At 52.1% G+C, this 230,686-nt stretch carries 173 protein-coding genes, 8 tRNA genes, 3 rRNA genes, 1 pseudogene, 1 riboswitch and 2 other annotated features (1 of these 188 only partly in view); of the genes and pseudogenes, 27 read left to right on the forward strand and 158 right to left on the reverse strand.

Features of this window, described 5'->3' with window-relative positions:
- Both KDC22_RS25950 and KDC22_RS25955 read right to left on the reverse strand, forming a co-directional pair.
- A protein-coding gene (locus KDC22_RS25950) for a helix-turn-helix domain-containing protein (protein ID WP_211720846.1) crosses the window boundary here: on the reverse strand, positions 1-1,968 show its 5' portion. It extends 342 nt beyond the left edge of the window; the window shows 1,968 of its 2,310 coding nt (coding positions 1-1,968); the start codon lies at positions 1,966-1,968; the stop codon falls past the left edge of the window.
- 94 nt (positions 1,969-2,062) lie between these two features.
- A complete protein-coding gene (locus KDC22_RS25955; protein WP_211720847.1) occupies positions 2,063-2,791 on the reverse strand; it encodes a GDSL-type esterase/lipase family protein in 729 nt (242 codons plus the stop codon).
- A 134-nt stretch (positions 2,792-2,925) separates the two neighbouring features.
- Between KDC22_RS25955 and KDC22_RS25960 the strand changes: the two genes are divergently transcribed.
- Positions 2,926-3,792 (forward strand): helix-turn-helix domain-containing protein, encoded by an 867-nt coding sequence (locus KDC22_RS25960; RefSeq protein ID WP_173128771.1) that lies wholly within the window; start codon positions 2,926-2,928, stop codon positions 3,790-3,792.
- A 20-nt stretch (positions 3,793-3,812) separates the two neighbouring features.
- Here the strand turns inward: KDC22_RS25960 and KDC22_RS25965 are convergent, their stop codons facing one another.
- A complete protein-coding gene (locus tag KDC22_RS25965; protein WP_211720848.1) occupies positions 3,813-4,715 on the reverse strand; it encodes an AraC family transcriptional regulator in 903 nt (300 codons plus the stop codon).
- A 133-nt stretch (positions 4,716-4,848) separates the two neighbouring features.
- On the opposite strand from KDC22_RS25965, the gene KDC22_RS25970 reads away from it, so the two are divergent.
- A complete protein-coding gene (locus KDC22_RS25970; RefSeq protein ID WP_211720849.1) occupies positions 4,849-6,834 on the forward strand; it encodes an alpha-amylase family protein in 1,986 nt (661 codons plus the stop codon).
- Between the two features lie 684 nt (positions 6,835-7,518).
- Positions 7,519-12,909, forward strand: coding sequence for a CBM35 domain-containing protein (locus tag KDC22_RS25975; protein WP_211720850.1), 5,391 nt, complete (start codon positions 7,519-7,521; stop codon positions 12,907-12,909).
- Between the two features lie 669 nt (positions 12,910-13,578).
- Here KDC22_RS25975 and KDC22_RS25980 read toward each other — a convergent pair.
- The 7 genes from KDC22_RS25980 to KDC22_RS26010 are packed head-to-tail and all read right to left on the reverse strand — an operon-like array spanning position 13,579 to position 20,983.
- Positions 13,579-14,703 carry a DUF4432 family protein gene (locus tag KDC22_RS25980; protein WP_211720851.1) on the reverse strand — a complete coding sequence of 375 codons (1,125 nt, stop codon included), beginning with the start codon at positions 14,701-14,703 and terminating at the stop codon, positions 13,579-13,581.
- A 21-nt stretch (positions 14,704-14,724) separates the two neighbouring features.
- On the reverse strand, positions 14,725-14,865 hold the full coding sequence (locus tag KDC22_RS25985) for a hypothetical protein (RefSeq protein WP_211720852.1): 141 nt from the start codon (positions 14,863-14,865) through the stop codon (positions 14,725-14,727).
- A complete protein-coding gene (pgmB, locus tag KDC22_RS25990; protein WP_211720853.1) occupies positions 14,858-15,577 on the reverse strand; it encodes a beta-phosphoglucomutase in 720 nt (239 codons plus the stop codon). The genes KDC22_RS25985 and pgmB overlap by 8 nt, the downstream gene beginning before the upstream one ends.
- Positions 15,543-17,801: a glycoside hydrolase family 65 protein gene (locus tag KDC22_RS25995; protein ID WP_211720854.1), complete on the reverse strand. Its 2,259-nt coding sequence runs from the start codon at positions 17,799-17,801 to the stop codon at positions 15,543-15,545. The genes pgmB and KDC22_RS25995 overlap by 35 nt, the downstream gene beginning before the upstream one ends.
- A gap of 58 nt (positions 17,802-17,859) precedes the next feature.
- Positions 17,860-18,684 carry a carbohydrate ABC transporter permease gene (locus KDC22_RS26000; RefSeq protein WP_173128913.1) on the reverse strand — a complete coding sequence of 275 codons (825 nt, stop codon included), beginning with the start codon at positions 18,682-18,684 and terminating at the stop codon, positions 17,860-17,862.
- 20 nt (positions 18,685-18,704) lie between these two features.
- Positions 18,705-19,580, reverse strand: coding sequence for a carbohydrate ABC transporter permease (locus tag KDC22_RS26005; RefSeq protein WP_173128800.1), 876 nt, complete (start codon positions 19,578-19,580; stop codon positions 18,705-18,707).
- Positions 19,581-19,636: 56 nt separating this feature from the next.
- Positions 19,637-20,983 carry an ABC transporter substrate-binding protein gene (locus KDC22_RS26010; protein ID WP_211720855.1) on the reverse strand — a complete coding sequence of 449 codons (1,347 nt, stop codon included), beginning with the start codon at positions 20,981-20,983 and terminating at the stop codon, positions 19,637-19,639.
- 321 nt (positions 20,984-21,304) lie between these two features.
- On the opposite strand from KDC22_RS26010, the gene KDC22_RS26015 reads away from it, so the two are divergent.
- Together KDC22_RS26015 and KDC22_RS26020 are read left to right on the forward strand one after the other, a co-directional pair.
- On the forward strand, positions 21,305-23,137 hold the full coding sequence (locus KDC22_RS26015; protein ID WP_211720856.1) for a sensor histidine kinase: 1,833 nt from the start codon (positions 21,305-21,307) through the stop codon (positions 23,135-23,137).
- On the forward strand, positions 23,130-24,746 hold the full coding sequence (locus KDC22_RS26020) for a response regulator (RefSeq protein WP_211720857.1): 1,617 nt from the start codon (positions 23,130-23,132) through the stop codon (positions 24,744-24,746). The genes KDC22_RS26015 and KDC22_RS26020 overlap by 8 nt, the downstream gene beginning before the upstream one ends.
- 8 nt (positions 24,747-24,754) lie before the next feature.
- On the opposite strand, the gene KDC22_RS26025 is transcribed toward KDC22_RS26020, so the two are convergent.
- The 7 genes from KDC22_RS26025 to KDC22_RS26055 all read right to left on the reverse strand — a co-directional run bounded on the left by KDC22_RS26025 (position 24,755) and on the right by KDC22_RS26055 (position 33,762).
- On the reverse strand, positions 24,755-26,320 hold the full coding sequence (locus KDC22_RS26025) for a response regulator transcription factor (RefSeq protein WP_173128809.1): 1,566 nt from the start codon (positions 26,318-26,320) through the stop codon (positions 24,755-24,757).
- Positions 26,321-26,335: 15 nt separating this feature from the next.
- Positions 26,336-28,087, reverse strand: coding sequence for a cache domain-containing sensor histidine kinase (locus KDC22_RS26030; protein WP_173128812.1), 1,752 nt, complete (start codon positions 28,085-28,087; stop codon positions 26,336-26,338).
- A 72-nt stretch (positions 28,088-28,159) separates the two neighbouring features.
- Complete coding sequence (locus tag KDC22_RS26035) at positions 28,160-28,996, reverse strand: carbohydrate ABC transporter permease (protein WP_246552996.1); 837 nt, start codon at positions 28,994-28,996, stop codon at positions 28,160-28,162.
- The gene (locus KDC22_RS26040; RefSeq protein ID WP_246552999.1) at positions 28,996-29,889 is read right to left on the reverse strand and encodes a carbohydrate ABC transporter permease; all 894 of its coding nucleotides are present in this window, start codon (positions 29,887-29,889) and stop codon (positions 28,996-28,998) included. The genes KDC22_RS26035 and KDC22_RS26040 overlap by 1 nt, the downstream gene beginning before the upstream one ends.
- 70 nt (positions 29,890-29,959) lie before the next feature.
- A complete protein-coding gene (locus tag KDC22_RS26045) occupies positions 29,960-31,309 on the reverse strand; it encodes an ABC transporter substrate-binding protein (protein ID WP_211720858.1) in 1,350 nt (449 codons plus the stop codon).
- A gap of 15 nt (positions 31,310-31,324) precedes the next feature.
- Entirely contained in the window at positions 31,325-32,749 is a 1,425-nt protein-coding gene (locus tag KDC22_RS26050; RefSeq protein WP_246553002.1) for a glycoside hydrolase domain-containing protein, read from the reverse strand.
- Positions 32,750-33,270: 521 nt separating this feature from the next.
- Positions 33,271-33,762, reverse strand: coding sequence for a MarR family transcriptional regulator (locus KDC22_RS26055; RefSeq protein ID WP_173128821.1), 492 nt, complete (start codon positions 33,760-33,762; stop codon positions 33,271-33,273).
- A gap of 205 nt (positions 33,763-33,967) precedes the next feature.
- Between KDC22_RS26055 and KDC22_RS26060 the strand changes: the two genes are divergently transcribed.
- Both KDC22_RS26060 and KDC22_RS26065 read left to right on the forward strand, forming a co-directional pair.
- Complete coding sequence (locus KDC22_RS26060; RefSeq protein WP_173128824.1) at positions 33,968-34,642, forward strand: FadR/GntR family transcriptional regulator; 675 nt, start codon at positions 33,968-33,970, stop codon at positions 34,640-34,642.
- A gap of 96 nt (positions 34,643-34,738) precedes the next feature.
- A complete protein-coding gene (locus KDC22_RS26065) occupies positions 34,739-35,980 on the forward strand; it encodes a CynX/NimT family MFS transporter (RefSeq protein WP_211720860.1) in 1,242 nt (413 codons plus the stop codon).
- Positions 35,981-36,162: 182 nt separating this feature from the next.
- Here the strand turns inward: KDC22_RS26065 and KDC22_RS26070 are convergent.
- The 45 genes from KDC22_RS26070 to KDC22_RS26290 form a co-directional block, all read right to left on the reverse strand.
- A tRNA-Leu gene (locus tag KDC22_RS26070) sits at positions 36,163-36,241 on the reverse strand.
- Between the two features lie 78 nt (positions 36,242-36,319).
- Positions 36,320-36,396: transfer RNA gene (locus KDC22_RS26075), tRNA-Arg, on the reverse strand.
- A gap of 6 nt (positions 36,397-36,402) precedes the next feature.
- A tRNA-Gly gene (locus tag KDC22_RS26080) sits at positions 36,403-36,477 on the reverse strand.
- A 37-nt stretch (positions 36,478-36,514) separates the two neighbouring features.
- Positions 36,515-36,592: transfer RNA gene (locus tag KDC22_RS26085), tRNA-Asp, on the reverse strand.
- 6 nt (positions 36,593-36,598) lie between these two features.
- Positions 36,599-36,672, reverse strand: a tRNA-Met gene (locus KDC22_RS26090).
- Between the two features lie 38 nt (positions 36,673-36,710).
- Positions 36,711-36,786 (reverse strand) — tRNA-Val (locus KDC22_RS26095).
- 86 nt (positions 36,787-36,872) lie between these two features.
- Positions 36,873-36,947 (reverse strand) — tRNA-Glu (locus tag KDC22_RS26100).
- Positions 36,948-37,478: 531 nt separating this feature from the next.
- Positions 37,479-37,595: ribosomal RNA gene (rrf, locus tag KDC22_RS26105) — 5S ribosomal RNA — on the reverse strand.
- 148 nt (positions 37,596-37,743) lie between these two features.
- Positions 37,744-40,672 (reverse strand): 23S ribosomal RNA (locus tag KDC22_RS26110).
- Between the two features lie 338 nt (positions 40,673-41,010).
- Positions 41,011-42,568 (reverse strand): 16S ribosomal RNA (locus KDC22_RS26115).
- Together the 16S, 23S and 5S rRNA genes form the textbook arrangement of a ribosomal RNA operon.
- Before the next feature lie 425 nt (positions 42,569-42,993).
- Positions 42,994-44,535, reverse strand: a complete 1,542-nt coding sequence (locus tag KDC22_RS26120) for a LysM peptidoglycan-binding domain-containing protein (RefSeq protein ID WP_211720861.1) — start codon at positions 44,533-44,535, stop codon at positions 42,994-42,996.
- A gap of 225 nt (positions 44,536-44,760) precedes the next feature.
- Entirely contained in the window at positions 44,761-45,642 is an 882-nt protein-coding gene (gene ilvE / locus KDC22_RS26125; protein ID WP_173132514.1) for a branched-chain-amino-acid transaminase, read from the reverse strand.
- 4 nt (positions 45,643-45,646) lie between these two features.
- Positions 45,647-46,534, reverse strand: a complete 888-nt coding sequence (gene pheA, locus KDC22_RS26130; protein ID WP_211720862.1) for a prephenate dehydratase — start codon at positions 46,532-46,534, stop codon at positions 45,647-45,649.
- Positions 46,531-47,511 (reverse strand): homoserine kinase, encoded by a 981-nt coding sequence (thrB, locus tag KDC22_RS26135; RefSeq protein WP_211720863.1) that lies wholly within the window; start codon positions 47,509-47,511, stop codon positions 46,531-46,533. Before thrB ends, pheA begins: the two co-directional genes overlap by 4 nt.
- A gap of 65 nt (positions 47,512-47,576) precedes the next feature.
- Complete coding sequence (locus tag KDC22_RS26140; RefSeq protein ID WP_173132504.1) at positions 47,577-48,863, reverse strand: homoserine dehydrogenase; 1,287 nt, start codon at positions 48,861-48,863, stop codon at positions 47,577-47,579.
- Between the two features lie 8 nt (positions 48,864-48,871).
- Positions 48,872-49,309, reverse strand: coding sequence for an ACT domain-containing protein (locus KDC22_RS26145; RefSeq protein ID WP_173132501.1), 438 nt, complete (start codon positions 49,307-49,309; stop codon positions 48,872-48,874).
- A gap of 165 nt (positions 49,310-49,474) precedes the next feature.
- The gene (locus KDC22_RS26150) at positions 49,475-50,230 is read right to left on the reverse strand and encodes a zinc ribbon domain-containing protein (protein ID WP_211720864.1); all 756 of its coding nucleotides are present in this window, start codon (positions 50,228-50,230) and stop codon (positions 49,475-49,477) included.
- A gap of 17 nt (positions 50,231-50,247) precedes the next feature.
- Entirely contained in the window at positions 50,248-50,994 is a 747-nt protein-coding gene (locus tag KDC22_RS26155; RefSeq protein ID WP_211720865.1) for a hypothetical protein, read from the reverse strand.
- Between the two features lie 5 nt (positions 50,995-50,999).
- Positions 51,000-52,190, reverse strand: a complete 1,191-nt coding sequence (locus KDC22_RS26160; protein WP_211720866.1) for an SPFH domain-containing protein — start codon at positions 52,188-52,190, stop codon at positions 51,000-51,002.
- A gap of 321 nt (positions 52,191-52,511) precedes the next feature.
- Positions 52,512-53,819, reverse strand: a complete 1,308-nt coding sequence (obgE, locus tag KDC22_RS26165) for a GTPase ObgE (protein WP_173132489.1) — start codon at positions 53,817-53,819, stop codon at positions 52,512-52,514.
- A 15-nt stretch (positions 53,820-53,834) separates the two neighbouring features.
- On the reverse strand, positions 53,835-54,575 hold the full coding sequence (locus KDC22_RS26170) for a Spo0B domain-containing protein (RefSeq protein ID WP_211720867.1): 741 nt from the start codon (positions 54,573-54,575) through the stop codon (positions 53,835-53,837).
- 242 nt (positions 54,576-54,817) lie between these two features.
- Positions 54,818-55,129, reverse strand: coding sequence for a 50S ribosomal protein L27 (gene rpmA / locus KDC22_RS26175; RefSeq protein ID WP_020429282.1), 312 nt, complete (start codon positions 55,127-55,129; stop codon positions 54,818-54,820).
- Positions 55,130-55,146: 17 nt separating this feature from the next.
- Entirely contained in the window at positions 55,147-55,482 is a 336-nt protein-coding gene (locus KDC22_RS26180) for a ribosomal-processing cysteine protease Prp (RefSeq protein ID WP_173132483.1), read from the reverse strand.
- A 12-nt stretch (positions 55,483-55,494) separates the two neighbouring features.
- A complete protein-coding gene (gene rplU / locus KDC22_RS26185; RefSeq protein WP_036698983.1) occupies positions 55,495-55,806 on the reverse strand; it encodes a 50S ribosomal protein L21 in 312 nt (103 codons plus the stop codon).
- Positions 55,807-55,820: 14 nt separating this feature from the next.
- Positions 55,821-55,906: a sequence feature (ribosomal protein L21 leader region), on the reverse strand.
- Positions 55,907-56,012: 106 nt separating this feature from the next.
- On the reverse strand, positions 56,013-57,254 hold the full coding sequence (locus KDC22_RS26190; RefSeq protein ID WP_173132480.1) for an Rne/Rng family ribonuclease: 1,242 nt from the start codon (positions 57,252-57,254) through the stop codon (positions 56,013-56,015).
- Between the two features lie 31 nt (positions 57,255-57,285).
- Positions 57,286-58,128 (reverse strand): site-2 protease family protein, encoded by an 843-nt coding sequence (locus KDC22_RS26195; protein WP_173132476.1) that lies wholly within the window; start codon positions 58,126-58,128, stop codon positions 57,286-57,288.
- Positions 58,121-58,981: a M23 family metallopeptidase gene (locus tag KDC22_RS26200; RefSeq protein ID WP_211720868.1), complete on the reverse strand. Its 861-nt coding sequence runs from the start codon at positions 58,979-58,981 to the stop codon at positions 58,121-58,123. Before KDC22_RS26200 ends, KDC22_RS26195 begins: the two co-directional genes overlap by 8 nt.
- A 164-nt stretch (positions 58,982-59,145) precedes the next feature.
- On the reverse strand, positions 59,146-59,940 hold the full coding sequence (gene minD / locus KDC22_RS26205; protein ID WP_211720869.1) for a septum site-determining protein MinD: 795 nt from the start codon (positions 59,938-59,940) through the stop codon (positions 59,146-59,148).
- 5 nt (positions 59,941-59,945) lie between these two features.
- Positions 59,946-60,605, reverse strand: coding sequence for a septum site-determining protein MinC (gene minC / locus KDC22_RS26210; protein WP_173132467.1), 660 nt, complete (start codon positions 60,603-60,605; stop codon positions 59,946-59,948).
- 81 nt (positions 60,606-60,686) lie between these two features.
- Complete coding sequence (gene mreD, locus KDC22_RS26215) at positions 60,687-61,217, reverse strand: rod shape-determining protein MreD (RefSeq protein WP_173132464.1); 531 nt, start codon at positions 61,215-61,217, stop codon at positions 60,687-60,689.
- A complete protein-coding gene (mreC, locus tag KDC22_RS26220; protein WP_173132461.1) occupies positions 61,217-62,086 on the reverse strand; it encodes a rod shape-determining protein MreC in 870 nt (289 codons plus the stop codon). The genes mreD and mreC overlap by 1 nt, the downstream gene beginning before the upstream one ends.
- Positions 62,087-62,153: 67 nt before the next feature.
- Positions 62,154-63,188, reverse strand: a complete 1,035-nt coding sequence (locus tag KDC22_RS26225; protein ID WP_173132458.1) for a rod shape-determining protein — start codon at positions 63,186-63,188, stop codon at positions 62,154-62,156.
- Between the two features lie 39 nt (positions 63,189-63,227).
- Complete coding sequence (gene radC, locus KDC22_RS26230) at positions 63,228-63,917, reverse strand: RadC family protein (RefSeq protein ID WP_173132454.1); 690 nt, start codon at positions 63,915-63,917, stop codon at positions 63,228-63,230.
- Positions 63,918-63,943: 26 nt separating this feature from the next.
- Positions 63,944-64,546, reverse strand: a complete 603-nt coding sequence (locus KDC22_RS26235; protein WP_211720870.1) for a Maf family protein — start codon at positions 64,544-64,546, stop codon at positions 63,944-63,946.
- A 37-nt stretch (positions 64,547-64,583) separates the two neighbouring features.
- The gene (locus tag KDC22_RS26240) at positions 64,584-64,829 is read right to left on the reverse strand and encodes a DUF4321 domain-containing protein (RefSeq protein ID WP_036698966.1); all 246 of its coding nucleotides are present in this window, start codon (positions 64,827-64,829) and stop codon (positions 64,584-64,586) included.
- Between the two features lie 177 nt (positions 64,830-65,006).
- Positions 65,007-66,239, reverse strand: coding sequence for an SPOR domain-containing protein (locus tag KDC22_RS26245; RefSeq protein WP_211720871.1), 1,233 nt, complete (start codon positions 66,237-66,239; stop codon positions 65,007-65,009).
- Positions 66,240-66,316: 77 nt separating this feature from the next.
- A complete protein-coding gene (locus KDC22_RS26250) occupies positions 66,317-67,507 on the reverse strand; it encodes a glycosyltransferase (RefSeq protein ID WP_211720872.1) in 1,191 nt (396 codons plus the stop codon).
- Positions 67,508-67,681: 174 nt separating this feature from the next.
- A complete protein-coding gene (locus tag KDC22_RS26255) occupies positions 67,682-68,863 on the reverse strand; it encodes a glycosyltransferase family 4 protein (RefSeq protein WP_211720873.1) in 1,182 nt (393 codons plus the stop codon).
- A 195-nt stretch (positions 68,864-69,058) separates the two neighbouring features.
- Complete coding sequence (ltrA, locus tag KDC22_RS26260; protein WP_211720874.1) at positions 69,059-70,351, reverse strand: group II intron reverse transcriptase/maturase; 1,293 nt, start codon at positions 70,349-70,351, stop codon at positions 69,059-69,061.
- A gap of 597 nt (positions 70,352-70,948) precedes the next feature.
- Positions 70,949-72,325: a UDP-N-acetylmuramate--L-alanine ligase gene (gene murC, locus KDC22_RS26265; protein WP_173132438.1), complete on the reverse strand. Its 1,377-nt coding sequence runs from the start codon at positions 72,323-72,325 to the stop codon at positions 70,949-70,951.
- Positions 72,326-72,332: 7 nt separating this feature from the next.
- On the reverse strand, positions 72,333-73,709 hold the full coding sequence (locus KDC22_RS26270) for a bifunctional folylpolyglutamate synthase/dihydrofolate synthase (protein WP_211720875.1): 1,377 nt from the start codon (positions 73,707-73,709) through the stop codon (positions 72,333-72,335).
- A 5-nt stretch (positions 73,710-73,714) separates the two neighbouring features.
- On the reverse strand, positions 73,715-76,351 hold the full coding sequence (locus KDC22_RS26275; RefSeq protein ID WP_246553787.1) for a valine--tRNA ligase: 2,637 nt from the start codon (positions 76,349-76,351) through the stop codon (positions 73,715-73,717).
- Positions 76,352-76,508: 157 nt separating this feature from the next.
- Positions 76,509-76,792: a binding site (T-box leader), on the reverse strand.
- 166 nt (positions 76,793-76,958) lie between these two features.
- Positions 76,959-77,621, reverse strand: coding sequence for a stalk domain-containing protein (locus KDC22_RS26280; RefSeq protein ID WP_173132414.1), 663 nt, complete (start codon positions 77,619-77,621; stop codon positions 76,959-76,961).
- 202 nt (positions 77,622-77,823) lie between these two features.
- Positions 77,824-79,200, reverse strand: a complete 1,377-nt coding sequence (locus tag KDC22_RS26285; RefSeq protein ID WP_211720877.1) for a LysM peptidoglycan-binding domain-containing protein — start codon at positions 79,198-79,200, stop codon at positions 77,824-77,826.
- Positions 79,201-79,336: 136 nt separating this feature from the next.
- Entirely contained in the window at positions 79,337-80,758 is a 1,422-nt protein-coding gene (locus KDC22_RS26290; RefSeq protein ID WP_211720878.1) for a glycosyltransferase family 4 protein, read from the reverse strand.
- 195 nt (positions 80,759-80,953) lie between these two features.
- Here KDC22_RS26290 and KDC22_RS26295 point away from each other — a divergent pair, with 195 nt between their 5' ends.
- Entirely contained in the window at positions 80,954-82,195 is a 1,242-nt protein-coding gene (locus tag KDC22_RS26295) for a GGDEF domain-containing protein (protein ID WP_211720879.1), read from the forward strand.
- Positions 82,196-82,294: 99 nt separating this feature from the next.
- Here the strand turns inward: KDC22_RS26295 and ypfJ are convergent, their stop codons facing one another.
- The 3 genes from ypfJ to KDC22_RS26310 all read right to left on the reverse strand — a co-directional run bounded on the left by ypfJ (position 82,295) and on the right by KDC22_RS26310 (position 84,479).
- Positions 82,295-83,158 carry a KPN_02809 family neutral zinc metallopeptidase gene (ypfJ, locus tag KDC22_RS26300; protein ID WP_211720880.1) on the reverse strand — a complete coding sequence of 288 codons (864 nt, stop codon included), beginning with the start codon at positions 83,156-83,158 and terminating at the stop codon, positions 82,295-82,297.
- 199 nt (positions 83,159-83,357) lie between these two features.
- Complete coding sequence (locus tag KDC22_RS26305) at positions 83,358-83,909, reverse strand: hypothetical protein (protein ID WP_211720881.1); 552 nt, start codon at positions 83,907-83,909, stop codon at positions 83,358-83,360.
- A 129-nt stretch (positions 83,910-84,038) separates the two neighbouring features.
- Positions 84,039-84,479 carry a hypothetical protein gene (locus tag KDC22_RS26310; protein ID WP_211720882.1) on the reverse strand — a complete coding sequence of 147 codons (441 nt, stop codon included), beginning with the start codon at positions 84,477-84,479 and terminating at the stop codon, positions 84,039-84,041.
- A gap of 203 nt (positions 84,480-84,682) precedes the next feature.
- On the opposite strand from KDC22_RS26310, the gene KDC22_RS26315 reads away from it, so the two are divergent.
- The gene (locus KDC22_RS26315) at positions 84,683-84,841 is read left to right on the forward strand and encodes a hypothetical protein (RefSeq protein WP_211720883.1); all 159 of its coding nucleotides are present in this window, start codon (positions 84,683-84,685) and stop codon (positions 84,839-84,841) included.
- A gap of 695 nt (positions 84,842-85,536) precedes the next feature.
- On the opposite strand, the pseudogene KDC22_RS26320 reads toward KDC22_RS26315, so the two are convergent.
- From KDC22_RS26320 to KDC22_RS26385, 14 genes and pseudogenes are all read right to left on the reverse strand, one after another.
- Positions 85,537-86,256: pseudogene (locus KDC22_RS26320) on the reverse strand (RluA family pseudouridine synthase); the annotation flags it as partial.
- 182 nt (positions 86,257-86,438) lie between these two features.
- Entirely contained in the window at positions 86,439-87,740 is a 1,302-nt protein-coding gene (hemL, locus tag KDC22_RS26325) for a glutamate-1-semialdehyde 2,1-aminomutase (protein ID WP_425516970.1), read from the reverse strand.
- Positions 87,741-87,784: 44 nt separating this feature from the next.
- Positions 87,785-88,783, reverse strand: coding sequence for a porphobilinogen synthase (gene hemB, locus KDC22_RS26330; RefSeq protein WP_173132398.1), 999 nt, complete (start codon positions 88,781-88,783; stop codon positions 87,785-87,787).
- 136 nt (positions 88,784-88,919) lie between these two features.
- Entirely contained in the window at positions 88,920-90,467 is a 1,548-nt protein-coding gene (gene cobA, locus KDC22_RS26335; RefSeq protein ID WP_211720884.1) for a uroporphyrinogen-III C-methyltransferase, read from the reverse strand.
- 30 nt (positions 90,468-90,497) lie between these two features.
- On the reverse strand, positions 90,498-91,442 hold the full coding sequence (gene hemC, locus KDC22_RS26340) for a hydroxymethylbilane synthase (RefSeq protein ID WP_211720885.1): 945 nt from the start codon (positions 91,440-91,442) through the stop codon (positions 90,498-90,500).
- A gap of 457 nt (positions 91,443-91,899) precedes the next feature.
- A complete protein-coding gene (locus KDC22_RS26345; RefSeq protein ID WP_211720886.1) occupies positions 91,900-92,547 on the reverse strand; it encodes a precorrin-2 dehydrogenase/sirohydrochlorin ferrochelatase family protein in 648 nt (215 codons plus the stop codon).
- A 240-nt stretch (positions 92,548-92,787) separates the two neighbouring features.
- A complete protein-coding gene (gene ccsA / locus KDC22_RS26350; protein ID WP_211724201.1) occupies positions 92,788-93,615 on the reverse strand; it encodes a cytochrome c biogenesis protein CcsA in 828 nt (275 codons plus the stop codon).
- A gap of 5 nt (positions 93,616-93,620) precedes the next feature.
- Positions 93,621-95,012: a glutamyl-tRNA reductase gene (hemA, locus tag KDC22_RS26355; RefSeq protein ID WP_246553005.1), complete on the reverse strand. Its 1,392-nt coding sequence runs from the start codon at positions 95,010-95,012 to the stop codon at positions 93,621-93,623.
- Between the two features lie 330 nt (positions 95,013-95,342).
- Entirely contained in the window at positions 95,343-96,629 is a 1,287-nt protein-coding gene (locus tag KDC22_RS26360; protein WP_211720887.1) for a Gfo/Idh/MocA family oxidoreductase, read from the reverse strand.
- 63 nt (positions 96,630-96,692) lie between these two features.
- A complete protein-coding gene (locus KDC22_RS26365) occupies positions 96,693-100,427 on the reverse strand; it encodes a sugar-binding protein (RefSeq protein WP_211720888.1) in 3,735 nt (1,244 codons plus the stop codon).
- A 14-nt stretch (positions 100,428-100,441) separates the two neighbouring features.
- Positions 100,442-102,508, reverse strand: a complete 2,067-nt coding sequence (locus KDC22_RS26370; RefSeq protein ID WP_211720889.1) for an MGH1-like glycoside hydrolase domain-containing protein — start codon at positions 102,506-102,508, stop codon at positions 100,442-100,444.
- 46 nt (positions 102,509-102,554) lie between these two features.
- Positions 102,555-103,409, reverse strand: coding sequence for a carbohydrate ABC transporter permease (locus KDC22_RS26375; protein ID WP_211720890.1), 855 nt, complete (start codon positions 103,407-103,409; stop codon positions 102,555-102,557).
- Entirely contained in the window at positions 103,403-104,359 is a 957-nt protein-coding gene (locus KDC22_RS26380) for an ABC transporter permease (protein WP_211720891.1), read from the reverse strand. Before KDC22_RS26380 ends, KDC22_RS26375 begins: the two co-directional genes overlap by 7 nt.
- A 22-nt stretch (positions 104,360-104,381) precedes the next feature.
- Positions 104,382-105,992, reverse strand: a complete 1,611-nt coding sequence (locus KDC22_RS26385) for an extracellular solute-binding protein (protein WP_211720892.1) — start codon at positions 105,990-105,992, stop codon at positions 104,382-104,384.
- Between the two features lie 262 nt (positions 105,993-106,254).
- On the opposite strand from KDC22_RS26385, the gene KDC22_RS26390 reads away from it, so the two are divergent.
- The 4 genes from KDC22_RS26390 (at position 106,255) to hpt (ending at position 111,640) form a co-directional block, all read left to right on the forward strand.
- On the forward strand, positions 106,255-108,561 hold the full coding sequence (locus KDC22_RS26390) for a PDC sensor domain-containing protein (protein ID WP_211720893.1): 2,307 nt from the start codon (positions 106,255-106,257) through the stop codon (positions 108,559-108,561).
- A 160-nt stretch (positions 108,562-108,721) separates the two neighbouring features.
- Positions 108,722-108,824: riboswitch (purine riboswitch) on the forward strand.
- A 124-nt stretch (positions 108,825-108,948) separates the two neighbouring features.
- On the forward strand, positions 108,949-109,509 hold the full coding sequence (locus tag KDC22_RS26395; protein WP_211720894.1) for a phosphoribosyltransferase: 561 nt from the start codon (positions 108,949-108,951) through the stop codon (positions 109,507-109,509).
- Positions 109,510-109,567: 58 nt separating this feature from the next.
- Positions 109,568-111,082: an IMP dehydrogenase gene (locus tag KDC22_RS26400; protein ID WP_211720895.1), complete on the forward strand. Its 1,515-nt coding sequence runs from the start codon at positions 109,568-109,570 to the stop codon at positions 111,080-111,082.
- A 30-nt stretch (positions 111,083-111,112) separates the two neighbouring features.
- On the forward strand, positions 111,113-111,640 hold the full coding sequence (hpt, locus tag KDC22_RS26405; RefSeq protein ID WP_211720896.1) for a hypoxanthine phosphoribosyltransferase: 528 nt from the start codon (positions 111,113-111,115) through the stop codon (positions 111,638-111,640).
- Positions 111,641-111,697: 57 nt separating this feature from the next.
- On the opposite strand, the gene KDC22_RS26410 is transcribed toward hpt, so the two are convergent.
- Positions 111,698-112,732 (reverse strand): LacI family DNA-binding transcriptional regulator, encoded by a 1,035-nt coding sequence (locus KDC22_RS26410; protein ID WP_211720897.1) that lies wholly within the window; start codon positions 112,730-112,732, stop codon positions 111,698-111,700.
- Positions 112,733-112,882: 150 nt separating this feature from the next.
- Here KDC22_RS26410 and KDC22_RS26415 point away from each other — a divergent pair, with 150 nt between their 5' ends.
- Both KDC22_RS26415 and KDC22_RS26420 read left to right on the forward strand, forming a co-directional pair.
- On the forward strand, positions 112,883-114,193 hold the full coding sequence (locus tag KDC22_RS26415) for an FAD-dependent oxidoreductase (RefSeq protein ID WP_211720898.1): 1,311 nt from the start codon (positions 112,883-112,885) through the stop codon (positions 114,191-114,193).
- A 54-nt stretch (positions 114,194-114,247) separates the two neighbouring features.
- Complete coding sequence (locus tag KDC22_RS26420) at positions 114,248-115,294, forward strand: glycoside hydrolase family 88/105 protein (RefSeq protein WP_211720899.1); 1,047 nt, start codon at positions 114,248-114,250, stop codon at positions 115,292-115,294.
- 164 nt (positions 115,295-115,458) lie between these two features.
- Here KDC22_RS26420 and KDC22_RS26425 read toward each other — a convergent pair whose 3' ends face one another.
- The 38 genes from KDC22_RS26425 to KDC22_RS26610 form a co-directional block, all read right to left on the reverse strand.
- Positions 115,459-117,144, reverse strand: coding sequence for a hypothetical protein (locus KDC22_RS26425; RefSeq protein WP_211720900.1), 1,686 nt, complete (start codon positions 117,142-117,144; stop codon positions 115,459-115,461).
- A 114-nt stretch (positions 117,145-117,258) separates the two neighbouring features.
- Positions 117,259-119,565 (reverse strand): helix-turn-helix domain-containing protein, encoded by a 2,307-nt coding sequence (locus tag KDC22_RS26430; protein WP_211720901.1) that lies wholly within the window; start codon positions 119,563-119,565, stop codon positions 117,259-117,261.
- A gap of 37 nt (positions 119,566-119,602) precedes the next feature.
- Positions 119,603-121,204, reverse strand: coding sequence for an extracellular solute-binding protein (locus KDC22_RS26435; protein ID WP_211720902.1), 1,602 nt, complete (start codon positions 121,202-121,204; stop codon positions 119,603-119,605).
- Positions 121,205-121,264: 60 nt separating this feature from the next.
- Entirely contained in the window at positions 121,265-122,143 is an 879-nt protein-coding gene (locus KDC22_RS26440; RefSeq protein ID WP_211720903.1) for a carbohydrate ABC transporter permease, read from the reverse strand.
- A gap of 37 nt (positions 122,144-122,180) precedes the next feature.
- Positions 122,181-123,152: an ABC transporter permease gene (locus KDC22_RS26445; RefSeq protein WP_246553008.1), complete on the reverse strand. Its 972-nt coding sequence runs from the start codon at positions 123,150-123,152 to the stop codon at positions 122,181-122,183.
- Positions 123,153-123,446: 294 nt separating this feature from the next.
- On the reverse strand, positions 123,447-128,903 hold the full coding sequence (locus KDC22_RS26450) for an S-layer homology domain-containing protein (protein ID WP_211720904.1): 5,457 nt from the start codon (positions 128,901-128,903) through the stop codon (positions 123,447-123,449).
- 411 nt (positions 128,904-129,314) lie between these two features.
- A complete protein-coding gene (locus KDC22_RS26455; protein ID WP_211720905.1) occupies positions 129,315-130,877 on the reverse strand; it encodes a glycoside hydrolase family 76 protein in 1,563 nt (520 codons plus the stop codon).
- 63 nt (positions 130,878-130,940) lie between these two features.
- Positions 130,941-131,993 (reverse strand): glycoside hydrolase family 76 protein, encoded by a 1,053-nt coding sequence (locus KDC22_RS26460; protein WP_211720906.1) that lies wholly within the window; start codon positions 131,991-131,993, stop codon positions 130,941-130,943.
- Between the two features lie 17 nt (positions 131,994-132,010).
- Positions 132,011-133,087: a glycoside hydrolase family 76 protein gene (locus KDC22_RS26465; RefSeq protein ID WP_343221803.1), complete on the reverse strand. Its 1,077-nt coding sequence runs from the start codon at positions 133,085-133,087 to the stop codon at positions 132,011-132,013.
- 42 nt (positions 133,088-133,129) lie between these two features.
- Complete coding sequence (locus KDC22_RS26470; RefSeq protein ID WP_173132356.1) at positions 133,130-134,017, reverse strand: carbohydrate ABC transporter permease; 888 nt, start codon at positions 134,015-134,017, stop codon at positions 133,130-133,132.
- Between the two features lie 33 nt (positions 134,018-134,050).
- Positions 134,051-134,938, reverse strand: a complete 888-nt coding sequence (locus KDC22_RS26475; protein WP_211720907.1) for a carbohydrate ABC transporter permease — start codon at positions 134,936-134,938, stop codon at positions 134,051-134,053.
- A gap of 41 nt (positions 134,939-134,979) precedes the next feature.
- Positions 134,980-136,281 carry an ABC transporter substrate-binding protein gene (locus tag KDC22_RS26480; protein WP_211720908.1) on the reverse strand — a complete coding sequence of 434 codons (1,302 nt, stop codon included), beginning with the start codon at positions 136,279-136,281 and terminating at the stop codon, positions 134,980-134,982.
- Between the two features lie 310 nt (positions 136,282-136,591).
- Positions 136,592-137,764 (reverse strand): GntR family transcriptional regulator, encoded by a 1,173-nt coding sequence (locus KDC22_RS26485; RefSeq protein ID WP_211720909.1) that lies wholly within the window; start codon positions 137,762-137,764, stop codon positions 136,592-136,594.
- A gap of 95 nt (positions 137,765-137,859) precedes the next feature.
- Positions 137,860-139,020, reverse strand: a complete 1,161-nt coding sequence (locus KDC22_RS26490; RefSeq protein ID WP_211720910.1) for a glycoside hydrolase family 88 protein — start codon at positions 139,018-139,020, stop codon at positions 137,860-137,862.
- On the reverse strand, positions 139,013-140,380 hold the full coding sequence (locus KDC22_RS26495; RefSeq protein WP_211720911.1) for a hypothetical protein: 1,368 nt from the start codon (positions 140,378-140,380) through the stop codon (positions 139,013-139,015). The genes KDC22_RS26490 and KDC22_RS26495 overlap by 8 nt, the downstream gene beginning before the upstream one ends.
- A gap of 70 nt (positions 140,381-140,450) precedes the next feature.
- Positions 140,451-142,226: a cache domain-containing sensor histidine kinase gene (locus tag KDC22_RS26500; protein ID WP_211720912.1), complete on the reverse strand. Its 1,776-nt coding sequence runs from the start codon at positions 142,224-142,226 to the stop codon at positions 140,451-140,453.
- The gene (locus KDC22_RS26505) at positions 142,223-143,839 is read right to left on the reverse strand and encodes a response regulator (protein ID WP_211720913.1); all 1,617 of its coding nucleotides are present in this window, start codon (positions 143,837-143,839) and stop codon (positions 142,223-142,225) included. Before KDC22_RS26505 ends, KDC22_RS26500 begins: the two co-directional genes overlap by 4 nt.
- Positions 143,840-143,889: 50 nt before the next feature.
- Positions 143,890-145,479 carry an extracellular solute-binding protein gene (locus KDC22_RS26510; RefSeq protein WP_211720914.1) on the reverse strand — a complete coding sequence of 530 codons (1,590 nt, stop codon included), beginning with the start codon at positions 145,477-145,479 and terminating at the stop codon, positions 143,890-143,892.
- 99 nt (positions 145,480-145,578) lie between these two features.
- Entirely contained in the window at positions 145,579-146,445 is an 867-nt protein-coding gene (locus KDC22_RS26515; RefSeq protein WP_076079419.1) for a carbohydrate ABC transporter permease, read from the reverse strand.
- An 11-nt stretch (positions 146,446-146,456) separates the two neighbouring features.
- Entirely contained in the window at positions 146,457-147,416 is a 960-nt protein-coding gene (locus KDC22_RS26520; RefSeq protein WP_211720915.1) for an ABC transporter permease, read from the reverse strand.
- Positions 147,417-147,679: 263 nt separating this feature from the next.
- Complete coding sequence (locus KDC22_RS26525) at positions 147,680-147,946, reverse strand: hypothetical protein (RefSeq protein WP_209994007.1); 267 nt, start codon at positions 147,944-147,946, stop codon at positions 147,680-147,682.
- A gap of 129 nt (positions 147,947-148,075) precedes the next feature.
- Positions 148,076-148,408: a DUF3139 domain-containing protein gene (locus KDC22_RS26530; protein WP_211720916.1), complete on the reverse strand. Its 333-nt coding sequence runs from the start codon at positions 148,406-148,408 to the stop codon at positions 148,076-148,078.
- Between the two features lie 629 nt (positions 148,409-149,037).
- Entirely contained in the window at positions 149,038-149,334 is a 297-nt protein-coding gene (locus tag KDC22_RS26535; RefSeq protein WP_211720917.1) for a hypothetical protein, read from the reverse strand.
- Between the two features lie 200 nt (positions 149,335-149,534).
- Positions 149,535-150,521 (reverse strand): SIS domain-containing protein, encoded by a 987-nt coding sequence (locus KDC22_RS26540; protein WP_425517078.1) that lies wholly within the window; start codon positions 150,519-150,521, stop codon positions 149,535-149,537.
- 155 nt (positions 150,522-150,676) lie between these two features.
- Entirely contained in the window at positions 150,677-152,134 is a 1,458-nt protein-coding gene (locus KDC22_RS26545) for an NAD-dependent malic enzyme (RefSeq protein WP_211720919.1), read from the reverse strand.
- 42 nt (positions 152,135-152,176) lie between these two features.
- Positions 152,177-153,376: an MFS transporter gene (locus KDC22_RS26550; protein WP_211720920.1), complete on the reverse strand. Its 1,200-nt coding sequence runs from the start codon at positions 153,374-153,376 to the stop codon at positions 152,177-152,179.
- 24 nt (positions 153,377-153,400) lie between these two features.
- Complete coding sequence (locus KDC22_RS26555) at positions 153,401-154,054, reverse strand: amino acid ABC transporter permease (protein ID WP_173132302.1); 654 nt, start codon at positions 154,052-154,054, stop codon at positions 153,401-153,403.
- On the reverse strand, positions 154,005-154,733 hold the full coding sequence (locus KDC22_RS26560) for an amino acid ABC transporter permease (protein ID WP_211720921.1): 729 nt from the start codon (positions 154,731-154,733) through the stop codon (positions 154,005-154,007). The genes KDC22_RS26555 and KDC22_RS26560 overlap by 50 nt, the downstream gene beginning before the upstream one ends.
- Positions 154,734-154,759: 26 nt before the next feature.
- A complete protein-coding gene (locus KDC22_RS26565) occupies positions 154,760-155,500 on the reverse strand; it encodes an amino acid ABC transporter ATP-binding protein (RefSeq protein WP_173132296.1) in 741 nt (246 codons plus the stop codon).
- Positions 155,501-155,531: 31 nt separating this feature from the next.
- Positions 155,532-156,434, reverse strand: a complete 903-nt coding sequence (locus KDC22_RS26570; protein ID WP_173132293.1) for a transporter substrate-binding domain-containing protein — start codon at positions 156,432-156,434, stop codon at positions 155,532-155,534.
- A 40-nt stretch (positions 156,435-156,474) separates the two neighbouring features.
- Positions 156,475-156,903: a secondary thiamine-phosphate synthase enzyme YjbQ gene (locus KDC22_RS26575; RefSeq protein ID WP_173132290.1), complete on the reverse strand. Its 429-nt coding sequence runs from the start codon at positions 156,901-156,903 to the stop codon at positions 156,475-156,477.
- Positions 156,891-157,763 carry an amidohydrolase family protein gene (locus KDC22_RS26580; protein ID WP_211720922.1) on the reverse strand — a complete coding sequence of 291 codons (873 nt, stop codon included), beginning with the start codon at positions 157,761-157,763 and terminating at the stop codon, positions 156,891-156,893. The genes KDC22_RS26575 and KDC22_RS26580 overlap by 13 nt, the downstream gene beginning before the upstream one ends.
- A gap of 38 nt (positions 157,764-157,801) precedes the next feature.
- Positions 157,802-158,587: a fructoselysine 6-kinase gene (gene frlD / locus KDC22_RS26585; protein ID WP_211720923.1), complete on the reverse strand. Its 786-nt coding sequence runs from the start codon at positions 158,585-158,587 to the stop codon at positions 157,802-157,804.
- A gap of 322 nt (positions 158,588-158,909) precedes the next feature.
- Entirely contained in the window at positions 158,910-159,650 is a 741-nt protein-coding gene (locus tag KDC22_RS26590; protein ID WP_173132280.1) for a UTRA domain-containing protein, read from the reverse strand.
- A gap of 206 nt (positions 159,651-159,856) precedes the next feature.
- Complete coding sequence (locus KDC22_RS26595; protein WP_173132277.1) at positions 159,857-160,270, reverse strand: cupin; 414 nt, start codon at positions 160,268-160,270, stop codon at positions 159,857-159,859.
- Entirely contained in the window at positions 160,267-161,103 is an 837-nt protein-coding gene (locus KDC22_RS26600; RefSeq protein WP_211720924.1) for a sugar phosphate isomerase/epimerase family protein, read from the reverse strand. The genes KDC22_RS26595 and KDC22_RS26600 overlap by 4 nt, the downstream gene beginning before the upstream one ends.
- Before the next feature lie 51 nt (positions 161,104-161,154).
- Positions 161,155-162,492: an anaerobic C4-dicarboxylate transporter family protein gene (locus KDC22_RS26605; protein WP_211720925.1), complete on the reverse strand. Its 1,338-nt coding sequence runs from the start codon at positions 162,490-162,492 to the stop codon at positions 161,155-161,157.
- A gap of 129 nt (positions 162,493-162,621) precedes the next feature.
- Positions 162,622-163,503, reverse strand: coding sequence for a PfkB family carbohydrate kinase (locus tag KDC22_RS26610; protein WP_246553011.1), 882 nt, complete (start codon positions 163,501-163,503; stop codon positions 162,622-162,624).
- 311 nt (positions 163,504-163,814) lie between these two features.
- On the opposite strand from KDC22_RS26610, the gene KDC22_RS26615 reads away from it, so the two are divergent.
- Positions 163,815-164,525: a GntR family transcriptional regulator gene (locus tag KDC22_RS26615; protein ID WP_173132271.1), complete on the forward strand. Its 711-nt coding sequence runs from the start codon at positions 163,815-163,817 to the stop codon at positions 164,523-164,525.
- Positions 164,526-164,593: 68 nt separating this feature from the next.
- Here the strand turns inward: KDC22_RS26615 and KDC22_RS26620 are convergent, their stop codons facing one another.
- A complete protein-coding gene (locus KDC22_RS26620) occupies positions 164,594-165,787 on the reverse strand; it encodes a WD40/YVTN/BNR-like repeat-containing protein (protein ID WP_211720926.1) in 1,194 nt (397 codons plus the stop codon).
- Positions 165,788-165,994: 207 nt separating this feature from the next.
- Here KDC22_RS26620 and KDC22_RS26625 point away from each other — a divergent pair, with 207 nt between their 5' ends.
- Positions 165,995-166,174, forward strand: coding sequence for a hypothetical protein (locus KDC22_RS26625; RefSeq protein ID WP_173132265.1), 180 nt, complete (start codon positions 165,995-165,997; stop codon positions 166,172-166,174).
- Positions 166,175-166,232: 58 nt separating this feature from the next.
- Here KDC22_RS26625 and KDC22_RS26630 read toward each other — a convergent pair whose 3' ends face one another.
- The 5 genes from KDC22_RS26630 to KDC22_RS26650 form a co-directional block, all read right to left on the reverse strand.
- Positions 166,233-167,111, reverse strand: a complete 879-nt coding sequence (locus tag KDC22_RS26630) for a sugar phosphate isomerase/epimerase family protein (protein ID WP_343221806.1) — start codon at positions 167,109-167,111, stop codon at positions 166,233-166,235.
- A gap of 55 nt (positions 167,112-167,166) precedes the next feature.
- Positions 167,167-168,189, reverse strand: coding sequence for a LacI family DNA-binding transcriptional regulator (locus KDC22_RS26635; RefSeq protein ID WP_246553014.1), 1,023 nt, complete (start codon positions 168,187-168,189; stop codon positions 167,167-167,169).
- A gap of 66 nt (positions 168,190-168,255) precedes the next feature.
- Positions 168,256-169,824: a DUF3502 domain-containing protein gene (locus tag KDC22_RS26640; RefSeq protein WP_173132256.1), complete on the reverse strand. Its 1,569-nt coding sequence runs from the start codon at positions 169,822-169,824 to the stop codon at positions 168,256-168,258.
- Positions 169,825-169,903: 79 nt separating this feature from the next.
- The gene (locus tag KDC22_RS26645; RefSeq protein WP_173132242.1) at positions 169,904-170,800 is read right to left on the reverse strand and encodes a carbohydrate ABC transporter permease; all 897 of its coding nucleotides are present in this window, start codon (positions 170,798-170,800) and stop codon (positions 169,904-169,906) included.
- A gap of 27 nt (positions 170,801-170,827) precedes the next feature.
- Positions 170,828-171,763 carry an ABC transporter permease gene (locus KDC22_RS26650; RefSeq protein ID WP_246553017.1) on the reverse strand — a complete coding sequence of 312 codons (936 nt, stop codon included), beginning with the start codon at positions 171,761-171,763 and terminating at the stop codon, positions 170,828-170,830.
- 402 nt (positions 171,764-172,165) lie between these two features.
- On the opposite strand from KDC22_RS26650, the gene KDC22_RS26655 reads away from it, so the two are divergent.
- Complete coding sequence (locus tag KDC22_RS26655; RefSeq protein ID WP_211720928.1) at positions 172,166-175,498, forward strand: GH36-type glycosyl hydrolase domain-containing protein; 3,333 nt, start codon at positions 172,166-172,168, stop codon at positions 175,496-175,498.
- A 29-nt stretch (positions 175,499-175,527) separates the two neighbouring features.
- The gene (gene bglX, locus KDC22_RS26660; protein ID WP_211720929.1) at positions 175,528-177,693 is read left to right on the forward strand and encodes a beta-glucosidase BglX; all 2,166 of its coding nucleotides are present in this window, start codon (positions 175,528-175,530) and stop codon (positions 177,691-177,693) included.
- Between the two features lie 96 nt (positions 177,694-177,789).
- Here bglX and KDC22_RS26665 read toward each other — a convergent pair whose 3' ends face one another.
- Positions 177,790-178,560 (reverse strand): DeoR/GlpR family DNA-binding transcription regulator, encoded by a 771-nt coding sequence (locus KDC22_RS26665; protein ID WP_211720930.1) that lies wholly within the window; start codon positions 178,558-178,560, stop codon positions 177,790-177,792.
- A gap of 1,738 nt (positions 178,561-180,298) precedes the next feature.
- Here KDC22_RS26665 and KDC22_RS26670 point away from each other — a divergent pair.
- Genes KDC22_RS26670 through KDC22_RS26680 form a run of 3 tightly spaced genes read left to right on the forward strand, consistent with a single transcriptional unit; the run spans position 180,299 to position 185,430 of the window.
- Positions 180,299-181,273: a metallophosphoesterase family protein gene (locus KDC22_RS26670; RefSeq protein ID WP_211720931.1), complete on the forward strand. Its 975-nt coding sequence runs from the start codon at positions 180,299-180,301 to the stop codon at positions 181,271-181,273.
- A 26-nt stretch (positions 181,274-181,299) separates the two neighbouring features.
- Complete coding sequence (locus KDC22_RS26675; protein ID WP_211720932.1) at positions 181,300-182,178, forward strand: DMT family transporter; 879 nt, start codon at positions 181,300-181,302, stop codon at positions 182,176-182,178.
- 60 nt (positions 182,179-182,238) lie between these two features.
- On the forward strand, positions 182,239-185,430 hold the full coding sequence (locus KDC22_RS26680) for a hybrid sensor histidine kinase/response regulator (RefSeq protein ID WP_246553019.1): 3,192 nt from the start codon (positions 182,239-182,241) through the stop codon (positions 185,428-185,430).
- A gap of 85 nt (positions 185,431-185,515) precedes the next feature.
- On the opposite strand, the gene KDC22_RS26685 is transcribed toward KDC22_RS26680, so the two are convergent.
- The 25 genes from KDC22_RS26685 to lonB form a co-directional block, all read right to left on the reverse strand.
- On the reverse strand, positions 185,516-187,708 hold the full coding sequence (locus KDC22_RS26685; protein WP_211720933.1) for an S-layer homology domain-containing protein: 2,193 nt from the start codon (positions 187,706-187,708) through the stop codon (positions 185,516-185,518).
- A gap of 168 nt (positions 187,709-187,876) precedes the next feature.
- Entirely contained in the window at positions 187,877-188,029 is a 153-nt protein-coding gene (locus KDC22_RS26690) for a hypothetical protein (protein WP_211720934.1), read from the reverse strand.
- 328 nt (positions 188,030-188,357) lie between these two features.
- Positions 188,358-189,719 (reverse strand): helix-turn-helix domain-containing protein, encoded by a 1,362-nt coding sequence (locus KDC22_RS26695; RefSeq protein WP_211720935.1) that lies wholly within the window; start codon positions 189,717-189,719, stop codon positions 188,358-188,360.
- Between the two features lie 204 nt (positions 189,720-189,923).
- On the reverse strand, positions 189,924-190,571 hold the full coding sequence (locus tag KDC22_RS26700) for a YdcF family protein (protein ID WP_211720936.1): 648 nt from the start codon (positions 190,569-190,571) through the stop codon (positions 189,924-189,926).
- Positions 190,572-190,574: 3 nt separating this feature from the next.
- Complete coding sequence (gene rfbB / locus KDC22_RS26705; protein ID WP_211720937.1) at positions 190,575-191,570, reverse strand: dTDP-glucose 4,6-dehydratase; 996 nt, start codon at positions 191,568-191,570, stop codon at positions 190,575-190,577.
- A gap of 347 nt (positions 191,571-191,917) precedes the next feature.
- Complete coding sequence (locus KDC22_RS26710; RefSeq protein ID WP_211720938.1) at positions 191,918-193,150, reverse strand: nucleotide sugar dehydrogenase; 1,233 nt, start codon at positions 193,148-193,150, stop codon at positions 191,918-191,920.
- Positions 193,151-193,187: 37 nt separating this feature from the next.
- Positions 193,188-195,236: a heparinase II/III family protein gene (locus KDC22_RS26715; RefSeq protein ID WP_211720939.1), complete on the reverse strand. Its 2,049-nt coding sequence runs from the start codon at positions 195,234-195,236 to the stop codon at positions 193,188-193,190.
- The gene (locus KDC22_RS26720; protein ID WP_211720940.1) at positions 195,233-196,504 is read right to left on the reverse strand and encodes an oligosaccharide flippase family protein; all 1,272 of its coding nucleotides are present in this window, start codon (positions 196,502-196,504) and stop codon (positions 195,233-195,235) included. The genes KDC22_RS26715 and KDC22_RS26720 overlap by 4 nt, the downstream gene beginning before the upstream one ends.
- Before the next feature lie 36 nt (positions 196,505-196,540).
- Positions 196,541-197,878: an O-antigen polymerase gene (locus KDC22_RS26725; protein WP_211720941.1), complete on the reverse strand. Its 1,338-nt coding sequence runs from the start codon at positions 197,876-197,878 to the stop codon at positions 196,541-196,543.
- 3 nt (positions 197,879-197,881) lie between these two features.
- Positions 197,882-198,988, reverse strand: a complete 1,107-nt coding sequence (locus KDC22_RS26730; RefSeq protein ID WP_211720942.1) for a glycosyltransferase family protein — start codon at positions 198,986-198,988, stop codon at positions 197,882-197,884.
- A 25-nt stretch (positions 198,989-199,013) separates the two neighbouring features.
- A complete protein-coding gene (locus KDC22_RS26735; RefSeq protein ID WP_211720943.1) occupies positions 199,014-200,117 on the reverse strand; it encodes a glycosyltransferase family 1 protein in 1,104 nt (367 codons plus the stop codon).
- A 20-nt stretch (positions 200,118-200,137) separates the two neighbouring features.
- Positions 200,138-200,893 (reverse strand): glycosyltransferase family 2 protein, encoded by a 756-nt coding sequence (locus tag KDC22_RS26740; protein WP_211720944.1) that lies wholly within the window; start codon positions 200,891-200,893, stop codon positions 200,138-200,140.
- Positions 200,894-200,895: 2 nt separating this feature from the next.
- On the reverse strand, positions 200,896-201,747 hold the full coding sequence (locus KDC22_RS26745; RefSeq protein WP_211720945.1) for an NAD-dependent epimerase/dehydratase family protein: 852 nt from the start codon (positions 201,745-201,747) through the stop codon (positions 200,896-200,898).
- On the reverse strand, positions 201,748-202,377 hold the full coding sequence (locus KDC22_RS26750) for a sugar transferase (RefSeq protein ID WP_211720946.1): 630 nt from the start codon (positions 202,375-202,377) through the stop codon (positions 201,748-201,750). It lies immediately after the preceding gene.
- 105 nt (positions 202,378-202,482) lie between these two features.
- Complete coding sequence (locus KDC22_RS26755; RefSeq protein ID WP_211720947.1) at positions 202,483-203,553, reverse strand: copper amine oxidase N-terminal domain-containing protein; 1,071 nt, start codon at positions 203,551-203,553, stop codon at positions 202,483-202,485.
- A gap of 3 nt (positions 203,554-203,556) precedes the next feature.
- Positions 203,557-204,246, reverse strand: coding sequence for a RodZ family helix-turn-helix domain-containing protein (locus tag KDC22_RS26760; RefSeq protein ID WP_211720948.1), 690 nt, complete (start codon positions 204,244-204,246; stop codon positions 203,557-203,559).
- Positions 204,247-204,269: 23 nt separating this feature from the next.
- Positions 204,270-206,102 (reverse strand): polysaccharide biosynthesis protein, encoded by a 1,833-nt coding sequence (locus KDC22_RS26765; RefSeq protein WP_173132162.1) that lies wholly within the window; start codon positions 206,100-206,102, stop codon positions 204,270-204,272.
- 39 nt (positions 206,103-206,141) lie between these two features.
- Positions 206,142-206,828, reverse strand: a complete 687-nt coding sequence (locus tag KDC22_RS26770; RefSeq protein WP_211720949.1) for a CpsD/CapB family tyrosine-protein kinase — start codon at positions 206,826-206,828, stop codon at positions 206,142-206,144.
- Positions 206,809-207,588: a YveK family protein gene (locus tag KDC22_RS26775; RefSeq protein WP_173132156.1), complete on the reverse strand. Its 780-nt coding sequence runs from the start codon at positions 207,586-207,588 to the stop codon at positions 206,809-206,811. Before KDC22_RS26775 ends, KDC22_RS26770 begins: the two co-directional genes overlap by 20 nt.
- Before the next feature lie 129 nt (positions 207,589-207,717).
- A complete protein-coding gene (locus KDC22_RS26780) occupies positions 207,718-209,742 on the reverse strand; it encodes an S-layer homology domain-containing protein (protein WP_211720951.1) in 2,025 nt (674 codons plus the stop codon).
- Between the two features lie 86 nt (positions 209,743-209,828).
- Positions 209,829-210,611: a tyrosine-protein phosphatase gene (locus KDC22_RS26785; RefSeq protein WP_211720952.1), complete on the reverse strand. Its 783-nt coding sequence runs from the start codon at positions 210,609-210,611 to the stop codon at positions 209,829-209,831.
- Positions 210,612-210,712: 101 nt separating this feature from the next.
- The gene (locus tag KDC22_RS26790; RefSeq protein WP_211720953.1) at positions 210,713-211,300 is read right to left on the reverse strand and encodes a non-ribosomal peptide synthetase module; all 588 of its coding nucleotides are present in this window, start codon (positions 211,298-211,300) and stop codon (positions 210,713-210,715) included.
- A 30-nt stretch (positions 211,301-211,330) separates the two neighbouring features.
- A complete protein-coding gene (yihA, locus tag KDC22_RS26795) occupies positions 211,331-211,996 on the reverse strand; it encodes a ribosome biogenesis GTP-binding protein YihA/YsxC (protein WP_211720954.1) in 666 nt (221 codons plus the stop codon).
- Positions 211,997-212,008: 12 nt separating this feature from the next.
- Positions 212,009-214,396, reverse strand: a complete 2,388-nt coding sequence (gene lon, locus KDC22_RS26800) for an endopeptidase La (RefSeq protein WP_211720955.1) — start codon at positions 214,394-214,396, stop codon at positions 212,009-212,011.
- A gap of 697 nt (positions 214,397-215,093) precedes the next feature.
- Positions 215,094-216,803 (reverse strand): ATP-dependent protease LonB, encoded by a 1,710-nt coding sequence (lonB, locus tag KDC22_RS26805; RefSeq protein ID WP_211720956.1) that lies wholly within the window; start codon positions 216,801-216,803, stop codon positions 215,094-215,096.
- Between the two features lie 188 nt (positions 216,804-216,991).
- Between lonB and KDC22_RS26810 the strand changes: the two genes are divergently transcribed.
- The 4 genes from KDC22_RS26810 to KDC22_RS26825 are packed head-to-tail and all read left to right on the forward strand — an operon-like array spanning position 216,992 to position 221,029.
- Positions 216,992-218,455 (forward strand): spore germination protein, encoded by a 1,464-nt coding sequence (locus KDC22_RS26810; protein ID WP_173132135.1) that lies wholly within the window; start codon positions 216,992-216,994, stop codon positions 218,453-218,455.
- A gap of 39 nt (positions 218,456-218,494) precedes the next feature.
- Entirely contained in the window at positions 218,495-219,703 is a 1,209-nt protein-coding gene (locus KDC22_RS26815; RefSeq protein WP_173132132.1) for a Ger(x)C family spore germination protein, read from the forward strand.
- Entirely contained in the window at positions 219,700-219,909 is a 210-nt protein-coding gene (locus KDC22_RS26820; RefSeq protein ID WP_211720957.1) for a hypothetical protein, read from the forward strand. The genes KDC22_RS26815 and KDC22_RS26820 overlap by 4 nt, the downstream gene beginning before the upstream one ends.
- 34 nt (positions 219,910-219,943) lie before the next feature.
- Positions 219,944-221,029, forward strand: coding sequence for a GerAB/ArcD/ProY family transporter (locus KDC22_RS26825; protein WP_211720958.1), 1,086 nt, complete (start codon positions 219,944-219,946; stop codon positions 221,027-221,029).
- Between the two features lie 113 nt (positions 221,030-221,142).
- Here the strand turns inward: KDC22_RS26825 and ispG are convergent, their stop codons facing one another.
- From ispG to KDC22_RS26850, 5 genes are all read right to left on the reverse strand, one after another.
- Positions 221,143-222,288: a flavodoxin-dependent (E)-4-hydroxy-3-methylbut-2-enyl-diphosphate synthase gene (ispG, locus tag KDC22_RS26830; protein WP_173132123.1), complete on the reverse strand. Its 1,146-nt coding sequence runs from the start codon at positions 222,286-222,288 to the stop codon at positions 221,143-221,145.
- A 130-nt stretch (positions 222,289-222,418) separates the two neighbouring features.
- On the reverse strand, positions 222,419-223,675 hold the full coding sequence (clpX, locus tag KDC22_RS26835) for an ATP-dependent protease ATP-binding subunit ClpX (protein ID WP_173132120.1): 1,257 nt from the start codon (positions 223,673-223,675) through the stop codon (positions 222,419-222,421).
- 12 nt (positions 223,676-223,687) lie between these two features.
- On the reverse strand, positions 223,688-224,278 hold the full coding sequence (gene clpP, locus KDC22_RS26840) for an ATP-dependent Clp endopeptidase proteolytic subunit ClpP (RefSeq protein WP_036697575.1): 591 nt from the start codon (positions 224,276-224,278) through the stop codon (positions 223,688-223,690).
- Positions 224,279-224,557: 279 nt separating this feature from the next.
- Positions 224,558-225,895 (reverse strand): trigger factor, encoded by a 1,338-nt coding sequence (gene tig / locus KDC22_RS26845; RefSeq protein WP_211720959.1) that lies wholly within the window; start codon positions 225,893-225,895, stop codon positions 224,558-224,560.
- Between the two features lie 95 nt (positions 225,896-225,990).
- Entirely contained in the window at positions 225,991-226,920 is a 930-nt protein-coding gene (locus KDC22_RS26850) for a hypothetical protein (RefSeq protein WP_173132114.1), read from the reverse strand.
- Positions 226,921-227,071: 151 nt separating this feature from the next.
- On the opposite strand from KDC22_RS26850, the gene KDC22_RS26855 reads away from it, so the two are divergent.
- Positions 227,072-227,145, forward strand: a tRNA-Arg gene (locus KDC22_RS26855).
- 1,138 nt (positions 227,146-228,283) lie between these two features.
- Here the strand turns inward: KDC22_RS26855 and KDC22_RS33640 are convergent.
- From KDC22_RS33640 to KDC22_RS26865, 3 genes are read right to left on the reverse strand one after another with little or no spacing between them, the layout of a single operon-like run.
- Positions 228,284-229,510, reverse strand: coding sequence for an SEC-C metal-binding domain-containing protein (locus KDC22_RS33640; protein WP_246553023.1), 1,227 nt, complete (start codon positions 229,508-229,510; stop codon positions 228,284-228,286).
- 31 nt (positions 229,511-229,541) lie between these two features.
- Positions 229,542-229,673, reverse strand: a complete 132-nt coding sequence (locus KDC22_RS33830) for a hypothetical protein (RefSeq protein WP_281424939.1) — start codon at positions 229,671-229,673, stop codon at positions 229,542-229,544.
- Positions 229,666-230,472, reverse strand: a complete 807-nt coding sequence (locus KDC22_RS26865; RefSeq protein WP_211720960.1) for an RQC domain-containing protein — start codon at positions 230,470-230,472, stop codon at positions 229,666-229,668. Before KDC22_RS26865 ends, KDC22_RS33830 begins: the two co-directional genes overlap by 8 nt.
- Positions 230,473-230,686: the final 214 nt, after the last annotated feature.

Here is a 230,686-nt window from a genome sequence, read left to right on the forward strand (position 1 = left end):
GTCTTCCCGCCCGCTCCGGCGCTGCTCCGCGACTTCACGCACCACCTCCAGAAGGACAGTCTCGATCTCATCCAGTGTTTCCTTTTCCAGAATCCGCCGGTTAATCGCCTGAAGGTTGACCGAGACCGGGTTGACGTTACGGCTGTTCATCTCGCCAAGCGTCTGGTTTAAGGTCACAGCAAGATGCAGTACCGCAGAGTACATATTCTCGTAGCTGAAGCCGCCGAGCAGCTCTCTCCATTTACGGATCGTCTGCTCCGTCTCTGCCAGATCTCCGCCCTTCAGCCCGTCTGTCAGCTGCCGTTCCAGCTCCTGCGGGATACGCAGCGCTTCATTCTGCTCATTCTCCCGGAGCAGCCCAGGCTCCATAACCGCTCCCTTGCCGAAGATCATCCGGTAGTTGGAGTGGCGTATAGCCAGATTGTAATGCCGGGTAATGAGGCGGTAATCGCTGAACACTTCGCTTAGTGTAACGGTAAAAGTAATATGATAATAACGGGCAATCTTCTGCTGAAGCTCCCTGAAGCGCTCCTCCAGCTTCGCCAGCTCCTCCTCAGTGTTCCCGGCAACGAAGACCAGATGGCCGCTCTTCATATCTGCGGCTTCACAGGACCCTTCCAGGCGCAGTACCTCCTGGCCGATGTTGGCTATGGCGAAATACAGCAGGGATTCCATCGGCAGTCCCGGCTCTGCCGCAAGCCCCTGCAGATTGTCGATCTGAACGAGCGCCAGACGGAGCGGGGACGGATAGGCGATGTCAATGCTGTGCTGCTCCTTGAGCTGCATGAAGGCCTGCTCATCCAGGCTGTGGCTTGCGCCGATCAGGCTGCGGAGCTGATAGAGCTTGGCAACATTGGACTGCGAGGCCCGCTCCAGCTCAAGGCCCTTGAGCTTACTGATCATCTCGGTGAGGTTGGCCGCAATCAGCGACAGCTCATCCTTGGCCTGCGGCGCCCCGCGGACATCCTGCGGAACCAGTGTCAGCAGTTGGCCTACCGGCTTATACAGACGTACCGCAAAGAACACGGACAGCAGGACGGCGAGCAGAACTACGGACAGTGTGACCGCGATCTCCGTCCATTTCATCTGCCGGACGCTGCCCAGCACCACATCATAATCCCGCATGCTGACAATCTGCCAGTTGTTCAGGGCTTTGCTCAGATAAGTAACCTTATACTTCGTGTCGTCATGCTTATAGTTGAAGGAATCCAGCGGCCTGCCCGATTCACTGATCCGCGGCAGCAGCTCCCCCTTGAGGTCGAGATCCTCAGGCAGCTGCCCGCCGGTGGAGATGAGCACCTCACCGTCGGTATCGGTCACGAATAGAACATCACTTTGCCGCTCGGCTACCTGGTTAAGCGCTTTCATGTTGTCCAGCATCCAGCCCGGCTTCACCGTCAGAATTAGCACATTGTCATTGATTGAACCCAGGGTCTCCCCGTCATACAGGAAGAACGCAAAGACATCAATGCCCTCGCCCTTTCCGTCCAGGTCCAGCGGAATAAGCTGTAGCTTCGGCAAGTCTGCCCTGGAGTCCATATAGCCCTGAAGGGAGCTGTACAGAAGATTATTATCAATCTCATGATTCAGCGACGAGAAGAACCGGTGCTGGGCCCCGTTATAGAATACAGCCGCATGAAGATACGGGGACGCTGCGACCGTATGGTTAAGCCGTTCAATTTTGAGAATGCTCTGCCTGTAATCCGCACCGGACTTCAGCGCCAGCAATTCCTCGTCATTGTACAGGGACACCGCCAGATCTTTTACGATCCCGTTCATGTTCTCGATATTGTAATTGATCTGGGTCAGCAGCTTGCGGTCGGCTTCATTCTGCAGGCTAAGCACCTTGCTGCGGGCACCCGAGTTCACAAACAGCGAGGCCACAGCCAGTATAGCGACAACAAGCATGAAGCTGAGTAAGATCCGCTGCAGATATTTCCGCGAACGGATCGTCTGAAGTACATTCATAGGTGATCTCTCCCGGCTCTTAGGGTGACCTTACTATAATCCCGCGCCAAATTGCTTGTCAATCGGTGGTTCTGTGAGCCGCCTTCGGGAATTCTTACGTACCGGGCAGCTGATCCGGCTCGCACCGAAGCAGCTCCCGGAGAAGGGTCCGGGCAATCACCTCATGTCCCGGGGCATCCGGGTGGATGCCGTCGCCGTATCTATAGGAGGCATTCAGCGACCGCTCATGCCGGATATGCTCCAGCAGCGGTGTGCGCAGATCAATGACTCCGTCCGCCGGACACCCCCCGGACAGCAGCCAGCCTGCATAACGCTCCAGCACCTGATCATAGTCTTCATACGGCGCCAGATAGCTGAAGTCAGCCGCATCCGCCGGCTGCAGTGGACCGTTCATGGACAAGGCATCGAACGGCGGCGGTGTCATGAGCACTACCCCTGCTCCGGCATCACGGATCTGTGTGCTGAGCGCCAGCATCCCCGCCTGATAGGCGGCGAACCGCTTATCCGAGAACGGATGATAGATTCCGTCATTCATCCCATAACAGGCTACGGCCACATCGGGAGCGGCTGCCGCCAGTTCCCCGGCCAGCCGCTCATGGACGCTCGGCCGCGGGCCGGGATGCGCCGCTTCGCTGAGTCCCGAGACCGTCTCGCTGGGAACTCCGGATGGAGCCAGCTCCACAGTCCACTCCGGGCGGTGTCTGCTCAGCCATTCCCGGATCAGCCGGATATATCGTCCGTCAGCCGTGATGCTGTCCCCGAGAAACAGAATCTTGGGACCTACCGTATTGGTTATTCCTTTATTCCTCAGTACATGCAGCATTCTTGTCCCTCCTCACCTTACGCAGGCCTGTGCCTGGCCCCGCAGCAGCCGGGCGGTATACCCGCCATCTAATGGTAGCGCCGCCTGCCCCTTTCCGCCTTGACGATCCCGACCTTCTTTAGCATAATATGGCCATGACAACTAAAATACTAGCGCGGGATATTGGCCTTGAGCCCGGTTTCACCTTCAGAATCCAGAAATGCCCGCTGACCCATGATTACTATGTCCACAGCCATGACTTCTCGGAGCTGGTCGTTATTCTGTCGGGAAATGCCGTTCATATCATTGAGGGGAGGGAATATCCGGTTACCGCCGGCCAGGTTTTTCTAATCCACAGCAACGTTTCCCACGGCTACAAGAATGTCGACGGCATCGAATACGTCAATGTAATGTTCCAGCCCGAGCAGCTGCTTCAGCAGTCCGAGTTAAGACTTCTGCCAGGCTTCCAGGCACTGTTCTATATTGAGCCGTTCTACCGGAAGGAGATGTACTTCAAGGGCATGCTCTCTCTTGAAGCCGGGCAGCTAAGGGAAGCTACGCGGCTGCTCGATGATATTCTTGAGGAGCATGACCGGCAGCCGGAAGGCTACCGGCTGATGATCCGCACCTACTTCACCGCTCTGGTAGGCATGCTCTCCCGCTATTATCAGAACAGCAGCGGCCATGAGGATAACAAGGCGCTGCGGATCGGGGAGACCGTCACCTATATCGAGGAGCACTTCCTGCAGCCGGTCACGCTGCAATCCATGGCGGACCGGGCCTATATGTCTACCCGCCAGTTCCTGAGAGTATTCACCCGCAACTACCACACCACCCCTATGGATTATGTCATCCGCAAGCGGCTGGATTATTCCTGCACACTGCTGCGCAGCCCCGGCCTGAGCATCTCCCAGGTGGCGATGGACAGCGGCTTCCATGACCAGAATTATTACTCCCGCCAGTTCCGCAAGGTATTCAACTGCACCCCCAGCCAATACCGTGAGAGGATGCAGGGTACCTGACCGTAAGCCGGGACAGGTGCTTAGAGCTCCTCCCGTCCCGCTGCGCCGGCCGCCTCCTCCCGCTGGTGCAGCCGCCGGTAGGCTCCGGGCGTGATTCCGAACCGGCTGCCGAACAGGCGGGACAGATAGCTCGGGTCCGGAATCCCTACCCGTTCGGCAATCTCCGAGACCCCCAGCACTGTGCCGCCCAGTAATTTCTTGGCTTCCTCCAGACGCAGATGCAGCACATACTGCAGCGGTGTGGTGCCGATATGCTGCTTCATGCACCTCGTAATATAATCCGCCTGGAAATGCAGCTCCTCCTCAAGCCGGGCCAGATGAAACGGCTCCCTCCAATGAACATCCAGATAGGCCGCGGCAGCCCGGGCCAGCCGGACTGCCGGCTCCGGCTGGATCGTCCGTTCACATTCCGCCTGCAGTCCCGCCAGCAGCCCGGCCAGCAGCAGATGCAGCCGCAGCGCGTTCCCTGCGCTGAGCCGGCTATGAATCTCGTTCATCTCCCGCAAGATCGGCTCCAGTCTCTCTACATCGACCGCAGCGAACTTCGGCAGGTACAGCCGCTGCCGGACAGGCTCCTCGTCCTCCACCGTTCCCTTGGACAGCAGGGAAGACCAGGGAATATCCCCGCGCCGGATATAGGCCGGCTTAGATTCATGGATGAAGTGGACCCAGAAGATCTCCGTATCCTCCTCGCAGGCACGGTAGCCGTCATGCGGCCGTCCCGCCTCCAGCACCAGCAGCATTCCCGGACCCACTGCATACTCCTTGCCCTCTTCTGTCATATAGAGCGTTCCCCGCTTGACCAGCAGCAGATCATATACCCCGAACGTGCGGGCGAAATGCCGGTCCCCCGCCGACCAGACGGCATGTCCCACCGTGACGAACTGCGGCAGCGGCGGAATGGCAAATTCCAGGCACAGCATGAGTCCCCTCCTCCTGTCTTAAGTCGGTTTTGTGCTAGTTAAGGTCTATATTATCACTGGCTGCTGCGGCAATAAAGAGGTACATTGACTGGGAATCCGCTTTTCATTCCATTCCATAAGGGGCTGTGTATCCATGCGTTTTCGTCAGGTTCACCTTGATTTCCATACTTCAGAAGCCATTCCCGGCATTGGCCGTGAATTCTCCAAAGCCCAGTTTCAGTCCATGCTGCGCACAGGACATGTAGACTCTGTCACGGTTTTCTCCAAATGTCATCACGGCTGGGCCTATCATCCCAGTGAAGCCAATGAGATGCACCCTCAGCTGACCTTTGACCTGCTCGGCGAGATGATAGCGGCAGCCCATGAGATCGGCGTCCGCACACCGGTGTATCTGTCGGCGGGCCTTGATGAGAAGCTGGCCCGCCGTCACCCCGAGTGGCTGATCCGCGATGCCGAAGACCGCACGCGCTGGGTGAAGGACTTTATGACACCGGGGTACCATGAGTTCTGCATGAACACGCCGTACCTGGACCTGTTGCTGGCGCAGATTCATGAAGCCGTCTCCCGGTACGAGGCCGACGGCATCTTCCTCGATATCGTCGGCGTCCGTAAATGCCGCTGCCAGTACTGCGTTACCGCCCTGCGGGCAGCGGGCCGGGACCCCCGGGATGAAGCAGCGGTTGTGGCTCTGGGCGAACAGACCTATCTGCACTATGCCCGCCGTGTGCGCGAGGCCATTGATGCCGTGAAGCCCGGTCTTCCGGTCTACCATAACAACGGTCATCAACAGCGCGGGCGCCGCGACCTTGTCCAGGTCAACAGCCATCTGGAGCTGGAATCCCTGCCCACCGGAGGCTGGGGTTATGATCATTTCCCGCTGTCGGCACGGTATGCCCAGACGCTGGGAATGGAGTTCCTAGGCATGACCGGCAAATTCCATACCTCCTGGGGGGAATTCGGCGGGTATAAGCATCCGAACGCCCTGCGGTTCGAGACTGCGCTCAGCCTCGCCCATGGAGCCAAATGTTCGATCGGTGACCAGCTTCACCCCTCCGGCCTGATGGATGAGTCGACCTACGCCCTGATCGGCGCGGCCTACAGCGAGGTGGAGGCGAAGGAGGAATGGTGCGGCGGGGTAACCTCCGTTGCTGATATTGCCGTCTTGTCGCTGGAGGCTGCGCGCGAGGCCTGTCCCGGCGGGCAGGCGCGCCGGGGGGAGCCTAACTTGGCCGACGCCGGGGCAGTGCGCATATTGACAGAAGGACATTACCTGTATGATATCGTAGATACCTTCAGCGACTTCACCGCGTACAAGGTGTTAATTCTGCCGGATGAGGTAGCCGTATGGCCGGAGCTGGCCGAGGCTATAGAGCGCTTCACCACCGGCGGCGGCAAGGTACTGGCTACCGGACGCTCCGGATTGAATCCGGCAGGCGATGCTTTTGCGCTGGACCTGGGGGTGACCTGGCTGGGTACCAATCCGTACCGTCCAGCTTACTTCAAGCCCTATTTCACTCCCGGCGGCCTCTTGCCCGCCTCCTATGTCATGTACAGCGAAGGCCAGCTTGTAGAACTCTTGGAAGGACAATCGCTGGGCCATCTGGAGAATCCTTATTTCAACCGCGACGTCTTCACCTTCTGCTCGCACCAGCATACGCCTAGTGCCCGGGAGGACAACGGGCCGGGGATGGTGGAGAGCAGCAGCGGGATCTATATCGCCTGGGATGTATTCAGCGAGTATGCGGAGGCAGGTCATCTCATCCTGAAGGAGCTGGTCCTTCATGCCCTGGAGCGGCTGCTTCCGCTCCCTTCGCTGCGCACCAACCTGCCGGCCCGGGGCATAACGACCCTGCAGTACCAGCAGGCGGAGCAGCGTTATGTGCACCATCTGCTCTATGCCGCTCCTGCACTCAAAGGACGGATCGAAGTCATCGAGGACATCGTGCCGCTGCGGGATATATCCGTCAGCCTGCGGCTTCCGTCTCCTGCTCCCGTCCACCGGGTCTACCTGGCTCCGTCGATGACAGAGCTGCCGTTCACAGCCGGCCAGCAGGGTGAACTTACCTACACCATTCCTTACCTGGAGAATCACCAGATGGCAGTGATTGAGCTGGCTTAAGGGCAAGTCCGCCTTAATTACGGAGTGTTTGCGCTATACAGGCAGGTCACCCCCTTGGGGGCGGCCTGTCTGTTTAGGGTTGTTTTTTGCATACATTCGGCCCAATCGTCCTCACAGTGGGCTATTGCATTCGCTTTCTGTGAAAATACTTCTGGCACAACCTGCGCTAAACGCACGGCCTACGTGACACCTCCAGTCCAATTGTGTTCGGTTTTCCGATTACATTCGGCCTGCGTGGCGCTCACAATCCAATTGTGTTCGGTTTTCCGATTACATTCGGCCTATGCGGTGCTCCCAGTCCAATTGTGTTCGGTTTTCCGATTACATTCGGCCTACGCTACCCACCCGGTCCAATTGTGTTCGGTTTTCCGTTAAAATTTGTTAAATAGATGAACAGACGACGTTCTGTTTTTAGGCGCGCTGCTCATTTTCATGCTGGAGTTGTGGCTTGAGAGACAAAATAACATAAGAAACCTAAAAAAAATGAAAGACCCTCCAATTTCCGTTCCAGACTCCTCTTCCGCAGGGATAATCGCTCAAAATATCGTAAAACATGATGCGGAAAAACGGTTCCGCTTTTATTTTATAATGAATGCGTAGCGCTACAACAAAAAGTAAGCGGTTTCAATAAAGGCGGTCCAGAGCTGTAGAACAACAAAAATTGAGTATCCGAAGGAGAGAACTATGAGGAAAAAAAGGTTCTTGATGCTGCCCTTGGCCTTTCTGCTGTCATTCATGCTGGCAGGCGTCTCCAGTGCAGAGGTAACCTCCAATTATGTGAACCCGCTAATGGGAGGTGCGGACCCTACCATTGCCAGGGCTGCGGACGGTTATTATTATTCAGCCTTTTCAGGCGATAACAACATCACGCTTAAGAGGCATGAGACCATTCTCGGAGTATCCACAGCCAAGAGCAAGATCGTCTGGAAAAAGCCGGATAACTTCGGATTCGTATGGGGTCCCTACATCTATCGGCTGGAAGGCAAGTGGTATCTGTATTTCTCCTCCGGCCCGGAGGAGAGCTTCGGCTATGGCCATCCCAGCTCTTATGTCCTGGAGAATGCTTCTCCCGATCCTTTTGAAGGCACATGGGAGCTTAAGGGTGAATCTGCCAACGAAGACAAGGACGGACAGGTGACGGTCAAGAAGGGGCTGCTGAACACGCAGGGCTTTGGTTTGGCTTGCGGGGTGGTCTCCATCCAGGGGCAAACCTACTTCACCTACACCAAATACTACTATTACCCCGACCCGAAGGATCCTTCCAAGACGAAATTCGACGAGAGTCCGACCATCGTCAAAATGAAAAACCCGTGGACCCTGGAAGGCCCGGAGGGCGTGGTCGCAAGGCCCCAATATGATTGGGAGAAGCAGCACGACAATATCAATGAGGGTGCGGCAGTCGTGGAACGGAACGGTAAAACCTATTTCGCCTATTCCGCCAGCAGCTTCATGAACGATAACTATTCTGTAGGGGTATCCGTGGCCAACGCCGGCGCTGATGTGATGCAGGCTGAGTCCTGGATGAAGCATCCTGAGCCGGTGATGAAAAGGTCGGATGAGAACAGCTCCTATGGACCGGGATCTCCCCTGTTCCTGAAGTCCGAGGACGACACCGAGGACTGGATTATGTATCACGGCATTCCAACCCATGGACAAGGCGGCGGGAACCGGGGAATAAGGGCCCAGCGTATTCACTGGGATGATCAGGATTTCATCAACCTTGGCATCCCTTCCAATCCCGGTACCGTTCTGAACAGACCCTCCGGCGAGGAGAAAAGTGAAATCTATGAAGCCGAGGAGGCCAGCCAGTCGGGAGTCTCCAGAGTCGTCGGCAAAAGCGGTTACGCTTCCGGCGGCCTGTATGAGAAATTCAGCAACAGCAGCGACAATAACTATGTAGAGTTTACTGTGAACACCAACGCCCAAGGGACCTACTCCCTGGATTTCCGGTACAATAACAACACGCCAAGCGCTGTTAATATGAAATTAAAAGTTAACGGGGAGGCAGCCCGGGATCTCTCTTTTGCCTCCAATGCAGGCTTTGACGCCAACTTCGATATTCAGTCCGTTCATAATATGAAGCTGAATGCCGGAAGCAACAAGATCCGCCTGTCCGGCAAAAGCAATCTGGCTCTGGATGCCCTGATTATCAAAAGAAGCAGCCTCTATGAGGCCGAGGATGCCGTACTGTCGGGGAACGCCAAGGTAGACAGAGACCATGCCGGATATAGCGGAACCGGATTTGCCGGCGGCTTATGGGTTACAGGTTCTGCGGTCACCTTCAAGGTCAATGCCGCCGCTGCAGGCAGCTACTCGGTGAATCTGGGCTACGGCTTAGGATTTAACGATGACCGGACCCTGAGTATGTATGTGAACGGACAAAAGATGAAGCGGGCCGATTTCTTCAACCTGGGCAACTGGGACCGCTGGGCTGACCGTTATGACAATGTTTTCCTCAAAGAAGGGGAAAATACGATCATGTATAAATATGACAAGGGTGACACTGGGAATGTCAATCTGGACTATATCACAGTTACCGAAGCAACCACCTGGCATTATGGAGCGGAAGATGCGAAGCTGACCGGTGCAGCTGACACCTCAGTTGTGTACGCCAAAGACGGCAACATGGGAACCGGTTATGTAACCGGACTATCCAGCGCTAACTCCTCCGTAGAGTTTGCCGTAACGGTTGAGAATGCGGCCTCTTATGATGTGAAGCTGAGATACGCCAGAGAAACGGCAGGCAAAACCCTGGCCCTCTACTTAAACGGCACCCGGATCAAGAACATCACCCTCCCGGCCACCGGCGGAGCTGCGGTCTGGAAAGAGCAGCTGGAGACACTAAGCCTGAAAGAGGGAACCAACCATATCACTTACAAGAACGAGACCGACCATTCCGGCATCCTCCTTATCGACAGTATTCATCTGAACAAACGCACCCCCTGGAGATATCAGGCCGAAGATGCAGCCCGAACAGGCAGTTTGCAGATTGCCAGAGATCATCTCTGGTATGAAGGCAACGGATTCGTCGGCGGATTTGAGCAAAAAGGGGACGCGCTGCGCTTCCAGGTCAACGTGCCCAATACAGCAGCTTATACCTCCACCCTGCGGTATTCCGGCGCACAGAGCTCCAATATCACAATGTCTATGTACGTTAACGGACAGCGGATCAAGCAAGTCTCCCTCCCGCCTACAGCCAATTGGGAGCTGTGGGCAAACAGCACAGAGTCCGTGAACCTTAACGCCGGAAACAATATTATTGAATTCATCCGCGAACAAGGCGACACGGGAAGATTCAATATCGACAGTCTCACCATTGATAAGACCAGCGGCGGATTCATGAGCTCCATTGCCAAGAAGATCATCCCCGAAAAGATGGTCAAAATCCAGCCGAAGCATAGCGGAAAATCACTCGATGTGGACCGTGTTTCCAGTGATCCGCTGGCAGTCATCAACCAGTGGGCTAATGGCGACGGCAATAATCAGCTGTGGAGGTTCCTGGACCTCGGCACAGGTTATTACCAGATTCAGTCGGTGCACAGCGGGCATGTCCTCGACCTGCTTCCCGGTTCAGCCATGCAGCAGCTCTGTCAGAATACACGAGCCACTGGAACGATACCGGATACCCAGCAGTGGAAACTGGTCAAAGACAGCGACTACTACAAAGTAGTCAACAAAAGCAATAATAAAGTCATCACTGTAGACGGGGCATCGAACAACAACGGCGCGGCCGTAAGAGTAGCCGATGACCAGGGCAAGGATAACCAGCGCATGAGGATTGAAATACGCAACCTCAGCAACAGCGAGATCAGCGCATTGAGTGAGGCAGGAGGACGCTATGAGGTAACGTTCAACGCCAGTGGCGGAAGCCCGGCACAGACGGTGATTCAGGCCGTATACGGCGAACCGTTAACCCCTCCTGCGGTGACCAAAGAAGGCTATGAGCTGGAGGGCTGGTTCACCGATAGCTCGAAATGGGATTTTGCGGCCCAGACAGTACCAGGTGCATTAACGCTGACGGCGAAGTGGGAGCTCAAGGCTCCCGAGGTGAGGATTATCAGTGAAGGCTCACTGCGGGCAGGCTCGGAGGGTATCCTCCGCGCTGCCGGAACAGGGACAGGAACCCTGTCCTACTCCTGGTATGTTGACAAGGGAGCAGGCTACGGAGAGCCGGTCGGAGCAGGCGAGGTCCTGAATCTTCCCGTGTTGTCCGAAGCGATGACCGGTTACCGTTACAAGGTGGTCGTGACCGGTGAAGGCGGATTAACCGGAGAGCAGGACTATCTCCTGAAGGTGCTCCCGGCTGATGCAGAATGGACCCCGCCGGCCTTCGGGACCGACCTGCCGTCTCTGCTGGAGACCGTGGAAGGGGAGCCGGTGATGCTGCTGGTTGAACCGGCAGGAGACGTTCAGTCTATCGAATGGGAAGTGAAACGGCCCGGCACTGAGGAATGGCTGCCCGTTACCAGTGTTACCGGTGCGGTCTACCGCTTCGTTCCCGGTATGGAGGATCACGGAACACAGTACCGTGTGGGATTGACCGGCACAGCGGAGGGGAATCCCGTTCGGATTACCGGAACGGAGCTAACGCTCAAAATCTATCCGGCCCATGAGCTTCCGTCCGTCCAACCCTTCGCGGCAACCGTTAACCCGGCCACTGAGGATCATCCGGTAACCTTCAGCGTAGTGGCCACTTCAACGTATGGAGAGCTGAGCTACCGCTGGCTGAAGAATGACCTTGTCCTGAACGGCGCCACCGGCAGCAGTCTGACGATTGAGAATGCCGCTATATCAGATACGGGAGCTTATAAAGTAGAGGTAACCAACACCCGTATCATTGGCAGCCGCACCTATGTGGACACGGTCTATACGGAGCCTGTTGAACTGACGGTCAACCCTGCGCCGGTCACGCCGACCAACCCTCCGTCATCCACAGATGTTCCTTCGGCCACACCTGTGCTGTCAGCCAAGCCACAGCCAGCGGCAACCCCGCTGCCTTCGGCTGTAGTCATTTCGGCCGCTCAGCTCAGCAGTCCAGCGGTGAACGGACTGGTTACCGTTCAAGTGGGACCGGCAACCGCGGCTCTGCTTCCGGTGAATGCCGGGGAGCTGCTGGGAAGTCATTCCCTGCGTCTGCAGGGAGACACAATAGAGCTGGTACTGGCGCCGGAGCTGCTGAAGCAGCTGGCCGAAGCCGCGTCTGCGGTTAAGGGCAGCGGCACCCGGATTCTGCTGAAGGCAGAACCTAAGCCGCTCGAAGACATGAAGCTGAAGACAGAAGCAGGCGTGTCCCTGAAGGGCAGACTGCTGGAATATGATCTGAGCCTGGCCGGGGCGGACGGAACGCTCCACCGTCTGGACCATTATGCGGTTCCGGTGAGCCTGCGCTTAACCGCGGGCGGGCTTGATCCGAAGCGGCTTGGCCTATACCGCGTAGGAACAGACGGTACGCTCACCTATCTGGGCGGAGCGGCTGAAGCTGGCGGGCTGAAGGCCGCGCTTGACGGCAGTGGCACCTACGCGCTGCTGGAGTATTCCAAGCAGTTCAGCGATGTTCCCGCCTCGCACTGGGCATTTGAAGCGCTGCGCGAGCTGTCTGCGAAGCATCTGATCAGGGGCATCTCCGAGCTGGAATTCCAGCCCGGCCGGAATATCACCCGGGCTGAATTCGTCCAGCTGATGGCGAACGCCCTGCAATTGACCGGCAGCGGCAGTGTCTCCTTCACAGATGTCCCGCAAGATGCCTGGTATCAGAGCGCTCTGTCCGGCATGGTGCAGGCCGGCCTGGTTACCGGACGGACTCCAGCGTCCTTCCAGCCGAATGCGGAGATCAGCCGCGAAGAGATGACCGTCATTCTCATGCGGGCCTACCGGCTCCGGCAGGGGATCATGCCCGCAGCACCGCTTAGCCCATCCCTTAAAGATGCGGCAAGCATCTCCGGCTGGGCAGCGGAACAGGTAACTGCAGCGGCGGCCCTCGGCTTCGTGCAAGGACGGGCAGACGGTACCTTCGCTCCGAAGGCACCCGCCACCCGTGCCGAAGCTGCACAGATTCTGCTGAATGTTCTGAAATAAGCAGCGGCGGGAACAGCCATCCATATTCGCTGTTCTGCAAGGCATAGATAAGGCGCTCCCCCTGGAACCATACGGGGGAGCGCCTCTTCCTATACTCTCCTTCTTAAATGCGGCTACCCGCTAGACCCACCCTCTTGTTTATCTTAGTAACGTTCTGCTTGTCATACAATGACGCCCTTTCTCTACCACAGTAACGTTCTGCCTCCACCACCACAGTGACATCCTGCTCTATCACAGTAACGTTCTGCTTCCACCACAGCAAATGTGTGAGCTTCCGGGCTTACTGTCACAATAGTCTCCCGATTCCTGCCCAAAATACAACATCTCCCTCCCAAACTCGGCCCCACTCCGGGATTGTTGTAAGAATGTCAACATTTCTCCCTCTCCCAGTCTCCGTACAGAACAAATCTTGCATTTCGTGCAGGAATCCCGCCTAGCTGCTGGTAATGTGAGAGTCAAGGCTGCAGAATGTGCAACATTTTCGCCTATACCCCACCCTTTAAGCCACACCTTCATAAGCCTGCCGGGTAATTCCCTTCCCTTCAATACAAAAAAACACCTTCAAGGTACTCTCCCTGTCATACGACAAGACGAACCTGTTAAAGGTGTTCTACGCTGGCAAGTCTGCTCTGGTATACTCTGCTCTAGCGTACTCTACCCCGGCATAGATTACTTTGCTGCTCTTCGGATCAGCTCCGCAAGTCCCGTTATTTCCTGCGGATCACGCGAAGCGCCCAGAATGATCCAGCCGCTGCATTGGCTATACGGTCCGAGATAGACGACTTCACCGTCTATCATTTTTTGCTTCATCGAATTGGGCCTCGTTTTACATGGCTCCAGGGCATACATGTTGTCCCCAGTCGCCCGTTTGGCGATCAGGGAACGGGGATAACACTGCAGAGAACGGATCACATAAGCTGCCGCGTCCTGCCCTGTGTTCACCAGCATCTCAGCCGTCAGCGCCTGACTTCCGTCTGCCGCCGCCTGATAGTTGCGGACCTGCGGCAGATCGGACAACCCTGCCACCGGCTGCGGAACGTATTGATAACAGCGGATCGGGTCCAGCCGGGTCCGGGAATCGTAGACGGCAAGCGCATCTTCCTCCGGCGGGGCAGAGTCACGGAGCAGCATACTCCCCGGATGGACCGGCAGTACATAACTCCCCCCGCCCGCCATGAAGCCTCCCGCCAGCTGGATATGGTATCCGTCATCCACCGGCTGGACGGAATCAGTTAGATTCCGTACCGTATCTTCCCGGAACAGATCGGCTGCCCCGTAACGGGTAACGATACGGATGATCTTGTCATACACAGGCGCCTGTCCGTACCCTCTCACCGGAACCTTGCCTTCAAGACAGATCTGCTGCTCATCCCAAGTAATCCGTACCGATTCCAGGAGTGCCGGGGAGTACGACCCTGTCCCATGGACAGTTCTTACCTCATCCGGGGTGCCGAAGATTTCAGGCCCAATGGCAGCTACGGCGGCATAGAAGCCTGAATCCCAGCCCGAGTGCTCATTGTCCGACAGATCTACGTGATCGGGGTGCAGCAAATACTGCTCATCACGCTCCCAACTGATCTTCTCGGCATCCAGCCAGATTTCCCCAATGTCCATGCCCCGCTCCAGAATCACCGTAAAGAGAAGCCGCCCGTTGCTTATCCTCAACACACGCATTTGTGAGCCGAAGAGGTCAGTAACCAGCTCCAAGGTGACCTGCCCGTCTTCCGGCAGCACTTGTGGAATGTCCGGCAGCAGCTGAGCCAGTGCCAAATGTCCGATCCCCTTATTATCCATCCAGCCATTCACCTCCGTCCGCTAATTAGCCATCCAGCTGTCCACTCCTGCCCGCTCATTAGCCATCCAGCCGTTCACCTTCGTCCACTCATTAGCCATCCACCCGTTCACCCCCGTCCCCTTATTATCCATCCAGCCATTTCCCCTGCCCGCATTAGCCATCCAGCCGTTCTCCTCCTCCGGCATGTCCCGCTACACCGAGATGGCTCAGCAGGAACACAGGCTCCAGCTGTTCGAAGCTGGTGAGGGTAAGATGTGCTCGGGCAAGCAGCGCCCTGTCGCCGATGCCGACCACGCGCATCCCTGCCCGGACCGCACCTTCTACACCGGCGGCCGCATCCTCGAAGACGTAGCAGCGGGCCGGGTCTGCGCCAAGCAGCCGGGCCGCCTGCAGGAACACCTCCGGGTCCGGCTTCGCCCGGGCGATGCTGTTTCCGTCCACCACCACATCAAACAGCGGCCTGATGTTCACCTTCTCCAGAATCAGGGGAGCGTTCTGGCTGGCCGATGCGATTGCCGTCCTGACTCCCTGTGAGCGCAGCAGTCCAATGAAATCCGCCACCCCCGGCAATACATCAGCAGGCGTAAGCGTGGCAAGATACTCCTTGTACCACTCGTTTTTCCGGGAAGCCAGCGACTCTTTCTGCTCTGGAGTTACTTCCGTGATCCCGCCCTCCCGGAGCAGAAGCTCAAGCGACTCCATACGGCTAACCCCCTTAAGCTGTTCATTCGCCTGTTCACTGAAGACGAAGCCTAACTCCCCGGCGAGGCGTTTCCAGGCCAGATAATGAAACTTCGCCGTATCGACAATGACCCCGTCCAGATCGAAGATGGCTGCCTCAAAGGATAGTGCCCGCACCGGAATCCCCTCCATTCAGCTTGTGTATTTCATGCGCACCCGGACTCACGGTGACCTGATAGTGCTCCCCCCTCCAGGCCAGCCGGAAGCTTAGTTCCGTCCAGCCTTCAGGCAGCCGGGGCTCCAGCTCTATAACCTCACTCCACATCGCACTCTTCAGCCCGGCGAATCCGTAGACAATAAGCTGCCACAGGCCGCCGCAATTGGCGATGTGAATTCCTTCGGCGGCACCTTTTTTCTCCAGCGAGAGATCAATATCCATGACCCGCTGAAGGAACCCTGCCGCTGCCTCCTTCTGGTTCAGCCACGAAGCCACAATGCCGTGAACCGCCGCCGACAAGGAAGAATCGTGGGTCGTAATCGGCTCATAGTAGGCATAGGAGGCCTGCATCTGCCGGCCGGTGAACTCCTGCCTGAACAGCAGCATCAATTCCAGCACATCCGCCTGCTTCAGCGCCTTGGAACGGTAATTACGCTCCTGGGAAATGAAATGGCCGAAGGGCCGGGACCTGTTCGTCCAGAGACTCCCGAAGTCCACCTCCGCATAAGAAGCGAAATCGTCCGATTGCGGAATCAGTTCACTCTGGCTGTCATATGGCAGCCTTAACTTCTCCGCCGTATGCCGGAACAGCTCCCGCTCACCTGGACGAAGATCCAGCCGCTCAGCCACAGCCGCATAGCTGCCTTGATCACCGTCTTCCAGGCTGTCCAGATAAGCAGCGGTCTGCTCCAGACTGAACTTGACCATCCGGTTAGTGAAGGCATTGTTGCGGGTAAAAGGCAAATATTCATCCGGTCCCATCACGCCCAGCAGCTCGCAAGCCCCTTCCCCGTTCCAGTCCACGCGGTCACACCAATAACGGGCCGTCTCCACCAGAATATCAATCCCGTAGTGCTCCAGGAATTCATCATCTCCTGTAGCCCTGACGTAATGGCAGACCGCATAGACTACATCCGCTGTTATATGAATTTCATGATCGGCGTATTGCCAGTTGGCACATTGCTCTTCCCCGCCTAATGAGGACTCCCAGGCGTACCGTGCTCCCCGGTATCCATAGCTCTGAGCATTGCGCCTCGCACCTTCAAGCGTATGATAGCGGAACAGAAGCAGATTGCGGGCAGCCTGCGGATTAGTATGCAGATAGAACGGGAGCAGATTAATCTCCGTATCCCAAAAATACCTGCCGAAATAAGCTTCCCCGGCATAGCCCTTGGCACAGATCGCTACCCGGTCATCCTGCTCCGCATTGGAGCGGATAAGATGGTAGAGCGAAGCGCGGACATTCAGTTGCGCTGTGCCGTCTCCCTTGATGCGGATATCGGCCTCCTGCCATTTGCTTGTCCAGCAGTCCGCATGACGGTTATATAGCTGCTCCCAGCCTAATTCCCGTGCACGGCGGAGCTGTTCATGCGCCCTGCCGTACACTGTTCCTTCTTCCCTGTCACGGTCCGTGGTTACCGCAGTCAGCTTGCGGAGCGTGAACCGTTCCCCGGCCCGCAGCTGAAGCTCCCCTCGCAGCGCCGCCCTTACTCCCGTAAGCTCCTCCTGCCAGTCCACCGCTTCAGAGACCTCCAGCGCAGACAGCATATAGATCTGGTTCCCCTTCTCTGTCAGGGTCTCCAGGGACAGGCTGCCTTCTGATTCTGCCAGGGGAATGATCCGGGCAAAATGATTCATCCCGTTGGTCCGCACATCTCCGCGCAGCGCCGCAGTCATCTCCAGCCGGCCTTCACCAGCCAGCACCTCCAGCTGAACCTGCTGAATGCACAGATGGGTATCGGCCATACTGAGGTAGCGGCTATAAGTACACTCCAGCTGCATCCCCTCCCCCGTCTCCCATAAGAATGAACGATGCAGACTTCCATCCCGCAGATCCAGCCAGCGTCTGTAGCCGCTGATCCGGCTGCGGTCCATATCCAGCGGCTCGCCCGCCGACCGGAACTCAAGCCCCAATACATACGGAAGGTTGACAATCTCTTCCTTCAGCAGCGGATGCGGTGCGACAATGCCCGGGATATAGGTTCCCTGCTTGGATTTGGGGTGCCGCGGCTTCTCCAGCGTGACGTTATCCGGGAAACGCAGATATTCCTCATCCTGGGGGGTATCGCTGCATCCCTCCTCGAAGCTTCCGCGCATATGCATATAGCCGTTCCCCTGCGTAAAAAGCCCTTCATAATGCTTATGCAGTGTAGCCTGATATCCGTTCTCCTTCAGGCACCACAGGTGATCCTCCTTCATCTGCAACCTCCTGGTTTCTCCGGCATCTTTCATTTGGTTAACCTCCGCCTCCGGTTCCTCATCCCTTCACCGCTCCCGCAGCAAGGCCCGATACCACCTGCTCCTGCAGCAGGATATAGACCAGAATACTCGGGATGATCACGACCATCGTGGCTGCGAACATGACGCCGTAATCACTGGCGAACTGGCTTTTGAAGTAATAGAGGGCCAGGGGCAGTGTTCGGCTCTGATTGCCTGTCGTCAGAATAATGGCGAATTGAAATTCATTCCAGCAGAGCAGGAACTGCATCACCCCCGCTGTGCCGAAGCCCGGCTTCGAGATGGGCAGAATAATCTTGAAGAACGTCTGGATGAAGCTGGCACCATCCAGATAAGCCGATTCCTCCATTTCCTTCGGAATGGTCAGGAAATAGCTGGATAGAATGTAGAGCGAGACCGGCAAGCCGAAGCCGGTATACACGATAATAAGGCCGATCAGCTTGTCGTACAGCCCGAGCGTGTTCACCGTCAAATACAGCGGCTGCAGCATCGCAGCGCCCGGAATAAGGAGCGACAGGGAGAAGGCTCCCATCAATAGCTTCTTGCCGCGGAATTTGAAGCGCGCCAGAACATAAGCGGCCATTCCGAGCAGCAGCAGATTAAGCAGGGTTCCGAAGATCCCCACGATCACACTGTTGATGTAGAACCGGGAGATCGGCGCTATTTTGAAGGCCATCGTGTAATTCGAGAAGCGGAAGCTGCTGGGCCAGCCCAGCGAATTGGTCAATATCTCGGCATTCGTCTTGAACGAAGCGAGCAGCACCCACAGGAACGGACCCAGGGACAATAGAACAATCAAGAACACAAACCCATATTTAAGTACAGCCAAACCTTTTTTCATCATATTCACCCCATCCGCTCCATTCAGTTTTGGGAGCTGCCTATTCTGAACAGATTTCGGCACAGCAGGACAAAGATCAAGCCAAAGCCGATTAGGAAGACGCCCACGGAATTGGAATAACCGAAGTTGTTGTCCATGAGTGCGGTCTTGTAAATATAAATAGGCAGGTTCATCGTCTCATTACCGGGTCCGCCGCCTGTTGTCATCAGGATAATATCCATCTTCTGCAGCATACTGGTTCCTGATAGAATCACGCAGGTGCCGATAATGTTGCGCAGCATGGGAATAACGATGTACAAATTGATCTTCAAGGTACTGGCCCCGTCGATCCGCGCCGATTCATACAGGCTCTCCGGAATGGCTGCGATCTCGGCCAGAATCAGGATCGTGACCACCGCCGCATAGGGCAGCCAGGTCATCGTGACGGAGAAGAAGGCAGTCGCGTAATCCATGAACCAGTTCTGGGAGTAATCCGCATTCCCGAATAAGCGGGCAATACTGTTCACCGCACCGAAGTCAGGATTGAGCATACAGAGGAACAGCATCCCTACGGCTGCACCCGAGATAATATTCGGAAACATGTAGACTGTGCGTGCGAACTTCCAGTAGAACTCCTTCATGCTGAGAATAATCGCGAATAGGGTCCCGATGGCAACGTGGATCGTAGATTGCAGCACCACCCAGATGCCCGTATTCAGTGCGCTTTGGCGAAAATCGGCATCATCCGTAAACAGCTTGATATAGTTAGTGAGGCCGATAAACACCGGGCTGCGTCCGGCTGACCATTCTGTGAACGATGTGCCGAACAGCATGACAAGTGAAACGGCATAGACAAGAATAAATAATAGTACAGTCGGCAACAGGAAAAGCGTGATATACCCTCTATTTTTCCTAACCATCCATATGGTCCTCCCCAATCTATATAGAGATTCTTAAATCCAGCCTATCCTGCTCTTTATTTATTCTTAGCAGCAATCTCCGTCAGTTCCTTGGCAATGTCTTCGGCTGTTGCCTTGCCGGCGACCAGCTTCGGATACAGGTTCTTCCAGGCATCCGTTACGTTCGGATACACGATCGAGTCCAGGGTCCGGTAATGAAGCTGTGTCTTTTGAGCGACGGTGATGGATTCGACCATGATCGGATATTTCTGCTTCAGCGCATCCGAAGGCTGAACTTCACTCGATACCGGCATTACATTGCCGTATTCCAGCGCAAGGGTCTGTCCTTCAAGCCCTGTTTTGAACTTGATGAATTTCTCAGCAGCATCGCGGGTTTCCGGCGTTTTGGCTCCGATCATATAACCAACCTCATACGTGGAGATCAGACTGTTGTTCGGATAAGCTGCGACTCCCACTTTTTTATCGAAGCCTTCACTGGATTTGGTAGGATCGCTGAAATCTCCAATCATCCACGGACCATTGGCAATCATCGCGGCCTTGCCCTGGCTGAACGCGTTGGCGGCATTGGCATATCCCGCTCCAAGCGCATCCTTCGTCGTATACTTCTCCAGCAGCTCCTTCATCATGTTCAGCGCCTGAATCATCTCCGGTGTATTGAAGTCGGTGGGGTGCAGGGTGTTCATGAACGTTTTGCCGTTCTCCCCGTTCGTGCCGATCCTCGCAGCAAGAATCAGATTACTCGTCCAGGCATTCTCCCCGGTCATCAGTGCGAGCGGCACGAAGCCTGCGGCCTTCAGCTTCTCGTTGTTGCTCATGAATTCATCCCAGGTCTCTGCGGGCTTAATCCCCGTCTGATCGAACATGTCTTTATTGTAAAAGTAGCCGATGTTCTGCTTCTGATCACTGATCGCCCAGACCTTGCCGTCCCGCGTATTGGAAGCGAGCGCATCTTCTCCGATAGCAGCCTTCCATTCCGCATCTTTATCCAGGTATTCATTGAAAGGGGTTGCAAGATTGCCTTTGATCAGAACATCATTAATCCCGTCCTTGCCCATAACGACATCGGGAACATCCCCGGAGGCAGCCAGAATCTTGATCTTGTCAACATAGGCGGCATCACTTGGAATTTCTTCAACGACAACCTCCACTTCATTGCCGTACTTGGCATTGAACTGCTTGATCTGTTCCTCCTCCATCTTGGCTGACGCATGTGTGCCTACCCGGAAGGTGAGATAGGATATTTTCACCGGCGCTTTGGCCGCAGGCGCAGCAGCATTGCCTGAGCCTTCCGTTGCCGCCCCGCCCTTATTAGCTGAATTCTCAGCTCCGCAAGCTGAGATGGACATGGCCAGAAGCAGCGCGCTTGCCAGAGTAATTCCTGTTTTATAACGTGGTCTGTTCAAATGAAATCCCCCTTAATGAATGATGGCCCTCCTACACAAGTGTAAGTTCTGCGGCCCGGTGCGGTTTGTTACAGCTCTCATTGTAGACCAAACCCAAATACGAATGAATTCGTTTTTCGGTATACTCTTTTATAATATCTTGAGTAAATCGGGCTGGGCAGCGGTATAGCTGAAAGGGTTTTCAGATTTCTTTAACTCTTCTTCGTTATCTTTACCATCTTCGCCGAAACGGCTGGTTTTCCCCCTGTTCCGCTATTCGCCCTCCCCGAAAAATTATATAATACCTCTAACCATATGAATCATCACCAAGGAGCAGTCTGCATGTCCAACAAGCCTATCCTGCGCTGGCTCAGCCTTCGCCCGGTTTCCGCATTGTTTACCCGTATTCCTGTGCGGAACAAAATTGTAATTATCATCGTTCTGCTGATTCTTCTGCCGATGACGGTCGCCGGCTGCTATTTCTACTGGAACATCTCCCAGATTCTAACCAGGAATGCCAATGCCAATCTGTCCCTGCTGATCCGCCAGACCAACGACAATATTGAGAAATCCTTTCAGATTATTGATAACACCTCCCTGCACTTCCTCTCTAACAAAATGTTAAGAAGCTGGTTAATCGACGATAGGTCGCTGAGCGATGACTTCTACAAGAAATTCGTCAACAAAGCGGAAATGGAAGAGGACCTGAAGTACAGCCTCATGTTCAACAATGCCTGGAATATCAGCCTGCTCTCGACGGCATTTGTATTTTTTGACAGCGACAACTATGTATCCGTTCTCAAATCACCGCCCAATATAGAACTGACTAACAAGAACAACCTCACGGTCTATCAATCGGTCAACGGAAGAATGGTCCGGGGCAAGGAGATTCTCACGCCAAGCCTGGAGGACCCCACCATCTACTTCACCCGGGTGATGTCCAATATCAATCTTCCCCGGCAGCGTCTGGTACTGATCTTCGGCACGAAGGAGGCTGATCTGGCCGAGGAGTATTCCGGACTGCTCGATTTCACCGGTGCGCTGGCCTACATTATTGATAACCAGGGGATTATTTATTCCAGTGCCGGTAAGCAGGAGCTGGGCTCCGTTGCTCCTCCCGGTATCCTGGCGCTGAAAGACAACACTGAAGTCAGGGAGGTCAAGCTGGGCCAGGAGACTTACCTGGCTGCCTCCCGCAGCATTGGTACCACCGGGCTTACCTTTATTGCCGGCATCCCGAGGAAGCAGGTGCTCTCCAGACTATCCGGGAGCATGCACAACTACATATGGATCATCACCCTGATTGCCTGTGTCTCCCTGGCGGCAGGAATTGTGATTTCCCTGCGGTTTACCCGCGTCGTCCGTGATCTGCTGCGGAGTATCCGTAAAGTGAAGAAGGGGGATTACAACGCCAGGATGCCCGCCTACAAGGATGCGGAGCTGAATCAGCTAAGCAACACCTTCAACCACATGACCGACGAGATCAGCTATCTGATTAAGGAAGTGTATGAGAAGCATCTGCTCATCAAGGAATCGGAGATCAAATTTCTGCAAGCCCAGATCAATCCGCACTTCCTGTTCAATACGTTAATTACCATTGGCTACAAAGCGAAGCTGTCCAAAGATGAGACCGTTTACAGAATGGTGACCTCCCTTACAGAGCTGCTGCAGGCCAGTATATATTCGGGCAATATGGCTACCATTCCGATTCGTCAGGAGCTGGATGTCATCCGGTTTTATCTCTATCTCCAGAAAGAACGGTTTGAAGATAAGATGGAGTACACCATCGAGATCGAAGATGAAGCCCTGCTGGATCTGTACCTGCCCAAGCTGAGCGTCGAACCCTTGGTCGAGAATGCTGTGGTGCATGGGGTGGAGAAAAAGCTGGGTAAGGGCATCATCCATATCCGTATTTACCGCAGAGAGGATTCGGTTTATTTTGAGATCACAGACAATGGCAACGGATTCGAGCATGTTCCGCAGGATTGGAATAATTTCGAGAACATCACTATACGCAAACAAGGCCACAACAACATTGGCCTGATTAACACCCATAAGCGGGTCAAGCTGATCTACGGCGAGCCGTATGGAATTGAAGTGGAGAGCGAGCTGGGGACAGGTTCCAAGGTTACCCTGCACATACCGACAGATTGGGGGGGAGTACCGCATGTATAACGTGATGATTGTGGATGATGAGCCTGTGATCAAAAAAGGGCTGCAGTGCTTCATTGACTGGAGCGTTCTGCATTGTGAGGTGCTGTGCGAGGCCTCTAACGGCATGGAAGCCGTAGAAATGCTGGGCTATTATGATATAGATATTATCGTCACCGATATCCGTATGCCGGGAATGGACGGCCTTGCTCTGTCGGATTATGTACATCAGAACTTTCCGCAGATTAAGGTGATTATTCTTACCGCGTTTGCTGACTTCTCTTATGCTCAAACAGCGATTCAATATGAAGTCATCGACTTTGTAGTCAAGACCAATCCCACAGAGCAGATTCCCCGGGCCATCGCCAAGGCAACACGACTCCTGGAAAAGGAACGGGAGCAGAAACAGAAAGTGAAACAGCTGGAGAACCAGATCAATGACAACCTCTCCGAAATCAGCGAGAAATTCCTGAAGGAGGCCGTCGACGGCTTGATCAGCAATGAGGCCAGTTTAATCAGCCGTACCGGCGAGCTGGGTCTGCAACTCGAGAATTATTTCGCGGTCTATCTGGAGGTTAAAGAGATGTTCAGCCCCCAAGCCCATGCCTCTGCGCCGGGCAATGACCATCACCGGTTTCTGGCTTCCATCCGCCAATTCCTGACACTGGCGTTCGCGGACCGCCCCTTAACGATTTTGAATATGGATAAAAGCACCCTGCTGGTGATCGTCTCCATGGATGGCGGCAATGCCCCCGTCTCTACCCAGTCCCTGCTCACCATCAGCAATGAAATTCTGGCCATGGCGGAGCACTTCCGGCAATACCATGTCAATATCGGGATCAGCCTGCTGCACCGGGATGTCCTGACCTTGCCCAGAGCCTATCAGGAGGCCCGGGAGGCGCTGCAAGGCAGCTTTTATAACGATAATTATGTCGCCGTATACATGCCTCATCCGAACCAGACCCTGACTCCGGGGGCGCCGCCCCATCATGCTGCCGAGCAAATTGCCGGGTATCTGCAGCAAGGGCAGAGTGATCAGGCGATCCAGCAGCTCAATCAATTGCTGGAGGGCTACCGGAGCAGCCAAGAGCCGATCGAGAATGTCAAAGTGGCTTGTCTGCTCATCGGGTCCTACTGCTTCCGTCTGCTGAGCGCCAGCCAGCCCTTCGCCCCGGAGATGGAGGAGAGCCAGTCGGCAGTATATAAGCAGATCCAGGAGAGCAAGAGCATCCAGCTGCTCACCGATATCCTCATCCGCCTCATTCAGAGCTGCGCAAGAGTCATGGCACAGACGGACACACAGCCGAATTACATCGTGATCGAATGCCAGAAATATATAAGAGAACATTACAACCAGAACCTGAATTTGCAGATTATTGCCGACCATATTCATATCAACAGCAGCTACCTCAGCCGCCTTTACAAAAAGGTAACCGGTGAGTCCATCATCGACGTCATCAACAAATACCGGATCGAAATGGCCAAGAAGCTGCTCAGGAACCCATCCAGCAAAGTATTTGAAGTCGCTGAGGCCGTTGGTATCGAGACCCCGGCCTATTTCACCCATGTCTTCTCCAAATACACCGGGATGAGCCCCAAGGAATACAAGCTGAATTATTCGCAGATGAATTAAGCCAGAGCCTACTCTTCACTTTTCATCATATGTTCTTCTCTATACTGGCCGGGACTTACACCCACAACCTTCTTGAACACCTGGCAGAAATACCGCTGGTTATCATAGCCGACCCTTTCGGATATTTTGAAGATTTTGAAGCTGCTTTCTCTCAGCATCTTTTTCGCTGTCTGAATGCGCAGCAACGTGATATATTCCAGAATGGTCTGTCCGGTCGACTTGGAATACAAGTTGCTTACATAGGAAGAATTGAGCCCGAACCGTTCGGCCAGTTGATCCAGCCCAATATTTTCATGGTAATGGGCTTCAAGATACGCTTTGATTTCCTGAACCACCTTTTCCTTCATCGTAGTCTTGGTTACACTCAGATAAAATTGCACACTCTTCGCTAAATCCTGCAACTGTTGCTGCAAAGACGCCCAGTCCGGCGTGTCCAGTATCCTGTCCATCAGCTGGGGGCGGGCGCCGATCACTTTCTCAATCTTGATTCCATAGTCCTGTTCGATCAGATCGAGCATCCGGTTCCCCCACTCTATGCCTGCCTTCTTCAGCAGAACAGGAGCCATCAGCCGGCCCGTCCCCCATTCCGTCCAGCGTTCAAGCATCTCCTCGAACTCCTTCTGTTCGTAACGGACGAAGGACTGGAGGTAGTCAGACCACTCGCTCAGCCACTGCCCGGATACGCGGGTAATTTCCTCTAAGCGGCTCCCCTCCATAACCGGAACCCCAAAGAATACTCCCATTTCACATGCCTTATCGGCTGCCGCAAAAGAGAGATTTGCCTGTGTAATTCCAGCTACAACCGGCCCCAGTCCAAACGACAATGAAATATCGTCCGCTGAGCTGTCCTTCGAGAAGGCTTCGGCTGCAGCCAGCACAATTTCTGTTAATGGCTCATTGACCTCCATGGCCCCCATACACAATAAGATGACTTTCTGCTGCTCGTAGAGCAGGTCCACAACGATTCCGCGATTCGTCAAAAAGCTGAGGAGAGCATCCGTAGCGCCATTATTCTTCAATCGTTCAAGCCACAGCGTCTGTGTACTTCCAATCACGAGAACCGCAAACTGGTTATACCGTTCGTAGGGCGTCTGATCGAACGATGGGCGTTTGGCATGGACGATTAGATCTGTAAACGCCGCCCGGTCCAAGGCTGCCACATTCCGAAGCTCAGGGCGATTCTCCGTGGCATCCGCTTTACGCTCCAGACGCTTGAGCGCTCTTGAGACCGTCTTGGCTACTTCCTCCAGCTCTGCCGGCTTGATCAGATAATCCACAGCCTCCAGCTTGATGGCTTCTTTGGCATATTCGAACTCGGAATACCCGCTAATGATGATACATTCCGCTTTATGGCCCTTCTCCTTCAAGACACGGATCAGCTCCAGCCCATTCAGGCCGGGCATCCGGATATCTGTCAGCACAATGTCCGGATCGGACTGAAGAATCCGTTCCAGGGCTTGCTTGCCGTTAGTTGCCGTCCCCACGATCCCTATCCCATACGCGTTCCAGTCGATCACAGCCGATAATGTCTCCACCACCAGCTGTTCATCATCCGCTATAAACAGTTTATACATGATGTAATCCCACCTTCATAGCCGGTCTTCATCCATGATTCCGATCCTTAGGGTAACTTTGGTTCCGGTGCCTGGAATGCTGTCTATGCGCAGCCCGTGGTTCTGGCCATAATGCAATTGAATCCTCTCCTGGATGTTCCTTAATGCATATCCCTTAGGCTGCGTAACCGCAGGATCAAAGCCTACGCCGTCATCCTCGACCTCGAATACAAGCGTCTCTCCTTCGATACGTCCCCGAATATAAATATTCCCTTGGCTCTCCTTCAGCTCGATTCCATGAAAAATCGCATTCTCCACCAGCGGCTGTATCAGGAGCTTAAGCATACGGATATGCTCAATTTCCGGCTCAAGCTCAATGGTCACCTCGAACTTTCCGTTATAGCGGATATTTTGAATCTCCAAATAATTTTTCACCTGGTCGATCTCATTGCGGACTGTGGTAATGTAGTCCCCGTTATTCAAGCTTAACTTAAACATGTTAGACAGCGACATGACCATTTTCGAGATGTTTTTGGCACTGATTCGTTCAGCCATCAGATAGATGGAATTCAGCGTATTGTACAGGAAGTGAGGGTTGATTTGACTTTGCAGCGCGTGCAGCTCTGCTTCCCGCTCCTTCAGCCTGGCTTCTATTAATTTGTCCGATAATTCAGAGTTGGTGCGGAAGGTCCTCAAGAACTGATTGCCTATTTTCCCGATTTCATCTTCCTCCTGAAAGAGGATTCCTTCGATCCTCTCCCGTTTGGCCGCTTTTCTGGCAACAGAGGAGAGTAAAGTCAATTGCTTCGTGATACGCTTCGAGATTAAATACGAACCATAGGCAGCCAGCAGGAAAGCCACCATTGTCAGTGTTAGCGTAATATTACGTATCCAGACAATTTCCGAATTGATATTAGAATAAGGGATCATGCTGACCACTTTCCACCGGGTTACCGGATTGGTATCGAAGGTGATGACATACCGTTCTCCGCCCATCGTCTCAATCCGGGTCCCCCGTTCAGGCAAGCCGTAGAGCAGATCCATTTCTTTTGGAGGAAGCTGCTTCAGGTCGGCCGTGCGGGAGTTATAATAAATGACTTTATTCTGCTCCAGGATCATCAAATTCCCGTTTTCCGCATTGGAAATATTCCGGAACATCTCATCGAAGACCCGCCTGTCGATTGAAATGATTAACATGCCGATCGGTTCGAGCGTCTCCAGGTTGTTTAACTGTTTACCGTACAGCAGCAGGTTCGGAGTGTCCTTGACAAGCCGGACTTCATCGCTGTTCAGCCACAAGCCCCGCCCGCCCATATCTCCCACCTGTTGATACCATTTCGTCCGTGAGACCGCCTGATAGATATTGTCGTACGCTAACCTGTCCCATTGGTTTGTAGTAATCAGTTCCCTTTGCCCGCTGCCCACGTAAACGTAACGTATATAGGATTTGTTGTTGGTAATATTGACGATCAGGCTGCGGGTCGCATTTTGAAGGTCATAGATCTCCTTGAAATCATTTTTGCTATAGGCAAGGAAATTCTGAACGTCACGGGAGGACAACATCAGCTTCGAGATCGCCTCCACATCGTTCACGAACGTCTGGATATTCCAATTGATGGAGCCCAGCAGATTGGAGGTGGTGTCGGACATCTTGTTTTCGATCACTTTGCTTAAATAGACGAAGGTTAAGGAAGCAATCAGCACAAGTGGCAGCAAGGAACAGGCGATGGACAGTATAATGATTTTGCTGCGGATGCTGATTGACAGGAACAGCCTGTGTATTTTCATGAGATCCCCCTGACCCTGCAAAGTTGCAGCCTGGTACTTTCAGTATACCCTCTGGCCAAGGGATACGGGAGATCAACCTTTCGTTGCTCCTGCGGTCATGCCGGAAATAACGCTCTTGTTGAACATGAAATAGACCACCATCGTCGGAATGGTCGTGATGCTGATGGCAGCAAAGGTCGCTCCCCAATCCGTCAAACCGTACTGTCCGATATAATCCATTAAGCCAACTGGAATGGTCCGTGATTTCAGATCATGAATAAACGTATTGGCGAATATAAATTCATTCCAGACGAATATCAGATTCATAACAACAACTGTGACGATCGTATTCCGGGATAGAGGGAAGATCATCCGCCAGAACACCTGATACACACCGCAGCCATCCATGACAGCGGCCTCCATGATCTCATTCGAAATGTACTTATAGAAGCTCACGAACAGATAAATCGAGATCGGCAGGGCAAAACCTACTTGGGGCAAAATAAGAGAAGCGAGCGTATTGATAATCCCTATTTTGTTATAAAGAATGAACAGCGGGATAAGCACGACCTGAATCGGGATCATAATGCCGCACAGAAATAAGAACAGCACACTTTGACTCCATTTAAACGACATCTTCTCGATCACAAAAGCGGCCATGGCACTGAATAAGATCACAAGCACGATGGTCGTCACAGCGACTATGATACTATTGGAGAAATAAGTCCCCAGGTTCCCTTTGCTCCACACATTGAAATAATTATCGAAGGTGTATTGGCTTGGCAGGCTGAGCGGATTATCCCCTGAGAAATCATTAGGCCCCTTAAAACTGGAGATGAACACCCAGACCAGCGGATACACTTGAATGACAAGCAGTGCAAAGGAAACAATTAGAAGGACCGCCTTGGAATAGCCAGAAATTTTCATCATCAGGTCTCCTTACTGTCCATCATCCGTCTGATAAAGGCAACTGCAATGAGGCTTTCAATGACGATAAATACAGCCATCGCGCTGCCATAGCCGAAGTCCAGACTGGAGAATGCGGTTTTATACATATAGGTTGGCAATAATTCGGTTACGCGGCCAGGTCCCCCGTTCGTCATGATATACGGGATGTCGAACCCTTTCAGCGCCCCTGTAGTCGCCATAATAATTGAGACCATCAGAACCGGCTTGATCAGCGGCATTTTGATCGAACGAAACAGCTTCCACGAAGAAGCTCCGTCCATTCTGGCCGCCTCCTCGATATCGGCAGGAATGGAGATCAACGCACTATACAGGATAATCATATAAAGACCGATATAACGCCAGCCTTCAGGTACCGATACCGCACTCAGAGCCCAATGGAGGTCGGACAGCCAAGGTTTGCTCCAGTCGCCAAGACCGATCTGCTGCAGGCAATAGTTCAGGATTCCGACCGGCTCGAACGAATACACATTTTGGAACAACTGGGCTATCGCTACTGAGGTGATGATGGCAGGGGCAAAATATAAGGTTTTGAACAATTCTCTCCCTTTGGTGATGCTGGTCAGCAGGATGGCAACCAGCAAACCGAGCAGCACCTGCATGGCTACAATAATGGAGACATAGATCAGATTGTTGCTGAATGCCTTCCAGAATGTCTTATCTCCGCCGAACATCTTGGTGTAATTGTCAAAGCCGATATAGAGCATATCGGATACTCCGTCCCAGGAGAAGAAACTGAAATACATCGACCAAAGAATAGGCGCCAGCACGGTGAGCAAATACACCAGTAATGCAGGCAGCAGAAAGACGAGAGCGGCTTTGCGGTTGCGCAGGACTTTATCCATAGGCTTGCTCATTCCCTAATTTTAGTTTTATTGTACTTACAGCAGCCAACCGGCTTGCGGCCGGCCGCTATGTTCAGCAATGCTATTTGAAGTATTTCGGTGCGTTTTCTTTAATCGCCTGATCCATTAGTTCGGCAAATTCTTCCGGAGTATGGGCTCCCAGAGCCAGGGCATTCAATTCGTTGCCGAGCAGCTCATTCGTGGCCGGATCAAGGCGCGTATCCCACGGGACCGCAAAGACGTTACCGGATTTCGCGATTTCATCTTGAATCTTGTAGAAGAGCTCCGGCATCCCCTGCTCTTGATCAAGTGAATAATTGAAAGGCGAGAATTGGCCTTTCTCCGTATAGGCCTTAGGGTATTGCTCCAGAAGGAATTTGACGAATTCCTTCATCGTATCATCGAAGGTCTCCTGGTTGAAGGCAACGCCGATGCCTGAGTTGATAAAATAATCATTGTCAGCCGTTGTGGCGCCTTCCATCATGGGAAGCCGGAAAAACCCGATATTGTCCTTCATTTCCGCGCTTACTTTATCATTTACGAAGTTCATGGTCTCCCATGAACCCATGTAATACATGCCGGCTTTGCCGCTCAGGTACAAATCTCGCGCTGCGGTGTAATCCGTTGCAGTGAATCCTTGCTGAAAGTACCCTTTGGTGCCCAGGTCATGAACAAACTTAATCCCTTCCATGCCGGCCGGGTCCTTGAAGGATGCTTTGCCCTGCTTTACATTCTCGATGAAATCATTGCCTGTCATGCGGAACGGTTTGTACGCCAGGTATCTTAGAACCGGCCATTTATCCTTGCCGTCGACAGCAATCGGCGTAACCCCGCTTTGCTTCAGCTTCTCGGCAACCTCCATGAACTCATCGAACGTCTTCGGCGGCTCCAGGCCAAGATCCTTGAACATCTTGATGTTGTACCAGAATACCTCGATTCCATATTCCAGCGGGAAAGTATACATGCTGCCGTCTGCGAACTGCTGGTATTGCAGGGCCACCGGACGGAAATCCTTATATTTCCCCAGCTCCTCCAGCAGTTTTTTCATATCGACCAGTTTGCCCTGCTCCACCAGCTTGGAAGCATAGGCATCCGGATCTGTATCAAACATGGCGGGCATCTCATTGCTGGCAATCAAGGTCCGCAGCTTCTGCAGATAGGATGGGCGGTCACCCGTGCCCTCCAGAACCAGCTCGAATTCCGGATGCGTCCGGGAGAACTCCTCTGCAATTTCTTTTACAGTTACAGCCGGAGGGCTGTCTACGCCGCGGGCCACGAACCACTTGTATGTTTTCTTGTCCACCTTCTGCGGATTTGCCGATCCGGTTTCTGAAGCGCCCTTATTCGTATTTGTGCCTCCGCATGCGCTCACCGTCGCCGCCAGGACAACCAGTGATAACGAGAGAGCCAGCCATTTGACATAACGTTTCATTTATAAGACCTCCTGTTAGTTGGGAACCGCAAGGGATGCCTGTTCAAAGTTTGCCCGGCCTTCCTGAACAAAACAGCCCCAGTTGCCGGTTTTTAAATTATACAAACGTGTAGTCATGGCGACCTGATCGGCCAAGTATACGACGCAAACCGAATTCTCCACAACGATCTCGATATTATAATTCGTATCGGCATGTAATTCTACCGGCACCTCCAGCTCCACCGCATGCGGGTGGTCTCCTTTGATATGCCACTGCATCTCCCCCTCGATCCGGCGGGGCCACATATCGAACACCAGTCGGTTATGAATAGGTTCAAGGCGAATATAATAGGCGTCGTTGTTGTCCTCGCTTGCCCGAAGCATAATCCCGCAGCTTCTGGTTCCTTCGGAGAAGGATAACCGGGCTGAAATTTTGCAGGTTTCCGGCATGGAACCGGCTGAAATGCAAGAGAAGGTCTCGTCCGCCTCCGCCGCTATCCCTCCCTCTGACTCCTTCCAATCCCCAAGCCGGGAACCCCACACGGCAGCCTGTTCCTTGGCAAAATGACGGGAGACCGTCTCCGGGATACGAACTGTTAATGTTCCATCCTGTTCCTGAACGAGTTCGTGCACGACCAGATTCCCGGCCCATTGCCAATCACCGTAATCATCCCCGTTTTCCTTGCTTGGGTCCCAGCCAAAGGCGTAACGCTTATTTCCGTCACTCCATGTTTTCGCAGCATAGAACGCTCTGGCGTCAAACGCATCATTTCTCGGCGCCGTCCAAGGTCCGCTTAAAGATTTACTCATGCGGTAATGGGTGACAAACCGTTCCGAGAACGTGGAGTAAACCAGATACCACCATTCCCCGATTTGAAATAAGTCAGGGCATTCGTGCGTCACGTACATGTTCGGATTCCAGAACGGTTCGCGGATTTCCCATTTCTTGAGATCCTTCGAAGCACAGAGTCCGATGCTTCCCCGGCGCCGGGAAGGACCTTCTTTGTTCCTGGCAGCGAGAAGCATCCAGTACTCCCCCGCCTCTTCGTTCCAGAATACAAAGGGATCGCGCCAGTCATGCCTTTCATATTGAATTCCGTCGGAATAGAAGGTATCCTCGGGGATTTTCCGCCACTGCTCCATATCCGTGCTCACGGCGTGCATGACGCACTGGAGCGGCACTCCGTTCTCTACGAATTCCGGATTCGGATTAAGTCCGGTGTAGAACAGATGATATTCTCCCTGGGCTTCGATGATCGAGCCCGTATAACAGTTAAGATCCTGCTCGCTCACACTTCCATGCTTCAGCATTTCGCCCATTTCTTCGTAGTGTACGAAATCACTTGTGCGGAGCTCGAACCAGGAAGTTCCCTCCCCGTGAATACGCTTATTCTCCCTCCAGTCATGAAGATAGAACAAACGGAATGTACCGTCTTTATAGTAGGGAATGAGGTCTCCCACCCAGGCTCCTGCTGGCCTGTAAAACAAATCCGACAATGTTTGCAACCCCTTTCTTTTAACGTGCCTTGAGTATATAACATTAAGAAAGCGCTTTATATTCCAAGTTCTTTATCCTTTGTTCAATATTTTTGGCTTTTTATATATAAAAACCTCCGCCTGCCATCACAAAGTGGCAACCAGAGGTTCTATGATCGAATTCCTCAAGAATTGTGCGCTCGACAGTCAATTCAAGCCTGTTTTCACCCCGGATGGTCTGAGTGATCCTTAGCCTTTTGCCTAAGAATGGCCTCTTGATCCGAATGTTCCCTTATAAGCGTATATACAGAGTCCAAGGGTATCAGCGCACCACAGCTTGCGCTCAATCCTGCCAGCATATTGTAGTAGAACTGAAGTTTCCGTATCTCCCGGATAAGTTGAGCCAGTTCTGAATGGTCCGAATTCTTTTTCTTCATTACCAACACCTCGTACTTCCTTTATGAATCAAACGGTGCTTCCTTCCATCTCGAACTTAATCAGCCGATTCATTTCTCGGAGTATTCTTCGGCACGCGCCACCAAGTCACTCATGAATTTACCAATAGTCTGCAGTTCAGCCTCTGTATAGGATTCAATGAACTGGTAAAACCTTTCTTCTTTTTGTTTATGCATCTCTTTATGCAAATAATAAACGTGTCTTCCTGTATCCGTTAGACTAAAGTAAATCTCCTTACGATTGTTGTTCAGTTGACTTTTCATAATGAAGCCCATTTCCAGCAGCTTTGAACAAATTTTATTAATGCCAGCTTTGGATAACCCCATCTTCTCCACAATCCCGGTATGATTGATCGGTTCATGATCTCCAATACAATCAATAACGTGAACACTAGTAATATTGTTGGAGAGCATATCAATCCCGTACTTTCCGGCCTGTTGCCGGAACGAGTTGAATTCCTGTTCTGTATACAGCTCATTCAGATGCAGCATTCTAATATATTGCTCGTAAAGATGACCTTTAAAATGATTTGGAAACTCCAATTTCGCTATCTCCCCTCTCTTGTAGCAGTTGTAGACCAAGTTCAGCGTCAGCAATAGACTATTATATTTTTTGTTCGCTAGTGAACAAAAATCATGTTAGCACAATTGATATTGATTATCAATATCATCTTCACAAGTTACAATCATTCTGCTATAATAACACCAAAATACCAAACATCCTACGTTTGGCAAAGGAGTGATACTGTTGTTAACTCAAACTCAACGTTTAACCTTGGTGGAACAGGTGGCTTACCAGATCCAGGGGAAGATCGAAAACAGCGAATGGCCAATAGGGATGCGTATTCCTCCAGAGCCCGAGCTGATGCAACAGCTTCAAGTTAGCCGTAATACCTTAAGGGAAGCCATTCGGGCTTTGACTTATGCGGGTCTGCTGAAGACCAGACAAGGGGATGGGACCTATGTCTGCTCCTCCAGTGTTCTGGAGTCTGTAATTAAAAAGGTGATTCAGCATACCGATCAGCTTGAGAGCCTGGAGGTCCGGTATGCATTGGAAAGAGAGGCTGCTGCCTTGGCTGCGCTCAGGAGAAGCGAAGAAGATTTGGAGGCACTTCGGACATGCTTGGACCAGTGCAGACAAGCAGCCAGCCAGCAGGATCTCAAAGCTTATGCTCACTGGGATGTCGAGTTTCACAAAATGGTGATTGCTGCTTCACATAATCAATTGATGGCGAATTTGTACAATCATATTTCCGAGGCGCTGCAAAACATGGTTTTGGAAACGAAGAATTTCAAAGATGTGGCTGCTTATCTGGACTCTCATGACCTGCTGTATCAGGCCATTGCCAATCAGGATGGCCACCAAGCCGAGGAGGCTGTTCGTGTATACATTGAACAGGCCCTGGCAGAATATCGCTTATAAACAGCATTTTCGTGTACAATACATTCCCGCTTAAGGGTACTTCCCTACATGGATGAAATTGATGATTAATTAACATAAAACTTAGGAGGCACCCTTATGAGTTCACCAGAACAATTGTTACAACAACAGGATGAAATATCCAGTACCGGTATACGCAAGCAAGCGACCCTCTGGTTCATGATCGTAGGAATTATTTTTATCGCAGCGAATTTGCGTGCTCCCCTCACATCGGTGGGACCCTTAGTCAGTCTTATCCGGGAGAACGTGCATATTTCCAATACCTTAGCAGGCCTCATTACCACAGTTCCACTTATCGCATTTGCATTGTTATCCCCTTTTGTACCCAAGTTAGGACGTAAATATGGTGTGGAACGGCTTATCCTGATTTCCCTTATTTTTTTGGTCATCGGTATTGCTGTTCGCTCGTTATCCGGAGCACTGACCTTGTACGTTGGAACCGCAGTTCTGGGATTCGCGATTACCATATGTAATGTATTACTACCTAGCCTGATCAAACGGGAATTTCCGCAGCAAATGGGTACTATGACAGGGGTTTATTCAGTTTCCATGAATCTATGCGGGGCGATTGCTTCCGGTATTAGTATTCCCTTAGCGGTAGGGGCAGGCATGAACTGGCAAGGTGCCTTGGGAGTATGGGGGATACTGAGCGTCATCTCTATTCTCTTTTGGGTACCGCAACTCAAGGCTCCAGCGAGACTAGCCGCTGTTGCCAACAGTTCAGGGCACAACCATCAGGTCAATATATGGCGCTCTCCGTTGGCTTGGCAGGTGACTCTTTTTATGGGAATACAATCGGCCATTTTTTATGTACTGGTGGCATGGCTGCCTGAAATCCTAAAAGATCAAGGTATCAGTTCAAGTCAATCCGGCTGGTTCCTCTCGGTGCTGATTATGGCGTCGCTCCCCTTTGCATTTATCGTTCCAGTGATGGCTGGCCGCATGTCTAGCCAACGGTTATTAGTGGTGATTACAACCATACTGCTATTGACCGGGACACTTGGACTTCTCTATAGCAGTATCCAGCTGCTTCTGTTTTGGGTTATTATTCTTGGTATTGGAGCGGGCTTTGCCTTTGGCTTGTCCATGATGTTTTTTGGCTTGCGTACCCAAAATGCCCATCAGGCGGCTGAATTATCAGGCATGGCCCAATCCATCGGATATCTGCTAGCCGCAGTGGGTCCAGCGCTGATTGGATACCTGCATGATGCCAGTCATAGTTGGAGCGTTCCACTCCTGATCTTGGTTGGTGCTTCTCTTCTGCTCGGTATCGTTGGTCTGGGTGCTGGTCGAAATCAATTTATTGGTTCTGCGAAGTAAGAAGGCTTCCTGGCTCTGTGTATGTTAGTACACAGGGCCAGTTCTATATTGCTCAGGGGTCGAAGATGTCATCTCTGGAACGGTAACACCAGCCTCTTCCTTTGTAGCGTTCGTGGCAGCCATTAAAATAAAAAAGAGTTCATGTAATTGTATAAAATACAATTCATGAACTCTTTTTGGGATACCGGCGAGAGGACTCGAACCTCCACGGTTTCCCACTCGATTTTGAGTCGAGCGCGTCTGCCATTCCGCCACGCCGGCTTAATATAAGATTATATCCGCTAAGGACAATTATACTTTGAACAGGTAAGTAACTTGGTTATGTTATGAAGTAAAGAATGGCGCGCCCTGAGAGATTCGAACTCCCGGCCTTTTGATTCGTAGTCAAACGCTCTATCCAGCTGAGCTAAGGGCGCAAAATATGGAGCGGACGACGGGAATCGAACCCGCGACCCTCGCCTTGGCAAGGCGATGCTCTACCGCTGAGCCACGTCCGCACACGGTATGTATTCAATGGATTACTTAAGTAAAAAATGGCGGAACCGACGGGATTCGAACCCGCGATCTCCTGCGTGACAGGCAGGCATGTTAGGCCAACTACACCACGGTTCCAAATAATTGCGGGGGCAGGATTTGAACCTGCGGCCTTCGGGTTATGAGCCCGACGAGCTACCGGGCTGCTCCACCCCGCGTCAGTAATAATATTCTCTTCTATTCTGCAAAGTCTGCATGGTGGAGGCTGAGGGGTTCGAACCCCCGACCCTCTGCTTGTAAGGCAGATGCTCTCCCAGCTGAGCTAAGCCTCCATCGAAGAAGCAACTTAATGATCATAACACATAATCGTGAGATATACAATCATTATTTATTTCAACTTAGAGATTGAAGAAGATTATGGTGACTCGTATGGGATTCGAACCCATGTTACCTCCGTGAAAGGGAGGTGTCTTAACCCCTTGACCAACGAGCCAGATGAATATAATATCTTTCGACAACAAAAGATATTATATCAAATATATGAGAATAATGCAATAGGAAGCAATATTATTATTAATAATCTGCTGTTTTTGTATTCCAATAGTACCTCGGGACGAGATACACGAAGGTCATTTCCCCTTCCCTCCCCGGCTTCTTACATGGCCTTAATAATCACCACGTAGAGCACCTCTCCGTCTGTATGAGAGCCTATGAGTCCTCTTCCTTCCTTCCCTCTCTCGTTTGCTATGAAGCTCTTAGAAGAGCAGAGAACGTGAATAGCGAACTGGCTCATCAGGTTGATCCACTAGTATTAGAGAACGGTAGCCGTATATCGCCCAAGTATTGTACTTATTGCAACTTCGGATTACAACCACAGAGCACAAGAATAATGTTGTATTATGATCACGATTTAATAAGGGAACTATCTCTTCACCGCAGGCAGCGGGTTGACACGGAAATTATGAGCTTTTTGCGTCACAGTACAACAAAAAACCACCGTTGATTATCAACGGTGGTCTTAAGTGCTTGGCGGCGTCCTACTCTCCCAGGACCCTTCGGTCCAAGTACCATCGGCGCTGGAGGGCTTAACGGTCGTGTTCGGGATGGGTACGTGTGGAACCCCTCCGCTATCGCCACCAAACGGGCATTTGAATATCAAATGCTATAATTCAGGTCTCAGCATCGCCAAATGCTGAAAACAAATCTTCTTTACAGAACTGCTTGAGTTCTATAAATTACAATTTGGTTCCTGAAAACTGAATCCGAAACGAATTTGTGTATTAGTGTATTTGGATAAGCCCTCGACCGATTAGTATTGGTCAGCTCCATGCATTGCTGCACTTCCACCTCCAACCTATCTACCTCGTCGTCTTCAAGGGGTCTTACATACTGGGAAATCTCATCTTGAGGGGGGCTTCACGCTTAGATGCTTTCAGCGCTTATCCCGTCCGTACGTAGCTACTCAGCCATGCTCCTGGCGGAACAACTGATGCACCAGCGGTACGTCCATCCCGGTCCTCTCGTACTAAGGACAGCTCCTCTCAAATTTCCTGCGCCCACGACAGATAGGGACCGAACTGTCTCACGACGTTCTGAACCCAGCTCGCGTACCGCTTTAATGGGCGAACAGCCCAACCCTTGGGACCTACTTCAGCCCCAGGATGCGATGAGCCGACATCGAGGTGCCAAACCTCCCCGTCGATGTGGACTCTTGGGGGAGATAAGCCTGTTATCCCCAGGGTAGCTTTTATCCGTTGAGCGATGGCCCTTCCATGCGGTACCACCGGATCACTAAGTCCGACTTTCGTCCCTGCTCGACTTGTAGGTCTCGCAGTCAAGCTCCCTTATGCCTTTGCACTCTGCGAATGATTTCCAACCATTCTGAGGGAACCTTTGAACGCCTCCGTTACTCTTTAGGAGGCGACCGCCCCAGTCAAACTGCCCGCCTGACACGGTCCCCGTACCCGCTAAGGGCACCAGGTTAGAACCTAGATACGATCAGGGTGGTATCCCAACGGCGCCTCCGCAGAAGCTTGCGCTCCTGCCTCACCGGCTCCCACCTATCCTGTACAGATCGTACCCAAATTCAATATCAAGCTGCAGTAAAGCTCCATGGGGTCTTTCCGTCTTGTCGCGGGTAACCTGCATCTTCACAGGTATTAAAATTTCACCGGATCTCTCGTTGAGACAGCGCCCAAGTCGTTACGCCATTCGTGCGGGTCAGAATTTACCTGACAAGGAATTTCGCTACCTTAGGACCGTTATAGTTACGGCCGCCGTTTACTGGGGCTTCGGTTCACAGCTTCGGATTGCTCCTAACCACTCCCCTTAACCTTCCAGCACCGGGCAGGCGTCAGCCCGTATACTTCGCCTTACGGCTTCGCACAGACCTGTGTTTTTGCTAAACAGTCGCTTGGGCCTTTTCACTGCGGCCCCCTCGGGCTATTCACCCTACCGAGGCACCTCTTCTCCCGAAGTTACGAGGTCATTTTGCCGAGTTCCTTAACGAGAGTTCTTCCGCGCGCCTTAGAATTCTCTTCTCGCCTACCTGTGTCGGTTTGCGGTACGGGCACCTTCTCCTGGCTAGAGGCTTTTCTTGGCAGTGTGAGATCATGACCTTCGCTACTACAATTTTCGCTCCCCATCACAGCCCAGCCTTCACGATGTGCGGATTTGCCTACACATCAGCCTCACTGCTTAGACGGACATATCCATCAGTCCGCGTCACTACCCTCCTGCGTCACCCCATCGCTCATAGCGGATTACGGTGGTACAGTAATTTCAAACTGTTGTCCTTCGACTACGCCTGTCGGCCTCGCCTTAGGTCCCGACTTACCCTGAGCGGACGAGCCTTCCTCAGGAAACCTTGGGCTTTCGGCGGATCAGATTCTCACTGATCTTTTCGTTACTCATACCGGCATTCTCACTTGTATGCTGTCCAGCGCTCCTTACGGTACACCTTCAACCCACATACAACGCTCCCCTACCCCAGATGCAAAGCATCTAGCCATAGCTTCGGTGGTGTGTTTAGCCCCGTTACATTTTCGGCGCAGAGTCACTCGACCAGTGAGCTATTACGCACTCTTTCAATGGTGGCTGCTTCTAAGCCAACATCCTGGTTGTCTGTGCAACTCCACATCCTTTCCCACTTAACACACACTTGGGGACCTTAGCTGATGGTCTGGGCTGTTTCCCTTTTGACAATGGATCTTAGCACTCACTGTCTGACTCCCGGCAAGAAGTTAATGGCATTCGGAGTTTGACTGAGCTTGGTAACCCTTGCGGGCCCCGCACCCAATCAGTGCTCTACCTCCACCACTCCATTCACCGAGGCTAGCCCTAAAGCTATTTCGGGGAGAACCAGCTATCTCCGAGTTCGATTGGAATTTCTCCGCTACCCCCACCTCATCCCCGCATTTTTCAACATGCGTGGGTTCGGGCCTCCAGTGCGTGTTACCGCACCTTCACCCTGGACAGGGGTAGATCACACGGTTTCGGGTCTACGTCCACATACTCAGTCGCCCTATTCAGACTCGCTTTCGCTGCGGCTCCGGCTTCTCACCTTAACCTTGCATGTTAAACGTAACTCGCCGGTTCATTCTACAAAAGGCACGCCATCACCCATAAAAAGGGCTCTGACTTTTTGTAAGCACACGGTTTCAGGTTCTATTTCACTCCCCTTCCGGGGTGCTTTTCACCTTTCCCTCACGGTACTGTTTCACTATCGGTCGCCAGGTAGTATTTAGCCTTAGCAGATGGTCCTGCTGGATTCATACGGGGTTTCACGTGCCCCGCACTACTCGGGATCCGTCTCGGAGAGAACACAGTTTAGGTTACAGGGCTTTTACCTCTATCGCGGGCCTTTCCAGACCTCTTCGCCTACCATATTCCTTTGTAACTCCATGTGAGACGTCCCACAACCCCAAGGGGCAAGCCCCTTGGTTTAGGCTGTTCCGCGTTCGCTCGCCGCTACTGACGGAATCACTATTGTTTTCTCTTCCTCAGGGTACTTAGATGTTTCAGTTCCCCTGGTCTGCCTCTGCGTATCCTATGTATTCAGATACGAGTAACTGCGAATTACCACAGCTGGGTTTCCCCATTCGGACACCCCCGGATCAAAGCTTGCTTACAGCTCCCCGAGGCAGTTTCGTTGTTCGCCACGTCCTTCGTCGGCTCCTGGCGCCTAGGCATCCTCCGTGTGCTCTTATTAGCTTAACCAACGCTCCGGTCTTTCGCTTGTTTGCTCATCTTGTTTTGAATGCTGTTCATGGATTGCTCCATTCACCAACACATTCAAAGCCAAAGGTCGCTGCACAATCGAAAACCTTCGCTTTCAGCTTCACTAAAAACTTCAAAACTTGTTTACACAAGTTCAGCTTAAAGGAATGTTCTAAAACGCAAATTCGTTTCGGTATCCAGTTTTCAAGGATCAAGTTCAAAGATGAGAGCTTCAACTCTCAAAACTGACCAACGAGTGAGTAACAGGCCTAAACCTGAGTTGTGGAAGCTTAGCTTCCGATTTGAATGTTTCCGTTGCAGGAAACGATTCTCCATAGAAAGGAGGTGATCCAGCCGCACCTTCCGATACGGCTACCTTGTTACGACTTCACCCCAATCATCTACCCCACCTTCGGCGGCTGGCTCCCTTGCGGGTTACCCCACCGACTTCGGGTGTTGTAAACTCTCGTGGTGTGACGGGCGGTGTGTACAAGACCCGGGAACGTATTCACCGCGGCATGCTGATCCGCGATTACTAGCAATTCCGACTTCATGCAGGCGAGTTGCAGCCTGCAATCCGAACTGAGACCGGCTTTGCTGGGATTGGCTCCACCTCGCGGTTTCGCTTCCCGTTGTACCGGCCATTGTAGTACGTGTGTAGCCCAGGTCATAAGGGGCATGATGATTTGACGTCATCCCCACCTTCCTCCGGTTTGTCACCGGCAGTCACTCTAGAGTGCCCAGCTTCACCTGCTGGCAACTAAAGTCAAGGGTTGCGCTCGTTGCGGGACTTAACCCAACATCTCACGACACGAGCTGACGACAACCATGCACCACCTGTCTCCGATGCTCCGAAGAGGGGCACTATCTCTAATGCTTTCATCGGGATGTCAAGACCTGGTAAGGTTCTTCGCGTTGCTTCGAATTAAACCACATACTCCACTGCTTGTGCGGGTCCCCGTCAATTCCTTTGAGTTTCAGTCTTGCGACCGTACTCCCCAGGCGGAGTGCTTACTGTGTTAACTTCGGCACCAAGGGTATCGAAACCCCTAACACCTAGCACTCATCGTTTACGGCGTGGACTACCAGGGTATCTAATCCTGTTTGCTCCCCACGCTTTCGCGCCTCAGCGTCAGTTACAGCCCAGAAAGTCGCCTTCGCCACTGGTGTTCCTCCACATATCTACGCATTTCACCGCTACACGTGGAATTCCACTTTCCTCTTCTGTACTCAAGTTACCCAGTTTCCAGTGCGACCTCAGGTTGAGCCCAAGGTTTAAACACCAGACTTAAATAACCGCCTGCGCGCGCTTTACGCCCAATAATTCCGGACAACGCTTGCCCCCTACGTATTACCGCGGCTGCTGGCACGTAGTTAGCCGGGGCTTTCTTCTCAGGTACCGTCACTCCGATAGCAGTTACTCTACCGGACGTTCTTCCCTGGCAACAGAGCTTTACGATCCGAAAACCTTCATCACTCACGCGGCATTGCTCCGTCAGGCTTGCGCCCATTGCGGAAGATTCCCTACTGCTGCCTCCCGTAGGAGTCTGGGCCGTGTCTCAGTCCCAGTGTGGCCGTTCACCCTCTCAGGTCGGCTACGCATCGTCGCCTTGGTGAGCCATTACCCCACCAACTAGCTAATGCGCCGCAGGCCCATCCCCAAGTGGCAGATTGCTCCGCCTTTCATTCTCTCTTCAGGAGAGGAAAGAAATTATCCGGTATTAGCTACCGTTTCCGGTAGTTATCCCAGTCTTGAGGGCAGGTTGCCTACGTGTTACTCACCCGTCCGCCGCTAAGCAAGAATGGAAGCAAGCTTCCACTCAAACTCCGCTCGACTTGCATGTATTAGGCATGCCGCCAGCGTTCGTCCTGAGCCAGGATCAAACTCTCCAAATTGGTATTTAGAAAGAGCGATTGCTCATTTTGAAACATCTGACGAGAATTTACATTCTCATTTTGGAAGTCACTTTCGTGATTTCCGATACTCACTCGTTGTTCAGTTTTCAAAGATCAAGCTCGTTGTTGGTGTCGATTAGCTCGTCATCAGCAACTTTTATAATATATCATGTTTCTCATCCGAATGCAACACTTATTTCAATGAGACAAGGTAGTTATTCTTCAGAGCAGCATGTCCAATCTGATTCAAGGCGTCTGCCTCGCGACTGGATTTATAATATACCATGTTTTATACGTGATAAACAATCCTTAATATTTACCATTTTTGTATTTAGTTCTATAGACCTCCTTTCCACATCAAAAACGCAGCAGATCCCCTTACCATGCAGGACCTGCATACGCTCTTTACTCCTTCCCCGGTTCTATTAATTAGGAACCCAAGGACCACTATTCTTTTTGACTGTGCTTGTGCTTGAACGCCCACTAGAATTCGGACGCGGCTTGGCGGGGGCTTTTTCCTTGGTGGCAGTGGTCTGGCCTGAAGCCTTTATTTTCGTTGCCGCTTTGGACGTTCCTGTCTTCGTATCCTTTACGGGAGCGGCATCGGCATGTGCCTTATCCGGAACTTCTTCCGGCTCCTCCACCGCAGGCTCGGGAATCTGAATCTCAGGTACGCGGTTATGGGCAAAATTCTCCATTCCCGGGTAAGCCGGATAAGGTGGAATATTCGATACCATGGGCTGCTCATACATTGGCGATACCGCATTAGGCATGGAATTCATTCCCGCCGAATAAGGAGAAGCCATCCCCATCTGCGGCATGCCGTACACCGGATATCCGTTATACATCGGCTGCTCGTACGGATATGGCTGGATCGACATTCCGCCGCACCCGCAGGAAGGCCACGGAAGATTAACCTGCTGATTGTGATATTGCGGAGCGAAGGAGGCATTATCACTTACAGGGCTGACGGCAGACATATTCACATTATTGTAGTCCTGATTATAGTCCGGTGCTGCATTGGGATACCATGCGCCGGGATACTGGGAAGCTGGATAAGCATTGGCCGGATCAGCATAATTCGGAGGGCATTCCGGCATGAACGCAGCAGGCTGAGCATAGCTGGGAGCGTTATTCATATTCATCATTCCCATTGGCTCATACATGGGATAGACCGGTGCATGATTCATGAAATACGGGTTCTCATTCAAGCCGGGATATCCGCCTGTCTTTTCCATTGAGTCTGCTTTGCCTTCCCCCCATGAGGCAGGCTGAACCTCTGTTTTATGAGCTTCTTTGGACTTCTTCTCGTAAGCCGGAGCTTCCTGGGCCGGAACTGAGATTTGCACATACAAGCTTTGTTTCTCAGGCACGGCTTCCTGGACCGGCATAACCTCTGGCGCTTTATTAGGTGCAGGGTTAGGCGCAGGAACAGCGAGCGGGATGGGAACCGCTTCCGCCACAGGAGCCGGGGCTGGAGCAGGAGCTGGTTTTTCAATAACACCTGTGTAGGTTTTTCCGCCAATCGCCGTTTTGTCTACTACTGCCGGAGCAGCGGACTGGGCCTGAATGGGGGCCGTATTCGCTTTTGCAGGAGCGGTGGACTGAGCCTGGATGGGTGAAACACTGACTTTCTTAGGGATATTCACAACTTCACCAGTCATCAGAGCATTAGGGTTCTTAAGCTGCGGATTGGCGTCAATCATGTCCTTGAGCGTAACCCCCCAAGCCTTGGAGAGCTTCCATAAGGTATCGCCTTGCTTCACCGTATGCTTATAGTAAATATCATTGTTGTCCGGCACAGGGATAGGTACCGGCGCCGCCGGTATTTTGACCTTATCTCCTACGGCAAGCACATCTGGATTGGTGATTTGCGGATTGGCCTCAATTATCTTTTGCAGCGGCACTCCATACTTCTGCGATAACGCAAACAACGAATCGCCTTGCTTGACAATGTGTATTTTCACGTAGCATTTACCTCCTAAAAGTATCTATTGATCGACGTTGCACCCCGGTTCAGGGATGAGAGCATTCCAGTATCGGTATATGCGGTACAGCCGCCTCCTTCGTTACTACATCTTATGCAGCCCATGGGCGAATGACATCCCTATAAGCAAAAAAAATCCTTCCATGCTTGGCATGAAAGGATAATTGGCTCTATTACACGGTGTCAGGGCACCGTTCTACTATTACTATTCCCAAACCTTATAACCGTCTTTGTCGACCACATTGCGGAATTCTTCAAGCAGCTGCAGGGTGATCGGCCCGGCATGGCCAGAACCAATGATCCGGCCGTCGATCTCACGGGCTGCAATCACTTCCGCCGCTGTGCCGGTGAAGAAGACTTCATCGGCAATATATACGTCATGCATAGTGAACGGCTCTTCCTTAAGCGGTAAGCCCAGTTTCTCACATAGCTCAATAATCGCCAGACGGGTAATTCCTTCAAGCGCCCCCAGGTAGCAAGGCGGAGTGTAGACTACCCCTCTTTTGATAATGAAGATATTATCGCCCGAACCTTCGGTTACATAGCCTTGAGCGTTCATCATGATCGCTTCATCCGCTTCAGCCAGATTAGACTGGATCTTCACCAGAATGTTGTTGAGATAATTCAGCGATTTGATCTTCGGATTCAGCGCATCCGGGATATTGCGGCGCTGCGACACCGAAACGGCACGAAGTCCGTTCAGATAAGCCTGTTCCGGGTAGATGGCCAGCTGCTCAACAATGATGATCACACTGGCTTTGGGGCAGCGGCGCGGATCGAGCCCCAGATTACCGGGACCGCGCGAAACGATCAGCCTGATGTATCCGTTACGCATGTCGTTAAGACGGATAGTCTCAGCCATAGCTTCCAGCATCTCATCATAGGTCAGAGGAATGTCCAGCATAATCGACTTCGCCGAATCATACAGCCTGTCCAGATGCTCCTTACATTTGAAGATGTTGCCGTTATAAATACGGATACCTTCAAATATTCCGTCTCCATATAAAAAGCCGTGATCGAATACGGATACCTTTGCATTCTCTTTCGTTACATGTTGTCCATCCAGATAGATCCATTGCTCAGCCATGAACTTACTGCACCTCCGCTTTCTCTTCCTCATAGGTGTATGTGGGATAGGACCCCAGAATCCGTACCTGACAGCCCAAGGCTTTGATCTCTTCAATCGCCCCTGGAAGCAGTACCGATTCTATCGGCTCCAGCACATCAATGTAGAAATAATAAGTACCCAGTTTCTTCTTCGTGGGTCGTGATTCAATACGGGACAAGTTCAACTTGCGCCAGGAAAAAGCAGCCAGTACCTGATGCAGCGCACCAGGAAAATCCTCGGGCAGTGTGACAAGAATGCTCGTCTTATCTCCGCTGCTCTTCTGCGGAAGCTCCAGCTTCTGCGGGCCAACCAGCACAAACCGCGTGTAATTGTTGTTATGGTCTGTAATCTGGCGTTCCACAACCTCCAGCCCGTGCGTTGCGGCCCCAAGCGAGGTCCCTATGGCGGCCCAGCCCTTGCCGGGATTACTCTTCACAATCTCCACTGCTTCGGAGGTGCTGCCTACAGATTCCAATTCAGCCCACGGTACAGCCTTACGAATAAACTGAGTGCACTGTGCCATCGCCACCGGATGGGACAGAATCTTGACAATCTTCGTATAATCCTTGTCCCCATTCTCGTTCGTGAATTCCTGCGGACAGCTGATCAGATTCTGTATCGACGGGAAAATCCACTCCGCCTGCATCGGCAGGTTCACTTCATTAATGAGCCAGTCGATATGCAGGCTGACCGAGCCTTCTATCGTATTCTCAATCGGAATGACACTGTAATCGGTGACTCCGCCAGCCGTGGACAGAAAGACATCGGATATGAGCTTATGATGCTCCAGTTGAACAGGGTTACCTCCAAATAAATGCAGCAGCGCTTCATGCGAGACCGAGCCCTGAGGCAATACCGCTATTGATTTCATGACTGTAATTCTCCTTTTATCATATCCAAAAATGATCCGTTTTGCATCCCGTTTCTTTCAAGCAGCTCTGCAGTGACCCCTGTGGTGCAGGGAGACAGCCACAGGGTGCGGGCTGAGATCCCGTTCTCCCGCATTGTCTCTGTCAGAAACAGCTCCAGCTCCTGCTTCCGCAGCTCTCTGCGGTCCACCATACATAACACGGTCGGACCTGCACCGCTAAGCGCGATGCCCAGCGCCCCATGGCCCGGCGCTTCTGCCAGCAGCTTCTCCATACCAGGCACCAGCGGAGCGCGGTATGGCTGATGCAGCCGGTCCTGCATCGCTGCCCCAATGAGGTCGAGCCGCCCGGCGGCTAACGCAGCGGTTAGCAGCGAGGTGCGGCTGATATTATGAACAGCATCGCTGACACTGACCTCGGCAGGCAGAACGCCTCTTGCTTTGACAGTCTCCAGCTCAAATTCCGGGATAACCACAAGCACTTCAAGCTCCTGCGGAGGCTCAATCCGGATATAATCCGCGTGCTCTCCATCCCACACGGCCGTAATAATCCCCCCGAACAGGGAAGCTCCGACGTTATCGGGGTGCTTCTCGATCGCTGTAGCCATATCAAACAGCTTCGCAGATCCAAGCGGTGAACCAATCATAGCATTTGCCGCAGCCAATGCGCCAATAATGGCCGACGCACTGCTCCCCAGCCCCCGGGCTAGTGGGATTTCAGAATACATAGAGATGGACAGCTCAGGAACCGTGACCCCGGCTTCAGCAAATACCATTTGGGCAACCTTGTAGAGCAGATTGCTTTTGTCCCGGGGAACCCCTGTCATCTCATCTCCATACAGATGAAACACCGTTTCAGCTGCTTCCTCCATTTCAATCCAGGCATACAGCGATAGAGCCATGCCCAGTGTATCAAAGCCCGGACCGAGATTGGCGGTACTGGCAGGGACTTTCACTCTAGACCTTCCGTAAATACTCATGGCGGGTAAATCTCCTTCATTATATTTGCGCGCAGCCGCCATATTTCAAGGGAGGTCTGCGATACTCAGCCTTCTACACGATAATGGCTTTTGATACGGTGAATGACATTCAGTTGCTCCAAATGCCGCATGACCTTGTTCATACTGGCTTTGCTGGCATTATGCGTAACAATTATAATCTCAGCATCCGGGTTATTCGCGTTGGCTTGCTGCACAACAGAGTCCAGGCTGACGTCATATTCGGCAAACACCTGGGTGATCTTCGCCAGCACACCGGCCTTGTCATCCACATGGAGCAGCAGGAAGTTCTTGTAATAAATATCTTCATCACTCTTCAGCTTCTTCTGCTTGTACGGAATGATCTGCTTAAGCCCATTGACGCCCAGCTTCAGATTCTTGATCACAGCCACAAGGTCAGCCACAATCGAGGTTGCCGTAGGCATTGCCCCTGCTCCCGCACCGTAGAACATAGTCTCCCCCACCGCTTCGCCATATACATATACCGCATTAAACACCCCGTTCACCGAGGCAATCGGGTGGCTCGTACGGATCATCGTAGGCTGCACACTGATGCTGAATTCCTCATCCTGACGTTCGGCAATACCCAGCAGCTTCATCTCATACCCCAGGCGTTTGGCAAAAGCAATATCCTCCTTGCTGACGCCGGAGATGCCGCTCACACTGACATCGCTCAGCTCCACGTTGGTCCGGAAACCGAGGGTGCCCAGTATAGCCATCTTGCGGGCAGCATCCAGCCCCTCCACATCGGAGGTAGGGTCAGACTCGGCGTACCCCAGCTCCTGTGCTTCCCGCAGTACATCGGAATAAGACGCGCCTTCCTGACTCATTTTGCTGAGTATGTAGTTGGTGGTCCCGTTGACGATTCCCATAATCTTCATGATCTTATCCGAGGAAAAGCCTTCGATCAGTGTGCGGATAATGGGAATGCCCCCAGCCACACTCGCCTCATAAAATACATCACACTGCTTCTCCTGCGCTTTGGCCAGAATCTCTGAGCCGTGCAGGGCCATGAGATCCTTATTGGCGGTTACGATATGCTTGCCGCGCTCCAGCGCTTCAAGAATGTACTCCTTCGTTCCCGCAATACCGCCCATCACTTCGACAATGACATCAATCTCCGGGTCACGGATAACTGCCCATGGATCATCGGTAATCTTCGACGGGTCCACCTCGATATCACGCGGCTTCTCCGTATTCTTCACGGCAATACGTTCAATAAGTATCGGCGATCCCACCTGGCTGCTCAAATCCTCCTGATTCCCTTCAACAATACGGACAACGCCCGTACCCACTGTACCCAGACCCAGCAAACCTACTTTGACCGGCTTCATTCGTATTCTCACCCCTGACCAATAATTAACGCACGCTTCACACCGGGGATTGCCTTAAGACTGTCCAGCAAATCGCCCAATTCTTCATTCAGACGGGAAATCTCGACGGAGATCACCACATTGGCCCGCCCCTGAAGCGGAATGCTCTGATGGATCGTCAGCACGTTAGCCCCATGAACAGCTACGGAACCCAGCACCTTGGAGAGCATGCCTGACTCGTGCTCCAGATCAATCGAGATCGTAACGATACGTTCGCGCTCCAGCTGATGAATCAAGTGTATCCCATCTTTGTATTTATAAAAAGCACTGCGGCTAAGACCGACCTGTTCCACGCCCTCGTGTACTGTTTTGGCATCTCCTGCTTCTAAGAGCTGCTTAACCTGCATGGTCTTCAGCACCGCATCGGGCAATATGTCCTCCCGGACCAAATAATAGCGTTCTTTCACGAACGTCCTCACCCCAAAGACTTTTGTATGTACATAGTGGACATTATACGGGATCAAGGGCTTTTATTGCAACAACTTTTCTTGTGGCTCATAAGAGAAAAGACTGCCCTTCTATAGTTAGGAGGAACAGCCTTCATCTGTAAAATCAAACTGCCAATGCCCGAATCAGCCGTACGCAAGGGTGGTACCGCAGTAGTCACAGCTCTTGGACTGATCTGGAGCGACTGTATTCTGTGCGCCGCAGCCCGGACAACGGACAGATTTGGGAAGCTGCTGCGGCCTCGGCTGCTGATATAGCGGCTGGCCCCCAGGCGGTGAAAAGGGCGACGAAGCAGCTTGTCCCGCCGGGGCTTGAGGCTCCGGATCTGCTCCCTCAGGGAAGAGGAGCCCGGAGTCCAGCACTCCATACTTTTGGAGGTACAGCAGGTCTCTGTTCACATCTCCTTCGCTCTGCCCGGTACGGTCAGCCAAATTGCCGATATAACGGACTCTGCCCGCAGTGATCAAGGCTACATATTGATTGGCGAGCTGCGAGCAACGGAATCTGGCCTTGGCTGCACTTCTGGCAAATGCTGATGCAGGCAGAAGCAGAACTACGCTAAAGAGAATTAACAAGGTAATCAAAACTGTGACGTCAATTCCTTCCTCGCTGAAGATGGAAATGACGATGAAACCCATCATTTGCAGGAAGCCTCCCACAAAAACATGAAACAACAGACTGTAATTAACGGGCTTGCGGTAATTTTTGTAATGGGTTCCGAGCATCCGCACCAGGGCAAGCACAAGTCCTAAGGGCATAAAAAGATATCCGATACCGATAATCACATAATCAAAGGTGGTCCGTTCATACTTAGGGAGACCATCAGACGGCTGTCCTTCCCTGCCCGGCAACAGTCCCCCCAGCTCATTCACTATCCCCATTGCTGTATATTCTCCTCCTATTTAAGCGCTGACAGCTCCAGATTACGCCGCTGGAGCGTGCCTGCGATACTCTCCGTCAATTCTTGTGTCTCAGTATCCCAGCGGACCGGCAGCTCCTTCAGCACAAGCAGCAGAGCCACATGGTCATGAAGCAGGGATATCTGCTGCTTGATGATATCTTCGGTTGCAAACAGTCCCGGTCTTGACACCGGATCGCTATAGCGGAACTTCTCCTCCAGTCCCTCTACCAGTTCAACCAGCCTGCCTGCCTCCGGATGCTTCCAGGTCCCGGCGAGTACTCTGATCTCATGCAGTTCCTGCCGGTGAGTGCGCAGGCTCCGCGAGGCTTCGGCCGCCTTCCGCTCCCCGGATGCGGCATTCCAGCCATATCCCCCTGTTGCTGCAAGTAAGAGCGCAGCGGCAATCAGGACAAGCAGCTGCTCTCCCGCATACCAGAGCGGGTGCAGTTCCAGCAGCCAGTCAAGCACGATAGCTGAGGCAAGCACCGCAGCCACATACAGAGCCATGATCAAGGCTCCGCTTAAGAACAGCGGTGAAGTCCGGCTGGCCTCTGGAGCGCGGCGCAGCCATACCAGGCTGTACCCGTAAACTGCCGTCTCAGCAATACATACAGCAAGCAGGGTCACGACGAAGCGCATCAGCGATTCCGAGAACCCGAACATGAAGAACGAACCCAGGGTAACGGTCAGGGCAGCAATATAGATAACGGTAATAAGACCTGTATAAGACCTCTGCTTCTGCATCCCGCTCACCCGTTAGCCGCTCTGGTGCCGCACTCCGCACAGAATTTCTGTCCGGGCTTCAGCTCATGCCCGCAGCCGGCGCATTTGAGAATCAGGCTCTCCCCGCAATGCGGGCAGAATCTGGCACCCGGGATGACCGATTTGCCACAGCTATGGCATTCCTTATCCTCCGCCGCGGGGGCCGGTTGAAGGTTGTGTCCGCAATCGGTACAGAAGCGTGCGTCTGCCGGATTAATCGTCCCGCAGCCCGGGCAGGACTTAGCGGGTGTACCGGACGCCGTACTGTTGCCAGCGCTGCTTCCAGTGCTGCCGTCCAGCGACACACTCCGGGTCATCCGGGACACTACTTCAGAGGCAGGTCCGGCCAGACCGAGGCCCATGCCTAGACCCAGACCCGTGTTCATCATTGCTGCACCTATATTCCCCGGATTGCCTGCAGCCTCCTCCAGCGTATCGAAGCTGCGTTCCTGCTGGTAGGTGAAGCCGATAATGTCCATTTCCGCCTTTTTGGCCAGTGCTTCCTTCAAGCGCTGGGTCGCCGGATCCTCATCCGGAATATTGATGGAGTCAATATAGAAGTTATTCAGTTCAATTCCGCTGTCCAGGAACGAGGAGGCCAGGCGTCCCTGAATATGCTTTGAGATTTCAACTACGTAGGCATTGATCTCCAGAATGCTGATTTTTTTGTGCACCAGATAAGAAGAAATCAGTTCATTGATATTGGACATCAGCAGGCCGCGGAAATAACTCACCATAGTATCCTGATCAAAGACCGGCAGCGTCCCTACCAGCTTCAGCAGGAATTTGCGGGGTTCTACAATTCTAACTCCGAACTGCCCGAAGGCCCGGACTGCAACCATAAGCTTGTATTTGGGGTCCTGCAGCTGCAACGGGGCGCTTGTTCCCCACTTGACGTTCATAGAGTTCAGCTTGTTCACAAACCATATTTCTGCAGTGAAAGGAGACTTCCCGCCGAACGGCAGATTCACCACATTCGACAAAATCGGTATATTGGCTGTGCTTAAGGTATGGCGTCCGGCGGTAAAGGAGTCCAGCGCCTCTCCGCCCTTGAACAGAATCGCTTCCTGGGATTCATTGACGATCAGTTGCGTCCAGGTCCCCAGCTCCTGATTGGGGTACTTCCAGGCGAAGACGCCTGCAGGCCCATCATATTTGACTACTTCAATAATTGCCATCTGTCCATTCCCTCTTTCTTGGCAGGTATGTATGATATACGCAGATTACACCCTTTTAGATTCGCCCGGGGAGAATTTCGTCTGCGGCAGACGCTCCCTTAACCAGACCCTCTTATGATTGTAGTAAATTAATCCACATAGATAAAGAAGTCTTTACATTATACCTCAAGTGGAAACGGCTTTGCCGTCCTTTTAAAGGACGGTACCGTTTCAGCGAGAAATAGAAGGATAAGTTATCGTGTGCAACATATAAATTCTTATATTTCACAAAAAAACGGCCGCATCCTCCTCACGGAAGATACAGCCGGCATCATGGATCTGTTAATAGTAACTGCTGTTTTCAACAAATTCGAATTCAAAATCAGCAATCCGCACGATCGTTCCTTCTACTGCCCCGCGCTTGCGAAGCTCGGCATCCACACCCATATGACGCAGGGTACGGGCCAGCCTAAGAATGGCATCATGTGTGCTTAGCTGCATCCTCTTAATCATCCGCTCAATCCGGGGACTGTTGACTACAAAGGCCTCGTTGTCACGGGTAATCGTGAATGAGTTATCCTCTTCCTCTTCTAGCTTATACACCTTGCGCTCTTTGCCAGCCACTTCTTCAACCACCGGAGCCACAGGAATACTGTCAAGAATATCCGTAGCACGGTAGAGCAGCTCCTGAACTCCCTGACGGGTCAGTGAAGAGATCGGCATAATCTCAAGGTCCGGACGGAGTTCTGCCACACGCTCACGGAAGGCAGCCAGGTTCTCCTCGGAATCAGGCATATCCATCTTGTTCGCCGCCACGATCTGCGGACGGTCAATGAGCGCTGCATTGTACTGCTTCAGCTCATCGTTAATCAGTACCCAGTCTTCAAAAGGATCGCGGCCTTCCGAGCCGGACATATCCACGACATGAATGATGATACGCGTGCGTTCAACATGGCGCAGGAACTCATGTCCCAGGCCCACACCTTCACTCGCGCCTTCAATCAGTCCGGGTAAATCCGCCATCACAAAGCTGCGGCCGTCTCCGACATCAACTACACCCAGATTCGGGGTAATGGTTGTGAAGTGGTACGCTCCGATCTTCGGCTGGGCAGCAGATACTACCGACAGCAAGGTAGATTTACCCACACTCGGGAATCCTACCAGACCTACATCTGCCATGACCTTCAGTTCCATTACGATATAACGCTCCTGGCCTTCTTCGCCGTTCTCGGCAAGCTCCGGCGCCGTATTATTCGCCGTCGCAAACCGCGTATTCCCCCGGCCGCCACGGCCGCCACGGGCCACCACCACTTGTTGTCCATGACGGGTCATGTCGGCAAGAATTTCCTGGGTATCATCATCAATCAACACGGTTCCAGGCGGAATCCGCACGATCATATGCTCGGCGTTTGCCCCGTGCTGGCTCTTGTTGCGTCCCTTGATTCCCTTATCGGCCTTGAAGTGGCGCTGATACCGGAAATCCATCAGGGTGCGCAGGCCTTCATCGACGCGGAAGATCACATCTCCCCCGCGGCCGCCATCCCCGCCGGCAGGACCGCCATCCGGTACATACTTCTCACGGCGAAACGCTACGAGACCATCTCCGCCGTCTCCGCCTTTTACATAAATCTTAGCTTTATCTACGAACATTAAGATTCACCTTCCTTACATCTCCAGCGGTAACCGCAGTTCTATATAGCCCTTAGCCGGCTGAATCTGCTCCGCTTTCATGATTTTTCCTTGTACTATATTATAAATTTGCCCCTGAAGCAGCTCGGGATTGCCTTGCTCTCCCTCACCTTTGAAAGAGATAAGAATGCCCCTACCCTCCTGTGAAAAGCTGAGCTCAAGCTTCCGTGTGTCTCCTTGCGGTGTTACTCCGCTGTACTGGTACGCCCTTACCGTCTGCATAATTACTGAAGTCAGCTCAGCACCGGACTCGGCACTCAGCTTGTCCTCCAGCTGCAGCCCTTCTTCCACCTGTATGTCCAGCTCCAGATTACTTCTGAACGTCCGGAAGGATTGCAGGTAGAATACCAGTGAAGGCACTCCCAATTTGGCAATACGGCTGTCCAGCGCGATACGCTCCTTTATTCTTTCCACACATTGTACGGATTTATCAGGCTTGCCCAGCTGGATATATCCGTAAAGCACCTGCAGATCATTCATCCAATCATGACGATGATGATTCAGTGTCCGGTTTGCCGCCTGCTGCAGAGTCTTCTCCTGTATGCGCAGTTCCTCTTCATATTGACGCCGGTTGTAAAAAAAGCTGAATGCAAGCACTGCCGCTACCCAGATTCCGAGCAGCAAACATGTGAAAAGGGAGGGTTGCCAATACACGAGACCTAAAGGAAACACTGCGGATAACATGACTGCCCAGACCATACTTTTCCAGGATTTCATTCTTTCTCCCCGTCCCTTGGTTCGCAAAATTGATTCCAATGTAACCGTTGCTTAAACTAGCTTGATATTTACCATTTCCCAGTATAACACAGGCTTTCCCTGCAATCACCAGAATCCCCCCACAAAGTGAGGGCTTAAGCTTCGACGCTTACTCAGGTACTTTGCGGGGACCCCGAAACAATTCCAAAAAAAGCCCCCGGCACTCATGCCGGAGGCTTCTCATCTAAATAGGTTCCGAAAGCTTACGCTTCCAGTGCCGCTGCTACCGGAGCGACATCAACCGGATACACGCTCACTTTTTTGCGGTCGCGTCCCCAACGTTCGAACTTCACTACGCCGTCCACGAGTGCGAACAATGTATCATCTTTACCGATGCCCACGTTAGTGCCCGGATGGATTTTTGTTCCGCGTTGACGAACCAAGATGTTGCCGCCGGTTACTGCCTGACCGTCAGCACGTTTCACGCCAAGACGTTTAGAGTGGGAATCACGTCCGTTCTTTGTGGAACCTACACCTTTTTTCGATGCGAATAATTGAAGATCCAATTTCAACATGTTGTCAACCTCCTTCTTCAAATGATGACTTCCTGTATCTGAATATATTTCCTGTAGGATTTAGCAATATCCTTGAGCATTAGCACCATGGATTCCAGCAGAAGCTGTACCTTGGCGGAGACTTCAGGATCATTCACGGGAACCAAGGTTCCGCTTAAGAATCCATCCTTCATCGAAGTATCCAGAATCACACCGGTCAGAGTTTCAATCGCATTCACGGTTCCAACCGTAACAGTCGAAACACCCGCACAGACGATATCCCTGCCATTCCTGGCGTATTCCGCATGCCCCTTGACGGCAAAACCGACAATGACACCTTGAGCAGAAGCCCGTGTAATCCGCACGTTAATCATTAACGCACCTTCTTACGCCTGAATCTTCTCGATAGTTACTTTGGTGTACGGTTGACGATGGCCTTGTTTCTTGTGGTAGTTCTTCTTAGGTTTGTATTTGTAAACTACAACCTTATGACCCTTACCATGCTTCTCGACTTTGGCTGTTACAGACGCGCCGCTTACCAGCGGAGTTCCTGCAGTCAAACCACCTTCGTTAGAAACAGCCAAGACACGGTCAAACGTTACGCTTGCGCCGTCTTCAGCTTCCAGCTTCTCAATGAACAAAACATCGCCCTCTTGGACTTTGTATTGTTTACCGCCAGTTTCGATAATTGCATACATTGTACTTGCACCTCCTCATGTCTCAGACTCGCCTAGTCAAGGTGGCAACCCCCGGAGGAATTACACTTCATCTACCCGATCGGAGCGGTTACAGCATGTGCAGGCAGAACAACCAAACACATACTTGAAGATATTATCATACTTATACGGCTAAGTCAATCCCTCCCCACAAAGTGGAGGTTTATCTTCGATGTATCGTCTCTAACCTATTCCAGCCATGCCCCCACCTTACCTGTACCGCCGCAGCACTGGCAGATCACCGGGGCAAACCCGGCAGAATCATGCCTTGCCTTCTTGCGGGTCATCTCCAGCAGACCGAGATGGGTCCAGCCGAGAATATGTGTCTTGGTCCGGTCACGGCTGATGATGCCCTCCAGCTTGTCCGTCACCAGCTTGCGGTGTTCGCCCCGTTCCATGTCAATGAAATCCACGATAATGATCCCGCCCGTATCCCGAAGCCGGATCAGCCGCCCGATCTCCTCCGCAGCCAGCAGGTTGGTTCGCGTTACTGTGTCCTCAAGATTTGTTCCACCTGTGTACTGCGCTGTGTTGACGTCGATGACCGTAAGCGCTTCGGTCTCATCCCAGATCAGCGTAGCCCCGCCTTCCAGAATGACCTTGCGGCCAAAGCTCTTGTGAAGCTGCTCCGTCACTCCGTAAGCGGAGAAGATAGACTCCTGCCCCCTGTAGAATCCTACCGGCTTGTACCCTTCAGGCGCCATGTCCGTCAGGAACGCTTCCGCTTCCTTCACCGCCTTGGCCGAATCAATCATCAGCTCATCGCGCTGCGGATTGAAGGCATCCCGGATGAAACGCTGGACGATGCTCAGGTCACAGTGCAGCAGCGCCGGTGCGGACACTTCCTTGGAGCGCCGGGTGATTACTTCCCATTGGGCACGCAGGAAAGCCAGATCTCCCTCCACCGCATCCACCGGCTCGTCCTCGGAGACCGTGCGCATAATCAGTCCCTCTTCGCCCTGGCGCAGCCGTTCGCCGATGCCTTTGAGCCGGCTGCGTTCGGATTCACGGCTGATTTTTTTGGATACGCCGACATATTCGGCAAACGGCATGTACACCATCCAGCGTCCTGGGAGTGTATAATGCGTGGTTACCCGGGCGCCCTTGCCGCCGCGCGGCTCTTTTCTCACCTGGACCACAATCTCCTGACCGGGCTGCAGCAGCGTCTCAATGGAGGGCTTCACCTCCGGCTGCTTCTCCAGATGGGGATGCAGTACATCATCTACATAGAGGAACGCATTCTTTTTCTGTCCGATATCTACAAAAGCCGCCTGCATTCCCGGCAGCACATTCATTACCCGACCTTTATAATAACTCCCGACCAGGCCTTGCTGCTGATCGCGTTCAGCCGCATATTCCACCAGCCTCCCGTTCTCCAGAAGTGCCATCCGGGTCATATGCTGTGTACAGTGAACGATCATTTGTTTCATGGCTTCACCTCTGGTTTGAATCAATCTAGCTTCACATTCCGAAGTAAGAAGCAATCAGACGCTGCTCCGGTACAACGGCTACAATATTCCTGTCCTTGTTCATTACATAGATATAATGATAATGGTTACGTTTAAATAGACGCACTATATCGTCCAAAGGTTTCGCAGAGAAGGCAACTATTGGACGGGCAATGCTCTCTGCCAGCAGATACCGCTCATAGATCACTTCACGGTTCATCAAAAAAGCAACAAACCGGTAGGGCAGGTTGCGCTGGTCCGTGGAATTGGAATAGAGCAGAAATGCCCCGATCATCAGCAGGTTGAGCCGGAGTCCCCCGCCAGCCCCAAGCGGAAGCAGTGCGAAGACAATCACCAGCAGGCTGGCGGCAATACTGACCCGTCCGGTCCACAGCAGGGTGTAATAATACGGGAGCAGCAGACTAAGGGCTGCCTGAAGGATTTTGCCTCCGTCCAGCGGAAGTACCGGCAGCAGATTGAACAGCGCAATCATGGCATTGGCTCCAATGAAATAATCCAGATAAGCTATGCTTCCATACTCTGCCTGCTTGAGGGCCAGCGCCATCAGAATCATAATCCCGTTCTGCAGCGGCCCTGCCAGGGCAATTCCGATTTCACGCCCGGCAGTAAGCCGGCCATGGTCTTCGATCACCGCAACACCGCCGAACGGCAGCAATTGAACGGATTTGACGGTAACTCCGGTAAGCAGCGCCGCACAGACATGTCCAAGTTCATGGATGAATACGATCAGGAATAAGGTAAGCAGTTCAAGGAACTGTCCGGTGAGTACAGAGAACATGAGTATCAGCACGAAGAGCGGATGCAGCGACAGCTCAATACCCAGGATCCTAATCAAACGATACCACTTCAGCGGGATCAATATAAGTCTTGTCTTTCATAATCGCCAAAAAAAGCAAAGGGATCTGCGCATCCTCCGTCCCCTGAATCCAGCCTACCTCATCTCCGCTCTGCACCCAATCATCCACTGCCAGCCGGGTCCCGCTCAAATGACCGTATTCTGCCGTTATATCGCCCGTGTGGCGTACCGTGATGCGGATGCCGCCCCGGACTTCTTTGGAGACAGACAGTACCCGGCCCGTATCTACACTTTTCACCGTGACACTGGGGCTTGAATCGTCTGCCGTGATAATCTCAATTCCCTTGAGGGTTGTAGTGAAGGGACGCACAACGCTTCCTGCAAGCGGCGCACTAAGCTCATGAGGGGCTGATACCTTCTCGGCCGGTACCTCCTCGTCTCCGAAGATAGGAATGAAGGAAGGTGCTCCGTTGAAATGCTCCTCGTACCATACCTGCACAGCTGCGAAATCCATATCATGGCTGAGAACGTCCGTAATGAAATACTGCGACTTCACGGCCCATGGCTCCTGAACTGCAAAGATGCCCCATACCGCTCCAAAGACAAGGACACTTGCTACCGTCCGCCGCAGAAGGCCTCCGCCAAACCCCGGCCGCGGCCCTTCCCCGTCGTCATCCTCCCACCTGGCACGTTGCCGCTTCCACATGGCTTCGGGATCAGGCTCAGGGGAAGAAGCAAATTCATTCCTGTCATCTGTCCCCCATTCCCTGAATGAAGGAGGGCTGTCCGGCAGCCGGAACAGCTGTGGTCCTGCTCCGGTCTCCGCCTGATCGTCCAATAGCGTCTGTATGCGTTTCTTACGGCGGTTCTTGATCTCTCTCGGGTATTCCATATCGATCCCTCCGGCGGGCTTGTTTTACTTCCATTTTATGAACGGCGGAAGCTGCTTTAGAACAAGCCCTGACGAAGTTCCCGGGAACACAAAAAACCCGCTGGAGATTTCTCAGCAGCGGGCTTCGGACGGAAGATTGCCATATATAAGTGCCTGGCCGGGATTCAGCCCATTCCAAAAAATTTCTTAAGCTTCTTAAAAGCTCCCGGCTTCTGGTCAAGCTGCATCAGCGGCACTGCATCGCCAAGAATACGCCGGGCGATATTACGGTAAGCAATCGCTGCAGAAGAATCGGGGTTCATAACGGTAGGCTCCCCGTTGTTCGCTGCCTTGATAACCAGTTCATCATCCGGCACAATTCCGATCAGATCGATATTGAGCACCTGCAGAATATCTTCGATATCCAGCATATCCCCGGACTTCACCAGTCCCGGGCGGATCCGGTTAACCACCAGCTTGGGGGATTCCACATGTGACTGCTCCAGCAGGCCGATAATCCGGTCCGCGTCGCGCACCGCAGCATGCTCCGGGGTCGTGACCACAATCGCCTTGTCGGCACCGGCAATCGCATTGCGGAAGCCGTGCTCAATTCCGGCCGGACAATCAATCAGAATGTATTCGTACTCCTTCTTAAGCTCAAGGATAATATCCTTGACCTGCTCCGGTGTAACCGAGGTCTTGTCTTTGGTCTGTGCTGCGGGCAGCATGTACAGCTCATCAAAGCGCTTGTCCTTGACCAGCGCCTGATTCAGACGGCAGCGGCCTTCCGCCACATCGACCAGGTCATAAATAATCCGGTTCTCCAGCCCCATGACCACATCCAGATTCCGCAGTCCAATGTCCGTATCAACGAGACATACTTTTTTGCCCTGCAATGCAAGTGCGGTCCCAATGTTGGCTGTTGTGGTTGTTTTGCCAACTCCGCCTTTGCCCGAGGTTACGACAATCGCTTCTCCCATGGAGGCTACACCCCTTTAAACACATTTAAATCCTGACGTAATTTGACTATATTATGAATTTTGTCAATTTGCATAGCACCGCCAGACAGATAAGCAAACTCCATACTGCTCTCCCGGGTCCCCCACTCATCCGGAGGCCTGCTGATAATGTCAGCAATCCGCAGTTGGGTAGGTGACAGCAGGGAAGCGGCAATAATCGCCTCTTGATTGCCGTTGATTCCGGCGTGTGCCATCCCTTTGAGCGCTCCAAGAATATAGATATCCCCTGAACAGGTGATGGTTCCTCCCGGATTCACATCGCCGAGGAACAGCAGATTGCCCTCATGATGCAGCACCTGGCCGGAGCGGAGCATTCCGCTCATCATGAACAAGGCTTCCGTATCCTTCTCTTCAGGATCTTCGATAGCTTCAACCGAACGAATCAGCAGATTGCCCTGGCTCTTGAGAATCTCCAGTACCGCTTCTTTATCTTCTTCAGTAACAGCACGGTTGCCCAGCTTAATATCCACATGCACAATCGGTCCGGTCAGAATATTTTGATGGCTGTGCTCCAGCTTATAGCGAAGCTCGCTTAAGAGATCTTCAAAGGGACACTTATCGTCTAACAGGAATACCAGGCCATCCTTGATGCCCTTGATCCTTACATGCTTGGATTTAACTGTCATATGCCTGTCCCCCTATCCTCATTCATTCGTGCCGGGCCGGGCAAAATCCTTCTTTGGAAGCGAGGAAAATGCAGCGGCGGCTTACGCAGCTTCCTCATCGCGGGTCTCTTTCCCAAGCAACTCCAGCTGGCGCCGGAGCGGAATGTAGAGGAGCAAGCCGGCAGCAAAATGAAACAGCATAGTAGGCAGCATATGATGCAAAAGCGCCCAGTTGTACGGCTCCTGGCTCAGATTAAAAACTTTGAATATGCCAAAAAGCATACTATCCTCCAGCAGGCTGCCCAGCAGCACCACTGTCATCATCAGCGGCAGCGGAGCACGGGGAATCTGGAAGATCAGACCAATCAGGTAGGCGGACAAACCCATCGCGAAGGAATGCGCCCCCAGAATGCGGCCATAGAATACCACATCATGCAGCATCCCGAAGCATAAACCCATAATAAGTGCAGTATGCCGGTGATGATATACCGTTACGAAAAGAATAACGATGAATACGAGATTAGGAATCATCCGCATCTCCCAGACGTCAGGAATCAGCCAGGGAAGAATGGTGCCTTCAAGAATAAATAAAAGGAATAACAGCAGTATCAGGACGGGCCTGCGCATCTTCACTATTCTACACGCTCCTCCGTAAAGACAACGAAGAGTTCCTTCCAGTCCTGGAATCCAGCCGCCGGCTTGATAATTGCAGTGGAAGTCAGCCCGTACTCCCCTTTTTTCACCTCTTCAACCGTACCGATGGTCATCCCGCGCGGATACACACCACCGGTACCCTTAGAGATGATGATATCATCCTTGGCAATCGGATCTCCTACAGGAATTTTGTTCATGATCAGCCTTCCGGTCTGCTGGTCATAACGCTCGATCATCCCAAAGGTCTTGTCTTCCTTGTTAAACACCGTTCCCGCTATCGGCGGCTGGGAGTTGGGATCATAAATATCGAGCATCGTCATCAGCTTCACGGTAGAGGTGAAATTACTCACATTGCTTATGACTCCAACAAGTCCATCAATGGAAGTTACCGACATATTCAGCCTGATGCCATCCTTGGCACCAAGGTCAATGACGAGCGTATTGTTGCTTGGCTCTGTCGTCACACTGACCACGTTGGCAATATGATACTCATAGTTATAGAGATTTGCCTGTGCCTTGGTGAACTTAAGATCTTTTTTATAACCTTCATTCTCAGCCTTGATAAAATTTAACTGCGCCGCATCCCGAGCATATTGTGCAGCCAGAATCTTAAGCCGCTTGTTCTCTTCAGCCAGATCATGCAGATTCCCGATATCTTCGAACAAGCCCGCTATATATCCAGCGGGCTTGTAGAACAATTTCTGCACGAAGCCGGTCGTATCCCTGACGAAGTTCTCCGGCCAGGACAAGGTTTTCCTTTGCCCCAGACTGAAGCCCATCAGAACGATAAACGCAACCAGTGTGATCAGCAATATAAACAGACGTTTATTGTTAAACAGCTTAAACAATCTCGAGCACCCTCTAATAACCGTATTTCTCCCACATCAGGGGTAGACGTTCAAAGTCAGAATAATCCTAGCGCTTGGAGCGGAGGCCCGAACCACTGCGGCTCTTGAACAGGTGAATATTCTCCAGCGCCTTGCCTGTGCCGATTGCTACACAGTCCAGCGGATTCTCGGCCACGATCACCGGCATTCCGGTCTCGCGCGCCAGCAGCTTGTCCAGGTTACGCAAAAGCGCGCCGCCGCCCGTAAGCACAATACCGCGGTCCATTATATCCGCTGCAAGCTCCGGCGGACATTTCTCCAGCGTTACCTTCACGGCTTCAACAATCGCATTCACGGTATCTGCCAGCGCTTCACAAATCTCATCAGAGGTGATGGTCAGCGTCTTAGGCAGACCGGTTACCAGGTCGCGTCCGCGGATTTCCATCGTCTCTGCTTTCTCGAGCGGCAGGGCAGAACCCACATCCATCTTCAGCTGCTCGGAAGTGCGTTCCCCGATCATGAGGTTATACTGGCGCTTGATGTACTGGATGATCGATTCATCCGCATCATCGCCTGCCACACGTACGGAACGGCTGGTAACAATACCGCCGAGCGAGATTACAGCTACCTCGGTCGTTCCACCGCCGATATCTACAACCATACTTCCCGTTGGCTCCCATACCGGAAGATCTGCCCCAATGGCAGCAGCAAAAGGCTCTTCAATAATGTAGGCTTCCCGTGCTCCGGCCTGCTTCGTTGCATCCTCAACGGCACGCTGTTCCACGGCCGTAATTCCGGATGGCACACAGACCATGACATTCGGATGGCGCTGGAACATCGAGCGCTGCTTCTGTGCCTGGCGGATGAAATATTTAATCATGGTTGCCGTAGTATCGAAATCGGCAATGACCCCGTCCTTCATCGGACGGATGGCACGAATGTTGCCCGGTGTGCGTCCGATCATCTTTTTGGCGGATTCCCCTACTGCTTCGATCGTCTTAGTATCAGTATTAATGGCTACCACGGAAGGCTCTCTCACAACTATTCCTTTACCGCGCACGTAGACGAGCGTATTCGCTGTCCCCAAGTCAATTCCCAAATCTTTCGTAAAACCACCTAACATCTTGTATGCTCCTTTTCCTTGTGGATCTAGACAATTGTATTACATGTATCCTTTTTGTTTCAAACTTACATAGCTGCCGTCTCCGATGACCAGATGATCCAGTACATCGATACCGACAATTTCGCCTGCCTGCATCAGTCTGGAGGTCAGGGAGATATCTTCAGGGCTGGGCGTCGGATCACCGCTCGGATGATTATGTGCGCATATAATAGCTGCGCTGCTGCATTTCATGGCTGCCCGGAACACCTCGCGGGGATGCACAATGGAGGCGTTAAGGCTGCCCATGGACAATGTTTCCTGCGCAATAACATGATTCTTCGTATTCAGGAACAGGCAAATGAAATGTTCCTTCTGCAAGTAACGTAACTGCTCGGTCAGGATCTCCGCTGCGTCCTGGGGACTGCGGATAATCACCGGTTCTGTAAGCCGGGAATTCGCCATGCGTCTTCCCAGCTCAATGCCTGCTTTCAGTTGCACGGCCTTGGCAGGGCCGATGCCTTTGATTGTTGTCAATTCTTCAATGCTCAGGTCCGCCAGTCCGCGGAGCCCGCCTGTCATTCCCAGCAGCCGCTGGGCGATATGAATAGCTGATTCACTCTGCGCACCTGTGCGCAGCAGAATAGCCAGCAGCTCCGCCTGACTTAGTGATTCCGCCCCATAGTGCATCATGCGCTCTCGTGGTCGTTCTTCATGGGGGAGGTCACGCAGCATAAATGTTTGCGACTCCATCCCTAACCCTCTTTCCTCTGCTATCCCTAACGGTTCAGCACCGAAATGCCCAACCCGGACAACATGCTGCCAAGCAGTGACAACGGCAGACCGACCACGTTAAAATAACAGCCTGCAATCTCTTCCACCAGGGTGGCACCCAGTCCTTGTATCGCATAAGAGCCGGCTTTGTCGGCAGGCTCCCCGGTCGCTATGTAGGCGGAGATTTCATCTTCGCTCATTGCTCTCATAGTTACAGAGGTCATCCTGTGATCTACCAGGGTACGTCCCTCTGCGAGACCGATGCAAGCCACCCCGGTATATACCTGATGTGTCCGGCCCTGCAGCAGGTTCAGCATCCTTGCGCTGTCCTGCTCATCGACCGGCTTGCCGAGCACCATGCCGTCAATTACAACAATCGTGTCGCTGCCGACAATAACGGCAATCCGGTCTCCGGCTGATGGGATTACTGCCTCTGCCTTGCGTAAGGCCAGATTCCGCACAATAGCTTCAGGTGTCCATTCCGGCGGCGTACTCTCATCAGCATCGCTGACCAGCACCTCAAAAGGTAAGCCAAGCGACGCAAGCAGCTCACGCCGCCGCGGTGAACCCGAGGCCAGAATAATGTGCCGCGTGTTGTGATGCTCCACTGTAATAAACGTCCCTTCCTGATGCCGGCGGCTAAGGCTACAGCCTGCGGTACAGCCATACGGCTGTAATGATCCCGGCGAGACTGAGCAGGCACAATTTCAAATGGATTGTGATGTCATAAGTTATGATGTCCAGATCGGCTTGCGGCGACCACTTAAGAACAGTCGAGGCTGTAAGAAAAGACAGAGCTTGTACAGGTTCCAGCAGCTTGGCAATCCAGGCTCCGGCCAGCCAGCCCAGAATAAGAAATAACAGCAGTGTTCCTACATTTTTCTTCTTCATTCAAGTCTTCCCTCGCCATTTTTTGACACCCTAATTATTATACGGTGAAACGGGGTTCAATACAAACGCTAAATCCATTCAGGAAATGTTTACCACGCTAACAAACAATCCCCCGCCAGCAGAATGCCGGGTGCGGGGGATATTTCTTACGATTCTATGGGGACTCTGCTCAAGCTGTCAGCTCATGGTGGACAGCAGGTTTCTTTGGCCGGTCAGGAAGCTCATCATCGCCTCCTGTACTTCCCAGAGCAGTCCCTCTGCCTTACTCTTACTGTACTCGTTCAGCGCCGCTATTCCCCGGCTCATGGATTGCTCCAACCCGGTCGCGGCACTCCGCCCTTCCGGGGTCAGTCCCGGCTCAAGCGCCTTCACCGCCTGGGTCCACTGCATATGGAGATCGCTTACCGCTGCATTGCCGGTTCCGCCCGCAGCTCCGCTTAACAGCGAAGCAGACAAGCTGCTAAGCTCGCTTAACAACTGGCTGCTGACTGTGAAGTAGCCGTCCACGGCTTCCGCCGTTCCGGTATAGCTGACCCGGTTGACAGCAGGCAGGGCCAGCTCTCTCACGTACAGCTCGATTCCCTGAGCCTTCAGGCTGTTGCTGAGCAGCTTGGCCTGTTCACGGTCAGGCGACACCCCGGCATACACCCGGTTCCCGTCTGCAGGGTCAAGACCAGCAGCAAGACCTGCGGCCAGCAGCTCCTGCCGGGCCTGCTCCGCACCTGCCGGTGTGCTGAAGACGCCGTACTGCAGCAGATAATAGCTGGCTGCCGCCACCTGAACCGGAAGCTGCGCCGTCACCGCTGCCCCGGTCTCCGGGGCAGGCACGCCGGTGATGTCTGTTCCCGTATCTTCGTTCACGGCATTCTGGCCCTGCACGATTCCTGTCTTCACCGCCGCATTGCCGGTGTCCTTCCCGGTACCCGCAGTCCCACCGCCTATGAAGGACAGGGCGGCGTATCCGAGCAGGAGCCCTGTTCCAAGCGCGCCTGCAATGGACAGGGCGAACTTCCACCAATACGAGGGACGGCGGGTATGATAAGAGCCGCCATAGCGGTTCCCGTGCGTACCGTACTGGCCGTAACCGTCCACGGCTGCCTCAGGGTGATCTTCTAACAGCGGGTAGTGTTCTTCTTCCGGGTCCCATAGATTCCTTACAGGGACAGGTTGGATAATGGAATACTGCCCCGTATCATAATCTTCTTCAGGAAGCTCCACCTGCTTCAGATCCACAATATATTCATCTGTCCGCGAATACGGGGAATTCCTGGACTCCCCGCGCTGCATCTTGACTGTATCCTTGTCCTCCCGGACACTGCCCGTTTCCCGGACGGCCCGGAGTTCTGCCGTTTCTGCCCGTCTTCCGCCCTTGTCCCCGTCAAACCGGAACGTCATTCTTCCGTTATTCAATACCCACACCTCGCTATCTTCAGTTTCTATACTGAAATATATGAAAGAGGTGAGAGGGATATGCTATTTTAATATAGTTACACCAGATTCAGCACCTTCGCCTTGACCCCGTCTGCGGCATAATGCTCGCTTAGCGTCCGGTAGGCCTGATCCGCAATAATGGAGCCAAGCTCAGGCATTGTCAACAGCCTTACCAGATGATCGGCGAAGGCAGCCGGTGTCCCTGCCAGCAGTATATTCCGCCCCGGCTCACAGATTAATTCTTCCGAGCCATTCAAGCTGCTGACTACCGGAGTCCGGAGAGCCCAGGCTTCCAGAATCTTAACCTGGCTGCCGCAGCCCTCGGATAATGACACAACCACAGCCCGGGCGCGGCGGATATAGCCGGCTGACTGCTCAGCTTCACCGGTGCCGGTAATTACAATAGAAGAATCCTTCTGAGCCGCAGCCGCAACCTCAGGATGCACCTTCCCGCTGATAATATAGCAACGGAAGTCCGGCACCTCCGCTTGGATAAGCGGGTATACCTTCCTGAAGAACAGCAGGGCTGCATTCTTGCCGTGAGTGGAATCCATATCCCAGTGAAGAACGATGGAGTTATCCTTGAATGTATGCCCGTTGGCACAGTAAGGCAGCTCATCCAGATCAATGTAGGGAGGCACCACATGCACCTTGCCCGCATCAGCAAAGGATACGGCCTTGAAGGACAACGCCTCTCCTTCTGTAGCGGTCAGCAGCAGACTGGTCTTAGTCATTAATCTCCGCACTTCCCGGCGGACTAGTGCGGCATTCAGCTTATAGTAGCCTCGGCTAATCCCATGTCCGGCAGCCGTGCGGCTCTGCGGCTGCCGGCCCCCGAAGCGGCGGACATCGGTGACGATGACCGCTTCGGGGAGCAGTGAGGATACCAGGTCCATATTTCCGAGCATACCGTGCGCGACAAACACATGGCTGTAGGAATGCAGGCGGCACATCTCGGTGATAGCCGCCCGCAGCGACTTGCCGTTGCCGGTTACCGCTACTTCGGAACGGGGTCTCTTGAGCCGGAACAGCAGGCTTCTCCGGGCAGCCGCAGGCTGCTTCACCTGATGTACCGTGAGGGCAGGATTGCGCAGAACCGGTGTCTCACGGCGGAGGTGGCTATACTCCAGCAGATCAATATCAAACCGCTCCAGCAAAATATCAAGAAAATTCTTTGTTCTTATGTATCCTTCCGTATCTTCCGGGGAATGACTCCGGGCGGAAAGGAACAGCATTCTCTCTCTCATGGCTATAGCTCCTTGGTTCTATGTAAATGTGTATTAATGTGTACGAAGTAAAGAGGCTGGATGTCATCCAGCCCCAGAATATGAAACTTTCGATGTAGATCAATAGTAACGCATTCCCGCACAGAAGGCTGTCGATTTATGGGGAAAAATAATTTTCTCGTCTTCAGCATCCCTTCAGACCAGACTCAGCAGCTTGTCTTTGACTTTTTCCGTCTCATAATTTGCCAGCAAAGTCTCATAAGCACGGGCTGCAAGCCCTACGCCCCTTGCATGATCCTGAAGCAGCAAAGTTACACTATCGGCAAAAGTAACGTGATCATCGGCAATCATAATATTCCCGGAATGCTCGTAGAGCAGACCTTCCGCCCCCTTGGAGCTGGACACCACTGGTGTCTTCAGCGCCCAGGCCTCCAGGATTTTCAGGCGTGTTCCGCTGCCTTCCTGCAGTGGAGCAATCACCACCTGCGCCTTGCGTATATAATCCGCTACACTGTCTACATACCCGGTGATGACGATAGAGGAATCCTGCAATGCCAGAGCGGCTACATCCGGATGCACATCCCGCCCGACTATATACCACTTGATATCCGGAACTTTGGCCTTAACCAGTGGATATACATGGCGGTAGAAGTAGAGTGCTGCGTTAATGTTAGGGAAGTAGTTCATATTACCCGGAAGAATAATCCACCGTTCTTTGGAGAGAACAGTCTTAGCCCGGTAATCATTCAGGCGTATGAAGTTAGGAATGACATGGACCTTGTGTGACTGGCTTGCCGACAGTGCCTTGAATGCCGTGGCATCTTCTTCCGAGGTAGCCAGCAGCAGAGTGGTCTTGTCCATCAGCTTACCCTCGTCTCTGCGCGTCCACCTTGCATTCAGGGAATACAAGACCTTGGCGATCCCCCTCTTCCTGCTTGCAAGCTGCGCTGACAAGCCGCTCTCAAAATTATGCGCATCTGTAATGATTACAGAATCAGGCAGGGTGCGCCGTACAATGTCAATACAGCAGCCGAGCAGACTATGCGATATAAAAACATGGCTGTAGGCATGCCGGCTGCACAGCTCGGTAATCTTCTCCTTCATATCCACATCCACATGGCTCATATAAGAGCAATTCCGCCATTTGTACAAGGAGCGGAGGATCGCTCTGCGGTAATTGATGGTACGCTCCACTTCATGCACAGTAAGGGACGGCAGTGCTTCCCGCGTCTGTTCCTTCCGGGAACTGGGATAGGTGAGCAGATCCACATCATATTTGGTAAGTACAATGTTCAGAATGTTGCCGGTTCTCAGCTTGCCGCCGCTATCCTGCGGATAGGGATTCTCTGCAGATATAAATAGCAATTTGTCCCTCATGGCTTCTTCTCCTACTCTCCATCTTTGATCTATAGGCCCCGAACAGTCCAAGGCTTCTAGCCTCTATTACCCTAAATGCAGGTTGAGACCTGTCTAGAGTAAAGGGCTGGTACAACCCAGCCCCTCCTCATCAAACCGTACGTGAGGTTTTCCCTCATACGGCTTTCCGATGTTTGTCATTCATGGGCATGCAGATTACAATAGCGTTTTTAGTCCACACTTATTGACCATATACTTGACCTCCGGGAATGAACTCATCCATCTCCTCCGTTGTCTCTTCTTCGCATACCACCGCGTAAATCGCTGCAGGATATACCAATCCAGCTTGGCTAATCTCTTTTGGCTGTAGTTCGTGTAGTAATAATTTCTCCATCCCTGTATCTTTGGATTGAGCCATTCCACGTGTTCCACGAACGATTTCCAGCGCATGCCGGGCGGTGCTAATCGGTCTTTGACCACGCCTCGGATACGTTCCTCTGCCTTCTTCGTTAGCCACTGCTGGGTGGTATAGTACACCTTCCCTTGAGAAGTTTCTGCTTTCGTTTTTCGGTGGTGCATTCCTAAGAAGTCGAAGCCTTCGTCTCCTGTCCACAGACCTACAATGCGGGTTTTGGTCGGATGCAGCGTGAGTTCTAGACGTTCCATAATGGTGCGGATGAGTTCATACGCATGTTCTGCATCCTTTTTGGTTTTACAGACCACGACGAAGTCGTCTGCATACCTCGTCAGTTCTCCCAGTCCACTTCCGTGTTTTTCCCATAACCGGTCAAAGTAGTTCAAATAGATATTCGCCAGCAGTGGCGAGATGACACCACCTTGGGGTGTCCCTAGATCGGAGCGCCGTACCTTTCCTTCTTCCATTATTCCCGCATGAAGCCACTTCCGTATGAGCTTCAGAATCCGTCTGTCATTGATACGCATCTGTACCAATTTCATGAGTTTCTCTTGATTGATATGGTCGAAGTAACCTTGGATATCGACGTCGACTACCCAATTTCCTTTGCGGTTGCAGGCTTTCCGGATTCGCTCCAGCGCTCCTTTGGCACTTCGTTTTGGACGAAATCCGAAGGAGACTTCTTTAAAATCGGCTTCAAAGATGGGTTCAATCACCAGTTTGGTTGCCATTTGTAAGACACGGTCCCGTACGGTAGGGATGCCTAGCGGTCTTGGCTTCCCATCTTTCTTCGGGATATAGTGCCGCCGAACCGGCTGCGGATGGTAGCTGCCTTCTTTCAATTCTTGCTCACAGCTTTTGAGAAATCTCGTCACTCCTTGTTTCTCGATTTCAGCGAGCGTTACGGCATCCACTCCCGCAGCTCCCTTATTCGCTTTCACCCGTTTCCAGGCTTCGCATAGCACATCCCACCGGTAGACTTTGTCGTACAAGGCGTGGAATTTACGCTTGTTGTTCTCCTTGGCCGCATGACCTAGCTTTTCTTGGAGTTCTTGAACTTTTTCCTTGGGTGTCGTTAGCCGTTTGGCATTCACTCACTCGTACCTCCTCCAAAAGCGTAAACAAAGCAGGGCTCCTTCCCTCCCTAAGGTTATGTTGTCCTTAGGTTCTTCGGTACTACGAGCCCCTCGGACTCCCTTCCCACAGACGGTTCACTTCGTCTTCTGGACTTATAGAGCGCCTCTTTACGGGTTCCTAAAAAAAAAATTCCGTGTGGGGGAGGGTCTCCCCAGTTCACTGCATTATCTTTCAATCCATGCCGTTCCCTATACGCCGGAGGGTTCTTCACTGTTGTTCCAAGTTCTGCACAGCTTCCTTGGCCTTCGTCCATAATAGCGGGACTCGGCTCCCTCTGTTCCCCTTTGCAGGGCCTTTTTGACGACGCGGCAGGATTCACTTGATGTTGCGGCCTGAATTGTTGCTCGCCCGGTCTCTGACCAGTACTTTTGTCGATGCGCTTTTACACACAGATTTCGCCATGTGCAAGCATCCTAGCTACAAAGGTAGCTTGGTCCCTCCTTTGGTTGGACTTTCACCAACTAGATAATGCGTGCCTCTGGGCACGCCTATAGCAAAAAAACGGCTTTCATCCCTCTTCATCAAGGGATAAAAGCCGTTCTTGTCAAGCCATCTTACCGGTTCTTCAGGTTGTCTGCCAGAGCATAACCAACCTTCCAGATATCACCCGCACCCATGGTGATTACCAGATCACCGGGAGCAATGCGGTTCTGCAGGTCAGCCAGCACATCTTCCTTCGTCGGCAGATGTCTTGCTCCGGCATTGCTGTTCTGTACAATCAGCTCCACCAGCTTGGCGGAGGTAACTCCCTCTATCTGCTTCTCACCCGCAGGAGAGTAGATATCGGTAATAATCACTTCGTCCGCTTCGCTGAACGCGCGGCTGAACGCATCCAGCAGGAAGAAGGTACGCGTGTAGCGCTGCGGCTGGAACACGGCAATAATCCGTTTGCCGGTTGCCTTGGCGGCACTGATGGTAGCCTGAATCTCTGTTGGATGATGCGCATAATCATCAATGACGAGGATCTCGTCAACCTCTCCCAGCACCTGGAAACGCCGTTTGGCACCGTGGAATTTCACGATCGCAGCAGCAATGGCCTCAAAGGCAATGCCTGATTTCAGACAGGAAATCACCGCAGCCATCGAATTGTACAGATTGTATTGACCCGGAATAGACAGCTCAATACGGCCCAGCACTTCAGTACCGTGGTTCATCGTGTAGGACACCTGGCGGTCTCCCAGCACAATATCGGTCGCCGTGTAATCTGCCGTCTCTGAATGAATCCCATAGGTAATGACCGTGCCTGTCACCTTGGGCAGCAGAGACTTCACATTCTCATCGTCTGCGCACACAATAGCGGTCCCGTCCTCACGGAGCTGGTTCATGAACTGAACATAAGCATCCTTCAGCTTGCCGAAGTCGCCGCTGTAATTCTCCAGATGGTCAGCCTCAATGTTCGTTACAATCCCAAGCCAAGGATGATATTGCAGGAAGGAGCCGTCACTCTCATCGGCCTCCGCAACGACGAACTCCCCTTGTCCTGCCTTGGCGTTCGTACCGACATTCATGATCTCTCCGCCGATAATATACGTAGGGTCCACTCCGCAGTCTTCCATGACCAAAGCGATCATAGAGGAGGTGGTAGTCTTGCCGTGCGCTCCGGCAACAGCTACCCCCTTCCGCTGATTCAGCAGCCGCGCGAGCATCTGCGAACGGTGCAGAATCGGAATCTTCAGCCGCTCCGCTTCCACCCACTCCACGTTATCCGCCGCAAGCGCCGTAGAATAGACGACCAGATCTGCGCCTTTTACCTGTTCCGCCGTATGCCCGATGAAGACCTTGGCACCCTTGGCAATTAATTTCTCCGTTAACTCTTGTGCAGCTACGTCAGAGCCTGTAACTGTATATCCCATCTCCAGCATCACCCGGGCAATCGCGCTCATGCCATAGCCGCCGATCCCTATAAAATGCACACGTTCAGTAGTATCCAACAGTTCGTCACCAGCCTTTTTCAGAATCGGGTTGCCGTAAAAGCGTACTGCGCACATCAGAAATCAAATACAGCGTACCGGACACAACCGCAAGGTCATCGTCCGCTGTGATCGTCTGCAGCTTCTGCAGCGCCTGGCCCCAATTACGTTCTACTATAATTTCCAAGTTGTCCTTGGCATACTTATTCCGCAGACTCTCTGCAATAGCCTGCAGATCTTCCGCGTCCATTTTCTTACGGAAATCCGGTTCGGTCAGGATGAGCGTATCCACTATAGGCAGTATATGCTTAAGATACGACTCGTGATGCTTATTTGCCAGCATCCCCATGAGCAAATTTAATTGGCCGTAAGGCTGGAACTGCGGAAGACTCTTCGCCAGGCTCTCCGCCCCTTCGGGATTATGCGCTCCGTCCAGAATAATCCGGGGCGAAGTACTCACTTCCTCCAGCCTTCCGGCCCAGAAGGTGCCGCGGAATCCCTCCAGCACATCCTCGTCCTCCAGCATGAAGGCCATATACTGCCGCAGCACCTCAAGCGCCATCATCGCCCCCGCCGCATTCTCCAGCTGGTGTTCGCCTTTCATGGCAATATCCAGCTCAAGCCCGCGGAAAGGTCCTTTGAAGGTGAAATGCTGGAAGCCGTCCTTGAGCTCACCCTTACTATAGCTGAAATCTTCTCCCGCCAGATAGAGAGTGGAACGGGTAGCTGCGGCTCTGGCTTTCAGTACAGCCACAGCTTCCGGCTGGCTCACACAGCTGACTGCAGGAACACCCGGCTTAATAATTCCGGCCTTCTCCCCGGCGATCAGCTCCAGCGTATCTCCCAGCACATCGGTATGATCATGTCCGACATTAGTAATGATAGACACAATCGGAGTAACGATGTTCGTTACATCCAGCCTTCCCCCAAGCCCTGTCTCCCATACGACTACATCAGGATAACAGACTTCGCCGAAATAGAGAATCGCCAGCGCCGTAGCCACCTCGAACATGGTCGGTGAACCCAGCTCGCTGCCCGCGATCTCTTGAACCAGCGGACGCAGCTGATTGGCAAGCGCAAGCAGCGTCTCTTCGGGAATATCGGTCCCGTTGTACTGGAAGCGGTTGGTGAACTTTGTGATATAGGGAGAAGTAAAGGTACCCACCGAATAGCCGCTCTGAATCAGTACAGAGGTCAAAAAAGCGCAGGTTGATCCCTTGCCGTTCGTCCCTGCCACGTGAATGAACTTAAGCTTGCGGTGCGGATGGCCCAGCTTCTCCATCAGGAGCTGAATCCGCTCCAGACCCGGCCGGATTCCAAAAGGAATCAGACTGTTGATCCAGTCTACCGCTTCTGTATAAGAACTTAAGGGGGCGGCACTGCCGCCCCGGATGATCTCTTCCATGTCCTTTATCCCCTCAGCTCTGCGATACGGGCCAGCACTTTATCGCGTCTGTCGGAATAATCCGCCTGCTTCGCCCGTTCCTCTTCGATGACTTTAGCCGGCGCTTTGGCAACAAAGCCCTGATTGCCGAGCTTTTTCTCCACACGTTCAACTTCGCTGTTCAGTGTCTGAACTTCTTTTTCCAGACGGGCAATCTCCTGATCAATATCAATCAGTCCAGACAGCGGCAGGAGCAGTTCAGCTCCGGTAACCACGGCGGACATCACTTTATCCGGCGTCTGCGGCGCAAGTCCCGCTTCGAAGGAAGAGGTATTGCAGAAGCGCCCGATGTAATGCTCGTTGCGGGAAATAATGTCCAGGGTATCCTGGCTGCCGGCCTTGATGATCAGTTCTACCTTCTTGCTCATCGGCACGTTCACTTCCGCACGGATGTTGCGAACCGCCCGGATAATGTCCATCAGCAGGTTCATCTCTGACACCGACTGCGGATTCTCCAGCGCTGCATCATACTTCGGCCACTCGGCCAGTGTGATCGAGTCACCCTGATGCGGCAGATGCTGCCAGATCTCCTCCGTAATGAACGGCATGAACGGATGAATCAGGCGCAGTGTGCGGTCCAGCACGTAAGCCAGAACAGACTGCGTCTTGGCCTTGGCTGCCGCGTCCGTTCCATACAGCGAGAGCTTAGCGAATTCAATATACCAGTCGCACAGATCATCCCAGATGAAGTTGTAGAGCAGGCGGCCGGTCTCACCGAACTCGTACGAGTCAATTAGACGCGTAATATCGCGGGAAGTTTCGTTCAGGCGGTGCAAAATCCAGTGGTCGGCCGTACTAAGCTCCCCTGTAATGTCAATATCCTCGAAAGCTACGCCTTCCAGGTTCATCAGGGCAAACCGTGAGGCATTCCAGATCTTGTTGGCAAAATTGCGCGCCTGCTCTACCTTTTCCATACGGAACCGCAGATCCTGGCCCGCTGTGCTGCCGGTAGTAATCATATAGCGCATGGCGTCTGCGCCATACTGCTCGATAACCTCCAGCGGATCAATGCCGTTGCCGAGGGATTTGGACATCTTGCGTCCTTCGGCATCGCGTACGAGTCCGTGCATCAGCACATCAGAGAATGGCTTCTGCCCCGTGAACTCCATGGCCGAGAAGATCATGCGGGCCACCCAGAAGTAGATAATATCGTAACCGGTAACCAGTACGTTGTTCGGATAATAACGCTGATAGTCACTGCTGTCCTCGTCAGGCCAGCCCAATGTAGCGAACGGCCAGAGGTTGGAGCTGAACCAGGTATCCAGCACATCCTCATCCTGCTTCAGATCAGACAGCCCGCTGATTCTGCGTGCTTCCTCTCTATCATGGGCAACTACGATCTCCCCGGTAGATTCGGAGTACCAGGCCGGGATACGGTGGCCCCACCACAACTGGCGGGAAATACACCAGTCGCGGACATTCTCAACCCAGTTCAGATACGTCTTCTCGAAGCGGTCCGGCACGAAGGTAACACCGTCTCCATCCTTCTGTGCGGCGATCGCTGCTTCGGCGAGCGGCTGCATTTTGACGAACCACTGGGTAGACAGATAAGGCTCTACTACAGCGCCGGAACGCTCACTGTGTCCTACCTGATGTACGTGATCCTCAATGGAGATCAGCACGCCCTGCTCTTTGAGGTCGGCTACGATGGCCTTACGGCAGTCGCTGCGGTCCATGCCCTGGTAAGAACCAGCCTCCTCATTCATTATTCCGCCTTCATCCATCACATTGATCTGCGGAAGGTTATGGCGGACTCCCATCTCAAAGTCGTTCGGATCATGGGCCGGGGTAATCTTAACCGCACCGCTGCCGAAGTCCTTATCTACATATTCATCTGCAATCACCGGAATCTCCCGGCCGATTATGGGCAGGATCAGGGTCTTGCCGATCAGATCCTTATAACGCTCATCCGAAGGGTGAACCGCTACCGCTGTATCGCCCAGCATCGTCTCGGGGCGGGTGGTAGCTACCGTGATGTGGCCGCTGCCGTCCTTAAGCGGATAACGCAAATGGTACAGATGTCCGTTCACTTCTTTATATTCAACCTCGATGTCCGACAGAGCCGTACGGGCGGCCGGGTCCCAGTTAATAATCCGCTTGCCGCGATAGATCAGGCCCTTCTGATACAGCTCTACGAATACCTTGCTGACCGCCTTCTTCATGCCTTCGTCAAAGGTAAACCGTTCGCGGGAATAATCCAGGGACAGGCCCATCTTGGCCCATTGCTCATGGATCGTCTCGGCATACTGATCCTTCCAGGCCCATACCTGCTCCAGGAACTTCTCGCGTCCGAGATCATGGCGGGAGATTCCCTGCTGGCGCAGCTTCTGCTCAACCTTGGTCTGCGTGGCGATCCCTGCATGGTCCGTTCCGGGCAGCCACAGGGTATCATATCCCTGCATCCGTTTGGTACGGATCAGTACATCCTGAAGGGTGAAATCCAGCGCGTGTCCGATATGAAGCATTCCTGTTACATTCGGCGGCGGAATCACTATGCTGTAAGGCTCTGCATCCGGCCGCTTGCCGGCTTCGAAGAAGCCCTTCTCCATCCAATAGGCATACCATTTCTTCTCTGCCGCTCCCGGATCATATGTAGTCGGCATATCGCTCTGCTTGTGATTCGCGGCGGCGTTCTGCTGGTTCGGCAGTTCTGCTGCTGCATTGTTGTTATCAGCCATGGTGAACCCTCCATTTAGAGTTGATGAACTAACGGGTGAGACCTGTACATGCTTAAATTTGAATACAAAAAGGCCCTTCGTCTCAAAGGACGAAAGGCCATTCTTTCGCGGTACCACCTTTGTTTCGCGCCAATAAAAAATAAAACCCTGCCTGAAGTCCCCTTACAGGTCCTTAAAGCTTAGCGCGACACTTATGCAGATAACGGCTGCGTCCGGCCACATCCTAACCGGTCTTCATCATGAAGACAAGCTCAGAAGGGCAACTCCGGGGCGACTTCGGGGGCTGCATCCTGCGGAAATTCACACCAATTATAATTCCGCTCTCTGAAGGGCTGACCGCCTACTCTTCCCGTTCCCAGTCTTTATGCTAGTTATTACTTAGTTCAATAATACATTCAGTATTATTCCTAGTCAACCAGCATATACACAAACGGCTGGACTTATACCGCCCATTTCAAAAAACCGCCCTAAAGGAAGGCCATTAACAGCATTCCTTGCGCTAATGAACGATTTGGAGCCGCCGGACTATCGCCTACTCCCCGCTCCAGATCACGTGAACCACATTGTAGCCTTGGCTGCTGCCCGTTCCCGGCGCACCATCCAGCGTAACGGCAAATGTGCTTCCGGCGTCGATAATCGAGAAGGCGGACGCGGAGACTTCTTCCGATTTGGACGTAGCTCCTTTTTGCACGAAATACTCCTTGTAAGTGTTGCCAAGCGGCTCCAGACCCTGCTTCGTCAAATAGCTGAATGTCGCAGACGGCTTGCCGGTCGCCGATCCTTCGATCAGATCAAATATCTTCGCGTCGGCCGGAAGCGGGAAGTCCGCCGGCAGGCTCTTCGGACGCTTCACGGTCTCCGCTGACGTCCCGGTGGAGGGGGTGCCGGAGGAACCGCCGGAGGAAGCAGAATCGCCGATAATCACCCGGCTGGTCTTGGCATCGTAAGTAACCGAGGTGTTCAGCGCTTCACCGATGGAACGGACAGGCAGATACGTTGTGCCGTTGTAGGTAATCGGGGCAAGCGTTTTGCCGTTGCCGTCTTTGGGCGTATAGACCTGACCGTTCACGACGATTCCGAGCTTATGATTGAGTAGCGCCTTGATCTCCTGCAGATTGCTCGCGGCATAGACACCGGCCGAGGCCGTCAGTGTCAAGCCCAGTAGGGCCGCTGTGGCCGCCACTTTTTTCTTCATCTGATATCTCATCCTTCCAGAAGGGGGTATACCGGGCGCATAGCTGCCTGAAAGTGTCACGTATGTAGAGCCGGTAGTGACTATTAACCCGGCAGGAGGGGTTTTCAAACGAAAAGGGGACGGTAACTGGCGGCAGGCTTGAGGATAACGCCTATTCACACAGAAACGGCCCCCGTCTATGAGGCGGGGACCGTTCTCTATCTTAGGGAATGTATAACACCTGTCCCTCTTCTACAATCTGGCCGGACAGCCGGTTGTACATGGACAGCTCACGTGTACTTAGCTGGTACTTCTCGGCAATGGTATCCAGCGTCTCCTCCCGCTGGACAATGCAGAGCCGCACCTTGCGGAACAGCTCGGTACCGCCAAGTCCGCCGATGAACCGGCTTTTCCACGCTGTATCATTGCCCGCCTCTGGAACCGCCGCTGCCTGGGAAGCTATTTCCTCCGAGTTCAAATCCTCCTGCTCTTTGTTAGCCCGGCTGGAGCTTAGCAGCGAAGAGAAGGTTAATGGCTCCTGCTCGGCAGCTCCAGGTTCTTTTTTGCTGCCCAGTGCAACCTTGAGGTCCTGCTTCTCCTCCGGGGACGACACGGACTCTGCGGATAGGAAGACCTCATTGTCCGTAGCCTGGATCTCTTCAGCCGCTTCCCCCTCTTCCTTGCCCGCCAGCAGCGCCGCAGCGTCGCTGGCAGCGGAGGTGAGCACGGGCTCCGGCTGCTGCACGGCATGAAGCTTCGCATTGCCCCAATGGTCCACTGTATTCAAGGCGGCAGTACCCGCCTGCAATGCAGTGTCTTCCTGGAGCGATTTATTCACAGGTGCTGCCTCTGCGGTCTTCTCTCTGGAGGTGAGGAAGTGATTGGATACAGGCTCAGCCGCCTGCTTGCTGCCGGCCAGGGCAGCCGTATCCAGATTATGTGTCCTGACTCTTGGTTCCTTGTCCTTCAGTTGCGCGGAGGCCTGGGCAGCGGGCTGGGAATATACAGCACCTTCCGGAAATAGCGGATTGCCGGAGACTTCGGCCTTGTCAGCCAGGTTCTGCTCTTCCGCAGAATTCTCTGCAGCACCTTCGCCTTCGCCATAAGTCCAGAGCGAATCCTCATACAGGGCGTCATTTTCCGGACTTCGGTACTTGTCTTCGGCCTTAACCTTGTTGTCTGCAGCCTCCGGCGAATACGCTACCGTGTATTCCTCCTGCTGCCAGGCCGGCTGTGTATCTGTACTTCCGATTCCACGCAGCGAGAGCACACCGGTAATGTTAACTGTTCGCATCGTCAGCAGATCAATATCGAAATTCTCGATCTCCACCCCTATGTCATCAAGTGAGCTGACCCGGGTCAGCGGAACTGTGATTTCAACAGGAATCGCATGCTCCAGGCGCTGTGTGCGATCATCTTCCCCCCGGTAGAGCCCGGTGAGCAACAGCTGGCCGTGCAGCTCGGCCCGGTCCTCCCGCTGGATTACCTGGATGTCGGGAACCAGCTCGACTTCCTCCAGCTCAGCTATTCCCGGAAGCTCTTCCGAAAGGTGAATGCGTTCATAAATATCAAACCGCAAGCCATGGGACTGGTCAAACACGGGAAATGTCCTCCTTCTTGGCATAATCTATCCCTGAGACAAGCCCAGAGTATAAGCCCAAAATGTTACTCCACTCATGTATATGCTTCAATCAGGAAGGCATGACAACTTTGCCGCTGCAATCGCGGACAGGAGCTTATTTCCCGGGACCAAGGGCGGTACGCGCATCCGGAATGGAGTAATTCTGCGGAAGCCTTGTGCGCATAAGCTCAGCAAGCGGAGTACCGGGATCGCTTCCGTTCAGCACATCTGCCGGATGAAAAGCTGCCGGAAGCCTCGCGTCTCCCGGCCCTTCTCCAAAACGGACAAAGTCCGGGATTCCCGGCCGACTCTTCTGCAAAATGATGGCCCTGTGATAGACATTCAGCGTACCCGCAGCCATCACATCCAGCGAACGGTTACGCTGCGCCCACTGCCTGGCCTGGAAGCCGGTGCGCTCTCTCAGCTCCTTATTCCCCAGGAGCAGCTCTAACTGCCGGGCGAGCTGGACGGCATCTCCGGGAGGAACAATCCAGCCCGTCTCTCCTTGCCGGACCATCTCCGGCATCCCTGAGGTTCCGGCGACAATCGGCGCTATTCCGGCAAGCTGCGCCTCGGTAACCGAGAAAGGCTGTGTGTCCTGCAGGGAGGGCTGCACATAAATATCGGCCGCTCTCAGGGCAGCCGGGATATTATCCAGCTTCCCGGTGAAATGAATCTGCTGCTGAATGCCAAGCTTACGGGTTCGCTCCATAAGCTCTTCCTCGAGGCTGCCGATCCCGGCCAGTGCACAGATCCATTTCTGGGTGCGCTCATTCAGAATTCCCAGTGCCTCGATCAGTACATGTACACCCTTGATATATTCAAGACGTCCGGCATACATGATTACAGGAATTCCCTCTGCAAATTGAAGCGGCGCAGGCTCCGCTGCCCTGGCTGCATAGTGTTTCAGATCCAGCCCGTACGGCAGGGTATGAATACGATCAGGCCTGACCCCCAGGCTCCGCGTGAGTTGCCCGATCCACTCCGAAGAGACCAGGATCTGATCCGCCGAGCGGGCGCCCAGCGTCTCGATCCGGCGGAAATATCTCCAGATGGGCCGCTGCTCATATTCCTCCCGGGTAAGCCCGGGCTCCAGTCCTTTGTATTCATAGAAGGTTTCTCTGGTCAGTGCCCCATGCACACTGGAGACCAGCGGCACCGGAGTGCGCATAATCCGCCGCAGCGCATACGAGGCTATAGGGTCCTGGGCATGGATGACATCATAGTCCTCAAGACCCAGCACAGCGGCACCGCCCTCGAACACGTAACGTCCCAGCTCAAAGCTGAAGATGCCATGCTCCAGATGCAAAGACGGAAACCGGACTTTATCGAGTTGGGGCAGGAGAAGGGAATAGAACGATTTTTTATCAAAGGACTCTGTCCGGTTCAGCAAATACAGCGTATTGTTCTCCACATGGCTTCCCATCAGTGTAACGGAATGGCCCTGCTCGCCCAGCTTATCTGCCAGCTGTTTCATATACGTCCAAATCCCGCCCATATTGGTGAGGCCCCAGTAGGTGACCAGCAGTATCTTCATGTATTCCTCTCCCCGGCTTATAGATTCACTTCTGTGCAGGAGCAGTCTGCTCCGTCTTAGTCAGAACAGTATATGAATGTTGCAGCTAGCAGGTATGGATATTTGGTCATGCTATAAAAATTTCAAAATAATCTTTTAATCAATAAACATCTTTTCGGGTATAATCGGTATAAATCCCGAAAGGAAATTTCCGACATGTCAAAAGCAAGGGTATTTGACCTTTTTCTGTTTGTCGCTTCCCTGGCTATAGCTTTCATTCCCAACCATGCTGTAGTCCTGGACGTTACCTATATAAAAGCACTGCTGCTCTACACGGTCTTCTCCAGTATCTACTTCCAGTTGCGGATTGTGACCCGGAGCGGGAACTCCACGATCGACTATGCGATCAGCTATACTTCGTCATTCGGGATTTTTGCCGGTCCGCTGGGTACCTTTCTGTTCGAGAGTGTGTACCGGGTCATTGTCTATATCTATAAAAAGAAAACGAAAACCGCCGATCCAGGAGAATTCCTGGATACCTTCTATAACATCGGCTCCTTCACGCTGGGCGGATCGGCCGCTTATTATCTTTACAAGATGCTCTATCCCCTGGCGGACAAGCTTCCGCTCGGATACTGGCTGCTGTTTCTCCTTGTTGTCTGCGTAACCACCCTGCTGCCCTCCACGTTCCTGGTCATAACCTTTGCCCTGTCGGGAGACATCAAGACACGCCAGGAAGCGAAGCACCTGCTGTTCAGAAGCCGGAACCTGCTTGACTTCAGCAAGGTGGCCCTGACCAATGCTCTGCTGCTGCGGCTGCTGCAAATGGAGAAATGGGAGATGCTGATCGCCCTCTTCCTGCTCAATTATGTGGTCAGCATCTCTTTTTATTCCAAATCGCAAAGCGCCCAGCACAAATACGAACGCGACAAATTCGAGCAGATGGCATACCGTGACTTCCTCACCGGAACCTATAACCGGGCGCATATGGACAAGATGATGAAGGAGCTTAACCAGAGCGGGGAGTACATCGGGATTGTGGTTGCGGATATCGACCGTTTCAAAAAAATCAATGATTCCTATAATCACGCCGTCGGCGACCGGGTCATCGTTCATTTCGCGGATACGCTGCAAAGGCATCTGCAGGAAAAGGACATCCTGTTCCGCAGCGGCGGGGAGGAGTTCACCCTGTTCCTTAGGGATAAGACCTTTGAGGAATGCAGGACGCAGATTCAGGAGATTCTGGACAGCCTTCACGGGCACAGTGTGAGTGCAGAATTCGAGGAGCAGATGATCCGCGTGCCCTATTCCGCCTCCTTCGGACTGTATTACTACAAGGCAGACCCGGGCCAGAAGACCTCGATGGAAAAAGGCTATGTCTTCGCCGATCAGCTGCTGCTGGAGTCTAAGAAGCTTGGCCGCAACCGCCTCTCGTACTGGAATGATCTCCAGCCTTGAGCGCAAGGTCCTGCCGTGCACAGAACCCTTGATATTTGAACAAAGAGCCGCTCCTCCGGTTGCCGGAGAGAACGGCTCTTTCTCGTTGTTGGCACCCGGCTACAATTCAGCAGCCTTGAAGGTATCTCCGCCAGCAATCGTACCGGAGCCAAAGCCCTTATAGAACCAGCGCTTACGTTGTTCGGAGGTACCGTGAGTGAAGCTGTCCGGCACCACATAACCCTGGGAGCGCTTCTGGATGGTATCATCCCCCACCGCGCTTGCCGCAGTGAGCGCCTCCTCCAGGTCCCCTTCCTCCAGCAGATTCTTCCCTTGGACATGTTTCGCCCATACCCCGGCATAATAATCGGCCTGGAGCTCAAAGCGGACCTGATAGGCATTGAATTCGGTCTGGCTAAGGCGCTGGCGCTGCGTGTTGAGCTGCTCGGAAGCGCCCAGCAGGGTCTGCACATGATGACCGACCTCATGGGCAATCACATAGGCCATGGCGAAGTCGCCCGGCGCGTTGAACTGCTGCTGCAGCTCATCGTAGAAGCTGAGATCAATATACAGATTGGCATCCCCCGGACAATAGAAGGGGCCGACCGCCGAGCTGGCTGTTCCGCAGGCAGAGTTCACACTGCCGCTATACAGTACAAGCGTCGGGTCCTGATAAGTCATCCCTTGCTCCTGGAAGAGCTGAGACCAGACATCTTCGGTATCGGCCAGCACCACGGATACAAATTCCGATAATTCCTTCTCCTTAGCCGTCTGCTCATAAGGAGCGCCTGTGTTCGTGCTTGAACCCGTTGAGAGCAGATTCCCCATAATATCGCCGATATTCCCGCCGCTCAGCAGCGTCACAATCACTATAATCACTATGCCGCTGATTCCGCCGCCGATCAGCTTGCCGCCTCCGCCCACGCCTCCGCGGCCTCTGCGGTCTTCCACATTGGAACTGCCTCTTCTGCCCTGCCATTTCATGGCCTAACCCCCAGTTATCAATTGCAATTACAGGATGTATTTTTGCTTATTACTGTTATACCCATAATTACAGGGAGACCACTCTTCCGGAGCAGATTACTGGGTCAGGCGGCTCCACGCTTCCGCAGACTACAGACAAAAAAACTCCCCCACAGCCGCAGCCATGAAGGAGTCTATCCCCGGAGGATAGAAAAACTGATTATTTGGCAGCTTTAGCCGCGCTAAGAATGGCTTTCAGGTAGCCTTGGGTATCTACCAGAGTAGCTCCGCTAACCGCATCCACCACTTGCTCTTTGCTCTTGTGAGTCAGTGTGGCTTCAAGGGATTTTATCGTTTTGCCTGTTGCGAATTTCTCGATGGCAGCCAGGTTTTTGTCGTAGGCAACGGTAGATTTGGCTTCTTCCGTCATGTGCTCGCTGTAGTATTTGGCATTGGCTTTCTTGGACGCGAGTACCATGTTAGGATCTTTGTAGTTCTGGCCAAAGTCCTTATCCGAGTTCGGAACGCCAGTAGCTACGTCTGTGCCCAGGAACTGATAATCATCCAGCGATGCGGCAACGATTACGCCATTCTGCACTACTGCCACAGCTACTGTGAAGCATTTGGTGCCATGGGCAGCCGCTTCCACCCGGCCAACCTTAAGCGGTGCGCTCGCTGCAGAAGTGACGCTGTTCAGGGCTCCGCTGTTTCCTACCCCGATCAATGCCAATGAAATCCCGGCTACGAGCATAAACTTTGTTACTTTTTTCACAAATATTCCCCCAGTTAACGTTATGAGATACGCTTACATACTATATTTATCAGTATATTGGGAGGCCGTCAGTTACAAATATTACTGGAAAAATGCAAATATCTGGATTGCACAGGCAGCCTCCGTATATTAGCTGCAATTCTCTTTAACACTCACTTTGTCATTCGTGATTACTACCTTGGAATATCCGGATAATGTTTCGGTGTAGGAGCAGACTCCGATAGTTGCGGGAACGTCCGGTTCTCTCGGGTCTGAATACTTCAGATAGATCCCGCCTTCACCGCTTATGGTAAGCCGGGGCTTGATTTTTACGGTTTTTCCGCTTTTGAGTATCTTGGCAACTTTGTCTGTCGACGCACTCGCCGCTGCGCTGGTCACCACTCCTGTCTCAAGAATAGTCAGCTCAAAGTCGGATGGATTGTGCACCGTCACCTTGAAGCTCTGAAACTGGGAAACCAGACTCAGAACGCCGTACTTGCTGTCCAGTTGCACAACCAGCATTATTCCGGCGGCCATCACCAAGGCTACGGCTGACATTAGTAACATTCTGCGATTCCATCTCATTCTCATAGTCTGATCATCTCCTCATAGTAGAAAGACGTGCTTAAGTGCGGAAATGTATCAGGCGGGGCGCGGAGCTGCGGATCATTTACCGCGCTGATGGGTGGATGGGGATAACGTAAGGCGGCGAGGGCGTTACATGCGCAGCGAGGACGAAACGGGACGACGGCGAGGGAGCTACAGGCCCCTTCCTCACCTCACCGCTAGATTAAGTGGAAAAAGGGCAACTACTGGTCGGTAAATCTACGAATATCGAGAAACAGTTGGAAAAACAACACTTGCTCAGGCTGAAATCTGAAATATTGAACACATTAGAAGAATTAGATGTCTTAAATCCACTTAATGTTGCTGGAGATGGAATCGCACGATGATTAGATAGCATAAATCCACTTATTGTTCCGCCGGGGAAGCATTGCCCTGAACACAAATAGAGCCAAGCTGCAATTCTCCCGGTATCAGAGAAACGCGGCTCAGCTCCACATGGCTTGCTAAACTCTTGGGACTGCCGCTGCTCACATGGAGTGGCATGGCTCCCATTTTACTTGACTTAGCTCGAATTAACCTGATTTAACCTGACTAGCTTAACTCAACTTACCTCAGCTTTACTTAACTTTATTATACTCAACTTTACTCAACTTTACTCAACTTAACTTGACCTCACTTGACCTAACTCGACCTAACTCGACCTAACTTGGCTCAGCTTACCTCACAGAGCCTGCGGGTTAACAATTTACTCCTGGTCTCCGCCGCCTATCTGCTTGCGCAGACGGCGCAAATCCTCCGGCCATGGATCAGCTACTTCGATGCGGCTCCGGGTCCAGGGATGGGCGAATACCAGCTTCTCGCCATGCAGCGCCTGGCGGTCAGAACTTCCCGGCTTCGCCTTGACTCCCGGCTTGGAGTAACCCACCGGCTTGCCGGGCACTTGCAGCCCCGGTCCGTTGCCCGTCTTCTCCTGTTCCTCGAACCAGGCTGTAATCGCCGACTTGATCTGGCCCGGTGCCGTGCGCAGCGGCTGCTTCGGGTTGCTGCCGGCGGTGGGAACAACAGCCGTGTGCCAGCCGGACCCGCCATAGAGTTCATCCCCGAACAGCGGATGTCCCGCATGACTGAGGTGGACACGAATCTGGTGTGTACGGCCCGTCTCCAGCTGCAGCTTCACTACGGTTCCGCCGGGCAGGGCTTCGCGCCCCACAATCCGTGTTACCGCCGCCTGCCCTCCCGGCGACACCCGTCTGCGTACCGCATGATGGCGGTCACGGCCAATCGGAGCCTCTATCACCGTTAGCTCAGGCGGCACAGTGCCTTCAACGATTGCAGCATACAGGCGGGACACGTTCTTCTCACGCATCTCCTCATCCAAGATGAGCTGGGCGTATTCGTTCTTCGCATACAGCACAGGTCCGGTCGTATCCTTGTCCAGCCGGTGGATATGACGGACAGCAACCCCTCCGCCGGAAGCGGCATAATGGGCGGCGACGATATGATCCAGCGTTACCCCGCTTCCGCTGCCATCCGGGTGAACCGCCATACCGGCGGGCTTGTGAACCACCAGGCAGAAGTCGTCCTCGAACAGCACCTCAGCCGCAGCTTCCTGCCACACCGGCTCTATTCCCGCTTCCCTGTGAGGGAATAGGGCGAGCCGCAGCCGGTCACCCCTCCACTGGATGCCGCCCTCGCTGCGCAGCCGGGCGTGCAGCTTCTCCGGCATGCCGGCTACGCCCAGCAGCCAGGCGTCAATGGCTGCCGGTCTGTCGGCAGCCGCCGTAATGACCCGGCCAGGCATGGCTTCCAGCCATTCCCCGCGCCGGGTCCACTTGCCGCCGCCAGCGAAGCTCCCGGAGCTGGCGCCAGTACCCGCACCCGCCCCCTCTCCAGGGAGCGGTGCAGTACGGTCAGTGCCCGGGCCGCCCACGCGGCCCTCCGTTGCACTGCCATGCTGGCCGGACTGATCCTCCGGTCCGGCCGTCATAGCGATTTCAGGGCCTGGTAATGGCCCTCAATCGTATCATCAATATCCTGCTCGCTGTGCGCAGCGGATACGAACATTCCTTCGAACTGGGAAGGCGGAACGCTGATGCCCTGATCCAGCATTTTGCCGAAATAACGCTTGAACCGCTCCAGATCACTGGTCTTGGCCGTCTCGAAGTTAATGACCGGCTCCTCGGTGAAGAACGGGCACACCATAGACCCAACGCGGTTAATCGTAAGCGGAATTCCAGTCTCCTGGGCGTTGCGCTTAAGACCGGCTTCCAGCCTCGCGCCAAGCGACTCCAGACGGGTATACACCTCAGGGGTCAGCAGCTTCAGCGTGCTGTAGCCCGCCGCCATGGCCAGCGGATTCCCGCTGAGCGTACCCGCCTGATAGATCGGACCGGACGGGGCGATCTGTTCCATAATCTCTCTTTTGCCGCCATAAGCGCCTACAGGGAGACCGCCGCCGATGACTTTGCCGAAGCAGGTCAGGTCCGGGTCCATCCCGAACAGCCCCTGCGCGCAGCCCCGGTCCACACGGAATCCGGTCATCACCTCGTCAAAAATAAGCAGCGCCCCGTACCCCGTCGTCACCTTACGCAGCCCCTCCAGAAAGCCCGGAAGCGGTGGAACCACACCCATATTTCCGGCGATAGGCTCAACAATAACAGCAGCAATCTCGTTGCCGTAACGCTCGAAGGCGATTTTGACCCCGTCCAGATCATTGTAAGGCACGGTAATCGTGTTGACCGCTACACCCTCCGGCACGCCCGGACTGTCCGGCAGCCCCAAGGTGGCGACCCCGGAACCCGCTTTGATCAGCAGGCTGTCAGCGTGGCCGTGGTAGGAGCCTTCAAATTTGAGGATTTTGCTTCGTCCGGTGAAGCCGCGGGCCAGCCGGATCGCGCTCATGGTAGCTTCCGTTCCCGAATTCACCATACGCACAATATCCACCGAGGCTACACGTTCCACCACGGTTTTGGCCATTACCGTCTCCATAAGGGTCGGAGCGCCGAAGCTTGTCCCTTTAACCGCCGTCTCCTGCAGCGCCTTCACCACTTCAGGATGGGCATGTCCCATAATCAGCGGTCCCCACGAGCAGACGTAGTCAATGAAGCTGTTGCCGTCAATATCGTAGATCCGCGAGCCTTCGCCCCGCTCGACATACACCGGGGTCAATCCTACGGATTTGAATGCCCGGACCGGGCTGTTGACCCCGCCGGGAATATATTGTTTTGCTTCTTCAAAAGCGGTGCGGGAAGCCTCTTCCCGCCGGTTCTGTGGCATATTGCCCATGCTTGTTCACTCCTGCTCTACTGAATTGGACGGACCCATCTTGCTTAGCCGCGCAGCCAGCGGGCTGCATCCTTGGCGAAATAAGTAATAATGACATCTGCTCCGGCACGCTTCATGCCGGTCAGCATCTCCAGCACAACTGCCTGCTCGTCGATCCAGCCCTGCTGTGCGGCTGCCTTGACCATCGAATATTCACCGCTGACATTGTACGCTACCAGCGGCAGATCGAACTGGTCGCGGATCGTGCGGATGACATCAAGGTAAGCGAGTGCAGGCTTAACCATCAGCATATCGGCGCCCTCCAGCACATCCGAATCCGCTTCACGGATGGCTTCCCGCAGATTGGCCGGGTCCATCTGATACGTCTTGCGGTTGCCGAACTGCGGGGCAGAGTCCGCCGCTTCACGGAACGGGCCGTAGAAGGCAGAGGCGTATTTCACGGAATAGGACATGATCGGCACATGCTCGAAGCCATTCTCGTCGAGCCCCGCACGGATCGCCTGCACGAACCCGTCCATCATATTGGAAGGCGCGATAATATCCGCACCAGCCCGGGCTTGGGACACCGCCGTGCGGGTCAGCAGCTCAAGCGAAGCGTCGTTGAGGACATCGCCGTGCACTACACCGTCTACCGTATGGGTATGCACCATGCCGCAGTGGCCGTGGTCGGTGAATTCACAGAGGCAGGTATCAGCAACGACGAGCAGCTCGGGGTACCACTTTTTGATCAGCCGTGTAGCCTCCTGGACAATACCGTCCTCTGCGAATCCGGACGAGCCGACAGCATCCTTCGTCTCTGGAATTCCAAACAGCAGGACCGCCGGAATGCCCAGGGAAGCAATCTCATCCACTTCCGCCTTCAGGGTATCCAGCGAGAAATGATATACGCCGGGCATAGAGCCAATCTCATTCTTCACACCGGTTCCATAGGTTACAAAGATCGGCTGGATGAAATCCAGCACATTCAGGACGGTCTCGCGCACCATTCCGCGGATTCCGGCCGACCCGCGCAAGCGGCGGTGTCTAGTGATCGGGAAACTCATTGCTGCATCCTCCTAAAGTAAGTATTTACACATATCTATCAGCCTTAAGCAGTATGCGAAGTTAACTATCGAAGCTAATAGGCTGGACCCGATTGCAACGCTCAAAGGCAGCGCTGACAGATCTGGAAGGAACAGGCTATCTCAGTCTTGTCGATTCATTCCAGCGGCACAGCTCCTGTACCAGCCCTTCGATGGTGGCTTCTTGCGGAAGCAGTCCCGGAGTGAGTCCCGCTTCGATTGCGGTCTGCTCGGTTACCGGACCAATGCAGGCGATGGTGACCCCCTTCAGCAGTCCCAGCGGATCTTCTAGGCCCATTCGGGTCAGGATGCCGATGAAGTTGCGCACCGTGGAAGAGCTGGTGAAGGTCACCGCATGAATGCGTTTCTCTTCTAGCAGCTTAACCAGTTCAATATCATCTTCGCCGGTAATTACCGTCTCATACGTGTCTACTTCCGTCACTTCCAGCCCCAGCTCCTTCAGCTTGCCGGGCAGCCACTCGCGCGCCAGATCGCCGCGCGGAAGCAGCACCTTCTGTCCCGGCAGCAGCTGTGTGCCGAAGGCTTCAATCAGCCCCTCCGCCTGGAAACGCCCAGGCAGTTCTTCAGAGATCAGCCCGCGCTCTGCGAGCGCTGCCGCTGTACCCGGCCCTACGGCGCAAAGACGCGCCCCGTGCAGGCCGCGGATATCCGTCTTCAGCTGCGCCAGATGACGCATGAAGAAGTCCACACCGTTCGGACTGGTGAAGAACACCCAGTCATACGCTGCCAGCCCGCGGAAGGCCGCAGCGATCTCCGCCTGCTTGTCCGCGTCCCGCTGCATTACCGTCTCGATGACCGGGAACTCATACGGCTCGCCGCCAAGCTCCTCGATCCGGTCTACCAGCTCACTGGCCTGTGCACGGGCCCGTGTAACCACAATCCGCTTGCCGAACAGCGGTTGTGCCTCCACCCACATCAGATGCTCGCGCTGGAGAACGACATCGCCGACAACAATAACAGCCGGCGGCTGAAAGTCCGCCGCCTTCACCTTTGCCTCAATATCGGCAAGCGTGCCGGTCAGCGTCTCCTGATCCGCCCGGGTGCCCCAGCGCACAAGCGCCACTGGTGTTTCCGGCGGGCGCCCGTGCTTCATCAGCTGGGCGCTGATGTATCCGATTTTGGCGACGCCCATCAGGAACACCAGCGTGCCCGTGGCATTCGTTACTTTATCCCAATGGATGGAATGATCCAGCTTATCCGGGCTCTCATGACCGGTAATAATCGACAGGGAAGACGCTGCATCCCGGTGGGTCACCGGAATACCGGCATACGCCGGGACGCTGATGGCCGAGGTAATACCCGGCACAATCTCATAGTAGATGCCGTTCCGGCGCAGCAGCTCCGCTTCTTCACCCACCCGGCCAAAAATCACGGGGTCCCCGCCCTTCAGACGCACCACCGTTTTGCCCTCCAAAGCGAGATCTACCAGCAGCTGGTTAATGTCCTCCTGCTTCATCGTATGGCGGTCAGGAAGCTTGCCTACGTATATTTTTTGCCCGCCGGGCTTCATCCATTTCAGCAGCCTTGGACTGGCCAGCCTGTCATAGACCAGCACATCCGCCTTCTGGATACACTCCAGCCCTTTGACTGTAATCAGCTTCGCATCCCCCGGACCTGCACCTACCAGATAAACCTTCCCCGCCATCTCCGTCATCCCCTTATCCCTTTGCATCCGCTACCCCATGATATCCTTCAAAATCTTCTCTGCGCCCCTGGCAGCCAGCTTACGGGCGACCTCCGCACCAAGCTCCACCGAATCTGTCCCGGTGCAGGTCTCCTTCAGAATGACTGTACCGTCCGGGGTTCCCACCATTCCGGTTAAAGTGATTGCCGGATGGGCTGCCCCGCCTACTGGCTCCAGCACCGCGTACGCGCCGATCGGTACCTGGCAGCCCCCGTTCAGTGCACCGAGGAATGTCCGTTCGGCCGTCACCGTAAGCGCCGTGTGCTCATCATTATATAGCGCCAGCAGCTTGCGCAGCTCCTCATCCTCCTCACGGCACTCTATGCCGAGTGCTCCCTGGCCCACTGCGGGCAGGCAGACTTCGGGCGGCAGGTATGCCGTTACCCGGTCCTGCCATCCCATCCGTGACAACCCCGCCGCTGCCAGCAGAATCGCGTCATATTCGCCGCTCTCCAGCTTCTTCAGCCGCGAGTCAATATTGCCGCGTACCGGCTCAATCCGCAGATCGGGCCGGAGCGCAGCTAGCTGGCTGGAGCGCCGCAGGCTGCTTGTGCCTACGCGCGCGCCTTGCGGCAGCTCCTCAAGGCCGGCTCCGCTGCCGGAGATCAGAACGTCCCGCGGATCTTCGCGCCTCGGCACAGCACCATTAATCAAGCCTTCCGGCAATTCGGAAGGCATATCCTTCATACTATGTACCGCCATATCAATTTCCTTAGCCAGCATCGCCTGCTCAATTTCCTTCACGAATAGGCCTTTGCCGCCTACTTTGGACAGGGTAACGTCGAGAATCCGGTCACCTTTGGTAACAATTTTATGCACCTCAAAAGTAAAATCAAAACCATACTCCCCGCACAGCCGCTCCAGATCGGCAATCACATGCCCTGTCTGCGTCAGCGCCAGAGCGCTTTGTCTGCTGCCCACAATTATCTTCCGCATGAACCATTCCCCCTGTTCAAACTTGATTCGCCCACCCGGGCCGCTTTCGCCGAATTCAAGTGTATTTTTACACTTGATTTACCCGCCCGGGCCGCTTTCGCCGAATTCAAGTGTATTTTTACACTTGATTCCGCCCACCCGGGCCGCTTTCGCCCGATTCAAGTGTATTTTTACACTTGATTCACCCACCCGGGCTGCTTTCACCCGATTCAAGTGTATTTTTACACTTGATTCACCCGCCCGGGCTGCTTTCACCCGAATCAAGTGCACTTTTACACTTGTTTCGCCCACCCGGGCCGCTTTCACCCGAATCAAGTGCACTTTTACACTTGTTTCGCCCACCCTGGCCACTTTCGCCGGATTCAAGTGTATTTTTACACTTAGTTCACCCGCTCACACGGCCGCACTTAAACCGCTCATCCACACCACGCCGCTTAACCCGCCCCGCTCATGCCGCCTAAGCTTCCCGGTTACGCGCAACCCAGGACTCGATCTTCTCAGGTGTCCAGGGTATGAAGGTACCCTGTCTCATCTCATCCAGCACCTCCAGCTGTCCCAGCCGCCGCAACAGCCGCGCCCGGACCTCCGCTGCCGGCTCCAGCCGCTTGATTACCGTCCGCAGCTCATGCAGGAAATCCAGGTAGGGCTCGTATTCCTCGCCCAGCAGCCCCGCAATCCGCTGCGTAATCTCCGCAGCTGCAGACGGTCCCGCTCCCGAGGTCGAGACCGCAACCGTCAAGCGCCCGCGGCGAAGCACGCCGGGCGTGATGAAGGTGCCCGCCTCCGCATGGCTGGCCACATTCACGGGCAGCCCCAGCAGCCGGGCTTCCCCGGCAACGGCCTCATTCACCGCTCGATCGTCGCTCGCGGCATAGACCAGGACCGCTCCCTGGAGATCTCCGGGAGCATACGGACGGCTGATCCATTCCAGCCGTCCGTCCCCGGCCATCACAGACAGCGTGCCGCTAAGCGACGGGCTGATGATCACAAGCTCCGCACCCGCTTCCAGCAGCGGGAGCGCCTTACGTTCAGCCACCGTCCCGCCTCCAATCACCATCACCCGCCTGCCGCCCACATCCAGCATGATCGGCAAATATTTGTTCACTCGGCTCACTCCAGCATCCCAAGATCATCTATCCGCAATAGCGTAATAATCCGCCCGCTCCATGTAGTACTCTCTTCCGGTAACACTAACGCGCATTACAAGCCAACTGCTTCTCATCAGCCATCCATTACAAATCCAACTGCTTCTCAACAGCCATCCCGTACTTCATTATACGATCTGTCTTTTTGCAATTCAGCAGCACAGCATACCAACACCACTTGCAAGCCTTCCCTTCAACTCTTACTCTCCGCCCCAGCCATGGAACTCAGACCAGGAATTCAGCAGAAAGTTCAGGATGATGAAGCCATAACCGGCAATGGCCCAGCGCGCCATGACCGTGCCGCTTCTGCGGCCGGAGACCTTCAGCACGATATAAACAATGTAGACCCCGAGGCCCGAGAGTGTAGTCAGTACCTTCGTATCCTGAAAAAGCGGCGCCCGCCCCTCCGCCACAATCGACAGCCCGGCAAGGATCAGCGAGGCCAGCAGCAGCGGAACTCCGGCCAGGATCGCCGTGTATGAATATTTGTCCATGGTCTCCAGGCTCGGCAGCCTGCGGACACGGTCATCCCACTTCTTATTCTTAAGCTTGGTATGCAGGAATAAGTACATTATCGCAAATACCGTCCCCAGTGTCAGTGCGGCAAAGCTCAAATTGGCCAAAATAACATGCATCGCCAGCCACCCGTGCACCGCACTCCAGCTCTGCAGCGTATGATCCTCTGCGGTCAGCCATACCCGGTTCAGCAGGAATACACTGAATCCCGCCATACTGAGCAGCAGCACCGTGAACTCGCCGCCGCGCATATACGCCACAGCAAACGAAGTTACAACCATACTGAAGGAGAACCAGAAGAGGAAATCATAAGGCGTGAAAATCGGCAGTCCGCCCTCCTGGGAGAAGCGGATTGCAAGCCCCGTAAGCTGGAGTAGGCCCACGACAGCAAGAAGCCCTGTGCCCAGCCGCTTTCCGCCCGGATTACGCCGAAGGCAATCCGAGAAAACAAACAGCAGGCTCAGGGCATATAGCAGCAGAGCGGCATCATATATTCCGTTCAGCAGTAGCATGTTGCTCACCCGCCAAGCAGAGCGGCTGGGGTAAGCACGGTCCCCGGCACCAGGATCTCTCCGCCGGAGACCCGTTCAGCAGAGCTGCGCTGAGCAGGCTCTGCACCACTGCCGGCCGGACCGGAATCGAGCTGCTCCTGCAGGGCAAAGATTTGGGTGAAGTACTCCAGTGCTTCATTCCCCTGCTTGCCGCCGGACATTTCCTTGATTACATTGATCGGATCATGCATCATCTGGTTGACAATGCTTTTGGTCAAGCGGCGGATCACCTTGCGCTGATGCTCATCCAGCTCCGGCAGCTTGTTGAACAGACTGTCCATCGTATCTTCATAAATTCCGTTTGACTTGTCCTGCAGCGCACGGATGACCGGTCTGACCCCGAGGGTCTTCAGCCATTGCTGGAATTCCGCCATCTCCTCCTCAATCATGACTTCGATCTTGGCGGCTTCACTGCGACGCATCTCCAGATTGCTCTCCACAATCCCCTCCAGATCATCAATATCATAGAGGAACACATCAGGCACACTTGCCGCTGCCGGATCAATATCCCGGGGTACAGCGATGTCGATCATGAACAGCGGCCGTGATGGACGGCGCTTCATTCCCTCGGCGACCTGGGCTGCCGTAAGCACATAGCCGTCCGCACCCGTGGAGCTGATCACAATATCCACCTCATCCAGAGACTTCAGCGCCTCATCAATCGTGCTGGGCTTACCCGAGAACTTCTCGGCCAGCTCCATGGCACGGGACAAGGTACGGTTGGCGACGATCACCTCTGCGGCACCGCTGCTGTACAGATGCTTCACCGTCAGCTCGCTCATTTTGCCGGCGCCGAGAATGAGCACCCGCTTGCCGGTGAACATGCCGAAGATCCGCTTGCCGAGCTCCACAGCCGCGTAGCTGACCGACACCGCGCTTTCGCCGATGGAAGTCTCGCTATGCGCCCGCTTACCAAGCGTCACCGCCTGCTTGAACAGCCGGTTGAACCAGGTCCCGGTCACACCCTCCGCTTGGGCAGTCAAAAATGCACTGCGCACCTGTCCCAGAATCTGCGTCTCGCCGATGACCATGGAATCCAGACCACAGGTTACGCGCAGCAGGTGGGCAATCGCCTGCTCGTCTTCATATATATACATATGCTGTGCAAAACTATCGCTTTTTACACCGAACCACTGCTCCATGTAGCTGCGGATGAAATACCCGCACATATGAAGGCGGTCCACGACCACATAAATTTCCGTCCGGTTACAGGTGGCGACCAGAACCCCTTCCAGAACGCTCTTCGTCTGCAGCAATTGATGAAGTGCAGCAGGCAGATCCTTCTCGGCAAAAGCGAACTGTTCTCTCACCTCTACGGGAGCCGTACGGTAATTCAGGCCAACGACGACAATATGCATCGCTTGTTCACCATCCTAATCTCTATTCATTGGTGTAGGCTCTGTTACTGCTTAGCAGCAGATATTAGTATTAATTTCACAAGATCTCAAAACGCTGTGTTAAGTATATCACATCAAAATACGGCATTTTACATAACCTTTGAACTATTTATGAATTACAGATAATAATTATTATAAATAAAAAGTTGGAAAAGTACCATGCTTTAGCATGAGTTATTTAGAGTTTATTTATGAATACTGATCTCTCCCTCAATTCTGCTATGCTATGCGGCTGTGAAACAAAAAAACGGATACCGTCCATTTAGACGGTACCCGGCAATAATGCTCCAATTAAATAGAGATCAAATCCTTAATCCGGACCGGAAGCCCGGTGCGGATGGACTGGTTGGCAGCGATGCCTGTCATGATGGAACGGGCTCCGTCCCGGTGATCGGCTGCCCGGTGGTAGATGTCCTCGTCCGGCGCTCCAAACAAATCATTCAGCAGCACCGGATCTCCCCCGCCGTGGCCTCCTTCCCCCTCGTCCACATGGACCTCGTAAGGTGCTTCGAACATGGGATGCACCAAAATATGTTTGCCCTCCACGGCCCCCTCCAGTGACCGGTCGCCTCCGGCGTTGACATAAGATGTCTCGACGATGCTCATTTCGATTCTTCCCTTGGAGCCATTAAACGCAATCCGGTAGCCTTCCCAAGGCATATAGGCATTCAGCGAATAGGTGAGGATGGCCTTATTGCTGTATTGGACCATGACCCCCATGGTGTCCTCGATGCTGATGCCGTCACCGAATACGCTTTGATCGCGCTGGTAGCCGTCTTCAGCCTCCGCATCCAGATACATCTCCTTCAGCACGGGATTCTGATCCAGAGGCAAGGCGAAGGGATCTCCATCTGCTGCTGGACTGCTGGTGGCACGCTGGTAGAACGAAGTTACGCCGCGCCGTTCGGCATTCTCCCGGCCGTAGAACCTCAGATCGCCAAAGGCAAATACCGTCTCCGGCTCCGCGCCGATCCAGAAGTTGACCAGATCGAAATGATGGGTCGATTTGTGAACCAACAGTCCCCCGCTGTTACGCTTATCCCGGTGCCAGCGGCGGAAATAATCCGCACCATGCTGTGTATTCAACAGCCATTCAAAATGAATCGAATGCACATCCCCAATCACCCCGGAAGAGATCAGCTCGCGGGCCTTGGTGTGATGTGGAGCATAGCGGTAATTGAAGGTGACACGCACCTTGCGTCCTGTGCGCTCTACAGCATCGTAAATCTCCTTGCATTTCTCCACATCGACGGTCATAGGCTTCTCCGTAATGACATCACAGCCCAGCTCCAGCGCGCGGATAATATACCGGTGATGCGTCCGGTCCACACTGGTAACAATGACGATGTCCGGCTTCTCGGCTGCAATCATCTCATCGAATTGCTCAGTCAGGTACGTGCTCACCTGCGGATATTCATAGGTTCCCACGAGAACTCTATTGGCATAATCCATACGGGTCTGGTTCACATCACAAAAGGCGGTAAGCTCTGCGGAATCCCTGTATTCCTTCGCAATAGCTTCATAGAAGAATTCGGCCCTGCCTCCAATACCTACCTGCACATAACGTTTCTTATCCAATTCTTTTACGCCTCCTATAGTTCATCCTATTTGGTTAAGCCTGTCAGTCCGCTCAGTCCTATCTCAATCTCCGCCAGCAGCAGACAAGTCGAGACTGAACAGATATGGGGTCAGCGGCTGAAGCGTAACCGTCTGGCCAGCCGTACTTTTTCCGGTAATCAGATCCGGGAAGTGTTGCGCGATGGTCCCATTCCTGTCGATAGATACCGTGACCGCTTCCGGACCATAATTGACCACGTTCACCAATGTCTGTCCTTCATATTCCACGCTTCTCCACTCCACGCCGTATACAGGCTCACTATCTGCCGGGTCCAGAAGCATAAGCTGCTGCGGGTTGATGTTCTCCAGGATCGGTAAGAGGAACTCTCTGATCTGACCTGCAGTCCAGTCTGCCGCTGCTATTTTGTCGGCATGTGCGAATACATAACTTCTGTCCGTGGCCGAGAGCGCTGTGCCATGCGGCGTAAGCTCCAGAGCATGGGAGCCGATCAGCAGCACCCGTCCGCCCTGCTCCATGAACAGCCTGATCCCGCTCAGCGTTTCCGGATTCACCCGTGACGCATTAGGTACGATCAGCAGCTTGTAGCTGTCCAGTCCCCCCGCCTCGACCTGCTGCTCCGAGACATACCCGGCCTTATATCCGCTGTAGGACAGCGCCTCGTAAGAACGAAGCGACACCGCTGAGTAATCTCCAGAGAATACGCCTGAGGCGGTTGAATAGAGGATGGCCGCCTGCGGCTGATCATTCTGAAAAGCGGTCACCTGTCCGGCCAGCCGGTTCAGGTCCAGATTGGTCCGCCCGGCCTGCATCACCGCATCGGGGCGATGCAGAATACTGCCTTCAGCGCTCGCAGCTTCATTGTAGGTCCGTTCCCAGATCCAGATGGCAGAGCCGCCTCTGCCGTGGATGGCGCTCTGCCACAATACAGAGCGGACATGCTTCGCCTGCTCCGGCGTATACATTTTGTCGCCGTCAGCAATCAGGTGATGCTCGGAATTGAAGACCGGCGCCTTCTTGAAGGAGGCTTGAAGATCATAGAAGCTGAGTTCTTCCATGAATCCCTTCGGACCTTCATTAATATAATTCCAGTTGTCATTCCCATTGATTTGACTGAATTGTGAGAACCGCTCGATATCTACGCCCCAGGACAGACTGCCTCTCGGATCGCCCATGATCTTGGCCTGCACGGGCAGCTCTGGAGCCAGCTCATGAATAATGCCTGCCATCCATTCGTGCCAGCTGGCGAAATAGTCCTGGTTAAACAGTACATAATCATAAGAGAGCGGAGTAGCGGTTACATTCTCAGGCATGGGCACCTCCGGGAAGGTGGTATAGGCTGTGCCGTAAACGCTATTGAGCTGTGCAATGCTGCCGCTGTAGACCTCCTCCAGATATTCACTCCAGGCCGGTAAGGCATACGGGTCTTTATTGGCCTGATAGACGGATTCGTTGCTGAGCGTGAGACTCTGCAGGGAATCATAATCTTTGATAGCGGGAATCAAGGCCCGCAAATAATCCTCGATCATCTCTTTGGCCATCGGCCGGAATAGGGAGAACTTGATAAAACCGTTATTTGCCACCTTCAGCTCAGGCCATTTCGCAAGCGCCCAATCCGGGAAATAATGCGGGGAGATCAGAAGATTAACCGCCACATCGTAATCCTCCGCCCGCTGGAGCACCGGCTTCAGGTCCGATTCAATTTTGCGTGTTGAGACTACATAGTCCTTCGCTGTGGAATATCCCCCTAGATCCTCGAAGCCGGGATTCTGTACCAGATTGACCGCACTTCCCGTCTTGATGACACTGAGGTCGTCCAGCCATACGGTGCCCGTGTTCTCGGACAGAATAACCAGGGGGTAAGATACCTCGCCTGCCGCCGTAGTATACTCGAAGCTCACTTCACGCCAATCATAGGTTCCGGAAGGGAGGGCATGCCGCTGCTTCCAGCCCGTTCCGCCGGGAAACCAGACATTCTTGGCATTGTCGCCTTTCACCCAGACTTTAAATTCATAGGTCGTCTCCGGCTCCACCTGTAGCGTCTGGCCCACATTAATGAAGACATTGGACTGGCGCGGCGAAGCATTGGAAATCTTCAAGGAGCTGTTCCCCGAATGACTAGCCGCTCCCACAATAGCAGTTGTGGCGGAGACCCCGCCGGAACGGTTGACTGTATATCCGTTCACGAAGTCCTTCTTATCCAGAATGACATCCCTCGGTCCGAGCTCGATCTGAACCACATTGGCTCCAAGATCCTGAAGCTTCGGAATATCCTTCTTCACCTGGTTGAAGTGGCCATAGCCGGTGAAGAAGATCGGCCGTTCTTCAGTGAAGCCGGTGCTCCGCACCTTCGTGCCCCCAAGGAAGGAATACCCTGATATGTCCGGGCGTCCGGTTACATAACGCGGAGCCGCTTGTGGTGTGAGACTTCCGTCCAGATATCCCTCCAACCTGGCCTGCGCGTCACTGGACAGCTTCTCCAGTTCAGCAGCCACATACTGCGCCCTGCCCAGCCTGCCCTGCAGGATATCCTCCTTGCCGTAACCTATGAAATCCTTGATAACGGTATAGTTGATGCGCTCATAATCCGTTGACAGCCCCTGCGCCTCACATTGCAGCAGGAGCTGCTCCAGACCTGGCAGCTCGGCATTCACTGCGTCCAGCATGGCTTCGATCTGAACTGGATCAATAACAGCTGTAACCTTCAGCTCCTGCTGCCTGACGGAAGGGTCCCCCTCCTCTGCAAGCGTGAATTCGAGCTGATGCTCCCCCGGCTCTGCCGTGCTGAACGGGAGTCTCCATTCGGCGACGGAATGAGCTGGAAGCGTGAAATCTTCATCCACGCCGGTCGGGCCGGAGGACAGATGCAGGCTGCGGACCTCCGAGGTCCAGTTCACCGCATATACGGAATAGGATACGGTAGCATTCACATTGATCTCCGCTGGCCCTTCTACCCAGAAACTCCAGGGGTCGTCGGAGAGCACCAGTTGCAGTACCGCGTGATCCGCCGGACTTTTGGCCTTGCCGATTCCCGGTGTCCATTCCATCCACCCTCTCCGGCCCGCCCCGTCATTGTCATTGATCAGCAACGTGAACGGAAGCTCCCCATTGCCGGGCATGGCGTCCGAGATGGTTGTCCACGGCATTCGCACCTCATAGAAGATATCCTGCCCGGACTGAGTCGCGGCAGCTGTAATGCCGTCCGCTCCCTGAAGCGCCCCACCTTCGCTGAATTGCCAGACATGGGCTTGACCGTCCATATAATTGATCCCATATTCCGGCCCGTAACTGCCTCCGGGGCTGAAGGCAAACTGGATACTGTCCCCTCTCCACATTGTGCTGTCGGATACAGGCGTATGCACATTGTCCGTCACCTTCGCCGCCCAGTAGAAATAGTCCGTATCATATGCCAGATAGACACTGGCGGATACATCCGCTGGTCCCCCCCAGCCGCTGACCAGAATCTGCGCGTCAGCTTCCGGCAAGCGAATCTCAGTATACCCGGCCCATTCGTCCAGATTGCCGTCTATTGTAATGTTATTCTCCGCATCCAGCACCGGAGCACGGTTGTGGCGGCCCAAGCTGCTGCGGAATTCTTCCCAGTCAGTAATCACTGAAGCTGGTTCCCCATAAACCGAGGACACCGCAGTGGCTGTCAATGTCTCCGCAGAAGGTACAGATTCCTCCAGTGATACCGCTCTTAAGGGTTCTCCGTAAGCAGCGGGGGATATCCCCCCTGCTGCTATGAAGACGATAAGCAAGAAACATAAGGCCAGAAGCACCGGTTTATCATTTCTCATCTTATATCTCCTTTCTAGGATTCATGCCTTACGCCTACAGGAACAACCTCCATGCGGCCCGGAACGCCGCTGTAGATCACTTCTTCATCACGGACAATTTCACACCAGCCCGGACGGAGCTGCACATCAATGACATGCCCCCGGAAATAGAAACCGGAGAGCCTTACACTGCCTTCTGCGGGCGGCTGTGGCCGAATCCACAGGCTGCCGTCCAGCTGCGGGTCCAGACCGGCCATGCCGAAGAGCAGCGCTTCCGCACCCGCCAGGCCGGCCACCACATTAGCCCGTTTGTGCACCGGAACAGCAGGCCGGTCGCAGTAATGCTCCTGCGGATAATAGGGCAAATGCTGCCCCATCCAGAAGTGACGCTGCAGTACATCCCAGGCCAGCTCACCTTGGCCGGATTCCCATAACGTCAGGGCCAGCATCGGCCCATCCCCTGTGTAAGCCCCGCTGCCCGACCAATCCGGATCATTCTGTTCATAGTGCCGTTCATCCTCAGAAGAGATACTGCTGACGCCGTAATTGCCCAGGAACGCACCCTCTCTGACCTGTGTGAACATGCCGCGCTTCATCTCTTCGCTGCAAGCGCCGAACCGCAGGGCATCGAAATACTGAATGGAATAGATCAGCTCTTCGTGGCCTCCAGGATACAGCGCCTTGAACCAGGCCTTCTCCTCATCCCACAGATGGCTGCGGATGGACTGCCGGATCCGCTCCGCCTTCTCTCGCCACTCGTCCGCAGGCTCCTCCCAGAGCTGCAGATACCGGGCAAGATCCGCCAAGCGGTCATAGCTCCAGGCCCGCTCGGCGTTCGGACTGGCGACGATATGCTCATAGCCCACTCCGCGCATCTCCAGCAGATTAGGCTGGAGGCCATAATCCAGCAGCTCATTCCACTGCGGCAGACGGTTGTCGTCATATAAGGCCAGCTCGCGCATTGCAGGATACAGCTCTTCTCCGCCGCCATGCAGGACAATGATCGACCAGGCAAAGTTCAGAAACGACCACAGGCTGTAGGAGTAAGGAACGTTGGCCCCCTTGCCGCTTGGAGCAAACCGCGAGTGCCGGTCGATGCCGCTCTTCACCATCAACCCCGCCAGCTCCGCCGCCTTGTCCTTGCCCAGCATCATGGCCATCGTGCGTGCCCCGTAGCCCCCGATATCCCATGGATAGCAGCAGATGCCTGCGCCTTCCAGCCCGGAGACCACCGGGAAGGGACGGATTGCAAAATCCGGGTTATCCCACAGGCAGACCAGACCGCTGATCAGGGAGCGGCGGTAATACTCCTCCAGACCCGGAATGTCCGATTGCAGAACCGGCAGCTCCCGGCAGGCCTCTGCAAGCCGCCGCTCCCAGGCGGCCGTGGTCCGCTGCGCCAGCTCACCCAGGCTCCGCCCCTCATTCCCACTGAATGTCTGTCCGGCAGGAGTAAGCACTACGGCCAGACAGAATACGGCTTCTTCCCCTTCCTCCAGTACTTGTTCCCGGTCTCCCTCAGCGATCAAGGTGACACGGACCTGTTCATTCTCCCAGATGCCCTGACCGATGTTCACAGCAGGCCCAGCTTCGGTCAGCGGAGCTCCGTAATCCCATTCATCGAAGGGAACATACGCCGGACTCCCCGGCTGAAGCACCGGCTGAAAGGCCACGGGAACAGGTCTTTGGCTGCGGTTCCTTACCCGCTGAGTCAGGATGAACCCATGTGCATCCGCAAGCGGAATCAATTCACTGCTTACAGCAAGGGAAATCAGCCGTTCGCTGATCAGATGATGATACGTGCCTTGCCGCCGGATCTGATCAGGCCGCCATACCCCCTGGGCATACAGTACGCCGCAGTCCCCTTTGCCCAGATTCCCGTCATCTGCAACAGCATGTTTATCCGCTGTTATGAGAATTTTCACCTCTAATTCCTTGGCTGCAAAAGGCGGTGAAAAACAGCCGCGCACCCCGCTGACGGTACGCTCCAGCGGAGCAGCCGTACTGTACCCGCTGCATACCCAGGTATGTCCGGCGGGAGCCAGACTTTTACGTAAATCAAAAGCAAATTGCTCCAATGTATAGTTTGTTGACGATTTCATACTTCACCTCTGTCACTTGAAATTCTGTGCCACATTAACTGTGCCTTCAACCCTTCACCGAGCCAAGCAGAACACCTTTAATGAAATGCTTTTGCAGAAACGGATACACACAGAGAATCGGCAGGACCGTAATCATAATCGCCGCGGCCTTTAGACCCTCCGGCTGAATATAGTTGGCTGAATCCCCTCCGGCGAGCAGGGCATCCATCGGTGTCTGAAGCATCTGATACAGCTTGACCGTCACCGGCAGGAGCTGGGATTTGCTGATGAAATACAAAGCATTGGAGTACGTATTCCACAGCGCAACCGCATAAAAGAGTGAGATGGCGGCCAGAATCGGCTTGGATAAGGGCAGCGTCAGTCTGGCAAAAATCGTCAGGTCCGTCGCGCCGTCAATCGTTGCCGATTCCTCCAGCTCCACCGGCAGGCCTTCAAAAAAGGACTTCATCACAAACAGATTATAGGCACTCACCAGACCCGGCAGCCAGATCGCCCAGAACGTATTGATCAGATGCATCTGCTTCACCAGCAGGAATAGCGGAATCAGGCCGGTGCCGAACAGCATACTGAACATTACCATGAACGTAAAGATCTGCCGTCCCTTGAGCCGCCGCTTCGACAGCGTGTATGCCGCCAAGGTGGTAGCGATCATCTGGAGTACGGTGCCGACTCCTGTAATGATTACGGTATTTTTGATGGCGACCAGCAGCTGCCCGTCAATGAACAGTTGTTTATAAGCCTGAAAATTGATTTCCACCGGCCAGAGCACCACTTCTCCCGAGATAATCGCCCGGCTGCTGCTCAGGGACATGGACAGAATGTTCAGCAGCGGAAACACGGTTGCAAAGGCACACAGGGCCAGGAACACATACAGCGGCGTACTCTTCAGTCGGTTTACCATAATCCGCCTTCACCCAGCTTTTTCACAATTTTGTTGACCGTCAGCACCAGAATCAGTCCGATCAGAGCCTGAAACAATCCAACCGCCGTCGCCAGACTATACTGCGCATTCTGCAGCCCTGTTCGGTATACGAAGGTACTGATGACATCCGACACACTGAACACGGCGGCATTCTGCAGATTGAAAATATGCTCGAAGCCCACATCCATCATCTTGCCCATCTGCAGCACCAGGAGCACGCCGATCGTGCCGCGAATGCCCGGCAGAGTGATATGCCAGATCTGGCGGAGCTTGGTGGCTCCGTCGATTTTGGCCGCTTCATATAATCCGGGATCAATGGAGGAGATGGCGGCCATATAGATAATCGTGCCCCAGCCTGCGCTCTGCCAGATCGTCGATACAATGAACACAACAGGCCACCACAAGGTGCTTGTCATGAAATACACAGGGTCCACGCCCATGGCCTGTAATACTGCATTCACTACACCGGTAGAGGGCGACAGCAGGGAGACTATGATCCCGGCAAGTACCACCCATGAGATGAAAAAGGGCAGGTACAGCAGGTTCTGCACCGTCCGCTTGAACCAGTTCACCCGCAGCTCATTCAGCAGCAAGGCGAGCAGAACAGGTGCAGGAAAAGCAAACACAAGATTGTACAGATTCAGCAGCAGCGTATTACGCAGAACCTGCCAGAAATCAGCGCTCTGGAACAACGCACGGAAATGCTTCAGTCCTACCCAGGGACTGCCCCACACCCCGTCCAGCAGGCGAAAATCCTTGAAGGCAATCAGCTCGCCGTACAGCGTGACGAATTTGAACAGGAAGAAATACGACATCGCGGGAATCAGGAACAAATACAGGTACCGGTCCCGGTGCAGATAGAATAACAGGCCCCGTCCCGGCTTCTGGAGGGCTGCCGGACCGGGAGAATGCTGCAATGTTTTTTGCATAAGGCTCTCTCACTCCTTGCTTTTATTTCAGCTTATCTTTGTTGGTGTCGTACCAGGCCTGAACCTTAGCGGTTACACTGTCTCCGTCAAGACTGTTCCAGGCCTTGCGCAGCTCCTCGACCGCTTCATCCGGTGTCTGGCTTCCCATCGCCATGCGGGTGTTGATCTCCTTCCATTTGGTCTCAAACTGGCCGGCAATGGAAGAGTACTCCGCAACAGGCGGGATATAAGGGATATCCTTGCGGAAGGTATAGGTCTCCGAGAATTTGATGATGGCATTCTTCAGCTTAGCTATATCCAGATCATCCTGATTGTCCCCGGCCCGGGTAAGCAGATAATCCGGTGTATACTGCTCCTGCTGGACCACTCTGTACTCCGCGGCGTAGCCGACTTCTGTTTTCCACTTGTCATAATCGGTGGTAACCGGAATGTTATTCTTCATCTGATAATGAACCCCTTCATCCCCATAGGTCAGCGGCTCCCAGCCCGTATCCAGCATCCAGTCGATCAGTTCCATCGCCGCCTTTGGATTCTTCATATCCTTGTTGAAGGCGGTCAACAGATGGTTAGGAACCTCAATCTCATAGCCGTTCGTTCCATACTTCGTCGCCAGAGGCGGAACCGCAGTCAGCTTAGCCCCCGGATTGTTTTTCCGCAGATCACTAATGGTATTGTCCATATTCAGATTGCTGAAATATATGCCGGAGCGTCCCGTGGTCCAGAGCTGCTTCTGCCGCGAAAATTCCTTGTCCGTAGCAAACTCCTTATCGACCAGGTTTTCTTTGTAGGCAAGCTGGCGGAACGCAAGCGCGTCTTTATATCTGTCTGTGAAAAAGCTCTGGACGAGCTTCCCGTCCTCCACGAACCACGCTGCGCTGCGCGCCATATACCAGTCGTCTGTAATCGCCGTATATGCCGTGGACATCGCCATAGGAATGGTATCTTTCTGTCCATTACCGTCAGGATCATTGTCCCGGAAAGCTTTGGCTACCTCAACCAGCTCATCCACCGTCTTCGGCATCTTCAGCCCCAGCTTATCCAGCCAGTCCTGCCGGATGAACAGAGCGGTATTGGCACGGGTCGGCCGCAGGCTGGCGATCGCATACGTTTTGCCGTCCTCCAGCGTCAGATACGGCTTCAGCTCAGGATGCTCCTCCAGGTATTTCTTATAGCTGGTGCTATATTTGTCGATGTACTCGTCCAGCGGCTGAATCACCCCTTCATTGGCCCAGCGGACGATGAAGTCCCGGTTATAGGTCGTCATCATATCCGGCGCCTGCTCCGATGCAATCAGCACATTGAATTTATCCGCTTCCTGATTGCGCGGGATGGGCATCCAATTGACCTTGACTCCGGAATTCTCATTGATATACTTCGTCCACCGGTTATCCTCATAAGAGCCTTCACTGGCCGCAACCTGCCCCCGGTCATAAATTGAGGCCGAGATTTCTTTGGGCAGCGAGCTATATTTGTCCCCGTCTGCCGTCTGTGAAGCTGCTGCTGCAGCGGCGGCGGTTGGCTCCGCCGTATTGCCTGTGCTTCCATTATTACTGTTGCTGCATGCGGATAAGGATACCGTTCCGAGCAGCAGCAGGGATACAAATGCAGGCGTGATTTTGTTGTGTCTGTACATTCCTTTGACCTCCAATGGATGTGTGATAGGAAGCTTGTGATGTCTTGCTACAGCGGTACAACCGGGCGCCGGTCTACCATTCAACTATAAATCCCCGCCACGGAAGCTGAACAGTTGCAGAACCTACAATGAGCTCTCATTTACCGCTATGCAGGAACTATTTGTAGATAACGCTATGCCGGAATAGAAAGTGAAACCCGACTGACCCGGCAATCTGTCTTATAATGTAGATACCATCAGCCGGATAAGGGAGCGATAGCCGTTGAAGAGAACCATTGCAGCCAAGGTACAGCTCATTTACATCACTCTATTCGTCCTGATTATCCTCACAACCGCTGTTATCAGCTATGTAAGCTCGATCCGCCAGCTTGAGCGTCAGGTGATTGGCTCCAATCAGAATGTGCTGCGCCAAATCAGCAAACGGGTGGACAGCGCCCTGCAGGAGATTGATTTGACCACCCTCAATTTTCTGCGCAACAATGAGAGCCGCTCCTTTTTTGAGAGCACCGCTTCGGATGCCCCTCAACACCTGTTGGGACTGTCCATGCTCCAGGATCAGCTCGGCAATATTCTCGGAGCCAATTTCAATATGAAGGCTATGTTTCTGTATTCCACCATCAGCAGCAAGCTGATCTCTGCTTCGGATTATTATGATCTGGATTCAGCGGCCGGGATGGGGTGGATCAAGTCTTTTGCCGGCAGCACCAAGGTCAATAAATGGACAGCCTCTCCGCCTGAAGCCGGCACCAGCGACTTCCTGCTTATCCGCAATTACCCGTTCACGGCAGGGCCGAAGGACAGAAGCGGGGTCATGGTCACACAAATCAATGAGAAAAGTATCTCCAAGATGTTCAGCGACCTGCAATTCAGCGACAGCTACAACGTCTTTCTGGTCGATCAGAACGGCAATATCCTGTCCCATAAGGATTCCAAGCTGATTCATCAGAGTATTCTTGATCAGAGCTACAGCGCCCAGGTCCTCTCCAGGGAGGGCCACGGCTATGTGACCGAAACAACGGCTCACGGCAAAAATCTTATCTTCTACGACAATTCCGCCTATACCGGCTGGAAGCTGATCTATGTCGTGTCCCAACACCAGCTTAGCACCCTCTCGCTTACGGTCCGTTATATTCTGATTGGCATGGCCGTTCTGATGCTGGCTGTCGCTACGCTGACGACCCGCTTTGTCAACCACCGCTGGTTTGCCCCCATGGAGTATTTTATCGCCAGACTGGAGGACATCACGAAACGCACTCCCCATGGCCTGGAGAACAGAAGCACCTCGCCCTCCCTGTCCTATAATGAGCTTCATAGTAGAATAGAGCAGGTATTCACCGGTTACTCCAATGCCGAGAAGAAGCTGCACGAGAGTATCCCCGCCCTGAAGCTGCAGCTCATGTTCGATATTCTGACAGGCAACAAGACCAAATTTGAATTCGCGGAACCGATGCTGAACCATGCAGGTATTGACCTGTATCCGGGCCATTATATCGTTCTGACCATGGAATATGACAATAAGGCTATGCTGGAAAAAGTAGGGGATATGAATCTTTACCTCTACGCCCTATGCAATGTGGCCGAAGAAATCATTCGCTCCGGTCAGGGGGAGATTAAAGGGGCGGCCGTTCAGATGAATGACTTTCAGGCGGCACTGATTCTTAGCTTCAGAAGTGGTGGAAGTGCGGAGAACACCGCTGCGGCCAAAGCCCTGGGAGAGCATTTCATGGCCTATATTGAGGGACAGTTCAGACGTACACTCTCTATTGGCATAGGAGGTTATTACGAGCATTTCTCCGATATCCGCAAGTCTTATCTGGAGTCGGCGGCACTGGTCTCCTGCAAAATCCTGATGGGACCTAGCGCACTGATTACCGCAGGCGATATAGAATCCTGGAACACTGGCAGACTGCTTGAGGTATTTGAATCCATAGATGATCTTGTAGAAACCGTCAAGCAGGTCAACGCGGAGAAAACCGGAGCTGTACTGGAAGAGCTGTTCGAGCGTGCGGCCCGCTGCAACCTGTCTAAGGAAATGATGGTCCAGCTCTGCTTGCAGGTTATCCTGAAAGCACTGCGGACTGCAGCCGACCCCGCCCTGAATGAACAGTTCCAGGCAGAACACGAGACCGTTCTTATCCGCCTCCAGCGGTGCGAGACGCTGTACGAGCTGCGGGCTGTCCTCGGCTCGCTGATGGATGAACTGATTCAGTCCATGAACGACAAACGAAACCATAAGAAAAAGAGCAGCGAGCTGATTGAGAGCATCCTCTCTTATACCACAGAGCATTATAATCAAAGCGATATCTCTGTGAATTATCTGGCCGACCGGTTCAACCTCAGCCCCAACTACCTAAGCAAGCTGTTCAAGGAATATACCTTCAGCAATTTCGTTGACTATCTGATTGAAGTCCGCATGAAGGCTGCCAGCAGGCTGCTGCTGGAGACCCCCATGAAGCTGAACGATGTGGCACAGCAGATTGGCTACACCAACTTTTCCAGCTTCCTGCGCAATTTCAAGAAATATTATGGCATGACCCCAACAGAGTACCGGCAACTGCATATGAAGTAGTGACTGATCCCACAACACAAGTTATATTTAGTGACACTTAAATGAATTATTGACACACTTTATTGTGGATGATAGCATATAACAAATGATCTGAGTAATGTTTTGTAACGCGGTTAATATTTTAATTCTGAATTAATCATTTTCAAGTCATAATCGTGTCAGTTATTCTAATTAATTCTCTTGTATAAGCCCGTTAATGTGGAATGGGCGTATCTACAGGCAACCGTAAATTGCCCCAGGCTACAAGAGGCCAGACAAGACGCTGGAATCATCAGCAGAGAGCTTACGGCCAAGCCGGGCTTTTTCCTTCTGAGGTATTCTGTCTTGACTTAGGCCTCTTTCGTTCCTGGGTTTTTTGCCATCTATATAATAGAAGGAGTGAGGGCAATGAGTGCATCCTACGCACGGTTAAATGAATCGATCCGCCAAGCCGGGAATGTGAGAATCTACAAGAACAGGGACACCGCCTATGACTTCAAGCTCTACCCTTTTGGCGAACGAGGAACGTACATTGCCCCCGAGCTGATCAGTGAGATTACCGATAGTCTGGCAGCGGCCATCACAGAGCAGTTCCCCGATTTCGATTACATCGTATCTCCTGAACCGGGAGGGCATACCTGGGGGATGCTGGCGGCCTACAAGCTGATGAAGCCGATGAATATCCTGCGCCTCAGCACAGAGCTGTACGAGAATTATGAGGTCAGCATCAGGCGCGAAACGGCGTATAATGAGAATTATATTTATTTTGACGGCTTCTCTGCCGGTGACCGCGTGCTGCTGCTTGATGATGTCATTAGTTCAGGGGCTACGATCCGCTGCATTGCCGGGCAGATGTCCGTTATGGGGATTGAGCTTGTGGGGGTACAGGCGATTCTGGCCAAAGGAGAGCACTATAAGCAGCTTGAAGCGGACATTGGAGTTCCTATACGGTTTCTATCCAAGGTATGAAGTGTATACATTTACAATCGCAGCATATCTGCAAAATATAGCAGGGGAGTGACAAGCCATGGCTTATTATTACGAACAGCCTTCAAGAACCTTCAGTGAGTTCCTGCTGGTGCCCAGTCTGACTACCAAAGAATGCATTCCCGGAAATGTGGATCTTAGAACACCGGTCACCAAATTCCGCCGAGGAGAGACCCCGGCACTGACCATGAACCTTCCGGTGACTTCGGCAGTCATGCAGGCCGTATCTGACCACAACATGGCGATTGCCCTGGCTAAAAGCGGCGGTATCTCCTTCATCTACGGCTCCCAGTCGATCGAACAGCAGGTCGAAATGGTCCGCCGGGTCAAAAAGTTCAAGGCCGGGTTCGTCCTCAGCGATTCCAATCTGCGGCCGGAGGATACGCTTCAGGATGTGTTAGTGCTGAAGGCGCGAAGCGGCCACTCCACTATTGCCATCACGGACAATGGAGAACCGACAGGCAAGCTGATGGGGATTGTCACCAGCCGCGATTACCGCGAGAACCGGCTGCCGCCGGACTGCCCGATAACGGAGTTCATGACCCCGCTCGCTTCGCTGATCTATGCTGAAGAAGGAATTACGCTGACCGAAGCCAACGACATGATCTGGGATCATAAGCTGAACTGCCTGCCGATTGTGAATGCCACCGGCCATCTCGTCCATCTGGTGTTCCGCAAGGATTATGACAGCCATCAGGAGTATCCGCTGGAGCTGCATGATGACAACAAACAGCTCATCGTTGGCGCAGGGATCAATTCGCGGGATTACAAGGAACGTGTACCTGCGCTCGTGGAGGCTGGGGCAGATATCCTCTGCATCGACTCCTCCGACGGGTATTCGGAGTGGCAGGCGGAGACCATTCATTATATTAAGGATACTTTCGGGGAGCAGGTGAAGGTTGGCGCAGGCAATGTTGTCGATAAGGAGGGCTTCCTGTACCTCGTCGAAGCGGGGGCGGACTTCATCAAGGTCGGCATCGGCGGCGGCTCCATCTGTATTACCCGGGAGCAAAAAGGAATCGGCCGCGGTCAGGCCTCCTCCGTCATCGAAGTCGCGGCGGCCCGCCAGGAATATTACGAGCAGACCGGCATCTACGTCCCGATCTGCTCTGACGGCGGGATTGTCCATGATTATCATATTGTGCTGGCCCTGGCGATGGGCGCTGACTTCGTGATGCTTGGCCGCTATTTCGCCAGATTCGATGAAAGTCCCGGACGCAAGCTGCTGGTCGGCGGGAACTTCGTAAAGGAATATTGGGGTGAAGGCGCAAGCCGTGCCCGCAACTGGCAGCGTTATGACTTCGGCAATGCCGATAAGGAGAGCAAGCTGGAGTTCGAGGAAGGCGTGGATTCCTTCATTCCTTATGCGGGCCGGCTGAAGGATAATCTGGATCTCAGCATCAGCAAAATCAAATCCACCATGTGCAACTGCGGCTCACTGACTATCCCCGAATTGCAGCTGAAGGCGAAGATTACACTCGTCTCCTCCACAACAATCTTTGAAGGAGGCGCACATGATGTTATGCTTAAGGAAAAGGACAGATCATCCTCCTGATCACATCCTAATCCATAAGGAGCGTCAACCATGACCCAAATTACCAAAGTTCTGGTCAGCAAGGACCAGCTGCAGCAACGAGTAAGAGAACTGGGAGCTGAAATCTCGCGTGACTATGCGGGCAAGGAGCTTGTCCTTATCTGCATCCTTAAGGGCGGCGCTGTATTCATGTCCGACCTGATGCGCGAAATCACCTTCCCGGTCGGCATCGACTATATGTCGGTGTCCAGCTACGGAGCAAGCTCCACCTCCTCCGGTGTCATCACGATCAAGAAGGATATCGACATGGATATCCGCGGCAAGCATGTCCTGCTCGTCGAGGATCTGATCGACACCGGCCTGACGCTTCAGCATCTGAGGCAGCTGTTCGCCCTGCGCGAAGCGGCAAGCGTCCGTATCTGCACCATCCTCAGCAAGCCTTCACGCCGCCTGGTCGAAGTTCCGGTCGAATACTGCGGCATTGACATTCCTGACGAATTCGTCGTCGGCTATGGCCTGGATTACGCCGAGCAGTTCCGCAATCTGCCGGAGGTCTGGATTGTGAAGACCGGGGACTAGACTAGGATTAAGACGCCGTCAATTCTCCTATAGCTGGAGAATTGACGGCGTCTTTGTTCAGCAGAGGGATGGCTCCGCAACCGTCTCCCCTGTCAGAAACGGTCCCAGCAGCCGGATTTGCTCATAAGGCGCCAGCGGATTGGCAATCCGCCGCAGCATCAGTTCAGCCGCCCGCTCCCCTGCCTCCTGAACCAGCAGCGCCGGGCGCGACAAGCCGGGACAAGTCTCCAGTTCCCCATGCTCCATCGCAACAATTGATATCTGCTCCGGAATATTAAGTCCCAATTCCTGCACCTTCTGCAGAATGGGCCCGGCTTGTCCATGATTCGCCGAGAGAATAGCCGTAGGGCTTCCGGTCTGAAGAATGGCCGATAAGTCAGCAAGCCATTTAGGATCAGCGGGGTTCACATGATACATCTGTTCAGCAGCGGAAATTCCCCGGCTTGCGCAGGCGGCCCTGAAGCTCTGATAGCGCAAGCGGAATCCCCGCTGTCCGTCCGGCTCACCCACGTACAGAATTCGGCGATGACCGCTGCGGCAGAGCGCATTTACCGCAAGAATGATCGCATGCTGGACATCCCAGATTACACTGTCCACCTCGGTCCCTTCGGGCGGGAAATTGATCATTACCTTCGGAAGACCAAGCTGCAGCAGAATAGTCTCTGCCCAGACGGGCAGCAGCGGCGATAGAAACAATCCGTCGCAGTATAGAATGCCGCTCTTCTCCAGCCAGTCCTCCAGCTTGTCCGGCTGGTGTCCCTCAAACGGCAGCAATACGGATTGTACCTGATGGCCCAGCTCATCCATGCGCTGATGCAGACCATAGAACTGCAGATGCAGAAGAGAGTGGTCTGCAGGCATCAGCATGACGAACCGGCGGGGCTTACCCGCCGCATAGGCAATGGATTCAGCGGCAAGCCCCGCTTCCTGCGCTTTGGTCGCATAATTCATTGCCCGGGCAGTAGCGAATACCAGCCTGCGGGTCGGTTCCGACATGCCCGGCAGCCCGCGCAGCGCTTTGGATACTGTGTACACGCTCAGCCCCAGGCGGTCCGCCAGATCCCGCAGCGTAACCGTTTTTCTCTTTGACACACGGCTTCCCCCTTTTACTTGGCCATTCCATTCTTCCATAGCTCTCCTGCAATGCAACCCCACAATCCCCTAAGTACAACTAAAATCAAGCTATAATCCCTTGTTCCTTATATCTATTATAAAGCTAAGCTCTATATAGAAAGGATGAAAATGGTGAAAAAAGAACAGATAAATCTGCAGGTGGCCGCAGAGGTATATGCGGAGGCCGATGTCGTCGTGATCGGGGGCGGTCCTGCCGGGACAGCGGCGGCCATCGCCGCCGCCCGCTGCGGACAGAAGGTGATTCTGCTGGAGCAGTCGGGGCAGCTTGGCGGAATGGGAACACTGGCTAATGTCAGCATTTATATGAGTGTCGGCAACGTGACCGGCATCTACCGTGAAATGCTTGAGGAGACGACTCCCGAAGCCGTTCCCGGCTCCCACCTGATGTCGCTGCACTCCCGGAAGGACCAGTATTCCCCCTTCGCAGTGCGCCATTATCTGAACGGCAAACTGCACCGGGAGAAGGTTAGGGTCTTCTACCACACCGTCTATGTCCAGCCCGTCATGGAGGGGCAGCGGGTACGCGGAGTACTGGCCCGGACCCGGGAAGGGCTGAAGGCTTTCATGGGCGGAATTGTGCTGGATTGCTCCGGGGACGCCGCTGTGGCCAGAGATGCCGGAGTGCCCATGCGCTACGGCCGGGAACAGGACGGATTAACGCAGCCTATGACCCTTATGTTCACCATGCAGAATACCGGCAAGCCGGTTGTCCCTTATCTTCCTGAGGACTGTGAGGTATATGAGACCGTAGGCGATCTGCCGCAGGGACGCCACCTGTACTGGGAAAAGAATGGCGACGGCACGCTTCTGGTCAATATGACCCGCGTTAAGGGCAACGGTGCCCGTATTGAAGACATCAACTTCGCGGAGCGCGAGGCGCTGCGCCAGGTTTTCTCAACGGCCCATTATTTGCAGCGCAACGGCTTTGAAAATTATATTATTGCCCATATTCCCGGCCAGACCGGTGTAAGGGAAACCGGGCAAATCGTAGGCCTGTACACCTTGACCGAACAGGATTTGCTCGAAGCCCGCAGGTTCGGGGATGTCGTGGCGCAGACCAATTATGAAATCGATATTCACAGCCCCGACGGGCAAAAAACGACGGATGAGCGCCAGCTCGGGAGCTACGACATTCCGTACCGCTGTATGGTGCCTGCCGGTGTGCAGGGGCTATTGGTAGCGGGACGCAGCATTTCGGCGACTCATGTAGCCATGTCCTCCATGCGCGTGCAGGCCACCTGCTATGCGCTGGGTCAGGCAGCGGGAATTGCGGCAGCTGTCGCCAAGGAGGAAGGCACCGTCCATATGGCGGATATTTCAATGCCGCGGCTGCATCAGCTGCTGGCTGAGCAAGGCGTACAGTTTCATGGAAGTGTGCTGTCTGCTGAAGGGGACAGCAGACAGCAGGTTTCACACTGAATCTTTCGGCATAAGCATAAGCTGAACTATATCACACAGGAGGACTAGTAGATTATGACAACATTGACTTCATCCCGAGCGCTTCAGCATGCAGCAAGCAAGGTATATTCATATATGCTCCTGGATCATTCCGGCAATTGGGGAATGGACATGGCGCATTGGGATTGGGTTCCCGGCGTAGGTGCCGCCTCTATCCTGGAATACTATCAGCAGGACGGCGGAGAGGAGATTATAGACCGGCTGTCAGAATGGGCCCTTGCGCATTTGCACCAATCCGGGCATGCGAAGGTTATTAACTCCATGGCTCCGTTTGCCATCTTTCCCGCGCTGTATAATGCCTCAGGGAATCCTGTCTTTAAGGAGACCGCAGTCCGTACCGGTCAATGGATGCTGCATGAAGCGCCTAGAACCCGGGAGGGCGCTTTCGAGCATACAGTAACAGAGCAGGCAAGCTTCCCGGAGCAGGTCTGGGCGGATACCGTGTTTATGGCTGTACTGTTTCTGGCCCGTCTGGCCCGGCTGACCGGAGAAACCGGATATGCCCGCGAAGCCCTTAGCCAGCTGGAGCTTCACCTGAGACTGCTTGAGGATAAGCAGAGCGGCGTGCTGTTTCACGGCTGGAACGGTATCACCGGTGACCATATGTCCGCAGCCAGATGGACAAGAGCCAACGCCTGGATCGCCCTTGCAGCGCCCATGATTCTGCAGGAGGTGGAAGGCCTGCTGCCTGTGCCTGCCTCCATTCCGCAGCGATACCGCCGCTTGATGGCGGCGTTAATCGGTTATCAGAGTCCGGCCGGACTCTGGCATACGGTTATGGACCGGAGAGACTTCTATCTTGAAACCTCCGGGAGCGCCGGCATCGCAGCCGGGATATTCAAGGCTGTACGGATGGGCCTGCTCGGCGAAGCCGCTCTCGAACCTGCCGGTGCTGCACTTGAAGCGGTGCTGGGCACGATTAAGGACGATGGGGAGGTCGGCGGCGTCTCCGGCGGCACTCCGGTGATGCCCACCGTGGACGCCTATAATGAAATCTCCTGCATACCGACCCTCTACGGTCAAGGCCTGGTGCTCATTCTTCTGGCCGAAGCCATGAAGTGAAGCCGGACTCCGTTCACAAGACCCCGCCTATGCGGGGTGAAGCCAGACCAAAGGCACCGCAATCCTTGCGGTGCCTTTGGTCTGTGCCGGGCTTGTATACCGCAGCACTTATTGTTCAGATTGCCGAAGGAAGATCAGATTCCGGGTCTCCTTGAGTCTACCCCTTAATCCTGTCCTCTGAGCGCCTCCACCATGTCCGGCTTCAGACGCAGGTTAAGCGCCAGTTCCCCATCCTCCGTATTCCAGCTTGCGGCAACTTCTTCCCCGTTGCCTGCGGCTGACACGGTTACGGAGAGGGGGTCCGGGCTGCCGTCCCGTCCCTCATCCTCGCGGACCGACAGGGCAAAGACCGCCGCCGCCTCGTCCAGAGCCGTAAAATCAATTCTCCGGCGTTCCCCGCTGTACAGCACAAGATCAAGGCAGAGATTATCGCCGCTGTGGACAATTTGCCATTCCGGATTCTGGACCAGCGCAGTTGCCCCTCCGGCAAACCGGGCATACAGGCCGTTAAGCTCCAGCTTCACCCCGCCTATGGATACCACCGCCCCGCCGTCCACGGCATCGGCGGTTACACCGTCAAGGCTGCCGCCGATTTCCAGCCGCAGGCGCAGATCCTCCGCCTGGATGCCGCCGTCAATCCGGTCCAGTCCGATATGGGTATCCCCGCCGTTCAGCGAGAGCTGAAGACCGCACAGCACGTTCCCCTTGCGCTGCTCGGCCGAAAAGACGGGCGCGGAAAAATCATAGCCGTCATGCAGCATCCGCAGCGCCGCATAGACTGTTCCGCCGGGACCGTCCACATAGGCCAGCAGATTGCGCCGCTGATTCCACATCACTTCTTTGCTGGCCGAGCCAACTGCATACCGCGGGGTAATATAGCTGACCGCGGTTTTTTCATAGCCATCCTCACTGCGGTAATACACCTCGCGTACTTCTCTTTCGGCGGCTTCCGTGAACAGGGCGCGGTAGGGCTTGGGGCAGACAATCCCGAGTTTGTACCATTCCAGATCGTACAGCATCTCCCCGCCAGCCAAAAAGTCCAGCTCACCTTCCATAGCCAGCTGCAGAAATGCACGGGTTGCATCCGGCAGCAGGGTGGAATAACAGCGGCTATGCGGTCCCGCCCATTGCCCTGTGGACGCATGAAAATGCCGTGCCACCCCCTCCCAGGCCAAATTCAGCATATCTTCGCATATTTCCAGCGCCCGGCTAACCTTGGTCGCGGAGCGGATGCGCGACAATTCAATAATCGCCACCTTGGTGTACGTCGGACTGTTGTATTCCTGAAACGTCCGGGTACGGCTGGCATATTGATGGAAGGCCTCGAATTTCTGCAAGCCATAATCCAGATAGCGCGGATTCTGAAACACTTCTCCCGCGAGCAGCGTTACAAACGATCCCATAATGGCAATATTCGTATAGTGCGGACCCATGTTGCGCCGGATGATGGATTCGCAGGCGTGAAATACCGATTCCCGCACCTTCTCCAGCAGCTCCGCAGGCATCCGGTGTTTATGCCGGATTACTGTTGTTAGAAGTACTTTACCAATAAAATCCGCCCAGTTCCAATCAGGGGGCCTCATGCTTGACAGGGGCTCTTCCAGGTAATACGACCAGATGCCGTAAGTTACGCTGGCCGGATCACGGTCCTGAAGTGAAACGATTTGCCGGATCACGGCAAAAGCCCTATCCTCAGCATCCGTAAGCCCGGTATCCAAAAGCCCTTGGGCATATTCAATGGAAGAACGTATGGAATGCACCTGTTCCACATTCTGAAGTGCGGTGTGATAGCCGTTGGTTGTATATTTCTCTCTGATCATCGAATGCACCGGGCTGAATTGATTCTCCAATTGTTCAAGCCTCCACCGCAGGAGAGCCTGTTCATCGAGCATATTATTCATTGTGATCCTACCCTTCATATAGGAAGGAGAAGCCGCCAATGCCCCGGCTTCTCCCGCTCCCTGTTACTTGCGCCGCTGCTCCCGGAATTCGGAAGGCGTCAGCGCAGTGAACTTTTTAAAAATGCGGACAAAGCTGTTGACGTTGCCGTAGCCGACCGCTTCGGCAATATCCATAATTTTGCCGTCCGTCTCCTCCAGCAGCCGTTTGGCCTCAGCCATGCGCAGCGCCATCAGATAGTCGATGAAGTTGCCCTCGGTCTGCTCCTTGAACAGCTTACTCAGATGGGACACGCTGACCCGGTATTCCTCAGCCAGCAAATTCAGCGACAGATCGGTTCGGCTGTAATTGTCATGAATATATTCCAGCACCTTAAGAATCAGACCGTTCTTCTCCCTGCTGCTCCGTTTCTCTTTGATGGCTTCCATATGCCCCTGCAGGGTCTTTATCAGAAATTCCTTGATTTCTTCCAGGCTTTTGTGCAGATTCAGCGATTCCTGCAGCTCCTGGGGCATTTGGATGTTCTTGTGGCCGATGCCGACCTCCTCGGCAATCTCCGCCGCCTTCATCAGGCATTGAAGGCTGAGCTGCCGGATGATCTGGGGCGGCACGCCATATTCGGCGAAGGCTTCGAACCATCGCTCCACCTGCTCGCGCAGCTTCGTGCCGTCCAGCAGCTTCAGCGAATCCATCATATCCTCCGTCATCGCCACCAGACGGTAGAAGCGGGGAGAAAGATCGCTGTGAATATCCTCGCGGGTAATGATCGAGTTCGCGCCGAAGACAAGGCGGTAGGACAAGGCTTCTTTGGATTGCTTAAAGGACTTGTGAAGCTCTGTCATGGACTCCACCAGCCCTCCCACCCCAATGGAGATGGTGCGCCGGAAATTCTCTTCCACATACGATTTGATCAGTTCCGCCACAGCCACCGCCCGCAGTTCGGCATCGGCATCATCGTCGGCAAAGCTGATGATGATCGCACAGGTACCACTTTCCAGCTCAATGGCAGCGCCCTTTCCCTCGGCCAGAATCAACTCTTCGGCCAAATTGCAGAGCGCATAATTGTACAGGTGCACATCCCGGATCGGGGCAATCTCCTCCCGCCGGTCCAGCTCCGCATTTAGCACGACAAAACGGTTCGGATGAAACTGGATTCCGAGCATTTCCATATACTGCACAACGTTGGAGATATTGATCTTATAGTTAGAGAGCAGCTCCATCAGCAGCTGCCACTTCAGCATGGGGCGGGTCTCCTGCATCTGCTTGTGCAGCTGGTCGCTCTGGACCAGAATCCCTTCAAAAGCGGACTCCAGAAATTGCAGATCATCTGCCCGGTCTGTCTCCTTCACCTGCGGAGAATATTCGTTCAATTTGACGGAGAGTGTGTGCAAAAACCGGTTCAGCGGTCTGAAGGTCCACTTGCTGAGCGCCAGGCCCATGGCGGCAGCGGCAATGAGGATCATCGCCGAAATCACGGCCAACGTATTGCGGAGTGCAATAAGCGGCTGGTTGAGCTTAAGATCGGAAACGGTGCGGATCAGCGTCCATCCGGTGTAGGGAGAGTCCGTATAGAAGACCATCGACGGCTTCTGATCCACCTGTGAGTGAAAATTCCCCGTTCTGCTCTTGCGGCTCAGCGCCTCATGAATGTATGAGGATTGGCCGATGTTCTGCCCCAGCTTGTTCTCGGCGGGATGAAGCACGATCTGCCCCGTCTCATCCACAATGTAGGTCTCCCCAAGATCCTCATCTTCATTGTGAATCAGCGAAAGCAGCATTTCCGTCTTCAGATTTAGCGCCACCGCCCCTTTTCGTGTACCCACGGAATGCAGTAACGGGTAGGTACGGACCAGCGTGACCACATTTCTGTAGATCGGCGAGGTGGACCGGTTAATGACCAGCTGCCGGCTCGGCAGCCACTCAAAATAGCCGTCGAACGTCTCGAACGAGTTGATCCATCCATAATCGTCCAGCTTGCGCTCCTCGGTCAGCACATCTCCAGAAACCAGCCTGTTCTGGCTGTAAGAATACATATCGATGGAGAAGATGTAATCGTCGCTGCGAATGAGCCTGTCGATCTGTCCGCCCAGCCGGAAATCATTGCCCGCCGCTTCCTCACTGGGTAGCTTTTCATCAAAAAACTTCCGGACCTCATCATACTGAACGAGCTGCACGGACTCATTGTCCACACTTTTCAGCACCAGCTCCAGCTTCTGGTTCATATGCTCCAGCAGCTCCATATTCGTCCGCGTCAGGCGGTCCTTAAGATCGCCGGTGAAGATGAAATAAAACAACAGCCCCGATATGCACACGATCAGGAACAAAAGAATCAGCAAGCCCGCCATCAGTTTTTTTGCCCATTTATTCTGCAAAGCTCCCCATCCTTTAGTTCCCGACTGATCTCAGCCGTTACTTAAAACTGGCCTTGTTCTGCTCGTACCATTCCTGCGCCTGGACCTCTACCTGCTCTCCGCCCAGCCGTTTCCATTCCTTGCGGATTTCCTCAAGCGCCCAGGCCCCGGTATACTTGCTTCCCTGTGTGGTAACCTTGGCGCGGATTTCATTGATAAAAGGCGTCATGGATGTCTGGATTTCGTTGAATTCCACAAAGCTTGGCTGATATGGAATATCCCGTCTAAATTCATTCTTCATCGCCAGCTCAAGCCCCTGCTGGCTGAGCGCGGCAAGGCGCTGGGAAACTTCGTCCGAAGCGGCCTTCACCAGCAAATCTTCCGGTTTGAACGTATTGTTGCGCAGGATGGCGTATTCTGCGGCGTATCCTACTTCTTTCTTGAATTTGTCAGCGTCGATCACCTTGGCGACTCCGTTCACATCGGTGTAGTGCTCGCCCTCAATGCCGTTGTTAAGTGCCTTCCAGCCTTCATCCACCATCCAGTCCAGATAATTCACAGCCGCTTCGGGATCGGCCATATCCTTGTTGAAGGCAACATAAATGAACGGGGAAGTCTCCTGATACAGGCCGAATTTGCCGTATTTCGTGGATACCGGCTCCAGCGGCACAGGCTGCGCATCCGGCACATTGGCCAGCATATCCTTCAGTTGAGATTCCATCGTTCCGCCGCCCCAGTTGGCGATATAGATGCCTGCCTTGCCGGTGGTCCAGAGCTGGATGGCCCGCTGATTGTTCTTGTCGGTCAAATATTCCTTATCGACCAGCCCCTGCTCGTATACCTGCTTTTCGAGGGACATGACATCGCCGAACCGGTCAAGCAGGGCACCGTACGCCATCTTGCCGTCTTCCAGATACCACTGGTTGTTCATATCCGCATAAATGGCCGAATAGAAGTCAAAGGTTGTTGAGCCTACGATCGGCGTCGTATCCGCGGCGCCGTTGCCGTCTGGGTCTCCATCCTTGAAGGCCTGGGCGACCTGAAGCAATTCGTCAATGGTGGTCGGCATGTTCAGTCCAAGCTTATCCAGCCAGTCCTGGCGAATCCAGGCGCCGTGATTGGCAACGGAATTCATGGTCCGCTCCGTGGCGACTGCATACATTTTTCCGTCGAACGTCAGGTACGGCTTAAGTTCTGGATGCGCTTCCAGATAAGCTTTGTAAGAAGTGCTGTACTTCTCGATATATTCATCAATCGGCTGGATCGCCCCTTGAGTAACCAGCTTTCCGATATAACTGCGGTCATATTCCCAGATCAGGTCCGGCGCCTGGTTGGAAGCGATCAGCACATTTAATTTATCCTGGGCCTGTGCCCGGGGAACCGGAATAATCTTCACGTCTATCTCGCTCTGCTCCTTGATCCATTTTACCCAGCGGTTGTCCTCATACGTGCCCTCATCACTGGAAACGCCGCCGCGGTCGAACATTGAAACACTTACAGCCTTGGGCTTGCTGTTTGTCGCCTCGGGGCTGGAGGTTGCCGACGAATCTGTCTTGTGGCTGGCCGTGTTCGTGTTGTTTGCGCACCCGCTCAGCAGCGTGGCCGCCGCTATCCCCAGTGTCAACGCTGAGGACAACCATTTGGTTTTGTGCATTTTCATTTTTTAATAACCTCCCTTATTAATTTAGCATATCTTCAAGCTTGTGGTAAGCTCGTGATATCAGCCTTTGACCGAACCCAGCATTACGCCTTTGACAAAATGCTTTTGCAGGAACGGGTAAACACAGAGAATCGGCGTGATCGAGAAAACAATGGATGCCGCGCGTATTCCCTCCGGTGTAATGGAAATCTGCCCTACGCCTTCCCCGCTCTTCAGCAGTTCGGGACTGACCATTTCGATCATCTGATACAATCTGACCATCAGGGACATTTTGTCGGTGCTCTGGATATAAATCAGCACATTCATATAAGAGTTCCACCAGCCCACTGCATAGAACAGGGTCAGAGCCGCAATGACCGGCATGGACAAGGGAAGGATAATTCTCCAGAGTATGGTCAATTCATTGGCTCCATCGATAGCGGCGGATTCTTCCACCTCTTCCGGGAGTCCCTCGAAAAAGGATTTCATGACAAACATGTTATAGACGCTGATTAATGCGGGCAGCCAGAGCGCCCAATACGTGTTGACCAGCCCTAGAGCGTTAATTAACAGAAAATGGGGAATCATCCCGCCGCCAAACAGCATGGTGAACAATACAGCCATCAGAATAGCGTTTCTTCCCCGCAGCCTGCTTTTGGACAAGGGATAGGCGCACAGCACGGTGAACAGCATATTAAAAGCAGTCCCCGCAACGGTGATGATCACCGTATTTTTCATGGCTACTACCAGTTGCCCGTCGTCAAACAGATTGCGGTAGGCGTCCAGATTAAAATCAACCGGCCAGAGGAAAACCTCCCCGCCGCTGATCGCCCGGCTGCCGCTGAAGGATGTGGCGATAATATTGATAAAGGGAAACACTGTCGCCGCGGCAAACAAGGCAAGCGCGATATAATTCAGCCACCGGAAAAATACGGATGAGAACTCGGCTTTGGCTTTCATAAATGTAATCGACCTCTTTCTGTAAGCATGATTCCTCCTACCACAGGCCCCGCTCTCCCATAGTCTTGATCAGCCGGTTGACCGAAATGACCAAGATAAAGGCGATAAGTGACTGGAACAGCCCCAGGGCCGTTGTATAGCTGTATTGAAGATTTTCGATCCCGCGGGTATAGACATAAGTACTGATAACCTCTGCAACCTGGCTGACGGCGCTGTTCTTCATGGCGTAGACCTGCTCAAAGCCGACATCCATCATTTGGCCTACCCGCAGAATCAGCAGAATTGCGGCGGTACCGCGGATACCCGGCAAGGTGACATGCCAGATTTGTCTGAATTTACTGGCTCCGTCGATTTTGGACGCCTCGTACAGGGTAGGGTCAATGCCGCTTATAGCCGCCAGATACAGAATCGTTCCGAATCCCGCCTCCTTCCATATGCTTGAAGTAATGAAGGATACCGGCCACCAGAAGGTGTCTGCCATGAAATAAATCGGCCCCAGACCAACCCATTGCATCAGCTGATTCACGATTCCGGTGGATGGGGACAGGATGGCGATGACGATGCTCCCCAGAACCACCCAGGAGATGAAATGCGGGATATACAGCAGATTTTGCAACACACGCTTGTAGCTGCTCCGGGTCACCTCGTTGAGCAGTATAGCCAGAATAATCGGCACCGGGAAAGCAAATACGAGACTGTACAAATTAAGCAGCAGCGTATTACGCAGTACTGTATAAAATTCCGGGCTGGCAAACAGTTTCCTGAACTGCTCCAGACCCACCCATTCGCTCCCCCATATTCCATCCGCCAGCCTGTAATTTTTAAATGCAATAATTTCTCCGAATAATGGGGCGTATTTGAACAGCACAAAGAATACAGCAACCGGAATAAGCATGAAATACAAATATTTATCCCGCTTCAGCTGTTTCCGGAATCGGCTTTTGGATACTGCGGCTCCGGAGCCTTTCTGCATCGCCGGTGGAATATAGGGCTCTGCGGATTGTGACAAGTTAATCTCTCCTTTCTTGTTTCTTGCTAAAGGCTCGTTCAGTAAGCGCATCCCCTATCTGAACGGCTGCCCTCAAATTAGCATGAAAGAAGGCGCTTCCGAAACCTTCTCTTTCCCGTTTTCTACACCATTTCCCGATCCGGCACCCTTCATCATTTGTTCCAACCTTCATTTTTTAAGCCGGGCAGTACATTCGGTTCCTTTTTTGGAAGTTTATATAGCATAAATAGCGGCATTCCCGAAGGAATGCCGCCCATGCAATCATTATAAAGATTCGCCGCCCTCTATCTTAACTTAAGACTCAGACACAGCCGTTTCCTGCTCCATTATTCTCAGCAGGACCACTACCGCTTCGGCGCGGGTCGCAGTTTTCAGTGGAAGAAATTTCCCCAGAGCGTCTCCTTGGAGGAGGCCTGCTTCGGCTGCACCGGATACCGCTGCTTTGGCCCAGACCGGAATGGCTGCTTCATCCTTGAAGGATATCTTCTCCGCAGCCGGCTTCACTTCCGTTCCGTAATGCGCCCGCATGAGCAGAACCGCCAGCTCCGCCCGGGAGAGCGGTGCTCCGGGCCGGAGGGTGCCATCCCCGTAGCCTTCTATCCATCCGGCCTGCACGGCTGCGGCCGCAGAGCTTCGCGCCCAGCTGCTTACCGACTGCGCATCCGTAAAGGACAGGCCGCTCAGACTCTCTGCCGGCTGCAGCGCCCGGGCCAGCAGCGCCAGGAACTCCTCGCGGACAACCTGCTGATCCGGCCGGAAGGTTCCGTCCCCGTAACCGTTCGCGAGCCCTGCAGATATTGCCTGCAGGATGCTGTCCTTGGCCCAGTGACTGCCAATATCGCTTGGGGCGGTTCCGGTGCTTGTTCCAGTCTTCTCCGGCTCAGCCGGAGAAGAGCTGAGCGCGAATACGGCAAACTTCGTGAACCTGTTCACCCCGGCAGTAAGCCTGTCACCGTCCACCGTTCCTGCAAGCTCCACCCAGATACGCTCCTGCTCGCTCCAGGCAAACATTGCGGGCTGCTGCTGCGCCTTCAACTGCGCCTTATCAAAGCGGATGCTAAGTGTTGCAGATTTGGCGGGGGTCAGGGAGGGCACCATAGTGATCTCATAGACCGGACTGATCAGTTCTCCCGGCAGAGTCCACCCGGAATCCTGCCCATTCTGCAGCTTATTGATGGAGAAGCTCACTGCAGTATCCATAAATCCGCTGGGGAGAATGAGTCTGACCTCATCTCCGAGCCGCACCTCCCCGGCCTGCCCTGCCGCCAGACTCAGCTTGCCCGGCAATGTGACTCTATCCGTGGTGCCGGGATTGCTGCCCGGATCAGGATTGCTGCCCTCTACGGTTCCCAAGTCAAGCAGCAGCGGTGAGAAGGGATCAAGCGTTACGGCCGATGCTCCAAGACTCTTGCCCTGGATCAATTCCTGTATGCTTTCCGGCGCCTGTCCATTGAGAAGTATATCTACCTGTTTGGCCCGCCAGCTGTAATTAGCGATATTCAGCAGCAGTCTGCCTTCGTATACACTGGTTCTCCACTCCACATTGGAGACTGTTTCTCCGGTTTGAGCATCCATCAATTCCACCTGAAGCAAATTCTGCTGTCTGAGTATCGGAATAAGCTGCGCTTGCAATGCCGGGAGAGTCGGCGAAGTTAACGCGGTTGCAGTTCCTGTTACAGGAATAACTGCAGCATGCGCCATAATATAGCTTCTGGCCGCTTCCGGATGCGTCTGGTTATGGGCATCCCGGATAAAGGAATCCTGGCCCAGCACAACCGCCTGCCCCCCTTGTTCAATATAGGCTTTGACGGCTTCTATAGTCTCTTCATCCACATTCCGGGCATCCGGAATAATCAGCAGCTTGACGGAAGACAGCTTACCTTCCCCGATCTGCTTCTCACTGACAAAGCCGACCTTCTGCCCGGAGAGGGACAAAGCGGAATAGGCCCGGTCCACCGCCTCCAGATAAGCCGGACGGTACAGGTTGGACGCCTTAGAATACAGAACGGCCGTTTCTACGGGAGCGTTCTGGAAGGAGGTCACCTCACGTGCCAGACGGTTCAGGTCCAACCCTGTTGTGCCTATAGCCGAAACAACATCCGGACGGTACAATACACTGCCCTCGAAATCGCTGGCGGGATCAGTAGTTCTTTCCCACACCCAAATGGTAGAAGCACTTCGTCCATGGATAGCTCCCTGCCATATATCGTTGCGCACATGGGGCGCCTGTTCAGGCACATAGCGGTTGTCGCGGTCGGGAATGATGTGGTCTTCGGAATTGAACACAGGAGCCCTTTTAAAGGAGGACAGCAGATCATAATATTTAAGCTTCTCTATAATCGTTGATCCCTCGTCATGCAGATAATTCCAGGCATCCAGACCATTCAGATCACTGAGGCCGGATATCTGCTCCGGATCTATCCCCCAAGATAACGGGGACTTGGCCAACTGGGACTTGGCCAGCACTCCACCCATGATTTTTACACTTACAGGAATATCCGGCGCCATTTCATGGATAATATCTGCCATCCATTCATGCCACTCCGCAAACAGCTGGTCATTAAAGCTGATCCAGTCATAATAAAGTGCTGTCCGTTCCTCTGCCTGCGGCATCGCAACCTGCTCAAAGGATTCATAGGCGGTATTGTACACGGCATTCAGCTGTCCAATATCCGAATACATCTGCTTCAGATAAGACTGCCATGCGGGCTTTTGCGCAGGATCTTTATAAGAGATGAACACCGGTTCATTGGATAATACGATATTCTGGATAGCAGGATAATCCTTGACCATGGGAATCAGAGTGCGCAGATAATCCTCAATCACTTCCCTTGCTTTCGGATGATTAAAGTTAAATTTGATGAAACCGCTGTTATTGGAACGGATTTCAGGGTACTTTTGCAGCAGGAATTCCGGGAAATAGTGCGGTGACAGCAGCAGGCTCACCGCCTGATTATGTTCACCGGCACTTTGCAGCGCCTGCTGGATATCATTGCGGATGGTGGCCGTAGAGATGAGATAATCCTCTTTCACTACCGTACCGTCATCCTCAAATCCGGGATACGCCGCCAGATTGGCGGTGGTCCCGCTTTCCACAATGCCAATACTGTCGATCAGCAGAGAATCGGTTACATTCTCGGACACGATGCGGAAATCGAGCGAGGTCTCGGCACTGCCCGTGCGATAGGTTTTGGTAATTTTCTGCCAATCATAGGTTCCCGACGGGATACCCAGCCGGGTTGCGAAGGTCCCGAACCAGACGTTGTTTACATTGGCGCCTTTGACCCACATGCTGAATTCATAATTGGTGTTTGGCTTGACGGCTATTTTCTGCCATACCGTTCCGTACACATTTGCAGCCTTGGGCGTAAGGTTGACTATCTTCAAGGCACGGCTTCCTTCGTGAACCACTTCTGTCCCGTAAGAAAAGCTCGCCTTGGCTCCCCCCCTGAGCTCCGTGCTCCACCCAAGTATCGTATTGGGCGATTGGAGGATACGGTTAGGCCCGGTCTCCATCTGGATCATGTTCGACCCAAGCTGGGACAGAACAGGAATATCCTTTTTCACCTGGGCAAAATGCCCGTAACCGGTAAAGAAGACCGGTCTTGACTCCTCTGTCCCTGTCTGCGAATTGATCGTGTTGCCAATGAAAGATTGCCGGTCGATAGTCACATCACCGGTAACATAATGCGGAACCGGGAGACTGGTCTGTGTGCCGGCCAAATAAGCCTCAAGGCGGTCCTCGGTCTGCTGGTACAACAGCAACAGCTGGTCCCTGACATATTGGGCCCGCTCCAGTTTATTTTGGACGACATCTTCCTTGCCATAAGGAATAAATTTATCGATGACCGCGATATCCAGCTTTTCATAATCCACTGCGATGCCCTGCGCCTCCACCTGCTCCAGCAGCGCTTTCAATTCACCCATATTATCTTCAAGCTGCTCTATGTCCTGTTCAATCTGAGTGCCGGAAGGAAGAATGTCGAGCTCCCACTCCAGTGTCCTCTCTTCGCCCGTTCCCGTTTCCCTGACCTCTGCCGTGAGCGATTGCTCTCCGGTTCCGGCAAAGGAGGCCGTAATCGGATACTGCAATACGGAATGCGCAGGTACTGTAATATTCCTCCATGCCGGGTCCACTTGAGCTATCTTTGTCTGGAATTGCTTCGCCTGATCTGTGGAATTCACCAGCTTCAGCTGAAAGTCCAGCGGTTCATTCTGCTCCGCTGTGTAGCGGTTCTCTTCCGGCTGCATATAATCACGGTCCAGCCATGCTGCCCACGTACTGTTTTGCGGGATGAAGAACAAATTCCCGAAGCTGTACTGGTCCTTCAGTTTCGCTATGCCCGGCGTCCATTCCACCCAATTCTTCCGTCCGGCTCCGTCATTGTCATTCAGCACAAAATTGAAAGGCATGGATGCCCCCGGTTCATCCGCATGGAGAGCACTCCAGGGAATTTCAGCCTCATAGATGGTTTCAGAGCCAACCCGCTTGGTCTGCAACTGGATAGGCTGCTTATCGACGGGCGTATCTCCCTGATTCCATGTCCATACCTCAGGCGCTCCGTTCACCTGGGCGAATCCATATTCCGGACCGTACAACACACTTGTTCCCGAAGCGAACTGGATACTGTCCCCTGACCACATCGCTGCTCCGGCCACACCGGATTGCACATCATCGCGCACCTTCGCGGCAAAATAGAAGTGATCTTGATTATAAGCAAAATATACTCTGCCTAATAAATCGTCAGGTCCCTGCCAGTTGGCCAAATTGGCCTGGCTGCTTCCGGATAGCGGCAATTCGATGTAGGAGGCTTCGTCCCATTCACTTAAATCGCCGTCCAGGATGATCCCGTCCGCATAATAGACAGGCACCGCCTTTCCTTCCGCCAGACTTCCAAGGAAAGTCTGTTCATCCGTCACCGTGCCTGCCCCGGCTCCGTTTACGCTATAGCTGAAGGTTGAGACAGGACTGTCTGCATATCCCAGGCTTTTTGCATGCGCTTTCAAAACTAATGAACGATCGATGACGACCGGCCCGGTGTACCATTGCTTTGTCGGAGACAAGGCAGGGTCCGTGCTATCTGTTGTGTAGTAAACGGCAGCAGAGACGGTTGCTGTAGCCAAGCTGACAGCTGTGCCTGATTCCACGGGTCCAGAAGGAGGATCGGCGCTGACAGCCGCAGCTTGCGGCACAGTCTCAAAGTCCCCGTTCTGCAGCAGATTGGTATCCGTTCCTGCCTCCGCCATCGTCAAATCATCAAGCCAAAGCGCCCCTGTTACGCCCTCGGAGAGAACGGTGAACGGGTAAGAGGTGGCCGAGGCATCTGTTGTAATATTAAACACCATGGACTGCCAATCGAAGGTTCCCGCCGGCAGAGCCTTTTTTAGCGACCAGCCGGCATTTAGTGCGATACCTGAGTACGAGGCTTGAGTCCCCTTGACCTTCAGGCTCACCTGATAGGTGGTATTGGGCTTCACCGGAACATGCTGCCGGATCGCCAGAAACACATTGCTGGCCTTGGGCGTCCGGTTGACTATTTTTAACGCGGCCTGACCTGCGCTGAATACGGTTTGGTCGATGTAGACTTCCCCGTCCACCCCATTGTTATTGTAGCTTGTTGGCCAGCCTGGAATATTGGCGATCGGCGCAGATGCGGCATATGCAGGAGGGATGTTAATCCCGCTGCCCAGGATCAGCAGCACACTAAGCAGTACGGCAGCAACTCTTGCGGAATACCTTTGGGTTCTCAAAATCGAATGCCTCCTTTGCGGCTATAATTGCTTCGCTTATTCTCGCACTCCGGCCGGAGCTCCGGACGTTCCTCCTTTCCTTCAAAGTCTAAAGCACCTATAACCTACCATCTGGCATCGTTTTGTGTTATCTGCACCTTTTGTGACAGTCTACTTTATTTGTGATTTTGAGGTTTCTATTTTTGTGCTTCTCTCTATCTAATGCTTAATTCCATAGAAAATAACACCCGAAGCAGGAGATATATCGCATCTCCATTCTGTACTCCTTCAGGCATTATAGAGCTCCATCCACTAGTTTAAATCTGACGCTCTACTAGAACCAATAAGCAAGCACAAGGGAGCGCCGTATGGCGCTCCCTTGTGCTGCAATATTACCTCAGGACCCAGAAACTCCAGCGTCGCCCGCAAAAATCAAAGCCCGCTAAGCAAATCAACATTAAGATAGTTCGTATTTCCCAGTGCACTGTTATACCCCAATTGGATGGTATTAGAGCCTGCGTTCAGCGGTACCGTGACCGACACCGTTCCGTATGCGCTCCAGCTGGATGTCGAATTGAACACCAGATTGGAGGCTACAACCGTGCCGTTCACTTTTACGAAGCGGGAAGCATTGCCTGCCCCTGCCGCGTAGCGGAAGGTAACGGTTCTGGTTCCGGCCGTATTCTGGTTGACATAGAAATCAATGGAGGTGCCGCTTGTGTTCCAACCCCCGACATACCCTCTTCCTGTGAATCCGGCATTGGTGCTCTCATTAATCATGCCGCCTCCGCCCGCCAGCGTCCGCGCAGCGTTCTCCGCTTCATAAGCCCCGTTACCGGCAATGTATCCGGTGTAGCCGTCAGCGGGAACGAGCTGCAGAACGGAAGCGCCCGCAGCGGCAGCCAGGCTCTGCACATAGGAAGTACCCGTATTACGCAGCCAGTCGCTGCCGATGATTCCGTCGCTCATGCGGCGGTGATTCCAGGCCTGCGTTGCATTCTGCTGAAGAAAGCTTAAGTATTGCGGCTGTCCGCCCAGCGTACGGAGACGGTTCAGATTGCGGGCAAAGACCATTTTGAAACCCGCAGCATCATTCTCCCCTTCATACAACAGAGTCTGGGCGGAGACCATTTTATTAACGGCATACCCGGCTGCATTGTTGGCATCCGTTAGGTAGGCGGAAGCTCCGGTAGCCTGATATAGGGATACAGCCGCCCCCAGGAACGTTCCGTAATTGTAAGTGAAATCCCAATCCTTAATGAGACCGCTGCCCGTACCTTCAATATGATCATTGATTTTGCTGCCATTGACCAGGGTAGATTTGGTCCAGTTATAGATTTGAGTAGCTTTGGTCAGATAAGCATTATCATTGTAGGCGCTATACAGCTTGACTGCGGTCATGACCATCGGGGCATTCGTGGCCATATTCTTCTGGGCATTGGCTTGGCCCGGTACATGCGCATCCCTTCTCCACCAGATGCCGCCGCCGTACGCGCCGTCCCATTCGTTGTAGATTTGGCCAAACAGGAAGCTGGAACGGTTCAGATACTCCGTGGTTCCAGTCAGTTCATAGGCCCTTGCGCAGGCCAGCGCCCACCAGCCCAGGTCATCGTTGAACGGATTCGTCATCATATCCGGGTATTTGGCGTTGAATCCGGTGTAAATGTCATCAATCATCGTGCGGTAGACATTGCTGCCCGTACGTTCGTAGGCATCCATTACGGTCTCCCAGAGCTGTGCCTCCCACCAGAAATCGGTGTAGAGCCCCCCATCCGGTCCGTGGGCATGTTCGGAATGAATCAGATGATCGCTGTTCGTATAGAAGTATTTGGCGGAAGAATCATAGAATACCTGCACGAATGAGTTCATTGCAGCATCAGCATTGGATACGGTAAAAGCCTCTGCCGTACCTCCAGCACCTGGAGCAGGCACAGTCAGAGACAGGGACAATAGACAGAGAACAGCGGCCGTTCTTACTTTCTTCCAGATGAACATTTCCGGGTACCCCCTTCATTTGTACATTTCGTCCATAACCGTCAGTCGGCAATGGGCTAATGCTTAAAGCTTGGCTGCTCCCTCAAGCAGCATCAGACCGCTGAGCTGAACACTGAGCTGTACCGGCAACACGGGAACCTGCTCCCAGGAGGGTCCGCACAGCCCCAGCGTCCGGTCCAGCCCTTTCGCCCAGAGCATACGGGCATTGGCCCATATGACTTCACGGACCCGGTCATTTCCGGGGAAATGCTGCTCCAGCTGTACCAGATAACGGATCAGAATCCCCTTGAATAATCCGGTATCGTCAATGCCTTCATCAGGCAGCAGCATAGATTCAGCGTGGCATAAGCGGTCGATGCAGGCCTCAGCGGTCCGTCGGGCATCTGCGGCATAGCCGGAATCGCCGGTGACACGGCAGAGCTCGATCCCCGCTCCCATGAACACTCCCTGACAATAAGTGAATTCCCAGTCGTAATCTATCTGCCCATCCCCCTGGCGGTTGATTCCATCCCATACGAACCCGCTGTCAGGGTCAACCAGATTCGCCTGGTTCCAGCGGTAAATCCGGATCGCCCAGTTCAGATCCTCCTCCTGTCCAAGCAGCGAGTATAGGCGGGCGGCCAGAATAGCGGCCGGGGCATTCGCCGGCGTGTTCTTGTAATCGAGCTGATCCTTTTTCCAGGCCATCCCTCCCCCGCAGTGCTCATTCCAGGCCGTCTGAATATCAGCCCACAATTCAAGCACAGCACTCAGATATTCCGCTTCGCCGGTAGCCTGATAGGCCCGCAGCAGCGCAAGGGCAGTCCATTCCATATCATCATAATAATTATGCGTGAACGTCCCGCCGTTATAGGCGTGTAAGCTGCGGCTCAGACTACGGATGCGTTCGGCATATTTGGAATCCCCCGTCCGTTCATAAGCATCGGTCAGCGCATCAATGACATGAGCCTGCCACCAGTAGTAGAAATTGTCACCTGGCCGGCTGTATTCCTGCGGGTACCATTGGTCCATAATTCCGCTGTCCGCATTATAGTAGCGCCGCCAGAGGGAGTCTTGAAGCCAGTCCGCACGTGCTGCCCAGTTCTCTGCTAATGCTGTCCCGTTATAATGATCCATAAGCCAGCTCCTCCTATTTAAAATGAGGGTTGAGCATTCGGCTGCCTGGTCCCTGTAAGCACAGCCATCCGTTCCAGCAGCTTAATGCCGCTCAGCTGGGTGCTCAATTGAACAACGCCCGAAGGTGCCGTATTCCAATCGGGTCCGAAGAGAACCTGGTCTGCCGCCTTCCCTTGGCTCCACAGCATCTCTGCGTTGCTGCGCAGGAAGGCCGCAGCGACTCCGTCTTCCGGCTCGGCTAATGCCAGTTCTGCCGCATAGCGGACCAGAATGCCCTTGAAGAGACCGGCATCGCCGCCGCCTTCATCCGGAAGTATGCCGTCATGCGGGCCAGCCAGCTCCTTGACCGCTGCGGCGAAGGTGCGCCGCGCTTCCTCAAGATAGTCACGGTTCCCGGTAATCCGGTATAGCTCGATAGCCGCACCGATATACACACCTTGATTGTAGGTATATTTCCAATCCTTATCGATCCCGCCGTCACCGGTACGGTTCATCCCATCCCAGACGAAGCCCGTGTCCGGGTCCACCAGATGGGATTGCAGCCAGTCATACAGCGCATGCGCCCACTCCAGGTCCTGCGGATCTCCAAAAGCCTGATACAGACGGGTGGCTAGGATCGCAGCCGGGGCATTCGCCGGGGTGTTCTTGTAATCCAGCTGCGTTTTCTGCCAGGCAATGCCGCCCCCTGAATGGCTGTTCCAGCCGGTTCTGATATCCGTCCAGAGGATAAGGGCCGTCTCTTTGTATAACGCCTCTCCCGTTGCCTGATAAGCGCGGAGCCAGGCCAGGGCCATCCACTCCATGTCGTCGTACAGCTCATTGGGCCATACCCCGTCATTGCGGCGGAGCAGCCCCGCATGCAGAGCGGATAGCCGTTCACGGTACCCGGCGGCCCCGGTCCGCAGCAGACCGTCCACCAGTACATCCACGGCATGAGCCATCCACCAGTAATGAAAGACCGTATTACATGCTCCATCTGGACAAGGAGTCTCAATATCATACATTCCAATAGCTTCGTTCCAGAAGAATACCTCCAGCGCTTCCTGCGCCGAGTCCGCCCGTTCCGCCCATTGTTCAAGCTCCATTTGCTTCATATGGTCTCTCTCCCCGTATATGATTTGCCTCCGGCAGATCGCTCAGCCTTTGATGCCGCTGAAGGCAATCCCCTGTACAAAATAACGCTGCAGCGCTAGAAACAGCACCAGTATCGGCAGAATTGCCACCAGCGCCCCGGCCATCATCGGCCCATAGTCTGTCTGGAAATTATATGAAAAAGCCTGCAGGCCCATCTGAATCGTTGCCTTATCCGGATCATTCAGCACGATCATCGGCCACAGGAAGCTGTTCCAGCCGGCCTGGAAGGTGAAGATGCTCAAGGTAGCCAGCGCCGGACGGGTAAGCGGCAGATAAATCCGCCAAAAAATTTTAAATTCTCCGCAGCCCTCAATCCGTGCCATCTCCAGCATGTCACTGGGGAGCGTAAGAAAAAATTGCCGCATGAAGAACACCGCGAAGCTCCCGGAGGCCCCGGGAAGAATAATGCCCCAGAACGAGTTCATCAGCCCATTGCCGCCCCCGCCAAAAATATCATTGCCCCCGGCAAACGGAATATGGCGCATCACGTACACTGTCGGGATCATGGTCACAATGCCGGGAATCATCATTGCCGCCAGCAGCACGCGGAACACCGGCTTGTTCAGCCTGAATCTCAGCTTCGCAAAGGCATAGCCGCTAAGTGATCCAAAAAACAGGTTGGCCAGCACGCCCGACACGGCAAGCACGAGCGAATTCCAGAAGAATAACGCAAAAGGCACCGTTGAAAAGGCTTTGCGGTAATGCTCAAAGGTCAGATGCTTCGGAAACCACTGGATCGGCATCGCAAAAATCTCATCATCCGGCTTCAGCGAGGTTAGCAGACTCCAGTAGAACGGCAGAAACATAACAACTGCTATAAGGATACATACAATATAAAAAATGAGCTTGTAGAGGCCCTGCTTCAAGGCCGAACCGCCAGTAACACCCATCCTGTGAACCTCCTTTTCCTGGACAAGCTGCCCCTAAATGATCGACTCTTCCGCTTTGGAGACCCGCATATTAATCAGCGAGAAAATAAGAATGGCTACAGCAAGCACAAAGGCCTGCGCCGAGGCATAGCCCATTTGCAGCTGATTGAAGCCCTGCTGATAGATTAGATAAACCGGGGTCTTGGTCACATTGGCCGGACCGCCCTGTGTTAGCACAAAGGCCTGGTCAAACAGCTGCAGCGCACCAATAATCGCCATCGTGCTGACCAGGAAGGTCGTCGGCCGCAGCTGCGGCCAAGTGATGTAGCGGAAGCTGGCCCATTTGTTCGCCCCGTCCAGCCGTGCCGATTCATAGAGATAATCCGGGACACCCTGCAGACCGGCCAGATAAATAATCATGTTGGAGCCCACGGATTGCCAGAGGGTGAGCATCACAATGGACAGCATGGCCGTACTTGTCTCAGACAGCCAGGCAGGGCCGGTAATGCCCACATAGGACAGCAAGCCGTTCACCAGACCGAATTCCGGATGCAGCAGCCAGATCCATACGGTCGCCGCCGCTACCGCCGAGGTCAGCGTGGGCAAATAATAGAAGGTGCGGAACAGCTTAACCCCCCGCCATGCCCTGCTCAGCAGCATCGACAGCAGCAGGGAAATGATAATATTCAGCGGAACAAAAATAATGGAGTACAAGAACACATTCTTGAACGTCTTCCATAGCAGACTGTCGTCTATCAGACGGCGGTAGTTCTCCAGGCCTACCCAGTCATTCTGGCTAAGCACATCATAGTTGGTGAAGCTTAAATATAGAGCCATCACAACAGGTATGACTGTAAATACAGCGAACAGCAGCACTGTAGGCGTAATGAATACATAGGCCGTCCGGGCTTCGTGCTGTTCCACTTTTCTCATGGAAGCCATACAACTCCCCCTCTCATCATCCGGCAAGGTTCCCTGGCAGACTACTTAACAACCGCGTTATCCTCCAGCATTTTGTCTCCTTGCTCCTGAGCCTTCTTCAGGGTATCTTCAATGCTCAGCTTGTTCTGCTGGTTGAGCTGAAGATTAGGTGCAAGCGCATCGGTCTCCATCACAGAATATCCGGGATGCGCCGGACGGATTTTGGCGAATTCCAGCGTATCCAGAAACGGCTTCCACTGCGGGTCGTCCTGGAAAAACGGATCTTCCATCGAAGGCTTGAAGCCCGGAAGATTCAGGCTGGTCTTGGCCCACAGCAAGGCATTATCCTTGTTCGCTGTCCACCATTTAATGAATTCCCATGCTTCATCATGATGCTTGGAGCCTTCCGGAATAACGAGTCCGAAGCCGCCCATCACACTGCCCTTGTCGCCGTTCGGTCCGGCAGGAGGCGGTACAATGCCATAATCGAGATCTTTACCGTATTTGTTATAGGTACTGAGCATCCAGGGCCCGGAATAGAGCATGGCAACCTTGCCTGTAACGAAGGCATCCTGCCCTTCGCCAAGTCCCAGCTCAAAGCCAACCTTATACACCTTGTCTTTGTTCATCAGGCGGTCCCAGAATTCAAGCACCTGCTTGCCCTGCTCATTATTGAAATTGGTTTGTCCATCCTCTGTAAGCATCTGGCCGCCAGCCTGCTGGAGATACATATTGAACAAGCCAAGGTCACCCATGGAGAAGCCTGCCACCTCCAGCTTGTCGCCGTTCCACTTGGTCAGCTTGGCAGCAGCCTGCTCCAGTTCATCCCAGGTAGCCGGAGGCTGCAGCCCCGCTTCGTCCAGCAGCTTCTTATTGTAGAATAACGCCCGTGCATCAACGGTCAGCGGAAGCCCGTATAGCTTATTGTCATAGGAGAGCTCGGTCAATGACTCGCTATAGAAATCATCCTTGGAGATACCGTCACGCGTTAAGTACTCATCCACGGGATGCAGCACGTTCTTGGGAGCATACAGCGAGGTCCGCCAGCGGTCCCAGAACAGCACATCGGGAGCGCCGCCATTCGTAGCCGCAGTCAGGAATTTGGTGATCATATCCTGCTGCAGCACATATTTGACATGAATCTTGTCTTGTGATTTGTTGAAGGCATCCACCATGGTCTCGAACTGCTTCTGGCCTTCACCGCCCCAGTCGCCCCAGAACGTAAGCTCCGTCTTCTTTCCGCTGCTGCCGCTTCCGGCTTTGCCCTCATTCGCAGCGTTCTCTTGTCCCGAATTGCCGCTGCAGCCCGCCGCCAAGGCGGCGACCATCATCACCGAGAGTACCGTAACCAAACCTTTTTTCATTGCTTCATCCCCTTAATTTGTATTTGTCTGTTACAGGTTCCAGGGCTGCCAGCCTCTTTGCTCCACCAGTTAATCTTCCGCTAGCCCCCTGCTCGCTTTCAGTCGGAATGACCTCCTTTTTATTCAATGAAGCGCTTTCACAAATGAGTATATTGGTATTTAAATGATATGTCAATATGTATTTATAGATAATAATATACTAACATATGAAATGCACTGTAATTGCTAGACTGCAAGCTTCACCTCCGAACCGGAGACGGATCCATTTGAACGCACCAAAAAAACCCATTCGGCGGAATGGGTTTGCGGATTACAGCAGCTTGTTGTGACGGACAGGGCCGGTCGAATTCCCGGGAACCAGCTCAGCTTCAAGCATCACCTTATTGGGGACGGATTGGCCGTTCATAATACTGAGCACATTCTCCAGGGCAATCCGGCCCATCTCCTCTTCATTCTGCCGCATATGGGTGAAGGCATAGCCGCTGCCCAGATGTGTCGGCGGACTGTCAAAGCATATAATGGAGATATCCTCAGGTACACGCAGCCCCAGCCGTTCCACCGCAGTCTTCGCGAGCAGCGCGATATTGTATTCAATGGCAAATAACGCCGTGATTGAAGGATGGCTCTGCAGATGGGTTACAAGCCGCGAGAGGTCCCGTTCAATATTATCTGTATTAAAAGACTTTGGCAGCGTCGAGGTTAAATCACTGACCCACAGCTCCTTGTCCACCACGACTCCCCGCTGGGCATGGGCTTGAATGAAGCCCTCAATCCGGTCCTCCACGGCAGTGGTATCCACGGGAGGCGGAGACAGAAATGAAATATGACTATGCCCGAGGTCAAACAAATATTCCGTCGCATCAAGGGCTGCCTCCAGATTATTGGAGCTGATGGATGCCGCAGCCACTCCTTTGAGATGTCTGTCTACCAGCACGAGCGGAAACCGCCTGATGACCAGCTTCAGAATTTCCGCATTGAAATACTCGCCTTGGGCCGGAAAAATAATCAAACCGTCCACACCCAGTTTCAGCAGCTTCTGGATCGCCTGCTCCTCATTCTCCGGAATACCAAAGGTTCTCCGCAGCACCAGGAAGCAGTCACTGTCACGTGAAGCCTGCTCCATCCCGTAGATCAGCCCCGTCCCGTAGCTGTTGCCAAAGTCGGTGATGATCAGGCCGACTGTTTTGTCACCGGAGTGAATCTTCATGGCAGCAGGGGTTGTGATGTTCATCCCCGGGTCAGGCAGCCCAGTGGAAGCATCTGCTACGAACGAGCCGCGGCCGGGCTTGCGGACAATCAGCCGTTCGGCGGCAAGCATCTCAAGTGCTTTCTTGCTGGTTATACGGCTGACCTTATAGGTTTCTGCCAGCTCTTTCTCGGAAGGAACCCGTTCTCCGGGTTTATAAGCCTCTGTAAGGATGCTCTCCTTCACTTCATCAAAAATCTTCTCATACATCGGCTTGGAAGAGGTGGATTCAGTCATAACATTCTTGGTCCCCTGACATTCATTTTTCAGTATCATACATAATAATATATCATGATATATAAAAATTGTCGATCCAGGTCGCCAGAACTTATCTACCAATAACGCTGCCACTCTCCAAGCACCCGCATCAAGGCCTCACAGTAGAAGTAATCCCCCCAGAGGGTGCATTCGTCAATCCCCCAACCCCGTGGTTTGTTATAGACACCATGCAGCAGAATTCCGTTTGAATGAGGATGCTCCTTCGTTGTGTACCGCTCAGCAAGTACAGCCAGCATCTCCAGGGCAGCTTCTCTGTATTCGGCTGCACCCGGATCGTCAGCCGGTAATTGCCGGAACAGCTCCAGCAGCCCGCAGACAGTAATAGCAGCAGCCGAGCTGTCCTTCTCCTGGCCGTCGCCGTCCGTAAATATCAGATCCCAATACACAATGCCGTCTGCCGGAAGTTTTGCCAGGAAATAGTCGGCCAGCTGCCTGGAGGCATCAAGCAGCGATGAATCGCCCGTATGCGCGTAGGCAAGCGCGAAGCCGTATATGCCCCAGGCCTGCCCTCTCGCCCAGCAGGAATCATCGGCATATCCCTGATGAGTGTTGCCGTACAGCGGCTTACCCGTTTCCGCGTCCATATAATAGGTGTGATAGGAGGTATGGTCGGGGCGGACCAGATACCGGGCCGATTGCCGGGCGTGTCGGTGGGCTATGGATGCCAGGGCGCTGTCCCCAGTCTCTTCAGCAGCCCAGTGGAGCAGCGGAAGATTCAGCAGGCAGTCAATAATCATCCGGCCGCGCTGCGCCGGGTCATTCAGATCTCCCCAGGCCTGAATGATTCCAGCCTCGGGAAAGTAACGGTCCGCCAGCAGTCCGGCCGCTTCCAGCGCCATCTCCCGCGCCGCCGGATTGCCGGTAATCCGGTAGGCAGCAACCGCCGAGAGGCTGTACAGAAAACCCAGATCATGCGTATCCACCGCGATCCGCTCCTCCACCCGCCTCCGGAAGCTGTCCAACTGCTCTTCTGCCGCTTCCCGGTACCTGCTGTCTCCGGTCCATTCATACGCCAGCCAGACCATGCCGGTCCAGAAGCTGGCCGTCCAGTCCATATTCTCTATCGCAGGATAGACCAGACCTTGGCTGGCCGACGCCGGGAACAGCTCCGTATATACGGGCAGATTCTGCTCAATTTTACCTACCGCAAACTTCAGGGCCTGTTCGAAGAACAGCCGCTCATCCTCCTTGAGTTCACACAGTACTTTATGCATGGCCTTCCAGCCTCCTTTTTAAGCGGAGTGTAAGTCCGATTGTCTGCCGGCCGCCGGTCAGATTGAATCTGAGGAAGGCTAGCTTATCCTTAATCAGCTTAACTTCAGCACCGCCTGAACATGCGCTGACTTCATAGCCCGCCAGATCATCCCAGTACACTAACCCGAACGGAACAGCGCTGCTGCTCCCAATCTCATATTCAAGCTCAATCACCGTATCCGTCTTCAGGTACTTCGTCACGAATACCGGCGGAACAGCTTCTGTGAAATCATCGTTCATGTTCAGCTTGCCGATGTAATTGCGCAGCAGACGGGGCCTGCATTCTCCCTCCACGAAGGACAGCTGGCACTCTTTATCATAGTATAGAAAGGTTTCCGGCCAAGGGCCGAAGCCCACTCCGCCCAGAGTCATGGTGTATTCGTTAACCTCTGGCCGTACCGGATAATCATGGGTAAGCATATAAGATGGTGCCGTGTATTCATTCTGCTCTTTATACAGGCGTACAGCATGGGGTAAAGTCGTTAAGGTAATAGGATAGCTGGTAATATAGTTGAAAAAGAGATCCAGCATCCCTGCACATTCCTCGACATGGGAAGCCGGGAATACAGTGAACCGGTCTGTGAACTCCATCTCATGGCCTTCCTGCTGCTGGAGGAAAAACACCTGCCCGTTATGATCCGTATTGAACAAATATTCATCGAACAGATGCTTCCAGTAGTCGATATTCTCTCCCGTACACAGACCGGCGCGCAGCACATCGTTGGGATCCGTGGAATAGATGACTGGGCTGCCGGTATGGTAGGTGGCATGCAGGTCACGGGCGGTCCATTCACAGGCCACCACCTGGCCCCGGCCGGAATGCGGCACCTTGAAGCTCCCGCTGTTCACATACCAGGACCCCCAGGGAATGCCCTTATGGGTGATGCCATCCCACCAGAACTGCTCATAGCAATATCCCCACATGCCTTCAAAATCCAGTTCTTCCAGCACTTCAATCACTTCATTGTAAATCTTCCCCCTTGCGGCCACCTTGGTGGTGGCCCATGGGAAGGCCTCTTGCAGCAGCGACCAATCCTCTTCCAGCCGCCGCTTCAGCACCTCCTTAGAGGAGCCAGCCTCCTCTTCGAAAAAGGGGCATTGCAGGATGACATCATCGCCGTAGGTCGCATGCCATTCCCCGATCCGTTCCCGCAGGACCGGAATCGAGCCCCGGTTGACGATCCAGGTTACGGGAATCGCATATTTATGCGCAAGCTCCGCAGTCCGCTCAATCCCGTCAAGGGCGACACCCTTGCCCCAGTCTGCATCATAATGGGCAGCGTAGCTGACGAAGGTATAAATAAGTCGTTCCGGTTTCAACACAATCCCTCCAGATATTCATAGTTTGTTCCTGCCGGACCCTGCCCGGCGCGGCTTCTCCGCCGTTGCCCTAGTTATCTTCATACTCTCCCGGAAACCGGAGGGTTACGGCGGTAAGCTTGTAGGGCTCACTCTCCAGCTCCATCGCGGCCTTGTCCCCATAGTGCAGGCGCAGCCGGGTGTAGACATTCCGCAGAGCGTAGCCGCCATGCTCCTGCCTGCCTGCTTCGACAAGTCCGGCTTCCACCCTCTCCTTGTCGAAGCCTTCCCCGTTGTCCTCCACCTTACAGACGATGAAGGTCCCTTCCCGGTACACGCGGATGATGATCCGTCCGGTATGGCCTTCACTCCTGAATCCGTGGAGAATCGAGTTCTCCACCAGGGGCTGGAGCAGGATTTTTAGCAGCGGCTGCTCTTCCAGCCCTTCCTCCACTGTAATCTCATAGGTGAACAGCTCCTCGTAGCACTGCTGCTGCAGGCTTAAGTAACGGCTGACATGATCTACCTCCTTGGCTACGGTTGTCAGATCATGGCCGTTATTAAGCCCAAGCCGGAACAGTTGGGACAGGGAGACAATCATCTCCTTCACATCCTCCTGCTTGCGGGATTCTGATTTCCAGAGAATCGTATTCAAGGTGTTGTACAGAAAATGAGGATCAATCTGCGCCTGTAGCGCCTTGACCTCAGATACGCGCTTCTGCTTCTCCGCCTCAGTGACGTTCTGGATGAGCTGCTCAATTTTGACCAGCATGATGTTGAAGCGTTCGCCCACCTGTGCCACCTCATCCCTGTAATCGCTGGAGAAGCGCACGGAGAGATCATTGTCACCGGCTCGGGACATCAGACGCTGCAGCCGATAGAGAGGGCGGATCAGCAGGCCGGTCATCCACTTCGACAGAATCAGTGCCAGCGGAATGAGCGCGAGAACGATAACAAGGGTGGCCCACCACATGTAACGGATATCCTTCAGCAGCACAGCCTTGGGCTGGAAGTAGAAGATCATCCAATTATCGGGAAAGGTCACCTTGGCCCAATTGACCAGATATTCCTTCCCTTCGAACCTGTATTCAAAATGATTGCGCCCCGCGTTAACCTCGCTCTGGAAGGCCGCTTCCCGCATCGGGGCTACGAAGCGGGAATGCTCATCCATCACCGGATTACCCGCTGCGTCAATGACTGCAATGCTTCCGCTGTCGCCGACCACATTCGTCTCGGCATATTCCTTGATGGCAGACTCCCGCACATTGACGACCACCTGCACATCGGTTCCCCGGTAGGCCGAGATCGGCTCAATCAGCAGGCTGAGGACACGGCCGCTGTTCTCGAACAGCCCGTCACGGTGGGCCGGAACCCACAGCGGCAGCGTCTTCTCCTGCATAATCCGGCTTAGCGGAGTGTCCGCGAAATCCAGATTCGTCCGCTTCGCCCCGGTGACAGAATAGAATTCACCAATGGGCGTGGACACAAGCACCGAATCAATGGATGGCTCGATTAGCTGCATCTGGACCAGGGGCACCTGCAGCGCGTTGTTCAGCGCGAAATAAGAATAGTAGCTGGCCTCTGTTCCCGGCGAGGCGCGGAGAATATCCTCGAAGGGCGGACTCATCATAAAGGTCAGGACCGACAGCCGGACTTTGCGCAGCTTCTCCTCCAGCGCCTGGGCCGATTTGCCGATCATCATCTGGCTGAGCTCTGCCGTCTTGCGCTCCAGAAGCCGCGAAGCCAGGTATTGTGAGGAGACGCCTGTAACCCAGATCGCCAGAATCACGATGGACACTATGCCGATCCAGAGCCTGGTCTTGAAGGTGGAATTGTGCAGGAATGTCCGCAAAATCGGCTTTCTCATCCGTTGCCCTGTCTGGGCCCATAGGCCGCCCGGAATTCCGTGGGCGTCATGCCGGTCGTTTTCTTAAAGACATCGCTGAAATAGGAGCGCTCCTCATAGCCGAGGCTTTCGGCAATTTCGGCGATGGGCCGGTCACCGGCCAACAGCAGCTTGGCCTGCTCCATCTTCTCCTGGATGACGAAAGCGCCGACAGAGAGCCCGGTCACCTTCTTGAACAGGTTGGAGAAATAGCTGGTGCTCAGGTGAACATGGGCAGCATAGTCGCCGACCAGCAGATTGAGATGCAGATGCTCACGAATGTAGCGGATAGCCGCCTGAATCGCCTCTTGGGCGCTGAATTGCAGCCGGGACTGGACCTGCGCACAGCTCAGCTTGCACAGCTGCTTCAGCGATTCGCGCAGATCGCTCAGCACTGCGCGGGGCGAGGTCAATGCCTTCATTAACTCAGGCAACTCCGGACTCCCGGGCAGTTCAGGCACCGCATTGCGGATCAGAGCGGCAAGCTCTACACAGAGCGCCTTCGCACTGTCCGGCGAAGGCAGGGCTTCTGTCTTCCCGGCGGTTTCCAGCAGCATCAGCAGTAACTTCTCGGCCTGCCCGGCATTGCCGGAGCGCAGTGCATAGACCAGTTCCTTCTCCAGATCGGCATCAGGACGCGGAAGCACCTCGGGGCGCTGCGTGATATGCTCCCAGAAGAATACACTGTTGCCTCCGGTATAGAATGTGTAGGTTAGTGCCTCTACCGCCTGCTGATAGGCAACGGGAAGCTCATCCAGCTCCTGAACCGTCCGACTTACGCCTGCCGAGACCGTGCATTTGGAGTAACGCTCGGCGTTCTCCCGGCATTCCTCGGCGATTCCCAGTGCGCTGGCCCCGTCCCCTGTGTTGACAATGAGCACGAAGCGGTGAACCGATTCGCGGAACAGCGTTCCCTTGGCCATCCGGAGCACAGTCTCCTCTACGATGTTCTGCACGGCAAACCGCAGCAGCTCCGCATCATTGACCGGAATCTCCTCGCTCTTCTGTACGAAATGGTCTATCTCCAGCACCACGACGGCGAGCGGAGAGGACTGCATATCCATCTGCAGAAATTCCCAGCGCCTGCGCAGCGTCTCCGGTTGGGCCGAGAAGCGGACCAGCAGGCTGAGGTATTCCTGGCGCAATAACGGCATGCTCTCCCGCAGCTTCTGCTGCATGTCGCTCAGCTCCTCGCTGTGCTGCCGCTCTCTCTCCAGCTCCTCCGCAGCCTTCTTCACCACTTCGGCCAGCTGCCTCGGCGTGAAGGGCTTGAGGATATAATCGAAGGCGCCCAGACGAAGCGCTTCCTGCGCATGATCGAAATCGGAATAGCCGCTGATGAAGATAAATTTGGCATGCGGGAGCTGCGGCCGCAGCTCCCGCATCATCTCAATGCCGCTAAGCCTGGGCATACGGATATCCGTCACAATGATATCGGGCAGCTTCTTCTTAACGAGCGCCAGACCTCCCTCGCCGCTGGATGCCGTGCCCACGATGTCTATCCCCAGTTCGCTCCAGTCCATATCCCGGGAGATCCCGTTCACGACAGCGCGGATATCATCAATTACGACCATGGTATATGTCCGCTTGATCATAGGTGCCTCCTCCTTCAAAAGCCTCCTCCGGCCGGAGGAGGCGGAACTGATTATTGTTGTTCCAGATAACGCGCGTAAGCCGTATTATAGATTTCCAGTACTTCATCCAGCTTCAGCTGCTCCAGCTGCTGAACGAATGCGTCATAGCTGCCCTCCACTGCCTCTCCGCCCATGAACCACTTCTGCGAAGTTTCCATCACATAGGTTTCGATCGGCGGGAACAGCTCCTTAATCTTCTTGTCTTCATCCAGGGTGAAGCTCAGCTGCGGCACCTGGTACTCCGGGGCGAAGTAGTCATTGTCCACATACATTTTCACGCCTTCGAGAGCGATCTTATTCGTCCATTGCTCTTCGTAGGCGAAATCCTGATGTCCGCCGATCGTCAACTGGGCACCCGTGGTCTTGATCAGATAATCGACTACAGCAGGCTCATTCAATACCTTCTCGGTGAATACCGGCTTGCCGTCCACCACCGTGTACGTTTCGCCTTCGATTCCAAAGTTATGCAGACGGCGTCCTTCTTCAGTCCACCAGAAGTCCATATAGCGCAGTACAGCCGCCGGGTCCTTGGCATTCGCTGAAATCGCCCAGCCGGCATCGTTGCCCAGCGGATTGCGCTTGGTTACTTCAAATATCTTGCCGGAGATGCTGGCCGGAGGTGCGATAGGACGCAGCGAGAAATTAGGCAGAGTCGGCTGGAGCTTGTTGTTGTAATTGGCGGTGCTGGCGAACCAGTCATGCACAGAACCGCCGGTATCATTCGCAAAGAGAATATCACGTGCGGTATTGCCGCGGGTGAAGATCTCCTTATCAATCAGCCCTTCCTTGTACCACTTGGCTGTCTCGGTCACAGCCGTCTTATACTCCGGCTCGTTCGGCCCGTATACGATCTCGCTGTCCTTCAGCTTGAAGGACAGCGAGGCATCCCACAGAGGAAACAGGGAAGCGAAGCCGGAAGTGGCATTGCGGGAGAAGAAAGGCACCTCGTCCTTCTTGCCGTTTCCGTTAGGGTCCTGTTCACGGAACGCCTTCAGCACCTCGTAGTACTCCTGAACTGTTGCCGGAGCCTTCAGCCCCAGCTTGTCGAGCCAATCCTGACGGATATACCAGCCCTCCTGGGCTTCCCCGTCTGACACGAACGGCACGACATAAATCTTACCGTCTGAGGCAGTGATAGCACTCTTAACCGCCTTGTTCCCGTCCAGGAACGCCTTGAAGTTCGGAGCATTCTCGGCCAGCAAGTCATCCAGCGGCACAAGCGCGCCCTGAACAGCGATATTATTAAGTCCGGACAGCTGGTAAGCCACAATATCAGGCAGTTCACCCGAAGCGAGCAGCAGATTCCAGGCCTGGGCATCGTCGCCTCCGGTCGGAGCTACATTCTTCAGTGTGACGCCGGTAGCCTTGGCCGCTTCCTGAAAAATCGGCAAATCGCCGTTAATCTGAAGCGCCTGGCTATAATAATAGAAGTTAAGGTTTAGCGGTTCCACATTTGCTGCTGGTGAAGCAGAGGCGGCAGGCGAAGCGCCTGAATCATTCGCTGACGGGGATGGGGCTGCCCCCTCGTTGCCGCCTCCGCAGCCTGATACCAGGACGGCCATAAGCGCTGGTGCAAGCAGCAGGCTTTTCATCTTTTTCATGTACAATAATCCTCCCTTTTATCTAGTATATCTTATCCCTTTTCTATGCAAACAAGTACGCCTCCGGTCAAGGCTTCCCTGGCAGCACCGCTACTGGCTTCAGCCCTTGATGGAACCGATCATGACTCCGTGTACGAAATACTTCTGGATAAACGGATAGAAGAGCATCATCGGAAGAACGGCAACCACAATCGTGGCGTAGATGACCGTTTCTGCAATCAGATAGGAGCTGTCTGTGACCATCATGGAATCACTCGGCTTCATCTGTACCACCAGACGGTTCAGCAGCACCTGCAGCGGCACCTTGTCCTCACTGCGCAGCAGCACCATAGCCCAGAAGTATCCGTTCCAGCGCCCTACCGCATAGAAGAGCGTAACTGTCGCCAAGGCAGCCTTGGACAAGGGCAGCATAATCCGCAGCAGAATGGTGGCCTCGCTCGCCCCGTCAATGCGGGCTGCCTCCTCCAGCTCTTCGGGAACAGACTGGAAGAAGGTGCGCAGGATAATAACATTAAAGGTCGAAATAGCGAAGCCGAAGATGATTGCACTCCGCGTATCGAGCATGTCCAGGCTACGGAAATTCATATAGATAGGGATAATGCCGGCATTGAAGACAAGCGTGAAGGATATCATCAGATTGATCGCCTTCCGGCCTTTGAGCCTGCGCTTGGACAAGCTGTATGCACCGCAGATCGTAAGTACCATGCTGACCAGTGTACCTGCGACAGTGTAGAAGAGCGTATTGGCGTACCCGAGCCAAATGGTCGGCTCCCGGAAGACCGCCTTATAAGCGTCCAGTGTCGGCTCGACGGGGAACAGAATCACCCGGCCCGACACCACCGCATCCGGAGAACTGAAGGAAGCGGACAGCACATAGAGTACAGGGAACAGGACAATGATCATCAGAAGCGTCAGGAATACATAATTAAAGCGGTAAAAAATCTTTTCGCCGCGGCTTTCTGTCATGATTTCTTCACCTACCAGAGACCGTTGCCGGTGTATTTTTTGCTGAGCCGGTTAGAGATTACAATGAGGAGCAGGCCCACAACCGAGTTGAATAATCCGACTGCTGTAGCCATGTCGTAACGGCCGTTCAAGATCCCTTCCCTGTAGACATAGCTGTTAATGACGTCTGCCGTCTCGTAGGTTGCAGGCTGATAGAGCAGAATAATCGCCTCATAGCCGACCTCCAGCAGACTGCCGATCTTCAGAATCAGCATGATCATGATCGTAGGCAGAATTCCCGGCAGGGTCACATTAAGCATGCGCTTCCATTTATTAGCTCCGTCTACCACCGCCGCCTCATAGAGATCCGTATTGATGCCTGCCAGCGCTGCAATGTAGATAATGGCAGAGAAGCCCATTTCCTGCCAGATGCCCATCGAGATGAAGATGGTGCGGAAATACTCCGGCACGGCGAGGAAATAAATTTTCTCGAAGCCCAACTGCTCCAGCAGAAGGTTAACAATCCCGTTGCCGGGTGCGAGCAGATTGGTTACGATGCCGCACACAACGACAACGGAGATAAAGTGGGGCAGGTAAGTAATGGTCTGTACCATTTTTTTGAACATGGCGTTCTTCACATCATTAAGCAGCAATGCCAGCAGGATCGGCGCCGGAAATGCGAATAACAGGCTGTACAAGCTGATCAGTAGCGTATTCTTCAGCACCCGCAGGAAGTAATCGCTCTGCAGGAATGTTTCAAAGTGGCTGAAGCCTGCCCACGGACTGCCCGCGATGCCCTGAAAAACGCTGTAATCCTTGAAGGCAATCTGCAGCCCGTACATCGGCTTAAAGGCAAACAGGATATACCATAATACAAAAGGCACAAGGATCGCATACAGGAACCAGTCCCTGCGCAATGTCTTCCCCAGGCCCCCGGTCTTGACCGTTAATGCCGGCAAGCCGTTCTGACTCTCCTTAATCCGAAGTTTCATCACTTTTCTCTTCCTTCCTTGGCTGCCTGCTCGGCCGCCGCTGTCGTAACTTTATTATAAGTAGCGGCACTGCAAGCCATAAGGCAAAATCCGATTGTAAGGGACGGATATTCAACTGTAACCGGGTTCACCCGGATTGCACGAGTGATCCGAAGGCTTGTGTAAGCCACATTCTGCCCACAGCAAAAAACACCCGCAGCAGGAGAACTATCTCCAGTCTGCAGGTGTTCGGGTAGTATCGTTTCTGCCAAGATCAGGATAAGCTAGAAGCTGCGGCTGTCCTGAACATGAATATAGTTAATGCCTTGCGCAGTCAGCTTGGAGCCGCTTGTATTCACGACACGGACCGCTTTTTTGCCTTTGCCGCTGAGGGAGAAGCTGATATTATTAGCCAGCTTGTTCTCCACAATCTGTTCGAGCGCACTGTGGAATCCGCCAACCGTAATGCCCTCCAGGTTCTCCAGTACCGGTTCTTTGCCCTCTTCAATCGTCTTGAGAATTTGATAGATTAACGACTTGCTTCCGTCCATCCTGATTCGCCTCCTGCATCAATTGTGAGCGTTTACACAACACTAGCCTTACATGCGGACTTTTCCCTCTGTATATCTATTCTCTTATTCGACAACACAGAACTTTTACCTCTTTTTGGAATCCAATCTTCAATAAAAAGTCTCATCTATATGATTTCCGTACAAGCTGCTGACTCCAATCAGCCTGAACGTTCCATTCACTTTGGCATAGGTATAGTTCTGATTGGGTTCATCCTTATAGCGTACCTCCGCTTCATAATCGCCCGATTTGAAGCTGTAGACTCCCCGGATCTCCTGAATGACTGATGCGGGATAAGCTCTGGTATGAACCAGATACTCCCTGACTTCGCTTGCGATTTGGCTTCTTTTATAAGGCAACCCGGTTAGCGACACATAGATTCCCCCCGCAACTATAGCGAGTACTACGCCAGCAATGGTCATAGTCCGGTTCGTAAGCCTCAAGCGATAACCCCCATTCAGCATTTGGTTTGTTAAGGCGGATGTGAAAATAACATTATTTTACATCCGTCTTTCTATTTTAGCATACGGATTGTAGATCGACTACTATTGGCCCCCGTCCGGGGAATTCTGGTGCATTAATGCTCCTCATTTGCTCATTTGGGTAGCGTCCGGGGAATTCTGGTGTATTAATACCTCTCATTTGCTTATTTAGCCGCCGTCCGGGGATTTCTGGTGCATTAATACCTTTCATTTGCTCATTTAGCCCCCGTCCGGGGAATTCTGGTGTATTAATACCTCTCATTTGCTTATTTAGCCGCCGTCCGGGGAATTCAGGTGCACTAATGCTCTTCATTCGCTCATTTGGGCGGCGTCCGGGGAATTCAGGCGCACTAATGCTCTTCATTTGCTCATTTGGGCGGCATCCGGGGAATTCAGGTGCACTAATGCTCCTCATTTGCTCATTTGGGCCGCGTCCGGTGAATTCAGGTGCACTAATGCTCTTCATTTGCTCATTTGGGCCGCGTCCGGGGAATTCTTTCCCGAAAATTAAAAAAAGCACCCGCCAAGGTGCCTCTTGCTCTACCGCTACTTCCCCGTTCGTTCACCGCATAGCCGGTTCGTTGCCGGGTTCAACTTAGCGTCAGCCACGCCCAGCGGAACAGATAGCCCGCAATCCACAGCAGTGCTGCAATCACGATGAAGGCCACAGTGTATCCCCACCACCTTAGCGGCTTCTCCTTGTAGAATTTGAGAACCAGCAGCGAGGCAACAATCAGGGCTGCCGACGGGATGCCCAGTATTTGCAGCAATATCGCATTCAGTATATCTAAGATCCATACTTGGTCAGACCACTTGCTTAACAGCAGAATATAGAACAACAATGCCGCGATATTCACCCCGATCGCGCTGATCCAAAGTATTCTCACAGGCTTAACCACGGTCCCACCCCCATACTCTCTCTTATTACCCCCACACCGGGAGTTTGCAGCAGAGCAGGCACAATGACCGTAAATCGGCGCGAAGGCAATCCTTCCACACGTAAAAACGGCGGACCTTCCAGAGCAAACTGCTCCGGGAGGTCCGCCGCCTAAATTAAAAGCTCCGGTAATTCTCAGTCTGATGATTCTTAATAAGGGACTTTGAACATGTAACGGCGGTCTTCCAGCGGATGGTTGCGGGCCGCAGCCAGCTCAACCGCATAGACACGAAGGATAAAGTTGAGTGCAAGCGGAGCAAGGTATCCCTTCATCTCTTCGTCCACGCCGGTCCAGTCCAGTTCTTTGGCGTCAAGCACCAGGAACTTCTCCCCATGCTCCTTCAGGAATTTCAATGCCCGCTCTTCCATCGGACGGGTCTCGTCAAGTCCCATCAACAGAATGAATGGCATTTGCTTGTCCAGAATCTCGAACGGCCCATGGAAGAATTCGCCGGCATGAATCGCATGGGAATTGATCCATTGCATCTCCATTAAGATGCAGATTGCGAAGGAGTAGGCAATGCCGTAATTGGAGCCGCTTGCCATAGTGTAAATAACGGATTCATCTTTGTAGGCCGCAGCGAATTCTTTGCCCGGAGCCGTATAGTTGGTTTTGATCGACTTCATGACGGCATCGAGATGCGGCAGGCTCGCCAGCAGCTGCTCATACTTCTTGTTGCCTTCCTTAACGTACAGCAGGCCCATCGTCAGGCGATACAGAATCGCGTAGTTGGCGATCTCCGGATGCGGGTCAAGCTCGCCCGGAGGCGCCCAGCTGTAATTGACGATATAGTCGGACTCATCGGCCAGCGGCGCAGTCTCAACGTACATGAGGGAGACGGTCAGCGCGCCTTTGCTCTTGGCAAATTTCGCAGCTTCCGTTGTCTCCGGCGTCTTGCCTTTGTGGGAGCAGAGGATCACCAGTGAATTCTCGCCGAGCGTTGCCGGATTACGATAGATGAATTCATTGGAGTTGAACACCTCGGCTGAGATGGATTCCGATTCACGGTCAATGAAATATTTGCTCGGATACATCAGGGCGGAAGAACCCCCGCAGGCAACCAGGAATACCCGGTTGATCGTTCTTGCCTTATAAGCCTCTAGAATTTGGTTCACTTGATCTTGCGCAGTTTGCAATACGTTCGCTACACTCACAGTTTCGTCCTCCCAGCTTTAACTTGTTATATGTTGTCTTATATATACTTATACATTTGTTGGCGCAAAATGTCAATGCCTTTTTTCTCAAAATCCTCTGCTTCAGCCATGCCGGGGGCTGTCATCCAGAATCCTCTTCAACCCGATAGACCTGAAGCTGTAGGCACAACGCTCCTGTCTTCAGGTGTAAGACCACGGAAATCCGGCGGCACCCGTCTTGCGGCTCCGGTCTGAATAGCCGCCCCGATAATGGCGGCTCTTACGTCGGCAACCACCCGTTCGTTGAAGATACTCGGCACAATGTACTGCTCGTCCAGCTCAGAGGAGCCGACGACCCCGGCAATCGCCCGTGCAGCCGCGAGCTTCATCGTCTCATTAATCCCACTGGCCCGGCAGTCCAGCGCACCGCGGAATACCCCGGGGAACACCAGCACGTTATTGATCTGGTTCGGATAATCGCTTCGTCCTGTAGCGAAGATACGGGCATACGGCAGGGCCTCCTCCGGCGAGATCTCGGGCTCGGGATTGGCCATCGCGAACACGATCGGGTCCGCCGCCATGCTCTGGACGTCACTAGATACCAGTACTTTGCCGCTGGAGACACCGATAAACACATCCGCCCCTGCAATGACCTCAGAGAGTGCGCCGCCGCGCGAGCCGACCTGCGGCTGCATGCTTAACCACTGCCACATGGGCTGCTCGTAACAGCCTCCCCGCACGAGGGCGCCCTCGCGGTCCACCGGCGTCAGCTGGCGCACCCCGGCAGCGAGGAGCATTTTACAGATCGAGACTCCAGCCGCACCGATTCCATTCACGACGATCCGGACATCCTCCATCCGCTTGCCGACCACCTTCAGCGCATTAAGCAGCCCCGCCACTACGACAATAGCCGTGCCATGCTGATCATCATGGAACACCGGGATATCCAGCTCCTCCTGGAGACGGCGCTCGATCTCGAAGCAGCGCGGAGAGCTGATATCTTCGAGATTGATGCCCCCGAAGATCGGACTGATCGCCAGCACGGTGCGGATAATCTCCTCCGTGTCCTGCGAATCGAGACAGATCGGGAAGGCGTCAACATCAGCCAGCTGCTTGAACAGCATCGCTTTGCCCTCCATCACAGGCGCAGCTGCATAAGGACCGATGTTCCCGAGACCCAGTACAGCTGTGCCGTCCGTAATCACCGCAACCGTGTTGCGCTTTATCGTAAGCGAGTAGGCTTTCTTCGGGTCCTCGGCAATGGCCGAACACACTCTCGCAACCCCTGGCGTATAGACGCGCGACAAGTCATCGCGGTTCTTCACCTGCATTTTGGGCTGAACCGCGATTTTGCCCCCGAGATGAGCCAGGAAGGTCCGGTCCGACAGATGGATAACCGAGATGCCATTCATTGCCCGGATCGCGCCGATCAAGGCTTCACTGCCTTCCTGCCCGGCCTGGACCGTAATATCCCTTATAGAAGAACCGGCCCCGGAGCTGACCGCATCAACGGCTACGATGTCACCGCCGAACCGGCTGACCGTCTGGGCCACCTCGGCGAAGGAGGTCCGCTCATGATTGAATTCCATGCGAAGCATCAAGCTTTCATATCCCATCCGCGTCTCTCTCCTTCTGTCCTGAATTGAACTTAAGCGAACTTAGGTTGTGAAATTACGCAGCCGCTCAGCCTGCGACCGGCCCAGTAATGCGAAGCCCGCTGCCCCAATCACGCTGAGCACAGCTGCGCCGCCGAACAGAAGCCGGTAACCGCCTGCTTCGATGACATAGCCTCCGATATTGCTTGCCGTAATCCCGGCAATATTGGTGTAGACGATGATGAAGAGCGAATGCGCCGTTGTCTTCGTATGCGCCGGGCTTGTGTCGTAGGCATAATTAATGCCTGTCGCCAGGAACAGCGCATAGGTAATGCCCGACAGAACCTGATTCATCATCAGAATTCCGAAGGCCGGTTCCAGCGAGAGAATATACCAGCGCAGCGCCCCGGCCAGGGACACCAGCGACAGCGTGCGCACATAACCCAGCCTGCGGATAATGACGCCCGAGAAGAGGAAGACAGGGATCTCCGCGATCGAAGAGATCGTGTACAGGATGCCGAGCTTGCCGGAAGCCTCCCCTCCGAGGTGGCTGATATATACCGAAAAGAATGCATTGTTCAACTGCGGGCCGATCGCCGCAATGAACACCGGGATGAGGAACAGCAGAAACCGCCGTTCCTTCAGGAGCGGGAGCATTTCCCTGAACAGTCCGCCCCGCCCGGCCGGCTTCTCTTCATCATCCCGCTTCTGTGTGTATTCGGTATCCAGCAGGAAGCTGAGCGCACACATCAGCATCATCGCCGCGACATAGGCGGGAAACATCACCCACAGGCCGTATTTGTCATACAGGAGACCGAACAGTGTAACAGACAGCCCGAAGCTAACCGAGCCGACGACCCGGATCGAGCCATAGCTGAGCGTATTCTTCTTCGCGTGACGGACGGTTACAGCGTCCACAACCGGAAGCGTTGCCGAAGCGAACACCGCCAGCACGATCGAGATGCCGACATAAGCGGCATAATACTGACCGGCGAAGGAATACAGCAGCATCACCCAAGGAGTGATGCCCATGCTGACAATGAGGACCTGCTTGGCAATGCCGTAATAATCAATCAGCATCCCCCATACGGGCTGCATGAGGAAGCCGACCAGCGGGCCGATCGAGAAGATGAATCCGATCTGCTGTGCGCTGAGTCCGTTCTCCGCGAACCAATAGCTTAAGAACGGCAGATAGGACGCATAAGCGATATAGAAAAAATAGTTATACACATGCATCGAGTATTTCCTGATGCCTCTTGCCATAGGCGCCTCCCTCTGTATCCGTAACTAGCGGTAGGACCGTTCCAGACGTTTGGCCAGCATGGATAGCGGGAAACAAATGACGAAATAGACAGCCAGCACCAGCGTATACATCTGCGATGCGACAGATAACCCCTCCATCAGCTCCACACGTTCAATGACGAGTTGAACAGACTTGAGAAAATCCTGGTTGCCGATCAGCACCGACAACGAGGTGGATTGGATCAGATTGGACATCAGCCCGATGACCGAGGGCAGCATCCGGCGAACCGCCTGAGGCAGGATGACGTAACGCATCGTCTGGACTGTGCTTAGGCCAAGGGCGACGCTTGCTTCCGTCTGCGCCTTCGGAATCGACTGAATCGCACCCCGCACCGCAACGGATATATTCGCGCTGCTCCACAGGCTAAGCGCAATCATGGCGGAGATGTAGCTGTTTACATGGACTCCAAGCTCAGGCAGCAGGAAGAATACAAGGAACAGTGTAATGAGGATAGGCAATCCGCGGAACAGCTCCGCATAACCCCTCATGGTGAGCGACAGTGCCTTGTGATTCGACGTCTGCAGCACACCGGCCAGAATACCGAGAACGAGGGCGATACCCAGGCAGCTCAGGCTCAGCAAGAGGGTATTAATCAGCCCGTCGAGGAGAAAATTTAAGTTTTTGGATAATACCTCCATTGATGCCCCCGCCTTTCGTCGTCTTGGTCTTGTAATCCAGCTTGCGTTCGATGATCCGGAACAGATACGAGGTTCCCCAGATCAGGATCAGATAGATAACAGCGATTGTCGCCAGCATCTCATAGGTCTTGAAATCGTAGGCGATCCGGTCCATGGCCATGAACGTCAGCTCAGCAACTCCAATACTGGTCATATAAGCCGAGTTCTTGATCACCGAGACGGCGGTGTTGCTGAAGGCAGGGAAGCTGATACGGAAACCGAGCGGGATCATGATGAAGCGGACAATCTGCCATGTACTCATGCCAAGTGCCTGGCCGGACTCGATCATGGCGTGGGGAACGGCATCCGTGCCCCCGCGGAAATTCTCCGCCGCGAACGCGCCTCCCCAGAGAGAGAGCGCGATGATGCCGACAGCGACAGCCGATAATTTGATCCCTAATGCCGGAAGGACAAAATATAAATAGAATACATGCACAAGCAGCGGCGTATTACGGATCAGATCGACGTAGACCACTACAATCTGCGACAGCACGGGAATGCCAAGCGTCCGGATGACTGCACCGCTCATGCCGATGATGAGCGAGACGGCGATGCTTGTCACGCTGATCAGGACGGTCATTTTCAGACCCGTCAAGAGCAGCGGCAGCACATCCAGGATGTAACCGAAATCGAAACTCACGACCATGCACCTCCTCCTGGTGTAGACTACATGGCGTTCCGCAGGAACTGCCGGGTACGCTCTTCCTGCGGATTGCCGAATACCTGCTCTGGCGGGCCCTGCTCTACAATCACGCCCTGATCCATGAAGATGATCCGGTCTCCGACATCGCGGCCGAAGCCCATCTCATGGGTGACAATCAGCATCGTTGTGCCGCGGGCAGCCAGATCCTTCATTACATCCAGTACGTCGCGGACACGCTCAGGATCAAGCGCGGAGGTAACTTCGTCGAACAGCAGCACCTCAGGGTTCATCACGAGCGACCTGGCGATGGCCACCCGCTGCTGCTGACCGCCTGACAGCTGTGCCGGATAGCTGTCCTCCTTATCCAGCAATCCAACCTGATCGAGGAGTATCCGGGCCTGCGGCAGCACCTCGGTCTTCGAGCGGCCCTGGACCTTCACGGGAGCAAGCAGCAGATTCTCCATCACCGTCATATGCGGGAACAGGTTGTAGCTCTGGAAGACCATGCCGATACGCTGGCGGACCTTCTGTATCGCCTGGGGCGTATGCACGATCTTCTGATCGTCGATATACACCTCACCCCCGTTGATGGTTTCGAGCCCGTTGATACAGCGCAGCAGTGTGCTTTTGCCGGAGCCGCTCGGCCCGATGATGACGATAACCTCCTTCGCATAGACATCGATATCGACACCACGCAGGATTACATTCGTTCCATATTGCTTCTGCAGATTACGGATCGACAATTTCGGTTGACTGGTACTCATGCTGTTCCCTCCTCGGTTTGCCCGTAGCCGGTTACGGCCGCGGAATCATCTGCATCGGATCGAGATCGCCTGCCTGCGGCAAATATTCCTCAATCAGTGTCTTGAAATAATCTTCCTTGCGCATCTGCTCCAGTGCGCCGTTAACGAAATTCAGCATATCCGCCTCACCCTTCCGCACCCCAAGTGCCATTGGAGCAAAAGCGACCTGGTCGCCGATAATCGTATAATCCGTCGAAGTCTTCACGAATTCGGACATCAGCACCGCATCATGGAACATCGCATCCGCCCGTCCGTCCTTCAGCGCGCGGAACGCATCGGCATTGCTCTCTATCTTGATTTGTTTGGCTGTCGGCACATGCTCATCGAGGTAAGTCGAGCCTGTGGAGCCTTTAATCACAATCACGGTCTTGCCTGCCAGATCCGGGATCGCCTGGATGCCGCTGTCCTTCTTCACGACGGTCACAACGCCGCCGTCGAAGAAGTTCGTAGAGAAGTCAAGCTGCTGCTTGCGTTCTTCGGTCACCCCGAGCGTAGCGGCGATGAAGTCGATTTTGTTCGAGTCGAGATAAGGGATACGGTTTGTCGCGTTGACCGGCACGAATTCAACCGCATTCGCGTCCCCGAACGCATACTCGGCCATCTTCTTGACGACACCGATCTCGTAGCCGGCATTCTTCCCGTTCTCGTCCAGGTAACCGAGCGGCGGATAGTCGTTCTTCACGCCGACCACCAGCTTGCCGCGTTCCTTGACGGCTGCCGGAGGGGCAGGCACATCGGCGGAGGGTGCTGCCGCTGCTGCGTTGCCGGATGTTGCTGTTGCTGCTTCGCCTGTTTCCTTCGCCTGGTTTCCGCAGCCTGCTGCGAAGACCATCACCGCCATCGACACCATCAGCATCCATTTGCTCATTCCCGACTTGCCCATCAAGTTTCTCATTCTCCATCCTCGCTTTCATTCGCTCATAAGTTAGGTGTGCTTACTCCCCGATGACCTGGATATAGACCTTGCGGCTCTTCGGCCCGTCGAATTCCGCCAGATAGACATCCTGCGCATCGCCGGAGATCATCTGCCCGTCCTGCACGACGAACAGGCAGGAGTTGCCGGAGATCATTGATTTCAGATGTGACGGCGAGTTGCTGCCCGTTGCCCCGTACGAAGGGAGAAAGTGGGCATGGGCGTAAGGGAAATCCTTCGGCGCAAGCCGTTCGAGCAATTCTTCAATATCAGTCTCGACGCATTCCAGCCCTTCGTTGATCATAATGCCCGTTGTTGTATGGGCCGAGATGACGGCCGCGAGCCCGTTCTGCACTCCGCAGTCTGCAATGAACGAACGGATCTCCTCTGTAATCTTGATCATTTGGAATTCCGCTTCCGACCGGATGACGAGTGTCTTTAGTTTAACCATGGCCGTTCGTTCCCCCTTTCTCCAAGAAAGACCTGTGCATTGCCGCCAAGAATTTTCCCCAGCGTCTTCGGCCTGAAGTCCATCGCCTTAAGCGCCGGCAGCAGCCGTTTGGCTTTGAAGCGGGGGCTGTTCGTGCCGAACATGACCTTATCGTTCAAGTTACGCTCAATCCAGAGCGGGCCCATATTGGTCTTAAATACCTGCTTATAGAAATCCAGAGCATTATCCATGTGGAGCAGTGAAGTGTCGGTGAATACATTCGGATATTTCAGCAGCAGCATCACCGTCTCGTGCACCCACGGCCAGCCGAAGTGGGCCAGGCACATGCGCAGGTCCGGATACGCGATCACTACTTCCTCGAAGTTCAACGGGTGCGAATACTTCGCTGGCGCATCCGGCTCCCAGCTCATACCGGCATGGAACAGAATCGGTCGGTTGTACTGGAGGCACAGCTCATAGATTGGCTTCAAAATGTCGTCTTGCGGATAAAACTTCTGCTTGGACGGGTTCAGCTTCAGCCCCTGTAAGCCCAGCTCCCGGAAGGCATATTCCAGAACCTCCGCCGCATCGCTGCGGTGCGGATCGACGCTGGCGAAGCCGATGAACCGCTCGGGGGCAAGGTCAACGATGTGCTTGACGTCCTCATTGGTGACAATCCAGCCCCCGCTCTGCGTCGTCAGATCGAGAGGAAGCAGAATGGAGCGGTCAATTCCGTTATAGTCCATTTCCTGGAGTACAGATTCAAGAGGGCTGGGAGACTGTTTGAAGATGCCGAACTGCTCCTTGCGGTATTTCAGGATCTCTGTGTCTTCGCTGATTGCTTTGTAGAATATCGGGTGGGTATGAACATCAATGATCAACGGGTCCTTCCGCCTTTCCTCCGGCGTTGCTTCGCCGGTTAGTAGGGTTCAAACTTCGATACGACTTCAGCAGCCGTTCTTGCACCTTGCTTAAGAGATTCCTGGAGGGTCCAGCCGCTTAGCTGGCCGTACATGAAGCCTGCGCAGAATGAATCTCCCGCGCCTACCGTATTGACCACCTCAGCGGGTACAATGCCTTCCCGGTAGAACGTCTCTCCGTCATATGCCACACTGCCTTGCTCGCCCAGCGTTACAACGACAATGCGCGGCCCTTGGGCATGAGCCCACCGGATAAACGCTTCCATCTCATGGTCCTCCTGAAGATAAGAGAAGAAGGCATAATCGGTATGGGGCAGGATCGGTTCTGAAATATGGCGTGCCGTGCGTGTAGAGAAGTCATAGATAATCTGGACGCCCTGGCTGCGGAGACCGGCAAGATGGTGGTTAATCCGGCCTGACAGGTTCGTATGAATGGCCTGATGCTGAAGAATGAAAGCCAGATCGGCTTCGCTTAAGCCAAAATCACCCATGACCCCTTCGACCTTCTCCTTGTGGACTCTGTCGTTACCATTCAGATCCATGCGAAAGATAGCTGTACGCCCCTCTTCCCGGGTATGCATGTGAGATACATCAATCTGTTCTCTGCGAAGCTTGTCCAGCATAAGCGCTCCATAGGAATCATTGCCGACTACACTGACCATTGATGCGTCTGCACCTAACCGGCTCATATGAATAACGAAATCGACACTGTTCCCGGTGGGATACAACCGGTCTAAATTCTCGTATACGTCTATACAACAAAACCCAACACCTGCAACCTGCATATCGTCCCCCCAATCCTTAATAAGACAGCATAAGAGATAAGATTGTATATGTTGTCATATTATAATATATACCATCAAGAATTAAGCAAGTCAACGAAAAAATCAAATGTAAATGCTTTCTTTGTGTTATATATATGTTACATGTTGCGAATCCTCTTGAAAAAACGCGCAAAAAAAAGGTTCATGTGATTATTCATCACACAAAACCTTTGATTAAAGCCTATCTATTGGCTGATCCCCGCCTCTCTGCCTGATCCCGGCTTGGCAAGCTGCAGCAGACCCGTGACAGATTCAGACGGATGAATATGGCAGGTAGCCGGTGCTAGTCCTGGCCGCGTTTGCCTGTGTTGATGGTGAAAATGACCTTGCTCGCCACATAGATGGATTGCGAATAATGGAGCCGCCGGTCCTGGTTATCGTAGGTAATCTTGTCGAGCTGATAGAGCGGTGTTCCCCGGTCGCAATGGAACAGATTGCATTCAAATTCCGTTGCCAGAATGACTTCAAGGGTCTTCTCGGAGTACGTAGGCTCGATGTCGTAACGGTTCTTCATGATCTGATAGGTCGAAGGCGATTCGCCTATGAACTTCTCGAACTCCGGCATCAGGCCGAGGTGGAAATAGGAGACCTCGATGATAAAAGGCTGATTATCAATGAAGAGCAGCCGCTGCAGCTTCAGCACCGGATCACCGGGCTTGATGCGGAACGTCTCGGCCAGCTTCTCATCCGCCGGGATTACCCTATTCGATAGAATCTGGGCGCTCGGTGTCTTCCCCGAAGCCGTTGTCATGTCCGAGAAGCTGCCAACGGAGATCAGCTCCCGCTTCTCCTTCAACTCGCGTACATAGCTGCCCTTGCCTTGCTGGCTGTGCAGTACGCCTTCCTCCACCAGATCGGTGATCGCCCGGCGTACCGTAATCCGGCTTACCCCGTAGGTGCTGCCGATCTCAGCTTCAGGCGGCAGCTTCTGGCCCGGCTGGTAGACGCCCTTTTGAATGTCCTCTTTGATAATCTGCTTTAACTGCAGGTATAGCGGACTTTGACTGGATACATTTAATTTCATACCGCGACTCCTTTAACGTCCTAATCAAACCACGTTTATCATATCATATGTTGTCATATGTACTGTTCACTGTTTGTTATCATAGTACCATATTCTAAGATTCACAACAGGGCTTTATCATAATTTTGTGCACAACAATAAACAACCCGCACTTTGCAGGTTGTTTGTTGAATAATACTCTTCTATTATTGCAGGCCACTCCAGTTCTACAGGCTCCAGATCTCCCGGGCTCTGGCCTTCACATCCGCCAGCTCAGACGCCGACAGCGGGCAGTATTCACTGTTATCGTTGGAGGTATCGGCGTGCTGCACATAGGCGAGCTTGGAGTCCCGTTCAACAATCGTATAGAACCAGGTATTCTTCGGTACATTGTACACCTTGCCGATGTCCATGGGGATCAGCTCGATGCTGAACTTGCCGTCCTTGCGGTCCGCCACCAGCAGAATACTTCTGCCGTGAACCGGAATGAACTGTTCATCCGTCTCCAGATGGACCTCCAGCCGGTGAATCCCGTCGATGTCGTTATCCGGCTTCCAGTTCTTGATGCAGACGAGCCATTCCTTATTTTTATATACACATTCGATCCCTGTGCCCTCATATTCATATATATCAGCCTTCATCTAAGTACCCCCTGCTGCTCGAACCAGGCCAGCGAATTCCGCACCGCCTGCTCAGGGTCCAGCACATATCTCCGGTCAAGCAGCTCCAGACCCAGATATCCCTTGTATCCGCAGTCGCTCAGAGCCTGCAGCGCCTCACCCATCGGCAGCTTGCCTTCGCCGGGCACCAGATGTCCGCCGGGATTGCCGTCCACGAAATGCACGTACGTCATATTGTCACCAAGTTCGCGGATGAAGTCGTGAATGGTATCTTTTCCTGTCACCGCCATAACGTCTGTATCCGCCAGCCCCTTCAGGTTCGGACTGCCCACTTCCCGGATCATTTGGGCGATATGCCCTGCGGAGTTAAATACATGGGTAGAGTACGACGTAAATGCCTCCAGCGGTAAAATTACGCCTTCCTTCTCTGCGGTTCTGCAGATTTGTTCAAGCGATTCCCGGCACCAGTTCCACATGTCGGACTCCTCAGCGTCCAGATAAGCAAGGCCCGTAGTCACCAGCATCTGGTTGCAGTCCAATTGAACAGCCGTTTCGATATGCCGGCAAAAAAACTCCACGCTTGCCTTACGGTACACCGGGTCGGGATGGCTGATGCTAATCGGATATACGCTCTGCTCAGGAGTGAGACAGATGACCTTCAGCCCCCGGTCTTTGATGCTGTGCTTCAAGTCCCGCACATTCTGCGGCGTGTAGTAGTCCAGGTGGAAATGGGGGCCGGATGCCCACAGCTCAATATTTTTGAATCCCAGCCGGGCAGACGAGTCCAGGAAATAATTCAGCGAATACCGTTTGTAGTGAAAATTCGCAGTTGCGATCTGATCCAGTTGTATCATATTAGTTGAATCCTCCTTGTATGTTCTTCGGCTTCGGTTATCGTTCTTTCCTTACGTGAGGATGCTCCCCAGAAGCGTTGCCGTGACGACAGAAATCACGATATTAATCATTCCCGGCGCCATGAAGCTGTGATTCAGCACGTATTTGCCGATTTTGGTTGTCCCCGCCGTATCGAACGAGATCGCTGCAAGGCACTGGGCCGATACAGGCAGGAAGAAGTTGGCGTTCACAGCCATCCATGCCCCTACGATAATATAAGTCGGCAGATCAAGCGCAATGGCAATCGGGATCATGATCAGGGTGGTCGCGCCCTGGCTTGTCGTAAGCGCGGCAACGATGAACATAATTACCGCAAGCATCCAGGGCTGACTGTTCACAATGGACGCTACATGCTCCTGGATAAACTCTGTCTGCCCGCCGATAAACGTACTGCTCATCCAAGCCAGACCGAACGCGCACACCATGGCAAGCGCCCCCGCCCGGAAAATAGATCCGTTCAGAATCGTCTCAATGGCCGGCCGGCAGAAGATGATAATCAGGGAAGCACAGACGAGCATAACAATCTCAATCGTATGGGCCATGGACAACACGGTGGTCGTCCCGTCTGCCGTCCAGGAAGGACGCAGCTCAGGGAACAAGCCCAGAACAACAATGGACACAACTCCCAGCAGGAACAAGAGTACTGCGGCTTTCGCGCCTTTGGGCACTCCGCTGCTGTCCTTCTTCTCTTCCGGCGCAGCCTGCGCTGTCAGCCCCTCATCCATCAGCCCTTCGGCCAGCCTGCGCAGATATTCGGGATCGTCCGCCAGTTCTTTTCCCTTACGGATCGTTAGAAGCGCACTCACAATGACTCCCAGTAGGGTGGAAGGAATGGCAATGGTCAGGATCGTGCCAAGCTCGACCCCGAACGGTGCCATCAGACCCAGCATCGCGGCAGTCGCTGCCGATACCGGCGAACAGGTGATGGCTTGCTGTGACGCAATAATGCTGTTGGAGATCGGGCGCTCAGGCCGGATGCCGCTGTCGATGGCCAGCTTGTTGATGATCGGCAGCAGACTATACACTACATGCCCTGTCCCGGACAGGAAGGTGAATAACCAGGAAATAACCGGGGCGATGATGGTAACATTCTTAGGCGATTTATGCAGCATTTTCTCCGCAACCCGGACAAGGAAGTTCAGGCCGCCCGAAGACTGAAGCGCGGAAGCCGCCAGCACCACCGCCAAAATAATAAGCATGACATCCACCGGAGGCGAGGCGGGCTGCACCCGGAACAGAAATACGAAAATCGCTACACCTACACCGCCGAGCAGACCCATAAATACATCGCCGACTCTGGCACCAAAGAATATGAGTAAAAAAATGATCAAGAGTTCAAACCAGAACATAAAAAGTCCCCTTTTATAGTTTGTACTGACTTCACCGATCATTAGCCGCGTCTTCTGACTTCACAGGCGGCTTTCTTCAAATTGAATACGCTTACAACCATAGGACAGAAGTGGACCCCCACCGGCCGGTCAGACCAGTGGTGCCCCGAATCCAAAAGCTCCGTGAACCCGGCAGATTTGCGCTGCAAACTCCGCTCCCTTGCCCATACTTGCCTTAATATCCGCAAGGAACTTGTCCTTCGGGCCAAATTCGATGTGCCGGTCCTTGGCACTCCGGATCAGCTCCATGAGAAAAGCCGTAATATAAGAATCTCCTGCTCCCATCGTGTCTAGCGCATCCGTTGAAACGGCCTGCTGGTACACCCATTCATCATCGTACAGTGCATAGGAACCCTCTTCGCCTACCGTTCCAACTACTACCTTGACACCGAGCCGCTGCGCCTTGCGCATCTCCCGTTCCCGCTCCTCTGCCGTCAAATGGCTGCAGGACAGAAAGGCGATATCTATATCAGGGCACACCTGCTGCAGATAATCGTCGTTCCAGCGGACAGAGAAATCAAAGGAGATAGGTACGCCGCTCTCCCGCAGAACGGTTAAATCCTGCTCAATGTAACTGTTCAGACTCGTATGAATCACGGCAAACTGCTTCAGGTACTCCAGATCGCCGCCGGTGAACTCCCACGCCCGTTCCTTGGCGATCCCGCCTTTGTTGGACCCGAGGAATACGCGGTCCCCCTTCTCCAGCGTGACCCGAGCATACCCGTTCTCCCCTTCGTAGCTGCGGCTGCGGCTGCGGTCAATCCCGAGCTCATCAATGACCTGCTGAATGTACCGGGCGACCTCATCGTTGCCGAATTTCCCCAGATAGGCGGACTGGACACCGCACATGGCTGCGTAAGCAGAGAAGTTCAAGGCATTCCCGCCGGGATACATTGTCCCCTGATGGACATATTTATCGACTACATTGTCGCCGATGCCGATTACTTTAAAGGATTCAATAATTTGTTTCATCTCCCCTATCTTTCCTCTCTTGTATGATACATACTTTGCAAATTCACTCCATGCCGGCTTTTGTATTGGAATGTTATGAGGTTATATTAGCACAAAGCAATACATGGCGCAAGATAGGGCTTTCATTTTTATTTTTTCGCGGTCTTTCTGGCTTTAAAAGGTTGTGCAGTGTTAACAAATGGTCCAGATTGTTATACTATATAAATATAGTATTAAAACAATACAATACATTTCGCTCCAAGTCTGCCCTGGTTAGACAAGCAATTTCTGGATAACTTCTGTAATCGATTTCACAAGTTGGAGGTAAATACATGCTTGACCCTTCCGAGTCATCGCCTTTATACAAACAGCTTCAAGAGAAAATATTAGACTCCATTCACAGCGGCTCCCTGCAGCCTGGAGATAAACTGCCCACTGAACTGGAACTCAGCGAAGCCAACCAGGTAAGCCGGGTGACGGTCCGCGCCGCGCTGGACTCACTCACCTCCGAAGGCTACCTGGTGCGCATACCGGGCAAAGGCACCTTCATCACCAAAGACCGGATCAAGAAGAACGTTGCCGAGACGATTGGCTTCAGCGATACCTGCAGACTGCAGAACAAGGTTCCGGGCGCCAAGGTGATCAAATGCGTGATTGAAGACGCCACCCTCTCCGATCAGGAGCATCTGGGACTGAAGTCCGGCGACAAAGTGATCAATATCGAGCGTATACGCTACGCCGACGGCGTGCCGATCTCCGTGGAGTATTCGCGGTTCCCTTCCTCTTATTCGTTTCTGCTGAATGAAGACTTGAACGATAAGTCGCTGTATGAAATCTTAAGAGCCAAATATAAGGTGTCATTCGGGCACGCCAGAAAATATATCGTGCTTGAGTACGCCACCTTCGACGTAGCCACCTACCTGAATATCGCGGAAGACCATCCGCTGCTCAGTATCAAGAGCACCGTATCCGGCACAGACGGCAACAAAATCCACCGTTCCAAACAGCTCATTCTGGGCGACAAGTTCGAGTTAATTGTGTAGTACCAACAAAAGACGGGTCCTCCCCCTACAGGGAGAAGACCCGTCTTTTTTGGTTACAGCTATGTTATTTACTGCCCTGTATGCTCAAAAGAAAATCTGGCTGTCCAGGTAGCGCCTGCATCTTTGGTAACGTAAAGTGTAGAGCTGTTCAGGTCTCTGGCTGCCAGCCAGCCCCGGTTATGATCGGTGAAGGAGATGACCCCCTCGAATCCGGGAACCGCCTTCTGATTACTCCAGGTCCGGCCGTTGTTCTTGGTAAGCCCAACGCCTACTTCCTCCGCTGCCGGCTGGTAACCTGCCAGGAATGCCGTCGTCTTGCCGATCAGCACCATATTGCCCGGGGTACCGGAAGCCGGTCCCTTCTTCACTGTGGCCGCGCCGCTTCCCGGAGCCGGACCTCCTCCCGCTGTCTCCTGGGCAATCACCCGGGTCCAGCTTACTCCGGCATTAGAGCTGCCGTAGAGGGAATAGGAAGTCTGCGACATTCCGTAATCGCCGTACAGTACAGCGTACACCTGACTTCCGTTCGCATAGAGTCGTCCGTAATTAGGAGAAGCGTATGGCACCTTCAGCATCTGCTTCCAATTGGCCCCGCCGTCTGCCGTCCGCATCACCTGATAGCCGCTGCCCGGCATGATAACTACCGCCCACCCGCTGTTCCGGCTGGTGAAATAGGCTCCGCGGGTATTGGCAGGTGTCTTGATTAGGCTCCAGCTCTCCCCGCCATCGTTCGTATAGTAAGTAGAGGCCCGGTTGTAGCCGAATCCCTTACTGCTGTCCAGAAACTCTACGGATTCAAAGGTCACAGCCTTGTTCGATAGTCTGGTCCAGGTGGAGCCTCCATCAGCGGTGCGGATCAGATAATTCGCCGGACCGTCATTGACCGCTGCAAGCGCCCAGCCATGAACATTATCCGGGAAGTCCATCTGCCGGAAATTCCACTGCCCTTCATAGATCTTCTGGAAGTGACAGCCTCCGTCCGAGGTTCCAATCAGGAACCCGTTCCCGGCTGCCCGGCCCGTATCTGCGCTAAGGAACTCTACATCCGAGAAGGCCAACGGCTGTGCTTCTGCCCCCTGGTGCGCCTTCTGCAGGTCCTTAAGCAGCCCATGGTCTCCGGTGCTACAGCCCTGCTGCGGCGTAGGGGCCGGTGCTGCTAACGCCTGAGCCGGAGAAGCTGACGCCCCCCAGCCGACTACAGAGATTAGACTTGCTGTAAGGAGCGTAGCGGTGATTTGCTGCAATCTGGTTGTCCAATTCATTGGTGACACCTCCTAGAATATATATACCCTCTGAGCAGAGCGTTACTCTGACAGTACATGAACATGTTACTCCATCTGAGGCCAACTATGTAGGTGTGAAAGGGGACAAAACTGTAACCTATTTCGCTAATTAGATTCCTTCCAGAATGGTTAATAATAAGTAACGAAGCTTACATGCACACCTCATTCAAGGAGGAAGTGAAGAGTATGATCAAACAAGATGTCCAGTATGCACTTCTCTCCAATCTGTGGCAGCGCGTGCACCTGATCAGCGGAGAAACCTACACCGGAGTATGCAAAATCGACCACTCCTCCGATGCACTGCATATTGAAACGAATAAAGGGAATTTCACCGTTCCTTATTGGACCATTAAGCGTTTTGTATAGAACGCACAAAAAGACCTCATCCCCCGCAACCGTGGAGCATGAGGCCTTTTATATGTGATTATATCACCGGATTGGATACGAGATCTCCACCGCGGCAATGCTTCAAGTAATTCAGCGCATGGACCTGGCCCGTCATCTCCAGTTCGCCCTGATAGACCGGGTCATGCCAGCCTTCAATATCAATCGTGCCCTGATAGCCGCCCTGCCGGAGGATGCTGATGATATCTGTCCAATTCGAATCCCCGAAGCCCGGCGTCCGGTCCCATACATAAGGCTTCGGTCCATGAATCCCGAATTCCTTAATAACATCCCAGGCAATAGTTGCATCCTTGCCATGCACATGGAAGATTTTATCCACCCACTTGCGCAGCTGCGGGATCGGGTCGATCAGCGCGGTCAACTGATGGGCAGGCTCCCATTCCAGCCCGAGATTGTCTGCCGTAACGGCGTTGAACATTTTCTCCCAAGCTGTAGGATTATGTGCGATATTCCAGTCGCCCTTCTGCCAGTCGCCGCCCATCGCACAGTTCTCAAAAGCAATCCGCAGACCCTTGTCTGCCGCCCGCTTCGACAACTCTCCGAAGACCTCGGCGAATCTCGGGAGTGATTCGTCAATGGACGAGCCCGGCAGCCGTCCGGTGAATCCGCCTATAAGGTCCGTGCCGAACAAGTGGGCATGTTCAATCAGCTGCTCCCAGCCGGCAAGGGTATCCCCGCTCTCAGGGTTGCCGCCAAGCGGATTACCATAGATCCCGACAGCAGAGATCACGAAGTGATGTTCAGCAGCCAGCTCGCGAATCCGGGCCGCCGCCTCCACCAGATCGGTATCGCCAACCGTCTGCCAGAAATTCAACTGGAAGGATTCGAAGCCGTGGTTCACAATCTGCGGAATCACCTGGAGGGCTTCACCGCCACGGACCAAAGTGCCTATTCTCAAAGATTCTTGCATCCTTAGGTTCATCTCCAATACGTTTATAGTCAGCGCCCTGCTGTTACCGGCCCTTGATCATCTTACAAGAACCCCGTTTGAGCAATACCGCATCATAGACAATATGCTGATGGGCTGAATGTTTGGTGATCAGATCGAACAGGACCCCCACACTCGACAGCGCCATTTCAGTTCCCGGCTGGCTGATCGTATCCAGCGCAGGGTGGTAATATTCTCCCATCTCAATGCCGTCGAAGCCGATAATGGAGATATCATCAGGAATAGACAGACCTGCGGTAAGCACAGCCTTGGCCGCACCGATGGCAATCGTATCGGAGGCAGCGAATATTGCGGTCACTGTTCTGTCGCGGTTAAGCAGTCTGCGTGCAGCATTGAAGCCCGAGCTTGGACTGTATTCACAATCCTCAACAAGCCCTGCGTTGTAAGACAAATGATGTTCTTCGAGTGCCATCTTGTAGCCGCTAAGCCGCCGGCTGCCGGTAGTGTCTTCCAGTAAAGGTGATTTAGCAAGAAAGCCGATGCTTTTGTGTCCGAGCGAAATGAGATAGGAGGTCGCCTTGTAGGCTTCCTTGGCTTCATCAATAGTTACACTGGAGAAGATAGCCGGATCTACTTCCTGTGAGGTGGTAATGGTCGTCAGTACAAACGGAACCGTCAGCTGCTTGAATTTCTCCTCGGAATGATTATAAGTACCGCCCATGAAAATAATCCCGCTCAGGTTCTTCTCCTTCACCAGCTGAATGGCCGCATTGATCTCATCGGTCCCGTCCTCTACCTGATGGATGAGAAACGGATACCCGCGAAGATTAACCTGCCGTTCAATTTCTTTGATCATAATGGCGAAGAACGGGTTGGTAATCCCTTTAACCATGAGTGCAATGTTCTTGGATTGTGTGGTTTTCAAGTTCCGCGCATTGGAATTGGGAATATAGTTGTATTCCTTGACGACATTCAGGACCTTCTCCCGGGTCGCACTGCTCACCAGACCCTTATTGTTGATCACTCTGGACACTGTTGAAATGCCCACACCGGATATCCTCGCGATATCCTTAATGTTTACGTCCACACTACTCCCCCATTTATAGGTAAGGGAGCTATTCATAATAGCTCCCCTGTAACCTATGTCATTCTTTTAGTTAACAGGTGTAAATTCTGCCAATTGTTTCTCTACTTCGGCAATGACCTTGTCAACTCCTGCTTTTTTGAGCTGATCGCGGTATTCTGCTACAGCTGTCTTTGGATCTTTGTTTGTTTTACCCAGCATGAGCTGAATACCAAGCTGTGCATTCACGTTCGAGATCGAAGCAATTTCGGTAGTTACATTAGCCGGATCGAAGCTGAAACCGTTGTATGGATCGTCGATCGCTTCTTTATCCCATGCAGCAAACAGATCTTTACGGACCGGGTTGTCAGTATCACTAGGAATCACGAACTTGTCATTTCTGAGGGACCAGGCCGAGAAGCCTCCGCCGTCTGTTTTTTCATTGAAGCCCTGCGGCTGTTTCTTCACGCCATCTTCAATCACGTAGTGCTTGCCTTCGATACCATATTGCATCAGGTTGTAGTAACTTGCATCGGTCATGAATTTCTCAATTACCATCAGTGAACGCTCTGGGTTTGAGGAGTTCGCACTGATTACTGTCGAGTTGTCTACACCCATCTTACGTTTGATTTTCTTGTTGGCTTCAGCAAAAGTATAGAAGGCTGTAGGAGAATTAGGCAGTGCCTTGATATCTCCGCCATACTGGCCGATCCAGTCCTGGGCATGAGTCAGATAACCCGCAGAGTTCGCGGCTCTGAAGTTGTCTTTGCTGCCGAGGGAAGCGGACAGAACGTCTTTACCCCAGTATCCCTTGTCGCCCCACTCACGCATTTTCACAGCCCAATCCTCGAATTCCTGGGTGAAGGCTGGATGGAATACTTTTTTGTAATCCTCCGGGCTCTTGGTAACCAGATTCAGTTCATTCAGCGAGATACCAGGTGCGTTCAGCCACATGTCTGTAGTATCTACGAGCATTCTGTACATGTTCTGAGCATCCTCAGCCTTACCGTTGATTGGAGGGAAGGATTCTTTGGCAACCACATTATCCATGTATTTAACCATATCATCAATCGACTTAATTTCAGTCATGCCGTATTTCTTCAGCAGGTCGGTACGGTAGGCATAACCGGCAGGCGTGTATTCACTGAACAGACTCGGTACGCCATAGATTTTGCCATCCACCTTAGTATTCTGCCAGGAGGATTCAGGAACCTCTGCCTTAAGCTTAGGAGCCACCTTGTCCAGCATATCGGTAATGTCCGTCAGCGCACCTTCAGTAGCCAGGGTGTAGTAGGACACAGGAGCACCAGGTGATGCATGTGACAGATCGAACGATTCGCCGGAAGCGAATAGCAGCGGATACTTGGTTGCTACGTCTCCCCAGTCAATATATTTGATTTCAAGCGTAGTATTCAGATCAGCCTTAAGCTTCTTGTTAATCTCAGCCAGAATCTCTTTATTGGTAACTCCTTCACTGCCCCACAGGTAGTACGTCAACTTCGCTTCCTTAGAAGTATCTGCTCCCCCTGTGCTTGTGGATGGAGCATTCGACCCTGCCGGAGTATTGCCATTTGCATTATTGTTCGATGAACACGCGGATAGCACTCCAGTAAGCATGAGGACAGCAGCTAGAGAAGAAGCAATCTTTTTACCTTTCATTCGGTAAGCCTCCCTTTTCTTTTCTATATTATGGATTGTGCATCTATAACAAACACCCTTCGATTGAAGCAGGCGTCCATTAACCCTTAACAGCACCGATGGTAAGACCGGTTACGAAGTAACGCTGAATGAATGGATACAGGAGAATGATCGGGCCTGTGGCCAGTACCGCTGTAGCCATCTTGATGGATTGAGTCGGCAGATCGGCTGTATTAATGACCGCCCCCGAGTTGATGAGACTGCCCATATTCGCCTGATTGATCATGCGCTGCAGGAAGTACTGGAGCGGGAATTTGCTCTGAGTGTCCATATATAGCATTCCGTTATACCACTCATTCCAGAAGCCCAGTGCCGAGAACAGTCCGATCGTTGCCAGTGACGGAACCGCCAGCGGCATGAAGATGCGCCAGTAGATGCGGAAATCGCCTGCGCCGTCAATCGTCGCTGATTCATACAGGGAATCCGGGATCGCCTTCATGAAGTTACGCATCAGGAAGATCGACCACGCCCCTACCACCGCCGGCAGGATCATAGCGAACAGGTTATCCTTGAGGTGCAGATGCTTAACCATCAGGATGTAAGTCGGAATCAATCCTCCGCTGAACAAGGTGGTGAAATAGATCAGGAAGGAGAAGAAGTTACGGTATTTGAAATCCTTGCGGTTCAGGACAAATCCGGCCATGGACATCATGAACAGCCCTAGCACCGTACCAACGACTGTGATAAAGATCGTTACCTGATAAGCATCCACCAGCTTGGAGGAGTTACTGAGCAACAATTCATAGGCCTTGAAAGAAATCTCATTCGGTATCAGCTTGTACCCCTCGCGGATAATCTCCTGCTCATTCATGAAGGAGGAGGAGATCATCAGCGCAAACGGAAACACACAGAACAGGGCAAAGATGGAGATGCAAATGTAGCTGATCACCTTAATGAAAATGCTGCCTGAATCCTGTTTAATAGTATTACTTGCCATGTTAACACCCCTGTTTCTTAACTTGTCTTAGAAGAGCGCGCTGTCCGGTTCAACCTTGCGAACAATAAAGTTAACAACAAGCACCAGGACCAGACCGAACAAGGATTGGTAAAAGCCTACGGCAGCGCCCATCGAGAAGTTGAATTGTCCAACGAGAGAACGGAAGACATACGTATCTATAATATCCGTCTGCGGATACAGCACGGAGTTTGTTCCAATCAAATTGTAGAATAGGTCGAAGGAGCCTTTGAGAATTCCGCCCATACCGAACAGGAGGAGCAGAATGAAGGTTGGCTTCAGAATCGGCAGAGTCATATAGCGGATACGCTGCCAGGTAGTGGCACCGTCCATATAGGCTGCTTCATAGAGATCATGGTTAATCCCAGTAATAGCTGCCAGATAGACAATCATACCGTAACCGGTACTTGCCCAGATCTTGAACGCAACAATGATGTACTTCCAGATTCCAGCGTCGGAGTAGAACTCAATCTTGTCTAAGCCCGTACTGGTAAGCATCGTATTGATAAACCCGGAGTTGAAATTGAACAGGTTATACGCGAACACGCCGACGATAACCATTGAGATAAAGTTTGGAAGCAGAATAACCGACTGGGAGATCTTCTTGAACCACTTGCCCGCAATCTCCGACAGCATGATGGCAAATACAATCTGGATGATGTTACCGAGTGCAAGGAACACCAGATTGTAGAGCAAAGTATTCTTGGTGATATTCCAGAGGTCTCCGTTCTGAATCAGGAACTCAAAATTCTTGAGTCCGATAAAGTCACTGCCAAAGATCCCTTTGTTGAGCTTGTAATCGACAAATGCAACGTAAGCGCCCGGCATTACCGCATAATGAAAGACTGCGAAATACACAATGACAGGCAACAGCATAAGATACAGCACTTTGTTCTTCAATAATTCCCGGACGATATTTCCGCCCGATTGTACAAATCTTGCCAATGAGCCCACCTCCTAAATGAACAATGCATTCCACTGCAATGATTAACCATTTTCGCTGATATAGAAACGTTTCCATTATTCCTTTGTGTTTCCCCTTGCTCAGAGCATACTCCTTCCTTGTATACGCTGTCAAACATTTTTTATTTTCAAATAACAAGTAATAAATTTACATTTAACTGAACATAATATATAAAAAGCCGGTTTTTTTATAGATAATTGACTTTTTTCCGTCAAAAGTCTAAACTCGAAATGAATCGCTTATGGAAACGTTTCTATTAGATTTTCCCACGGACATGTTAACCTTTTTTTGTGACATCTGATGATGAATTCCCCCATTCTGATCCATTTCATGTCCTAATCAAGCACTCGAAAGAGAGGGTACTAATGATATTCACACAACAAATGAACATGATTACCTTAACCCGGGATGACCTGTCGTATACATTCCTGCCCACAGGAGATGTTTTGGAGTTCACGCAGGCCTCCACTCTTATTAATCAGTTCCAAGGCAACCCGGCAGACGGCTCTGCTAATAATATCTATCTGCGTGTATATACGGAGCAAGGGATTAACAGCTATCCGCTGCTCGGTATCCGCTCCGGTTCCACACTGTCCCGCACAGATGACAAGCTGATTTTCACAGGTACTATAGAAGCCATCAGCTACCGCGTCACCTTCGCACCGGCCAAGGACGGCATCTGGTTCTGGCAGATTCACCTCTCCGGCAGCGGGGAGACCGTCGATGTGGTGTACGGACAGGATGTCGGAATCGCGGACAAAGGCGGAGTACTGGCTAACGAGCTGTATATGAGCCAATATCTGGACCACAGCATCTGGGAAGGCCCGTATGGCTATGCCGTATGCTCGCGCCAGAACCAGCCGCAGGGAGCAGACTTCCCTTATCTCCAGCAGGGTGTAGTCGGTAAGCAGGCAGTAGGCTATTCAACCGACGGTATGCAGTTCTTCGGTATTTCCTATAAAGGGACTTATGTGCCTGAGGCGTTAGCGGGCAATCTCCAGAACCGCAATTACCAATACGAGCTGGCCTATACCGCACTCCAGACCGAGAAGATGGTCCTGTCGGCTCCGGCTGAGTTCGCCTTCTACGGGCTATTCCGCTCCACTCATCCGTCTGCTGTTACAGCGCTTGAATTCCAGGCTGAGCTGCAGGCCGCTTATGATGAGATCGACTGGAGCGGTAAGGAAGCTGTACCAAGCAGGGATGTGCCTGTGCTAAGCACGGATATCGGCACCCCTTATGTTTCTGCGCAGTGGTCGCAGGCTGCTATTGACGCCGCCTACCCCACCCGCAAGCTTGAAGAAATTGAGAATGGCCAATTGCTCTCCTTCTTCACGGACGAGCATGTCCACGTTGTCCTGCAGCCCAAGGAGCTGCTGGTTGAACGTCCGCACGGCCATATCATCACTTCGCTGCTGGGCGACAAGCAGGTAGACAACAACCTGATCTCCTCCACCAACTATATGTACGGGATTTTCAACGGGCAGACCGTTGTGGGCAATACCTCTTTCCATAAAGGGCTCTCCACGCCGCGCGGCCTGCTGAACATTCAGCGGAACAGCGGTCAGCGGATCTATGTCCGTCTGGATGGAGTGTACCGGATTCTTACGCTGCCTGCGGCATATGAGATGGGCGTAAATTTTGCCAAATGGCATTATCAGATTGAGGACGATGTGTTGACCGTTACCGCTCTGGCCGCAGCAGGCCAGCCGGATGTCGCCCTTCAGGTACAGTCGGGCCTGGGCAAATCCTATGATTATCTGATCACGAACCAGCTGGTTATGGGCGAGCATGAATTCCGGCAGCCGGTAAGAGTAGAGTCCAAGGATGGCATCCTGCAGATTCTGCCTGATGAGGCGTCTGTTCACAAGCTTCCATATCCCGGCCTCCATTTCGATATCCAGCTCCCGGGAACCGCATATACGTACAGTGATGACCGGGTGTTCTATGCGGACAAACAGCCGCGCAACGGTACACTGCTGACAATTTCTGTTACACAGTCGGCCGGCTTCCAGCTAGTCTTGCAGGGCAGACTTACAACATCGGATGTGCTTCCGCTAGTGTCTCCTTACACTCAGGAGAAGGAGCAGGCTCTATTCCATGAGTTCTACTCAAAGTTCATATCCGGCTTCAAGCTGCAGATTGACGGCACAGAACAGTCGCGGATTGATATCCTGAACGAGACGGCATGGTGGTATACCCACAATGCGATGACCCACTTCATCATGCCGCATGGCCTTGAACAGCCGGGCGGAGCTGCCTGGGGCACACGCGATGTCTGCCAGGGACCGATGGAATATTTCCTGATGACCCAGCATTATGAGCTGGCCAGAAATGTACTGCTGAAGATCTATTCCCATCAGCTCTGGGAGAGTCGGGAATGGCCGCAATGGTTCATGTTCGACCAGCATCCGGTCCAGGCCCACGAATGGCATGGCGATGTTGTACTCTGGCCGCTTAAGTGCATCAGCGATTACATCATGGCTACCGGCGACTACTCGATTCTTCAGGAGGAGATCGGCTACCATCATCTGGAAGACGCTCAGCCAAGCCAGCAGACCGAAACCGTCCTTGCACATGTCAAGGCTGCGGTAGAGACTATCCGTGAACGCTTCGTGCCGGGCACAGCCCTGATCAACTATGCAGGCGGCGACTGGGATGATACCCTTCAGCCTGCGAATGAAGCGCTGAAGACCAAGCTGGTAAGCGCATGGACGGTAGCGCTCGCCTTCCAGGTGATCCGCAATCTGTCACAAGTGACATCTGCCGATCCTGAATTCTCCGCCAGCCTTGCTGCTATGGCGGAAGAGATGAAAGAATCATTCCGTACACTCCTGATCAAGGATGGAGTCATTGCCGGCTTCGCATACTTCCAGGAGGACGGCAGCATTGATTATATGCTTCACCCGCTGGATACAGAGACCGGCATTCATTACCGGTTACTGCCGATGACACGCAGCATTATTGCCGAGCTGGTCACTCCGGATCAGGCGGCAGAGAACCTGCGCCTGATCGACGAGCACCTGAACTGCCCGGATGGAGTACGCCTGATGGACCGTCCTGCCCGCTATGAGGGCGGCGTCAGCACCATCTTCCGCCGTGCCGAGCAGGCTGCCAGTGTCGGCCGTGAGATCAGCCTGCAATATGTACATGCCCATATCCGCTATATCGAAGCCTCCGCCAAGCTGGGCGAAGCGAAGCGGGCCTGGGACGGCCTGTTCCAGATCAACCCGATCAATATCCGGCAGAGCGTGCCGAATGCCCAGCTGCGCCAGAGCAACATGTACTTCAGCAGCTCGGACGGTGATTTCCCTGACCGCTACAGCTATCAGGAGAACTTCGACCAGCTGCGTGACGGAAGCGTAGAGGTTAAGGGCGGGTGGCGCCTGTATTCCAGCGGCCCCGGGATCTATCTGAACCAGCTCATCTCGGCAGTTCTGGGTATCCGCTTCAGTGAAGAAGAACTGGTTATTGACCCGGTACTCCCGGCAACACTTGACGGGCTGCGCTTCACTTATGAGTGCTTCGGCCGGATGATGACCTTCGTCTATCACATCGGCTCCGGACCGGCAAGCACGCCTGAAGTACACGCAGCAGGCGTTGCCGTTACCGGCCAGGTACTATCCAATCCATACCGTCCAGGTGCGGTAAGCATTACCAAGAATAACCTGCTTGCGCTGCCTGGCGATGAGCTGCATATCTATTTGACACAATAACTTTCAGTACGCTTACGAAGGAGTTAGCCATGACGAAACCGTTTATCCAAGATCTCGTGAACGATATGACACTAGACGAGAAGTTGGCCCAGCTGACCCAGCTTGGTCCATACTATTGGGGTCTGGATGATACCGTGGATCTGACGGGTCCATTCAAAGAACTTAATATCCAGCCGCAGGTGATCGAGAGCATCGGAAGCGTTCTGAACGGCATAGGTGCGCGGAATGTCATTGAGCTCCAGACCCGGCATCTGGAATCCAGCCGCTTGAAGATTCCCCTGCTCTTCATGGCAGACGTCATTCACGGCTACCGGACGATCCTGCCGATTCCCCTGGCGATGGGCTGCAGCTTCGATCTTGCGGCCATCGAGCGGTTCGCCGAAGTCGCCGCCCGGGAGAGTGCTGCCGCCGGTATCCACCTCACCTTCTCCCCCATGACCGACCTCGTGCGTGATCCGCGCTGGGGCCGGGTGATGGAGACCTCCGGTGAGGACCCTTACCTGAATGCCCGCGTGACCGAGAGCATGGTCCGCGGCTATCAGGGCACCGACCTGAAGGAGCCGGGGCGGATCGCCGCCTGTGTGAAGCACTTTGCCGGTTACGGGGCGCCTGAGGGCGGCCGCGAATACAACACGGTGGATATGTCCACCGGTGTACTCCGTGAATTCTATCTGCCTGCCTACAAGGCGGCAGTAGATGCCGGTGTCGCCATGGTCATGGCTGCGTTCAATACCATTGACCGCATTCCGGCCAGCGGCAACAGCAAGCTCCTCCGCGGCATTCTCCGCGAGGAGTGGGGCTTCAATGGCGTGACCATCGCCGACTTCAACTCGGTGAATGAGCTGGTTCCCCATGGCGCTGCGCAGGACGGCCGTGAAGCCGCCCAGAAGAGCCTGGCTGCGGGACTGGATATCGAGATGATGTCCACCCACTATCTGAACCATGGCGCCGCGCTGGTCGAGGAAGGGCTGCTCGACATCAGCCTGATCAACGAAGCGGTGACCCGGGTGCTGGAGCTTAAGGATGCGCTCGGCCTGTTCGAGAATCCGTTCAAGGATGCTGATCCGGTGGCAGACGAAGCCGATAAGCCAAGCCCTGAGCATCTGCAGGCTGCACGCGAACTGGGTGCAAGCTCGGTGGTGCTGCTGAAGAATGAAGGCGGAGTTCTGCCGCTGAAGCGCGGCATGAAGATCGGTCTCGCCGGTCCCTTCGCCACCTCGATCAATGTTCTTGGCGGCTGGGCCGGTACAGAGAAAGACCCGGCGGTCTCGCTCTACACCGGCATCACCGGCAAGATTCCGGCTGCGGACCTGCTCACAGCGATGACTGGAGAGCTTGGAAGTATGCTGGAAGGCGTCTTCGACGTTCCCGACGATACGGAGGCTGCCTATGAGCAGCTGAAGGATTGCGATGTGATTCTTGCCGCTGTCGGCGAGAATCAGCAGGATACCGGGGAAGGCGGCAGCAAGGCCAGTCTGCGGCTGTCCGCTAACCAGGAGAAGCTGATCCACCGTCTTAAGGAGACCGGCAAGCCGGTCATCACGATTGTGTTCAGCGGACGCCCGCTGGAGCTTGCACCGGTACTTGATGCAAGCGCCGCGCTGGTACAGGCTTGGTTCCTGGGCAGCGAGTCAGGGAATTCCATTGCAGATGTGCTGTTCGGCGACTATAACCCGTCCGGACGCCTCTCGATGAGCTTCCCATACTCTGTGGGCCAGGTTCCGGTGTACTACAACGCTTATCAGACGGGACGCCCTTATGATCCGCAGTATCCGAATGTGCGTTATGTGACCCGCTATCTGGATATTCCGAATGATCCGTTATTCTGCTTCGGCTACGGCCTCAGCTACTCCACCTTTGCCTACAGCGGGCTAACGGTTGAGACTGCGGCAGACGGCCGGGTGCTTGCCTCCATTGAGGTTGAGAATACCTCTGAGGTTACCGGCAAGGAGACCGTGCAGCTCTATATCCGCGATGTGACCGCCAGCGTGGTCCGCCCGTGCAAAGAGCTGAAGGGCTTCCGGCAGATTACGCTTGCCGCACATGAGAAGCAGACAGTATCGTTTGAAATCACCAGAGAGATGCTCATGTTCTACGGTCAGGATGACCAGCTCGTATTCGAGCCGGGAGACTTCGACATCATGCTGGGCGCAAGCTCCAGCAACCACAGCACACAGCGGATCTGGATCGGCTGATCCCTGAATAGCCCGACTTGAATGACACAACACAAAGCGCCAATCCTCTCACCTGAAGGTGAACAAGGATTGGCGCTATTTGGGTAACATGCTGAGTTATGATCCGGCCAGCAGCTCTATATCCAGCCGGGCAAAGGTATCCTTCCATTCCGTGGAGCAGCCGCTGTCAGTCAGGACCATAGAGATATGCTCGATCGGGGCAATCTGGGCAAAGGTTGTGACGCCGAACTTGGAATGGTCCGCTACCAGAATGGATTCTTCCGCCCGTTCCATCATCCTGCGGGAGATCAGGGCCTCCTCCAGATGGTAGTCGGTAATTCCCTCCGAGAGCGAAATCCCCCCGGCCGAGATGAAGGCCTTGTTCACCTTGAACTGGCCCAGCAGATCATGGGCGGTAATCCCCACTGCCGCCTGATACGCTATGTTCACCTCACCCCCGGCAAAAATAACCTTCCCCTGAAACTGCTCCAGCGCACAATTCAGCACCGGAACCGAGTTCGTAATGACCGTCACCTGTGAGCGGTCCTTGAGCTGGCGCATAATCTCAAGTGTGGTCGTCCCGTTATCCAGGATAACCGTCTCGCCGTCTTGAATAAGTGACGCTGCGAGCCTCCCGATCGCCTGCTTGTCCGCCAGATGCATCTGGGAGCGTCTCATGAAGGTCGGTTCATTATTCCCGGAGCGAATCCTCACAGCTCCCCCATACACCTTGCGCAGCCTTCCTTCCCTCTCCAGCCGGTCCAGATCGCGCCGGATGGTCTCTGTCGTAACACCGAACCGCTCCGCCAAAAAATGCACCTGCACCTTCCCCTCCAGCTCCAGCTGGGAGAGTATCGTGTGCTTCCGTTCCTCATAGGTTAGTGACATGCACGTTTCCTCCAGTCTTAGTGGCAAGTAATAATAAGTTCTAAGTAGCTATTAATAGTACTAATTAATCCCAGTAATAGAGACTACCAGTGCTAATCCACAGTACTAATGAATTCCAGTAACAGAGATTACCAGTGCTAATCCACAGTACTAATGAATTCCAGTAACAGCGCCTTCCTTTATGTTATGCACGCATGGTGCCTGCTTGAAAACAATGTGGTTTCTAGTGTGTTGATGTTGATTTCCTCAGTATATGGAGCAGAATCCCACTTGTCAATGCAGCCGATTTCGGTACAGATTTTTCTCAACACACAAATCTGCGCTACTCTCTGCCCCCACTAGCTCTGCTCTCTAGCCCCTTCTGCCCTCGCATAACTCTAGCACTCTAGCTATGGCACTCTAGCAACTCTAGCACCTCTAACGACCGACTCTCTAATATCTCCAGAACATACTTTATGCGGAGGAAGGAGTAGCGAATAAATGTACTTAGTACAGCTAAAAGTACGGTTAACCGGTGAATTCATGGCATAACTGTATTCTGTACAGCTAAATATAGTATCCGGTCATCCTTTAGGGAAAAGTAATTTATATAGTTGTACACTCTGCAGTTATAACGCTTAGCACGCAAAATTCGGCTGTTTTAGCTGCACGAAATACAACTAGTAGAGCATCAGATTTAAAAAGATGGATGGATCTCTATAATGCCTGAAGGAGCACAGGAGTGGAGGCCCCCCTTCAAGTTGTATTCCCAGATGAAGAGGGGAGTAGTTCATTAGGGCGTCTGGCAAGGCGTAACGGACTGAGACGCGCTTATTTCGAAGGAGAGTCACAACTTGGGCAAGTTGCGGACACCACGGCCCTTATTAACGAATATTCCACTCCTAAACGTTCTTTAGAGAGACGATAAGGTCCACTCGGTCCGTTAAACCGCAAAACGTGTTGTTTTCCGGGGAATAGGGTCTCTCAGGTCTGTTAGGAGCAAACTCGGCCGGGCGGGTGTAGTTCCGTGGTTCGGAACCTCCGGGAATCAACCCTATTCACAGAATTAAATCTGATACTCTACTAGAGCCTGCGAACTTCCTTATTCCATGCGAGAGTTTGGCTCGCCCGGCTTGGCTCGACTATAGTTCAGCTTCAATTCGAATATGGCTCAGCTTCAATTCCGATATGCTTAGCTTGTCACGGCGACGGCTCATCTGGGTGCAACTATGACATGGCTATGGCTGAACTATGGATCAGCCTTAGTTCAGCTCCCTCCTGCCTTGGTTCTGATCACTGCCATAGATCAGGGGCAATAGATTGCTATATCTTTTAGTATCTCTTAAACTCCCATTGCACTTTATACAGCAGAAGGAGATTTCACATAGAATCGAAGCATTTCTGTTGCAGAAAGTGCAATCAGCCCAGAAGCTGTAGCCTGGTGGAAGCACACGATTTTATAGATTGACAGATGGAAATTATCATTCTAAAATCAACATTAAACAACATAAAGAAAGATAAATCAACAATCGAAGTCAGACACTGCTGATTAGACACCACTACTAGTATATGGGCTACGGTTGGGTGTGATGTGGTTTGGTGTGCTGCGGTTTGATGTGATGTGGTCTGGTGGGCTGCGGTTTGGTGTGATGTGGTCTGGTGGGCTACGGTTAGTGTGATGCGGTCTGGTTGTTGTGGCGTATGGTGGTGTCCTGAACTTCATTCATGATTTGAATTCACAGAGAGGGGATTTACCCGCATGAAGCGTAAATTATCATTTCGGCAAGACGGCACCTTCACGATTGTACAGTTCACTGACCTGCACTGGATGGATGGACGGGCTGAGGATCAGCGTACCCGGGAGCTTATAGAGCGTGTGCTTAAGGAGGAGCAGCCGGATCTTGTGGTCTTCACAGGAGATCTTATCTATACCGGGCCTGTCTCTGAAGGTGAGACTCCCTGTACGGACCCCCGGCAGGCCTTTCGTAATGCGGTTGCTGCTGTAGATAAGAGCGGAGTCCCTTGGGCCTTCGTATTCGGCAATCACGACACCGAGAACGGAGTGACCTATAACGAGCTGATGGAGATCGCCCTGGAGCATCCCAACTGTGTGGCTGAAGCCGGTCCTGCCGAGCTTGCCGGTTCAAGCAATTACGTCCTTGAGATTGAGGGCAACGATCATAGCGCGGGGGCTATCCTCTATATGCTGGACACCGGCGCTTACTCCGGACTTAAGCAGATTCCCGGCTATAACTGGGTCCGGCAAAACCAGATTCGCTGGCTGACCGAACAGTCTGCGCGGCTGAATCCGGGGGAAGACAAGGGCCAGCCCAAGCGCCCTGCGCTGGCGTTCTTCCATATCCCGCTGCCCGAATATGCCGAGATGTGGGCCACCCAGGTCTGCTATGGACATAAGCATGAGCAGGTCTGCGCGCCGTTCCTGAACTCCGGGCTATTCACTGCCCTGGTGGAGATGGGCGATGTGGCGGGTACCTTCTGCGGTCATGACCATATCAACGATTTCACCGGCACACTGCATGGCATCCGCCTCAGCTACGGCCGGGCGACCGGCTACAATACCTACGGGCGGGAAGGCTTCATGCGGGGAGCGCGCGTCATCCGGTTAGAGCAGGACAATCCATCCTTTGATACCTGGCTCCGGCTTGAAGACGGCTCGCTGCTGTCCGAACAGCCCATTCATACACCTACCCCTGCTGCCGATCCACAACATTAATCATTACTTAAGGGGTTGAATATTCAATGCTGCTGCCAATTCTTTTGGTGCTGGCTTCCGGGATGTGTCACGCGGTATGGAGCATGTTCACCAAGAGAAGCCTGAATAAAAGCATTTTCCTGTGGTCGATCATGATGATCTCCACGGTTCTGCTGCTTCCTGTTCTGCTGGTTGAGCTGTGGAATCAGCCGCTGACTGCGGGCGCCTACGCCCTGCTGCTGCTCTCTGTAGCTCTACAGGCCTTATATTCATGGCTGTTATCCAAAACCTATGAGATGGGCGATTTGTCCCAGATCTACCCGGTGATGCGGGGGACGAGTACGCTGCTTATCCCGCTTATCGGTGTGCTTTTCCTGAATGAATCCCTGTCCATCTATGGCTGGGCCGGGATCTGCTGCATGCTTGGCGGCTTCGCCGTACTCAGCGGATTAGGCTCAAGAAGCCGTTCCTCGGCCGCCGCTGCTTCTAGCTCCAGTTCCGGTTCCGGCTACTACACACCAATGCTCATGGCGCTCTGTGTAGGATTATGCACCACCTGCTACGTGTTCGTCGATAAGCTGAACCTTCAGCACATGTCTCCGCTGGCGCTGCTTGAAGTGACCAATATCGGCTTCGTTGCCGGACTGACTCCTGCAGTGCTGAAATCGCGGAAGCTGCTGGAGGAATGGTGCCGTAACAAATTCACTATCCTGCTGGGAAGCGTGCTGAATCCGGGCTCTTATCTGCTGTTCCTCTTCGCGCTGCAGCAGGCGCCGCTCGCCCATATCAGCCCGCTGCGGGAGATCGGGACGATATTCGCCACCTTCCTGGGTGTTCTTCTGCTGAAGGAGCGGCAGGGCTTGCGGCGGATGGTGTGCTCGGTTGTAATATTTTGCGGCATTCTGCTGGTTGGCGTATGGGGATAGAATAGAAGTCGTTGCCTGATCCGGCAGGATAACTATCATAATATGTCGAATTGAAACGGTATGAAGAAGCTAACTGGGATGACGATTAATTTGATAAAAGCAACTGCACGCCTCAATCTGAAACATATTCTATTGCTGCTCCTATATCTGACCCTGCTGATCGGCGTGCGCTATCTGTGGGTTAACGCAAATACGGCATCTGAGCATCCTGAAGCACAGCAGGGGGTGCTTGATATGCGGGGCTGGGACTTCGGGGATTCTCCACCCATCCGGCTGGATGGGGAATGGGAGTTCTTCCCCGGCCAATTCCTGACCTCTGAGGATGCTGGCGGACAAGCCCCGGCGACCCGGAATTATGTCCAGGTCCCCGGCGACTGGAGCGGCGGCTTCCCGGAAGGGGAACAAACCTCCCTCGGCTACGGAACGTACAGGCTGCGTATTCTGGTAGACCCGTCACAGCCGGAACCTTACGGCTTCTGGATTCAGCGTATTCAAGCCTCTTCCAGCATTGATATTAACGAACAGAGGGAGGCAAGCTTCGGGAAGCTGGCTGTGAGCCGCGAGGACTATCTCCCCAAAGCGGTCTCCTACACAGCAGCCTACGATAACCCAGGACAGCAAGAGATTGTTCTTCTCGTCCGGGCAGCCAACTATGACCATCCGCTGGAAGGCGGGATCGTCAGATCGATCCGCTTCGGCTCCCAGGCAGCAGTGGATAGTGCACGCATGTATTCGATCGGCTTCCAGCTGGTTACCTTCGTGATCATGCTGCTGCACGCCTTGTATGCGGGGATATTGTTCTTTTTCAACCGCCGGCAAAAAGCGTTCCTGATCTTCTTCCTGCTGCTGCTGGCGGTAGCCGCTTCAATCGTCACCGATAATGACACGCTGCTGCTGCTCTGGCTTCCGGTGAACTATACCTGGGCGCTGAAGCTCAAAATGCTGGCTTATCCTGCGGTGTCCCTGTTCATGCTGCTGCTTACGCGCAGCTTCTCTGCCAATGAGCGTCCCGGCCGGCTGTTCAAGGGATACCTGCTCACCCTTCTACTCTATACCGCCTACGTCCTGCTCTTACCGGCACATGACGTAGTGTATGCAAGACCGTTCTTCTCCCTGCTGTATCTGCTTCCGGTGGCCGGAGTCGTCTATTATATCGGACGGATGGTCGTCCGGCAGGAGCAGGATGCGTTCTTCCTGCTGTTCGCCGCAGCCGCTATCGGCTCCAGTGTCATTGGCGGCGCCTTGGAATCGAATAGCCGGACAAGTATCCTATATTATCCTGTAGATGTGATTGCCTCCATTATCGGCTTCTCCGCTTACTGGTTCAAGCGGTATTTCCGCAACGCGGAGGAGAACCTGCTGCTCAACCGGCAGCTCAAGGAAAGCGACCAGAAGAAGGACCAGTTCCTGGCGAATACCTCGCATGAACTGCGGACACCGCTGCATGGCATCATCAGCATTGCCCAGACCGTAGCCAACAAGGAACGATCAGCCATAGACGAACAGAGCCATCAGGATCTGGAGCTGCTCATTACCATCAGCCGCAGAATGTCCCTGATGCTGAACGATCTGCTCGATGTGACCCGTCTGCAGGAGAAGCGGATCATCCTTCAGCGGGAGCCGCTGGCGATTGGATCGCTGGTGTCCGGGGTGCTGGGGATGTTCGAATTCATGATAGAAGGCAAACAGCTTCAGTTACGCAACGAGCTTCCCGCTTCATTGCCGCCTGTCTGGGGCGATGAGAAGCGGATTGTACAGATTCTCTATAATCTGCTGCACAACGCCATCAAATACACGCAAGCCGGAACCATCACCGTGTCCGCTGAAGTCGCAGGCAAGCAAGCGAGAATCAGCATAGCGGATACCGGAGCAGGTATCGAGAAGGAGACACAGGCGCGGATCTTCTCACCGTATGAGCAAGGCAGCAAAGGCATCATTGACGGGGGCGGCATCGGGCTCGGACTAAGCATCAGCAAGCAGCTGACCGAGCTTCACGGCGGGGAACTCACCGTTGACTCTGAACTGGGGAAGGGCTCGGTATTCACCTTCACCCTTCCGCTGGTGTCTTCTTCCGAGGCCCGGCAGGAACCGGAACACGACGCGGCTGGAAGGCAGCCGGACAGCCCGGATCTGAGAGGCCTGCTGCTTGAGGAGAGCCGGCTGTTATTACAGCAGTCTGATACCCGCCAGCCTGCTGCAACGGCGGACTTCTCCGTTCCACCGCAGATGCCGCCTGCCTCCCTGAGCGCCAAGACCCATATCCTGGCCGTCGATGATGATCCGGTTAATCTGAAGGTGCTCACCAGCATCCTCTCGGAAGAGCATCATCAGCTGGTCACCGCCACCAGCGCTCAGGAAGCGCTGGAGCTGCTCGGCACTGAGCCTTGGGATCTGCTGATCGCCGATGTGATGATGCCGTACATGTCAGGCTACGAATTAACCCGGATTGTCCGTCAGCGCTTCTCCATCTCGGAGCTGCCGATCCTGCTGCTCACGGCCCGCAATCAGCCGGCGGATATCTATACCGGGTTCTTGTCCGGGGCCAATGATTATGTCGCCAAGCCGGTAGATGCCCTAGAACTGAAATACAGGGTCCGCTCACTGACCGGACTGAAGCAGTCCATTAACCAGAGTCTGCGGATGGAGGCGGCTTACCTGCAGGCACAGATTCAGCCGCATTTCCTGTTCAATACACTGAACTCGCTGCTGGCGCTAAGCGAATTCGACCTGCCGAAGATGCGTGATCTCGGGGAGGCCTTCTCCTCCTATCTGAGAATCAGCTTCGATTATATGAACTCGCAGCAGCTGGTCGGATTGTCCCATGAGCTGGAGCTGGTGGAGTCTTATCTGTTCATTGAGAAGGCCCGGTTCGAAGAACGCCTGCAGATCGAATGGGATGTGGATCAGGGCATCGACCTGCTCCTTCCTCCGCTCACCCTTCAGCCGCTGGTAGAGAATGCAGTCAGACACGGCCTGCTGAGCCGCAAGGCCGGAGGCAAGCTGCAGATCCGCATTCACCGCCGCCATGGGCATACCTTCTTTGAAGTGGAGGATAACGGCAAAGGGATGGAAGAAGCGCAGGTCAGCAGGCTGCTGGATGACAGCGGACCGGGACTGCCTTCCCGCGGCATCGGGCTGCTGAACACCAACCGGCGTCTAATACAGCTATATGGCGAAGGCCTGGTCATTCACAGCCAGCCTGAAGTGGGCACCACCGTATCCTTCATGATCCCGGAGCGGAGGCGCGGCTAATTCCATAATTTCAACACAAATAACCCGCAGTTCCGGAGCCTTCCTCCGAAACTGCGGGTTGTGTTTGTGTACAGATACTCCAACCCTACTCCTTACTTGCCTCCGGCGTATAAACCACAGTCTTCTCAACCGTTACTACTTTTCCGAAGCTGTTGGTGACCTTGAATACGAACGTATTGCTGCCCTCAGCCAGCGTCACCGATTTATAGAAGCTTCCATAGCTGCTGATCAGTTCGTCGTTCAGATAGATCTTAGGACTGCTGTCGTTCGCATCCGTGGCTTTCCCGGTCAAGGTAAGCTGTTTCGTCTTGGTCGTCTCAGGAATGTAATCCAGAACCAGCACCGGCTCGCTTACATTGAACGTGATGGTCTTGGTTATAGGCTCCGAGCTTTTGCCCAAGCTATTAGTCGCTTTGAAGGTGAACGTATTCGCTCCTTCCTTGAGGGTTACTGTCTTGTTGAAGGAGCCATATTCACCTACGAGTTCGTCATTCATGTAGATCTTAGGAGAGCTGTCATTCTTGTCACTCGCCTTACCGCTTAAGGTAACCGTCTTGCCGCTGCTCGTCTCGGGGATCAGATCCAGCGTCAGCACGGGACTGTCCACAGCAAAGGTAATGGTCTTGGTGGCAACGGCCGAACTTTTACCCAGACTGTTAACAGCCTTGAAGGTGAACGTATTCACTCCTTCTTTGAGCGTTACTGTCTTGTTGAAGGAGCCGTAATCCCCTACTAGCTCGTCATTCATGTAAATCTTCGGGTAGCTGTCGTTCTTGTCAGTCGCTTTACCACTGAGGGTTACCGTCTTGCTACTGCTGGTCTCCGGGATCAGATCGAGCGTAAGCACAGGTCCGTCTACATTAAAGGTGATTACCTTGGTAATAACCACTGAGCTTTTGCCCAAGCTATTCGTAGCCTTGAAGTTAAAAGTATTCGCCCCTTCTTTCAGCGTAACCGTCTTGTTGAAGGAACCGTAACTGCCCACCAGCTCATCGTTCATATAGATCTTAGGATTGCTGTCATTCTTGTCAGTCACTTTGCCGCTTAAAGAGATCGTCTTGCTGCTGCTCGTCTCCGGGATCAGATCCAGCGTCAGCACAGGTCCGCCCAAGGTCACGACAATCTGCTTCTCGACCACTGCTTTTTTATCATATTTATTGACCGCAGTCACCACAATTTTGTTGAGGCCTTCCTTCAGAGTCAGGTCCGCACTGAATTCCCCATTGTAGGACACATAAGCTGTTTTATCATTAACTGTAACTTCCGGGTTCGTATCACCGCTGTCCTTCACTTTACCGGTAATCTTCGCCGTAAGCTGATTGGAGGTCTCTGGAGCCTGCACCGTCAGCTGTGGACCGGAGGTCTGGTAAGTAACCTGCTTCGTGACCGTGTTCGAGCGTCCATTCGGCAGAACCGCCTTGAATACAAATTCGTAGACCTTCTCTCCTCCATCCAGATCATACGCCTCTGCAAAAGAGCCATTCACATTCTCTACTTCTTCATCGTTGATATACACCTTGGCATCAGCATTCACTTTGCCCGTAAGCTTGACCGTTCTGTCCGCCACCTGTGCCGGAACCTGTACGTCCAGCTTCACATCCTGCGTTGCCGTAGTATACGAGGACTTCAACACACGATACAGCAAAGTTGCTACAGAAGCCCGGTTAATGGGACTGGTTGGTCCGAAGGTTCCGTCGGGGAAGCCCTGAATCAATTTATGATCTACAGCCACCGCCACTTCCTTGGCCAGTTGAGGAGTAACGTCCTCATAGTCACTGAATTTATAGTACAGAATACTGTCAGCATCCACCTTATCGGTCTCCAGACCCATAGCACGAACCAGCGCGACAGCCACATCTTCACGGGTAGCACTCGCCTGTGGATCGAAGAAGGGCTTGCCCTTCACTGGAAAATATCCCGTAAGATATTCCTTCGCCGCCTCAACATATTTGTAAGCCCACGAAGACGGGTTCACATCCGAGAACGTCTGCGTTCCATCCGACACCAAATCAAGTCCAAACGTCAGGGTAATCAGCTTGGCTAACTGTTCCCTGGTAATGGCTGCCTCAGGCTTGAAGGACCCATCCGGGTTCCCCGTAATAATGCCCTGATTCGCCATACTCTGTATAGCTTCATTGGCCCAATAGGTAGTCTTCACATCCACAAAAACATAAGATGACGTCTGCTGCACCACCGTTGCTGCACTAGCCACTCCCCCGCACAGCAGACTCAGCAGCATTACCCACGCCGCCAACACATTCCATCTTCTTGCCTTCACACTCATCGCCCCCAACCATAGTAAGCAGCCCGGCCGTCAACTCTTCCACTCCCATTCCAAGAGAGCAACCGCTAGACTCGCAGAATCCATTATACATCAATTGGTACAAAGGTAATAGTTCCTAAGACATAAACATTTTCCCATAAAAAAAGAGACCCACAGGTCTCTTCAACTCTCCGTATTCTCCGATTCCGAGCTTCTTACCAGCTGCCGCCGCTGCTTCCCCTTCTTCATCCACAGCCGGTCCCTGTCATCCCGGTAGAACCTGATCCCGATCCAGCGCAACGGGGTCCACATTTCCCTAAAATAATAATTAGGCATAGTACATATCTCCCAGACTATAAGTAGTTTTGCTCCTAATTATAGACCGGGATACCCAGTTTGTTTGTCGTATTGTGGAGGGGAAGGGTAGATAGCAATACTTTTTTTGTAAAATACTCTTACCTGCGGAACCAGCGTTTGATCTGCTCCAGCGAGTTCTTCGCTTCAAATCAAAAAAACGTTCCCGATATACCGGGAACGTCGTTTGCTCTGTATACTTGCTTGAAATCATATCATTACTGCCCGGTAAGCATCAACCACCACCATAGCCGTGCCCCATAGTTTGAATAAAAGTTGAGTGCTGATGTTTGCTACGGAGTCAATTGAATTATAGGTATGCTCCAATTCGAACTTTGTATTGTTGGTTCTCTTCTTCATCTGCTTGATTCCGATGCTGCCCAAACAGATCGACACATTTGATTACATTGCTCTCGTTATTGATTCTAGCAGATGATTCCAAGCTTTGCAGGATGAATCTAATTCCTTCTTTGCGCTTGTTATTTAAATAATAGGCTGCTAATTCAGCGAGGAATTGGGTGTATTGGTTGGTTATAATTTGTTTGTTATGAAGAATGCCATACTCTGCAAGATTTGTCCGGTAAGGAATATATGAAGCAAACCGCTCCAGAATGTAATCAACCTTCCAGTCATAGCGGTTAGCAGATAAGATAATATTGTATAATGCTGTAAATATCTCATCTGGCCGGTGGGAGATAAATTCAACATATTCAGAGAGAGCCTCGTATTGTCCTGCCATCACCCGATAAAGCAGTCTGTTTGCGAGTCCCCACTCATGGAATTGAGACACAGTACGCTTCACTTCTTCATCGTCTTCCTTTATCCAGTTTCCGTCCATATATAGGGATACCCAATCTAATGCCGATGAATAGTCTCCTAGTTGCTCACACACATTTGAACGGATAAGCTGTGCGTACAGGATATAGAAGTACAAGGGTTTCTCAGGTTTTCTCTCGTTACTCTCTCTACGGTTTGACTTCCGCTGGAGATTATAACGAATAGTTGCTAATTGCTGCATCTTCTTCGCGAGTTCATCCACCTTATGCCACCGATTCAATGAACCATAGACATGACCCAAGTGCTTCAATCCATCCAATTGATCCGCTTCATCCAGACGGTCCAGGTAACCTTCGAAGAGATACGCAGCCTGTAAATTCCGCGCCTGGTCATCACCAATGGCGATTCGAAACAGACGGTATTGGCACACCGCGAGTCTCTCGGAATTCTGATACTTCTCACTGACACTCACATTCTTATACAACAATTCAGCAGCTTGCCACAGCCCCTCTTGAAACAGGCCTTCAGCCACTTCGAACAGCATGGGGGCGTAGACCAGATTCTCTAGGAGATTCTGAACCACCTGTTCAACGCAATCCAGACGGCCCAGCTCAGCTGAACGTACAAGAAAAGGCCGCAGACGCCGCCAGGTGGGTGACGAGAAATAGAAACATTCATCCACGTATAAGCTGTAGAAATGATCCTCCGGCAGATCCATCGCGTTGGTGATTCGCTCCAGATGGTTCATAGCAATGGGCTGGTGACCACTAAGTATCCGGCTGAGCGTTCCTGAATTAATTCCGGATTGTCCCGAGAATTGATTAATAGGCATTCCCTTCTGCGACAAATACAACGCTAATAGATCGCGAATCATAGTTCTAGTAGTAGGGACCACGCAAACACCACCTAAACTGGAATCCAAATATAATTTGTTTTATAGATGTAATAATATGTCACATTATTCCAATAGTCAATAACGTAGAATGCCGCAGATTAGTATAATCCGTGAACTGCAGGCAACACGTTTGCCATAATGGCAAAAAAATAGAGACCCTAGTAGTCTCATAAGGTCTCTGTCATTTCTATTCCCAGTTTCCTTTTACCGGCGGAACCAGCGCTTAATCTGTTCAAGAGCACTTTTCGCTTCCGGCCCATTATAGCCTAAGGCATTCCCGATCATCTTCGTATATTCGTTAAAAATCGTCTCCCGGCTATACCGGTCACTCCACCAAGTCTTCGCGTTATAGCCTGAATCAGCACCAATATACGTCAATTCTATCCCCGAATTCTTATAGACATGATCGAAGATAAACTTCACCCGCCGCATATGAAAATCCGAAGAGACCACAATCGCCGACTTGAAGCCCTGCTGCTGCATGATCGGGAGCGTGAACTGCGCATTCTGGTAGGTACTCTGGGCAGCGTCCTCCGCCAGAATGGCATCCTCCGGGATGCCTAGGGACAGGGCCGTTTCGCGCATGTCACCGGCGGGGCCGGCCCCCTCCTTCGCGTTAGACAGCAGGAGCTGCGGCGCATAGCCCTGTTCAAACAGCTGAACCCCTTGCTCCACCCGTCCGCCCCCACCGCTGAGTACGATAATGGCGTCTGCTGGTCTGGGGGACTGGGATAGCGGGAGGAAACGTCCGGCACACAGGAACAACACGACCATTAACAGAACAGGCAAGTACAGAAAGAGGAATCTCTTTTTGCGCTTGCCCATTTTTACCTTGGTTAATTTACGGGTCATAAGCTACTTCCGGTACTCGCCGCTAAGAATTTGTTCCCACCACTCGGCATTGTCTGTATACCACTTAATCGTCTGGGCGATTCCTGTGTCAAAGGTATACGTCGGCTTCCAACCCAGCTTCTCCAGCTTAGTAGGATCAATAGCATACCGTTTATCATGTCCCAGCCGGTCGGTAACGAATTCAATCAAGTCCTCAGACTTACCCAAGGTATGAATAATAGTCTTCACGACTTCAAGATTGGTACGTTCATTATGACCGCCCACATTATAGACCTCACCATTAACCCCTTCATGCAAAACAAGGTCAATAGCTGCACAATGATCCCAGACATGCAGCCAATCCCGGATATTCCTGCCATCCCCATAGACAGGAACCTTCTGTTCGTTCAGAACCCTAGAGATGGTAAGCGGAATTAGCTTCTCAGGGAAGTGATACGGGCCATAATTATTAGAGCAGCGGGTGATATTCATCGGCAGGCCGAAGGTTTCATGATAAGCGCGAACCAACAGATCAGACGATGCTTTGCTGGCACTATAAGGACTATTGGGTTGGAGCGGCGTCTCTTCCGTGAAGAATACCGCAGGGTCCCAGTCCAGCTCACCATACACTTCATCCGTAGAGACATGAACGAATTTGGTTACTCCAATGGTCCGTGAAGCCTCCAGCAGTACCTGGGTTCCCATTACATTCGTCCGGACAAATACTGACGGATCAGTAATCGAGCGGTCCACATGACTCTCCGCTGCGAAATGCACCACATAATCAAAGCGTTCTTGTTCAAAAAGAGCCAGAATAGCTCCACGGTCAGCAATATCTGCCTGGATGAAGCGATAATTATCCCGCCCTGCAATCTCCTTGTGCTTAGTTAAATCACCCGCATAGGTCAACAGATCCAGGTTATAGACATAGTAATCGGAATACTTATCCATAATGTATTGCACAAAGTTCCCGCCAATGAAACCGGCACCACCGGTGATCAGCAATTTCTTCCTACTCATGAGCTACACCTCAGAATGATTCCATTGTAATAAAGGCTGAAAAGCGAAATTAGCGTTTAGGCATAAAAACGTAGAAATTACATAAATGAAGATATTTCGCTGTAAGTCCCACGTAAATACATTGAAAACGATGCAGAACTGTGAAGAGCAATCTTGAACTACTATCACTTCCACTGGACGAAAGCAGCAGTCAAAGGACGTCATAATCTGCGTTTAATCATATCATACGGTACTATTTCACACGCAATCGTCGATGTAACAAAAGCTGGTATTTTATTCAAATGTAATAGCAAAGTTTCTTATGATGAAAATACGAACCGCTAGTTTTTAAGTGATATAACATTTTATTACAATTTATAAACACCTTCAAAATGACAAACATTTTTGGTGTCCAGTATAAGCTTATCTTTTAAATCATGCATGTTATCCTTTATATGAGAGTGTGATACCATAATAACCAGAATATCTATTTCACTCAAAAATTTCCCGAAATCAATTTCTTGATTTTCTACAACTACTTTCTTTATCATAGGATCAAATACCTTTATGCCAAAAGCTAAGTGTTCATCCATTTTTTCTAGTAATTGAAGTGTAGGGCTTTCTCTTATATCATCAACATCTTCTTTATATGTTAGGCCATACAATCCAACTCTAGAGATATCTCTAATGCAATTATTCTTCATAATATCTCTTATTCTTTTTAATACATGCTGTGGCATAGAGTCATTAATTTTTCTTGCAGCTAAAATCAAATTAGTTAAGTCCGGGTAATCCCCCACTAAAAACCACGGATCTACTGAAATACAATGTCCTCCAACACCCGGACCAGGTTGTAAAATATTCACTCTCGGATGCATATTGGCAATCCTTATAATTTCATATACATCCATATCATCAGAGCCACAGATCTTTGTTAGTTCGTTCGCAAATGCAATGTTAATATCTCTAAATGTATTTTCTATCACCTTAGTCATTTCAGCAGTTCTTATATCTGTTAATACAATTTCACCTTTACAAAACACTTTATACAATTCTTTAACAATCATTCCAATTTCATTATTATCCGAACCAATAGTACGAGAGTTATTCTCTAATTCATATATCATATTCCCAGGAATAATTCTCTCTGGAGCGTGGACCAATTGAACATCCTCTCCAATAACAAGCCCATTTTTTTCTATGAGTGGACAAATAAATTTATTAATTGTACCTGGTGATACCGTTGATTCAATTACAATTATCGCACCTTTCGGACAAATTTCCATAATGCTTTTGAGGGCTGATAATACATATCTTGCATCAATCTTCTTACTTGTTTTATCATATGGAGTCGGAACAGCTACTATGTATATATCTGCAGGATGATAACTTGTAGAGAACTTAATTCCCTGTGAAACAGCTTTTTCGAATAGTTCTGTAAGTCCTTCCTCCTCAAATGTTACTTTCCCAAGCATAAGTTGAGCTATCAATTTTTCATCATAGTCAGTTCCGATTACCTCAACACAATTAGCAGCAAACATAAGTGCTGTTGGAAGTCCTATATAGCCCATACCTATAACATTTACTTTTACCCCTAACATTTGTACCTCTCCTTTTTTCTTCCGTTAAAATAATAACTTAGACTGATGTTATTCTAAGCCCATGTCGAACATTTTGAGTTAATAAACGCCCGTATCCAGACGAAACATAATCAAAGTCTTTACAAGTATAATCAAAAAAATGACTACTTTTATCTGTAATTACTATCATGTTTTTGTCCAGTTCAATTTTTCGGTAATGAAAAATATCATTAAAACATACCATTAACTCTATTGAATTATTTGATAATTGTAAGACTTCACCCTTAATATTAGTTCTCACATTAAAACAATCTACAAAATCATTAGTCTCAATACCATGATTAGGTATATTATGAGCTCTTACACTCCTAAACTGATTCCTTTTATTGATTAAGGGGGTATAAATATAGCTCCCTTGATCGCAGAAATAGCTCTTATTCTCAAAGTCCATTTCAAAATGTAAAAAATCATTATGAATATGTGCTGTGTGCATATCTTCTAAATCGGTCGGTGTACGTACAAATAATTTAAAATTATCCATTTCAAAAACAGCAATCCCAAAATGCGGAGAAAAATTCAATACCGAATTATTAAGAATAATATCTTCATACGGTAGAAAGATAGTTGTCGTTTTTTTATGTTTAAATTTACTTTGCAAACCTGTTACATCCACATTATGGTTATAATTATAACTTGAAAAATCATATACAGTTTGACAATCAGTAGAATTTTGATTAACAAGTGCATTCATAATGCTAAAATCGATGGGAGATTTCTTAGCATAATTATTCAAATCATTAAGATTAGTGATTGCAAAAATTGCTGCTGGAAGTGAATAATTATTCAATTCATTTTCAACAAACGGATCATTAACAATTCCATCCCTTTTTCTTCTTTCCCGCGAAATATTCTGTAACTCAATCTGCTGCTTTAAGTCTAATTTTAGTAATCTTCCACTATCATTATCTCCTATTTGAATCATGTCACCATTATCCCTTGTGACTAAAATCGCAAATTTAGCAATAGAGTTCATTTTTTTTAGTATTTCATTATCTAGTTCAATGTGATTTCTTAATAACAGAGCTATAGAATAAGATGAAATTTCACCGCTTAGTCGGTGATAGGCAGTAGAACATTCAAAATTGGAACCATCATCTAGAAATTGTTTTTGAAACTCTACTAAAAATTCTCTGGAAGCAAATTCCAACCACTTTTGAGTCTCTCTACTTCTAAAGTAAGTAGAAACAAATAATAATCCACACAAATTTGATAAATAATGATTCCCATTTACTTTCGTATTACTAATATTAATTTCTAAATTCCTTTTGATAAATTTACCATGTTTTAAAATATGTGTTTGAAGATATTTATTAAAATCTACATCCAATATTCCATATTCATCAATCTGCAAGAAGATATCATATGATATTAATATATTGACGATACGAATCGAGACATCCATGGTACATATCCAATTCACACCTTTTCCCAATGGGTTACTTTCACAAAAATCATAAATTTGATTTTTGAATTCTCTGATAATAGCTATTCGTTTCTCTTTCATTAATATTGCGATTATTGCTAACTGAGGAAGATGATACATTCTTGATAATTCCCAAGGCATTTTTAAATCTACACCCTGAGGGAGATTTTTTATAGATGTTGAAGTTTCTTCAGCATCAAATAAATAGCCTGATTTTAAATCTCTTTGCCAATCAATCAGAGAATAATTCTTATCAACGATCTCTCTTACTATTTTTTCGTATGGTCTTTTATTGTGAGTTTCATAAAGAATATTCTCTATTCCAGATACTTTTGCATTATAATTAGCCGATACCCACCCACTACCTAATATATTAAACTTATGTGAAATATATAGGTCACTAAATATGTCTAATTTTTTAGTATCTAAACTATCAATATTTATTTTTTTATAATCAATTAAACTTTCGAATTTGGGTATTTTATTTTTTATATAGTGCATGTTTTCATATTTATATAAAAAATAATTCATGTTCAACTTAACTAATGCCTTTTTTATTATAATTTTTTTAATTTCACTGTTAGAAGAGAAAAATTTATTCATTATTTTTTTAGTTGTTTTCATCTTGCAGGCACTCCTTTATCAAACAAGATAAAAAAAGTAACAGATACATTAATAAAGGTATGAGCAGTTATAGTACCAATAGCTGCACCATTTATCCCCCATATAGGTATTAAAATCCAAGTTAAAAGTATATCGATACCAAGCGCCAGGACTGCTAGAGCACAAAGTGTTTTATATTTTTTAGCAGCCATCATAATACTTGTATTTGAAGCAAACATATAACTAATACCTACTCCAATAGCCAAAATTTTAAAAGTACTAATAGATTTATCATATTGACTTCCGTTTAGTATAGGCATAAAGATATCACTAGCAAATATGATCATTAATGAAAAAGGAACCACAAAAATCCATGTCTTTTTCAACCAAGATAATGTAAAATCTCTTCTCTGTACAAAATTATCTATATATTCTTTTTTTGAGGTCCGTACTCTCAACACTGCTTTAATTGATGGCAATAATGTCAAAAGCAGTGAATAGTATTTAAATGCAATTCCGTAAATAGCAACATCATTAACACTCATTAAATGAGAGATCATTACAACATCAATTTGATTGATTATATTTAAAATAATTAAATAAATTATAATGCCAATACTGTCATGAAGCATGGATTTTAAATTATCAAGATCCATTAGAATCTGTTTAAATGTAACTCCCTTATAAATCGAGTAGATACCGAAAAAAAATGCAAGAATACCACAAACAACATAAATAATAAATACCAATTGACTATCAGCTTTACCAATAAAAAATAATAATATTAACAAAAACAATAAAAGAAAAACATTTCTCAAATTATTTGTAATACCTGATTTAACATACATCTCTCTAGATTGGAAATAGCCCTGATTCATATTAATTAAAGACAATATAAAACCATAAAAGCTTGCAAAAATAACGACAGTTGAGGACGTGTTATAAATCCCTGATAATATAGGAAAAAGTAGTATACTAAAAAAAGATAAAAATACTATTAAAATTGAAGAAACCATATGTAATCCAGTACTTGACTTTCCAGTCCTTGAATACTGTTCAGTTGAGTATCGAATAAATGAAAGAGAAATTCCTTCACCAAAAACACCACATATAAAACTAGAAAGTGCTGTAAATTGGACTAATTGCGCATATTCCGAAGAAGGCATCATTCGAATCAATAAAATTGTAATTATTATCATAAAAGCTTTAGATAAAATATCAAAAGCAAATACATTAAAAAAATCTTTAGGCATTTTATTGGTAATTTTTTTGATTAATATAGTACTCATGATTTCTCCTCACTACTAAACATTTAACTATAGTTCTCACAATTGAAATCTACTATTATTATTAACTAGAGACAACAGAATAAGAGCTAAAATGAAACCATAAACACTAACCACAACGAAAATAGTAGCACCAGTAATTGCGTAAATTAGAAATATTAAAATAGAAATATACGTCTTAACTTCTAATCCTGTAGTAACCTTATTTAGTAAAGAAAGCAAAAACCCATATGCTAACGGTATTATCAAAACTCCAAGGACACCATATGAATAAGCACTACCAAACATGCCCGTATTTGCACTTATTGCTGAATTATTAAAGTACACACTTCCAATTATATAAGGTACTCCCATGGTATATGGATAATCATTTACAAAACCAATCTTTTGAAAAACACTCACAAAAGGAACCACTGAAGGCATTTCTTTGAAGTATTCAAAATAACCATTACTTAGAATAGCAGGTAAATAGTACATTCTCTCTAAAAGCGTACTTACTAAAAAAGTAGTTTTATTAAACAAAGATTCAATAAAAATAAGGATGTTTAGTATAGTTAATAAGAGAGGTACTAATTCAATTATAAATTTTTTATAGAACAAATATGCTATTATAGAAGCCGGCAAAATAAATAATGCTGCCTTCTGGTTGTCAATGCTGTATAAAAGTAACTGAATGTAAATTAGTGCAATAAGAAACAACCAGTTCTTCTTTTGCCAAAAATATATTCCCGCGAAAGGTATAATAATATACATTGCATTGTTTCTGAAATAATCTACTAATGAACCTAAATTTTGACTCTTAGCAAAACTTCTTAATTCATATATTTTTGTTGAATCTAAAGTTAAATTTAACTTTAATCCATTAACTAAATAAGAAATAATAAATACGCCTAAACAAAAAAAGTAAACAATAATTAACCAGACAAAATACTTGGATTTATCATTTAATTTTAAATTGTTCTTAAACAATCTAGTACTTTCATTTCCACAAAAAAAGTAGACTGATATAAGAAAAACCATCCAGAAAGCTGTGAAATTATATAAAAATTCATATTCAAGATTTGCTAGACCAAACAAAGAAATTGTTGGCACAAAACTAATAGCAAATAATCCTAATGTCAAAATTTCTGAAGCTTTATTAGTTGTTTTTAATATACCCTTATTTACAAAAATAGTCGCAATCAAAAAAATTATCCAAGATACTCCATACTTAAATTCATTTATTTCTAAGTTGAAAATTCCTCTTGATAGTAATACACTTTTTTCGTGATATTCATTTAGAACTGTCACATACAGAAAATCTAATGAAAGTCTATATAAAAACATATTTAGAGTAAAGTATTTTACTAGCTTCCCTTCTCTTTTTAACTTTTTCATTACCTAATCCTCATTTCCCTCTACCAATTCAATAAATTGTTGACATACATTTTTTATATCATAATTTTCAAGGGGGATTTTCAAAGCAGTTGAGTAATCTCCTTTAAAAAAAGAAATTAGATTATCTATTGATATCTCACCCTGTTTTATAGATAAAATAGGTCTCTTGGTAAGTGCATAATCAATAAGTTTAGATGGAACCTGATTCGAAGTGCTGTTCTCCAAGTTTATTAAAAAATCCATACCACTTAGTTTCGTAATACATTCCTCTCTTGAAATTAAACTATTAATTTCAAGTTTATCTCCAAGAATATTTTTGTAAGGTAACAAGACATCTGTATAAACTGCTCCGTGAGTCATAGTATACATTACAAAAACAAAATCAATATCTATTTTTGATAATGCATCTAACAACTTTTCTGGATTACGTATTTCTTTATAGAATATCCCGGCATACGCAAATGTAATTCTTTTGTTCTTTTTATATTCCTCTAATTTGACATTTTCAAAGTTAAAACCTTGTGGAATAACCTTTATTTTATTTTTATCAGTATAATTTTCAAAATAATATAAAGCCGTTTCAGTTGGAATTGTTATATAATTCACTGAAGAACATGCAAATTTCTGTAAGACTTTAAAATAAAAAGCTACCTTAGTATCATCACTTTTAAAGAAAGGATCGCTCCAATCAGAAATACTTATGCATTTAGTGTTCTTTATTTTTTTCACTTTAAGTGCTGTTATAAAATTTATATAAAAGGGTAGTCCTATTGATATTATCGAATCATATTTTTCAACATTTATACTTTTATACACAAAATAACCAGATGTAATAAAAAACCTATCGCCAAGAAAATAATTAAAAATATCTTTTAACTTTGATAGCATGGGATTATTTGAGAGCTTAGCTGAACTACTATTACTAACATCTTCTTTATCAAATTCATTTTGCTTATAATCCTCGTGATGAATAAATTGCTTATAGTCTCCTACAACAAGATCAACTAAAAATCCTCTATCTCTAAATTCATCCACTAATTCTTTTGCCCGAAAAGCTCTTGGAACATTCCTAGGATAATACCAATGAGTAACAATTAATATTTTCTTCATGTTCTCCCCCTAAAAACAAATAACATTAAATAATATTTAAATAACAATCAACCAATTTTTTCGACTCTACATAAATATCAAATCCAGCATCTGCAATCTTTTTACGATCAATATATCTATTTTCAATTGTATTGCTTATTGCAGTATCAGCCCATTTTTCAGCACTTAATTCCAGACTCAAAAAGTCAATATTCTCTGTGATCTGAGCATCTTTTGGAACAGCATCAGATGTAATACATCTTAACCCGGACATTTGCGCTTCGATTAATACAATTCCTAAACCTTCAAACAAAGATGGCAAAATAAACACATCAATTCCCTGTAAAATCTCATTAATATTATGAATTTGTCCTAAGAAAATAACAGTATTTTGAGGTAGTTTTCTTCGCACTTTTTCTTTAATTTTCTCCTCAAGCGGTCCTATCCCCACCAGTAAAAGTATAGCATTATTATTTTTCTTATGAATTTCGTAAAAAATATCTATTAAAAAATCATGATTTTTCTGATTATTAAAACGACCAACATGTCCTACCACAAACTTATTATTTAATTCCATCTTTTCTCGAATACATTTACGTTTTTCTACATCATAACTAAATTTCTGGAAATCGATTGCATTGTTAATAATTTGTACTTTTCCATTCATAGATTTTTTTTTCCCGTAATAGAATTCTCCTGCATCTTTGGAACAGGCGAAAAACTCATCAACATTACTTTTTAAAGGAAGGCATAAAACTCTATTTCGAAGTGCATTGATCCATTTGTCGGAATATTTGGTTGTATGACAATGAGAGATAATATGTGTAAAACCATATTTACGAGCTACTGGACATACTATCATATTTAAGTAAACCTCATGCAAATGCATTATCCTGTAACATCCATTATTCTGCTTAAAAAATAATAGTAAGCTTTGTAAGGATGCTCGTGAGAATCCCGGCTTTTGAACTTTATAAACTCCCCCCCCAAGACTTCGTATCTCTTCAGCATAACTATTATCTTCATCTACCCAAAACAAGAAATCAAATTGTATTTCTTCTCTATTTATATTCCGATAGTAGCTCATTAAAAAACTCATAACACCGCTGTTAATACCAATAGTTGAAACAACATGAAGAATTCTCTCCATTTTCAGGCCCTCTACTCCTTTTATTTGATTTTTTTATATTTACGAATACCTCTAACAATGTACCAACACATGTAGTAACTAGAATAAATTACATTCAAACCTATATAGCGATAGGTTCTATAAGCCATAATCAACGATTTCAACTTATTCCCTGACTTTGAGGTGCTTGTAATTCTGTAAATTAATAAAGGCTCATTAACTCCATAAGCGAAAGGAATTGTTTTTAAGATTCGTAACCATGCACCATAATCCTCATGTGTATTATCATTATCCATACTAAACATCTCCATATACCTCTTCTTAATAAGTACGGAAGAACATGAGATGACATTTTGTTTAAGTAACTGTTTGTAGTTCACTGTATTTGGCACTTCAAAAATCGATTTATATGGATTACTTAATTCATCGATAAAAGAAGAACCTGTAAAAACAAATTCTGCATTATTAATAGCTATACAAGCTAATTGTTTTTCTAGTTTGTTTTTTTCCCAACAATCATCACTATCAATAAAAGCAATCCATTCTCCATTTGCTAAAGAAACTCCTCTACTTCTTGTGGCAGCAACACCTATATTTCTTTTATTAAAGACCGTCTTAATCCGACTGTCACTTTTACACATTTTTTTCATTATTCCCACTGTTTTGTCATTAGAACAATCATCAATGATAATTAGTTCAAAATGACAGTAGGTTTGTGCTATTACAGAATTGATAGCTTGAGTTATATATTTCTCACAATTATATGCTGGCATAATTATACTTACTAAAAGCTGCACTTTCATTTGCCTCTTTCCGTTAAATAAATAGTTTTTTTGAAGTCTTTTATACTATATTCAAAGATATCAATAGGTTCATATATTAAATTTCCAAACATCTTATTAATTGTCTTGATTTTATTTTTAAAAATTTTTATAAAAAGGTTAAAGAATTTTGTTAATTTCACTTTTTTTCTATTGGCCTCAGCTATTAATCTCACCATTTCACTAGTACTAACATACTCTGCATTTTGCGGAAGGAAGATACCTGAAGCATTAACCTTTACTAAATAAAAGATAAACTCTGAAAGATTATCAATATAAATCATACTTCTTTTATTATCGAAATTAGGAAATGTAGGTAATTTAACAGCCAGTTTTGCTAATTTCGTATAATTCCCTGTACAATCTGCCCCATATACCATTGGAGGCCTCACAATTGCAATCTTGAAATCTGCCGTTTCAAGTTTTTTCAATCCTTCTTCTGCTTGATATTTTGATATCCCATAATAACTTTTAGGCTTGGGGATAGAATCAGAGGTTATTATTCCATCTTCAATTCCATAAACACTCATTGAACTCAAAAAAACAAATTGTTTTACCCCTTGTTTTTTAGCCTTTTCTGCAATACTAATTGTTAAATCACAATTAACAACATTATATAGTTCTGCATTCCGAGCACTCTCCTTCATATGAGCAATACCCGCAACATGCAGCACCACATCATAAACTGAGAAGTCATGCTCTTTCCATGCTTCTCCTCTCACTGACAACTCTTCAACATCGTATTGCTCGGGCCATTGCTTTACCCAGCTCATGAAGCTTGTGCCTACGTAACTCCCCTTGCCTGTAATAAGAATTCTTTTCTTCTCCATTTATAGCGAAGCTCCTTTGGTGTTGGGGGGTGCTTCTGTGCTCACTGCGCCTTCTCTAACCCCATCAGATTTCAGAACACTGAGGATCGTCATGCAAAATACTTTAAAATCAAATCTACCAGAGATTCTCCGTGTGTATTCTCCGTCCAATCTTGCCTTTTCTTCATTCGGTAGTTCATCCCGTCCATTAACCTGCGCCCATCCCGTAAGCCCAGGCTTAATATCATTCGCCCCATACTTATCCCGCTCCGCAATCAAATCATACTGATTCCACAGCGCAGGGCGAGGGCCGACTATGCTCATGTCACCTTTAAGAATATTTATAATCTGAGGAAGCTCGTCCAGGCTTGTCTTCCTGAGGAATTTGCCTACTTTGGTAATGAAGAAATCAGGATCTTGCAGCAAATGTGTAGGCATATCACTTGGTGTATCTGTACGCATCGTTCTGAACTTGAGAATATAGAATTCTTTCTTGTTCCTGCCTAACCGCTTTTGACGAAATAGGACCGGACCTTTAGATGTAGACTTGATTACCAACGCGATAATCAAGAAAAAAGGCCATAACAGGAGCATTCCAATTAGAGCCAGTATGAAATCTAGAATTTGTTTGATGATAATATAAGGCTTCATTCGCTCACCTTGTCCTTAAGATGCTATGGTTTACAGCTACGGTTGAATGGAACGCATCCTACAACTGTAAACCATATTTTTGATATTGAGGCTGTTTCAATACTATTATTTCCCCATACCCTCAGCAATAGCTCTTCCCTTATCTAGCTCAGCCTCAAACGCTGATCTATACTGAGCAATTATAGCTGTACTATAACCATTACTGTTTAGTTTTTGTTCAGCGTCAGCGATTATACTGTTAAATGAGGCTGTAAAAGAGTCTAGCTGCTGTTTCCCTTTGGCCTTGATACTTTGCTTGGTTGCAGCATCTGTAGCGCTCACGTATTCAAAGGCAATTCCAAACAATGTAGATGCACTCTGCGACTGTAGCGCACTCAGCTTCGCTTCCGTCTCACCAGTAATACTCTCATAAGACACTTTACCTGTTCCTGCCCCACCCGCTCCTGAACCGCCTGCTGCTCCACCTGGTTCAGTGGTTGCCGCCGGTGCCGGGGCTGGTGTTGGTGCAGGACTGGCAGATGGACTCGATCCATTGTTAGTTGGTTTCACAGTAGGCGTAGTTGGGTTCTCTTCATAATTCTTAGAGCTCGCAGTGATGGTCATCGTCTTCGGATTCCAGCTAATGGAATTTCCTACAGATTCCGATAAGAATCTTAGGGGCACATAGATGGAACCGTTTAGCAGATAACTGGATTGGCCTTTGGGCAAGGCTTTGTTGCTCCCGTTAAATACATAACTTGCATTCACGTTGTTCAGAGCCAAATTCTTCGCTGCAAAGGAAGGACTGGAGGCAGCATTCATTAAGTATTCCTTAATGACTACCCGCTCAGAGCTGCTTGGCTCCGCTACGGTTACCTTAAGGTTCTTGGCATCCCAGCTTACACTCTTCTGCAGGGCATAGGACATGAACCGCAATGGGACATAGGTCGTGTTGTTGTACATGAACACATATTGTCCTGCCGGCGGCTGCAGTGCTACACCATCGAAGAGCATGGTTACATCGGCATTCTGCACTTTGATCGGATTCGCTGTCTTAACAGCTGCAGTTGTTGCATTTGTTGCAACGGCTACCTGGGTAGCTGCTGAAGCGGATATAGGGGCAGAAGCCGTTAATGGCGAGCAGCCCATTAATGTCACTGTAAGAAGTGCTGCTGCTGGAATTTTCACCTTGAACATGGGTTATTCACTTCCTTTTTCTTGAGCTTTGAGTTGTTCTTCTTCGGCGATGATCTGATCCCGTGTCTTGCCTTGACTGACGCCGTACTTCTTGGCTACTTGTGCGAGTTCGTTATATTGTTCCTCGGTGACCTTACCGAGAATGATACTGCGGGCTTCCCGCTTCTCTTCATTCGTGAGTCCGCCTGAGGCTAACTCTTGCAAACGCTTGATATCTGAGACGCTTAGTTGTCCAGCCACTATGGCTGCAACATTCGCTTTATCTTTCATCGACACATTGGCCTGAACTTCTTTTGCCTTATCTGGTGAAATATGAGCTAACCCATCCACACCTTCTGGTGTCGGAGCAGGAGTGCTTGCAGGCTTGACTGTATGGGCAGGCTTGCCGGTGCTGGCAGTCGCTTGCGCTCCATTAGTTCCATCTAGCTTATTGACAGGGGTACTATCCGGTGTAGCTGCCGTTGCCGGATCAACTGAAGCGGCTGGCTCCGCAGACGGATCACTGTCGGCTACCACAGGGTCAACTACCTGTCCCTGAGGAACGTTGGCAGTATCCTCCGCATTCACATCGAATCCGTCGGCCATGGAATTCATCAGCTTGTCGACCGCATAATTGGCAGCGAACAATCCGCCGACGCCTAGTACCACAATGACGGACAGCGTCCAGATCAATACTTTTTTCCATCTTTTCAATTCAGGTACCTCCGAATCTCTAATTAGCTAATGGCTGCCTGGATGACCGGCTGCATCGGCACGATCTGATTAATGGCTTCACGGATGGATTCTGCATCTTCGGTAACTACCCGCTCTAACCGTTTGAACTCAAGCTCCATTTGGCTCTGGGTGAAGACATTGGGTCTGCCTATGAAAATCCGGTCATGCTGGGTGGAGCTAAGGTTCTCTTCATCTGTCAGCAGTTCTTCATACAGCTTCTCGCCTTCCCGGATCCCCGAGAAGGTAATATTGATATCCTTATAAGGTTCATAACCGGACAGTGTGATCAAGTCCTCGGCAAGCGTCAGGATCTTAACCGGCGCCCCCATATCGAGGACAAATACCTCTCCGCCGCCAGCGAAGGAACCGGACTGGATCACCAGTTGGACGGCTTCGGGAATGGTCATGAAGTAGCGGACCATCTCCGGATGCGTTACAGTGACTGGTCCACCGGCCGCAATCTGCTGCTTGAATGCAGGAATCACACTGCCCCGGCTGCCCAGTACGTTACCGAACCGTACCGCAGAGAACTTGGTAGGACTGGTTACATTGAGACTCTGAACATACATCTCGGCAATACGTTTGGTTGCCCCCATCACACTGGTAGGGTTAACGGCCTTGTCCGAAGAGATCATCACGAAGCGTTCTGCGCCGTATTTGTCTGCACAGTCGGCTACATTGCGTGTTCCGAAGACATTATTCTTAATCGCCTCGGAAGGGTTACGCTCCATCAGGGGAACGTGCTTATGTGCTGCCGCATGAAAGACTACCTGCGGTTTGTGGCTCTGGAATACATCCATCAGCCTTACCCGGTCCTGAACATCGGCAATCACAGTCACGATCTCCAGATACGGGAAGCTCTTGCGCAGCTCCATCTCTATGGTATAGATGCTGTTCTCCCCGTGTCCAAGGATCAGCAGCTTGTCCGGTGCAAAGGGAGCGATCTGGCGGCATAACTCTGATCCGATAGAACCGCCCGCTCCTGTAATGAGCACGGTCTTGTTATGAACATAACCCAGGATACTGTTCATGTCCGCTACAATCGGTTCACGGCCGAGCAGATCCTCTACGCTGACATCCCGCAGCTTCTTGACGGAGATCTTGCCTGCAATGAGATCATTCAGGGCCGGGATAATCTTCAGCTTCGCGCCTGTGGCTTTGGACAGATTAATAATCTCGGATATCTCTGTTCTGGAGACGGAAGGCATGGCAATAATGATCTCATGAATCTCTTGTTCCTTCACGATCCGCGGTATGTCGTAGCGGTTGCCCAGCACCGGAACGCCCATGATGGACATGTGATACTTATCTGCGCTGTCATCGACGAACCCGACCAGCCGGGTATGCGCGAAGGAAGGTCCCATCATCTCTCTGGCAATCAGAATTCCGCAATCTCCGGCTCCCACAATAAGTGTATGAATCTCCGTATGCTTATTGTTGCTCCGGTCATTACGGAAGACTCGCCAGAAGAATCGGGCGCCCCCGACCAGGAGCAGGATGGTCTCCATGGACCGTACTTCTATACTGAACGGCACACGCTGGGGCAGAATTACAAACGCGGCAGCATATGCTATTACGGAGCCTACTATAATCGCCTTAAGCACGGATATAATCTCGCCGATACTGGCATATTGCCACATTCTGCGGTACAGCCCGAAATATACCAGGCTTCCTCCGATAGCCACGGTTGAGATCATCCCGAAGACTATCATCTGCACTATGTATTCCGGCGGAATAGAATTATAGAACCGGAACAGGTAAGACGTTATGATACTGAACCATATGATCGCAATATCTATCATGAATAATACTAATACTCTGGTTTTTGCTGTCATTTTCAGTGCCTCCAAAAACAACAATTTTCAATTTAAAACTCAATTGCCATAATAATAATAGTAGTAGCCTTCACTGGCTTTACGCTTCACATTGTTGAGTACCACACCCAGCATCTTCGCACCTACCCGGTCCAGACTGGCCTTCGCCTTGGCGGCGATATCCCGCTTCACCTTGCCATAGCTGACAACCATAATTACGCCATCGCTCTTGGAGGCAACAATCTGCGCATCTGTAACTGCGAGCAGTGGCGGTGTATCAATCAGGATCACATCATATAGCTGGCGAAGCTCCTGCAGCACCGCACTCATCCGGTTGGAGGCCATCATCTCAGCCGGGTTCGGCGGAATGGGGCCGGATGTCATCAGCGACAGATTGTTCACTCCCGATTCTTGAACTACTTCGGACAGATCTGCTTGCTGGGAGAGCAGTGAGGACAATCCATACCGGTTACTGAGTGAAAAAGTCTTATGCGCTGTAGGCTTGCGCAAGTCTCCGTCGATTAGCAGCACCTTCTTATCCGCTTGCGCATACGCAGCGGCCAGGTTAGCGGTAACCGTTGACTTGCCTTCCTCCGGTCCGGAAGAAGTGACCATAATGATCTGAATCTGTTCATCTACAGAGGAGAAATCAATGTTCGTGCGCAGTGCCCGAAAAGCCTCAGATACAGGCGAACGCGGGTTGGTCACGGTGATCAGATGGCGTTGTTTATTTGGCTGCTGTGACATGTTCGAGTTCTCCCGCCTTTCTGCTCTGTGTCTGTGCCTGCTGCTGCTCTGTGGTCTTCATTTCTTCCTGGCCCAGCCGGGTAATCATCGCAATGGTTGGCAGTCCAAGGTATTTTTTGATATCATCTTCGGTCTTCAGCGTATCATCCAGATACTCCAGCAAGAAGGCAATTCCAAGGCCGATCATGAGGGATACGATAAAAGCGATAGCGAGGTTCATCACCACATTAGGTTCTACCGGTCCCGGTTCAACTGGCGGATTCAGCTTGGCTTCATTGAGGATGGATACATTCTGCACATTGAACAGGGAAGGAATCTCCTGCTTGAACACAAGGGATATGGCATTCACGATCTCTGCGGCTCTCTGGTACGAATTATCTCGAACGACAAGTGTCATCACCTGCGTATTATTTACCGAACTCACATTAACCTTCTTGAGCATCTCCTCCGCAGTAATACCAAACTGAGGGTAGTTCTTGGCCACAACGTCGAGGATAGCCGGTGTCTTGATAATTTCCTTGTACGTATTGATAAGCTGAATGTTGGTATTGATCTGATTCAGATCCAGCTGTCCTACCGAAGCTTGCGTAGGCGTCTGATTCACAATAATCTTCGTTGAAGCTTCATAGACCGGATTCTTGATATATAAGCTGTAGATCCCGGCAAGAATACAGGCCACGATAACAATGCTGACAATCATCCACAGTCTCTTCCTGACAATCTGGAAATAATCGCGCAGATCCAATTCTTGTGCTGACAAGTGCATTTCCCTCCAAGCTGTAAATTCTTATATTTCCCAAGTTATCGTGTGCAACATATAAATTATTCTATTTCAAAAAAGTGCCCCCTCTCTAACGGACGAGAGGAGGCTCTCCATAATACTATTTACTTACTTGAAGTTGATGGTACGGTAGATAATTACTGCAGCTTCAGCACGTGTAGCTGTGTTATTAGGGCTAAACTTGCCGGCGTTGCCGATAACCAGGTTATTGCTGGCAGCGAAGGCTACTCCGTCTTTCAGGGAAGCAGCGATCTTGCCTGCATCGGAGAACTGGCTCAGTGCGCTAACACTTGTAGTTGTTGCAGGATTGATCGACTTCACCGCACGGGAGATCATCGTCGCCATTTCTGCACGGGTAATCGTTGCATTCGGATCGAACTTCGCTGCACTGCGTCCGGTGATGATTCCCTTCTCAGCAGCAACCGCTACGTAAGGAGCATACCAGGCTGTGGAGCTTACATCGCCGAAGCTCTGCTTCGCGGAGTTGTTCTCCAGGTTCAGTGCGCGAATCAGCATTTTGGCGAATTCTGCACGGGTCACATTACTCTTCGGAGCAAAGTTGCCGTTGCCTACGCCTTCAATAGCACCCTTAGCTGCTACAACCGAGATCTGTCTTCCAGCCCAGGCTTGAACACTTGCAACATCCTTGAAGCTTACTTTGTTCTCCAGTACAGCATAAGAGGAGAAGGTATCACGCGGTTCTACGATATGCTCACCGTCTAGAACACCACCCTGGAATTGCAGTGCACCGTATACAACCTTCGCAACGGACAGCAGCTCTTTGTCAAGACCTTCTGTATTCTTAAGCGGCAGCTTAATGATGATTGGCTGCTTGAAGGTTGTTGTTGCAACGCCGCCTACAGTCAGATCAAATTCATATACGCTGGATGCCAGCTTCAGGCTGGAGATCGAGCTTACGGTTGTATCCGCTACGGTGGAAGCAGTCAGTGTAATAGCTTCACTGAATTGTCCTACCGGAATGGTTACTGTCAAGCCGTTGAAGGTAATGGCAATGTTGGCAATGCCTTTAGCCTTGGCTGCTTCGATGATTGCTTTGGACAATGGTACTTCTACCGTTGCAGCATTCACCGTACCCAGGTTCAGCGTAAGCGTAAGACCTGTCTTACCGGCATTGGCAGCAACCAGTGCATCGAACGCCTTCAATACATCAGCATCTACCAGCTTCAGGGTTGCTTTGTTGCCAACAATCGTTACCAGCTTGGATACATCATACAGGCCTGGTGTCGCAGTAGGGTTGGTAACCGGAGTTGTTACTGTGCCGTTACCGCCGCTAGGGTTGCTAGGTCCAGGGTTTTCAGGGTTAGGAGTTACAGGCTCGTTAATGTAAGCTCTCACATAAGCTAGAGCAAGAGCCTTCACTGCTGGCGCGGCTGTTGGAATTGTATCCTTCAGGTTCTTGAGACTGAGCTTAATATCTCCAGGAGTAATGTTAAGGTTGTACACTACCTGGCTAACGGTCAGACCGCCTTCAACTGTGTGGTGATTCAGAACCTTAGTAACGGCTTCATCCAGCAATGTATTCAGAGCCTCATCAGTGCTGGAAGCATTAGCGATCAGGTTCAACAACTCATTTGTGGACTTATTGCTGATCATTGCACGAAGTTCAGCTTCAACGCCTTTGTCGCCGAACAGGAATTCATTGAAATCGTCAGCTGTAAGATTCTTTACGCCAGCCTTATCTGCAATCTTCTTCAGCAAGTCCACATTCTTCACATCATAGCGGATAGCCTTGATTGCGGTGTAATCCTTGTCATACACATCATAGACTACACTGGATACGCTCTTGAAAGCTTCATGGGCAGTTGCAAGATCATCAGCTTCTAAGGCAAGCTTGGAAAGTACTGGTTGGAAAATCTGTTCGAAAATTTCAGCGCTGATATTGCCTGCTTCCTTCTCATAAGCAAGAAGTGCTTGTCTCTCAGTCTCTGTAAGCTGAGCATAAATCTTCTCAACCTTCGCCTTCACACCTGCATTAGTTACTGCTGCTGCGGAAGCTGTACTCACTCCAAAATGTTCAGCCAGCCCCTTGCTGCTGAACGGGAATCCGGCAACGGATGCCGCTGCCATACTTACTGCTAGTGTAGATACTGCCATTTTTTTCTTCAAACTCACTTGTCATCCACCTCTTAATATGTATTTGTATTAATAATAGTGCAAGAATCCAGTAATAACCATTCTACCATTAAAGGATAGGAAGGTCACCCCTTACGAGAGAAAATTCCGAACAATCTATGACGTTTGTTGTAAGATTGAACAGGATTAGCTCGAATAGCCTCCTCATTTTTAATGATTTTGCGCGAATTTTGTTGAAAAAAGTCGAATGACTCACTGCCTAATTCCCGCTTCACCACACCATAGGCTTCGCTTAATCCAAAGGGACGGTGCAGTTGGTCATGCGCATCGGATGCAATAATATGCACGGCCTGCCGTCTGCACAGCTCGAGTGACAGCTTCTGAAGCTTGCTCCCGAAGGTACCGGCTACGCTCTGCGCTGTCAATTGTCCTAACGCGCCAAGCTCGATTAACCGCACCAGTCTGGAAGGGTCCTCGGCAACCTCTGCGTTGCGCTCCGGATGGGCGATGACTGGAACATAACCTTGAATGATCAGTTCATGGCAGGTCTCCTCCATACTGCGGGGCACCCGCGAGGAGGGCATCTCCAGCAGAATGTACCGGGACCCGGCCAGACTCAGCAGTTCTCCCTGCTCCAGGTCATCCAGCAGATCTCCGTAGATACGGATCTCCTGGCCCGGCAGCACGAGCAGCGGATTGCCTGCCTCCTGGAGCTTCGCGTTCAGCACCCGCACTGACTCCTCAATCTCTCTCGCCGGATTCATATAGACTCCGTTCGCATGGTGGGGGGTAGCTACTACAGTCGAAATCCCATCATTATGGGCGTCTTGCGCCATGGCGAGAGCGGCGTCATAATCGGTGGCTCCGTCATCCATGAAGGGTAGAATATGGCTATGGATATCTATCATATGTTGTTTATCGGTCCTTTCGTAGAGGATATGTATAGTTTTCGCAAAAAAATACAACCATTTCGCTAGGAAATGATTGCTAATTTTTAAAATAATTATCTTCAAGCTTCCAATCGGAACAGCCGGTGAGCCGCCTCTGCAAGCCTCTCATCTACTTCCCGGATCACTGCTTCCTGCTGACAACGGTTGCGGGTATCGAGCAGATTATTAATCTCTTGACGGATCTGCGCGATCTCGCGTTCTACCGTCTGCAGCTTAAAAACAGATGCCATCTCCGCCAAGGAATATTTATGCTGATAGATCAGCTTGGTACCGCCGGGCCTCACTTCCGAGATCCGGCGTACCGAGCCTCCCTCATAGTAATACATCATCGTTAGATCCTTATAAATGCGGTTTACGGTTCCTGTGCCTTTGTACGTGAAGAATAACTTGCGGACTGCATTAATCAGATGAGGATTCACTACCCTGCAGGACAAGGAACCAATATAGACGCCGCCTCTGCGTTCAAAAGACAGATGGACCTCCTCGCCCCCGGCCTCCTCCAGCACAATCTCCTGTTCCCCCGCGCCAAGTACCTTCACGCGGTGACTGATATAGCTGGTGTCGGCTGTAAGCAAAAACTGGTTCAGCTGAAATTCGGTCATTTGCATCGTTGCATTCACATATTCCATAGCCAGACGCTGAGCCATAAACATCCCTCAATTCTTAATGACAAACCCTTAAGTCTCAGAAGACTCTTCGTGCTGCGGTTCATCCCCGGAATCCCGATCATCCGGTTCTGCCGGAAGCTCTTCTTCGGTGGATAGAGTATGTCTATCTATAAGTTCCCATAATTCGTCTTTGCCAAGTCCAATCTCTGATGAATAAGCAATGAAGCTATCCCCCGGCAGCACACCGAGCTCCTGCTTCATCACCTTGATATGCTTCGGCCAGCGGGTCTTCGGAATTTTGTCCGCCTTGGTTGCCACTACACAGAGCGGCAGATCGTAGTGCTTCAGCCAGTCAAACATCATTTTGTCATTGGCAGTCGGCGGGTGGCGCAGATCTACGACAAGCAGAACCATCTTCAGCGTCTCGCGCTCCGCCATATACTTCTCAACCATCTTGCCCCAGGAGGCGCGCTGCGTCTTCGAGACCTTGGCATAGCCATAACCCGGGAAGTCAACGAAATACATGCTCTCATTCACCCGGTAATAGTTCATATGCTGGGTCTTCCCCGGTGTAGAACTGGTGCGGGCAAGGTTCTTGCGGTTAATCATCCGGTTGATCAGAGAAGACTTTCCTACATTGGAGCGCCCTGCCAGAGCAATCTCCGGCAAGGCATCCACTGGATACTGATCAGGACCTACGGCACTGATCACAAATTCGGCGTTATTAACTTTCATAAGACTTCCTTTCTAATGCACACTACTGGGCGCTTCAATGCTTATTTCTGTATCTGACTCTGTGTCCCTGCCCTCAACCTGATCCACCAGCGCGTGCTTCAGTACCTGATCCATATGGGATACCGGCACGAACTCCACATCATTACGCACACTCTCAGGAATATCCTTGAGGTCACGTTCGTTGTCCTTCGGCATGAGAATCTTCTTATAGCCTGCACGGTGGGCTGCCAGCGACTTCTCCTTAAGCCCCCCGATCGGCAATACGCGTCCGCGCAGCGTAATCTCGCCCGTCATCGCTACATGCTTGGAGACATAACGTTTGGTGAGCGCCGAGATCAGCGCTGTGGCAATGGTAATCCCTGCGGACGGTCCGTCCTTGGGAATCGCCCCTTCGGGAATATGAATGTGAATATCGTTCTTCTCGTGGAAGTCCGGTGCGAGCCCCAGCTCCTCCGCCTTCGAGCGGGTGTAGCTGAAGGCGGCCTGCGCCGATTCCTTCATCACATCGCCCAGTTGTCCGGTCAGCGTAAGCTTGCCGGTGCCCTGGACAACAGTCACTTCAATCAGCAGCGTATCGCCGCCAACCTCGGTCCAGGCCAGCCCGGTAACGGTGCCGATCTGATCCTCCAGCTCTGCCATTCCATAGCGGAACTTGGAGGCTCCGAGATAATCCTTGATCTCTTCCGGAAGGATGCTCACGCGTTCCTTCTCTTCCGAGACAATCTGCTTCGCAGCCTTACGGCAGAGGGCCGCAATCTGCTGCTCCAGATTCCGCACCCCGGATTCGCGGGTGTACTCGCGGACAATCTTCAGCAGCGTGTCATCTCCGATGGAGAGCTGCTCCTCCTCCAGACCGTGGCTCTTGCGCTGCTTCGGCAGCAGATAACGGCTGGCAATCTGCAGCTTCTCTAGCTCCGTATACCCCGGAATGAACAGCATCTCCATACGGTCCAATAGCGGACGCGGAATGTTGTGCACGGCATTCGCCGTAGTGACGAACATGACGTTCGACAGATCGAACGGCAGCTCTACGAAGTGATCGCTGAACGTATTGTTCTGTTCAGGGTCCAGCACCTCCAGCAGGGCCGCCGACGGATCGCCGCGGAAGTCCGCTGCCATCTTGTCGATCTCATCCAGCAGGAAGACCGGATTGACGCTGCCGGCTGTCTTCATCCCCTGGATAATCCGTCCCGGCATCGCACCGACATACGTACGGCGGTGGCCCCGGATCTCGGCTTCATCCCGCACGCCGCCCAGCGAGATGCGGACGAACTTGCGGTTCAGGGAGCGGGCAATGGAGCGGGCGAGTGAGGTTTTGCCGACGCCCGGAGGACCTACCAGACACAGAATCGGTCCCTTCAGACCTTTGACCAGCTTCTGTACAGCCAGGTATTCCAGCACACGTTCCTTCGGCTTCTCCAGACCATAGTGGTCGGCATCCAGCACCTCTTCGGCCTTGCGGATATCCAGATCATCTTCCGTGGCTTCGCTCCAGGGCAGACTCAGCAGCCAATCCACATAGTTGCGGATCACACTGCCTTCGGCCGAGCTTGCCGGCATTTTCTCCAGACGGTCGATTTCCTTCTCAATCTTCTCCTGCACCCGTTCCGGCAGGTTCTTCTCTTCCATCTGGGCGCGCAGCTCGTCGGCTTCACCGGCCCGGCCTTCCTTCTCGCCAAGCTCCTTCTGGATCGCTTTCATCTGTTCACGCAGGTAATATTCCTTCTGGGTCTTCTCCATCTGCTTCTTCACGCGCTGGCTGATCTTGCGTTCCAGCTCCAGCACTTCACGCTCATTATTGAGAATATCGAGCAGCTTCTCCAGACGTTTGCTGACGTCAATGGTCTCCAGAATCTCCTGTTTGTCCTTAATCTTCAGCGCCAGATGACTGGTGATGACATCTGCCAGCCGCCCAGGCTCCTCAATATCGGAGACCGCAGCGAGCGTCTCTGGCGTTACTTTCTTGGATAAGGTGATGTAGTGTTCGAACTGGCTCAGGACGCTGCGCATCAGGGCATCGCTCTCCTGGTCCACATCCTCCTGCTCCGGCAGCTCACGCGCCATCACCTCATAATACTCCTCGTTATCCGTATAATGAATAATCTCGGCACGCTCTACGCCTTCCACCAGCACACGGATCGTGCCGTTGGGAAGCTTCAGCATCTGCCGCACATTCGCAACTGTACCGACGCGGAAAATATCCTCTTGCCCCGGCTCCTCAATATTCACTTCCGACTGGGAGCAGAGGAGAATCAGGTTATCTTCAACCATAGCTTTTTCTAATGCCCGGACGGACTTCTCACGGCCTACATCCAGATGCAGAACCATACTGGGATATACAAGAAGACCTCTAAGCGGTAATAAAGGAAAACGACGACCTTTGGATTTGCTTTGTATCATCGCTTTCGCACCTCCCATGGTTCATAAGTAGTGTCATATGCATTCATTCTAACAAAAGCGGCATCAAAACACCAACAACCCTTGAATGCTGCTGGTGTTATGGGCATAGTCGCCCATTAGTATTCGCTGAACTTCAGTGCACTATGCCGTTTCCCGGTCTCCGGGAATGAATTAACGGATAACAAGCAGAAACGACTTCGCCGTCCTCTTAAAGGACGGCGTTCGTTTCAGCGAGAAATAAGTTATCGTGTGCAACATATAAATTCTTCTATTTAAACAAAGAACGCCCCCATGGACGTTCTCCAAAATGATGCACACTGTTCTGATAATTATATCATTTCTTATGACCGAATGTCAGACCTTCAGCAAGCAAGTGGAAAAACGTATCTTAATTTACCCGTTCCTGAGGGATGGACGGAAGCAAGTGGAAAAACAGCATCTAATATTGTGGGTTTTAGCAACTGGGGAGGAAACGGGTGAATTTAAGTGCTGTTTGTCCAACTGCTGTTGTGCCAAGGAGCATTCGTCCATCAGTAAGTGGAGAATATCCAACTACCTCCGGTCCTCACAACATCCGGGCTTATTCCGTTCGTCCTCACATCTCAGCGAGAAATAGAAGGATAAGTTACAGCAAAAAGAAGCCCCCGCAGAGATTCCGGAGGGGCTTCCCTTCATGTAAACAATGTTCAGCCGTCCGCTAGCCCGGCAGACTCTCCCCCGAAGCATCCGCCTTCAGCAGCGAAGGCGATGAAGAGAACGTCTCGCCGGACACAGCAGGCATTCTAACGTCCGCCGTGTCCGCGCCGAACAGATGGCGGAAGACTTCTTCGACGGTGTCCACCGGAATGACCCGGAGTGCTCCCAGGTCGGCGAACAGCGACTGCCAATTCTCCTTAGGGATCAGCACAGTGGTTGCTCCGGCCTGGAAGGCAGCCTCCACCTTGGCGACCACGCCGCCGACCGGCTTCACCCGGCCGTGGATGCCGATCTCCCCGGTAATGGCTACCGTGTTATCTACCGGCAGCTGCCGGATGGCGGAGACGATAGCCACCGCCATGGCAACCCCGGCGGACGGACCGTCAATCGGAGTTCCGCCGGGGAAGTTGATATGCAGATCATACCGGTCCGGCTCCAGCTTCATGGTGCGCAGGACGGTCAGCACATTCTCTATCGAACCTCTGGCCATGCTCTTGCGCCGGACCGTCCGCGAGCCTCCCCGGGTCTCTTCTTCATCGACCACGCCGGTGATATTGAGTCTGCCCGGCCCGTTAACAGCAGGCGCGGCTGAGACTTCGATCTCAAGCAGGGTACCCATACCCGGCCCATAGACCGCAAGCCCGTTCACCAGCCCGATCTGCGGTGCGGAAGGAATCTTGCGCTCCGTCCGCAGCGGCAGCTGGCTGCTGCTGGCAACCCACTCCACTTCGGCAGCGCTCAGGGTATCCCGGCCTTCGGTCAGCGCCAGACCCGCGGCCAGCTGAATCATATTCACCGCCTCGCGGCCGTTCGTGGCATATTGCTGCACGACCTCTACCGCTTCCGGGCTTGGCTTCAGTCCGATCTTCTGGACGGCATCCCGTCCGATGACCGCAATCTCCTCCGGCAGCAGCGGACGGAAATAAATCTCCATGCAGCGCGAACGCAGCGCAGGCGAGAGCTCGTCCGGCGACCGTGTAGTGGCTCCGACCAGCCGGAAATCGGCAGGCAGGCCATTCTGAAAAATATCATGGATATACGCAGGCGTATTGTTATCCTCAGAATTGTAATAGGCGCTCTCGAGCAGCACCTTGCGGTCCTCCAGCACCTTCAGCAGCTTATTCATCTGAATCGGATGCAGCTCGCCGATCTCATCGAGGAACAGAATGCCGCCATGCGCCTTGGTTACTGCTCCCGGCTTCGGCTGCGGAACCCCGGCCACCCCCATGGCCCCCGCACCCTGATAGATCGGATCATGCACAGAGCCGATCAGCGGATCGGCAATCCCGCGCTCATCAAAGCGCGCCGTAGTGGCATCAATCTCTGTGAACTTGGCATCGCGCTTGAACGGGGAGAGCGCGTTCTTCTTCGCCTCCTCCATGACGACACGCGCAGCGGCCGTCTTGCCCACACCGGGCGGTCCGTAGATGATGACATGCTGCGGATTGCTACTACAAAGCGCGGCCTTCAGAGCGCGCAGCCCGTCCTTCTGTCCGACGATATCGTCGATGGAGGCCGGACGCGTCTTCTCCGAGAGCGGCTTGGTCAGTGAGATCATCCGCATTTTGCGCAGCTTATCCAGCTCCTTGCGTGATTCCCGGTCCACCGCTGTCTTATTGGTCTTCTGTCCCCGCAGCAGATTCCAAAAATAAACGCCGATGACCAGCGCGAAAAAAAGCTGCACGACCATCAGCAATATACTTAGTTCCATAGGTCACCCTCCTGTATCCTTCCGACTATCTATCCTGTATTCAACTACTACTAGGTAGTATAGCCGTTTCACTCATTAGTAAACGCCTGCGCCAAAAAAACAGAGCCAGCGCCGGCCTCACGCCCCCTCTATTGCATACGATTCTCACAATCGGAAAGACTATACGGAACAACAGGAGGCGAATGCACATGACACCACTTGAACAGACACCATCGCCGCAAGAGAACCTGCCGGAATCTCTGTCCTCCATGATTGAGGGAATACAAGCCCGCATGGGCAAAAGTGCAGATATCATCTACCGGTTCATCTCTCTGGGCCCGTTGTCCGCTGTCATTATATTTATTGAAGGACTGTCGGAGCCGCAGGAGTTGATCAAGGCCATCCATAAGGATGCCAATCTGTTCCATGAAATAGACGAGTTCCATCCGCAGACCTGCCTTAAGCTGCTGCAGGAACGGACACTTACCCTCGGCAAGGTGGGGGAGATCTGCAACTATACAGAAGCCGAGAATGAACTTCTGTCCGGCAACACCATTGTCTTCATTGAAGGAAGCAGGGTGGCGCTGTCTGCCGGAACAGAAGCGCTGAAGCAGCGTGGGGTGGAAGATGCCGTATCTCAATCCGTGGTGCGGGGACCGCGTGAAGGCTTCACGGAATCCCTGCGGGAGAACACCGCTCTGATCCGCCGGAGAATCCATAACCCGAAGCTGCGCATTGAAGAGCGGAGGCTCGGTGAGCAGACACATACCAATATAGCTGTGATGTATATCGAAGGCAATGCCGACCCCATCGTCTTGCAGGAGCTGCGCAACCGGCTGGATAAGGCCAGACTGGACAGCGTGCTGGAGAGCAATTACATCGAGGAGGTCATTCAGGATAAGCACTACAGTCCTTTTCCTACCGTCTATAATACAGAGCGTCCCGATGTTACAGCTTCGGCACTGCTGGAAGGGCGGATCGCTATTCTCACCGAAGGCACTCCGTTCGTACTCGTAGTTCCTGCGCTGCTGGTCCAGTTCTTCCAGTCCAGCGAGGATTATTATCAGCGGAGCGACTTTGCCAGTCTGGTGCGGCTGCTCCGGTACTTCTGCTTCGCGGTTGCGCTGCTGACTCCTTCCTTCTATATCGCGATCACTACTTTTCATCAGGAGATGATTCCGACCACTCTGCTGATCAGTCTGATCGGACAGCGCGAGGGCATTCCCTTTCCGGCTTTCCTTGAAGCGTTCATCATGGAGATTACGTTCGAGGTTCTCCGTGAGGCCGGTATCCGGCTGCCCAAGTCGATTGGCCAGTCCGTATCCATCGTCGGAACGCTGGTTATTGGCCAGGCTGCCGTCGATGCCGGACTGGTCTCAGCCGCCATGGTCATCGTAGTGTCCATCACAGCCATTGCCAATTTCGCACTGCCTGCCTTCAATGTCGGAATCTCTGTGCGGATGCTGCGGTTTGTGCTGATGGCGATTGCCGCTTCCTTCGGCCTATACGGGATGATTATTGCGATGATTATGCTGGGTCTGCATCTGTGCAGCCTGGACTCGGTGGGCGTTCCTTACATGACCTCCTTGGCACCTATGCGCTGGCAGAGCCAGAAGGATACCTTCATCCGCGTCTCTCGGCGCGGGATGAAGAAGTATTTCGGACGCAATTAGGGGAAAGCCGTGAATCCATAATGAAAGGAATGCTGCCTGATGCGTGGAAGACGCATACTTACGCTCCTCTTGCTTCTAAGTCTCCTGCCGCTAACCGGATGCTGGAGCCGCAAGGAACTGAATGATCTCGCCCTGGTCATGGCGCTCGGTATTGATCTGGACCCGGAAGGCTATGCGGTCACGGTTCAGGTTATGAATCCCAGCGAGGCCGGCAACCAGAAGGGTGCCTCCTCCGGGAGCCTCCCTGTCGCCACTTACAAGTCGGTAGGCAAGACTGTCCCCGATGCACTTCAGCGGATGCTTAGCTTAACCCCCCGCATGTTATACCTGTCTCATATCCGCGTGCTTGTGTTCGGGGAAGCGCTGGCCCGCAGCGGGGTCAGCAATGCGCTGGACTATATCTCACGCGACAATCAGCTTCGGACCGACTTTTATCTGCTCGTAGCCAAGAATGCCAAAGCTTCAACCGTCTTGGAGGTTATCACCCCCTTCGAGCATATTCCGGCGAACTCCCTGTATTCCTCGATCCTGGTCTCCCATAAGAAATGGGCAGCCACCGGGAAGGTCACCCTACAGCAATTCATTACCGAGCTTGAACGCGGCGGCTCTAATCCGATCATGTCAGGGGTACAGTTACAAGGAGAGGCGGCGGACGCAGAGACGACCGAGAATGTACGGAGCATCAGTCCGAAGGCACTGATCGAGCACGCCGGAATTGCTGTATTCAAAAAAGACAAGCTGGTCGGATGGCTGGGTGAGCCGCTCAGTAAGACTGTCAATTATACGCTGAACAACGTGGATTCCACGGCCGGTAATGTTCCTGACCCGAATGGCGGCACTGCAGGATTCATTGTTACCCGTGCAGACACCTCCATGAAGATCAGACTGAATGAACAGGACAAACCGGAATTCACTGTGCGGCTGGATATAGAAGCCAATCTGACTACTGTGGAGGGCACACTGGATCTGAACAAGCCGTCCAGCATCGTGGGCATTGAGAAGAATCTGGAGAAGCGCTTCGATGACCGGTTCTCCAGTGATATCCGTATGATCCAGCAGCGGTACAATTCGGATATCTTCGGCTTCGGGGAAGCGCTGCACCGGCAGTACCCCCATCTGTGGAAGGAGTACCGCGAGCATTGGGAGGACAGCTTCAAGACGGTTAAAGTCCAAGTTCAGTCCCACGTGGTGATCCGGCGCATCGGCTCGGTCATCCAGCCGCTGCGAAGGGAGCTTGAGGAGAAATGAACTGGAGTCTGCTGCTGCTGTGCTTCCTGCTGTTTATCTTAATCGTGCAAAATCCGGCTATCCGCAGGCTCCGATCGGGCCGGGACGCCGCCGCTTACTACGGGATCTGGACGCTGACTGTTCTGGCCGTTCTCGCAGAGCAGGCCAAGCTGCCACAGTTCAGGCCGCTCGACTGGGTCCGCAGCATTATGGAGCTGCTGAGCTGAATACTTTTGTGCGTACAGGAGGTGTGAATTAGAGGTGAAGAGCTATACCGGTATTTCCCCAAGGCAGTTCTACATCATGACATTCGGTTTAACTATCGGCACCTCCATTCTGGTTATCCCAAGCGGACTTGCGCATACCGCCAGAGAAGATGCCTGGATCGCCTCGCTCGCAAGCCTAATGATCAACCTGGTCATGGTGGTGCTGTATCTGTTCATTGCCCGGCTTCACCCTGGCAGACATCTCTTTGAGATCCATGAGGCTGCCTTAGGAAAGTGGCCCGGTAAAATAATCTCCCTGCTGTATCTGTTCTATTTCCTCATCCTCACCGGTACGCTGCTGGGTGACCTCGGATTCTTCATGTCCAGTGAGATTATGCCGGAGACGCCGATTGAGGCCATACAGATTGCCTTCCTGTTCGCTGCGGTTATGAGTGCCAGTATGGGGATTATCGTACTCGGCAGATTAGGGGAGCTGCTCTTTCCGTGGGTATTGTGTCTATTCCTGATCCTTGTCCTGACCCTGATCCCCCAGATCGAATGGAATCATATTAAGCCTGTTCTGGAGGGGGGCATCCGTCCTGTCATCCAGGCCGGCGGTCAGGCGGCGATGTTCCAGGAGCTTATCGTAATGATGACATTCCTGCCTCTGGTCCATAAGCGGTCAAGCGGGGAGAAGGCTTTCCTCTGGGGTACGTTTACAGGGGGTGCCGCGCTGCTCCTGATCGTGCTGCTCAGCATCCTTATTCTCGGCATTGAACAGACGGAGAACAGTACCTTCCCTGCCTTCGCCTTGGCCAAAACCATCAATATCGGGAACATCCTGCAGCGCGTCGAGGGCATACTGATTACCATTTGGGTATTGACCTTTTTCATCAAAATCTCGCTGCTCTTCCTCTCCATTCTGAAAGGAATTCAAACCGTCTTCCAGCTCAAGGCTCCCGGACACCTAATCTATCCGCTGGCGGTACTGTTCCTTATCATCGCTTGGAGCACCTATATCAATACCGTCTATGTCAACAGCATTATCGGAACGGTATGGGGGAAGTTCTCCCTGCTGTTTCTGCTGCTGATCCCTTTCCTGGTCTATGTAATAAGCCTGCTTAAGAAGGTCCTCAGGTGAAGCCTATAACATCTAATATTTATAAAAAGCGCCCGGCCGCAGACCGCCTGATCGTATCAGGGCCGCTGCAGCGGGCGCTACATGTATATACCATAGTTCTAGAATGAGTTCAGTTAATGGCTGCTCTCCGGGTTACCGGCAACTACTGCCGGAGCCAGTCCGGCATGCTTGCGTCCGGGAATCTCACCCGTCTCCTCAAAGTGGGCGACAATGATGTCAATCTCCTTCTTCAGCTCGGAGACCAGCTCCGCCTCAGGCACCTTGCGGATCATCTGGCCGTAACGGAACAACAGCCCTTCTCCGCGCGCACCGGCGATGCCGATATCCGCTTCTCTGGCTTCACCCGGACCATTCACCGCACAGCCGAGTACGGATACCTTAATCGGCACCTTCAGCTTGGAGATATACTCTTCCACTTCGTTGGCAATCGAGAAAAGATCAATATCCAGGCGTCCGCAGGTCGGGCAGGAGATCAGCGTAGCGGCGTTCGAGATCAGACCGAAGGTCTTCAGCAGCTCACGGGCCACCTTCACTTCTTCTACCGGATCAGCACTCAGCGAGATACGAACCGTGCTGCCGATGCCCATAGAGAGGAGCGCGCCGATCCCGGCCGAACTCTTCACCGTTCCGGCGAACAAGGTGCCGGATTCAGTAATGCCCAGATGCAGCGGATAAGGAATGACCTCCGCTGCCTTGCGGTATGCCTCAATCGCCATCGGCACATCGGAGGCCTTCAGCGACACGATGATATCATGGAAATCCAGCTCTTCCAGAATGCCGATATGATACAAGGCACTCTCAACCATAGCGTCCGGAGTAGGATAACCGTATTTCTCCAGCAGGTGATTCTCCAGCGAACCGGCGTTCACGCCGATACGGATAGGAATCCCCTTCTCCTTACATGCCTTAACTACAGCCTCAACCTTGTCACGGCGTCCGATATTGCCGGGATTAATCCGCACCTTGTCGATGCCGTTCTCAATCGCCAGCAGGGCCAGCTTGTAATTGAAATGAATATCCGCTACGAGCGGGATATGAATCTGTTTCTTAATTTCCTTAATCGCGGCCGCCGCTTCTTCATTGTTGACCGTGACGCGCACGAGCTGGCAGCCGGCTTCCTCCAGCCGCAGAATCTCGGCTACGGTTGCTTCCACATCGGCAGTTTTGGTCGTACACATGCTTTGGATTGCAACCTCGTTGTTTCCCCCGATAATAACCCCGCCAACATTGACGGGTCGGGTCTGGTGTCTCAAGAACATGATTGTCTCCCCCATAACGATCAAAGCTCCACCCTCTCCGCCCCCGCAGGTCATGCGGGGTGTGCGGGAGAAAGTGGAGACCCTGAGCTGTATTGTTAAGCCGTGTCAGGCCAAATAGCTGAAGCCTGGCTTACGCGCTTTCTTCTTTTTTCTTATCCTTCTTGAGACTAAGCTCCGGAAGGGACTTCTCCTGAACTACCTGCTCAGTAATGACACAATCCTTAATGTCATCACGTGAAGGAACCTCATACATCACATCGAGCATGATGCTCTCAATGATAGCACGTAGTCCACGGGCACCGGTATTGCGCTTGATCGCTTCCTTGGCAATCGCCTCAAGGGCAAGCGGTTCAAACTTCAGGGCTACATTATCCATCTCCAGCAGCTTCACATACTGCTTCACGAGCGCATTCTTAGGCTCGGAGAGAATACGTACCAGGGTGCCCTCATCAAGCGGCTCCAAGGTCGAGATCACCGGCAGACGGCCGACGAACTCGGGAATGAGGCCGAACTTGAGCAGATCCTCAGGCAATACCATGGACAGGTATTCACCGGCCTTGAGATCCTTCTGTCCTTCAGCCGCAGCGTTGAAGCCGATGACTTTTTTGCCGATACGGCGTTTGATCATTTGCTCCAGGCCGTCAAAAGCACCGCCTACGATGAACAAAATGTTCGTGGTATCGATCTGGATGAATTCCTGATGAGGATGCTTGCGTCCGCCTTGCGGTGGAACCGAAGCAACCGTACCTTCCAGAATCTTCAGCAGCGCCTGCTGTACCCCTTCACCGGAAACGTCACGGGTAATCGACGGATTCTCGGATTTACGGGCTACTTTGTCAATTTCATCTATATAGATAATACCGCGTTCAGCCTTCTCCACATCGTAATCAGCCGCTTGAATCAGCTTCAGGAGAATATTCTCAACGTCTTCACCCACATAACCCGCTTCCGTAAGGGAAGTAGCATCTGCTATGGCAAAAGGTACGTTGATGATCTTCGCCATCGTCTGCGCCAGCAAGGTCTTACCGGAGCCTGTAGGTCCGAGCAGCAGGATGTTACTCTTCGTCAGCTCGACATCTTCAATCTTGCTCTGGCTGTTCACACGCTTGTAGTGATTGTATACCGCTACGGAGAGCGATTTCTTCGCCTGCTCCTGGCCGATGACGTATTGATCGAGAATATCACGGATTTCCTTAGGTTTCGGAATATCCTTCATATCCAGCTCTTCTTCGTGGCCCAGCTCCTCTTCCACAATCTCCGTGCACAGCTCGATGCATTCGTCACATATATAAACGCCAGGTCCTGCTACAAGCTTACGGACCTGCTCTTGTGATTTGCCGCAAAAGGAACATTTCAATTGCCCTTTTTCATCATTAAATTTAAACATCTTACCACCCCTTTAAGATATGATCGGTGAAGAGAGTACCTGGTCAATGAGCCCGTATTCCTTCGCTTCTTCCGCGCTCATGAAGTTATCGCGGTCTGTATCCCGTTCGATTTTGTCAAGGGGCTGACCTGTGCGCTCTACATAAATCTGATTCAGCTTCTGCTTCGTCTTGAGAATCCAGTCTGTATGAATCCAGATGTCGGATGCCTGCCCCTGAACGCCGCCGAGCGGCTGATGAATCATGACTTCGCTGTTGGTCAATGCATATCTCTTGCCAGGCGCTCCAGCCGTCAGGAGCAATGATCCCATACTGGCTGCCATCCCCACACAAATCGTAGAAACATCCGGTTTGATATATTGCATCGTATCATATATACCCATGCCGGCTGTAACAGAACCACCGGGCGAGTTGAGGTACAAGTGAATGTCTTTTTCGGGGTCATCTGCTGCCAGGAACAGCAACTGCGCAATAACCAGATTGGCGACATCATCGTCAATCGCACTGCTCAGGAAGATGATGCGATCCTTGAGCAATCTGGAATAGATATCGTATGAGCGTTCTCCCCGGCTTGTCGTTTCCACAACCATTGGTACCAGACTCATGCCACCAACCTCTTTTCTCTATACAGATTAGTCTTTCCGTTTCAGAAATATTTTAACACGTTCGAAGCGGGATGTCATTTATTCACTGTGCCAGCAAACCGCATTGCTCATGTGCCTGCCATTATAACGCAATTCCACGGACAATGCCAATTCCTCATTCGTGATATGTACTTGCAAACGACTGCCCCGATAAAAATAAGGCACGTAACAAAAACTTACGTGCCTTATCAGATCTCTATGGAGGCTACTGGATAGCCGTTCTAGGTAAAGATTAGCAGCTTACTCAGCGCTTGCTTCTGCTGCTTCTTCTGCCGGTGCCGCTGGAGCTTCAACTTCTACGCTGTTGCTAACGAGGAACTCGATAGTCTTGCGCAGGGAGATCTCATCATTGAGGCTGCTCAGGGAGCCATTGGCTGCCAGAATGCTGCGGATTTCTTCAGGAGTACGCTTGTAAGCTTCAGCCATAGTAGCCAGCTCTTGCGTAACTTCTTCTTCAGAAACTTCGATCTTCTCTTCCTTGGCAATCACTTCAAGAACAAGGTTGTTACGGACGCGCTTCTCAGCATCACCCTTCATTTGTTCCTGCAGATCTTCGCGGGTCTGGCCGGAGAAGCTCAGGAACATATCCATGTTCATGCCCTGCTGGCGGAGACGGGTATCGAAATCACGAACCATGTTCTCCACTTCGCTGGCGATCATAGCCTCAGGAATTTCAACTTCAGCATTAGCAGCGGCTGCATCAACTACTGCCGTTTCACGAACGCCTTTGAGTTCTTCCTGCTTGCGGGATTCAAGCTGTGCCTTCAGGTCTGCCTTGTATTCTTCCAGCGTGTCGAATTCACTTACATCTTTAGCGAATTCATCATCCAGTGCAGGAAGCTGTTTGCGTTTGATTTCGTGCAGCTTCACTTTGAATACGGCAACTTTGCCGGCAAGCTCAGCAACGTGGTAAGTCTCAGGGAAAGTCACTTCAACATCCTTGAAGTCTCCTGTGGACATGCCCACTACCTGCTCTTCAAATCCTGGAATGAAGGAATTACTGCCCAGCTCCAGGGAATGACGCTCAGCCTGTCCGCCTTCGAATTGAACGCCGTCCACGGAACCGTCGAAGTCAATTACAGTGATGTCGCCGTTAACTGCTGCTTCATCTTCGATAACCACAAGCTCAGCATGACGCTCCTGCAGACGTTTCAGTTCAGCGTCCAGCTCTTCGTCAGTGACTTCTGCCTTCTGTACAGGAACTTCCAGACCTTTGTACTCGCCCAGCTTCACTTCCGGCTTAACCGTGATCTTCGCCTTGAAGATGAACGGCTGGCCCTTGGCGAATTGCTCGATGTCCACTTCAGGACGGTCTACAGGGAAGATATCGGTTTGTTCAACCGCTTCACCGTAAGCTTCAGGAAGAAGAATGTCGATGGCATCCTGGTACAGGCTCTCTACGCCAAAACGGGATTCAAAAATCGGCCGCGGCACTTTACCTTTACGGAATCCAGGTACGTTTGCTTTCTTAACCACTTTATTAAAAGCTTTGTCGAGTGCTGCAGCTACGCGGTCTGCTTCTACTTCGACTTCAAGAACTCCAAGGTTCTTCTCTATCTTTTCCCAAGTTGCTTTCATAATATACTTTTCCCTCCAAAAATAGGTTGCATGTTTACTTAAATAGTCCAACATTTCACGCACAGAATAACCATTATATTATATACAACATTACGTTATTTATCAAGTAGAGAACTCTTTACAAATCCCCTGAGCGAACGGTAGGCTCCTTCAAATTGGAAGCGCATGCTGTCGGTAATTCCATACAGGCCCCGTGTTTCCTCTTCATTCCGGTTCCCGTTCAGGCTCTCCGACACCATCTGGTGCAGCGCTCCCGCCCAAATATCAAGCTGCGAATCTTCCCCGTCCAGCAGCTTGCGGTAATCCGCAGTCCCGTATATCGACATGATGAACTGCCCCCATAGCTCCTGGGCAAAATAATACAGCGTCGGCTCGTGCACCTCCGCCTGCTCCGCCACACGCTCCAGCACCTGGCCGATCTGCGCCGGGAATTCATCATTCTGCAGCGGCACAGTCTCAATCTCCACCTCAGCGGCTTCGTGGCCGCGGCTCAGCCTGACCGCTCCCTGTGCCCCCCGGCGGCGCAGCGTCTGCAGCGTGCGGAACTGGAGCAGCGGATGCACCTCGGCCCTCTGCAGCCAGCCGGTCAGCGCTTCATCTACCCCGGCTCCCTCCAGATAGGAGAGCTGCTCCAGCGCCAGCACGGTCGCTTCGGACAGCGGTTCGTTCATTACCCGCTTCAGCAGCTTATCCGGGTAGTCCGCATCCTCCTCCAGCTTGGCTCTGGCAAGAATCCGGGCCATATCCTCTTCCCCCAGATCCATCTCCTCTGCCGCGGGAGCCTCGTTCGCGTCACCGCCTTCCGCAGCATGGGGGAAGGCGGCCACCAGCCAATCCAGCAGCGACTGCCACTCCTCGTAGTGCCGCTCTTCCTGTCCCTGGCACTGCAGCAAGAAACGCAGCAGCTCCATCGCTTCCCCGTAACGTTCACTCTCCAGCATGACCGTGAGCTGAATCTGATAATAATCCAGTGTCTTCGGAAACAGCACGATATTCTCTTTGGCCGGGGAATTGAATTGATTCATGAGGGCACCTCCTTTTCTCCATACATTTGTCGTCCGAACCTTAATCAATTGTAGATTATAGCATATCCCCGTGCGGTTTCAAAAAAACAAGTTGAAAAAGTTAACTATGTATGATAACATAATTTTTGCTTGCTTTTCAGTCAGTTCACATGTCCCGGTAGCTCAGTTGGATAGAGCATGCGCCTTCTAAGCGCACGGTCGGGGGTTCGAATCCCTTCCGGGACGTCATAGAAACAGCCTTCCTCCGGGAAGGCTGTTTTGTCGTCCGGAGGATGAGAACCCTTGGCGCCAGCCAGGGGCGTTGGAGCATAAGCTTCGATAGGATTACTTCGCAATCAGCCGTATTTTGGCTGCATCCCTTCCGAGACGTCATAGAAACAGCCTTCCTCCGGGAAGGCTGTTTTGTCGTCCGGAGGATGAGAACCCTTGGCGCCAGCCAAGGGCGTTGGAGCATATGCTTCGTTAGCACTACTTCGCAATCAGCCGTATTATGGCTGCATCCCTTCCGGGACGTCATAGAAACAGCCTTCCTTCGGGAAGGCTGTTTTGTCGTCCGGAGGATGAGAACCCTTGGCGCCAGCCAGGGGCGCCCAAGCATAAGCTACGATAGGATTACTTCGCAATCAGCCGTACTTTGGCTGCATCCCTTCCGCCTTAACAGTTGGAAAAACGTATCTTAAATTGGACGGTTTGCAGCATTTGGCGGAATTAAATGGATAAACGTCATTTAATTTCATGCTTTTCCTCAACTCTGATTGATTGGCAGCCGAATAAGTGCTGTTTTTCCAACTGTTTCCTGAAAGTAGCTCTTCCGCTCATCAGCAAGTGTCAAATATCCAACTAATTCCGGCTAAAGACCGCCGCAGGCCATGCCGACTCAGATGATGCCGTTAAGTAACCTCTTCCAGCCCCCGTTTACGCTCCAAAAGTACAATACAACGTCTCCTGAGTCCGTAACGGACAGAACAGGCAGAGCTGGTGTCTTTTTCGCCAAGTAACGTCCTCTGTGTCAGCATAACTCTCCAGCTAACCCCGAAGCCTGCCTATAATTTGTTAACCCCTAAGGATGAGGCAGCAGCGGTGCCGGTGCGTTAGAGGTGATCAGCGGTAAGGCTGGTGCGGTGGAGGTGATCACCTGCGTCTTTGCCCTGTGCCCTGCTCCAAAAGATTATATTTGTTAACATCCCAAGGGATGAGGCAGCGGCGGGCTGGTGCGGTAGGGCTGGTTCGGTAGAGGTTATGACCTGTGCCCGTACCTGGGCCTGTGTCTGTGTCTGTGCCTGCACCTGCACCTGCGTCTGCCCCCTACGAACAGCTCATGGTAGTCAGCTTACGCACCAAGCACCTTTATGCTTCTTCCTGCTTAAGCACCACAGCACTTCTTATGCTTCTTCCCGCTTCCGCAAGGACAAGGATCGTTGCGGCCTACTTTGGCCGGGGCTGTGTACGTTTTGTCCGTTCCGTTCAGTCTGTTATACGTTCCTATAGGGGCTTTGGCTCTAAACATCCGGTCCATTTCTTTCTTATGCTTGGCCATACGCGCCTCTTCCGCATCAAGCTTCTTCTTCCACTGCGGCAGTGACGGGTGGGCCATATCAGCAATTACACAGTAAGCATAGATGGACTCTGTGAGATTCAAGTACCCATCGTCATAGCCGTCCTCTATCATCGCCTCAACTAGCGGAAAACCTTGGCTTGACCCCAATTGGCAAAGATCATCAGCCAGCTTAGTCGCATTGGTAATATCACGTTCTTCCGGCAGTAAGGCAAGCAGTGCCTCCTCGGAGTCAGGCAGCTTAATTCTTCCCAATACATCAGCGGCAAACAGCCGGAAGAATTCCTCTGTAGCAGAGATATATTGCTCGGTTAACGTCTTGATTACGCTGGCTGTGCCTATTTGAACCAGCGCGACAACAGAAGTGGACGGAAGCAAATCATCATCTGCACCCAAAAAACTGCACAGCACTGGGATAGCCGCCTCCAGCTTCATCTGCCCTGCCAGTTGGATGAGATAGTGGACTTCGTAGCTTGGAGAATCCGGGTCGTTATCGCGCAGCTTCTCCAGCACAGTATCAGCGCCCAGACACTGTCTAAGCGACAGCTCATTCACTAGCTCATCCCCGTACACATTATCGAACTTATCCCAGTATTTTCCTGCGCTCTGCTCAAGAAACAAGTTGAATTCGTCCAGCAGCTCCTGATCTGTCATCTCTGCGAGGCGAATCTTCTGATCCACCTTATTTTTCCATTCCGGAATTTCCTGAACGGACTCCATGAACGGGGACAATAGCTGAAGATCACAATTCGTCAAAATCCCCAGCACCTGAAATCTTGTATTATAGTGGGTGGAAGGAGAATGGTACCAATTCAGCAGCTCGCGGATGGTCTCCTCGGTCTGCGGGAACTTATAGGCATGGAACAGGTGAACCTCTTGGGGATCCTTGCATTGCTTCAGTTTTTGTAAGACAAGCGGCATCAGCGTAGTATCGTGCTCATACAAGAAGCTGTCGGCAAAATATTTCAAAGCGGTATTGCTCACGGCTGGCTCCGGATGGAGGATAAAGCTTTTTACTTGCTCAGTATTGAACATTGGAAGGCCCCTCTCTTATGGTGTTGCTTATTCATTCTTCGGCCAGCTCAGGCGTGACAGCCCCAAGTCTTAAGAATACATCCAATGGATTGACAAAGCCCTTTTCCCAAACAAGGGTATTGACGGTATGGTGTACCTTCTTGCGCAGCTCCTGCCTATTCATTCACGCCACTCTCCTCAAGCCTGCAACCCGGACACTGCTCGGGATAGTGAATCCCGTCCGCCCTGTAACAGCTCAGATCAAGTTCATCGAACACAAACAGACCGTCGCATTGCTGACACACGAGTATAAGGGGATCACGCGAACGTATAATCAATGATTGCGCACGTTCCCGCAGCAGCTCCTGCCACTCCCTCTCCCCCAGCCGTTCACGCTCATTCAGGCTTGCTATTACCTGCCCGATCTCAGCCTGTACCTTCTTGAACTCTATGGGCTGCCATTGCTGTAAAAAAGGGATGTACTTCCTGTCGCCGGAACCTAGAATTTTGAACAGAAACAGAAAGATCATGCCCCGGTTAAGCTCCTTCAAATAGTCCATGCTGACCGGCGTAATCCCGTTATCCAGCCACTGATCCCATTCCCGCAGAAACTCTTCCGCACGCCGTTCTCTTTCCAGAGTCCAGCCATGAGGAGTGAATTCGATCATCGGAAGCTTACCGTACAGTTCGGTCTTCAGGTAACCGTTATGGATCAGCGTATCTACTTTCTCCATAATCTGTTCCAGCGTAAGCTCCCTGTAAAAACCATAGGAGGGATTGCGGTCCAGGCCACGCTCAAGCAGCCTCTTCTCCTTGGAGCCCTTCAGGATCTTGGCTAACTGCGTACGTCCGCCTAAGGTAATGATGTCATCGGCTGCCCGCAGAATCGCCTGCAGCTCCGGAACTGGCAGTGCAATATTTACTTGCTGCTTGGGCGAACCCTTCCGTTTCGGCTCATTGCGGCTTGTCCTCCGAATGTCCAAATGGTCCTGCCTCCTTATTGATTAATAGCCGGTACCCCTGGCTTGCAATAATTTCTATGTCAGATTATAGCATATCCATGCCGGAAAATAGAGCTGGAGGAGATTGAAGTGAGCCGCACCGGCCCGGCAGCGGCTATTCAATTACGCCAAACAGGCTGCCCCGCCGTGGATCATCCACAGTAAGGCAGCCTGTTATATAAACACAGCTTCTATC

Source organism: Paenibacillus tritici, from assembly GCF_018207515.1.
GTDB lineage: Bacteria > Bacillota > Bacilli > Paenibacillales > Paenibacillaceae > Paenibacillus_AQ > Paenibacillus_AQ tritici.

What these genes read in the sequence shown, in the direction of transcription:
- KDC22_RS25955 (WP_211720847.1), bottom strand. Translation starts at nt 2,791, where the DNA reads ATGCTGCATGTACTGAGGAATAAAGGAATAACCAATACGGTAGGTCCC.
- KDC22_RS25960 (WP_173128771.1), top strand. Translation starts at nt 2,926, where the DNA reads ATGACAACTAAAATACTAGCGCGGGATATTGGCCTTGAGCCCGGTTTC.
- KDC22_RS25965 (WP_211720848.1), bottom strand. Translation starts at nt 4,715, where the DNA reads ATGCTGTGCCTGGAATTTGCCATTCCGCCGCTGCCGCAGTTCGTCACG.
- KDC22_RS25970 (WP_211720849.1), top strand. Translation starts at nt 4,849, where the DNA reads ATGCGTTTTCGTCAGGTTCACCTTGATTTCCATACTTCAGAAGCCATT.
- KDC22_RS25975 (WP_211720850.1), top strand. Translation starts at nt 7,519, where the DNA reads ATGAGGAAAAAAAGGTTCTTGATGCTGCCCTTGGCCTTTCTGCTGTCA.
- KDC22_RS25980 (WP_211720851.1), bottom strand. Translation starts at nt 14,703, where the DNA reads ATGGATAATAAGGGGATCGGACATTTGGCACTGGCTCAGCTGCTGCCG.
- KDC22_RS25985 (WP_211720852.1), bottom strand. Translation starts at nt 14,865, where the DNA reads ATGGCTAATGCGGGCAGGGGAAATGGCTGGATGGATAATAAGGGGACG.
- pgmB (WP_211720853.1), bottom strand. Translation starts at nt 15,577, where the DNA reads ATGGAGGGGATTCCGGTGCGGGCACTATCCTTTGAGGCAGCCATCTTC.
- KDC22_RS25995 (WP_211720854.1), bottom strand. Translation starts at nt 17,801, where the DNA reads ATGAAGGAGGATCACCTGTGGTGCCTGAAGGAGAACGGATATCAGGCT.
- KDC22_RS26000 (WP_173128913.1), bottom strand. Translation starts at nt 18,684, where the DNA reads ATGATGAAAAAAGGTTTGGCTGTACTTAAATATGGGTTTGTGTTCTTG.
- KDC22_RS26005 (WP_173128800.1), bottom strand. Translation starts at nt 19,580, where the DNA reads ATGGTTAGGAAAAATAGAGGGTATATCACGCTTTTCCTGTTGCCGACT.
- KDC22_RS26015 (WP_211720856.1), top strand. Translation starts at nt 21,305, where the DNA reads ATGTCCAACAAGCCTATCCTGCGCTGGCTCAGCCTTCGCCCGGTTTCC.
- KDC22_RS26020 (WP_211720857.1), top strand. Translation starts at nt 23,130, where the DNA reads ATGTATAACGTGATGATTGTGGATGATGAGCCTGTGATCAAAAAAGGG.
- KDC22_RS26025 (WP_173128809.1), bottom strand. Translation starts at nt 26,320, where the DNA reads ATGTATAAACTGTTTATAGCGGATGATGAACAGCTGGTGGTGGAGACA.
- KDC22_RS26030 (WP_173128812.1), bottom strand. Translation starts at nt 28,087, where the DNA reads ATGAAAATACACAGGCTGTTCCTGTCAATCAGCATCCGCAGCAAAATC.
- KDC22_RS26035 (WP_246552996.1), bottom strand. Translation starts at nt 28,996, where the DNA reads ATGATGAAAATTTCTGGCTATTCCAAGGCGGTCCTTCTAATTGTTTCC.
- KDC22_RS26040 (WP_246552999.1), bottom strand. Translation starts at nt 29,889, where the DNA reads ATGAGCAAGCCTATGGATAAAGTCCTGCGCAACCGCAAAGCCGCTCTC.
- KDC22_RS26045 (WP_211720858.1), bottom strand. Translation starts at nt 31,309, where the DNA reads ATGAAACGTTATGTCAAATGGCTGGCTCTCTCGTTATCACTGGTTGTC.
- KDC22_RS26065 (WP_211720860.1), top strand. Translation starts at nt 34,739, where the DNA reads ATGAGTTCACCAGAACAATTGTTACAACAACAGGATGAAATATCCAGT.
- ilvE (WP_173132514.1), bottom strand. Translation starts at nt 45,642, where the DNA reads ATGGCTGAGCAATGGATCTATCTGGATGGACAACATGTAACGAAAGAG.
- pheA (WP_211720862.1), bottom strand. Translation starts at nt 46,534, where the DNA reads ATGAAATCAATAGCGGTATTGCCTCAGGGCTCGGTCTCGCATGAAGCG.
- thrB (WP_211720863.1), bottom strand. Translation starts at nt 47,511, where the DNA reads ATGAGTATTTACGGAAGGTCTAGAGTGAAAGTCCCTGCCAGTACCGCC.
- KDC22_RS26140 (WP_173132504.1), bottom strand. Translation starts at nt 48,863, where the DNA reads ATGAAGCCGGTCAAAGTAGGTTTGCTGGGTCTGGGTACAGTGGGTACG.
- KDC22_RS26150 (WP_211720864.1), bottom strand. Translation starts at nt 50,230, where the DNA reads ATGGGGATAGTGAATGAGCTGGGGGGACTGTTGCCGGGCAGGGAAGGA.
- KDC22_RS26155 (WP_211720865.1), bottom strand. Translation starts at nt 50,994, where the DNA reads ATGCAGAAGCAGAGGTCTTATACAGGTCTTATTACCGTTATCTATATT.
- KDC22_RS26160 (WP_211720866.1), bottom strand. Translation starts at nt 52,190, where the DNA reads ATGGCAATTATTGAAGTAGTCAAATATGATGGGCCTGCAGGCGTCTTC.
- obgE (WP_173132489.1), bottom strand. Translation starts at nt 53,819, where the DNA reads ATGTTCGTAGATAAAGCTAAGATTTATGTAAAAGGCGGAGACGGCGGA.
- KDC22_RS26170 (WP_211720867.1), bottom strand. Translation starts at nt 54,575, where the DNA reads ATGAAATCCTGGAAAAGTATGGTCTGGGCAGTCATGTTATCCGCAGTG.
- rpmA (WP_020429282.1), bottom strand. Translation starts at nt 55,129, where the DNA reads ATGTTGAAATTGGATCTTCAATTATTCGCATCGAAAAAAGGTGTAGGT.
- KDC22_RS26180 (WP_173132483.1), bottom strand. Translation starts at nt 55,482, where the DNA reads ATGATTAACGTGCGGATTACACGGGCTTCTGCTCAAGGTGTCATTGTC.
- rplU (WP_036698983.1), bottom strand. Translation starts at nt 55,806, where the DNA reads ATGTATGCAATTATCGAAACTGGCGGTAAACAATACAAAGTCCAAGAG.
- KDC22_RS26190 (WP_173132480.1), bottom strand. Translation starts at nt 57,254, where the DNA reads ATGAAACAAATGATCGTTCACTGTACACAGCATATGACCCGGATGGCA.
- KDC22_RS26200 (WP_211720868.1), bottom strand. Translation starts at nt 58,981, where the DNA reads ATGGAATACCCGAGAGAGATCAAGAACCGCCGTAAGAAACGCATACAG.
- minD (WP_211720869.1), bottom strand. Translation starts at nt 59,940, where the DNA reads ATGGGAGAAGCGATTGTCGTAACCTCGGGCAAAGGCGGAGTTGGCAAA.
- minC (WP_173132467.1), bottom strand. Translation starts at nt 60,605, where the DNA reads ATGACAGTTAAATCCAAGCATGTAAGGATCAAGGGCATCAAGGATGGC.
- KDC22_RS26225 (WP_173132458.1), bottom strand. Translation starts at nt 63,188, where the DNA reads ATGTTAGGTGGTTTTACGAAAGATTTGGGAATTGACTTGGGGACAGCG.
- radC (WP_173132454.1), bottom strand. Translation starts at nt 63,917, where the DNA reads ATGGAGTCGCAAACATTTATGCTGCGTGACCTCCCCCATGAAGAACGA.
- KDC22_RS26240 (WP_036698966.1), bottom strand. Translation starts at nt 64,829, where the DNA reads ATGAAGAAGAAAAATGTAGGAACACTGCTGTTATTTCTTATTCTGGGC.
- KDC22_RS26250 (WP_211720872.1), bottom strand. Translation starts at nt 67,507, where the DNA reads ATGAGAGAGAGAATGCTGTTCCTTTCCGCCCGGAGTCATTCCCCGGAA.
- KDC22_RS26255 (WP_211720873.1), bottom strand. Translation starts at nt 68,863, where the DNA reads ATGAGGGACAAATTGCTATTTATATCTGCAGAGAATCCCTATCCGCAG.
- KDC22_RS26270 (WP_211720875.1), bottom strand. Translation starts at nt 73,709, where the DNA reads ATGGAAGAGATCATCCGGGGCGGCAGTGCCGCCCCCTTAAGTTCTTAT.
- KDC22_RS26275 (WP_246553787.1), bottom strand. Translation starts at nt 76,351, where the DNA reads ATGCCGACTACATATGATCCGGGAGCGGCAGAGAAGAAATGGTATGCC.
- KDC22_RS26280 (WP_173132414.1), bottom strand. Translation starts at nt 77,621, where the DNA reads ATGAAGAAAAAAGTGGCGGCCACAGCGGCCCTACTGGGCTTGACACTG.
- KDC22_RS26290 (WP_211720878.1), bottom strand. Translation starts at nt 80,758, where the DNA reads ATGAAGATACTGCTGGTCACCTACTGGGGCCTCACCAATATGGGCGGG.
- KDC22_RS26295 (WP_211720879.1), top strand. Translation starts at nt 80,954, where the DNA reads ATGTCAAAAGCAAGGGTATTTGACCTTTTTCTGTTTGTCGCTTCCCTG.
- ypfJ (WP_211720880.1), bottom strand. Translation starts at nt 83,158, where the DNA reads ATGAAATGGCAGGGCAGAAGAGGCAGTTCCAATGTGGAAGACCGCAGA.
- KDC22_RS26310 (WP_211720882.1), bottom strand. Translation starts at nt 84,479, where the DNA reads ATGAGAATGAGATGGAATCGCAGAATGTTACTAATGTCAGCCGTAGCC.
- hemL (WP_425516970.1), bottom strand. Translation starts at nt 87,740, where the DNA reads ATGGGCAATATGCCACAGAACCGGCGGGAAGAGGCTTCCCGCACCGCT.
- hemB (WP_173132398.1), bottom strand. Translation starts at nt 88,783, where the DNA reads ATGAGTTTCCCGATCACTAGACACCGCCGCTTGCGCGGGTCGGCCGGA.
- cobA (WP_211720884.1), bottom strand. Translation starts at nt 90,467, where the DNA reads ATGGCGGGGAAGGTTTATCTGGTAGGTGCAGGTCCGGGGGATGCGAAG.
- hemC (WP_211720885.1), bottom strand. Translation starts at nt 91,442, where the DNA reads ATGCGGAAGATAATTGTGGGCAGCAGACAAAGCGCTCTGGCGCTGACG.
- ccsA (WP_211724201.1), bottom strand. Translation starts at nt 93,615, where the DNA reads ATGCTACTGCTGAACGGAATATATGATGCCGCTCTGCTGCTATATGCC.
- hemA (WP_246553005.1), bottom strand. Translation starts at nt 95,012, where the DNA reads ATGCATATTGTCGTCGTTGGCCTGAATTACCGTACGGCTCCCGTAGAG.
- KDC22_RS26365 (WP_211720888.1), bottom strand. Translation starts at nt 100,427, where the DNA reads ATGAGAAATGATAAACCGGTGCTTCTGGCCTTATGTTTCTTGCTTATC.
- KDC22_RS26370 (WP_211720889.1), bottom strand. Translation starts at nt 102,508, where the DNA reads ATGAAATCGTCAACAAACTATACATTGGAGCAATTTGCTTTTGATTTA.
- KDC22_RS26375 (WP_211720890.1), bottom strand. Translation starts at nt 103,409, where the DNA reads ATGGTAAACCGACTGAAGAGTACGCCGCTGTATGTGTTCCTGGCCCTG.
- KDC22_RS26380 (WP_211720891.1), bottom strand. Translation starts at nt 104,359, where the DNA reads ATGCAAAAAACATTGCAGCATTCTCCCGGTCCGGCAGCCCTCCAGAAG.
- KDC22_RS26385 (WP_211720892.1), bottom strand. Translation starts at nt 105,992, where the DNA reads ATGTACAGACACAACAAAATCACGCCTGCATTTGTATCCCTGCTGCTG.
- KDC22_RS26395 (WP_211720894.1), top strand. Translation starts at nt 108,949, where the DNA reads ATGAGTGCATCCTACGCACGGTTAAATGAATCGATCCGCCAAGCCGGG.
- KDC22_RS26400 (WP_211720895.1), top strand. Translation starts at nt 109,568, where the DNA reads ATGGCTTATTATTACGAACAGCCTTCAAGAACCTTCAGTGAGTTCCTG.
- hpt (WP_211720896.1), top strand. Translation starts at nt 111,113, where the DNA reads ATGACCCAAATTACCAAAGTTCTGGTCAGCAAGGACCAGCTGCAGCAA.
- KDC22_RS26415 (WP_211720898.1), top strand. Translation starts at nt 112,883, where the DNA reads ATGGTGAAAAAAGAACAGATAAATCTGCAGGTGGCCGCAGAGGTATAT.
- KDC22_RS26420 (WP_211720899.1), top strand. Translation starts at nt 114,248, where the DNA reads ATGACAACATTGACTTCATCCCGAGCGCTTCAGCATGCAGCAAGCAAG.
- KDC22_RS26435 (WP_211720902.1), bottom strand. Translation starts at nt 121,204, where the DNA reads ATGAAAATGCACAAAACCAAATGGTTGTCCTCAGCGTTGACACTGGGG.
- KDC22_RS26440 (WP_211720903.1), bottom strand. Translation starts at nt 122,143, where the DNA reads ATGAAAGCCAAAGCCGAGTTCTCATCCGTATTTTTCCGGTGGCTGAAT.
- KDC22_RS26455 (WP_211720905.1), bottom strand. Translation starts at nt 130,877, where the DNA reads ATGTTCATCTGGAAGAAAGTAAGAACGGCCGCTGTTCTCTGTCTATTG.
- KDC22_RS26460 (WP_211720906.1), bottom strand. Translation starts at nt 131,993, where the DNA reads ATGGATCATTATAACGGGACAGCATTAGCAGAGAACTGGGCAGCACGT.
- KDC22_RS26465 (WP_343221803.1), bottom strand. Translation starts at nt 133,087, where the DNA reads ATGAAGCAAATGGAGCTTGAACAATGGGCGGAACGGGCGGACTCGGCG.
- KDC22_RS26470 (WP_173132356.1), bottom strand. Translation starts at nt 134,017, where the DNA reads ATGGGTGTTACTGGCGGTTCGGCCTTGAAGCAGGGCCTCTACAAGCTC.
- KDC22_RS26475 (WP_211720907.1), bottom strand. Translation starts at nt 134,938, where the DNA reads ATGGCTTCCATGAGAAAAGTGGAACAGCACGAAGCCCGGACGGCCTAT.
- KDC22_RS26480 (WP_211720908.1), bottom strand. Translation starts at nt 136,281, where the DNA reads ATGAAAAAAGGTTTGGTTACGGTACTCTCGGTGATGATGGTCGCCGCC.
- KDC22_RS26485 (WP_211720909.1), bottom strand. Translation starts at nt 137,764, where the DNA reads ATGACTGAATCCACCTCTTCCAAGCCGATGTATGAGAAGATTTTTGAT.
- KDC22_RS26490 (WP_211720910.1), bottom strand. Translation starts at nt 139,020, where the DNA reads ATGCATAAAGTACTGTGTGAACTCAAGGAGGATGAGCGGCTGTTCTTC.
- KDC22_RS26500 (WP_211720912.1), bottom strand. Translation starts at nt 142,226, where the DNA reads ATGAGAAAGCCGATTTTGCGGACATTCCTGCACAATTCCACCTTCAAG.
- KDC22_RS26505 (WP_211720913.1), bottom strand. Translation starts at nt 143,839, where the DNA reads ATGATCAAGCGGACATATACCATGGTCGTAATTGATGATATCCGCGCT.
- KDC22_RS26510 (WP_211720914.1), bottom strand. Translation starts at nt 145,479, where the DNA reads ATGAAAAAGATGAAAAGCCTGCTGCTTGCACCAGCGCTTATGGCCGTC.
- KDC22_RS26515 (WP_076079419.1), bottom strand. Translation starts at nt 146,445, where the DNA reads ATGACAGAAAGCCGCGGCGAAAAGATTTTTTACCGCTTTAATTATGTA.
- KDC22_RS26520 (WP_211720915.1), bottom strand. Translation starts at nt 147,416, where the DNA reads ATGAAACTTCGGATTAAGGAGAGTCAGAACGGCTTGCCGGCATTAACG.
- KDC22_RS26525 (WP_209994007.1), bottom strand. Translation starts at nt 147,946, where the DNA reads ATGGACGGAAGCAAGTCGTTAATCTATCAAATTCTCAAGACGATTGAA.
- KDC22_RS26545 (WP_211720919.1), bottom strand. Translation starts at nt 152,134, where the DNA reads ATGGGATATGAAAGCTTGATGCTTCGCATGGAATTCAATCATGAGCGG.
- KDC22_RS26550 (WP_211720920.1), bottom strand. Translation starts at nt 153,376, where the DNA reads ATGGCAAGAGGCATCAGGAAATACTCGATGCATGTGTATAACTATTTT.
- KDC22_RS26555 (WP_173132302.1), bottom strand. Translation starts at nt 154,054, where the DNA reads ATGGAGGTATTATCCAAAAACTTAAATTTTCTCCTCGACGGGCTGATT.
- KDC22_RS26565 (WP_173132296.1), bottom strand. Translation starts at nt 155,500, where the DNA reads ATGAGTACCAGTCAACCGAAATTGTCGATCCGTAATCTGCAGAAGCAA.
- KDC22_RS26570 (WP_173132293.1), bottom strand. Translation starts at nt 156,434, where the DNA reads ATGAGAAACTTGATGGGCAAGTCGGGAATGAGCAAATGGATGCTGATG.
- KDC22_RS26575 (WP_173132290.1), bottom strand. Translation starts at nt 156,903, where the DNA reads ATGGTTAAACTAAAGACACTCGTCATCCGGTCGGAAGCGGAATTCCAA.
- frlD (WP_211720923.1), bottom strand. Translation starts at nt 158,587, where the DNA reads ATGCAGGTTGCAGGTGTTGGGTTTTGTTGTATAGACGTATACGAGAAT.
- KDC22_RS26590 (WP_173132280.1), bottom strand. Translation starts at nt 159,650, where the DNA reads ATGAAATTAAATGTATCCAGTCAAAGTCCGCTATACCTGCAGTTAAAG.
- KDC22_RS26595 (WP_173132277.1), bottom strand. Translation starts at nt 160,270, where the DNA reads ATGAAGGCTGATATATATGAATATGAGGGCACAGGGATCGAATGTGTA.
- KDC22_RS26600 (WP_211720924.1), bottom strand. Translation starts at nt 161,103, where the DNA reads ATGATACAACTGGATCAGATCGCAACTGCGAATTTTCACTACAAACGG.
- KDC22_RS26605 (WP_211720925.1), bottom strand. Translation starts at nt 162,492, where the DNA reads ATGTTCTGGTTTGAACTCTTGATCATTTTTTTACTCATATTCTTTGGT.
- KDC22_RS26610 (WP_246553011.1), bottom strand. Translation starts at nt 163,503, where the DNA reads ATGAAACAAATTATTGAATCCTTTAAAGTAATCGGCATCGGCGACAAT.
- KDC22_RS26615 (WP_173132271.1), top strand. Translation starts at nt 163,815, where the DNA reads ATGCTTGACCCTTCCGAGTCATCGCCTTTATACAAACAGCTTCAAGAG.
- KDC22_RS26620 (WP_211720926.1), bottom strand. Translation starts at nt 165,787, where the DNA reads ATGAATTGGACAACCAGATTGCAGCAAATCACCGCTACGCTCCTTACA.
- KDC22_RS26625 (WP_173132265.1), top strand. Translation starts at nt 165,995, where the DNA reads ATGATCAAACAAGATGTCCAGTATGCACTTCTCTCCAATCTGTGGCAG.
- KDC22_RS26640 (WP_173132256.1), bottom strand. Translation starts at nt 169,824, where the DNA reads ATGAAAGGTAAAAAGATTGCTTCTTCTCTAGCTGCTGTCCTCATGCTT.
- KDC22_RS26645 (WP_173132242.1), bottom strand. Translation starts at nt 170,800, where the DNA reads ATGGCAAGTAATACTATTAAACAGGATTCAGGCAGCATTTTCATTAAG.
- KDC22_RS26655 (WP_211720928.1), top strand. Translation starts at nt 172,166, where the DNA reads ATGAACATGATTACCTTAACCCGGGATGACCTGTCGTATACATTCCTG.
- bglX (WP_211720929.1), top strand. Translation starts at nt 175,528, where the DNA reads ATGACGAAACCGTTTATCCAAGATCTCGTGAACGATATGACACTAGAC.
- KDC22_RS26665 (WP_211720930.1), bottom strand. Translation starts at nt 178,560, where the DNA reads ATGTCACTAACCTATGAGGAACGGAAGCACACGATACTCTCCCAGCTG.
- KDC22_RS26670 (WP_211720931.1), top strand. Translation starts at nt 180,299, where the DNA reads ATGAAGCGTAAATTATCATTTCGGCAAGACGGCACCTTCACGATTGTA.
- KDC22_RS26675 (WP_211720932.1), top strand. Translation starts at nt 181,300, where the DNA reads ATGCTGCTGCCAATTCTTTTGGTGCTGGCTTCCGGGATGTGTCACGCG.
- KDC22_RS26680 (WP_246553019.1), top strand. Translation starts at nt 182,239, where the DNA reads ATGAAGAAGCTAACTGGGATGACGATTAATTTGATAAAAGCAACTGCA.
- KDC22_RS26690 (WP_211720934.1), bottom strand. Translation starts at nt 188,029, where the DNA reads ATGCCTAATTATTATTTTAGGGAAATGTGGACCCCGTTGCGCTGGATC.
- KDC22_RS26700 (WP_211720936.1), bottom strand. Translation starts at nt 190,571, where the DNA reads ATGACCCGTAAATTAACCAAGGTAAAAATGGGCAAGCGCAAAAAGAGA.
- rfbB (WP_211720937.1), bottom strand. Translation starts at nt 191,570, where the DNA reads ATGAGTAGGAAGAAATTGCTGATCACCGGTGGTGCCGGTTTCATTGGC.
- KDC22_RS26710 (WP_211720938.1), bottom strand. Translation starts at nt 193,150, where the DNA reads ATGTTAGGGGTAAAAGTAAATGTTATAGGTATGGGCTATATAGGACTT.
- KDC22_RS26715 (WP_211720939.1), bottom strand. Translation starts at nt 195,236, where the DNA reads ATGAAAACAACTAAAAAAATAATGAATAAATTTTTCTCTTCTAACAGT.
- KDC22_RS26720 (WP_211720940.1), bottom strand. Translation starts at nt 196,504, where the DNA reads ATGAGTACTATATTAATCAAAAAAATTACCAATAAAATGCCTAAAGAT.
- KDC22_RS26725 (WP_211720941.1), bottom strand. Translation starts at nt 197,878, where the DNA reads ATGAAAAAGTTAAAAAGAGAAGGGAAGCTAGTAAAATACTTTACTCTA.
- KDC22_RS26730 (WP_211720942.1), bottom strand. Translation starts at nt 198,988, where the DNA reads ATGAAGAAAATATTAATTGTTACTCATTGGTATTATCCTAGGAATGTT.
- KDC22_RS26735 (WP_211720943.1), bottom strand. Translation starts at nt 200,117, where the DNA reads ATGGAGAGAATTCTTCATGTTGTTTCAACTATTGGTATTAACAGCGGT.
- KDC22_RS26745 (WP_211720945.1), bottom strand. Translation starts at nt 201,747, where the DNA reads ATGGAGAAGAAAAGAATTCTTATTACAGGCAAGGGGAGTTACGTAGGC.
- KDC22_RS26750 (WP_211720946.1), bottom strand. Translation starts at nt 202,377, where the DNA reads ATGAAGCCTTATATTATCATCAAACAAATTCTAGATTTCATACTGGCT.
- KDC22_RS26755 (WP_211720947.1), bottom strand. Translation starts at nt 203,553, where the DNA reads ATGTTCAAGGTGAAAATTCCAGCAGCAGCACTTCTTACAGTGACATTA.
- KDC22_RS26765 (WP_173132162.1), bottom strand. Translation starts at nt 206,102, where the DNA reads ATGACAGCAAAAACCAGAGTATTAGTATTATTCATGATAGATATTGCG.
- KDC22_RS26770 (WP_211720949.1), bottom strand. Translation starts at nt 206,828, where the DNA reads ATGTCACAGCAGCCAAATAAACAACGCCATCTGATCACCGTGACCAAC.
- KDC22_RS26785 (WP_211720952.1), bottom strand. Translation starts at nt 210,611, where the DNA reads ATGATAGATATCCATAGCCATATTCTACCCTTCATGGATGACGGAGCC.
- KDC22_RS26790 (WP_211720953.1), bottom strand. Translation starts at nt 211,300, where the DNA reads ATGGCTCAGCGTCTGGCTATGGAATATGTGAATGCAACGATGCAAATG.
- yihA (WP_211720954.1), bottom strand. Translation starts at nt 211,996, where the DNA reads ATGAAAGTTAATAACGCCGAATTTGTGATCAGTGCCGTAGGTCCTGAT.
- lon (WP_211720955.1), bottom strand. Translation starts at nt 214,396, where the DNA reads ATGATACAAAGCAAATCCAAAGGTCGTCGTTTTCCTTTATTACCGCTT.
- lonB (WP_211720956.1), bottom strand. Translation starts at nt 216,803, where the DNA reads ATGGAACTAAGTATATTGCTGATGGTCGTGCAGCTTTTTTTCGCGCTG.
- KDC22_RS26810 (WP_173132135.1), top strand. Translation starts at nt 216,992, where the DNA reads ATGACACCACTTGAACAGACACCATCGCCGCAAGAGAACCTGCCGGAA.
- KDC22_RS26815 (WP_173132132.1), top strand. Translation starts at nt 218,495, where the DNA reads ATGCGTGGAAGACGCATACTTACGCTCCTCTTGCTTCTAAGTCTCCTG.
- KDC22_RS26820 (WP_211720957.1), top strand. Translation starts at nt 219,700, where the DNA reads ATGAACTGGAGTCTGCTGCTGCTGTGCTTCCTGCTGTTTATCTTAATC.
- ispG (WP_173132123.1), bottom strand. Translation starts at nt 222,288, where the DNA reads ATGTTCTTGAGACACCAGACCCGACCCGTCAATGTTGGCGGGGTTATT.
- clpX (WP_173132120.1), bottom strand. Translation starts at nt 223,675, where the DNA reads ATGTTTAAATTTAATGATGAAAAAGGGCAATTGAAATGTTCCTTTTGC.
- clpP (WP_036697575.1), bottom strand. Translation starts at nt 224,278, where the DNA reads ATGAGTCTGGTACCAATGGTTGTGGAAACGACAAGCCGGGGAGAACGC.
- tig (WP_211720959.1), bottom strand. Translation starts at nt 225,895, where the DNA reads ATGAAAGCAACTTGGGAAAAGATAGAGAAGAACCTTGGAGTTCTTGAA.
- KDC22_RS26850 (WP_173132114.1), bottom strand. Translation starts at nt 226,920, where the DNA reads ATGAATCAATTCAATTCCCCGGCCAAAGAGAATATCGTGCTGTTTCCG.
- KDC22_RS33640 (WP_246553023.1), bottom strand. Translation starts at nt 229,510, where the DNA reads ATGTTCAATACTGAGCAAGTAAAAAGCTTTATCCTCCATCCGGAGCCA.
- KDC22_RS33830 (WP_281424939.1), bottom strand. Translation starts at nt 229,673, where the DNA reads ATGAATAGGCAGGAGCTGCGCAAGAAGGTACACCATACCGTCAATACC.